Annotated in this window: 230 protein-coding genes, 1 tRNA gene, 2 pseudogenes and 1 riboswitch (2 of these 234 cut by a window edge); of the genes and pseudogenes, 137 read left to right on the forward strand and 96 right to left on the reverse strand. The window is 53.7% G+C overall.

The window, feature by feature from the left end:
- The 3 genes in view from lptC to ACFQPC_RS13845 are tightly spaced (each overlapping or abutting the next) and all read right to left on the reverse strand, a layout consistent with a single transcriptional unit that may run on beyond the window.
- Positions 1 to 491: the 5' portion of an LPS export ABC transporter periplasmic protein LptC gene (lptC, locus tag ACFQPC_RS13835; protein WP_382272466.1), read on the reverse strand. It extends 106 nt beyond the left edge of the window; 491 of the gene's 597 nt are visible here — the first part of the coding sequence; the start codon lies at positions 489 to 491; its stop codon lies beyond the left edge, outside the window.
- Entirely contained in the window at positions 488 to 1,027 is a 540-nt protein-coding gene (locus ACFQPC_RS13840; RefSeq protein WP_382272467.1) for a KdsC family phosphatase, read from the reverse strand. Before ACFQPC_RS13840 ends, lptC begins: the two co-directional genes overlap by 4 nt.
- Positions 1,027 to 2,055, reverse strand: a complete 1,029-nt coding sequence (locus ACFQPC_RS13845) for a KpsF/GutQ family sugar-phosphate isomerase (RefSeq protein WP_382272468.1) — start codon at positions 2,053 to 2,055, stop codon at positions 1,027 to 1,029. The genes ACFQPC_RS13840 and ACFQPC_RS13845 overlap by 1 nt, the downstream gene beginning before the upstream one ends.
- 121 nt (positions 2,056 to 2,176) lie before the next feature.
- Between ACFQPC_RS13845 and ACFQPC_RS13850 the strand changes: the two genes are divergently transcribed.
- The 6 genes from ACFQPC_RS13850 to ACFQPC_RS13875 all read left to right on the forward strand — a co-directional run bounded on the left by ACFQPC_RS13850 (position 2,177) and on the right by ACFQPC_RS13875 (position 9,781).
- The gene (locus tag ACFQPC_RS13850) at positions 2,177 to 4,165 is read left to right on the forward strand and encodes a monovalent cation:proton antiporter family protein (RefSeq protein ID WP_382272469.1); all 1,989 of its coding nucleotides are present in this window, start codon (positions 2,177 to 2,179) and stop codon (positions 4,163 to 4,165) included.
- A 177-nt stretch (positions 4,166 to 4,342) separates the two neighbouring features.
- Complete coding sequence (locus tag ACFQPC_RS13855; protein WP_382272470.1) at positions 4,343 to 5,866, forward strand: UbiA family prenyltransferase; 1,524 nt, start codon at positions 4,343 to 4,345, stop codon at positions 5,864 to 5,866.
- The gene (locus tag ACFQPC_RS13860; RefSeq protein ID WP_382272471.1) at positions 5,863 to 6,240 is read left to right on the forward strand and encodes an EamA family transporter; all 378 of its coding nucleotides are present in this window, start codon (positions 5,863 to 5,865) and stop codon (positions 6,238 to 6,240) included. The genes ACFQPC_RS13855 and ACFQPC_RS13860 overlap by 4 nt, the downstream gene beginning before the upstream one ends.
- Before the next feature lie 16 nt (positions 6,241 to 6,256).
- Positions 6,257 to 7,786 (forward strand): ArnT family glycosyltransferase, encoded by a 1,530-nt coding sequence (locus ACFQPC_RS13865; protein ID WP_382272472.1) that lies wholly within the window; start codon positions 6,257 to 6,259, stop codon positions 7,784 to 7,786.
- A gap of 97 nt (positions 7,787 to 7,883) precedes the next feature.
- Entirely contained in the window at positions 7,884 to 8,774 is an 891-nt protein-coding gene (locus ACFQPC_RS13870) for an alpha/beta hydrolase (protein ID WP_382272473.1), read from the forward strand.
- 86 nt (positions 8,775 to 8,860) lie between these two features.
- Positions 8,861 to 9,781, forward strand: a complete 921-nt coding sequence (locus tag ACFQPC_RS13875) for an AEC family transporter (protein WP_012081185.1) — start codon at positions 8,861 to 8,863, stop codon at positions 9,779 to 9,781.
- Positions 9,782 to 9,841: 60 nt separating this feature from the next.
- On the opposite strand, the gene uvrA is transcribed toward ACFQPC_RS13875, so the two are convergent.
- Complete coding sequence (gene uvrA, locus ACFQPC_RS13880; RefSeq protein ID WP_382272474.1) at positions 9,842 to 12,706, reverse strand: excinuclease ABC subunit UvrA; 2,865 nt, start codon at positions 12,704 to 12,706, stop codon at positions 9,842 to 9,844.
- A gap of 173 nt (positions 12,707 to 12,879) precedes the next feature.
- On the opposite strand from uvrA, the gene ACFQPC_RS13885 reads away from it, so the two are divergent.
- Entirely contained in the window at positions 12,880 to 14,073 is a 1,194-nt protein-coding gene (locus ACFQPC_RS13885; protein ID WP_382272948.1) for an MFS transporter, read from the forward strand.
- A gap of 14 nt (positions 14,074 to 14,087) precedes the next feature.
- On the forward strand, positions 14,088 to 14,576 hold the full coding sequence (gene ssb, locus ACFQPC_RS13890; RefSeq protein ID WP_382272475.1) for a single-stranded DNA-binding protein: 489 nt from the start codon (positions 14,088 to 14,090) through the stop codon (positions 14,574 to 14,576).
- A 70-nt stretch (positions 14,577 to 14,646) separates the two neighbouring features.
- Here the strand turns inward: ssb and ACFQPC_RS13895 are convergent, their stop codons facing one another.
- Complete coding sequence (locus ACFQPC_RS13895; protein WP_382272476.1) at positions 14,647 to 15,558, reverse strand: LysR family transcriptional regulator; 912 nt, start codon at positions 15,556 to 15,558, stop codon at positions 14,647 to 14,649.
- Positions 15,559 to 15,699: 141 nt separating this feature from the next.
- Here ACFQPC_RS13895 and ACFQPC_RS13900 point away from each other — a divergent pair, with 141 nt between their 5' ends.
- The 22 genes from ACFQPC_RS13900 (at position 15,700) to ACFQPC_RS14005 (ending at position 41,300) form a co-directional block, all read left to right on the forward strand.
- Positions 15,700 to 17,034, forward strand: a complete 1,335-nt coding sequence (locus tag ACFQPC_RS13900; RefSeq protein WP_382272477.1) for a DUF3100 domain-containing protein — start codon at positions 15,700 to 15,702, stop codon at positions 17,032 to 17,034.
- 55 nt (positions 17,035 to 17,089) lie between these two features.
- Complete coding sequence (locus tag ACFQPC_RS13905) at positions 17,090 to 18,256, forward strand: M20 aminoacylase family protein (protein WP_382272478.1); 1,167 nt, start codon at positions 17,090 to 17,092, stop codon at positions 18,254 to 18,256.
- A gap of 25 nt (positions 18,257 to 18,281) precedes the next feature.
- Positions 18,282 to 19,661, forward strand: coding sequence for an L-serine ammonia-lyase (locus ACFQPC_RS13910; protein WP_382272479.1), 1,380 nt, complete (start codon positions 18,282 to 18,284; stop codon positions 19,659 to 19,661).
- Positions 19,662 to 19,957: 296 nt separating this feature from the next.
- Entirely contained in the window at positions 19,958 to 20,389 is a 432-nt protein-coding gene (locus ACFQPC_RS13915) for a carboxymuconolactone decarboxylase family protein (RefSeq protein WP_382272480.1), read from the forward strand.
- Positions 20,390 to 20,720: 331 nt separating this feature from the next.
- Entirely contained in the window at positions 20,721 to 21,920 is a 1,200-nt protein-coding gene (locus ACFQPC_RS13920) for a multidrug effflux MFS transporter (RefSeq protein ID WP_382272481.1), read from the forward strand.
- Between the two features lie 84 nt (positions 21,921 to 22,004).
- Positions 22,005 to 23,414, forward strand: a complete 1,410-nt coding sequence (locus ACFQPC_RS13925) for a MipA/OmpV family protein (RefSeq protein ID WP_382272482.1) — start codon at positions 22,005 to 22,007, stop codon at positions 23,412 to 23,414.
- A 522-nt stretch (positions 23,415 to 23,936) separates the two neighbouring features.
- Positions 23,937 to 25,532 carry a collagen-like triple helix repeat-containing protein gene (locus ACFQPC_RS13930; RefSeq protein WP_382272483.1) on the forward strand — a complete coding sequence of 532 codons (1,596 nt, stop codon included), beginning with the start codon at positions 23,937 to 23,939 and terminating at the stop codon, positions 25,530 to 25,532.
- Between the two features lie 576 nt (positions 25,533 to 26,108).
- Positions 26,109 to 27,800, forward strand: coding sequence for a ShlB/FhaC/HecB family hemolysin secretion/activation protein (locus ACFQPC_RS13935; RefSeq protein ID WP_382272484.1), 1,692 nt, complete (start codon positions 26,109 to 26,111; stop codon positions 27,798 to 27,800).
- A gap of 208 nt (positions 27,801 to 28,008) precedes the next feature.
- A complete protein-coding gene (locus ACFQPC_RS13940; protein ID WP_382272485.1) occupies positions 28,009 to 28,188 on the forward strand; it encodes a Flp family type IVb pilin in 180 nt (59 codons plus the stop codon).
- Between the two features lie 66 nt (positions 28,189 to 28,254).
- Positions 28,255 to 28,770 (forward strand): A24 family peptidase, encoded by a 516-nt coding sequence (locus ACFQPC_RS13945; RefSeq protein ID WP_382272486.1) that lies wholly within the window; start codon positions 28,255 to 28,257, stop codon positions 28,768 to 28,770.
- Positions 28,767 to 29,273: a TadE/TadG family type IV pilus assembly protein gene (locus tag ACFQPC_RS13950; RefSeq protein WP_382272487.1), complete on the forward strand. Its 507-nt coding sequence runs from the start codon at positions 28,767 to 28,769 to the stop codon at positions 29,271 to 29,273. Before ACFQPC_RS13945 ends, ACFQPC_RS13950 begins: the two co-directional genes overlap by 4 nt.
- A 27-nt stretch (positions 29,274 to 29,300) precedes the next feature.
- Entirely contained in the window at positions 29,301 to 30,260 is a 960-nt protein-coding gene (gene cpaB, locus ACFQPC_RS13955) for a Flp pilus assembly protein CpaB (protein ID WP_382272488.1), read from the forward strand.
- A gap of 44 nt (positions 30,261 to 30,304) precedes the next feature.
- Entirely contained in the window at positions 30,305 to 31,594 is a 1,290-nt protein-coding gene (locus ACFQPC_RS13960) for a type II and III secretion system protein family protein (protein ID WP_382272489.1), read from the forward strand.
- Positions 31,595 to 31,624: 30 nt separating this feature from the next.
- Positions 31,625 to 32,875 (forward strand): pilus assembly protein CpaE, encoded by a 1,251-nt coding sequence (locus ACFQPC_RS13965; RefSeq protein ID WP_382272490.1) that lies wholly within the window; start codon positions 31,625 to 31,627, stop codon positions 32,873 to 32,875.
- A 39-nt stretch (positions 32,876 to 32,914) separates the two neighbouring features.
- Positions 32,915 to 34,231 carry a CpaF family protein gene (locus ACFQPC_RS13970; RefSeq protein ID WP_382272491.1) on the forward strand — a complete coding sequence of 439 codons (1,317 nt, stop codon included), beginning with the start codon at positions 32,915 to 32,917 and terminating at the stop codon, positions 34,229 to 34,231.
- Positions 34,232 to 34,233: 2 nt separating this feature from the next.
- Positions 34,234 to 35,169, forward strand: a complete 936-nt coding sequence (locus tag ACFQPC_RS13975) for a type II secretion system F family protein (protein ID WP_382272492.1) — start codon at positions 34,234 to 34,236, stop codon at positions 35,167 to 35,169.
- Between the two features lie 7 nt (positions 35,170 to 35,176).
- Entirely contained in the window at positions 35,177 to 36,130 is a 954-nt protein-coding gene (locus ACFQPC_RS13980; RefSeq protein WP_382272493.1) for a type II secretion system F family protein, read from the forward strand.
- Positions 36,127 to 36,969 (forward strand): tetratricopeptide repeat protein, encoded by an 843-nt coding sequence (locus ACFQPC_RS13985; RefSeq protein ID WP_382272494.1) that lies wholly within the window; start codon positions 36,127 to 36,129, stop codon positions 36,967 to 36,969. The genes ACFQPC_RS13980 and ACFQPC_RS13985 overlap by 4 nt, the downstream gene beginning before the upstream one ends.
- Before the next feature lie 5 nt (positions 36,970 to 36,974).
- Positions 36,975 to 37,343 carry a DUF3613 domain-containing protein gene (locus tag ACFQPC_RS13990; protein ID WP_382272495.1) on the forward strand — a complete coding sequence of 123 codons (369 nt, stop codon included), beginning with the start codon at positions 36,975 to 36,977 and terminating at the stop codon, positions 37,341 to 37,343.
- A 21-nt stretch (positions 37,344 to 37,364) separates the two neighbouring features.
- Positions 37,365 to 39,479 (forward strand): pilus assembly protein TadG-related protein, encoded by a 2,115-nt coding sequence (locus ACFQPC_RS13995; RefSeq protein WP_382272496.1) that lies wholly within the window; start codon positions 37,365 to 37,367, stop codon positions 39,477 to 39,479.
- 45 nt (positions 39,480 to 39,524) lie between these two features.
- Positions 39,525 to 39,881 carry a DUF4282 domain-containing protein gene (locus tag ACFQPC_RS14000; RefSeq protein ID WP_382272497.1) on the forward strand — a complete coding sequence of 119 codons (357 nt, stop codon included), beginning with the start codon at positions 39,525 to 39,527 and terminating at the stop codon, positions 39,879 to 39,881.
- A 21-nt stretch (positions 39,882 to 39,902) separates the two neighbouring features.
- Entirely contained in the window at positions 39,903 to 41,300 is a 1,398-nt protein-coding gene (locus ACFQPC_RS14005) for a sigma 54-interacting transcriptional regulator (RefSeq protein WP_382272498.1), read from the forward strand.
- A gap of 50 nt (positions 41,301 to 41,350) precedes the next feature.
- Here the strand turns inward: ACFQPC_RS14005 and ACFQPC_RS14010 are convergent, their stop codons facing one another.
- The gene (locus ACFQPC_RS14010) at positions 41,351 to 42,217 is read right to left on the reverse strand and encodes a pirin family protein (protein ID WP_382272499.1); all 867 of its coding nucleotides are present in this window, start codon (positions 42,215 to 42,217) and stop codon (positions 41,351 to 41,353) included.
- Positions 42,218 to 42,337: 120 nt separating this feature from the next.
- Here ACFQPC_RS14010 and ACFQPC_RS14015 point away from each other — a divergent pair, with 120 nt between their 5' ends.
- The 29 genes from ACFQPC_RS14015 (at position 42,338) to tatC (ending at position 70,820) form a co-directional block, all read left to right on the forward strand.
- The gene (locus ACFQPC_RS14015; RefSeq protein ID WP_382272500.1) at positions 42,338 to 43,243 is read left to right on the forward strand and encodes a LysR family transcriptional regulator; all 906 of its coding nucleotides are present in this window, start codon (positions 42,338 to 42,340) and stop codon (positions 43,241 to 43,243) included.
- Positions 43,244 to 43,689: 446 nt separating this feature from the next.
- A complete protein-coding gene (locus ACFQPC_RS14020; RefSeq protein WP_382272501.1) occupies positions 43,690 to 45,381 on the forward strand; it encodes a putative bifunctional diguanylate cyclase/phosphodiesterase in 1,692 nt (563 codons plus the stop codon).
- A 26-nt stretch (positions 45,382 to 45,407) separates the two neighbouring features.
- Entirely contained in the window at positions 45,408 to 46,925 is a 1,518-nt protein-coding gene (locus tag ACFQPC_RS14025; RefSeq protein ID WP_382272502.1) for an HDOD domain-containing protein, read from the forward strand.
- Positions 46,926 to 47,005: 80 nt separating this feature from the next.
- Positions 47,006 to 47,719: an REP-associated tyrosine transposase gene (locus ACFQPC_RS14030; RefSeq protein ID WP_382272503.1), complete on the forward strand. Its 714-nt coding sequence runs from the start codon at positions 47,006 to 47,008 to the stop codon at positions 47,717 to 47,719.
- 172 nt (positions 47,720 to 47,891) lie between these two features.
- On the forward strand, positions 47,892 to 52,580 hold the full coding sequence (locus ACFQPC_RS14035; RefSeq protein WP_382272504.1) for a glutamate synthase-related protein: 4,689 nt from the start codon (positions 47,892 to 47,894) through the stop codon (positions 52,578 to 52,580).
- An 87-nt stretch (positions 52,581 to 52,667) separates the two neighbouring features.
- Entirely contained in the window at positions 52,668 to 54,131 is a 1,464-nt protein-coding gene (locus tag ACFQPC_RS14040) for a glutamate synthase subunit beta (RefSeq protein WP_382272505.1), read from the forward strand.
- Positions 54,132 to 54,443: 312 nt separating this feature from the next.
- Positions 54,444 to 55,247, forward strand: coding sequence for an ABC transporter ATP-binding protein (locus ACFQPC_RS14045; protein WP_382272506.1), 804 nt, complete (start codon positions 54,444 to 54,446; stop codon positions 55,245 to 55,247).
- A complete protein-coding gene (mlaE, locus tag ACFQPC_RS14050) occupies positions 55,244 to 56,020 on the forward strand; it encodes a lipid asymmetry maintenance ABC transporter permease subunit MlaE (protein ID WP_382272507.1) in 777 nt (258 codons plus the stop codon). The genes ACFQPC_RS14045 and mlaE overlap by 4 nt, the downstream gene beginning before the upstream one ends.
- Positions 56,021 to 56,159: 139 nt before the next feature.
- On the forward strand, positions 56,160 to 56,633 hold the full coding sequence (mlaD, locus tag ACFQPC_RS14055) for an outer membrane lipid asymmetry maintenance protein MlaD (protein WP_012081140.1): 474 nt from the start codon (positions 56,160 to 56,162) through the stop codon (positions 56,631 to 56,633).
- Positions 56,630 to 57,352 (forward strand): MlaA family lipoprotein, encoded by a 723-nt coding sequence (locus ACFQPC_RS14060; RefSeq protein ID WP_382272508.1) that lies wholly within the window; start codon positions 56,630 to 56,632, stop codon positions 57,350 to 57,352. The genes mlaD and ACFQPC_RS14060 overlap by 4 nt, the downstream gene beginning before the upstream one ends.
- 195 nt (positions 57,353 to 57,547) lie before the next feature.
- Complete coding sequence (locus ACFQPC_RS14065; protein WP_382272509.1) at positions 57,548 to 58,183, forward strand: MlaC/ttg2D family ABC transporter substrate-binding protein; 636 nt, start codon at positions 57,548 to 57,550, stop codon at positions 58,181 to 58,183.
- Between the two features lie 2 nt (positions 58,184 to 58,185).
- A complete protein-coding gene (locus ACFQPC_RS14070) occupies positions 58,186 to 58,473 on the forward strand; it encodes an STAS domain-containing protein (RefSeq protein WP_382272510.1) in 288 nt (95 codons plus the stop codon).
- A gap of 151 nt (positions 58,474 to 58,624) precedes the next feature.
- Positions 58,625 to 59,536 carry an ABC transporter ATP-binding protein gene (locus ACFQPC_RS14075; RefSeq protein WP_382272511.1) on the forward strand — a complete coding sequence of 304 codons (912 nt, stop codon included), beginning with the start codon at positions 58,625 to 58,627 and terminating at the stop codon, positions 59,534 to 59,536.
- A complete protein-coding gene (locus tag ACFQPC_RS14080; protein ID WP_382272512.1) occupies positions 59,533 to 60,288 on the forward strand; it encodes an ABC transporter permease in 756 nt (251 codons plus the stop codon). Before ACFQPC_RS14075 ends, ACFQPC_RS14080 begins: the two co-directional genes overlap by 4 nt.
- A gap of 69 nt (positions 60,289 to 60,357) precedes the next feature.
- Positions 60,358 to 60,594, forward strand: coding sequence for a BolA family protein (locus tag ACFQPC_RS14085; protein WP_382272513.1), 237 nt, complete (start codon positions 60,358 to 60,360; stop codon positions 60,592 to 60,594).
- A 63-nt stretch (positions 60,595 to 60,657) separates the two neighbouring features.
- Positions 60,658 to 61,908, forward strand: coding sequence for a UDP-N-acetylglucosamine 1-carboxyvinyltransferase (murA, locus tag ACFQPC_RS14090; RefSeq protein WP_382272514.1), 1,251 nt, complete (start codon positions 60,658 to 60,660; stop codon positions 61,906 to 61,908).
- Positions 61,908 to 62,570: an ATP phosphoribosyltransferase gene (gene hisG / locus ACFQPC_RS14095; RefSeq protein ID WP_382272949.1), complete on the forward strand. Its 663-nt coding sequence runs from the start codon at positions 61,908 to 61,910 to the stop codon at positions 62,568 to 62,570. The genes murA and hisG overlap by 1 nt, the downstream gene beginning before the upstream one ends.
- A gap of 49 nt (positions 62,571 to 62,619) precedes the next feature.
- The gene (hisD, locus tag ACFQPC_RS14100; protein ID WP_382272950.1) at positions 62,620 to 63,933 is read left to right on the forward strand and encodes a histidinol dehydrogenase; all 1,314 of its coding nucleotides are present in this window, start codon (positions 62,620 to 62,622) and stop codon (positions 63,931 to 63,933) included.
- Between the two features lie 19 nt (positions 63,934 to 63,952).
- On the forward strand, positions 63,953 to 64,774 hold the full coding sequence (locus ACFQPC_RS14105; protein ID WP_382272515.1) for a DNA-methyltransferase: 822 nt from the start codon (positions 63,953 to 63,955) through the stop codon (positions 64,772 to 64,774).
- A gap of 243 nt (positions 64,775 to 65,017) precedes the next feature.
- Complete coding sequence (hisB, locus tag ACFQPC_RS14110; RefSeq protein WP_012081129.1) at positions 65,018 to 65,614, forward strand: imidazoleglycerol-phosphate dehydratase HisB; 597 nt, start codon at positions 65,018 to 65,020, stop codon at positions 65,612 to 65,614.
- Positions 65,615 to 65,668: 54 nt separating this feature from the next.
- A complete protein-coding gene (hisH, locus tag ACFQPC_RS14115) occupies positions 65,669 to 66,307 on the forward strand; it encodes an imidazole glycerol phosphate synthase subunit HisH (protein ID WP_012081128.1) in 639 nt (212 codons plus the stop codon).
- A 56-nt stretch (positions 66,308 to 66,363) separates the two neighbouring features.
- Entirely contained in the window at positions 66,364 to 67,149 is a 786-nt protein-coding gene (gene hisA / locus ACFQPC_RS14120; RefSeq protein WP_012081127.1) for a 1-(5-phosphoribosyl)-5-[(5-phosphoribosylamino)methylideneamino]imidazole-4-carboxamide isomerase, read from the forward strand.
- Entirely contained in the window at positions 67,146 to 67,910 is a 765-nt protein-coding gene (gene hisF, locus ACFQPC_RS14125; protein WP_382272516.1) for an imidazole glycerol phosphate synthase subunit HisF, read from the forward strand. Before hisA ends, hisF begins: the two co-directional genes overlap by 4 nt.
- On the forward strand, positions 67,907 to 68,311 hold the full coding sequence (hisI, locus tag ACFQPC_RS14130; protein ID WP_012081125.1) for a phosphoribosyl-AMP cyclohydrolase: 405 nt from the start codon (positions 67,907 to 67,909) through the stop codon (positions 68,309 to 68,311). Before hisF ends, hisI begins: the two co-directional genes overlap by 4 nt.
- 12 nt (positions 68,312 to 68,323) lie before the next feature.
- Positions 68,324 to 68,665, forward strand: coding sequence for a phosphoribosyl-ATP diphosphatase (locus tag ACFQPC_RS14135; protein WP_382272517.1), 342 nt, complete (start codon positions 68,324 to 68,326; stop codon positions 68,663 to 68,665).
- A 54-nt stretch (positions 68,666 to 68,719) separates the two neighbouring features.
- Positions 68,720 to 69,094, forward strand: coding sequence for a histidine triad nucleotide-binding protein (locus ACFQPC_RS14140; RefSeq protein WP_382272518.1), 375 nt, complete (start codon positions 68,720 to 68,722; stop codon positions 69,092 to 69,094).
- Between the two features lie 56 nt (positions 69,095 to 69,150).
- Complete coding sequence (tatA, locus tag ACFQPC_RS14145) at positions 69,151 to 69,381, forward strand: Sec-independent protein translocase subunit TatA (protein WP_076593136.1); 231 nt, start codon at positions 69,151 to 69,153, stop codon at positions 69,379 to 69,381.
- A gap of 70 nt (positions 69,382 to 69,451) precedes the next feature.
- Positions 69,452 to 69,958, forward strand: coding sequence for a Sec-independent protein translocase protein TatB (tatB, locus tag ACFQPC_RS14150; protein WP_382272519.1), 507 nt, complete (start codon positions 69,452 to 69,454; stop codon positions 69,956 to 69,958).
- 115 nt (positions 69,959 to 70,073) lie between these two features.
- On the forward strand, positions 70,074 to 70,820 hold the full coding sequence (gene tatC, locus ACFQPC_RS14155) for a twin-arginine translocase subunit TatC (protein WP_382272520.1): 747 nt from the start codon (positions 70,074 to 70,076) through the stop codon (positions 70,818 to 70,820).
- On the opposite strand, the gene ACFQPC_RS14160 is transcribed toward tatC, so the two are convergent.
- Together ACFQPC_RS14160 and ACFQPC_RS14165 are read right to left on the reverse strand one after the other, a co-directional pair.
- Positions 70,821 to 71,483 (reverse strand): DUF2461 domain-containing protein, encoded by a 663-nt coding sequence (locus tag ACFQPC_RS14160; RefSeq protein ID WP_382272521.1) that lies wholly within the window; start codon positions 71,481 to 71,483, stop codon positions 70,821 to 70,823.
- Positions 71,484 to 71,497: 14 nt separating this feature from the next.
- A complete protein-coding gene (locus ACFQPC_RS14165; protein ID WP_382272522.1) occupies positions 71,498 to 72,673 on the reverse strand; it encodes a Do family serine endopeptidase in 1,176 nt (391 codons plus the stop codon).
- 14 nt (positions 72,674 to 72,687) lie between these two features.
- Here ACFQPC_RS14165 and ACFQPC_RS14170 point away from each other — a divergent pair, with 14 nt between their 5' ends.
- Together ACFQPC_RS14170 and ACFQPC_RS14175 are read left to right on the forward strand one after the other, a co-directional pair.
- Positions 72,688 to 73,455 (forward strand): Nif3-like dinuclear metal center hexameric protein, encoded by a 768-nt coding sequence (locus tag ACFQPC_RS14170; protein ID WP_382272523.1) that lies wholly within the window; start codon positions 72,688 to 72,690, stop codon positions 73,453 to 73,455.
- Positions 73,456 to 73,606: 151 nt separating this feature from the next.
- Positions 73,607 to 74,314 carry a response regulator gene (locus ACFQPC_RS14175; protein ID WP_382272524.1) on the forward strand — a complete coding sequence of 236 codons (708 nt, stop codon included), beginning with the start codon at positions 73,607 to 73,609 and terminating at the stop codon, positions 74,312 to 74,314.
- Between the two features lie 61 nt (positions 74,315 to 74,375).
- Here the strand turns inward: ACFQPC_RS14175 and mscL are convergent, their stop codons facing one another.
- The gene (mscL, locus tag ACFQPC_RS14180; RefSeq protein ID WP_382272525.1) at positions 74,376 to 74,795 is read right to left on the reverse strand and encodes a large conductance mechanosensitive channel protein MscL; all 420 of its coding nucleotides are present in this window, start codon (positions 74,793 to 74,795) and stop codon (positions 74,376 to 74,378) included.
- Positions 74,796 to 75,081: 286 nt separating this feature from the next.
- On the opposite strand from mscL, the gene petA reads away from it, so the two are divergent.
- The 7 genes from petA to ACFQPC_RS14215 all read left to right on the forward strand — a co-directional run bounded on the left by petA (position 75,082) and on the right by ACFQPC_RS14215 (position 80,572).
- The gene (gene petA, locus ACFQPC_RS14185) at positions 75,082 to 75,690 is read left to right on the forward strand and encodes a ubiquinol-cytochrome c reductase iron-sulfur subunit (protein ID WP_382272526.1); all 609 of its coding nucleotides are present in this window, start codon (positions 75,082 to 75,084) and stop codon (positions 75,688 to 75,690) included.
- Entirely contained in the window at positions 75,690 to 77,096 is a 1,407-nt protein-coding gene (locus ACFQPC_RS14190; RefSeq protein WP_382272951.1) for a cytochrome b, read from the forward strand. The genes petA and ACFQPC_RS14190 overlap by 1 nt, the downstream gene beginning before the upstream one ends.
- A 19-nt stretch (positions 77,097 to 77,115) precedes the next feature.
- Positions 77,116 to 77,880, forward strand: coding sequence for a cytochrome c1 (locus ACFQPC_RS14195; protein WP_382272527.1), 765 nt, complete (start codon positions 77,116 to 77,118; stop codon positions 77,878 to 77,880).
- An 82-nt stretch (positions 77,881 to 77,962) separates the two neighbouring features.
- Positions 77,963 to 78,574 (forward strand): glutathione S-transferase N-terminal domain-containing protein, encoded by a 612-nt coding sequence (locus ACFQPC_RS14200; RefSeq protein WP_124574326.1) that lies wholly within the window; start codon positions 77,963 to 77,965, stop codon positions 78,572 to 78,574.
- Positions 78,575 to 78,688: 114 nt separating this feature from the next.
- A complete protein-coding gene (locus ACFQPC_RS14205; RefSeq protein ID WP_382272528.1) occupies positions 78,689 to 79,189 on the forward strand; it encodes a ClpXP protease specificity-enhancing factor in 501 nt (166 codons plus the stop codon).
- Between the two features lie 28 nt (positions 79,190 to 79,217).
- Positions 79,218 to 79,293 (forward strand) — tRNA-Thr (locus ACFQPC_RS14210).
- A 148-nt stretch (positions 79,294 to 79,441) separates the two neighbouring features.
- Positions 79,442 to 80,572, forward strand: a complete 1,131-nt coding sequence (locus tag ACFQPC_RS14215) for a branched-chain amino acid ABC transporter substrate-binding protein (protein ID WP_382272529.1) — start codon at positions 79,442 to 79,444, stop codon at positions 80,570 to 80,572.
- Positions 80,573 to 80,587: 15 nt separating this feature from the next.
- On the opposite strand, the gene ACFQPC_RS14220 is transcribed toward ACFQPC_RS14215, so the two are convergent.
- The 11 genes from ACFQPC_RS14220 to ACFQPC_RS14270 all read right to left on the reverse strand — a co-directional run bounded on the left by ACFQPC_RS14220 (position 80,588) and on the right by ACFQPC_RS14270 (position 94,989).
- Positions 80,588 to 81,193 (reverse strand): UbiX family flavin prenyltransferase, encoded by a 606-nt coding sequence (locus tag ACFQPC_RS14220; RefSeq protein WP_382272530.1) that lies wholly within the window; start codon positions 81,191 to 81,193, stop codon positions 80,588 to 80,590.
- Between the two features lies 1 nt (position 81,194).
- Positions 81,195 to 81,509 carry a Grx4 family monothiol glutaredoxin gene (gene grxD, locus ACFQPC_RS14225; RefSeq protein ID WP_012081107.1) on the reverse strand — a complete coding sequence of 105 codons (315 nt, stop codon included), beginning with the start codon at positions 81,507 to 81,509 and terminating at the stop codon, positions 81,195 to 81,197.
- Positions 81,510 to 81,566: 57 nt separating this feature from the next.
- Entirely contained in the window at positions 81,567 to 83,915 is a 2,349-nt protein-coding gene (locus ACFQPC_RS14230) for a Tex family protein (protein WP_382272531.1), read from the reverse strand.
- Positions 83,916 to 84,105: 190 nt separating this feature from the next.
- Positions 84,106 to 87,507: a DUF748 domain-containing protein gene (locus ACFQPC_RS14235; RefSeq protein WP_382272532.1), complete on the reverse strand. Its 3,402-nt coding sequence runs from the start codon at positions 87,505 to 87,507 to the stop codon at positions 84,106 to 84,108.
- Between the two features lie 203 nt (positions 87,508 to 87,710).
- On the reverse strand, positions 87,711 to 88,085 hold the full coding sequence (mnhG, locus tag ACFQPC_RS14240; protein WP_382272533.1) for a monovalent cation/H(+) antiporter subunit G: 375 nt from the start codon (positions 88,083 to 88,085) through the stop codon (positions 87,711 to 87,713).
- Positions 88,082 to 88,360 (reverse strand): K+/H+ antiporter subunit F, encoded by a 279-nt coding sequence (locus ACFQPC_RS14245; RefSeq protein ID WP_012081103.1) that lies wholly within the window; start codon positions 88,358 to 88,360, stop codon positions 88,082 to 88,084. Before ACFQPC_RS14245 ends, mnhG begins: the two co-directional genes overlap by 4 nt.
- The gene (locus tag ACFQPC_RS14250; protein WP_382272534.1) at positions 88,357 to 88,863 is read right to left on the reverse strand and encodes a Na+/H+ antiporter subunit E; all 507 of its coding nucleotides are present in this window, start codon (positions 88,861 to 88,863) and stop codon (positions 88,357 to 88,359) included. Before ACFQPC_RS14250 ends, ACFQPC_RS14245 begins: the two co-directional genes overlap by 4 nt.
- Positions 88,860 to 90,488: a monovalent cation/H+ antiporter subunit D gene (locus ACFQPC_RS14255; protein WP_382272535.1), complete on the reverse strand. Its 1,629-nt coding sequence runs from the start codon at positions 90,486 to 90,488 to the stop codon at positions 88,860 to 88,862. The genes ACFQPC_RS14250 and ACFQPC_RS14255 overlap by 4 nt, the downstream gene beginning before the upstream one ends.
- The gene (locus ACFQPC_RS14260) at positions 90,488 to 90,829 is read right to left on the reverse strand and encodes a Na+/H+ antiporter subunit C (protein ID WP_382272536.1); all 342 of its coding nucleotides are present in this window, start codon (positions 90,827 to 90,829) and stop codon (positions 90,488 to 90,490) included. The genes ACFQPC_RS14255 and ACFQPC_RS14260 overlap by 1 nt, the downstream gene beginning before the upstream one ends.
- Positions 90,829 to 93,753, reverse strand: coding sequence for a monovalent cation/H+ antiporter subunit A (locus ACFQPC_RS14265; RefSeq protein ID WP_382272537.1), 2,925 nt, complete (start codon positions 93,751 to 93,753; stop codon positions 90,829 to 90,831). Before ACFQPC_RS14265 ends, ACFQPC_RS14260 begins: the two co-directional genes overlap by 1 nt.
- Positions 93,754 to 94,542: 789 nt before the next feature.
- Positions 94,543 to 94,989, reverse strand: coding sequence for a CopD family protein (locus ACFQPC_RS14270; protein WP_382272538.1), 447 nt, complete (start codon positions 94,987 to 94,989; stop codon positions 94,543 to 94,545).
- 169 nt (positions 94,990 to 95,158) lie between these two features.
- Here ACFQPC_RS14270 and ACFQPC_RS14275 point away from each other — a divergent pair, with 169 nt between their 5' ends.
- The gene (locus tag ACFQPC_RS14275; RefSeq protein WP_382272539.1) at positions 95,159 to 97,021 is read left to right on the forward strand and encodes an ABC transporter ATP-binding protein; all 1,863 of its coding nucleotides are present in this window, start codon (positions 95,159 to 95,161) and stop codon (positions 97,019 to 97,021) included.
- Positions 97,022 to 97,072: 51 nt separating this feature from the next.
- On the opposite strand, the gene ACFQPC_RS14280 is transcribed toward ACFQPC_RS14275, so the two are convergent.
- From ACFQPC_RS14280 to ACFQPC_RS14345, 14 genes are all read right to left on the reverse strand, one after another.
- Entirely contained in the window at positions 97,073 to 97,558 is a 486-nt protein-coding gene (locus tag ACFQPC_RS14280; protein WP_382272540.1) for a GNAT family N-acetyltransferase, read from the reverse strand.
- Between the two features lie 136 nt (positions 97,559 to 97,694).
- Positions 97,695 to 99,014, reverse strand: a complete 1,320-nt coding sequence (locus ACFQPC_RS14285; protein ID WP_382272541.1) for an MFS transporter — start codon at positions 99,012 to 99,014, stop codon at positions 97,695 to 97,697.
- Positions 99,015 to 99,073: 59 nt separating this feature from the next.
- Positions 99,074 to 100,069: a lipoyl synthase gene (lipA, locus tag ACFQPC_RS14290; protein ID WP_382272542.1), complete on the reverse strand. Its 996-nt coding sequence runs from the start codon at positions 100,067 to 100,069 to the stop codon at positions 99,074 to 99,076.
- Between the two features lie 134 nt (positions 100,070 to 100,203).
- The gene (lipB, locus tag ACFQPC_RS14295; protein WP_382272952.1) at positions 100,204 to 100,854 is read right to left on the reverse strand and encodes a lipoyl(octanoyl) transferase LipB; all 651 of its coding nucleotides are present in this window, start codon (positions 100,852 to 100,854) and stop codon (positions 100,204 to 100,206) included.
- A 10-nt stretch (positions 100,855 to 100,864) separates the two neighbouring features.
- Positions 100,865 to 101,161 (reverse strand): DUF493 family protein, encoded by a 297-nt coding sequence (locus tag ACFQPC_RS14300; RefSeq protein WP_382272543.1) that lies wholly within the window; start codon positions 101,159 to 101,161, stop codon positions 100,865 to 100,867.
- A 60-nt stretch (positions 101,162 to 101,221) separates the two neighbouring features.
- A complete protein-coding gene (locus tag ACFQPC_RS14305; protein WP_382272544.1) occupies positions 101,222 to 102,073 on the reverse strand; it encodes a D-amino acid aminotransferase in 852 nt (283 codons plus the stop codon).
- Between the two features lie 183 nt (positions 102,074 to 102,256).
- Positions 102,257 to 103,405 (reverse strand): D-alanyl-D-alanine carboxypeptidase family protein, encoded by a 1,149-nt coding sequence (locus ACFQPC_RS14310; protein ID WP_382272545.1) that lies wholly within the window; start codon positions 103,403 to 103,405, stop codon positions 102,257 to 102,259.
- 121 nt (positions 103,406 to 103,526) lie between these two features.
- Entirely contained in the window at positions 103,527 to 104,153 is a 627-nt protein-coding gene (locus ACFQPC_RS14315) for an alpha/beta hydrolase (RefSeq protein ID WP_382272546.1), read from the reverse strand.
- 61 nt (positions 104,154 to 104,214) lie between these two features.
- Entirely contained in the window at positions 104,215 to 104,535 is a 321-nt protein-coding gene (locus ACFQPC_RS14320; RefSeq protein WP_382272547.1) for a (2Fe-2S) ferredoxin domain-containing protein, read from the reverse strand.
- A 42-nt stretch (positions 104,536 to 104,577) separates the two neighbouring features.
- Positions 104,578 to 105,732 carry a VanZ family protein gene (locus ACFQPC_RS14325; RefSeq protein WP_382272548.1) on the reverse strand — a complete coding sequence of 385 codons (1,155 nt, stop codon included), beginning with the start codon at positions 105,730 to 105,732 and terminating at the stop codon, positions 104,578 to 104,580.
- Positions 105,702 to 106,313, reverse strand: coding sequence for an ABC-type transport auxiliary lipoprotein family protein (locus tag ACFQPC_RS14330; protein ID WP_382272549.1), 612 nt, complete (start codon positions 106,311 to 106,313; stop codon positions 105,702 to 105,704). Before ACFQPC_RS14330 ends, ACFQPC_RS14325 begins: the two co-directional genes overlap by 31 nt.
- Before the next feature lie 23 nt (positions 106,314 to 106,336).
- Positions 106,337 to 107,251 carry an MlaD family protein gene (locus ACFQPC_RS14335; protein WP_382272550.1) on the reverse strand — a complete coding sequence of 305 codons (915 nt, stop codon included), beginning with the start codon at positions 107,249 to 107,251 and terminating at the stop codon, positions 106,337 to 106,339.
- A 9-nt stretch (positions 107,252 to 107,260) separates the two neighbouring features.
- Positions 107,261 to 108,100, reverse strand: a complete 840-nt coding sequence (locus tag ACFQPC_RS14340) for an ABC transporter ATP-binding protein (RefSeq protein WP_382272551.1) — start codon at positions 108,098 to 108,100, stop codon at positions 107,261 to 107,263.
- A 23-nt stretch (positions 108,101 to 108,123) separates the two neighbouring features.
- Positions 108,124 to 109,248 carry an MlaE family ABC transporter permease gene (locus tag ACFQPC_RS14345; RefSeq protein ID WP_382272953.1) on the reverse strand — a complete coding sequence of 375 codons (1,125 nt, stop codon included), beginning with the start codon at positions 109,246 to 109,248 and terminating at the stop codon, positions 108,124 to 108,126.
- 130 nt (positions 109,249 to 109,378) lie between these two features.
- Here ACFQPC_RS14345 and ACFQPC_RS14350 point away from each other — a divergent pair, with 130 nt between their 5' ends.
- Genes ACFQPC_RS14350 through ACFQPC_RS14360 form a run of 3 tightly spaced genes read left to right on the forward strand, consistent with a single transcriptional unit; the run spans position 109,379 to position 111,664 of the window.
- Entirely contained in the window at positions 109,379 to 110,170 is a 792-nt protein-coding gene (locus tag ACFQPC_RS14350) for a biotin--[acetyl-CoA-carboxylase] ligase (RefSeq protein WP_382272552.1), read from the forward strand.
- A gap of 4 nt (positions 110,171 to 110,174) precedes the next feature.
- Positions 110,175 to 110,957, forward strand: a complete 783-nt coding sequence (locus ACFQPC_RS14355) for a type III pantothenate kinase (protein ID WP_382272553.1) — start codon at positions 110,175 to 110,177, stop codon at positions 110,955 to 110,957.
- Positions 110,951 to 111,664 carry an SPOR domain-containing protein gene (locus ACFQPC_RS14360; protein ID WP_382272554.1) on the forward strand — a complete coding sequence of 238 codons (714 nt, stop codon included), beginning with the start codon at positions 110,951 to 110,953 and terminating at the stop codon, positions 111,662 to 111,664. Before ACFQPC_RS14355 ends, ACFQPC_RS14360 begins: the two co-directional genes overlap by 7 nt.
- A gap of 3 nt (positions 111,665 to 111,667) precedes the next feature.
- Here the strand turns inward: ACFQPC_RS14360 and ACFQPC_RS14365 are convergent, their stop codons facing one another.
- From ACFQPC_RS14365 to ACFQPC_RS14375, 3 genes are read right to left on the reverse strand one after another with little or no spacing between them, the layout of a single operon-like run.
- Positions 111,668 to 111,883, reverse strand: coding sequence for a cysteine-rich CWC family protein (locus ACFQPC_RS14365; protein ID WP_382272555.1), 216 nt, complete (start codon positions 111,881 to 111,883; stop codon positions 111,668 to 111,670).
- Positions 111,880 to 112,083 carry a zf-HC2 domain-containing protein gene (locus tag ACFQPC_RS14370; RefSeq protein ID WP_382272556.1) on the reverse strand — a complete coding sequence of 68 codons (204 nt, stop codon included), beginning with the start codon at positions 112,081 to 112,083 and terminating at the stop codon, positions 111,880 to 111,882. Before ACFQPC_RS14370 ends, ACFQPC_RS14365 begins: the two co-directional genes overlap by 4 nt.
- A gap of 14 nt (positions 112,084 to 112,097) precedes the next feature.
- On the reverse strand, positions 112,098 to 112,694 hold the full coding sequence (locus ACFQPC_RS14375; RefSeq protein ID WP_382272557.1) for a sigma-70 family RNA polymerase sigma factor: 597 nt from the start codon (positions 112,692 to 112,694) through the stop codon (positions 112,098 to 112,100).
- Positions 112,695 to 112,834: 140 nt separating this feature from the next.
- On the opposite strand from ACFQPC_RS14375, the gene argB reads away from it, so the two are divergent.
- Complete coding sequence (argB, locus tag ACFQPC_RS14380; RefSeq protein WP_012081078.1) at positions 112,835 to 113,728, forward strand: acetylglutamate kinase; 894 nt, start codon at positions 112,835 to 112,837, stop codon at positions 113,726 to 113,728.
- 101 nt (positions 113,729 to 113,829) lie between these two features.
- On the opposite strand, the gene ACFQPC_RS14385 is transcribed toward argB, so the two are convergent.
- Together ACFQPC_RS14385 and ACFQPC_RS14390 are read right to left on the reverse strand one after the other, a co-directional pair.
- Complete coding sequence (locus ACFQPC_RS14385) at positions 113,830 to 115,506, reverse strand: putative bifunctional diguanylate cyclase/phosphodiesterase (protein WP_382272558.1); 1,677 nt, start codon at positions 115,504 to 115,506, stop codon at positions 113,830 to 113,832.
- A 236-nt stretch (positions 115,507 to 115,742) separates the two neighbouring features.
- A complete protein-coding gene (locus tag ACFQPC_RS14390; protein WP_382272559.1) occupies positions 115,743 to 116,687 on the reverse strand; it encodes a TraB/GumN family protein in 945 nt (314 codons plus the stop codon).
- 43 nt (positions 116,688 to 116,730) lie between these two features.
- Here ACFQPC_RS14390 and ACFQPC_RS14395 point away from each other — a divergent pair, with 43 nt between their 5' ends.
- From ACFQPC_RS14395 to pabB, 3 genes are all read left to right on the forward strand, one after another.
- On the forward strand, positions 116,731 to 117,456 hold the full coding sequence (locus ACFQPC_RS14395) for a pyrimidine 5'-nucleotidase (RefSeq protein ID WP_382272560.1): 726 nt from the start codon (positions 116,731 to 116,733) through the stop codon (positions 117,454 to 117,456).
- A gap of 67 nt (positions 117,457 to 117,523) precedes the next feature.
- On the forward strand, positions 117,524 to 118,099 hold the full coding sequence (slmA, locus tag ACFQPC_RS14400; RefSeq protein WP_382272561.1) for a nucleoid occlusion factor SlmA: 576 nt from the start codon (positions 117,524 to 117,526) through the stop codon (positions 118,097 to 118,099).
- A gap of 141 nt (positions 118,100 to 118,240) precedes the next feature.
- A complete protein-coding gene (pabB, locus tag ACFQPC_RS14405) occupies positions 118,241 to 120,091 on the forward strand; it encodes an aminodeoxychorismate synthase component I (RefSeq protein WP_382272562.1) in 1,851 nt (616 codons plus the stop codon).
- A gap of 8 nt (positions 120,092 to 120,099) precedes the next feature.
- On the opposite strand, the gene ACFQPC_RS14410 is transcribed toward pabB, so the two are convergent.
- From ACFQPC_RS14410 to ACFQPC_RS14420, 3 genes are all read right to left on the reverse strand, one after another.
- Positions 120,100 to 121,383 (reverse strand): HAMP domain-containing sensor histidine kinase, encoded by a 1,284-nt coding sequence (locus tag ACFQPC_RS14410; RefSeq protein ID WP_382272563.1) that lies wholly within the window; start codon positions 121,381 to 121,383, stop codon positions 120,100 to 120,102.
- Positions 121,376 to 122,095, reverse strand: coding sequence for a response regulator (locus ACFQPC_RS14415; protein WP_465261806.1), 720 nt, complete (start codon positions 122,093 to 122,095; stop codon positions 121,376 to 121,378). Before ACFQPC_RS14415 ends, ACFQPC_RS14410 begins: the two co-directional genes overlap by 8 nt.
- Before the next feature lie 76 nt (positions 122,096 to 122,171).
- A complete protein-coding gene (locus ACFQPC_RS14420) occupies positions 122,172 to 122,774 on the reverse strand; it encodes a Spy/CpxP family protein refolding chaperone (protein WP_382272564.1) in 603 nt (200 codons plus the stop codon).
- A 309-nt stretch (positions 122,775 to 123,083) separates the two neighbouring features.
- Here ACFQPC_RS14420 and ACFQPC_RS14425 point away from each other — a divergent pair, with 309 nt between their 5' ends.
- On the forward strand, positions 123,084 to 123,884 hold the full coding sequence (locus ACFQPC_RS14425; RefSeq protein ID WP_382272565.1) for a type IV pili methyl-accepting chemotaxis transducer N-terminal domain-containing protein: 801 nt from the start codon (positions 123,084 to 123,086) through the stop codon (positions 123,882 to 123,884).
- On the opposite strand, the gene ACFQPC_RS14430 is transcribed toward ACFQPC_RS14425, so the two are convergent.
- The 4 genes from ACFQPC_RS14430 to gpmA all read right to left on the reverse strand — a co-directional run bounded on the left by ACFQPC_RS14430 (position 123,881) and on the right by gpmA (position 128,414).
- The gene (locus ACFQPC_RS14430) at positions 123,881 to 124,633 is read right to left on the reverse strand and encodes a HesA/MoeB/ThiF family protein (RefSeq protein WP_382272566.1); all 753 of its coding nucleotides are present in this window, start codon (positions 124,631 to 124,633) and stop codon (positions 123,881 to 123,883) included. The two genes, ACFQPC_RS14425 and ACFQPC_RS14430, sit on opposite strands and share 4 nt — an antisense overlap.
- Positions 124,634 to 124,723: 90 nt before the next feature.
- On the reverse strand, positions 124,724 to 126,217 hold the full coding sequence (locus ACFQPC_RS14435; RefSeq protein WP_382272567.1) for a S41 family peptidase: 1,494 nt from the start codon (positions 126,215 to 126,217) through the stop codon (positions 124,724 to 124,726).
- A gap of 2 nt (positions 126,218 to 126,219) precedes the next feature.
- On the reverse strand, positions 126,220 to 127,584 hold the full coding sequence (locus ACFQPC_RS14440) for a murein hydrolase activator EnvC family protein (protein ID WP_382272568.1): 1,365 nt from the start codon (positions 127,582 to 127,584) through the stop codon (positions 126,220 to 126,222).
- Between the two features lie 83 nt (positions 127,585 to 127,667).
- Entirely contained in the window at positions 127,668 to 128,414 is a 747-nt protein-coding gene (gene gpmA / locus ACFQPC_RS14445) for a 2,3-diphosphoglycerate-dependent phosphoglycerate mutase (protein ID WP_382272569.1), read from the reverse strand.
- Positions 128,415 to 128,520: 106 nt separating this feature from the next.
- Between gpmA and ACFQPC_RS14450 the strand changes: the two genes are divergently transcribed.
- The 5 genes from ACFQPC_RS14450 to ACFQPC_RS14470 all read left to right on the forward strand — a co-directional run bounded on the left by ACFQPC_RS14450 (position 128,521) and on the right by ACFQPC_RS14470 (position 131,297).
- Complete coding sequence (locus tag ACFQPC_RS14450) at positions 128,521 to 128,922, forward strand: rhodanese-like domain-containing protein (protein ID WP_382272570.1); 402 nt, start codon at positions 128,521 to 128,523, stop codon at positions 128,920 to 128,922.
- 12 nt (positions 128,923 to 128,934) lie between these two features.
- A complete protein-coding gene (grxC, locus tag ACFQPC_RS14455; protein WP_382272571.1) occupies positions 128,935 to 129,198 on the forward strand; it encodes a glutaredoxin 3 in 264 nt (87 codons plus the stop codon).
- Between the two features lie 79 nt (positions 129,199 to 129,277).
- The gene (gene secB / locus ACFQPC_RS14460) at positions 129,278 to 129,772 is read left to right on the forward strand and encodes a protein-export chaperone SecB (protein WP_382272572.1); all 495 of its coding nucleotides are present in this window, start codon (positions 129,278 to 129,280) and stop codon (positions 129,770 to 129,772) included.
- 72 nt (positions 129,773 to 129,844) lie between these two features.
- Positions 129,845 to 130,294 carry an SH3 domain-containing protein gene (locus ACFQPC_RS14465; protein ID WP_382272573.1) on the forward strand — a complete coding sequence of 150 codons (450 nt, stop codon included), beginning with the start codon at positions 129,845 to 129,847 and terminating at the stop codon, positions 130,292 to 130,294.
- Between the two features lie 7 nt (positions 130,295 to 130,301).
- The gene (locus ACFQPC_RS14470) at positions 130,302 to 131,297 is read left to right on the forward strand and encodes an NAD(P)H-dependent glycerol-3-phosphate dehydrogenase (protein ID WP_382272574.1); all 996 of its coding nucleotides are present in this window, start codon (positions 130,302 to 130,304) and stop codon (positions 131,295 to 131,297) included.
- Positions 131,298 to 131,358: 61 nt separating this feature from the next.
- Here ACFQPC_RS14470 and ACFQPC_RS14475 read toward each other — a convergent pair whose 3' ends face one another.
- From ACFQPC_RS14475 to dksA, 12 genes are all read right to left on the reverse strand, one after another.
- Positions 131,359 to 131,688 carry a cupin domain-containing protein gene (locus tag ACFQPC_RS14475; protein WP_382272575.1) on the reverse strand — a complete coding sequence of 110 codons (330 nt, stop codon included), beginning with the start codon at positions 131,686 to 131,688 and terminating at the stop codon, positions 131,359 to 131,361.
- A gap of 137 nt (positions 131,689 to 131,825) precedes the next feature.
- Positions 131,826 to 132,026: a hypothetical protein gene (locus ACFQPC_RS14480; protein WP_382272576.1), complete on the reverse strand. Its 201-nt coding sequence runs from the start codon at positions 132,024 to 132,026 to the stop codon at positions 131,826 to 131,828.
- Between the two features lie 39 nt (positions 132,027 to 132,065).
- A complete protein-coding gene (gene hslU, locus ACFQPC_RS14485) occupies positions 132,066 to 133,415 on the reverse strand; it encodes an ATP-dependent protease ATPase subunit HslU (RefSeq protein WP_382272577.1) in 1,350 nt (449 codons plus the stop codon).
- A 51-nt stretch (positions 133,416 to 133,466) separates the two neighbouring features.
- Positions 133,467 to 134,003 carry an ATP-dependent protease subunit HslV gene (hslV, locus tag ACFQPC_RS14490; RefSeq protein ID WP_175624801.1) on the reverse strand — a complete coding sequence of 179 codons (537 nt, stop codon included), beginning with the start codon at positions 134,001 to 134,003 and terminating at the stop codon, positions 133,467 to 133,469.
- A 122-nt stretch (positions 134,004 to 134,125) separates the two neighbouring features.
- On the reverse strand, positions 134,126 to 135,535 hold the full coding sequence (locus ACFQPC_RS14495) for a hypothetical protein (protein ID WP_382272578.1): 1,410 nt from the start codon (positions 135,533 to 135,535) through the stop codon (positions 134,126 to 134,128).
- A gap of 212 nt (positions 135,536 to 135,747) precedes the next feature.
- A complete protein-coding gene (locus tag ACFQPC_RS14500; protein ID WP_382272579.1) occupies positions 135,748 to 137,769 on the reverse strand; it encodes a TonB-dependent receptor in 2,022 nt (673 codons plus the stop codon).
- Positions 137,770 to 137,842: 73 nt separating this feature from the next.
- Positions 137,843 to 138,214 (reverse strand): hypothetical protein, encoded by a 372-nt coding sequence (locus ACFQPC_RS14505; protein ID WP_382272580.1) that lies wholly within the window; start codon positions 138,212 to 138,214, stop codon positions 137,843 to 137,845.
- An 8-nt stretch (positions 138,215 to 138,222) separates the two neighbouring features.
- Positions 138,223 to 138,741, reverse strand: coding sequence for a DUF3299 domain-containing protein (locus tag ACFQPC_RS14510; protein ID WP_382272581.1), 519 nt, complete (start codon positions 138,739 to 138,741; stop codon positions 138,223 to 138,225).
- 69 nt (positions 138,742 to 138,810) lie between these two features.
- Positions 138,811 to 139,056 carry a hypothetical protein gene (locus ACFQPC_RS14515; RefSeq protein ID WP_382272582.1) on the reverse strand — a complete coding sequence of 82 codons (246 nt, stop codon included), beginning with the start codon at positions 139,054 to 139,056 and terminating at the stop codon, positions 138,811 to 138,813.
- An 18-nt stretch (positions 139,057 to 139,074) separates the two neighbouring features.
- On the reverse strand, positions 139,075 to 140,289 hold the full coding sequence (locus ACFQPC_RS14520; protein ID WP_382272583.1) for an ABC transporter permease: 1,215 nt from the start codon (positions 140,287 to 140,289) through the stop codon (positions 139,075 to 139,077).
- On the reverse strand, positions 140,289 to 140,948 hold the full coding sequence (locus ACFQPC_RS14525; RefSeq protein WP_382272584.1) for an ABC transporter ATP-binding protein: 660 nt from the start codon (positions 140,946 to 140,948) through the stop codon (positions 140,289 to 140,291). The genes ACFQPC_RS14520 and ACFQPC_RS14525 overlap by 1 nt, the downstream gene beginning before the upstream one ends.
- 101 nt (positions 140,949 to 141,049) lie before the next feature.
- Positions 141,050 to 141,409 carry an RNA polymerase-binding protein DksA gene (dksA, locus tag ACFQPC_RS14530; RefSeq protein WP_382272585.1) on the reverse strand — a complete coding sequence of 120 codons (360 nt, stop codon included), beginning with the start codon at positions 141,407 to 141,409 and terminating at the stop codon, positions 141,050 to 141,052.
- On the opposite strand from dksA, the gene ACFQPC_RS14535 reads away from it, so the two are divergent.
- On the forward strand, positions 141,408 to 142,010 hold the full coding sequence (locus ACFQPC_RS14535) for a hypothetical protein (RefSeq protein WP_382272586.1): 603 nt from the start codon (positions 141,408 to 141,410) through the stop codon (positions 142,008 to 142,010). The two genes, dksA and ACFQPC_RS14535, sit on opposite strands and share 2 nt — an antisense overlap.
- Before the next feature lie 97 nt (positions 142,011 to 142,107).
- Here ACFQPC_RS14535 and ACFQPC_RS14540 read toward each other — a convergent pair whose 3' ends face one another.
- From ACFQPC_RS14540 to ACFQPC_RS14570, 7 genes and pseudogenes are all read right to left on the reverse strand, one after another.
- Positions 142,108 to 143,175, reverse strand: coding sequence for a CobW family GTP-binding protein (locus ACFQPC_RS14540; protein ID WP_382272587.1), 1,068 nt, complete (start codon positions 143,173 to 143,175; stop codon positions 142,108 to 142,110).
- 5 nt (positions 143,176 to 143,180) lie between these two features.
- A complete protein-coding gene (locus tag ACFQPC_RS14545; RefSeq protein ID WP_382272588.1) occupies positions 143,181 to 143,705 on the reverse strand; it encodes a Fur family transcriptional regulator in 525 nt (174 codons plus the stop codon).
- Between the two features lie 105 nt (positions 143,706 to 143,810).
- Positions 143,811 to 144,770, reverse strand: coding sequence for a tyrosine recombinase XerC (gene xerC / locus ACFQPC_RS14550; protein WP_382272589.1), 960 nt, complete (start codon positions 144,768 to 144,770; stop codon positions 143,811 to 143,813).
- 8 nt (positions 144,771 to 144,778) lie between these two features.
- Positions 144,779 to 145,447, reverse strand: coding sequence for a DUF484 family protein (locus tag ACFQPC_RS14555; RefSeq protein ID WP_382272590.1), 669 nt, complete (start codon positions 145,445 to 145,447; stop codon positions 144,779 to 144,781).
- Between the two features lie 116 nt (positions 145,448 to 145,563).
- Positions 145,564 to 146,415, reverse strand: a complete 852-nt coding sequence (dapF, locus tag ACFQPC_RS14560; protein WP_382272591.1) for a diaminopimelate epimerase — start codon at positions 146,413 to 146,415, stop codon at positions 145,564 to 145,566.
- 44 nt (positions 146,416 to 146,459) lie between these two features.
- A complete protein-coding gene (locus ACFQPC_RS14565; RefSeq protein ID WP_382272592.1) occupies positions 146,460 to 147,359 on the reverse strand; it encodes an LpxL/LpxP family acyltransferase in 900 nt (299 codons plus the stop codon).
- A pseudogene (locus ACFQPC_RS14570) lies at positions 147,356 to 148,228 on the reverse strand (lysophospholipid acyltransferase family protein); the annotation flags it as partial. The pseudogene ACFQPC_RS14570 and the gene ACFQPC_RS14565, both read right to left, overlap by 4 nt.
- Positions 148,229 to 148,417: 189 nt before the next feature.
- Here ACFQPC_RS14570 and metK point away from each other — a divergent pair.
- The 5 genes from metK to metF all read left to right on the forward strand — a co-directional run bounded on the left by metK (position 148,418) and on the right by metF (position 153,520).
- On the forward strand, positions 148,418 to 149,581 hold the full coding sequence (metK, locus tag ACFQPC_RS14575) for a methionine adenosyltransferase (protein WP_012081041.1): 1,164 nt from the start codon (positions 148,418 to 148,420) through the stop codon (positions 149,579 to 149,581).
- An 82-nt stretch (positions 149,582 to 149,663) separates the two neighbouring features.
- Positions 149,664 to 150,611 carry a M14 family zinc carboxypeptidase gene (locus tag ACFQPC_RS14580; RefSeq protein ID WP_382272593.1) on the forward strand — a complete coding sequence of 316 codons (948 nt, stop codon included), beginning with the start codon at positions 149,664 to 149,666 and terminating at the stop codon, positions 150,609 to 150,611.
- Between the two features lie 55 nt (positions 150,612 to 150,666).
- Positions 150,667 to 150,745, forward strand: a riboswitch (S-adenosyl-L-homocysteine riboswitch).
- Positions 150,746 to 150,771: 26 nt separating this feature from the next.
- Positions 150,772 to 152,211 carry an adenosylhomocysteinase gene (gene ahcY, locus ACFQPC_RS14585; RefSeq protein WP_382272594.1) on the forward strand — a complete coding sequence of 480 codons (1,440 nt, stop codon included), beginning with the start codon at positions 150,772 to 150,774 and terminating at the stop codon, positions 152,209 to 152,211.
- 116 nt (positions 152,212 to 152,327) lie between these two features.
- Positions 152,328 to 152,672, forward strand: a complete 345-nt coding sequence (locus tag ACFQPC_RS14590) for a phage holin family protein (RefSeq protein WP_012081038.1) — start codon at positions 152,328 to 152,330, stop codon at positions 152,670 to 152,672.
- Positions 152,669 to 153,520: a methylenetetrahydrofolate reductase [NAD(P)H] gene (gene metF, locus ACFQPC_RS14595; RefSeq protein WP_382272595.1), complete on the forward strand. Its 852-nt coding sequence runs from the start codon at positions 152,669 to 152,671 to the stop codon at positions 153,518 to 153,520. The genes ACFQPC_RS14590 and metF overlap by 4 nt, the downstream gene beginning before the upstream one ends.
- Before the next feature lie 63 nt (positions 153,521 to 153,583).
- Here metF and ACFQPC_RS14600 read toward each other — a convergent pair whose 3' ends face one another.
- A complete protein-coding gene (locus ACFQPC_RS14600; RefSeq protein ID WP_382272596.1) occupies positions 153,584 to 154,138 on the reverse strand; it encodes a 5-formyltetrahydrofolate cyclo-ligase in 555 nt (184 codons plus the stop codon).
- An 82-nt stretch (positions 154,139 to 154,220) separates the two neighbouring features.
- Here ACFQPC_RS14600 and ACFQPC_RS14605 point away from each other — a divergent pair, with 82 nt between their 5' ends.
- From ACFQPC_RS14605 to ACFQPC_RS14615, 3 genes are read left to right on the forward strand one after another with little or no spacing between them, the layout of a single operon-like run.
- Positions 154,221 to 156,170: a lytic transglycosylase domain-containing protein gene (locus ACFQPC_RS14605; protein ID WP_382272597.1), complete on the forward strand. Its 1,950-nt coding sequence runs from the start codon at positions 154,221 to 154,223 to the stop codon at positions 156,168 to 156,170.
- Positions 156,171 to 156,211: 41 nt separating this feature from the next.
- Entirely contained in the window at positions 156,212 to 156,925 is a 714-nt protein-coding gene (locus ACFQPC_RS14610) for a glutathione S-transferase family protein (protein ID WP_382272598.1), read from the forward strand.
- Positions 156,926 to 156,931: 6 nt separating this feature from the next.
- On the forward strand, positions 156,932 to 158,182 hold the full coding sequence (locus ACFQPC_RS14615) for a multifunctional CCA addition/repair protein (protein WP_382272599.1): 1,251 nt from the start codon (positions 156,932 to 156,934) through the stop codon (positions 158,180 to 158,182).
- A gap of 24 nt (positions 158,183 to 158,206) precedes the next feature.
- Here the strand turns inward: ACFQPC_RS14615 and ACFQPC_RS14620 are convergent, their stop codons facing one another.
- Both ACFQPC_RS14620 and ACFQPC_RS14625 read right to left on the reverse strand, forming a co-directional pair.
- Positions 158,207 to 158,494, reverse strand: a complete 288-nt coding sequence (locus ACFQPC_RS14620; protein ID WP_382272600.1) for a hypothetical protein — start codon at positions 158,492 to 158,494, stop codon at positions 158,207 to 158,209.
- 324 nt (positions 158,495 to 158,818) lie between these two features.
- Positions 158,819 to 159,451 carry a CDP-alcohol phosphatidyltransferase family protein gene (locus ACFQPC_RS14625; protein WP_382272601.1) on the reverse strand — a complete coding sequence of 211 codons (633 nt, stop codon included), beginning with the start codon at positions 159,449 to 159,451 and terminating at the stop codon, positions 158,819 to 158,821.
- A 253-nt stretch (positions 159,452 to 159,704) separates the two neighbouring features.
- Between ACFQPC_RS14625 and ACFQPC_RS14630 the strand changes: the two genes are divergently transcribed.
- Positions 159,705 to 160,166 carry a hypothetical protein gene (locus tag ACFQPC_RS14630; protein WP_382272602.1) on the forward strand — a complete coding sequence of 154 codons (462 nt, stop codon included), beginning with the start codon at positions 159,705 to 159,707 and terminating at the stop codon, positions 160,164 to 160,166.
- A 71-nt stretch (positions 160,167 to 160,237) separates the two neighbouring features.
- On the opposite strand, the gene ACFQPC_RS14635 is transcribed toward ACFQPC_RS14630, so the two are convergent.
- The 4 genes from ACFQPC_RS14635 to ACFQPC_RS14650 form a co-directional block, all read right to left on the reverse strand.
- Complete coding sequence (locus ACFQPC_RS14635; protein ID WP_382272955.1) at positions 160,238 to 161,908, reverse strand: L-lactate permease; 1,671 nt, start codon at positions 161,906 to 161,908, stop codon at positions 160,238 to 160,240.
- Positions 161,909 to 162,290: 382 nt separating this feature from the next.
- Positions 162,291 to 162,998: a 7-cyano-7-deazaguanine synthase QueC gene (queC, locus tag ACFQPC_RS14640; protein WP_382272603.1), complete on the reverse strand. Its 708-nt coding sequence runs from the start codon at positions 162,996 to 162,998 to the stop codon at positions 162,291 to 162,293.
- A 105-nt stretch (positions 162,999 to 163,103) separates the two neighbouring features.
- Positions 163,104 to 163,856, reverse strand: a complete 753-nt coding sequence (locus ACFQPC_RS14645; protein WP_382272604.1) for a DUF3108 domain-containing protein — start codon at positions 163,854 to 163,856, stop codon at positions 163,104 to 163,106.
- Between the two features lie 37 nt (positions 163,857 to 163,893).
- Entirely contained in the window at positions 163,894 to 164,961 is a 1,068-nt protein-coding gene (locus tag ACFQPC_RS14650; RefSeq protein WP_382272605.1) for a DUF3108 domain-containing protein, read from the reverse strand.
- A 90-nt stretch (positions 164,962 to 165,051) separates the two neighbouring features.
- Here ACFQPC_RS14650 and ACFQPC_RS14655 point away from each other — a divergent pair, with 90 nt between their 5' ends.
- Both ACFQPC_RS14655 and ACFQPC_RS14660 read left to right on the forward strand, forming a co-directional pair.
- Positions 165,052 to 166,323, forward strand: coding sequence for a branched-chain amino acid ABC transporter substrate-binding protein (locus tag ACFQPC_RS14655; RefSeq protein ID WP_382272606.1), 1,272 nt, complete (start codon positions 165,052 to 165,054; stop codon positions 166,321 to 166,323).
- A gap of 108 nt (positions 166,324 to 166,431) precedes the next feature.
- A complete protein-coding gene (locus ACFQPC_RS14660; RefSeq protein ID WP_382272607.1) occupies positions 166,432 to 166,980 on the forward strand; it encodes a PhaM family polyhydroxyalkanoate granule multifunctional regulatory protein in 549 nt (182 codons plus the stop codon).
- A gap of 4 nt (positions 166,981 to 166,984) precedes the next feature.
- Here ACFQPC_RS14660 and ACFQPC_RS14665 read toward each other — a convergent pair whose 3' ends face one another.
- On the reverse strand, positions 166,985 to 168,238 hold the full coding sequence (locus ACFQPC_RS14665) for an MFS transporter (protein ID WP_382272608.1): 1,254 nt from the start codon (positions 168,236 to 168,238) through the stop codon (positions 166,985 to 166,987).
- A gap of 480 nt (positions 168,239 to 168,718) precedes the next feature.
- Here ACFQPC_RS14665 and ACFQPC_RS14670 point away from each other — a divergent pair, with 480 nt between their 5' ends.
- The 7 genes from ACFQPC_RS14670 to ACFQPC_RS14700 all read left to right on the forward strand — a co-directional run bounded on the left by ACFQPC_RS14670 (position 168,719) and on the right by ACFQPC_RS14700 (position 172,918).
- On the forward strand, positions 168,719 to 169,126 hold the full coding sequence (locus tag ACFQPC_RS14670; RefSeq protein ID WP_382272609.1) for a hypothetical protein: 408 nt from the start codon (positions 168,719 to 168,721) through the stop codon (positions 169,124 to 169,126).
- A 370-nt stretch (positions 169,127 to 169,496) separates the two neighbouring features.
- Positions 169,497 to 169,937 carry a hypothetical protein gene (locus ACFQPC_RS14675; RefSeq protein ID WP_382272610.1) on the forward strand — a complete coding sequence of 147 codons (441 nt, stop codon included), beginning with the start codon at positions 169,497 to 169,499 and terminating at the stop codon, positions 169,935 to 169,937.
- Between the two features lie 213 nt (positions 169,938 to 170,150).
- Positions 170,151 to 170,576, forward strand: coding sequence for a hypothetical protein (locus ACFQPC_RS14680; protein WP_382272611.1), 426 nt, complete (start codon positions 170,151 to 170,153; stop codon positions 170,574 to 170,576).
- A gap of 89 nt (positions 170,577 to 170,665) precedes the next feature.
- On the forward strand, positions 170,666 to 170,980 hold the full coding sequence (locus ACFQPC_RS14685; protein WP_382272612.1) for a hypothetical protein: 315 nt from the start codon (positions 170,666 to 170,668) through the stop codon (positions 170,978 to 170,980).
- A 96-nt stretch (positions 170,981 to 171,076) separates the two neighbouring features.
- Positions 171,077 to 171,871 carry a sulfite exporter TauE/SafE family protein gene (locus ACFQPC_RS14690; RefSeq protein ID WP_382272613.1) on the forward strand — a complete coding sequence of 265 codons (795 nt, stop codon included), beginning with the start codon at positions 171,077 to 171,079 and terminating at the stop codon, positions 171,869 to 171,871.
- A 99-nt stretch (positions 171,872 to 171,970) separates the two neighbouring features.
- Positions 171,971 to 172,384: a hypothetical protein gene (locus ACFQPC_RS14695; protein ID WP_382272614.1), complete on the forward strand. Its 414-nt coding sequence runs from the start codon at positions 171,971 to 171,973 to the stop codon at positions 172,382 to 172,384.
- Positions 172,385 to 172,528: 144 nt separating this feature from the next.
- Positions 172,529 to 172,918: a hypothetical protein gene (locus ACFQPC_RS14700; RefSeq protein WP_382272615.1), complete on the forward strand. Its 390-nt coding sequence runs from the start codon at positions 172,529 to 172,531 to the stop codon at positions 172,916 to 172,918.
- 252 nt (positions 172,919 to 173,170) lie between these two features.
- Here the strand turns inward: ACFQPC_RS14700 and ACFQPC_RS14705 are convergent, their stop codons facing one another.
- Positions 173,171 to 173,632 (reverse strand): ProQ/FINO family protein, encoded by a 462-nt coding sequence (locus ACFQPC_RS14705; RefSeq protein ID WP_382272616.1) that lies wholly within the window; start codon positions 173,630 to 173,632, stop codon positions 173,171 to 173,173.
- Between the two features lie 157 nt (positions 173,633 to 173,789).
- On the opposite strand from ACFQPC_RS14705, the gene ACFQPC_RS14710 reads away from it, so the two are divergent.
- Positions 173,790 to 174,197: a hypothetical protein gene (locus tag ACFQPC_RS14710; protein WP_382272617.1), complete on the forward strand. Its 408-nt coding sequence runs from the start codon at positions 173,790 to 173,792 to the stop codon at positions 174,195 to 174,197.
- Positions 174,198 to 174,300: 103 nt separating this feature from the next.
- On the opposite strand, the gene ACFQPC_RS14715 is transcribed toward ACFQPC_RS14710, so the two are convergent.
- The 4 genes from ACFQPC_RS14715 to ACFQPC_RS14730 form a co-directional block, all read right to left on the reverse strand.
- The gene (locus tag ACFQPC_RS14715) at positions 174,301 to 175,014 is read right to left on the reverse strand and encodes a TerC family protein (RefSeq protein WP_382272618.1); all 714 of its coding nucleotides are present in this window, start codon (positions 175,012 to 175,014) and stop codon (positions 174,301 to 174,303) included.
- 257 nt (positions 175,015 to 175,271) lie between these two features.
- Positions 175,272 to 176,522 carry a sensor histidine kinase gene (locus ACFQPC_RS14720; RefSeq protein WP_382272619.1) on the reverse strand — a complete coding sequence of 417 codons (1,251 nt, stop codon included), beginning with the start codon at positions 176,520 to 176,522 and terminating at the stop codon, positions 175,272 to 175,274.
- A complete protein-coding gene (locus ACFQPC_RS14725; RefSeq protein ID WP_012081018.1) occupies positions 176,509 to 177,198 on the reverse strand; it encodes a response regulator transcription factor in 690 nt (229 codons plus the stop codon). The genes ACFQPC_RS14720 and ACFQPC_RS14725 overlap by 14 nt, the downstream gene beginning before the upstream one ends.
- A 221-nt stretch (positions 177,199 to 177,419) precedes the next feature.
- Positions 177,420 to 178,001, reverse strand: coding sequence for a glutathione peroxidase (locus ACFQPC_RS14730; RefSeq protein WP_382272620.1), 582 nt, complete (start codon positions 177,999 to 178,001; stop codon positions 177,420 to 177,422).
- Between the two features lie 356 nt (positions 178,002 to 178,357).
- Between ACFQPC_RS14730 and ACFQPC_RS14735 the strand changes: the two genes are divergently transcribed.
- Together ACFQPC_RS14735 and ACFQPC_RS14740 are read left to right on the forward strand one after the other, a co-directional pair.
- Positions 178,358 to 179,206: a ferritin family protein gene (locus tag ACFQPC_RS14735; RefSeq protein WP_382272621.1), complete on the forward strand. Its 849-nt coding sequence runs from the start codon at positions 178,358 to 178,360 to the stop codon at positions 179,204 to 179,206.
- A gap of 68 nt (positions 179,207 to 179,274) precedes the next feature.
- Positions 179,275 to 179,733 carry a DUF411 domain-containing protein gene (locus ACFQPC_RS14740; protein WP_382272622.1) on the forward strand — a complete coding sequence of 153 codons (459 nt, stop codon included), beginning with the start codon at positions 179,275 to 179,277 and terminating at the stop codon, positions 179,731 to 179,733.
- A gap of 79 nt (positions 179,734 to 179,812) precedes the next feature.
- On the opposite strand, the gene ACFQPC_RS14745 is transcribed toward ACFQPC_RS14740, so the two are convergent.
- The 3 genes and pseudogenes from ACFQPC_RS14745 to ACFQPC_RS14755 all read right to left on the reverse strand — a co-directional run.
- Positions 179,813 to 180,301, reverse strand: coding sequence for a copper chaperone PCu(A)C (locus ACFQPC_RS14745; RefSeq protein WP_382272623.1), 489 nt, complete (start codon positions 180,299 to 180,301; stop codon positions 179,813 to 179,815).
- A 74-nt stretch (positions 180,302 to 180,375) separates the two neighbouring features.
- On the reverse strand, positions 180,376 to 180,858 hold the full coding sequence (gene trmL, locus ACFQPC_RS14750; RefSeq protein ID WP_382272956.1) for a tRNA (uridine(34)/cytosine(34)/5-carboxymethylaminomethyluridine(34)-2'-O)-methyltransferase TrmL: 483 nt from the start codon (positions 180,856 to 180,858) through the stop codon (positions 180,376 to 180,378).
- Between the two features lie 83 nt (positions 180,859 to 180,941).
- A pseudogene (locus ACFQPC_RS14755) lies at positions 180,942 to 181,043 on the reverse strand (phosphoribosyltransferase family protein); the annotation flags it as partial.
- A gap of 159 nt (positions 181,044 to 181,202) precedes the next feature.
- Between ACFQPC_RS14755 and ACFQPC_RS14760 the strand changes: the two are divergent.
- Positions 181,203 to 183,032 carry a recombinase family protein gene (locus ACFQPC_RS14760; RefSeq protein ID WP_382272624.1) on the forward strand — a complete coding sequence of 610 codons (1,830 nt, stop codon included), beginning with the start codon at positions 181,203 to 181,205 and terminating at the stop codon, positions 183,030 to 183,032.
- A 160-nt stretch (positions 183,033 to 183,192) separates the two neighbouring features.
- On the opposite strand, the gene ACFQPC_RS14765 is transcribed toward ACFQPC_RS14760, so the two are convergent.
- The gene (locus tag ACFQPC_RS14765) at positions 183,193 to 185,901 is read right to left on the reverse strand and encodes a hypothetical protein (RefSeq protein ID WP_382272625.1); all 2,709 of its coding nucleotides are present in this window, start codon (positions 185,899 to 185,901) and stop codon (positions 183,193 to 183,195) included.
- Positions 185,902 to 185,963: 62 nt separating this feature from the next.
- On the reverse strand, positions 185,964 to 186,401 hold the full coding sequence (locus ACFQPC_RS14770) for a hypothetical protein (protein WP_382272626.1): 438 nt from the start codon (positions 186,399 to 186,401) through the stop codon (positions 185,964 to 185,966).
- Positions 186,402 to 186,517: 116 nt separating this feature from the next.
- Here ACFQPC_RS14770 and ACFQPC_RS14775 point away from each other — a divergent pair, with 116 nt between their 5' ends.
- From ACFQPC_RS14775 to ACFQPC_RS14790, 4 genes are all read left to right on the forward strand, one after another.
- Complete coding sequence (locus ACFQPC_RS14775; protein WP_382272627.1) at positions 186,518 to 187,381, forward strand: hypothetical protein; 864 nt, start codon at positions 186,518 to 186,520, stop codon at positions 187,379 to 187,381.
- Positions 187,382 to 187,451: 70 nt separating this feature from the next.
- Positions 187,452 to 187,658: a hypothetical protein gene (locus tag ACFQPC_RS14780; protein ID WP_382272628.1), complete on the forward strand. Its 207-nt coding sequence runs from the start codon at positions 187,452 to 187,454 to the stop codon at positions 187,656 to 187,658.
- Between the two features lie 58 nt (positions 187,659 to 187,716).
- Entirely contained in the window at positions 187,717 to 187,947 is a 231-nt protein-coding gene (locus ACFQPC_RS14785) for a hypothetical protein (RefSeq protein WP_382272629.1), read from the forward strand.
- A 620-nt stretch (positions 187,948 to 188,567) separates the two neighbouring features.
- Complete coding sequence (locus ACFQPC_RS14790) at positions 188,568 to 189,740, forward strand: tyrosine-type recombinase/integrase (RefSeq protein ID WP_382272630.1); 1,173 nt, start codon at positions 188,568 to 188,570, stop codon at positions 189,738 to 189,740.
- Here the strand turns inward: ACFQPC_RS14790 and ACFQPC_RS14795 are convergent.
- Entirely contained in the window at positions 189,643 to 189,990 is a 348-nt protein-coding gene (locus ACFQPC_RS14795) for a helix-turn-helix domain-containing protein (RefSeq protein ID WP_382272631.1), read from the reverse strand. The genes ACFQPC_RS14790 and ACFQPC_RS14795 overlap by 98 nt on opposite strands.
- A 247-nt stretch (positions 189,991 to 190,237) precedes the next feature.
- Between ACFQPC_RS14795 and ACFQPC_RS14800 the strand changes: the two genes are divergently transcribed.
- From ACFQPC_RS14800 to ACFQPC_RS14815, 4 genes are all read left to right on the forward strand, one after another.
- Positions 190,238 to 190,441: a hypothetical protein gene (locus ACFQPC_RS14800; RefSeq protein WP_382272632.1), complete on the forward strand. Its 204-nt coding sequence runs from the start codon at positions 190,238 to 190,240 to the stop codon at positions 190,439 to 190,441.
- 9 nt (positions 190,442 to 190,450) lie between these two features.
- A complete protein-coding gene (locus ACFQPC_RS14805; protein WP_382272633.1) occupies positions 190,451 to 190,834 on the forward strand; it encodes a hypothetical protein in 384 nt (127 codons plus the stop codon).
- Positions 190,835 to 190,838: 4 nt separating this feature from the next.
- Positions 190,839 to 191,186 carry a hypothetical protein gene (locus ACFQPC_RS14810; RefSeq protein ID WP_382272634.1) on the forward strand — a complete coding sequence of 116 codons (348 nt, stop codon included), beginning with the start codon at positions 190,839 to 190,841 and terminating at the stop codon, positions 191,184 to 191,186.
- Between the two features lie 134 nt (positions 191,187 to 191,320).
- Entirely contained in the window at positions 191,321 to 192,307 is a 987-nt protein-coding gene (locus tag ACFQPC_RS14815) for a hypothetical protein (protein WP_382272635.1), read from the forward strand.
- Positions 192,308 to 192,547: 240 nt separating this feature from the next.
- Here the strand turns inward: ACFQPC_RS14815 and ACFQPC_RS14820 are convergent, their stop codons facing one another.
- Positions 192,548 to 194,515 (reverse strand): AAA family ATPase, encoded by a 1,968-nt coding sequence (locus tag ACFQPC_RS14820; RefSeq protein WP_382272636.1) that lies wholly within the window; start codon positions 194,513 to 194,515, stop codon positions 192,548 to 192,550.
- A 158-nt stretch (positions 194,516 to 194,673) separates the two neighbouring features.
- Between ACFQPC_RS14820 and ACFQPC_RS14825 the strand changes: the two genes are divergently transcribed.
- A complete protein-coding gene (locus ACFQPC_RS14825) occupies positions 194,674 to 194,937 on the forward strand; it encodes a hypothetical protein (RefSeq protein WP_382272637.1) in 264 nt (87 codons plus the stop codon).
- Entirely contained in the window at positions 194,934 to 195,230 is a 297-nt protein-coding gene (locus ACFQPC_RS14830; RefSeq protein ID WP_382272638.1) for a hypothetical protein, read from the forward strand. Before ACFQPC_RS14825 ends, ACFQPC_RS14830 begins: the two co-directional genes overlap by 4 nt.
- 170 nt (positions 195,231 to 195,400) lie before the next feature.
- Here ACFQPC_RS14830 and ACFQPC_RS14835 read toward each other — a convergent pair whose 3' ends face one another.
- The 5 genes from ACFQPC_RS14835 to ACFQPC_RS14855 are packed head-to-tail and all read right to left on the reverse strand — an operon-like array spanning position 195,401 to position 201,833.
- Positions 195,401 to 195,778, reverse strand: a complete 378-nt coding sequence (locus ACFQPC_RS14835) for a hypothetical protein (protein ID WP_382272639.1) — start codon at positions 195,776 to 195,778, stop codon at positions 195,401 to 195,403.
- A gap of 53 nt (positions 195,779 to 195,831) precedes the next feature.
- Positions 195,832 to 198,936 carry an efflux RND transporter permease subunit gene (locus ACFQPC_RS14840; protein ID WP_382272640.1) on the reverse strand — a complete coding sequence of 1,035 codons (3,105 nt, stop codon included), beginning with the start codon at positions 198,934 to 198,936 and terminating at the stop codon, positions 195,832 to 195,834.
- 10 nt (positions 198,937 to 198,946) lie between these two features.
- Entirely contained in the window at positions 198,947 to 200,068 is a 1,122-nt protein-coding gene (locus ACFQPC_RS14845; RefSeq protein WP_382272641.1) for an efflux RND transporter periplasmic adaptor subunit, read from the reverse strand.
- A 2-nt stretch (positions 200,069 to 200,070) separates the two neighbouring features.
- Positions 200,071 to 200,622: a COG1361 family protein gene (locus ACFQPC_RS14850; protein WP_382272642.1), complete on the reverse strand. Its 552-nt coding sequence runs from the start codon at positions 200,620 to 200,622 to the stop codon at positions 200,071 to 200,073.
- Positions 200,619 to 201,833, reverse strand: coding sequence for a TolC family protein (locus ACFQPC_RS14855; RefSeq protein WP_382272643.1), 1,215 nt, complete (start codon positions 201,831 to 201,833; stop codon positions 200,619 to 200,621). Before ACFQPC_RS14855 ends, ACFQPC_RS14850 begins: the two co-directional genes overlap by 4 nt.
- A 638-nt stretch (positions 201,834 to 202,471) precedes the next feature.
- On the opposite strand from ACFQPC_RS14855, the gene ACFQPC_RS14860 reads away from it, so the two are divergent.
- The 6 genes from ACFQPC_RS14860 (at position 202,472) to ACFQPC_RS14885 (ending at position 207,177) form a co-directional block, all read left to right on the forward strand.
- Positions 202,472 to 203,404: a chromate resistance protein ChrB domain-containing protein gene (locus ACFQPC_RS14860; protein WP_382272644.1), complete on the forward strand. Its 933-nt coding sequence runs from the start codon at positions 202,472 to 202,474 to the stop codon at positions 203,402 to 203,404.
- Positions 203,401 to 204,774 carry a chromate efflux transporter gene (gene chrA / locus ACFQPC_RS14865; RefSeq protein WP_382272645.1) on the forward strand — a complete coding sequence of 458 codons (1,374 nt, stop codon included), beginning with the start codon at positions 203,401 to 203,403 and terminating at the stop codon, positions 204,772 to 204,774. Before ACFQPC_RS14860 ends, chrA begins: the two co-directional genes overlap by 4 nt.
- A gap of 31 nt (positions 204,775 to 204,805) precedes the next feature.
- Complete coding sequence (locus tag ACFQPC_RS14870; RefSeq protein ID WP_382272646.1) at positions 204,806 to 205,396, forward strand: superoxide dismutase; 591 nt, start codon at positions 204,806 to 204,808, stop codon at positions 205,394 to 205,396.
- 13 nt (positions 205,397 to 205,409) lie between these two features.
- Positions 205,410 to 205,865 (forward strand): chromate resistance protein ChrB domain-containing protein, encoded by a 456-nt coding sequence (locus tag ACFQPC_RS14875; protein WP_382272647.1) that lies wholly within the window; start codon positions 205,410 to 205,412, stop codon positions 205,863 to 205,865.
- A 33-nt stretch (positions 205,866 to 205,898) separates the two neighbouring features.
- Positions 205,899 to 206,951 (forward strand): DMT family transporter, encoded by a 1,053-nt coding sequence (locus ACFQPC_RS14880; RefSeq protein WP_382272648.1) that lies wholly within the window; start codon positions 205,899 to 205,901, stop codon positions 206,949 to 206,951.
- A gap of 100 nt (positions 206,952 to 207,051) precedes the next feature.
- Positions 207,052 to 207,177: a YHYH domain-containing protein gene (locus ACFQPC_RS14885; RefSeq protein WP_382272649.1), complete on the forward strand. Its 126-nt coding sequence runs from the start codon at positions 207,052 to 207,054 to the stop codon at positions 207,175 to 207,177.
- A 536-nt stretch (positions 207,178 to 207,713) separates the two neighbouring features.
- Here ACFQPC_RS14885 and ACFQPC_RS14890 read toward each other — a convergent pair.
- Entirely contained in the window at positions 207,714 to 208,367 is a 654-nt protein-coding gene (locus ACFQPC_RS14890) for a ComF family protein (protein ID WP_382272650.1), read from the reverse strand.
- Between the two features lie 64 nt (positions 208,368 to 208,431).
- Here ACFQPC_RS14890 and ACFQPC_RS14895 point away from each other — a divergent pair, with 64 nt between their 5' ends.
- The 7 genes from ACFQPC_RS14895 to ACFQPC_RS14925 all read left to right on the forward strand — a co-directional run bounded on the left by ACFQPC_RS14895 (position 208,432) and on the right by ACFQPC_RS14925 (position 214,622).
- Complete coding sequence (locus ACFQPC_RS14895; protein ID WP_382272651.1) at positions 208,432 to 209,370, forward strand: methyltransferase domain-containing protein; 939 nt, start codon at positions 208,432 to 208,434, stop codon at positions 209,368 to 209,370.
- 240 nt (positions 209,371 to 209,610) lie between these two features.
- The gene (locus ACFQPC_RS14900; protein WP_041296675.1) at positions 209,611 to 210,066 is read left to right on the forward strand and encodes a DUF2244 domain-containing protein; all 456 of its coding nucleotides are present in this window, start codon (positions 209,611 to 209,613) and stop codon (positions 210,064 to 210,066) included.
- Between the two features lie 32 nt (positions 210,067 to 210,098).
- Positions 210,099 to 211,259 (forward strand): cytochrome c oxidase subunit II, encoded by a 1,161-nt coding sequence (coxB, locus tag ACFQPC_RS14905; protein ID WP_012080995.1) that lies wholly within the window; start codon positions 210,099 to 210,101, stop codon positions 211,257 to 211,259.
- A gap of 18 nt (positions 211,260 to 211,277) precedes the next feature.
- The gene (gene ctaD / locus ACFQPC_RS14910) at positions 211,278 to 212,879 is read left to right on the forward strand and encodes a cytochrome c oxidase subunit I (RefSeq protein WP_382272652.1); all 1,602 of its coding nucleotides are present in this window, start codon (positions 211,278 to 211,280) and stop codon (positions 212,877 to 212,879) included.
- A gap of 33 nt (positions 212,880 to 212,912) precedes the next feature.
- Positions 212,913 to 213,029 (forward strand): cytochrome oxidase small assembly protein, encoded by a 117-nt coding sequence (locus ACFQPC_RS14915; RefSeq protein WP_382272653.1) that lies wholly within the window; start codon positions 212,913 to 212,915, stop codon positions 213,027 to 213,029.
- Positions 213,030 to 213,036: 7 nt separating this feature from the next.
- Positions 213,037 to 213,636, forward strand: coding sequence for a cytochrome c oxidase assembly protein (locus ACFQPC_RS14920; RefSeq protein WP_382272654.1), 600 nt, complete (start codon positions 213,037 to 213,039; stop codon positions 213,634 to 213,636).
- Positions 213,637 to 213,761: 125 nt separating this feature from the next.
- On the forward strand, positions 213,762 to 214,622 hold the full coding sequence (locus ACFQPC_RS14925) for a cytochrome c oxidase subunit 3 (protein WP_382272655.1): 861 nt from the start codon (positions 213,762 to 213,764) through the stop codon (positions 214,620 to 214,622).
- A gap of 108 nt (positions 214,623 to 214,730) precedes the next feature.
- Here ACFQPC_RS14925 and ACFQPC_RS14930 read toward each other — a convergent pair whose 3' ends face one another.
- Positions 214,731 to 214,931 (reverse strand): twin transmembrane helix small protein, encoded by a 201-nt coding sequence (locus ACFQPC_RS14930; protein ID WP_012080991.1) that lies wholly within the window; start codon positions 214,929 to 214,931, stop codon positions 214,731 to 214,733.
- A 78-nt stretch (positions 214,932 to 215,009) separates the two neighbouring features.
- On the opposite strand from ACFQPC_RS14930, the gene ACFQPC_RS14935 reads away from it, so the two are divergent.
- Genes ACFQPC_RS14935 through ACFQPC_RS14955 form a run of 5 tightly spaced genes read left to right on the forward strand, consistent with a single transcriptional unit; the run spans position 215,010 to position 218,922 of the window.
- Entirely contained in the window at positions 215,010 to 215,723 is a 714-nt protein-coding gene (locus ACFQPC_RS14935) for an SURF1 family protein (RefSeq protein WP_382272656.1), read from the forward strand.
- The gene (locus ACFQPC_RS14940) at positions 215,710 to 216,294 is read left to right on the forward strand and encodes an SCO family protein (RefSeq protein ID WP_382272657.1); all 585 of its coding nucleotides are present in this window, start codon (positions 215,710 to 215,712) and stop codon (positions 216,292 to 216,294) included. The genes ACFQPC_RS14935 and ACFQPC_RS14940 overlap by 14 nt, the downstream gene beginning before the upstream one ends.
- Entirely contained in the window at positions 216,287 to 217,441 is a 1,155-nt protein-coding gene (locus tag ACFQPC_RS14945; RefSeq protein ID WP_382272658.1) for a COX15/CtaA family protein, read from the forward strand. Before ACFQPC_RS14940 ends, ACFQPC_RS14945 begins: the two co-directional genes overlap by 8 nt.
- Positions 217,438 to 218,322, forward strand: coding sequence for a heme o synthase (cyoE, locus tag ACFQPC_RS14950; RefSeq protein ID WP_382272659.1), 885 nt, complete (start codon positions 217,438 to 217,440; stop codon positions 218,320 to 218,322). The genes ACFQPC_RS14945 and cyoE overlap by 4 nt, the downstream gene beginning before the upstream one ends.
- Positions 218,323 to 218,325: 3 nt before the next feature.
- Positions 218,326 to 218,922, forward strand: coding sequence for an SCO family protein (locus tag ACFQPC_RS14955; RefSeq protein ID WP_382272660.1), 597 nt, complete (start codon positions 218,326 to 218,328; stop codon positions 218,920 to 218,922).
- A 61-nt stretch (positions 218,923 to 218,983) separates the two neighbouring features.
- Here the strand turns inward: ACFQPC_RS14955 and rpoH are convergent, their stop codons facing one another.
- The 4 genes from rpoH to ftsY form a co-directional block, all read right to left on the reverse strand.
- The gene (gene rpoH, locus ACFQPC_RS14960; protein WP_012080985.1) at positions 218,984 to 219,880 is read right to left on the reverse strand and encodes an RNA polymerase sigma factor RpoH; all 897 of its coding nucleotides are present in this window, start codon (positions 219,878 to 219,880) and stop codon (positions 218,984 to 218,986) included.
- A 328-nt stretch (positions 219,881 to 220,208) separates the two neighbouring features.
- On the reverse strand, positions 220,209 to 221,135 hold the full coding sequence (gene ftsX / locus ACFQPC_RS14965) for a permease-like cell division protein FtsX (RefSeq protein WP_382272661.1): 927 nt from the start codon (positions 221,133 to 221,135) through the stop codon (positions 220,209 to 220,211).
- Positions 221,132 to 221,815, reverse strand: a complete 684-nt coding sequence (locus tag ACFQPC_RS14970; RefSeq protein ID WP_382272662.1) for a cell division ATP-binding protein FtsE — start codon at positions 221,813 to 221,815, stop codon at positions 221,132 to 221,134. The genes ftsX and ACFQPC_RS14970 overlap by 4 nt, the downstream gene beginning before the upstream one ends.
- Before the next feature lie 8 nt (positions 221,816 to 221,823).
- Entirely contained in the window at positions 221,824 to 222,888 is a 1,065-nt protein-coding gene (gene ftsY, locus ACFQPC_RS14975; protein ID WP_382272663.1) for a signal recognition particle-docking protein FtsY, read from the reverse strand.
- 91 nt (positions 222,889 to 222,979) lie between these two features.
- Here ftsY and ACFQPC_RS14980 point away from each other — a divergent pair, with 91 nt between their 5' ends.
- The 4 genes from ACFQPC_RS14980 to coaD form a co-directional block, all read left to right on the forward strand.
- Positions 222,980 to 224,350, forward strand: a complete 1,371-nt coding sequence (locus tag ACFQPC_RS14980) for a M16 family metallopeptidase (protein WP_382272664.1) — start codon at positions 222,980 to 222,982, stop codon at positions 224,348 to 224,350.
- 64 nt (positions 224,351 to 224,414) lie between these two features.
- Positions 224,415 to 225,728, forward strand: coding sequence for a M16 family metallopeptidase (locus ACFQPC_RS14985; RefSeq protein ID WP_382272665.1), 1,314 nt, complete (start codon positions 224,415 to 224,417; stop codon positions 225,726 to 225,728).
- A gap of 109 nt (positions 225,729 to 225,837) precedes the next feature.
- Positions 225,838 to 226,497 carry a 16S rRNA (guanine(966)-N(2))-methyltransferase RsmD gene (gene rsmD / locus ACFQPC_RS14990; protein ID WP_382272666.1) on the forward strand — a complete coding sequence of 220 codons (660 nt, stop codon included), beginning with the start codon at positions 225,838 to 225,840 and terminating at the stop codon, positions 226,495 to 226,497.
- A 146-nt stretch (positions 226,498 to 226,643) separates the two neighbouring features.
- Positions 226,644 to 226,900: the 5' portion of a pantetheine-phosphate adenylyltransferase gene (coaD, locus tag ACFQPC_RS14995; protein ID WP_012080978.1), read on the forward strand. 229 nt of this gene lie beyond the right edge of the window; only the first 257 of its 486 coding nucleotides appear in the window; its start codon is at positions 226,644 to 226,646; the stop codon falls past the right edge of the window.

The raw sequence follows: 226,900 nt of genomic DNA on the forward strand, positions 1-226,900 counted from the left end.
CCGACTTTGATATCGACATGCTTGGGCGTCTTCATGATCTCATCATCCGGCAGGATCAGCAGGTACGAGGTCTTGAGCTGGAAGTGCTGTGAGCCCGCTGCCGGTGGCCGGTCGATCAGGACGTTGTCATACATATGCACTTCGGTATTGTCCTTTTCCACCAGGGCGCGCTCCGAGCGGCTGACCATCGGTTGTCGCCCCTTGCTGAAGCTGTACATGACCGGCTTCTGGATCTGGTAGGAATTATCCAGTGGGTAATGCTTCATCTCGGTGCCGGTCAGGTTATAGCGTGCAGTGCCATCCTTGCCCATACGGACAAAATTGAATTTTTCTGCATAGAAGTCAGGTTCGCTGCGTTGTTTGGCCGGCAGTGTTTCGTCGGTTTGGCGACGCATGACTTCGACCAGCCAGAAACTGCCGAATGCCAATGCCGCACTGAGTGCAATCAGTACGACCAGGCGCACGGTGTTGGTGGGGCGCAGCGCTTTCATGCAAGATACGGCGCCAGTGCCGCCTCGTAGTTGCCTTGCGCGCGCAGGATGAAGTCACATAGTTCGCGTGCTGCTCCGCGGCCGCCGCCAGCCTGGGTCACATAATGCACGCGTGAACGTACTTCTGCATGGGCGTTCGGCACGCTGGCGGCAAAGCCGACGCGCATCAGAATCGGCAAATCGATGACGTCGTCGCCGATGAAGCCGCAGGCGTCTGCCGTGGTATTCGTTTGTGTTAACAGCTGTTCAAAGGCGCTGCGTTTGTCGTGTATGCCCTGGAACACATGGTGTATGCCGAGATCGCTGGCACGGCGCAGCACGATAGGTGACTGGCGTGCGCTGATGATCGCGGTCGAGACACCGGATTGCTGCAGTAATTTGATGCCATGCCCGTCGAGCACATTGAAGGTCTTGCTGATTTCGCCTTCCGGACCAAAGTGCAGGCTGCCATCGGTCAGTATGCCGTCCACGTCAAAAATCATCAGCCGCACATTGGCGGCACGTTGGCTGGCGACGGTGTCCTTGGGCGCGCTCATCAAATTACTTTCGCACGCGTCAGGTCATGGATGTGCAATGCGCCGACCAGTTTGCCGCCGGCATCGGTGACCAGCAACTGGTTGATGCGATAGGTTTCCATCATATCAACCGCGGCGACCGCCAATTGATCCGGATGAACGCTGCGTGGATTCGCGTGCATGACTTCAGCAATCGAGAGCTTGGAGAAATCCTGCTGGGTTTCAATCAGGCGGCGTAAGTCGCCATCGGTAAACACGCCAATGGCACGGCCTTCAGCATCGACTACCGCAGTCATCGCCATGCCTTTCTTGCTGCTTTCCAGCAGCGCAGCGTACAGCGTCGCGTCCTTGGCAACGGTAGGGATGGCTTCGCCGGTGCGCATTACATCGCGTACATGTGTCAACAAACGACGACCGAGGGCACCGCCCGGATGCGAGCGGGCGAAATCTTCTTCGCCAAAACCGCGCGCATCCAGCAGCGCCACGGCGAGCGCATCGCCGAGTGCTAGGGTGGCGGTGGTGCTGGCGGTCGGTGCCAGGTTGAGCGGGCAGGCTTCCTTGTCGATATGGACGTTCAAATGAACGTCAGCCTGTATCGCCAGGTTGGAAGCGTCGTTGCCGGTAATGGTAATCAGGCGTGCGCCCATGCGTTTGATGGTCGGCACGATGCCGAGTAATTCGCCGGCTTCGCCAGAATAAGAGATTCCGATCAGGACATCGTCGGCGGTAATCATGCCAAGGTCGCCATGCGATGCTTCCGCCGCGTGCACGAAGAAGGCCGGCGTACCGGTCGAAGCCAGTGTTGATGCTATTTTGCGTGCGATATGCCCGGATTTGCCGATGCCGGATACCACCACCCGGCCTTTGCAATTCAACAGCAGGGTGACGGCCTGGATGAATTGTTGGCTGGTCTTGCTGGTGATGCGTTCTTTTAGTGCGAGGATGGCGTCTGCTTCGATTTGCAGCGTGTCGCAAGCAAATTGCAAGGCGCGCGCGGTGCTTTGGGCATCAAAAGTTGCCGGTGGGTTTGGGGCATGGGATACACTCATGCTCGAAAGTATAAACGAATTCCTAAAGCAAAAAACCTGCCAGACGTAACAAAAGTGTGGTTTGATAGTTCTGTTCCGATTTGTCACCAAACCAGCACCTTACTTCAGTCGTTTCCTCACTATGCTTTCCCCATTAGAACTTACGCTACTCTTGCTTGCGGCTGCGGTATTGGGCGTGGTGGCCTTCCGCATGATGCACTTGCCGCCGATGCTGGGTTACCTGGTGGTGGGGATTTTGATCGGTCCGTATGCGCTCGGCTGGGCCGAAGATAATGCCACGACCCATGCCCTGGGCGAGTTTGGCGTGGTCTTCCTGATGTTTTCGATCGGCCTCGAGTTCTCCCTCTCCAAATTGCTTGCCATGCGGCGTACCGTATTCGGTCTCGGCATGGCGCAGGTCATGCTGACCATAGGTGCCACCATGGTGTTTGGCTGGCTGGTAGCGCATTTTTCCACACGGCTGAGTGCCATCAGCTGGCAAGCGGCATTGGCCATAGGTGGCGCCCTGGCCATGTCATCCACTGCGATTGTTTCCAAGCTGCTGACAGAGCGCCTGGAGCTGGAAAGCCAGCACGGGCGCCGGATTATCGGTATTTTGCTGTTCCAGGACCTGGCGGTGGTGCCTTTGCTGATCCTGATCCCGGCGCTGGCAAATCCGCGCGGCGACCTTGGTACGACCTTGTTGTGGGCCGCACTGAAGGCCGTGATCGTGTTGTTCCTCCTGTTGTTCATCGGGCATAAATTAATTCGCAGCTGGTTCCGTATCGTCGTCAAGCGTCGGTCTCAGGAATTGTTCATGCTGAACCTGTTGCTGATCACGCTGGGTGCCGCCTGGATTACTGAAATGGCCGGTTTGTCGCTGGCTTTGGGCGCTTTTGTCGCCGGCATGCTGATTTCCGAGACTGAATACAAGCACCAGGTGGAAGAGGACATCAAATCCTTCCGCGACGTCTTGCTCGGCTTGTTCTTCATTACGATCGGCATGTTGTTGAATGTGCGACTGGTGCTCGAGCACTGGTGGCTGGTTTTATTGCTATTGAGCGGCGTGGTTTTGTTGAAATTTGGTTTGATTGCTTTTCTGGCAAGGTGTTTCGGTGCGCCGGTCGGTGTGGCTTTGCGTACCGGCCTGGCCCTGGCGCAAGCCGGTGAATTCGGCTTTGTGCTGTTGAACCAGGTGGGCGGCTTGAATCTGGTCGAACCGCTGATTTTGCAACTGATACTGGCGTCCATGGTGCTGTCCATGCTGGCGGCACCGCTGATCATCGCCAAAGCCGATGCCATCGTGATGAAATTGTCGGCGAATGAATGGATGGTGCAATCATTGGCCTTGACCCAGATTGCAACGCGCACCATGGCGACGCAGCAGCACGTGATCATCGCCGGCTTCGGTCGCAGTGGGCAAAGCCTCGCCAAGTTGCTGGAGGCCGAAGGAATTACCTATCAGGCGCTGGATATGGATCCGGATCGGGTGAACGAGGCGCAGGCGGCCGGAGCCTTCGTATCTTACGGCGATGCCGGGCGGCGCGAAAGCCTGGTGGCAGCGGGTATTAATCGTGCGGCAGCGCTGGTCATTACTTATGCAAGTACGCCTTCAGCCTTGAAGGTTTTGCATCATATGCATGATCTGGCGCCCAATTTGCCGGTGATTGTGCGTAGCCATGACGATACCGACCTGGATAAATTGCGTGCAGCAGGTGCGTCAGAAGTGGTGCCGGAAGCAATGGAGGGCAGCCTGATGCTCGCTTCGCACGCGATGCTGACGCTGGGCGTGCCTCTGCGACGCGTAGTGCACCGGGTGCAAGCGGCACGCAGTGAACGTTATGCGACTTTACGCGGCTTCTTCCACGGCAGCAGTGATGTATCTGATACCGCCGATAGCATGCAGGTGCGCCTGCATTCGGTTCCTTTGGGAGAAACCTGCAAAGCGGTGGGCAAAACCCTGGAGGAGGCCGCCCTGCAAGAGCTGGACGTGGAAGTCACTGCCGTGCGGCGTGGCAAGGAACGGTTGACGGTAAGCCCGGAAATGGTGCTGATGGCAGGCGATACCATCGTCCTGCGCGGCGGTGCCGAGGAACTTGCGCGGGCCGAAACGCGTCTGCTGAAGTCTTGATGCTTGGTGTTTGTGGTTGACGGTATCCATCCGAAGACGGAAAATTGCCAACCCGCAATGAGCAAAGCCTTGATGGCATGCGGCGGGCAGGGCAGTGGCGCTGGAACTCCGGTCGTGGTGGTTTTTCGCCGGCGATTTCCCCTAGATTAAGTACATTTCTTGTCCCCAGGTGGTGATTTGAGCATTTCCCCCAGCAGTTTTCCTGATGCGTCCCTAGAATCGCCCGCTGTCGTGCGCGATTCCGCTGCGCCGTATTCTGCTGCATCTACTACTTCCAAGCTCCCACTCTATGTGGATCTCGACGGTACGCTGACTTATACCGACCTCCTGTTTGAATCGGTACTGCTGCTGATCAAACGCAATCCTTTCTATATTTTCCTTTGTGTGTTTTGGTTGCTGCAAGGGCGCGGCTACCTGAAGGCGCAAATCGCCAAGCGCATCACACTGGATGTCACCTTATTGCCTTACAACGCAGATCTGCTGGTTTTTTTGCGAGAACAGCATGCGGCCGGACGTCGTTTGATATTGGCCAGTGCTTCCGATCACCGTCTGGTGCAGGCGGTGGCCGATCATCTGGGTATTTTTTCTGCGGTGATGGGCAGCGACGAGGCGACCAACCTGAAGTCTGCGGCAAAGTTGCAGGCGATCGAAAAAGATAGTGCTGGTCGTGGTTTCGCTTACGCCGGCAATAGCTCGGCTGACCTGGCAGTATGGTCGCAGGCCACGGAAATGATTGTCGTGAATGCGTCAGCCACTATCACGGCACAAGCGCAGAAACTGAAAACACCGGCACTTGTCATCCCGCCCCGTCCATTTAAATTGCGCCTGGTACTCAAGGCTTTGCGCCTGCATCAATGGGCGAAGAATGCATTGCTGTTTGTGCCTTTACTGGCGGCGCATGAGCTGGGCGGCGAGCGCTGGCTGTCGACCTTGCTGGCTTTCGTCGCTTTCGGCATGTGTGCGTCGGCAACCTATATCGTGAACGACCTGTTCGACCTCGCGTCGGATCGCGCCCATCCGCGCAAGCAGGCGCGGCCCTTTGCGGCGGCGACCCTGACCATTCCTTTCGGTATCGCACTGATTGCGATCCTGCTGCCACTGTCCTTGTGGCTGGCGGCGGCGATTGATCCGGCTTACCTCGGCTTGATGCTCTTGTACATCGTTGTCACTTTGCTGTACTCGGCACGCCTGAAGCAGGTCGCGATCATTGATGTATTGGTACTGGCTTCGCTGTACACGCACCGAATCCTGGCCGGTGGCGTCGTCAGTGATGTATTGATTTCCAACTGGTTGCTGGCGGTGTCGCTGTTTATGTTCCTCAGCCTGGCACTGGTCAAGCGCTGCGCGGAACTGGAATTTATGAGTGGTGACGGCCATGTGTCATTGGCAGGGCGCGGTTACCGTACCAGCGATTTGTCCTACCTGATCTCGATGGGCATTGCCAGCGGTTTTGTCGCGGTAATGTTGCTGGCCTTGTATATAGACAGCCAGGTCGGAGGCGAGATGTATCCGCATGCAGAATGGTTGTGGCTGATATTGCCGGTAGTACTATTCTGGATCATGCGTTTATGGCTAAAAATTTCGCGTATGGAAATCCATGACGATCCACTACTGTTTGCAATCACTGATCGCACCAGCTGGGTGGTTGCGATAGTGATCGGCTGCATCGCGCTGGCTTCATCTTGGCCGGGCTTGGCATGAGTCAGATCGCGGCTTTGGGCTTGGCATTTTTTTGCGTGTGCCTGACGGCAATGGCGCAGGTCTTGCTGAAGATGGGCATGTCGACACCTGCAATCCAGCAGGCGCTGGCTGGCGATATGCGCTCGGTTTTTTGGCTGGCCTTGGGCAGCCCGCTGATTTGGGGCGGAATGTTTTGTTTCGGCGCAAGCGCCGGGTTGTGGCTGTTGGTGCTGGGCAAGCTGGAAGTCAGTATGGCTTATCCATTAATCTCGCTGGGCGTGGTGCTCACTACGATAGCCGGGATTTTTATATTGGGTGAGTCCGTCAGTATTTACAAGGTGCTGGGTGTGGCCTTGATCATTACAGGTGTCATTGTCCTGTCGGTAAAGAGTTAAGAATTAAGGAAGAGTAATGAATTTGAATTCAACGCGTTCGCTGTACGCTGGCGCAGATCCGGTACGCGCGCGACAGGTTTTCAAGTGGACGTTTGGCATTACGCTGCTGATCAAGCTGTGGCTGGCAGCCTATTTCCCGATGACCGGCGACGAAGCCTTCTTTTACCAATGGGGCGTTTTCCCGGATTGGGGTTATTCCGATCATCCGCCTATGGTCGGTTGGTTGCTGTTTGTCCTGAACAGTTTCTCCAGCCATCCTTTATCGCTGCGTTTCTTTACCGTGCTATTGTGGAGCCTGATCGCGCTCGGCCTGGTTGATCTGTTGCGTCGTATCTCGCCGTTCCAGGAGGGTGTCGCTTACTGGCTGGGAACCTTGTTCCTGGTACTGCCGTTTTCGTTGTTGCTGAACCTGGTTACCACCGATACACCGCTGATTTTCTTTATCTTCCTATCGGGTTATTGCTTCATACGCGGCACCATGTCGGAGAAGACGCTGTGGTATGTCGGCGCCGGCATTTTCCTCGGTTGCGCATTGTTGTCGAAGTACTTTGCCGGTTTGCTGGCCATCGCCTACTTCGTTTATCTGTGCCGTTCGCGTCGCGGCTGGCTGAACCTGATTATCATCGCCTTGTGCTCGGCACCGCTGTTTGCCATTACTGTCGCATTCAATGCGCATCACTGCTGGTCGAATGTGATGTTCAATATGATCAACCGTAATGAAAACGCGTCATGGTCGCTGTACACGGTGGGCGAATACGTGTTGATGATGATCTACCTGATCACGCCATGGGTGTTCTTAAAGTTGCTGCGCTCGGGTGGCATGATGGTGCAGCGTGGCGCGATTGTGGTGTTGTTCCTGGTGCCTTTCAGCCTGTTCCTTTTGCTGTCGATGGAAAAGACCATCGGTTTGCACTGGGTATTGGGTTTCATGCCTTTCCTGTTCCTGTTCATCGGAACCTGCAGCAGCGCCGAAGACTTGCGCAAGTACACCAAATGGACCGCATGGTTTGCCGTGCCGCACTTCCTGTTCCTGGCCGCCCTTATCTTGTTGCCGACCACGATGTGGAAGGATTACGCACTGCATGACGACATCATCTTCCACAAGGAAGCGAAGAATATCGTAGCCAAGTTGCGCAAGGATTTGCCGCCGGGCGCTACCATCATGGCACGTGCTTATACGCCTGCGGCTTTGCTGTCGTATCACGCCGACGAGTATTTGCCGACATTCGGGCAGGGCAAGTTCCACGCGCGCCAGGACGATTTGCTGATCGATTTCAAAAACTATGCGGGCAAGACCATCCGTATCTTTGATCGTCGTGCAATCAATCCGGCCGAGTTGGAGCCTTATTTCTCATCAGTGACGGTGCATACGATGCAGTTGGATGGCCTGACCTTCTGGTATGCAGATGGCAAGGACTTCAAATACGATGTCTACCGTGAGCGTATCCTGAAGACCGTGGCGAATCTGTATTACCGGATTCCGTCATTCTTGCCGGTATATGGCTGCGGTTTCCTCGAGCGCTACGATTTGCCTAAGCCGCAATAAACGAAATCTGGCGATGCCCCTGGTCGTTTTCTTGTCCAGGTAGTTGCAATATGGTCGTTCATGCAGTTCTCATTGGAAACAAGGAAGGCTGGCGACCATGAAGAAAAAGACGATCGTTTTCCTGACGGCCACCGCTCTGCTGGGTGGTTTGATCGGATGTGCTCCGCTGACGGTTATCAACGCAGTTACCAGTTCGCGTAGCTACGATAAGACGGCAGACATCGCTTTCGGTACGGATGCGCGGCAGCGGCTGGATGTGTATGTGCCGCATGGTCTGCAGGGTTTGGCACCGGTAGTCGTATTCTTTTATGGCGGCAGCTGGAATAACGGTAATCGCGCCGACTATGCCTTTATCGGCGAAGCGCTGGCATCCCGCGGGATCATCGCGGTGGTGGCGGATTACCGTGTGTATCCGCAAGTACGCTATCCCGATTTTATCGACGATGCGGCGCTAACGCTGGCCTGGACGGTGAAGGATATCCAGCGTTTTGGCGGTGATTCCAAACGGTTGTTCGTGATGGGACATAGCGCCGGTGCCTACAATGCGGCGATGGTTGCGCTGGACCAGCGCTGGCTGGCCAAACAGGGATTGACGCCCGTCATCTTGCGCGGCTGGATCGGATTGGCCGGGCCGTATGACTTTATCCCGATCGAAAACCCGGATGTAAAGCCGGTATTCTTTTTTCCGGACACGCCGCCAGAGTCGCAACCGATCAACCATGTCACGCGCGCCGCACCGCCGGCGCTATTGATTGCGTCGCACGATGACAAGATAGTTAATGCAGTGCGTAATACCGGTGGCATGGCGACCAAGTTGCGTGCTTCGGGCGTGGCCGTGACCGAGTTGTACTTTGATCGTACCAGCCACGCCACCCTGATTGCTGCAATGGCCTGGCCACTACGCGGTTTGGCGCCGGTATTGGATAATGTGGAACGTTTCGTTAAGTCTGACGCGGCACGTGAAAATTATGCAAGTCAGGAAAAATAGATTTTGCAGTAAGCTTTGCAGGATGTTGCCGGAGCTGGAGCAATCCATTCCGGCATTTTTCATGTAAATCATGACAGTTGGAAAAAATGGAAATATTTGAACGCATCCTCGGCATTATTTTGCCGGTTTTTATCATCATCGCGCTCGGCTACGGTTATGCCCGCCTGCGTGGAGAGTCCGTGCGTTCCGATATGACAGCCGTCAACCGCGTCAGCATGGATGTGCTGTGTCCCTTACTGGTATTTACCGCATTGGCGGCCAAGGATTTCGACCTCGCGCACAACGGCACACTGATCCTGGCCGGTGCATTGATTTCGCTGGGGTCGGGTTTGCTTGCGTGGCCGGTGGCCCGCATGTTCGGTTACGACGTGCGCAGCTTCGTGCCGCCGATGATGTATAACAATTGCGGCAATATGGGTTTGCCGCTGGCGATGCTGGCGTTTGGTGCATCGGCACTCGGTTCGGCTGTGGCCCTGTTCATGGCGTGCAACCTGGTCTACTTCTCGGTTGGTATCAAAATCATTGAGAGTGGTCGCAAGGGCCATGACGGCGTACATGTCTCACCGTGGAAATTCCTCGCCAATCCGATGATGATTTCGATGATCATCGGTATGGCCTTTGCGATTGTGCACGTGCCTTTGCCGGCCCCGTTATTCATGGCGATGAAGATGCTGGGCGATGCCTGTATCCCGCTGATGCTGTTTGCACTGGGTGTGCGCATGATGGACGTCAGCCTCAAGAGCTGGCATATCGGCCTGGTCGGTGCTGCGGTTTGTCCTATCGCCGGTTTGATCATTGCGTGGCTGCTGGATCACGTCTTCAGCCTCAATCCTGAGCAACGCGGCCAGATGTTCCTGTTCGCTTCCTTGCCGCCGGCAGTGTTTTGCTTCATGGTGGCTGAGCAGTACAAACAGGAGCCGGACAAGGTGGCTTCCATCGTTTTGCTTGGCAACGTCGCGGCTTTGATCTTCGTGCCTATTGGTTTGTGGATGGGCTTGCCCAACTAAACCGTAGCGACGTAAAAAAGGGCGAACCATGGTTCGCCCTTTTTGTTGCGGCTTAAGGAGTTAAGCCGCCGATTTCTTTTGCTTGAGCAACGGTGCCAGATACTTGCCGGTAAAGCTGGCAGGATTCTTCGCCAGGTCTTCCGGTGTGCCTGCGCCTATCACCTGGCCACCACCGGCGCCACCTTCCGGTCCCATATCGACCAGCCAGTCGGCTGTCTTGATCACGTCCAGATTGTGTTCAATGATGACGACGGTATTGCCCTGGTCGCGCAGCCTGTGTATGACCTTCAGCAGCAAATCGATATCGTGGAAGTGCAGGCCGGTAGTCGGCTCATCCAGGATATACAAAGTACGGCCGGTATCGCGCTTCGACAATTCCAGCGACAGTTTGACGCGCTGTGCTTCGCCGCCGGACAGCGTGGTCGCACTTTGCCCGAGGCGGATATAGCCGAGACCGACATCCAGCAAGGTCTGCAGTTTGCGTGCGATGACAGGAACCGGTTTGAAGAAGACGTGTGCTTCTTCCACCGTCATGCCCAGCACTTCGGTAATGTTCTTGCCCTTGTACTGGATCTCCAGCGTTTCGCGGTTGTAGCGATTGCCGTGGCAAACGTCGCAGGGGACGTAGACGTCCGGCAGGAAGTGCATCTCAACCTTGATCACGCCATCACCCTGGCAGGCTTCGCAACGTCCGCCCTTGACGTTGAACGAGAAACGCCCGGCGGAATAACCGCGTTCCTTCGAGGTCGGTACCGTGGCGAACAGATCGCGTATCGGTGTGAACAAGCCGGTATAGGTGGCCGGATTCGAGCGTGGTGTACGACCGATAGGGGCCTGGTCGACTGAAATGACTTTGTCGAAATGCTCGAAGCCGCTGATCGAATCATGCGGTGCCGGTTCGGCCTGTGAGCCATACAGGTGGCGCGAAGCGGCGTGGTACAGCGTATCGTTGACCAGTGTAGACTTGCCCGAGCCGGAGACGCCGGTTACGCAGGTCAGCAAGCCGACCGGCAATTCCAGTGTGACGTTTTTCAGGTTGTTGCCGGTGGCGCCGGTAATCACAAATTGTTTCTTCGGATTTGGTGGCGTGCGTTTTTTCGGCACGGCAATTCCGAGCGTGCCGTTCAGGTATTGCGCAGTCAGTGACTTCTTGCTTTTCAGGATGTCTTTCAACGTCCCTTCGGCGATGACTTCGCCGCCGTGCACACCCGCGCCTATGCCCATATCGACTACATAGTCGGCACAGCGGATCGCATCTTCATCATGCTCAACCACCAGCACGCTATTGCCGATGTCGCGCAAATGCTTGAGGGTTTCGATCAGTCGGTCATTGTCGCGCTGATGCAAACCGATGGACGGTTCATCCAATACATACATGACGCCGGTCAGACCGGAACCGATTTGCGAGGCGAGGCGGATACGCTGTGCTTCGCCGCCGGACAGGGTGTCCGCGCTGCGTTCCAGCGACAGGTAGTCGAGGCCGACGTTGTTGAGGAATTTCAGGCGCGAGACGATTTCCTTGATGATGCGGTCGGCGATTTCTTTCTTCGCGCCGGTCAGCACCAGGGTTTCAAAGAATTCCAGGGTCTGGCGCAAAGGCGTCGCCGCAACTTCAAAAATCGCGCGCTTTTGTTTGCCACTGCCAACCATCACATTACGTGCTTCAACACGCAAGCGCGCGCCCTGGCAGCTTGGGCATTCTTTTTCGTTGATGAACTTGGCCAGCTCTTCCTTTACTGCCATCGAATCGGTTTCGCGATAACGACGTTGCAGGTTGTTGACCACGCCTTCAAAGGTGTGTTCGCGGATGACGGTGCGGCCTTTTTCATTCACATATGTGAATGGAATGTTTTGCTTGCCGGAGCCGAACAGGACGGCTTGCTGCGCGGCTTCCGGCAGCTTTTCGAACGGCATATCGATGTCGAAGCCGTAGTACTCGGCCAGGTTCGACAACATCTGGAAGTAAAACTGATTGCGTCGGTCCCAGCCTTTGACTGCGCCGCTGGCGAGGGAAAGGTTGGGGAAGGCGACGATGCGTTTCGGATCGAAGAACTCGATATGACCGAGGCCGTCGCATTCCGGGCAAGCGCCCATCGGGTTATTGAAAGAGAACAGGCGCGGCTCCAGTTCCTGCAGCGAATAGCCGCAAACCGGGCAGGCGAATTTGTTTGAATACAAATGCTCGACGCCGCTATCCATTTCCAGAACCAGAGCACGGCCTTCTGCGAGGCGCAGCGCCGTTTCAAAACTTTCTGCGAGGCGTTGCTTGATATCGGCTTTTACCTTGATGCGGTCAATCACCACATCGATCGTGTGTTTTTCCGCTTTCTTCAGCTTCGGCAAAGCGTCGACATCGTAGATGTGCGCATTATTGGTGCCGCTCTGCACGCGGAAACGTACGAAGCCTTGCGCCTGCATCTGTTCGAACAGGTCGACGTGCTCGCCTTTGCGATTCGCCACCACCGGTGCCATGATCATCAGCTTGGTGTCTTCCGGCATGGCCAGCACGGCATCGACCATTTGCGATACCGATTGTGCGGCCAGCGGGTTTTCCGGATGGTCGGGGCAGTATGGTGTACCGACGCGGGCATATAGCAAACGCAGGTAATCGTGGATCTCGGTGACGGTGCCGACGGTGGAGCGCGGATTATGCGAAGTCGCTTTTTGCTCGATCGAGATGGCAGGTGACAGGCCTTCGATCAGGTCGACGTCCGGTTTCTCCATCAACTGCAAAAACTGGCGTGCGTAAGCCGACAGCGATTCGACGTAACGACGCTGGCCTTCCGCATACAGCGTATCGAAGGCGAGCGACGACTTGCCGGAGCCGGACAGGCCGGTGATCACGATCAGCTTATTGCGTGGCAAATCCAGATTGATGTTCTTGAGGTTGTGCGTACGCGCACCTCGGATACGAATCTCGTCCATTAACTCTTTCAGCTAGGCTTTTCCGATGTCCGCGCCCCTTTTTGAGGTTCGCGAGCGGGTTAAAACGGGTCAACCTGCTACTATAGCGGGTTTTAAAGCTGGCCGTAAAACCAGTTATTCCCTATTTCCAGTAATACATGTCCTACGATTCCTCAAACGACCTCAGTACCGGCATGACCCGCACGGAAATCCGCGCCAGCACTTCGCTTGCGTCGATTTTTGCATTGCGGATGCTGGGCTTGTTCCTGATCCTGCCGGTGTTTGCCGTTCATGCAAAAACCCTGCCGGGCGGCGAAAGTGCAACCCTGGTCGGTTTGGCCATGGGGATTTACGGTTTGACACAGTCTTTCGGGCAAATCCCGTTCGGGATTGCCTCCGACAAATATGGCCGCAAGCGCATCATTGTTATCGGATTGATCTTGTTTGCGCTGGGCTCCTTCATTGCCGCCGCGGCCGATAATATTATTTGGGTCATCATAGGGCGCGCGGTGCAGGGGGCCGGTGCGATCTCGGCTGCTGTAACGGCTTTTATCGCCGATTCGACTAGGGAAGAGCATAGGACCAAGGCGATGGCGATGGTGGGTGGCTCGATCGGCCTGACTTTCGCCGCTTCGCTGATACTTTCGCCCTTGTTGTACGAGTGGATAGGAATGGGAGGCATCTTTGCGCTGACCGGGATTTTGTCGGTATTGGCAATTTTTGTTGTTATATACATAGTGCCGGCCGCGCCCAGCCTGCCGCCGGCGCAGGTGTCGATACGCGAGATATTGGCGCATGGCGAGCTGATGCGCCTGAATTTTGGTGTGTTTGCACTGCATTTGACGCAAATGGCGATGTTTGTCGTGGTACCGTCTGCGCTGATCCAGTTCGCGCAATTGCCGCTGGCCGAGCACTGGAAGATTTACTTGCCGGTCGTCATTGCTTCTTTTGTGCTGATGTTGCCGCCTATCTTCATCGGTGAAAAGCGTGGCAAATCGAAACAGGTATTTGTAGCAGCGATTGCTTTATTATTACTGGTCCAGGTCGGCATGTGGCTGGTCTTGTCGCAAACGCAGGTGCACTGGACCTGGCTGGTCGGTTTATTGCTGGCTTTCTTTGTCGCCTTCAATATCCTCGAAGCCAGCCAACCATCGCTGGTGTCGCGTATCGCGCCGCCGGGCAGCAAGGGCGCGGCATTGGGTGTCTATAACACGCTGCAGGCCCTGGGCCTGTTCTGTGGCGGGGCTCTGGGCGGATGGCTGACGCAGCACGTTGGTGGTGCTTCCGTCTTTGTTTTGGGCTCTGCTTTGTGTGTCGTGTGGCTTATAATTGCGGCCAATATGAAAAACTTACCGCGCCGTGGCCAGGTTCAGGCTGCAGTCGTTTAATCGGAGAAATAGCAATGGCATCAGTTAATAAAGTCATCATCGTCGGCAACCTGGGACGCGATCCCGAAACACGTTACATGCCGAATGGCGAAGCAGTGACCAATGTTGCCGTAGCAACCACCGAAAGCTGGAAAGATAAAAACAGCGGTGACAAAAAAGAAATCACCGAATGGCATCGCATTACCTTTTATCGCAAACTGGCTGAAATCGCCGGCCAATACCTGAAAAAAGGTTCGGCAGTGTATGTCGAAGGTCGTTTGCAAACACGTAAGTGGACCGATAAAGACGGTGTTGAGCGTTACACAACCGAAATCATCGCCGACACCATGCAAATGCTGGGCGGTCGTCCGGGAGCAGGCGGTGCTAGCGCCGGTATGGATGACGATTACGGCAGCAGCGCACCGGCACCGCGCCAAAGCTCAGGTGGCGGCAATGCACGCCCGGCAGCGAAGCCGGCAGCAGCGTCGAATTTCAACGATATGGATGACGACATTCCGTTCTAATTCGTAACTGGTTCCGTAAGTAAAAAAAGCCTGTCAGATTCATATCTGACAGGCTTTTTTTATTCTCCACTCACTGCATCGACCTTAATCGCGCCGACATGTATTGCAACATTTTATTGGCGGCGCTTGATAGCTTGCGGCCGCTGCGTGTAATTAAATGCGCCTCGGCATTTTCCATGATGGGGTGCTTGACCGGAATAGTGAATAACTCTCCGGAAGCAAGTTCGCTGCTAACGACGAAGGATGGCAAAAAAGTCACGCCCATTTGCAAGCGGACAAACTGCCGCAGAATGTAGAAGGAATTGGTCGTCAGCTTGGGCCTGAGGCGGATTTGTTCAGTTTGTTCAACCAGTTGCAGGATCTGGCGCAGGCCGAAGGTCGTGTGATTAAGCGCCATCGGATACGGCAGGAAGTCCTTGATTTCAAACGGGCCTGGCTTGTGCAATAAGGGGAAATCCGGGCCGACCACGGCGTAGATCGGTTGCCGGCTGTACTTGCGTGAGACGATCTTATTGTCGGGAGGCGGGTTCATAATCAGGCCCATATCGGCCTCATCTTCGCTGACCCTGCGCATGATCTCATTGGTGCCGCCGACATCGAGCACGACTGAAATATCCTTATAGTCCGCGCCAAATTTCGCCAATGGCCCGGCCATCATGTCGGACACAAATCCTTCCCCCAGGACAATGCGAATAGTGCCCTTCCGCAGGCCGCGGAGTTCTTGCAGTTCAGCCAGGACATCTGCTTTATGGGAGTGCTGTTCACGGAAATATTGCGACAAGAGCCTGCCTGCTTCAGTCGGCTTGATGCCTCTTGTGTGACGTTCAATGAGGGCTATCCCGAGTTCTTCTTCGAGCAGCGCGACTTGCCGGCTTACTGCCGACGGCGCTATGTTGAGTGCATCTGCGGCCGCGCGCATGGTGCCACGCTGGATCGACTCGAACAGATAAACAAGACGTGCTTCATTCAGTGTTTCGTACATACCGTCGACTTTCGCATTCTAATAATTAGAATGGATTTGATGATCCATTGCAATTCATTATAGATCAGAATCTCGGCTTAATCAGCGCCTGCTCAGAGGGGCTAATGCAATCTTTTTTAGAAAAAATTAAGAGGCGGGACGATGGAAAAAGCAATTGAAGTAGGTGGTACGCCGGGCGGCAACAGTCTTCCCCGCTTTGTGAAATTGTATGTTTGCGCGGCCATTATTTTGGTCATTGCCGAGTTGATCGGTTCCTTTACCTTCAATATCGGCCCCGGCAAGGTGGTCTTATTGCCTATGATTTGGGCCCTGCTGATTGGCGCCATATTGGGTTTGTCCAAAAACCTGCTCCCTGCGCCTATGCGTATCGACACCGTGATGCAATTTGATGCGGCGAAAATTCTGCAGCCGGCGCTGTTGCTGTTTGTCGCCAAGCTCGGATTGCTGGTTGGTACCTCCTTGCCGCAGATCGCGGAATCGGGCTGGGCTTTGGTGTTCCAGGAATTCGGTCATTTTGTCGGCACGATCCTGATTGGTTTGCCCCTGGCTTTGCTGCTGGGCATCAAGCGTGAGGCTATCGGTGCGACGTTTTCCGTCGGGCGTGAACCGAGCTTGGCCATCATCGGTGAAAAGTACGGCATGGATTCTCCCGAGGGGCGTGGGGTATTGGCGGAATACCTGACCGGCACGGTGTTTGGCGCGCTATTCATCGCAGTGTTGGCAGGTTTCATCGCCAGTTTGAATATTTTCCATCCGGTTGCCCTGGCTATGGGTTCCGGCGTAGGTTCCGGCAGCATGATGGCAGCCGCGTCGGGCGCTATCGCCGCGCAACAAACACCGGAGATGGCCAAGCAAGTCATGACCTTTGCTGCGGCGAGCAATCTGATCACCACCACCATCGGTACCTATTTCACGTTGTTCATCTCGCTGCCACTGGCAGTGTGGGGATATCGCGTGCTGGAGCCGATTCTTGGTCGCACCACCACAGCATCCGTTACGCAAAAAGAAAGCGCTGTTGAGCATGTCGTAGATCACGGTGGCGTACTCGGTCCTGTCGGTATCTGTTTCGCCTGGGTACTGTCCGGCGGATTGACCCTGATTGGTGACTGGATCGCCCATGGCAGTAATCCGCTTGCAGCGTTGCCGGGGATGTTGATTGTCTTATTGGCAGTGATGGTCGGCGTGTTGGCGAATAAATTCATCGGTAAGAAAATCCCCGCTGTCTGTTGGGTGTCGCTTATCGCCATGCTGCTGACCGCTCCTATCTGTCCCTGGGCGACGCAGATTGCAGAGTTGACTGGCAAGATTAGTTTCCTCGCATTTATTACGCCTATGCTGACTTTTGCGGGTCTTTCCATCGCCAAGGATATTCCGGCGTTTCGCCGTCTCGGCTGGCGTATCGTCGTGGTCTCTTTCGCAGCGAATGCAGGAACCTTCCTCGGTGCCACCGTGATCGCGCAGTTTTTCCACCACTGAAAATAGATTGAAGAAAAGGTAAAAAATGTCTCTGGATAAGAATCTCATCTCAGACATGATTAAGTGGCGACACACTTTTCATGCCTCTCCGGAACTGGCTTTCGAAGAAGTTTCAACTGCTCAGCTGGTTGCCTCGGTATTACGTGAAAACGGTATCGCGGTGGAAGAGGGTATCGGTCGTACCGGTGTAGTAGGAACGCTGAAGCGTGGTGACGGACCAAAAATCGGTTTGCGCGCCGACATGGATGCGCTCCCTTTATCTGAAAAAAACGACTTTGCCCATAAGTCTCGCCACGAAGGGAAGATGCACGCCTGTGGCCACGACGGTCATACCGCAATGTTGCTCGGTGCCGCAGTGGCACTCAGCAAGAATACTGAGTGGGCAGGCACGATTAACTTCATATTTCAACCGGCTGAAGAAGCCGCTGGTGGCGGCCGCGTCATGATCGAAGACGGCTTGTTTGAGCGTTTTCCATGCGACATGGTGTTTGGCATGCATAACTGGCCTGGCGTGCCGATGGGGCGTTTTGCCATCAATCACGGGCCGATGATGGCATCTTTCGATACATTTGAAATCACGATTCAAGGTGTCGGCAGCCACGCAGCGATGCCGGAGCGCAGCGTCGATTCGCTGGTTTGTGCCAGCCAGTTGGTGCTGGCCCTACAAACCATCGTTAGCCGCCGCTTACCCCCACAGGAGACGGCGGTTGTCAGTGTCACTCAAATCCACGGTGGTGAAGCCTGGAATGTATTGCCCGAAACCGCCGTCATCCGTGGCACCGTGCGTTGCTTTTCCGCGAGCACCCAGCGTCGTATTCATGATCTGCTGACAGAGATTAGCAGCGGCATTGCGCAATCCAACGGTGCAAGCGCAACGGTGTCTTACCGTTATGCCTATCCGGCGACGATTAATTCTCATAATGAAACCGATATCGCCATACGCGCCGCGAGTGCGGTGGTTGGGAAAGATAAAGTCGATTGGGATTGTGTGCCGTCGATGGCATCCGAAGACTTTTCCTTTATGCTCAACAGCAAGCCGGGTGCCTATATATGGATGGGCGTTGATCGCGACGAAACGATCCCTTTGCACAATCCGCATTATGATTTCAATGACGATACCATCGAACTCGGGGCGTCGTTCTGGATCGAACTGGTGCGCGATGCGATGGGCACTGGCAGCAAGACTGTAGATGCCGGTGTAACAGCTGCAGTTGCCGCGTAATTACTTCACTTGAGAAGGAAACAGCATGGCAATCAGCGTATTCGAACTGTTTAAGATAGGCATAGGTCCGTCCAGCTCCCATACAGTGGGGCCGATGCGGGCGGCAGCTACCTTTGCCAACGGTTTGAAAGAGAACGGCCTGCTGGATTCCACGCATGGTATCAAGGCCGAGTTGTTTGGCTCACTGGGTGCGACCGGAAAAGGTCATGGCAGCGATAAGGCGGTGCTGCTCGGGCTGCTGGGCGAAGCTCCCGATCTCGTCGATATCGACACGATTGAGGCCAAGCTTGCCCAGATCCGCCGCAGCGCCAGTATCAAGTTGCTGGGGGAGCGGGAAGTCGGTTTCATTGAGAAGGAACACTTGCTGTTTTATCGCCGGCGCATATTGCCGTATCACTCCAACGGCATGCGTTTCACCGCCTACGATGAGCATCAGGCTGAACTCGCCAGCAAAGTGTATTACTCGGTCGGTGGCGGCTTTGTCGTCAATGAAAACGCTGCCGCACAAGACCGTCTCGTGCCAGACAGCACGAATCAGCCTTATCCATTCCATAGTGGCGCAGACCTGTTGAGGCTTTGTGCAGCCAACAATATCTCGATTAGCCAACTGATGATGGAGAACGAAAAAGTTTGGCGTTCCGAAGAAGAGATTCGCAGTGGCCTGCTAAAAATCTGGCATGTGATGCAGCAATGTGTCGCACGCGGTTGCGAACAGGAAGGTACCTTGCCCGGGCCTATGCAGGTGCGACGCCGTGCCGCTGCCTTGCATCGGAGGCTGTTGACGCAGGCGGAAGGCGGTGTGAGTGATCCCCTGACCACTCTCGATTGGGTCAATTTATTCGCGCTCGCGGTGAATGAAGAAAATGCCACGGGTGGCCGTGTCGTCACCGCGCCGACCAATGGCGCGGCCGGCATTATTCCGGCGGTCCTGCACTACTACCATCGCTTTGTGCCGGGAGCGAATGACGATGGCATCGTACGATTTTTGCTGACGGCAGCGGCGATCGGCATTCTGTACAAAGAGAACGCCTCGATTTCCGGGGCGGAAGTCGGGTGCCAGGGCGAAGTCGGGGTGGCATGTTCGATGGCGGCAGGAGGCTTGGCTGAAGTGATGGGCGGCACGCCGGAGCAGGTGGAAAACGCAGCTGAAATCGGCATGGAGCACAACCTCGGCCTGACCTGCGATCCGATAGGCGGACTGGTGCAGGTTCCCTGTATCGAGCGTAATGCAATGGGGTCGGTCAAAGCCATCAATGCAGTGCGCATGTCCTTGCACGGTGACGGGCGTCATTTTGTGTCGCTTGATAATGTGATTAAAACCATGCGCGAGACCGGCGCGGATATGAAGACGAAGTACAAGGAGACATCACGCGGCGGCCTTGCAGTCAATGTGATCGAATGCTGAAGGGATTTGCCGAATTACCGCTTTAATATCTGCCTGTACTGAATGTATCAATAAAAATGCGAAGCTCTCCGGGCTTCGCATTTTTTTATGCCTGCACAAATCTTGGCCCCGCTTGGGCCTGCATCTTTCCCGCCTTGCACATCCCTTAAGCAATGTCCCATTAGTTTCTTCAATTCTTGCACCTGTTCCATGGGGCATGGTTCTTTTACAGTATTGGTTATGCAACACAGATTCCACATGAGCATCATGTGCCGCATGTGAGCGTTGAATACCTTCTTACTTACCGGAGATTGACCATGAGTACCCTTCGTTTATCCTACTGGACCCTTTCCCCTGAGGCTTACCAGGGCTTCGCCGCGACGAAAAAGGCGCTGGAAAAGAGCAGCCTGGGCAAGCAATTGATTGAACTGGTCTGGTTACGCATGTCGCAAATCAATGGCTGTGCTTTTTGCTTGGAAATGCATGCGAAAGCACTACGTGCCGATGGCATGAAGGATGCGAAGCTGGATAGCCTGGCCGGATGGCGCGTGAGCGCGCTTTTCACCGAGCGTGAAGCTGCGGCACTGGCGTGGACCGAGTCGCTTACGCATGTCGACAAAACCCACGCGCCGGATGAAGATTTCGAACCCTTGAAGGCACATTTCACGGATGTTGAAATTGCCGACTTGAGTTTTGCCATTGCCCTGATGAGCGCATTCAATCGCCTGGCGATCGGGATGCGGCAATAAAACGAGTGGGGCACTTACAGTGATCGGTGCGCTGGTACATGTGATCTGGACAGACCGCATACACGTCACGCACCGATTGTGTTTGCTTAATGGCATTTCTAAAAAATCACCGGACCCGGCGTTTTGCATGGAATTTGCAGTGTGTATGAGATATCATCTGCCTTAGTTTCGCGCAGATTTCGACGGAACCATTGTGGTTCCGTTTTTCCTTGCGGCATGCTTGTTGCGTCTGAGTAAATTTTTCCTCCCACTCTCCCCAGGCAGCACAGCTCAATTGACCCCGGCATGGCTTCGGGGTTGGTAAGTCCTCTTTTCCTGAGTAGATTAATTAATGAATACGCCTTTCCTGAAAAATGCGTTGGTGCTCGGCTTATTGTCCGCCATTGGTCCGTTCGCCATCGATATGTATTTGCCGGCTTTGCCATCGATCGGCCAGACGCTGGGTGTGTCCATGAGCGCGGTACAGGCCAGCCTGATGGCCTTTTTCATCTCACTGGGTATAGGCCAGATTATTTACGGCCCGATTTCGGATATGGTGGGACGCAAGCCACCACTGTATTTCGGCCTGGCATTGTTTGCCGTATGCAGTGTGGGTTGTGCAATGGCGCCGGATATAGAAACCCTGATTGTGTTGCGCTTCCTGCAGGGCCTGGGCGCGAGCGCCGGCATGGTGATCCCGCGCGCGGTGGTGCGCGACCTGCACACCGGCAATGATGCGGCGCGCCTGATGTCTTTGTTGATGCTGGTCTTTAGCGTCTCGCCCATCCTTGCACCGTTGTCGGGTAGCTTGCTGATTGAATTGTGGGGCTGGCGCAGTGTGTTTTGGGCGGTGACGGTCGCTGCCGTACTGGCGTTGATACTACTGGCGACCAGCCAGGCCGAGACGCGCCCGCGTGAGCAGCGCGTGGATAGCAGTGTACGTAGTGCGCTCAGAGCGTATAGCTTATTGCTGCGCGAGCCGCACTTCCTCGGCCTGGTATTCATAGGTGCATTTGGTATTTCCAGTTTCTTTGCTTATCTGGCGAATTCTTCTTTCATCCTGATCGATCATTACGGACTCACTCCGCGCCAGTACAGTATCGCTTTTGCAGCGAATGCGGCTTCCTTCATTGGGGTCTCGCAATTCACCGGGCGCCTGAGTGCGCGGTTTGGTTTGGTGCCGGTAGTGAAGGTGGCGGTAAGCGCTTATGCACTGGTGATGACGACGTTGTTGGTGATTAATCTGATTGGCATTGAACGTCTGGATGTCATGCTGGTCATGTTATTTGTTGGTTTCGGCTTCCTCGGCCTGGTGATACCGACCACGACCGTGCTTGCATTGGAAGAGCACGGCACGATAGCCGGTACCGCTTCCGCCTTGATGGGGACCTTGCAATTTGTGACCGGTGCGGCTGTGATGGCGATTACCGGTCTCTTTGTTGACGGTAGCGCACGACCCATGGTGGCTGGTATTGCGGGATGTGCGTTGCTGGCCCTGTTTATCTCCTGGTTGACCTTGCGCTCGACGAGAATGCGCGGTACACAGGCATAAGCGCGGAGAGATACTGCGCCTGGATTGGGGTGATGCATGCCTGGCGTTGGAATTCAAATATAACTAATGAAGTGAGAAATATTGATGCTGTCATTTTCCCCGCACCGTAGTAAAACACTGCGCAACATTGCGCTCTCCGTGCTTGGATTATCCGCAGCGTGGAGTGCGCAGGCGCAGACCGCTGCCAGCCCGTTCAGTGATTTGATTACCGAGCCAGGCGGTGCCGGGCTTGGTTTTGTGACGCGCTTTGAAAGTTCTCCCTATGTAGGTGGCGGTACCAGGCAGGATTTGCTGCCGCTTTATCTATACGAGGGCGAACATGTTTCGATGCAGGCAAATCGCATCGGCATCAAGTTTGTGCCGAACACGGAACAGCGCTTTGATGTGTATTTCAAACGGCGTCTGGAGGGCTTTCCCGAAGCGGGCAAGGTTTCATCGCTGGACGGTATGGAAGTGCGCAGTACCGGCGTCGATCTCGGATTCACGTATCGCTATGAGCAGCCCTGGGGCACCTTATATGCATCCATCATGCATGACGTGAGCAACACGTCGAACGGTACCGAGCTGGCGCTGGAGTATGCGTATGACTGGCGCTCCGGGCGTTTGTCCTTGCGCCCCAGCCTGAATATTTCGATGCGTGATGCCAAGCTCAATAATTATTATTATGGCGTGCGTGCGAATGAAGCCATTGCCGGCCGTCCTGCTTACGCGCCGGATGCGGGCACCAATGTGTCCGTGAATCTGTATGGCACCTACGATTTGACCGAGCGCTGGCGCTTGTTGGCCGGTGCTTCAGTCACCTCCTTCGATGGCAAGGTTCAGGACAGTCCGATAGTGCGCCGCGGTTTGCAACCATCTTTCTTTGTCGGTGCGGCTTATGATTTCGGTAGTTACAAAAAAATGTGGGCGGATGAAAAGACCCCGACCTATGTGCGTGTCCTGTATGGTCGCGCGGCCGATGACGGTTGTCATTTGGCGCGTATCCTGACTTTCAAATGCGCCGACCTGGATAAGGTAAATCCGACCAGCATCACCGGCGTACATATCGGTAAGCCTTTCATTGAGAAGCTGAATGGCTGGCCGCTCGACTTTGTCGGTTATGCCGGCCTGGTTTATCACAATGATCGCAACCTGCAGGCGAACGGTGTCCAGGCTGATTTGTTCATGAAGGCTTATTACTATGGGCTGCCATGGAATCACAAGGTCAAGACCCGGCTTGGCTGGGGGCTGGGTGTTTCATTTGCCAACCGCGTTCCTTATACGGAGGTGAGCAGCCAGGCGGCACGGGATCGACCCACTTCGCGCTTGTTGAATTATCTTGATCCGACGATAGACGTCAGCCTGGGGGATTTGATCGGCTCGCAACGCTTGAAAGAGTCCTATATCGGTCTCGGCGTCTCGCATCGCTCGGGGATTTTTGGATCATCCCGACTGTTGGGTGATGTGAATGGCGGTTCGAACTACATCTACACTTATCTGGAAATGAAAATCTAAGTAAGGTTTCGCAGTATCCATCGTGTTATTTCCTGAGGCTGTGGCTCAGCTTCAGGCCCTCTTTTCTCCCTGACACTTCCTTCAACATCGTGCGCACTCGGGTGTGCTTGTATGCACGCGCAGCGATGTTCGTTCACATCTGTTCCAGTTGCCAGGCCCACCCGCGGTGGGCTGTGGTAGCAGCAATTCGCAATCTGTTCAAAGCATGGCAAAGAGAAAACGCTGGCCGTTGATTTGTTGCGTATGTCGGAAATTAAAGGCTTTTAAAGCTCGAAATCGAGAACATTTTGTTTCGGACGTTACGTTACAAGTAACACGGAGCAAGTAAATTTTAATGGCAAAAATAACAATGTCTTATTAATAATTTTCCTTCCAAGTAATTGATTTTTAAAAGATTTTTTTAAAAATTAAAAATTAATTGAGAGCACTAAAAACCCAGTTTTCGATTGGCATGCAATTTGCCACTTGGAAAGTACGGGGGCTCTTCAATTTAATTTTGAATTACAACGAGGGAGAACGAACATGAACACGAATCTGAAACTGAACAAAAGCATCACAAGCCTTGCAGTCTTGTCCGCAGTTCTTTTGATGTCGGGCTGTTCTTCAACCGGTAGCGGTTCTACCGGTGCCAGTCTTGGCGGCGGCGGTGGTGGCGTAACAGCTACAGCAACGCCAACCGGTCAAATCGCAAATGGCGCCGGCAACATCGTCACATCCACCGGTAATGCAGTATCGAATACCGGTACCGCGGTCGGCAACCTGAACCTGCCTATCGTACCTAAACAAACACAAACCGATTTGGGCAACGTCGTAGTCGAAGGTGGTGGCATCGTTTCCACCTTGGGCAATGGCATCAGCAAAGGCCTGGGCCAAATGGGTGTAATCGATAACCCGGTCGGTGTCACTGTCGGTAGCACCGGTGACGTCGTCAAACAAACCGGCGTGACAGTGCAAAGCGCCGGCACACTGGTCAGCAATCTTGGCACCGGCCCATTGGCTCCGCTGGCACCTGTCACCGCTCCTGTCGGTGGCCTGGTCACCAAAGTCGGCGAAACCGTTTCGAATGTTTCGACTCCTTTGACCCAGGTCCTGACTACCGGACCAGTGGAACAAGTTACCAAAACCTTGAGCCACACCATCGTGCCATTGACCAGCCAAGTGACGACATTGACACAATCGCTCGGTAAAACAACCGGCCTCGGCCAACCAGTCAGCAATTTGCTGATCGCCGTTGGTGGCACAGTAAGCAAAGTTGGCGGCACAGTGAAAACCAGTGGCTTGCCTATAGTGAACAACCTGGGTGGTCCGGTCATCACCACGGGTAACACGGTATCGATCGCCGGCATCTTGTTGCATGGCACAGGCGGCAGTTCGGGTGCGTTCTCGCTGGGTAGCCTGCTGGGTGGCGTTGGTGGCGAAGGTGGCACAGTCAATCTGTTGTCGCCTGTGATCAACATCGTCAATCCTATCCTTGGTGGTGGCTTGGGTGGCATAGGCGGCGGTCTTGGCGGTGGCAATTTACTGGCCCCAATCGTCACCATTGTTGATCCCCTGCTGGGTGGCAGCCTTGGTGGTATCGGTGGCGGCGCTGATGTAGGTAACCTGCTGACCCCAATTACAACTTTGGTGAACCCACTGTTGGGTGGTGTAACCGGCGGCGCTGGTGCAGGTGGCTTGTTGGCACCGGTCACCAATATTGTTAATCCATTGCTCGGTGGTCTGGGTGGTGCCGGCGCAGGTGGCTTGCTGGCTCCTGTTACCAATATCGTCAATCCATTGCTGGGTGGCGTGGGTGGCGGTGCCGGTGCAGGAGGCTTGCTGGCTCCTGTTACCAATATCGTTAATCCACTGTTGGGTGGTGTAACAGGTGGTGCCGGAGCCGGCGGTTTGTTGGCACCAGTGACCAATATTGTTAACCCATTGCTCGGTGGTGTGGCTGGCGGTGCAGGTGGCGCGAACTTGTTGTCGCCTGTGACCAACATAGTCAACCCTATCGTTGCTCCACTGGTTGGCGGCACCGTGGGGGGCGCAACCGGAGCAACTGGTACGACCAATGTATTGGCTCCTGTAACCAATACAGTGGCATCACTGTTGGGTGGTTTGCTCGGTAAAAAATAAGAGCCTCGTTCTCACCTCTGCAAATCCTGGTCCTTGTGGCCAGGATTTTGCACGAGAGGAGCAAGGTAAGAGAAAGAGCTGCGATTGAAGTATGCGAAACCTGACGTCATAAACAGATTGATAGAGGGTATCTAATCAGACGGCGACTTTAGCCAAAAGGACTTTATGCTTACATGGCGTGTTTTCCCATGCGGTGTTGACGAGCGTGAATAATGTTTGTGCAAGTTGTGAGAAGTTTTCGTTAAAGTATTGATTAGTAGAAATATTTTTGTCGCTTTTTTCCAAAAATACCGCATTTATGGGATGTTCAGAGTAGCCGGACACGCTCATTCTTTAAAGCAACTTCAATTGGTTAACAATTGCAAATTCTGTGCGCGCTTTTTTGTGTGCGGTGCTTGTTCAAAGTGCCATACCGTCAGTAAGCACTTACAAGAATTTGCAGATGTAAACCTTGGGTTTGACACTTGCCATTTGGCAACTAAGCTGAATTCAAGGCCGTTGGTTAATACGTAGTGATATCGGGATGTGTAGTACTGGAAGGACGCATGCGGGACAGCATGCTGACAAAGGGACTGTATGCAAAGATTCATCGAGAGATTGGTCGCGGTCTGCCTGACAAGTGCGCTGGGTCAATTGGCCTTGATGCCGCATGCCAGTGCTGCAGACGCGCGTAGCGCTGGCCAGGGTAATCCTCTCGATAACCTGCCCAAGCTCGAACCAAGCCCGGCACCAAGCGTTACCGTTGATATCCAGCCGCAAGCGCTGGATCCGGCAATGCAACGTTTGCTGGCAAGCCGCATTGTTCCTTCCCGCTTCAAAATCGCCGGCGTGGAAAGTATTCCTTTCGAACTGGTCGCCGCGGAGTTTTCCCGGTTGACGAATCGCGAAGTAACGGTTGCCGAGCTACTGCAGGCAGCGAACAAAGTCACCCAGATTTATCAGGCCAAAGGTTATCCACTTTCTTTCGCCTTCGTACCCGCGCAAAGCTTCAAAGACAATGTTGTTGAAATCAATGTCGTTGAGGGTTACGTCAGCACTGTCAAGATAGAAGGCAATCCCGGTGCTTCGGAAGAGCGCCTCCGGAATATTGCGGAACAACTCAAGGAAGACCGCCCGCTCAGCCGCGCGACCTTCGATCGCATCACCAGTATCCTGAGCCTGCAACCAGGCATGCGCATCAAGGCAACGGTACGCCCGCCGGAAAATACAGATGGTGCTTCGGAGATGACCCTTGATGTCAGCCGCAAACCAATTACCACTTCATTTGCGGTGGATACGGCGACCTCGTCCTTGCGCGGCATATTCAGTGTGACTGAAAACGGTTTGACACCGCTTGGTGAGCAAGTAACGCTGAGTACCATCGCACCGCGCGGACCTTCGCGTGAAGAGTATGTTGGTTTGAATTACATCCAGCCGATACGCTGGCAAGGGATGTTGTTGCAGGTCACCTTGTCCGACTATAAAGGTGAGCCGGAAAACCAGGCGCTCACTGCACAACAACTGCAATCACGCTATCAAACCAAGACACAGCGCGTCAGCGCCAATCTCAGCTACCCGCTGATACTGAAGCCCACGCGCAGCCTGACCTTGTCCGGCGGCATTTATGCGGTCAAGAACTCTTCGCGCTATACGCTGGACGTTCCGGCTCCGGCGCCAAGCATTGAATTCAGTTCCGATATTCGCGCACTGAGCCTTGAACTGACCTCAACCGAAGTATCTGATCGTAGCAGCACACAATGGTCGCTGGGCGTTTATCAGGGCTTCGATAGTTTGGGAGCGCGTCAGCTCAACGGCAATATCGATCTCGATTTCTTGCGCATCAAGGGTAGCTTTACCCGAAGCAATCAATTTGCAAACGGCTACGGCATTACGGTTAGCGGGATGGGGCAGTACAGCAGCAACATCCTGCCGTTATCGGAACAGGTCAGCTTCGGCGCCAAACTTTACGGGCTCGCTTATCCGGTTGGTGAAATCGCCGGCGACAAAGGCTGGGGCGCGTCACTGGAATTCAATCGGGCGTTTCCATATGACGGCAGCTATGTGAAACGAATCCAGCCTTATGTCATGGCAGATGCCGCCAAGGTGTATGTGAATGCCGGCCGTTTGGCGCATAGCGAAATTGCATCGGTCGGTACCGGCGTGCGCTTTAGCGATTTGCGCCACTACTCGCTGGACCTGTCGGTCGCGCAACCGGTAGGCGAGATACCCATCAATGCGAGCAAGCGCGCGCCACGATTTAACCTCGGATATTCGTATCAACTGGATTAACACAGGATAAGACAAGGCCATCGTGTCAAAAAAGATGGCCATATGGGGAGCAAAGCGTTTCGTACTGATAGCAAAGGCTGTGTTGGAGAAAGGAGTCTGACATCGAAAACGAACAGAAGACATTGCGGTACAAGACAAGCGACGGTTCAGGTGAACGCGTCGTTTAAAACGAAATGAAATCTATATTGATGTGAAACAGGAGTGAGAAATGAAAAGCCAAATTATCCGTTTTATGAAAGACGAAGAAGGTGCTACGGCGATTGAGTATGGACTGATTGCTGGCCTGATCGCGGTCGTCATCATTGCAGCGATTACATCCATAGGAACGAATCTGGATGGCATATTTGATGTAATTGTGACCAAGTTGCAAGCCGTTCCAAGAACCTGATGCTCGTTAATGCCGGTGGTTTTCGATAAATCCATGAGTCGATACCCCTAATGCCACATGGGATTGATGATTGTATTCACTGCTTTCTTATGTGTTGCGGTCATCGTTTACGACGTCCTGTTTCGCCGTGTGCCGAATGGCTTGCTTTTGCTGTTCCTGTTGGCACACACGGCTTGCATGATAGTGGCCGGACATGGCATAGGTGGTATTGACGTATGGAGATCCGTTACCGGGTTAACACTGGGATTGATTGTTTTTGTGCCCCTCTATGTATGGCGGGTAATGGGGGCGGGAGACGTCAAATTCCTGGCGATCATAGGTGCGTTGCTTGGACTTAAAGGATTGTTTGTTGTCTGGCTGATAGCAAGTGTCTTGGCAGGATTGCATGCGTTGGTGTTTCACGTTCTGGTTGTCTGGGAAAGCGCAATCCCGTTCAGACTTAATCGCATCATGCAACAGATCGCAGATGGTGAAATGTATAAACGTATGGTGAGTGCCCGCCAAGGAAGAAAGGGCACGCCTTACGCGGCGTATCTGGCGATTGCACTTATTTATTCTTTAGGTAAGGCATGGGGGGGATGATGAAAAACGCGATTCCATGTCATGCAACAGCAGGACAGTCAGGCCTGTGCTTTGCACATGATTTTGACCGGCAGCGCGGTGCGGCCGTCATTGAATTTGCCTTTGTCTTCCCTGTTTTTTTCGTCATTTTTTATGCCGTAATTACTTACGGTTTGATTTTTGCGGCACAACAGTCGATTACGCTTGCTGCTGCGGAAGGTGCTCGTGCCGCGCTACGTTATTCAGCAACTGACGAGGCGCGAGGGACAAATGCCACGAATGCGGCAATCGGTACCGGTAGCTCGGCATATTGGTTGACGCCCCGTTTGACGGTAGCAAATGCGCTTACCACCTGCCCATATAGCAGTGCCGCTAATAACAATGCAGGTGTTCGCTGCTATCGGGTAACGGTTACATATGCAAACTACCGACAAAATCCGTTGGTTCCTTTGTTGTTGGGATCGCTTCTGGCTGTAGCGGTTCCGGACAAGCTGGAAAGCAGTGCGATTATTCAATTAGATTAATAACCCATCATAAAGAATTATGCGCTCATGAATAAACTCACAAAAATCATCGCAGTAATTCTTGTTTTGTTAGCGCTATGCCTGGCAGCGCTGGCATGGTGGATGGGGCGTCAGCCACCGTCTTTGCCGGTTGAAGTGAAAACGGCAACGATACCTAAAGCTGCAGAGTATCCGGTGGTCGTCGCAGCCGAGAAGTTGGAGAAGGGCAAGCAAATCACGGCGAGCAACGTAAAGCTGGTTACCTTTCCCGTCACGGCGAATGGCACCTATGCAAATGCAACTGATGTCATCGGTAAAGTTCCTGCTGTTGATATTGCTGCTGACACTTTGGTTACAGAAGAACAATTGGTGCGGGGTTTGGCATTGAAACTGGCCGATGGCGAGCGTGCGGTAGCTATCCCTGTTGATGAAGTGGTTGGGGTCGGTAATCGAATCGCGGCCGGAGATTACGTTGATGTATTTTTCACTTTGAAAAAGGGAAATGACGTTGATCTCGGGCAGTCGCGCTTGCTGGCATCGCGACGTCTGGTATTGACATACGGCGCTGCGACCATGGGTGAAGCACAAGCCAATGCAAATGCACTTGCAAATAGCCAGACGGCACAAGCCGCGCAAGCGCGCACAGCAGTACTCGCTACCCCCATTGATCAAGTTAATCAACTCTTGCTGGCGGCCCAGAACGGAAAGCTGACACTGGTACTGCGCCACCCCGGAGACAACGGCGTCGCGGATATGAGTTTGTTTCCGGAACCAAAGAATGTGTTGCGGGAGAAGAGTGGTTTATCGCAGGCAGATAAAGAGGAGTTACGTACAGGAGATAACCAGGCTTATGCAGGTATTGATTTTTCCAGTTGGGCCGGGACCGGTAGTGTCAACACGGCACGTCCTCCTGCTGCAAGCAGTGGTTCTTCATCCAAGACGCAAAGCAGATCGTCGAGCACATTAGAGGTCATTAAAGGAACGCAGAGGGAAAACGTTAGCTTCTAAACCAAAAAGCAAATTATCGACAATCTGAAGCGGGTGGCTGACAAATGAGAATATTGAATGCCTTAGTGATTATTGCCGGATTTTTGTCTTCTTCCGTAGTGGCAGAGGACTTGAATTTGACGGTCAGGGTGCGCGAACAGATTCAATTGAAAACGCCGGCGGATCTGGAACGAATTGCCGTCGCTGATCCAGATGTAGCTGACGTACTAATTATAAAAGGATCCAGCAAGCGGCCAGGCAGCATTATGCTGCTAGGTAAAAAGCCTGGCAGTACAAGTGTAACGGCATGGCAACGTAATGGTCCGACCAAGGTGTGGCAAGTACAAGTCCTCAGTGCTTTGCAAGGGATGTTGCCAGAAGAGGGGCTGGATCTGCAAATTAGTGGAGACAGTGCCAGCTTGCGCGGTCAGGCACCTTCCCTGTTGTCACATGCAAATGTGTCTGCAGCAGGTGCGCACGCGGTAGGCAGGGAAAAATTGCTCGACACTTCAACTGTAGCCACGAGTGGCATGGTGCAAATTGATGTGCAAATCGTCGAATTTAGCCGCAATGTTTTGAAAGAAGCCGGTTTTGATTTTCTATTCAACCAAAATCGCGGCGCTACTTTCAGCTTTGGCTTGAACAATTTTTCTACGGTGCTGTCGTCCACGGTGCAGACACCGGTATCACAAGCTTTCAACCTGCTTGGCAGCTCCAGCGTAAATGCAAGGGTGAAACTCATAGAGCAAAACGGTCTTGCCCGGGTTCTTGCCCGGCCATCCTTGATCGCGTTGTCCGGGCAAAGTGCCAGCTTCTTGGCCGGTGGTGAACTGCCAGTTCCACAATCGGGTGGACTCGGTACTACCACCATTATCTACAAAGCCTTTGGTATAGGTTTGACGGTGACACCAACTGTCTTGTCCGCAAATCGCATCGCGCTGAAAGTGGCACCGGAAGCCAGTGACCTTGATTACACAAACGCGATAGTCACGAACAACATGATGATCCCGGCAATATCCACGCGACGTACGGAAACTACGCTGGAACTCGGCGATGGTGAAAGTTTCGTTATAGGCGGTCTCGTCTCTCGGACTACCAAATCTAACGTGAGCAAGATTCCCTTTTTAGGCGATTTGCCGATTCTTGGCCCTTTCTTTCGCAGCATGCAATACAACCAGGATGAAAAAGAGCTTGTGATTATTGCGACACCGCATTTGGTCAAGCCAATCGCGAAAGGCGCACAACTGCCGTTGCCGGGCGACGATAAAGAAAGACGGGACACACCAGCAAACGCTTGGGGTAGTTATGTGATGGGTGCTGCTGGCGGGGATGATTTACCAGGATTTTCAAAGTAAATAGTGGAGAAGCAATCTTTGGAAAAGCTCATGGAACAACAAGGGCTGCAGCGTGAAACTACGCAAAATGATAGCAATCGCTTTGTCTTTTGCTCGTCTAACGGCGCGCATCTGCGCTGGCTGGCACATGCCCTGAAAGAATGGCATGTGGTGCAACAGGAACTGGCTCCGATTGCTTTGTTGACGGCGCGCGTGGCCGAATGCAAGCCACGCCTGGTTTTGCTGGATTTTTCCGGAAACTGTGGGGATAGCGCGGCTAACTGTACTGCCGATATGATCGCGCTAGCACAAATGATGAAGAGCAAGTTGCCAGAGGTGCCAGTGGTGGCAGTCGGCACCATGGATTATCCGGAAGGCGCGGTCGCTGCTTTGCGCGCGGGTGTGCATCATTTCATTGATATGACTGCGCCGGTGGAAGAAGCGCACGATGTCATCTATAAATTGGTGGCAGCGGTCACTGCTCCTGCGGTTGCAATCCAGGGAACCTTAATTACCTTGCTGGGTGCAAGATCGGGCGTTGGCAGTACGACCATATCGGTACATTTGGCAGATGTCCTCCAACTACGCAAGTCGGCGCAACATAAGGATTACCAGATAGGCCTGCTTGATCTCGGCTTGCCTGCGGGTGACGGACAGCTTTATCTGAACGTCGCGGGTACTTATAGCTTTATGGATACCCTGCGTAATCGTCATCGCCTGGACAGGACTTTGATCCAGACCGCGTTGACCAACAGCCATAACGGCATAAAAGTTATTTCCTTGCCTCGTATGCTCAAGGAAATGTCAGGCATTTCGCACGAGGATGTTTTGTCATTGCTGACGCAATTGCGCCTCTATTTCGATGTGCTGGTGCTGGATCTCGGAGGCTTTGCTGATATGGAGTTGGTTGAGTGCATGGCCAATGCATCTGACCAGGTTCTGTTCGTTACCGACCAGAGCGCTGGTGCTCTGGTTTCGCTTTCATCCATGCTCAAAGAATTCAACAAGCTCAGCGGTGATGCCAGTCGGCGAAAACTAGTCGTCAATCGCTATGACATTCGTTACGGAATGAGCGCACCGCAGATTGCTGAGCGTTTCGGCCTGCCGTTGGCAGCTGTATTGCCGGAATGTACATTGCGCTTAATGAGTAGTGCCAACCAGGGAAAGTTGTTACACGAAGTCAATAAACACGATCCATACATGCGAGAGATTCAAGATCTGGCTGAAAAATTGTTGAACCCGCAGGCCGAAAAACATGCAGGCAAGTTGTCGAGCTGGGTATCGGGTTTGCTCAAGCCATAAAACATACGACGGCAATGGCCGGGATAGAGGCATAACGAGATGAGCGATCAAGTGGGATTGGCTAATGAGGACGACGCCTTTGTTAACACACAAAGGTTTCAGGACATCAAAACGGCGGCTTATGACAATCTGCTGACGCGGATTGAAGAGCTTGGTGCCGAATTCGGACGTTGGTCGCGCTCGGCGATACAACAATTCGTCAATCTCGATGTCGATGGTTTTGTGCGTTTGCGTCGCATCCCGCTCAATGAAAACGAAGTACGCCTGATTGCCGATGCATTGACCAAAGAGCTGGCAGGCCTAGGACCCTTGGAGGATTTGCTGGCCGACGGCGATGTCGAGGATATCCTGATCAACGGTTATAACGATGTATTTGTCTCACGCCATGGCATATTGCAGCGCGAAACTTTGCGTTTTACCGATAACAATCATTTGCTGCGTATTGTGCGGCGCATCCTGGCACCGCTTGGACGAAGGCTCGATGAATCGAACCCTATGGTCGATGCACGGCTGCCCGATGGCGGTCGGTTGAATGTAGTGATCGAACCGTTGGCGGTCGATGGGCCCATGGTGTCGATACGTAAATTCCGTCGCGATCCGCTGAAACCGAGCGATTTACGGCAACTTGGTACATTGAATGATGAATTATTCACTTTGCTGGAAAGTGCCGTCAAAGCACGCTGCAATATTTTGATTTCTGGCGGGACCAGCTCGGGCAAAACCTCATTGCTTAATGCGCTCGCATTTTTTTTGCCGGAAAACGAACGAGTTGTGACTGTTGAAGATACAGCCGAATTGTCCTTGAATCATCCTCATGTCGTGCGTCTGGAATCGCGGATAGGTAGCTTTGAGGGGACCGGAGTTGTGACGATTCGCGATCTGATTCGCAACAGTTTACGCATGCGTCCAGACCGCATTATCGTCGGTGAGGTGCGTGGTGCCGAAGTGCTGGAGATGTTGCAGGCAATGAATACCGGCCATGATGGTTCGATGGCGACGATACATGCGAATACACCACGTGAATGTCTGCACCGGATAGAAATGCTGGCAGGGTTCGCAGGCTTTCAAGGCAGTGAATCGAGTTTGCGCAGACAAATAGCTGGCGCCATTGATTTCATCGTACAGATCGGACGCCTGTCAAATGGTCGCCGTCGGATTGTATCCATCACGGAAATTACCGGTGTGGGTGACAACATCATCACAACGCAAGAGCTGTATCGTCATGAGAGCTTTAACGGCCCGGATGGCGAAGAAAAAGATCGTTGGGTCTCGCTGGGAATACAGCCACACTCACCGAAACTGCAAAAACGGCGGCAGTTAGCGCCGAATGGTGGCAATCCTCAAATGAGAAGCTAATCATGTCGGCATTGACACTATGGATAGTGGCTGCGGCGATATTGTTACTCGCCGGGGGCATTCTGTTGTGGCAGAACGCACAACTACATCAGCGGCAGGATGCGACATCGGCTTTTGTAGACCAGCAGATCCGCAGTATGGAGCAGATGCAGTCTGCAGTATATGAAGAGGCCGATACACAAACGGTATTGCAGCCGCGCATCGAATCAAATATATGGCGGAAATTTTTGTTACGTGCCGGGATAGTAGCAACACCGTTGTTCTATCTGGTTTTGATTGGGCCGGGAGTTGCGCTAATTACATTGGCTGCTGTATTCGGTGGAGTCTTGTCGGCAATCGGAACGGCATTTCTATATCTGACCTTGTGTTATTTCCGTTTATGGCTGAAGGCAACTCGCCGCCACCAAAAAATGGTCCGGCAACTGCCGGCATTCCTGGACACGATGGTCAGACTGACCATCGTCGGAAATAGCCTGGAATCAGCGTTCCAGTCAACGGTGCTGACTACTGATGCTCCATTGCGTGAGCTACTCGATCGTAGTAATCGTCTGGTGCAGGCGGGAATGGACCTGGAGCATGCCTTGCTGCAAAAAGCGCGCGTCTTTCAGGTGAAAGAACTAGAACTGATTGCTGCCGTGATTGGCGTCGCTTTGCGATTCGGTGGCCGAGCAGACACGGTGCTGGAGCGCATGGCCGCGTTTATGCGTGACAGGGAGTATGCACAAAATGAATTAATTGCTTTATCTGCAGAGGTAAGGTTGTCTGCCTGGATACTTGGGCTCTTGCCGATAGGCATGGGAGTCTTCATGGTGATTTTCAATAATAGAATGTTTGTCACTATGTTGGAGGATCCGATAGGCAAAGATCTTTTGATCTTTGCCGTGGTGCTGGAAATGATCGGTGCGTATTGGCTGTATCGCTTGGCCAAATCGGTATGAGGGAAATATGAGCCCGCATCTCCTCAGTATCTTATCAATATCATTGTTGGCCGCAGCAGCATTGCTGGTCGGTGGCGTGTTGTTACGTCAATTGTGGCAATTCGTGCGCAGTGAAAAAATGTTGGCGCATCGTATTGATATCCAAGAACATCCGGGGCAAGAAAAATTGGCCGACGGGCCGCTGTTGCGTCGCTGGATCGACAGTTTCTTGAAGTATGCGGCGCACTGGGTAGATACACCGCTAGGTAAGCAATTGGTCGCAGAAGAAGATCGGACCCTGCTGGATCAGTGTGGTGTGAATGATAGTCGAGGTAAAACGTTTTTCTTTGCTACGCGCGTATTGCTCGGTATTGGATTTCCAGTGCTGGCATGGGTGTTCTTTTTCGAGTATGCCAAAACGACATTGCTGATCGCCGTGTTTGCCGGTTTTGCAATCGGATACATGGGGCCTAAGTGGATTATGCAAATAAGGGCAAAGGAAAGGCGGCAAAAGGCGTCCGAAGAATTGCCGCTACTGATTGATTTGCTGCGTCTACTGCAAGGAGTAGGCATGTCTATTGATCAAAGTCTGCATGTGGTAGAGAACGAGTTCGCGAGCTCTTTGCCGATTTTGAGTAAAGAATTGCAGATCGCTGCACAACAGTACTTGAACGGACGTACGCGTGAGCAATCGTTGCGTCGTTTTTCGACGGTATTTGAAAACGAAGACATGAGCGCGGTAGCACGCCTGATTGTTCAGGTTGACCGCTATGGCGGCGCCGTTCAACAGCCATTGCAGCAATTCAGTGATCGTTTGCGTGAACAACGCAAACTGGATATGAAAGAAAAAGTGGGCAAGCTGACAGTCAAAATGACCGGTGTAATGGTCTTGGCATTACTGCCTGCCTTATTAATTATTACGGGTGGCGCAGGATTTCTGGCGATCATTCGCGCGTTGTCAAAAATGGGAGGTGGCGCATGAAAATTCGCAGACACGGTGATATGTTCGGAGCCTTGCTCATCATGCTGCTGCTTGGTGGCTGCGCCAACTTCAATGCTTCCTCGAATGAATATGCGATGCGCAATGATGAGGCGATGCAGCGGCAACAAGCTGAACTGGACAAGCCTGCTTTAGACAATAAGCAGGTGTATCTGGACATGATAAAAAAGATGCAGGAACGTTCTTTATATTTCGCTTCGATTGCTCACATCGATTCCTATCAAAAGACCTATGGTGGTTCACCTGAGGTGCAGCGTCTGTATGCCGATGCCTTGCGTGCAACAGGGCAGGATGCCGCTGCAGAAAAACAATATAAAGCATTGCTGAACGGACCTGAATCAGCTGCCGCCTGGCATGGATTGGGTTTGCTGGAGGCGCAGCGCGGAAATTTCGCACTGGCAATTTCAAATTTGCGAGAGGCCAGTCGTCTTGATCCGACCAATGCAATCGTACTAAGCGATTTGAGTTACGCCTTGCTGAATACAGGCGAAAGTAACGCGGCGCGTCTGCCTTTGATGCAGGCGGTGGAGCTGGCTCCCGGGAATCGCAAAGTCATCAGCAACCTGGCCTTATTTTTTCTGCTTTCCGGTGAGCAGCCTAAAGCGGAAGCCTTGATGAAAGAGGCAAAGATTCCAGTAGATGTCCGTTCTGAAATATTCAAACGTAAAGAGGCAATTGCGAGCCGTAATGTGCCGTTGGCCGCGAAGCCGGATCCCGGCAATCGGGTTTTGCCAGTTGTCGCCGGAGCTGGTGGCATGCAGCTACAACTGCAACTGCAGTTGCTGCCGCCGAGTTCCGCGGTGATGGCTCGTAGCGAGTAGTTGCAATGGATTTCTTCTTTACTGAGCGACGAGGGGGATTGATGAATAAGCCATTCTTAAATGCGAACGCAATGAGACTGAATGTTTTGCCGGCAATTGCGTTGTCTTTTTGCATTACAACATCTATCGGTCATGCGCAGGAATCGATCCTGACACAGGATCCAGTCACGCAAGAAAAGCAGCCCGCACGGCAAATCGGTGAACTCACTTCTGCGCTGCTGACCATGCAGGTGGACGGTAGTGCCGCCGGTCCCGGACTGCCTACGTTGGGCGCTACCAGCTCCATCAGTTGGGAGCGGTATATAGACAGCTTCAAGTACAAAATTCCGGAATCATTTGAGCGGGCCGTTAGTAAAAGCAATACAAGTCAGTGACCTTATATTGACAGGCGATGTATGAACATCTTTTCGCAATCTCGGACCCCGGATCAAGATACTGCGGCGCGTGCAGGCGTGCAGCAGCATCAGCGCGGTTCGATTGCGATTATCGCCGCGATTGGTATTTCAACGATGATCATTGCGTTGGCATCGATTGATATTGGTTATTTGTTTTTTCAAAAACGTGATTTGCAAAAAGTGGCGGACATGGCAGCTCTTGCAGGTGCGCAGCAATTGGCAAGATCATCTACATTACCGAATCCTTGCGCCTCCGCAACGATCGCCGCCAAGTCCAATGCAGATGCGCAAGTGTCCCAGGCATTTTCAGCGAGTGAGTTTGCAGCTACGTGTGGCAGATGGGACCCTACCGTCATTACGACCGCACCTTATTATCTGGCCTACGCCGGTGGTGTCGCCCCGGTTGGCAATCCTCCGGCCTCTGCAGTGCGTGTGTGGGTGAGTCGTTCCTTCCACAGTATCTTTGGTTCATGGGCTAATCGTAGTGTAGCTGCAATGGCAATTGCGACCGCGGATGCGCCGATTGCTGTGTTTTCGGTCGGTTCAAAATTGTTGCAGATTCAAGGAAATGGAACGGTTCCTAAATTGTTGACTGGTATAGGGGTCGATGTGGCCGGTACTTCGTTGGCTTCCTATAACGGCTTGGCTAATGTGAATGTTAAGCCAGGTGGATTGTTAAAAGCTTTGGGCGTAAGCGTGGCGGCTACGGCCGATGTTGCCACGATACGATCTGCCGTTCTTGCGAATACAGCAGGGGGGTGTGGCAACGGGTTCTGTCCGTTAAACGTACTTTTGGGAGCAATGTCGACAGTGGCGGGGCAACAAGATTTGGTGAGTTTGCTAGGGATCAAGGCCGGCCAACTTACTTTGCCCGTGAAGATATTGTCAGACGCTGCCGGGCGTGGCCTGTTTGTGCTGGCTGATGCAGCCAATGGACAAGCCGCACTCAATTCGGATATCAATGTACTGGAGCTGGTGACGGCTGCCGTTGGGGTTGCGAATAGCCATCGATTTGTTGACGCCGGTACCGGTTTAACCTTGCCGGCCTTGGTCGGTGCCAATATCAGGGTCGGAATAGTTGAGCCGCCTTCGATTGGTATTGGTGGTGTTGGCGCGACGGCCTTTACGTCGCAAGTGCGAGTATTCAACCACATTGTTGCTCCTTCACCGCCGACATCGGTAATCGGTAAATTACTGAAAGTGGATTTGCCTATTGCTATTGATGTGGTGAATGGTCAAGGCACTATCACTGCCATGTGTAATCAGTTGGATGCAAGTGGTAACCAGACCGCGACGATACAAGTCAATGCGCCGATTCTTAGCGTCTGTGCCGGCAATATGACCGAGGCTTCGGCTTTTTCTACGATAACTGCTTGCGATGTCAGTGGAACTGCCCCGTTCGTTAACGTTCTCAACGGTACGCTTGTGTTGGGCAAGCCATTCACACTGAATGCGCTTCCCGGTGGGGGCGTCGTGACGCTCAGTAAAGGACAGACCGCAACAGTTGGCAGTAATAACTTGCAGCTGGGAACCACTGTAACGAATATATGGAATGCGGTGCTGGCTACTTTGTTGGGGCAAATACTTAACGCGCCATTAACAGGTGTAACGAAGACTAACTTAGCGAACGGACTGCTGGCGGCTAACGGCAATGGATTGCAGGCCACACTGGATGCATTGAAGACTTCGACGACATCCTTGCAGACATTTGCGAATGGCTTGAATAACGATGTAAAAAATTTGCTGACCGGATCATTGAGTTCCAGTGTCATCGGTTTGCTCAGTAACGTTGGTAATCTGGTCAGCGGTTTGTTGACCAGTGTGGTGACTCTGCTGGGAAATATTGTTCAGATATTGTTGAATCTGCTCTTTTGTGATGCCACATGCCAGGTAGAGAAGCCGCTAACCGGGAATAGTAGTAACCCGGCAGTAAGCAATCTATTGCTCGGAGTCTTGGCAATATTGGAGAACTTGCTTAAACCTTTGTTGGACACATTGGGTAGCCAGATTGCATCCTTGCTCAATGGATTGCTGGGTATCCAGCTGGGTCTGGTTGATGTGACCTTGATCGATTTGAATTGTGGTGGCGGTGACACCGCCAGACTGGTTCACTAAATGGCTTATAACAATCCCCCATACCTCGACTCTCAATACTTGCCTATGAAAAATAACTCCTCGTTTGCAAAGTGGTTCGGCTATCTCGGCTTCGATCATTTCATCGCGCCTTTCTTGATCAAGCTGATTTACTGGGTTGGTGTGTTGGTCATCGTGAGTGCCGGCATTGGAGGCTTCTTTGCGACTTTTGAAATGCCTGAGCGTGGGATAGGTGGCGTGTTGCTGACCTTGGTTGCGACAGTCCTGTCTTTATTGCTTTGGCGCCTGATGTGCGAACTGTTGATCCTGGCATTCAATATTTACGCAAGGTTGGTGGAGATACGTAATTTGCTGTCGCATCGCCAGGAACGTATGGATGCTTACCGCAAAGTGCCAAGTGTGCGTGCCTTGAATAACGAATGACGGAAACTGTGTACAAACAGCATGCAAAAAATTAAAGCACCACAAGAAAATATCGATATTTACGTTTGGGAAGGTAAATCAGATATTTACGATCGCATCGTGCGCTGTCTCGTGAGTGCCGAGGTTGATGTGATGCGGGCAGATGGCATGGATGCCTTGCCGGAGCAGCCGAAGTTGTCGCCATCGATTGCGATCATTTCGGTGACCATGATCGATGGCGGTCGCTTTAACGCAGATGACTGGCAAAAGGCGCACGGCATGCCGGTAATCTGGGTGGCAGAGGCACCGCGTGCTTATGATTCGCGCGTGTATCCACCGGAGTACTCACATATCCTGATGCTGGACTTCACTTGTGCTGAATTGCGCCGCCTGGTGTTTGGCCTGGCCGGCGAATTGCACGGTGGCGCTAAATCGACGCAGGAGAAGGATCCGTTGATCGCGGAGTCCGATGTGATGAAGACACTGTTGAAGGAAACAGTCGCTTTTGCTGATTGTGATTCAAATGTATTGATTGCCGGCGAGACCGGCGTCGGCAAGGAACGCATCGCGCGTTTACTGCACGAGAACCACCAGCGCTATGGCAAGGGTCCCTTCGTAGCGGTCAATTGCGGCGCGATTCCGGACGGCTTGTTTGAATCGCATTTCTTCGGCCATGCGAAAGGTGCGTTTACCGGCGCCATGCTGGCGCACAAAGGTTACTTCGAACAGGCAGACAATGGCACCTTGTTCCTTGATGAAATCGGCGACCTGCCTTTGTATCAACAGGTCAAACTATTGCGCGTGCTGGAGCAAAGCAAAGTAACGCGCCTTGGTTCGGCAGTTGAGATCGATGTGGAGTTCCGCCTGGTGGCGGCGACCAATCGCAATTTGCGTGAACTGGTAAAGCAGGAAATGTTTCGTTCCGATTTGTATTACCGGATGGCGGTGATTGAATTGCGCGTGCCGAGTCTCGAGGAGCGGGGCGAGGTCGACAAGATTGCGATTTTCAGCGGCATCGTGACGCAGATATTCAAGAATGCGGCGCGTGATTCTTCACCCTTGCCGGAAATTCCCGATTGGCTGCTGCGCCTGGTGGCAGCGACGCGTTTTCGCGGGAATGTCAGGGAACTGCGCAATATTGCTGAACGCATTACCATTATCCATCGCCAGCTTGGTGATTGGGACAGGTCTGCGATTGATCGTGTGTTCCATGCCTTGCAGGACTTGAAGGTGGAAGGTGATATCGAAGATCAGGTTGGTACACGGAAGAAATGGGATGCCGCTGATCGCAATCGCATTATCGAAGCGCTGGATGCGCATAACTGGCGGCGGCAGGATACCGCGAATCATTTGAAGATGAGTCGTAAGGTGCTGTGGGAAAAAATGCGCAAATTCCAGATCATTGATGGTGATCCGGAGCCGGGTGAGGTAGAACCCTAAAAAAAAGCCACGTCGTTTATACGACATGGCTTTTTCGATATGGCGAGGGCTTAGCGGGGGATTTGCGCGAAGCGTCCGCTATTGAAGTCATCGATGGCTTGCACGATTTCTTCGTGGGTGTTCATCACGAACGGGCCATGACCAACGATAGCTTCATCGATCGGTTCGCCGCTGATTAACAGCACGACAGCATCACTATTGGCTTCAATGGTGACATTGCTGCCGGCGCGATCCAGCAAGACCATTTGCGCATCGCGTGCTACAGCTTCGCCATTTACCAGCACGGTGCCACGCAATACGATGAGCGCCGAGTTCCAGCCATCCGGTACCGGCAGTTCGGTGACGCTGCCCTGATTCAGGCGCACGTCCAGAACATGCATAGGCGTGAAGGTATGCGCTGGTCCTGTGTTGCCCAGGTATTCACCGGCAATAACGCGTACCGTGCCTGCACCATCCGGCATTGCGACTGCCGGAATATCGCGGTCGACTATGGCCTGGTAGCCGGGCGCGGTCATTTTGTCCTTGGCCGGCAGGTTAACCCAGAGCTGCACCATTTCCAGTGCACCACCGGAACGGGTAAATGCTTCGGAGTGGAATTCTTCATGCAGGATGCCGGCACCAGCCGTCATCCATTGCACATCCCCGGGGCCGATTACGCCGCCCTGGCCGGTTGAGTCGCGATGTGCGACCTCGCCCTTGTAGACGATGGTGACCGTTTCAAAGCCGCGATGCGGATGCGAACCTACGCCGGGTGGGTGTTGCGCCGGGCTGAAATCAGCCGGGCCGGCGTGGTCCAGCAGCAGGAAGGGGCTGAGTTGCTTGCCGTGGCTTTGATAGGAAAACATCGAGCGCACAGGAAAACCGTCACCGACCCAGTGCGGACGAGGAGCGCTATAGACGCCAATGATATTTTTCATGATTGCTTCCTTTCGGGATGCGAGATTATTTGACAGGATTAAGGATAGTGCAGGGACGATGCCTTGGGTAGGCGGTAAAATCAGCCATCAGTGTCCTATTTCATGAACAGTGGAGCCCGAATGCAGGATTTGAATGATCTTTACTTCTTCGTCCAGGTGGTGGATCACGGTGGTTTTGCACCTGCCGGGCGTGCCCTCGGAATTCCCAAATCCAAGCTGAGCCGCCGTATTGCACTATTAGAGGAGCGGCTGGGCGTCCGCCTGATCCAGCGCACGACCAGGCAATTTTCAGTTACTGAGATCGGGCAAACCTATTACGAGCATTGCAAGGCGATGCTGGTGGAAGCCGAAGCCGCGCAGGATGTGATCGATGTGACACGGGCGGAACCGCGCGGCGTAGTGCGCCTGTCTTGCCCGATTACCTTGCTGCATGCGCATGTCAGCGGCATGCTGGCGGATTTCATGGCTTTGAACCCGCATGTGACGGTGCATCTGGAAGCGACCAATCGACGCGTTGATGTGGTGGCTGAGGCGATGGACATTGCAATCCGGGTCCGGCCGCCGCCTATCCAGGACAGTGACCTGGTCATGCGCGTCCTGTCTGATCGCGGGCAATGCGTGGTGGCGAGTCCTGCGCTATTTAGTACGCATGCCTTGCCGAAGACCCCGGCTGATATCGCCGAATGGCCGAGCCTGGCACTCGGTACCCCGCAGCAAACACATGTCTGGAATCTGTTCGGGCCGGATGGTGCGCATGTGTCTTTGCACCACCATCCGCGTTTTGTGACCGGCGACATGATGGCTTTGCGTGATGCGGCACTGGCCGGCGTCGGCATCGTGCAATTGCCGCGCATGATGATTCGCGAGCAATTGGCCGCAGGCGCGCTGATCAGTTTGCTGCCGGATTGGGAGCCGCGGCGCGAAATCGTACATGTCGTCTTTCCGTCACGACGCGGTGTGTTGCCTTCCGTTCGGGCCCTGATTGATTACCTGGCCGAGCGTTTCCAGGCATTGAATGAAGATTAAAAGTGCTTTTGCCTGATAAATATGTGCATATGCAGCAGATGATGGTGGGAATGGAGCAGAAGTGTTGTCAATGAGGTAATGACAGATATGGCAGTGGCGTTTTGCCCGTCTGATTTATTTGTGGGTAAAGCAAGGGAAAAGTGTCAAAAAATCTTGTTTCTTACATGAACCTGAATTTTTGCATGTTCTTCTCCAGAGGTCCGAAACACCAGCTGTTTACGAAAAATCACTAAATGCACATTTTTGTTTTTTTGCTGCAATCTTTTCTATTCTTTTCGTTTTCGCTGCATTAAGATTTGAGAGTTACGTTTTGATGTTTTTACATTTCCATACGGAAAATTTATCATTTGATATGTATGGAACAGCAATAAATTGTCACAAAAATAACTGAGGCTGATTGCCAAAGCGATCTAACCTCGACCTATTAATACTCTAGCCGTTTAAGCATGTCCCTAAAGCGTAACGATTCATCCGAAAACCAGCTTTCCAGCTTGATGGAAATTGCCGGGGAGCTTGTGCTGCGACTCAATACGCGCGGAGAGATTCTCCACGTCAGCAAGCGTACCGATGCCTTGATCGGTCACGGCTCTTCATTGGCCGGGATGAAGTTGTTCGAGCTGGTGCGTTTGTCGGATCGGCATGCGATCGAGGCTGCTTTAAGACAGGCGGTTGCCTCCCGTGAAGTGACACGTGTAAGCGTGCAAATGGCTACGCGCGCGGTGTTGCGCTGGTATGAGTTGCAAATGATCGCGTATGACGAAGCTGATGAAGCGGCGGTGCTGGTAGTCGGCCACGACATATCGGGACAGCAGGCGACGGAAGAGCGCCTGCGTCATATGGCGACGCATGATGAATTGACCGGTTTGCCGAATCGCTCCCTACTGGCGGATCGTCTGCGCATGGCGATCGCGCAATCGCGTCGTACCGACCGCGGTTTTGCGGTGGTGGCGCTGGATCTCGATGGTTTCAAGAAAGTAAACGACGCGCTCGGCCATCCGGTTGGCGATGCCTTGTTGCGTGTGGCAGCCGCGCGTTTGCGTGAAACCTTGCGCGATGTCGATACGCTGGCGCGCGTCGGTGGCGATGAATTTGTCGCGGTGCTGCACGGCGCAGTCGACGAAGTGGAAATCCATAATGTGGCACGCAGGATGATCGCGGCCATTCAGTTACCATTCGAAATCGATGGCAATGCACTGTATGTCAGCACTTCTATCGGCGTTGCGATTTATCCGGCGCATGGCGAGACTGACGTCAAATTGCTGGCGCATGCCGATAGCGCGATGTATCGCGCGAAGGAAACCGGTAAAGCACGCTGCATCATTTACAACCACCTGAGTTTCAACCAGGTCGAGCATGATGTGACGATGGAAGCCGCGATGTTCGAGGCGGTGCGCAATGGTGAATTCCTGCTGCACTACCAGCCGATTGTCGATGCACATACGCGCCAGATCATGGGCTTTGAAGCGCTGATGCGCTGGATGCGGCCGGATATCGGCCTGGTGCCGCCCAATCAGTTTATCCCGATGGCCGAAAACAATGGCCTCATCAATTTGCTTGGCGCATGGGCTTTGAAATCCGCTTGTGTGCAATTGAAACGGTTTGAAGAAGCCGCCGGACGCCAACTGTATGTGTCGGTGAATGTCAGCCCGCGCCAGTTCCGCAGCGATCAATTCCTCAGCATGATGGATGACGCGCTGAAATTGTCCGGCCTGGAAGGTGACCAGTTATTGCTGGAAATTACCGAAGGTATCCTGATGTCGGATCCCGAACATGCGGAAGCATTGCTGGCCAAGATCACTTCACGCGGCGTACGTATCGCGATTGATGATTTCGGTACCGGTTACTCGTCGCTGGTTTACCTCAAGCGCTTCCCGATTGCCGCGCTCAAGATTGATCGTACCTTCATCAAGGATTTGCCGGACTCCATCAAGGATGCGGCGATCTGTAACGTGGTTCTCAGCCTTGCCAATCACTTGAGTTTGTTGACGGTGGCAGAAGGCGTGGAGAACGAGCGACAAATGGAATTCTTATCTGCACAGGGTTGTTCACTGATCCAGGGCTTTCATACCGGCTTCCCCTTATTGCCGGATGCACTGATCGATATACTGAAAGCAGATGCCTTGGCTCTGCAAAATTAACCCGCCAAGTCAAAAGACCTCGATTCATGACGAACCAAATTAGCCCAGCGATCAATCCTGAAAAAACACTGGATTTACTGTGGACACGCGTACGCCAGCGCGGGGATTTGCCCGGATTTTCAAAAGTGGTCACTGCCATCGTCGGCGCCATGCAAGGCGAAGACGATAGGGAATTCAATATGACCCGGACCGTCCTGTCCGATCCGACGCTGACGCAACGCGTCTTGCGCCTGGCCAATAGCGCGATGTATTCGGCGTTCGGGCAAAGCATCAATACCGTATCGAAAGCGGTCATCGTGCTCGGCACCGAAACCATCGGCCACTTGGCCCTGGGGTTGAAGCTGATCGATGGTTTGTCCGCAGCGTCGCTCGGCAGCTCCGATACGCGTAGCGAAATGGAACGCGCCGTGATGGCCGGCCAGATCGCGCGCCAGGTTGCATCGTCGACTACCCGTCGGGATACCGAAGAAGTTGTTGTGTGCTCTATCCTGCATTCGCTGGGTCGCCTGATGGTGTCCTTTTACCTGCCGGAGCAATGGGCAGAAGTGCAGGAGCGCGCGACCAGTAACAATATTTCAGAAAACGAAGCCGCGCACGATGTGCTCGGTCTCGAGCTGGATGAAATCGGCCGCCTGATCGGCAAGCGCTGGGGTTTGCCTAGCGGCCTGGTCGCCAGCCTCAAGGAAATGCCGCCCCGTGTGGACGCGGATGCCAGCCATGAGCCGCTGGAACATTCGGAATGGCTCGCTGCAGTCTCGACCATGTCGACCCGTTGCGCCGGCGTTTTGTGTGAAGACGATGCCGCATCTGCCGAAGGTGACCTGGCCGAAATCGCAGAGAACTATGCAGAAATGCTGGGACTGGATTCGGCGGTCGTTTTGTCCGCGGTCGATGCCGCGCAAAAGGCTTCGGAAGATGAAACACTGGCGCAACAAGGCAAGCAGGCCAATGAGCCGGAAGCACAAATGTCCTTGCCGCTGGGTAAACCGGCCGACTCCATCAATATCCTCAAGCGCGGCGTCGGCGATATGCACGACGAAGTGGCGACCGCCAGCACCGGCCAGGTTATGACTGTAGCGCTGGAAACGGTTTATCAGGGCCTGGGTTTAAGCCGTGCGGTTGCTTTCCTGCGCAATCATGATGAAGGCAAGTATGTCGCGCGTATGTGTTTCGGCGAATGTACCGAAGAGATGCTGGCGCGCCTGGCCTTTAAGGATGCCTATCAGCCCGACGTATTCCATGCGGCGCTGGCGAACGACAAAATGATTTTTGTCGAAGATGCGCAGGCGCCGGGCTTCCTCAGCAAATTGCCACGTTGGTGGCGCGATGAATTATCGACTGCGCGCAGCTTCGTTATCTTGCCGCTGATGCTGAACTTCCATCCGGTCGGTTTCATGTATGGGGATTGGGATGCGTCCTTGCCGCCATCCAAAATTTCACAGCAAGAAGTAGTCTTGCTGGATGAATTGCGTGCGCTGGTCGTCAAGGCGATCAGTTATCGCAATAAGAACGACGAGCCGGCCTGGACGCGCACGATGCGTTAATGCCGGTCCCGTTTGTCAAAATATGGTAATTGGGGTCAGAGTTGATTTAATATGCATTAAATCAATTTAGGTGCAAAGCCATGGCCCGACTTCCACGGCTGGTTGTCCCCAACCAGCCCCATCACATCATCCAGCGCGGCAATGACCGCCAACTGGTATTCCGCGACACTGCCGATTATCTCGAATTCCTGGCGCGCCTGCGTGAGGCCGCCAAGCAATTCAAGGTGGCGATCCATGCCTATGTCCTAATGCCGGACCACTTGCATTTATTGGCGACGCCAGCCGATCAGGATGGTTTGTCGCGCATGATGCAATGGCTGGGGCGCTATTACGTGCCTTACTTCAACCGTAAATACGAGCGTAGCGGGACCTTGTGGCAAGGACGCTACAAGGCAACCGTGGTGGATGCCGAGCGCTACCTGATGACGTGCTGTCGTTATATCGAAACCAATCCGGTGCGCGCTGGCCTGGTGAGCGTTGCCGGTGATTACCCGTGGTCCAGCTATCAGCACCATATCGGCCTGAAATCCGACCCCATCATTACCGATCACCCTTTGTATTGGGCTTTGGGTAACACGCCGTTTGAGCGCGAAGCTGCATACAAGGCATCGATAGAGCAAGGCTTGAGTGCGGCCGAAGTGGCTGCAGTCAGTGATGCCACTTTGAAGGGCTGGGCTTTAGGTAGTGAGCAGTATAAATTGTCATTAGAGAAACAAACTCAACGTCGGATTCGACAGGTCAAGCGGGGTAGGCCGCCGCGCCAGAGCGGCGAGCTACGCACCGAAAAGACTTGATTCGACGGGCATTTTGAACCATTTTGGTGCAAAAGTTTATCACTCTGTCCCCATTTAAAATTTGATTCAAGAGTAGGGAAAATTTAATTGACACTGACCCTAATTGTTGAGGTTGAAATTGAGAATGCTCTGCACTATCCTTCAGGCTCATTGAAAAGTAGTGGAGAAGGCTATGCATGCGCAAGGTTTGTACGATCCGGCTAATGAACATGATGCTTGTGGCGTAGGTTTTGTCGCCCACATCAAAGGCAAGAAGAGCCATTCTATTGTTGAGCAGGGTTTGCTCATCCTCAAAAATATCGACCATCGCGGCGCTGTCGGTGCCGACAAGCTGATGGGCGACGGTGCCGGTATCTTGATTCAGATCCCGGACCAGTACTACCGCGAAGAAATGGCCAAGCAAGGCGTAACCCTGCCACCAGCAGGGGAATACGGCGTCGGCATGGTCTTCCTGCCTAAGGAAAACGCGTCCCGCATCGCTTGCGAACAAGAACTCGAACGCTCGGTTCTGGCTGAAGGCCAGGTCGTGCTGGGCTGGCGCGATGTGCTGGTCGACAAGGAAATGCCGATGTCGCCGACCGTGCGCGACAAAGAACCAGTGATCCGCCAGATTTTCATTGGCCGCGGCCAGGACATCATGGTGACTGATGCGCTGGAACGCAAACTGTATGTGATCCGCAAGGCTTCCGGCCACGCGATCCAGGCTCTGCACCTGTTACACGGCCAGGAATTCTTCGTGCCATCGATGTCGGCCCGTACCGTTGTTTATAAAGGCTTGCTGCTGGCTGACCAGGTCGGTGAGTACTATAAAGACTTGCAAGATCCACGCTGCGTCTCCGCACTGGCGCTGGTGCACCAACGTTTCTCGACCAACACCTTCCCTGAATGGCCGCTGGCTCACCCATATCGCCTGTTGGCGCACAACGGTGAGATCAACACAGTTAAAGGTAACTTCAACTGGATGCGTGCACGCGAAGGCGTGATGAAGTCGGCCGTGTTGGGCGATGACCTGAAAAAACTGTTCCCGCTGATCTATGAAGGTCAGTCGGATACCGCATGCTTCGACAATGCGCTCGAACTGCTGGTCATGGCTGGTTACCCGATCGCACAAGCGATGATGATGATGATTCCGGAAGCGTGGGAAAACCACACGACGATGGATGACAACCGTCGCGCTTTCTACGAATACCACGCTGCGATGATGGAACCATGGGATGGTCCGGCAGCAATGGCATTTACCGATGGTCGCCATATCGGCGGTACCTTGGATCGTAACGGCTTGCGTCCTGCACGTTACATCGTGACTGACGACGACCTGGTCGTAATGGCGTCGGAATCCGGTGTCTTGCCTATCCCTGAATCCAAGATCATCCAGAAATGGCGCCTGCAGCCAGGCAAAATGTTCCTGATCGATTTGGATGCAGGCCGCATCATCGACGATAAAGAACTGAAAGATACCTACGCTAACGCCAAGCCATACAAACAATGGATTGAGTCGGTACGTATCAAACTGAACGAACTGAACAAGGAAGCTGCGGAAGCCAAATCGGCCACCGCTTTGCTCGACCTGCAACAGGCATTCGGCTACACCCAGGAAGATTTGAAATTTCTGATGTCGCCTATGGCAACCACTGCTGAAGAAGCAACCGGTTCCATGGGTAACGATTCGCCGCTGGCAGTCATGTCGAACAAGGACAAGACGCTGTATAACTACTTCCGCCAGTTGTTTGCGCAAGTCACCAACCCGCCTATCGATCCGATCCGCGAAGCAATGGTGATGTCGCTGGTGTCCTTCATTGGTCCCAAGCCTAACCTGCTCGACACCAACAACATCAACCCGCCTATGCGTCTTGAAGTGTCGCAGCCGGTGCTCGACTATGCGGATATCGCCAAGTTGCGCAACATCGGTGCGCACACCGGTGGCAAGTTCAAATCGCATGAGCTGAACATTTGCTACCCGACCGCATGGGGCAAGGAAGGTATTGAAGCGCGCCTGGCTTCGCTGTGCGCGCAGGCAGTGGATGCAGTTCAATCCGGCCACAACATCCTGATCATCTCCGATCGCAAGATCGATGGAAACCACGTCGCGATCCCGGCCTTACTGGCGACTTCGGCCATCCACTTGCACCTGGTCAGCAAAGGTATGCGTACCTCGACCGGCCTGGTAGTGGAAACCGGTTCCGCACGTGAAACGCATCACTTTGCGCTGCTCGCCGGTTACGGTGCAGAAGCAATTCATCCATACCTGGCGATGGATACCGTCAGCGAAATGGCGAAGGGCTTGCCAGGCGATTTGTCGCCGGAAAAAGCGATCGCCAACTTCCAGAAAGCAGTCGGCAAGGGCTTGATGAAAGTCATGTCGAAAATGGGTATCTCTACCTATATGTCCTACTGCGGCGCGCAAATCTTTGAAGCAATCGGCCTCAACAAATCGTTGATCCAGAAGTACTTCAAAGGCACCTCGTCGAATGTTGAAGGTATCGGCGTATTCGAAGTGGCGGAAGAAGCGCTGCGCCTGCACAAATCGGCATTCAGCGCTGATCCGGTGCTGGCACATTCGCTCGACGCCGGTGGTGAATACGCATACCGCGTACGTGGTGAAGAGCACATGTGGACGCCGGATGCGATTGCAAAACTGCAGCATTCGACCCGTGCCAACAACTTCAGCACCTATAAAGAATACGCACAGATCATCAATGATCAATCGAAGCGTCACATGACACTGCGTGGCTTGTTCGAATTCAAATTCGATCCTGCCAGCGCTATTTCACTGGACGAAGTTGAGCCGGCGAAAGAAATCGTTAAACGTTTCGCTACCGGCGCAATGTCGCTCGGTTCGATCTCGACCGAAGCGCATGCAACCCTCGCAATTGCAATGAACCGTATCGGCGGTAAATCGAATACCGGCGAAGGTGGCGAAGATACCAAGCGTTATCGCTCGGAACTGCGCGGCATTCCTATCAAGGATGGTTCGACGCTGGCATCGGTGATCGGCAAGGACGTGGTTGAAGTCGACATGCCTTTGATGCCTGGCGATTCGCTGCGCTCGAAGATCAAGCAGGTCGCTTCGGGTCGTTTCGGTGTCACCACCGAATACCTGACTTCGGCTGAACAAATCCAGATCAAGATGGCGCAAGGTGCTAAACCAGGTGAAGGCGGTCAGCTGCCAGGGCACAAAGTGTCCGAGTACATCGCACGCCTGCGTTTCTCGGTACCTGGCGTTGGTCTGATCTCGCCGCCACCGCATCACGATATTTACTCGATCGAAGATTTGGCGCAGCTGATCCATGATCTGAAAAACGTCAATCCAAGCGCATCGATCTCGGTCAAGCTGGTAGCGGAAGTCGGTGTCGGTACCGTTGCTACCGGTGTCGCCAAAGCGAAAGCCGATCACGTTGTGATCGCCGGCCATGACGGCGGCACCGGCGCATCGCCATTGTCGTCGGTGAAGTTTGCCGGTTCGCCATGGGAACTGGGCCTGGCTGAAACGCAGCAAACCCTGATCCTGAACGGTTTGCGTACCCGTATCCGTGTGCAGGCTGACGGTCAAATGAAAACCGGCCGTGACGTCGTCATTGCTGCTTTGCTGGGCGCAGATGAAATGGGCTTCTCGACTGCACCGCTGGTCGTCGAAGGCTGCATCATGATGCGTAAATGCCATCTGAACACCTGCCCGGTCGGCGTTGCGACGCAAGACCCGGTCTTGCGTGCCAAGTTCTCCGGCAAGCCAGAGCACGTGGTCAACTACTTCTTCTTCATCGCAGAAGAAGCACGTCAAATCATGGCGCAGCTGGGTATCCGTACATTTGACGAATTGATCGGCCGTGCCGACCTGCTCGACAAATCGAAAGCGATTTCGCACTGGAAAGCCAAGGGCCTGGATTTCAGCCGCATGTTCTATCAACCGCCAGTAGCAGAAGGCGTTGCGCGCTACCACGTGGAAGGCCAGGATCATGCGCTTGAAAAGGCGTTGGATAACAAGCTGATCGCGCAAGCGAAAGCGGCTATCGAAAACGGCGAAAAGGTTTCCTTCATTTCGACGATCAAGAACGTCAACCGTACCGTTGGTGCGATGTTGTCGGGCCAGGTTGCGAAGAAATACGGTCACGAAGGCTTGCCTGACGACACCATCCACATCCAGCTGCAAGGTACCGCAGGCCAATCGGCCGGCGCATTCCTGGCACACGGCATTACGCTGGACCTGGTTGGCGAAGGTAACGATTACGTCGGTAAGGGCTTGTCGGGCGGTCGCATCATCGTGCGTCCAAACACCGAATTCCGCGGTCGTGCAGTCGAGAACATCATCAGCGGTAACACCTTGCTGTACGGTGCGGTCGCCGGTGAAGCGTTCTTCAACGGCGTCGCCGGTGAACGTTTCGCGGTGCGTAACTCGGGCGCGATTGCAGTGGTCGAAGGTACCGGTGATCACGGTTGTGAATACATGACAGGCGGTACCGTCGTTGTACTGGGTGAAACCGGTCGTAACTTTGCTGCCGGTATGTCGGGTGGTATTGCTTATGTCTACGACCCGAAAGGTGATTTCGCCAGCAAGTGCAATATGGCGATGGTTGCCCTGCACCCTGTGGAATCCGCAGCTGAACAGGAAGGCAAGGCAGAGCACGCTTCCTGGCATAGCCATGTACGCGGTGCCGATGCGCAAACCGATGAAGCTATCCTCAAAGGTTTGATCGAGCGTCACTTCAAGTACACCGGCAGTACCCGTGCCCGCGCCCTGCTGGATGAGTGGAGCAGCGCCCGCAGCAAGTTCGTCAAGGTATTCCCATCGGAATACAAACGCGCATTGGCTGAAATGCATGCTGCCAAGGCTGAACAGTCAGTATCCACCAAGGTCGCTGTGTAAGCTGCATAAGCACGGTCAACAAACGATGTCATGGCCCGATCGCGAGACGGTCGGGCCGAAACGAATGGTTTAGAAGGCGAGAGAAACATGGGAAAGATTACCGGCTTTATGGAATTCCAGCGTTTGCGCGAAGCAAGCGAGGAGCCGCAAAAACGTACCGCGCATTACAAAGAATTCACCATGCATCTGAGCGATGCAGATTCAAAAGTGCAGGCAGCACGCTGCATGGATTGCGGCATCCCGTTTTGCAATAACGGCTGCCCGGTCAACAACATCATTCCTGACTGGAATGACCTGGTCTACAGCGGCGCATACAAGCAAGCGCTGGACACCCTGCATTCAACCAATAACTTCCCGGAATTCACCGGTCGTATTTGCCCGGCGCCATGCGAATCCGCATGCACACTGGGTATCAATGAAGATCCGGTCGGTATCAAATCGATTGAGCACTTCATCATCGACAAGGGTTGGGATAACGGCTGGGTCGTGCCACAAGTGCCTAGCGTCAAAACCGGCAAGAAAATCGCGGTAGTCGGCTCCGGTCCTGCCGGTATGGCGGCTGCACAGCAATTGGCGCGCGTTGGCCACGATGTCACCGTATTTGAAAAGAATGATCGCGTCGGCGGCTTGCTGCGTTATGGCATTCCTGACTTCAAGATGGAAAAAAACCACATCGATTTGCGCGTCAAGCAAATGGAAGCAGAAGGCGTGACCTTCCGCACCAGTGTATTGGTTGGTAAGGATTTCCCGGCGAACATCATCAACTGGGCAAAAGAAACCATCTCGCCGGAGCAAATCAATAAAGATTTCGACGCGGTCATCATCGCTGGCGGTGCCGAACAGCCACGCGACCTGCCGGTTCCTGGCCGTGAATTGAAGGGTGTGCACTTTGCGATGGAATTCCTGCCATTGCAAAACAAGGTGAATGCCGGCGACAAGGTCAAAGACCAGTTGATGGCCACCGGTAAACACGTGGTCGTGATTGGCGGCGGCGATACCGGTTCCGATTGCGTCGGTACCTCGAACCGTCACGGTGCAGCTTCGGTAGCGCAATTTGAATTGCTGCCACAGCCGCCGGAAGAAGAGAACAAGCCGCTGGTCTGGCCATACTGGCCAACCAAATTGCGTACCTCTTCGTCGCACGAAGAAGGTTGCGAACGCGATTGGGCGGTTGCTACCAAGCGCCTGGAAGGTAAAAACGGCAAGGTTGAAAAACTGATCGCTGCCCGCGTTGAGTGGAAAGACGGCCGCATGCAGGAAGTGCCTAACTCGGAATTCGAAATGAAAGCTGACCTGGTCTTGCTGGCGATGGGCTTTGTTTCGCCGGTACAGCAAGTGCTGGACGCCTTCGGTGTCGACAAGGATGCACGTGGTAACGCCAAGGCGACTACCGATGGTGAAGGTTGCTACCGTACTTCGGTCGAAAAGGTGTTTGCAGCTGGCGACATGCGTCGTGGTCAGTCCCTGGTGGTCTGGGCGATCCGTGAAGGTCGTCAGTGTGCGCGTGAAGTTGATGCGTTCCTGATGGGTGAGTCGGTACTGCCACGTTAATGGATCGCACGGTGTTGGCTTGAAAGCCAACACCGCGCTCGCCGGGTTGAGCAGGCGCAGGCCTGCACAACTGATCCGGCTCCCGTCCGTGAAGGTCGTCAGTGTGCGCGTGAAGTTGATGCGTTCCTGATGGGTGAATCGGTCCTGCCGCGCTAAGCAAAAATCTTTTGGTGCAGAAAACCCGCCGAGTCGCAAGACCGGCGGGTTTTTTTACAACGTTTGGTGTATGTAAGCTGCCCAAAAGAAATGGGCGCGGGAGAGATTTCGTTTTCTGCACTACAATTATGACATTGCAAAAGAAATACTCCCCTAGTGTCTAATCTTGTTGAAATCCGCGATCTCCATTTTGCTTATGGTGAGCGTCCGATCCTGTCGGAGCTCAACATGGACTTCCCACGTGGCAAAGTGATTGCCGTCATGGGCGGCTCCGGCTCGGGTAAAACCACGGTTTTACGCCTGATTGGCGGTCAGTTACGGCCGCAGGCGGGGCAAGTTACGGTTGATGGACAAGTCGTTCACGAACTTGATACCAAGGCTGTATATCAATTGCGCCGCAAAATGGGCATGCTGTTCCAGCATGGCGCGCTGTTCACCGATATCTCGGTGTTCGAGAATGTTGCCTTCCCGTTGCGCGAACATACGGATTTATCCGAGGAATTAATCCGCGATCTGGTGCTGATGAAATTGCACACGGTCGGCTTGCGCAATGCTGCGCAATTGATGCCGGCCGAGATTTCCGGCGGCATGGCGCGGCGCGTTGCACTGGCACGTTCGATTGCGCTGGACCCGGAACTGATTATGTATGACGAGCCGTTTGCCGGTCTCGATCCGATTTCGATGGGCATGACTGCGAACCTGATCCGCAAATTGAATGATGCGCTCGGTTCGACCACCATCCTGGTCTCGCATGATGTACATGAGTCCTTCTCTATCGCGGATTATGTGTATTTCCTGTCAAAAGGCGCGATTGTCGCGGAAGGAACGCCGGCCGAGATGATGGCTTCCAGCGATCCGTACGTGAAACAATTCGTCAATGCCGAGCCGGATGGACCTGTGCCTTTCCATTTTCCGGGCAAGTCGCTGGCCGATGATCTGGGGCTGGAGGCGCGCTCATGATTTGGTTGCTGGAGACGATAGGACGTCTGGTTCGTGAATTTGTTGTCAATATTGGTTTTGCTACCCGCACTTTTTTCGGAATTATCGGTGCTTCCGGTGGTTTGTTGCGCCGTTTCCGGCTGATTACCAGCCAGATCCACTTCATCGGCAACTATTCGCTGGTGTTGATTGCGGTGTCCGGTTTGTTTGTCGGTTTTGTGCTGGGCCTGCAGGGTTATTACACGCTGAATAAATACGGTTCAGAGCAGGCGCTGGGTTTGCTGGTTGCCCTGTCGCTGACGCGTGAACTGGGTCCGGTTGTGACGGCCTTGCTGTTTGCCGGACGTGCCGGTACTTCCTTGACAGCTGAAATTGGCTTGATGAAAGCCGGCGAGCAATTGTCCGCGATGGAAATGATGGCGGTGAATCCTTTGCAGCGCGTACTGGCCCCCCGTTTCTGGGCCGGCGTGATTGCGATGCCTATCCTGGCCGCGATCTTCAGTGCCGTCGGTATCCTCGGCGGCTATATCGTCGGCGTCCAGCTGATCGGCGTGGATGAAGGTGCTTTCTGGTCGCAAATGCAGGGCGGTGTTGACGTCTGGAACGATATCGTCAACGGCGTGATTAAAAGTATCGTATTCGGTTTTGCGGTGACTTTCATCGCCTTGTACCAGGGCTATGAAGCCCAGCCGACGCCGGAAGGCGTGGCGCGCGCAACGACGCGCACCGTGGTGATCGCATCCTTGTCCGTGTTGTGGCTGGATTTCCTGTTGACGGCTTTGATGTTCAGCTAAGTTTCAAATAAAGGGGCGCGGGAGCGGGTAATGCACTTTTAGATTAAAATGTGCGCCCCTCCGACGCTTTGTTCGTGTGATGGAAGAGGTACTATTTTTTGCCAAATAGCACTTTCTCCCATATTTGAGGTATCTGTTTATGCAACGAAAATCATTAGACTTATGGGTTGGCCTGTTTGTGCTGCTGGGCGCTGCCGCACTGTTCTTTTTGGCGATGAAAGCCGGGAACATGAGCTCGCTGTCGTTCGAACAGGTTTATCCGGTGGTGACACGATTTGATAATATTGGCGGGCTGAAGCCACGCGCACCGGTTAAAAGTGCCGGCGTGGTGGTTGGACGCGTGGCCGATATCTCCTTCGACGACAAAAGCTATCAGGCGACAGTGACCCTGAATATCGAAAGTCGTTATGTTTTCCCGAAAGATTCGTCGGCCAAGATTTTGACCTCGGGTTTGCTGGGCGAACAATATGTAGGTTTGGAACCAGGTGGCGATACCGTCAACCTGGCGGCAGGTGACAGAATTACAATGACACAATCGGCGATGGTGCTGGAGAACTTGATCAGTCAATTCCTCTTCAGTAAAGCAACCGAAGGGAAAGAAGACCAAAAATGAAAAATACCAGCAAAGCACTCTTGTTGACTTCGGCACTATTGCTCGGCGGATGCGCCAGCAGCACCGCTACTAACCAGGCAGACCCTCTCGAGGGCTTTAACCGCGCGATGTTCAGCTTCAATGATACGGTAGACCGTGTCGCACTGAAACCGGCTGCGACCGCGTATCAGGACGTATTGCCGTCGTTCGCGCAAACCGGTATCAATAACTTCTTCGGTAACATCGGCGACGTCTGGACCATGGTCAATAACTTCCTGCAAGGCAAGGGCGAAGCCGGCTTGTCGGACGTAATGCGCGTTGCGGTCAACAGTACTTTCGGTTTTGGCGGCGTGCTTGATATCGCGTCTGAAGCCGGTATCCAGAAGCACAAGGAAGACTTCGGTCAGACCCTGGGCAAATGGGGTGTAGGTTCCGGTCCATACGTAGTCCTGCCTTTGTTCGGTCCTTCGACCTTGCGTGATACCGCGGCCCTGCCGGTTGATATCTACGGCGACCTGTGGACCTATGCGACGCCGGTTGACGTGCGTAACGTCGGTGCTGTGGTACGTGTGATCGACCTGCGCGCTTCGGCTTTGAATGCAACCAACCTGCTGGAAGATGTTGCGCTGGATCGTTACACCTTCATCCGTGGTGCTTATTTGCAACGTCGTGAAAGCCAGGTAAATGATGGCGCGGATGCCAAACCTAGCAGCGACAAGGCGATAGGCCCGCAAAGCTAAGCAGCTTCGTTGCTTCCTGTTACAGATATGCTGACAGAAGCCGGCACTATCGTTGAACCACGCGCTTCGACAGTAGTCGAAACGCTACAAACGAGCCGGTTGCACGCAGCTGAGGTGTAATCCGGTTATCGCGGCATGTGCTTGTTCTGATATACGCCATGTCGCCCAACCGGTAAGAAATTGAACTAGGGAAATATGAATATATTTAAAAAATTAACGTTTGCAGTCGCAGCCTTGTCGTTTGCCGGCTATGCCGCAGCACAGGAAGCGCCGGACGTCCTGATCAAGCGTATCAGTGAAGAAGTGATGGCAATTGCCAAATCCGACAAGGAAATCCAAAGCGGTAATCCACGTCGTATCCAGCAAGTTGTTGATGAAAAGATCCTGCCGCACGTTGATTTCCAACGTATGACAGCATTGGCAGCTGGTCGCTACTGGCGTGATGCAACGCCGGATCAGCAAAAACAGCTGACCAATGAATTCCGCAGCTTGCTGATGTACACCTATTCAGGTGCGATTTCGCAAATTCGTGACCAGAAGCTGGAATATCGTCCATTGCGCGCTGATCCTGCCGATACAGAAGTCATTGTGAATACACAAGTGATCCAGCCACGCGGCGAGCCTATCCAGTTGAGCTATCGCCTGGCGAAGGCGCCTACCGGCTGGAAAATCTATGACGTCAATGTACTCGGCGCATGGCTGGTTGAAACCTATAAAGGCAGCTTTGCGGCAGAAATCAGCAAGTCCGGCATGGACGGCCTGATCAAGACACTGGCCGAGAAAAACAAAAAGCTCGCCGGTAGCGTTGCAAAAACAGGCAAGGCTTCCTAAGAATGTTCCAGCCCGGTACATCGCTCACTTTCGACAATGCCAAAACGGCATTGAGCGCTGGTTTGCAGGCGATTGCTGCCGGGCAGACGGAATTTGATTTTGCCAAAGTGGAAACTGTCGATTCTGCGGCAGTAGCCACCATGCTGGTTTGGCGTCGTACCGCCAATGCCCGCGCGCTTTCCCTGAGTTTCAACAACCTGCCGGGGAATCTGCGCAGCCTGATTTCCCTCTATGACGTGACCGAATTGATCGGCACCAGCTCCGCGCGCGCCGACTTGCCGCATCATTGATCCCTCCTGCATTTCCCTGCGTACTACGTTTCACCGCCTCTCATGCAGGGGCTCAGCGTGAAAATCCAATATAATCAAAGGTTTTCGCATCCGGCAGCGTGATTTGCGCAGCCGCCAGCGTCCCATTTTGCGTAAAGTGTTCTGAGCCACCATGGCTGCAATTCAAATAAATAATGTCGAAAAAAGCTATCGCACGCTGAAAGCGTTGAATGGCGTTTCACTTTCTATCGAAGAAGGTGAGTTTTTCGGCCTGCTTGGGCCTAACGGCGCGGGTAAAACCACGTTGATTTCCATCATTGCGGGCCTGAACCGTGCTGATTCGGGCAATGTCACCATCCAGGGTCATGACGTTGTCAGCGATTACCGCAAGGCGCGCCAGTTGCTCGGCGTGGTGCCGCAGGAACTGGTGTTCGATCCCTTCTTTACCGTGCGCGAGACTTTGCGCATGCAGTCCGGCTACTACGGGCTGAAGAATAACGATGCCTGGATCGATGAAGTCATGCATCACCTCGACCTGACCAACAAGGCCGATGCGAATATGCGTGCGCTGTCCGGCGGCATGAAGCGTCGCGTGCTGGTTGCGCAGGCACTGGTGCACAAACCGCCTGTGATCGTGCTGGATGAGCCGACCGCAGGCGTCGATGTCGAGTTGCGCCAGACCTTGTGGAAGTTCATTTCGCGCCTGAACCGCGAAGGGCATACCGTGGTCCTGACCACGCACTACCTGGAAGAAGCGCAGGCGCTGTGTAATCGCGTCGCGATGTTGAAAGGCGGGCAGGTCGTGGCACTCGATACGACTTCGACGCTGATTAAGCGCATCTCCGGTTCGCAACTGGTGGTGAAGCTGGCATCCGGCAGCTTGCCGGATGAGCTGAAGGAATTGGTGTCGCATCCGGAAGAACTGGTATTCGGCAATCAATACACTTTGCGCGTCAACGACTACAGCGATGTCGAACCCATCCTCGCCAAACTGCGTCTGGCCGGTGTGGTGATAGAAGACATGCAATTGCAACAAGCGGATCTGGAAGATGTTTTCATCCAGATTATGGAAGGTGAGAAATGATAGGCTTCCAGACCCTGTTTTATAAAGAAATGCTGCGTTTCTGGAAGGTTGCGACGCAGACCGTCGCCGCGCCTATCCTGACGGCTGTCCTGTACTTGCTGATCTTCGGCCATGTGCTGGAAGACCATGTGCAGGTATATCCCGGTGTGAAATATACGGCCTTCCTGATTCCCGGCCTGGTCATGATGAGCGTCTTGCAGAATGCATTCGCCAATTCATCGTCATCGCTGATCCAGTCGAAGATCACCGGCAACCTGGTTTTCGTCCTGCTGCCGCCGTTGTCGCACTGGGAGCTGTTCAGTGCCTATGTGATGGCAGCCGTGGTGCGTGGCCTGGTGGTCGGCACCGGCGTGTTCATCGTGACGGCCTGGTTTGCAGACATGTCTTTCGTGGCGCCGTGGTGGATAGTGATCTTTGCCGTGCTTGGTGCAGCAATGCTGGGCACCATGGGTTTGATCGCAGGCATATGGGCGGAAAAATTTGACCAGCTCGCGGCATTCCAGAATTTCCTGATCATGCCAGCCACTTTCCTGTCCGGCGTATTTTATTCGGTGCATTCCTTGCCGCCGTTCTGGCAAACCGTGTCGCATATGAATCCGTTCTTTTACATGATAGACGGCTTCCGTTATGGCTTCTTTGGCCAGTCCGACGTGAATCCGCTGATAAGCTCGACGGTTGTTGCATTTTTCCTGGTGCTGCTGGCAGGTGTCGGCATGTCGCTGCTGAAGAGCGGCTACAAGCTGCGCCATTGATCATACGAACCGGCCGCTTACACCCTATTTATTCACCCCATCATCACCATATTAGATAAAGGCAGAATCATGTTGCCCACACCAGAATTAGTTAAAAGTTATATCGCAGCCGGACTGGATTGCTCGCATCTCGAAGTCAGTGGCGACGGCGCGCACTTCGAAGCAGTGATCGTATCGGATGCGTTTGCCGGCAAGCGCCTGATCCAGCGTCATCAGATAGTGTATGCGGCACTCGGCGACCGCATGCGCGAAGAAATCCATGCTTTGTCGATGAAGACACTGACGCCTGAAGAATTCCAGAAGTAAGCAGCTACATACTTGAATGGCCCAGCACCGCTTGGGCAAGCTTTTGAATGGATAAATTTTTAAATGGATAAGCTTTTAATTCGGGGCGGTAATCGTCTCTCCGGCGAAATCACTGTTTCCGGTGCTAAGAATGCAGCGCTGCCGATTTTGTGCGCGGGTTTGTTGACAGCTGATACGGTACAGTTGAGTAATGTGCCTAATCTGCAGGACGTGACTACCATCTTGCGCCTGCTGCGCCAGATGGGTTTGCGTGCAGAGCAGGACGGCGACAAAGTCAGCCTCAATGGCAGTGCCATCGATAAGCTGGAAGCGCCATACGAGATGGTGAAAACCATGCGTGCCTCCATCCTGGTACTGGGTCCCCTGCTGGCACGCTTCGGCGAAGCCCGGGTGTCCTTGCCTGGCGGTTGCGCGATCGGTTCGCGCCCGGTAGACCAGCACATCAAGGGTTTGCAGGCGATGGGTGCCGAGGTCACGATAGAGGCTGGTTACATCCACGCTAAAGCCAAGAAGCTCAAAGGTACGCGTATCGTGACCGATATGATTACCGTTACCGGTACGGAAAACCTGCTGATGGCGGCAACGCTGGCAGATGGCGAGACCATACTGGAAAATGCCGCACGTGAACCGGAAGTAACCGACCTCGCGAACCTGTTGGTGGCGATGGGCGCGAAGATTGAAGGCATAGGCACGGATCGTCTGGTGATACAGGGTGTGGAAAGCCTGCACGGCGCGAGCCATGCAGTGATCGCTGACCGTATCGAAACGGCGACCTTTATGTGCGCAGTTGCGACTGTTGGCGGTGACGTCACTTTGCGTAATGCGCGTACCGATACGCTGGATGTGGCTTTCGATAAATTGCGTGAAGCAGGTGCGATCCTGACTTCAGGTGACGACTGGATACGTGTGCAAATGGCTTCGCGTCCGAAAGCAGTCAGCTTCCGTACCACTGAATACCCGGGTTTCCCGACCGACATGCAGGCGCAATTCATGGCCATGAACTGTGTTGCAGAAGGCAGCAGCCGCGTGATCGAAACGATTTTTGAAAACCGCTTCATGCACGTGCAGGAAATGAATCGTCTTGGTGCTGCGATTACGATTGAAGGTCACACTGCGATCATCAATGGCGTGGATAAACTGGTGGGTGCACCAGTCATGGCCACGGATTTGCGCGCTTCGGCTTCGCTCGTCATTGCTGCATTGGCAGCAGAAGGCGATACCTTGATAGATCGCATTTATCACCTGGATCGCGGTTACGATCGTATGGAAGTCAAACTGTCCGCCGTTGGCGCAGATATACAGCGAGTGAAATGATGACGCAAGAGAACCAACAACTGACGCTGGCGCTTTCCAAGGGCCGCATTTTTGAAGAAACCTTGCCCTTGCTGGAAGCTGCCGGCATCAAGGTCACCGAAGATCCGGAAACTTCGCGCAAGCTGATCCTGCAAACCAATGACGCAAATGTGCGCGTGATTATCGTGCGTGCCTCGGATGTGCCGACCTATGTGCAATACGGTGCGGCTGATTTCGGCGTGGCTGGCAAGGATGTTTTGCTCGAGCACGGCGGCGAAGGCTTGTATCAGCCTATCGACTTGAATATCGCGAATTGCCGCATGTCGGTCGCGGTCAAGGATGGCTTTGATTATGAAAGCGCCGTGCAACAGGGTGCGCGTTTGCGTGTGGTCACCAAGTATGTACAGACTGCGCGTGAGCACTTCGCGGCAAAAGGTGTGCACGTCGACCTGATCAAATTGTATGGCTCGATGGAGTTGGGTCCCCTGGTTGGCCTGGCGGATGCCATTGTCGATCTGGTCAGTACCGGCAGCACCCTGCGCGCCAACCATCTGGTCGAAGTGGAACGCATTATGGATATCTCTTCGCGCCTGGTTGTCAATAAGGCTGCGCTGAAGCTGAAACGTGAGCGCCTGCAACCTATACTTGAAGCATTTGAAAAAGCATCGAAACGTTCGTCTTGATGTTGCAACAACAGGATACGATTCCTACATGGCTTGATTGAGAAAAATGATGTCCATACAGATACGCAAATTTGATTCCACCCATCCCGACTTCCGCCAGCAACTGGCTGACGTGCTGGCTTTCGAAGCCAGCGAAGACGAGGCGATTGATCGTGCAGTGCTGCGCATCCTCGAAGATGTGAAAAAACGCGGCGATGTCGCCGTACTGGAATACACCAAGCAGTTCGACCATGTCGAGGCGGACAGCTTGCAAGCTTTGGAAATCAAGAGTGCCGATTTGCAAGCCGCATTGGCGCAATTATCGCCGGTGCGTCGCGCTGCCTTGCAGACTGCAGCGGATCGCGTGCGTGCGTATCACGAACGGCAAAAAAGCGAGATTGGTTCTGACGGCTTCAGCTACACCGAAGCGGACGGTACTATCCTCGGCCAGAAAGTGACACCGCTGGATCGCGTCGGCATTTATGTGCCGGGCGGTAAGGCGGCTTATCCGTCATCGGTATTGATGAATGCGATCCCGGCCAAAGTCGCCGGTGTGCAGGAAGTCATCATGGTGGTACCGACGCCAAATGGTGTGCAGAATGAACTGGTGCTGGCCGCTGCTGCGATGTCCGGTGTTGATCGCGTATTTACTATCGGTGGCGCACAGGCGGTGGCTGCGCTGGCTTACGGTACTGCGACTATTCCGCAAGTTGACAAGATCGTCGGCCCGGGCAATGCCTATGTGGCGGCAGCCAAGCGCCGCGTGTTTGGTACCGTTGGTATCGATATGATTGCCGGTCCATCGGAAATCCTGGTGGTATGTGACGGCACCACCAATCCCGACTGGATTGCGATGGACCTGTTCTCGCAAGCCGAGCATGACGAACTGGCGCAATCCATCCTGATTTGCCCGGACGCGGCTTATCTGGATGCGGTGGCGGACAGTATCAACCGTCAACTCGCGGACATGCCACGCAAGGATGTGATCACTACTTCGCTGACCAATCGCGGTGCGATGATCAAAGTGCGTGATATGGATGAAGCGTGCGAGATCGCCAACCTGATCGCAGCGGAACATCTGGAAATTTCGACCGAGAATCCTCAGCAGTGGGCCGATAAAATCCGCCACGCCGGCGCGATGTTCCTCGGTCGTTTCTCTTCCGAGTCGCTCGGTGATTACTGTGCCGGTCCGAACCATGTGTTGCCGACTTCGCGTACCGCACGTTTTTCGTCGCCGCTGGGTGTATATGACTTCCAGAAGCGTTCCAGCATGCTGCAAGTCAGTGAAGGTGGTGCGCAGACGCTGGGCAAGGTCGCCGCTGAACTGGCCTACGGCGAAGGTTTGCAAGCCCATGCCCGTTCTGCAGAATATCGGCTGAAATGAGATTGCTCCGGGCTCAGCCATGACGGATTGGCGCGATCGCATATTCTGTGAAGATGCGCTGGCTGGACTGGCGCGTATTCCCGATGCGGCGATCGACCTGATCATTGCCGACCCGCCGTATGGATTGGGCAAGGATTACGGCAACGATTCCGACAAGCTGGATGCCGATGCTTACCTGCATTGGATGGAGCAGTGGATAGATGCGGCTTTGCCCAAGCTCAAGGCGAATGGCAGCCTGTATATTTTCCTGACCTGGCGTTATTCGCCGGAAGTCTTCGTCATGCTGAAGAAACGCATGACCATGCTGAATGAAATCATCTGGGACCGGCGTGTGCCTTCCATGGGCGGCGGTACCCGCAAGTTTTCGTCGGTGCATGACACCATCGGTTTCTTTGCCAAGGCCAAGGATTATTACTTCGACCTGGACGCGGTGCGCATCCCTTACGATGCTGAAACGAAGAAGGCGCGTTCACGTTCCATCTTCGTTGGTGCCAAATGGCTGGAGATGGGCTACAACCCGAAGGATGTCTGGAGCGTGTCGCGCTTGCATAAAGAGCACCGCGAGCGGGCCGACCATCCTACCCAGAAGCCGCTGGAAGTGGTCGAGCGCATGTTGAAGGCTTCGTGTCCGCCCGGCGGCGTCGTACTGGACCCTTTCATGGGTAGTGGCACTACGGCAGCGGCGGCCAAACGTTGCGGCCGCCATTTCGTTGGTTTCGAGCTGAATGCCGAATATTGCGAGATGATAGAAAAGCGTTTGCAGCTGCTGACGCCGCAGGAAGAAACGGCAAGTCTGGTGTTGGCAGGGCAGGAGCAAAAATCAGCGTCGGAAGAAATCTGATTAATTTCGATGTGGAATTGCCAAGAGTCGGTGCTTTTATGCAGATTCCTGCGATTCCCGGGCTAAAAAGGCGTGTATCTGGCGAATCAGGTGCCCGAAGCTAAAGTCCTCGTTGAAAATGTGGGTAAAATGCATGTATTGCCATAAACTTGGCCATGCTTTGCCTCTGAAGTGGCAAAGTGATTTATATCTCGATGCTGTACTAGCATTACCTTCTTCGTCATTACTGGTTGTTAATTGAATATGTCTACGCCACGCACTGCAGAAATCACGCGCAATACCAACGAGACGCAAATCCGCGTTGCGATCAATATCGATGGTACCGGTCAGCAAAAACTGAACACCGGCGTGCCTTTCCTCGACCATATGCTGGATCAGATTGCCCGTCACGGCCTGATCGATCTGGATATCGAAGCCAAAGGCGATCTGCATATCGATGCCCACCACACGGTGGAAGACGTCGGCATTACGCTGGGCCAGGCTTTTGCCAAAGCGATCGGCGACAAAAAAGGCATCCGCCGTTACGGTCATTCCTATGTGCCGCTGGACGAAGCATTGTCGCGCGTCGTCATCGACTTCTCGGGTCGGCCAGGACTGGAATTCCATGTCCCCTTCACCCGTTCGATGATAGGCACTTTTGATGTCGATCTGACACACGAATTCTTCCAGGGCTTCGTCAATCACGCGCTGGTATCTTTGCATATCGATAATTTGCGTGGCGCGAATGCCCACCATCAGTGCGAAACCGTATTCAAGGCCTTCGGCCGTGCATTGCGCATGGCGGCTGAACTGGATCCGCGTTCCGTTGGTACGATTCCATCGACCAAAGGCAGCCTGTAAGCTGCTCGCGGCCTGCAAGAGAATTTCAATACACTGAAATCTGAATCAACCGGTATGAACAAAATTGTTGTAGTGGATTACGGCGTGGGCAATCTGCGCTCGGTCGCCCAGGCTTTGCGTAAAGTGGCGCCGGAAGCGGATGTCCGCATTTCGGGCGAGCTCAATGACATCCATACGGCTGACCGCCTGGTCCTGCCGGGGCAGGGTGCCATCCCGGATTGCATGCGTTCGCTGCAGGAGTCGGGTTTGCAGGAAGCCTTGCTCGATGCCGCCCGTAACAAACCTTTATTCGGCGTCTGTGTCGGTGAGCAACTGATGTTTGACTGGAGTGAAGAAGGTGATACCGCCGGCCTCGGCTTGTTCCCCGGCAAGGTCATCAAATTCCGCCTCGACCAGCAATTGCAGGAAGATGGCTCCCGTTTTAAAGTCCCGCAAATGGGTTGGAACCGCGTGCGTCAGGCGCAGTCACATCCGTTGTGGGATCAGATTGCTGACGACAGCTACTTCTATTTCGTGCATAGTTATTACGCCGTCCCTGCAAATATCGCCCACATGGTAGGTGAAACACCCTATGGCGCGCCGTTTTGCAGCGCGATTGCACGCGATAACATCTTTGCGACGCAGTTCCATCCGGAAAAAAGTGCCACGGCCGGGCTGCAGCTGTACAAGAATTTTGTTCACTGGAATCCGTAAGCCTTATCCACTATCGCTTTCTTTTCTACTTACAACCTCACACTGCTAACGTATCCATGCTGCTCATACCTGCCATCGATCTCAAAGACGGTCACTGCGTTCGCCTGAAACAAGGCGATATGGACCAAGCCACTGTATTTTCCGAAGACCCTGCCGAAATGGCGCGTCACTGGTTATTGCAAGGTGCGCGTCGTCTGCATCTGGTTGATTTGAACGGCGCATTTGCCGGCAAGCCGAAGAATGAGTCGGCGGTCAAATCGATCCTGCAGGCCGTACGCGAATACGCGGAAAAAAACGGTATAGAAGAAATCCCGGTGCAACTTGGCGGCGGGATCCGTGACCTCGACACCATCGAACGCTATCTCGACGATGGCCTGAGTTACATCATCATCGGTACCGCAGCGGTCAAGAACCCGGGCTTCCTGCACGATGCCTGCAGCGCCTTCCCGGGTCAGATCATCGTTGGCCTCGATGCCAAGGATGGCAAGGTTGCCACCGATGGCTGGAGCAAGCTGAGTGGTCATGAAGTGATAGACCTGGCGAAGAAATTCGAAGATTACGGCTGTGAATCCATCATCTACACCGATATCGGCCGCGACGGCATGATGGGTGGCGTGAATATCGAAGCTACCGTCAAACTGGCGCAAAGCATGACGATTCCTGTCATCGCTTCCGGCGGCGTGCACAACATCAAGGATGTGGAAGCACTGTGCGCGGTACAGGATGAAGGCATCGAAGGCGTGATTTGCGGTCGTTCGATTTATGAAGGCACGCTGGATCTGCGTTCGGCGCAGGACCGTGCCGATGAATTGACCGATGAAGCACCGGAAGCGGACGCATGACACTGGCAAAACGTATCATCCCTTGCCTCGATGTGACCGCCGGCCGCGTCGTCAAGGGTGTCAATTTCCTCGAGCTGCGCGATGCCGGTGATCCGGTTGAAATCGCGCGCCGTTATGACGCGCAAGGCGCGGACGAGATCACTTTTCTCGACATTACGGCGACCTCGGATGGGCGTGACCTGATCCTCGACATTATCGAAGAGGTTGCTTCGCAGGTATTTATTCCATTGACGGTAGGTGGTGGTGTGCGCGCGGTCGACGATGTGCGGCGTTTGCTGAATGCGGGCGCAGACAAGGTCGGCATCAACAGTTCCGCCATCAGCAATCCGCAACTGGTATTCGATGCATCGCAGAAGTACGGCTCCCAATGCATAGTGGTGGCTATCGATGCGAAGAAGGCATCCGATGGCCGCTGGGAAGTGTTCACGCATGGCGGCCGCAAGGCTACCGGCCTGGATGCGGTCGAATGGGCCAAGAAAATGCAAAACCTGGGCGCCGGTGAAATCCTGCTGACCAGCATGGATCGCGACGGCACCAAGATAGGTTTCGACCTGGACCTGACGCGTTCGGTCTCGGATGCGATCAGCATCCCGGTGATTGCGTCCGGTGGTGTCGGCGGTTTGCAGGACCTGGCGGATGGCGTCAAGGTCGGCCGTGCCGATGCAGTGCTGGCGGCCAGTATCTTCCATTACGGTCAGCACACGGTGCAGGAAGCCAAGCGTTTCATGTCAGATCAAGGTATTCCAATGAGGTTGGTATGAGCAGCAATGCAAAATGGCTGAATAAGGTGAAGTGGGACGAGCACGGCCTGGTGCCGGTCATCGCACAGGAAGTCGGTACGAACGACGTGCTGATGTTTGCGTGGATGAATCGTGACGCGTTGGCCAAAACCATAGAAACCGGCGAAGCGATTTACTGGAGCCGTTCGCGCAAAAAGCTGTGGCACAAGGGCGAAGAGTCCGGCCACACGCAAAAAGTACATGAAGTACGGCTCGACTGCGATGAAGACGTGGTCTTGCTCAAGGTTGAGCAAGTCGGCAAGATCGCCTGCCATACAGGACGCCATTCCTGCTTCTTCCAGAAGTTTGAAGGCGGCGCCAAAGACGGCGACTGGGAAACCGTAGAGCCTGTGCTGAAAAATCCGGAAACGATATACAAATAAAGGCGGAGTCGCATGAGTGAAACACTGAAGCGCCTGGCGGCCGTGATCGAATCGCGCAAGCCGGCGAATGGCGGCGATCCTGATAAGTCGTATGTGGCACGCCTGTTCAGCAAGGGTGACGACGCGATTTTGAAAAAAATCGGCGAAGAAGCGACCGAGCTGGTGATGGCGGCCAAGGATGCGCGTGCCGGTGCCGACAAGTCCAAGGTCTTGTACGAGTGTGCCGATCTCTGGTTTCATTCCGCCGTCTTGCTGGCGCAGTTCGATTTGACGCCACAGGATGTGCTCAATGAGCTGGCGCGCCGCGAAGGTATTTCCGGCATTGAAGAAAAAGCTGCGCGCAAAGCGGACTAATTATCACCACATCTGATACGCTGGCGTTGAGAACCAACCACGATGGAGTTTCATTTGGATAATTGTATTTTTTGTAAAATTGCCGCGAAACAAATTCCTGCACAGATTATTTATGAAGACGACGATTTGCTCGCATTCAACGATATCAATCCCGCAGCACCGGTCCATTTCCTGATCATTCCAAAAAAGCATGTCGCAACATTGGCTGATTGCACCGTCGATGAGGCTGCATTGTTGGGTAAAATATCCTTGCTCGCGCCCAAGCTGGCACAAGAGCAAGGCGTGGGTTACAGCGCGAATGGCGATGGTGTGGGCAGCGGTGGTTTTAAGACGCTGTTCAATATCGGGCCGGATGGTGGGCAAGAGGTGTACCATCTGCATATGCATGTGCTGGGTGGGCCGCGTCCATGGCGCAGGTCACTGGCTTAAAACAATAATTCTAGAAACATAGAAACAGGGCGGCGACGCTTAACAAGGAGAAAATGATGGGTTCATTTAGCATCTGGCACTGGTTGATTGTACTGGTCATCGTGATGCTGGTATTCGGCACCAAAAAACTTGGCAATATGGGTTCGGACGTCGGTAAAGCCGTTAAAGGTTTTAAAGACGGCATGAAAGGCGAGGACGACAAGCCTGCCGCCCAGAACGCTGCGCCATCGCAGGTTGCCGACAAAGGCACCGTCGATGTTGAAGTGAAAGAGAAGTCGAACAGCTGATCATCTTGTGGGCAGGGGTGGCCATCCGGCCTGAGCCTGCACACACTATGTTCAGCCTATCGCCAATCGTATGATCGATATCGCCTTTTCCAAGCTTGCGATCATTGGTGTTGCGGCACTGGTTTTCATCGGACCGGAAAAGTTGCCGAAAGTGGCGCGTATGGCCGGTACTTTGTTCGGCCGTGCGCAACGCTACATCAATGATGTCAAATCCGAAGTGAGTCGCGAGATGGAACTCGATGAGCTGCGCAAGATGCACCAGGACGTGCAGTCGGCTGCGAGTGATGTCCAGCGTTCGATTTCGGAAGGTGTCTCGCAAGCCGAGAGTTCCCTGAACTCAGCCTGGGACGATTCAAGTGCGGATATGGAGCTCAATCCCTTGATGGAGCCGCCGACCTACGATGAAGCCGCGGCCAAATCAAAGAATTTCCGCAAAAAGAAATTGGCACATACCTCGGCCATTCCATCCTGGTACAAGCGTCAAAGCGGCCAAAAATCGCGTGTCATTTCCGGTGCCGCCCGCATGGCGAAACATACGCCTGCCCACGCCCGCAAATCTTCACCATTTTTCCATTGATGGAACAGTTGCGCAGCTTAATGGCGCCGGGTCGCGCGCCGTTTTATAAGTCACTGTCCTATGGTCGAATACCTGAGATGATTGCCGTCGCGCCATAATGAATGAAGAAAAGAACATGACTGGTACCGAAGACTCATTCATTTCGCATTTGATCGAACTGCGTAGCAGGCTGATGAAAGCCTCTATCGTGGTGATCGTGATCTTCCTGTGCCTGATGCCTTGGGCCGGCGATATTTACGACCTGCTGGCACGTCCGATGATGCTGGCACTGCCGGAAGGCAGCAAAATGATTGCGACCGGCGTCATCACGCCGTTCCTGATCCCGGTGAAGGTGACGATGCTGGTGGCCTTCCTGATCTCGCTGCCGTGGGTCTTATACCAATTGTGGGCTTTTATCGCACCCGGGCTGTATACGCATGAAAAGAAGCTGATTGCGCCACTGGTGGTGTCTTCCTCGGCTTTGTTTGTGGTTGGCGTCGCCTTCTGTTACTTCTTCGTGTTCGGTGTGATCTTCCACTTCATCAATAACTTTGCGCCGAAGTCGATTTCAGTGGCACCGGATATTGATAGCTATTTCGGTTTTGTCATGACGATGTTTATCGCCTTCGGCCTGACCTTCGAAGTGCCGGTCATCGTGATCGTGCTGGTGCGCATGGGTTTGGTGTCAGTCGAAAAACTGAAACAGATACGTCCTTATGTGATCGTCGGTGCCTTTGTGATAGCCGCCGTTGTCACGCCACCGGACGTGATGAGCCAGCTCTTGCTGGCGGTGCCTTTATGCCTGCTGTATGAAGTCGGCCTGTTGCTGGCGCCGATGTTCGTGAAGATCACGCAGGCGCCAAAAGAATCCGAATCGATTTAATCAGGCCTGGCGCATCCAGGTCACGAGCGGATAAGCATCCTTGAAGTCCGACGCCAGTGTTTTTCCGAGGTCGGCGACTTTCCTGACCTCGATTTCGCGCCATACAATAAAATTCTTCAGCTTGATGTATTCCAGATGTGGCACATCGGCATCGAAGCCTTTCGGCGGACGTGTCAACTTACCTTCCTGCTGTAAATCGCCGTAAGTCTCTTTCAACTTCTTGTTTTTCAACAGTTTGGAAAATCCCGCTGCGTCGTCGATCACGTGCTGGCGGATTGCGCGCAGGCGTTCGGATGGTGGCATCCATTCTCCGGCGGCAAGCAGCAGGGTGCCGGTTTCATTGATATGGAAGTAGTAAGTCGGGCCACCACCCTGGCTTGGTTTCTTCAAACCGTTCGCATTGATGGCTGCGGAGAAATGCGTTTTGTAGGGGATCTTTTCCTTTGAAAAGCGCATGTCGCGATTGATGCGGAACAGCGCTTTCTTGGGATTGCAGCCGGCTACCGCAGGATCGAATTTGCTGATGTCTGCAATCAATGCCGTCACCAGTTCGAGGAATTCCGCGCGCAGGATATCGTAGCGCGGCTTGTTCATGACGAACCATGCGCGATTATTGTTCTCGGACAGCTCCGCTAAAAATTGGGTGAGATCGCGTATGTGCATGGATGTATTACCTGTTATTCCTCGGCGCGCGGTGGTGCTTTCGGGCGCATGCCGACAGTGATGTTCAAAGTGTTTTCCTGATTGCGTCGCAGTACTACCACCTTGGCCTTGGTGCCCGGCGACAGTTGCGCGATCTGGTTCAGCATGTCCGCCATATCGGTGATGGCCTTGCCTTCTACCGAAACCAGGATGTCGCCAGGTTGCATGCCGGCTTTATCGGCCGGGCCACCCTTCAATACCCCGGCGATGATCGCCCCCGTGCTTTTCTTCAGGCCAAAGCTTTCCGCCAGCTCAGGTGTGATGTCCTGCGGCTCGACGCCAATATAGCCACGTATGACGTGGCCATTCTTGATGATGGCATCCATCACCGATTTGACGGTTGTCACCGGAATCGCGAAGCCTATGCCCAGCGAACCGCCGCTACGTGAATAGATCGCGGTATTGATGCCAAGCAGGTTGCCGTTGGCATCGATCAGGGCGCCACCGGAATTGCCGGGATTGATCGCGGCGTCGGTCTGGATGAAGTTTTCAAACGCATCGAGGATGCCGAGATGGTTACGTCCGAGTGCCGAGATGATGCCCATGGTCACGGTTTGGCCGACACCGAAAGGATTGCCGATTGCCAGTACGACGTCGCCGACACGGGCTTCTTCCACCCGGCCCAGTGTGATCGCAGGCAGGTTATCCAGATTGATTTTGATGACGGCGAGGTCGGTTTCCGGATCGGAACCGACGACTTTTGCAATCGCTTTGCGGCCATCGGTCAGCGCGACTTCAATTTCATCCGCCGCCTCAACTACGTGATTATTCGTGAGGATATAACCCTCTGCACTGACGATGACGCCGGAGCCGAGGCTGACTTGTTTTTCCTGTTGCTCATCGAAGCGGTCACCGAAGAACTTCCGGAAGAACGGATCATCCATGAATGGGTTCTGCGATGGCGTCGCGGTTTTACTGGTGAAGATATTCACCACCGACGGCATTGCCACTTTGGCCGCATCACGGAACGAACCCTGGGTCGGCGCCGTATTTGGCGGCGCTTCCAGCATCGCCACCGAAGTCGAGCTGCGCACCTTTTGCGCGCCGCCCAGTACGCCGCTCGCCCATTCGGGCTTCAAGGTCGTTACAATGAATAAAATTGCCAAACCGACGGTTACGGTTTGCGCAAACAACAGCCAAAGACGTCGCATAAAAGGTAGGAAAAATGGGTCAGGGAATGATAGATAGGGATGAACTTGCCAAATATCTAGCGAGAACGCTTGATATTACCCGTTTTCGCGATTTTTGCCCAAACGGCTTGCAAGTCGAAGGGCGCAGGCAAATTAAAACACTGGTCAGCGGTGTCACCGCCAGCATGGCATTGCTGGAGGCTGCGCTGGAAAAAGATGCGGACGCCATCCTCGTACATCACGGTTACTTTTGGCGTGGCGAGGATATGCGCGTGATCGGGCAAAAGCATCAACGCCTGAAAACATTGCTGACGCACGATGTAAATTTATTCGCTTATCACCTGCCGCTGGATATGCATGCGGAGTTCGGCAACAACGCACAACTGGCCGCACGACTCGGCTTGCAAGCCGAATCACGTTTTGCTGAAGATGATTTGGGTTGGTTGGGCAGGAGCACGAATCCTGCGGTGGCCACAGTCGGCGAACTGGCGCAGGAAATCGAAAAAAGTTTGCAGCGTAAACCTTTGCTGATCGGGGACCCGGCGCAGAAGCTGGGCGCGATAGGTTGGTGTACCGGTGCGGCCCAAGGCTTCCTTGGGGATGCGATAGCTGCCGGCGCGCAAGTTTATTTGAGTGGTGAAATATCCGAACCCACCGTGCACCTGGCGCGTGAAAGCGGCGTCGCCTATCTTGCCTGTGGTCATCATGCAACTGAGCGCTACGGCGTACAGGCTTTGGGTGAGCATGTCGCGCGCAGCTTCGATCTCCGGCACTATTTTATCGACATCGATAACCCTGTCTAAGGCATTTCCAGAACATGATTGCAGACATATATGCATGTCTTGCGTAATCATGCTGCATGGCAATTTGCGACTATGGTATAACTACAAATATTGGCAAAAAATACAGGCGCGTTTTTGTTCGCGTGTCGGGTACGGAGAGGAGTACGGATCAATGCAGGAACCGGTAGCCGATGGGCCGATTACAGTTCTAGTCGTCGAGGATGACGCGTTGACGCGCCGTACCTTGAGTCTTGCAATCGAGAAAGAGCCGTCACTGAAATTGCTCGATGCACTCAGCGATGTGAAGTCCGCGTTGAGCTGGCTGGAACAGCAAACGGTTGAGCTCTTGCTGGTCGACCTGGGTTTGCCGGATGGTTCCGGCATAGACATCATCCGTTACTGCGCGCATCGCTATCCCGCCTGCAATATCATGGTCATCACTACTTCCAGCGATCAGGACAATGTGCTCGACAGCATAGAAGCCGGCGCTTCCGGTTATGTACTGAAAGATGCAGATCGCCTCGATATCGTTCGCGCCTTGCTGGATTTGCACGCGGGCGGTTCGCCGATCAGCCCGACGATAGCGCGCAAGGTGTTGGGCCGGGTGCGTGATGGCAAGAAAGCGCCCGATGCGGTGAATGATGCGGCCGCTGCCGAGCAGGTCGCGCTGACCAAGCGCGAATCAACCATCCTGGACCTGATTGCGCGCGGCGACAGTTATGGCGAAGTCGCAAGGCAGTTATCGCTGTCCGTTGGTACGATACAAACACACATCAAAAATATCTACGATAAATTATCTGTGCATTCGCGTGGCGAGGCCGTGTATGAAGCGAATCGCCGTGGTTTATTGCAGATGGATCAATTGAAATCCAAGCGCTAGGACTTGCCGGGCGTTTGTTGCGACGAATAAAAAAGGCCGCCTGTATGGGCGGCCTTTTTGTTTATTTTTTCAGTGAGTCGCGGATTTCACGCAAGAGCGCGATATCTTCCGGAGTTTCCGCCGGTGCTTCCGGGGCAGGTGGGTCAGTGCGCTTCAGTTTGTTCAGCAGACGTACCATTTGGAAAATGATGAAGGCAAGAATGATGAAATTAAGCGCAATTGTGATGAAATTGCCGTAGGCGAGGACCGCGCCCAGTTTTTTTGCTTCTACCAATGTCAGGTTGGGATCCTGATTATTGAGCGCAATGTAGTAATTGCTGAAGTCCAGGCCGCCGAAAATCTTGCCGACCACCGGCATGATGACATCCTGTACCAGCGAATCGACGATCTTGCCGAATGCCGCGCCCACAATGACTGCGACGGCCAAATCGACCACGTTACCCTTGACCGCAAATTCCTTGAATTCCTGCATCATGCCCATGGCAATCCTCCGTTTAACTTGTTTGTAAAAATGCAATGCGCCAACGTATCCTAGTTTTAGGCGCAAAAAACGTCAAATTAAATTTCCTCAATTTTTGTCATTTTCGATGGATAATGCGTCGCAAATAAATAATTAAAAAATAATTGCGTGTTGCCGTATTGCTCAAAAGTTCCGCAAAATTAAATGAAGCATGTCTATTTGCTTTAAAACAAACGTTGGCTCCGTTATAATCTAAGGTTGCTAGAAGTTTCGTACAGATTTCGCATTTTGACTGATTGGGGTTGGTATGAGTAACGAAAAGCAGGTCGATTCCGGTCGGCGAGGCTTGCTCGTCGCCACATGTGCGGCGGGTGGCGTAGCTGGCTTAGCCACAACTGGAGTATTAGTCTCTACGTTTCAGCCATCGGAGCGCGCAAAAGCCGCTGGTGCGCCTGTTGAAGTCGATATTTCTAGCCTCACTCCGGGTGAGATAAAAACTGTCGAATGGCGCGGTAATCCCGTCTGGATCATGAAGCGCACACCGGAACAGGTGGCCGCTTTAGGTAAATCCGACGGTGAGTTGGCGGATCCTGAATCTGCCCGTACGCAGTTCTCTACCACCCCGGAATACGCCATGAATGAATGGCGTTCCCGACAAAAGGACCTGTTGGTCGTGGTCGGTATCTGTCCTCATCTGGGTTGCTCGCCGACCGCCAAGTTGCAGACCGGTGCCCAGCCATCGCTGCCTGACGACTGGCACGGCGGCTTCCTTTGCCCATGCCACGGTTCGACCTTCGATCTGGCCGGCCGCGTTTATAAAAATAAACCTTCGCCAGACAATTTGCAGGTTCCGCCGTATATGTTCGAAGGCGACACCAAGCTGGTCATCGGTAAAGATGAGAAAGGTGAGGCGTAATCATGGCATTCCACGAAAAGCAGCTCCCCGCCGACGCACCTATCGCTGACAAGGCTCTGAACTGGGTCGACGCCCGCTTCCCGCTGTCATCGACCTGGAAGGCCCATCTCTCCGAATACTACGCTCCAAAGAATTTCAACTTCCTCTACGTTTTTGGCTCGCTCGCACTGCTGGTGCTGGTGATCCAGATCGTGACCGGTATTTTCCTCGTGATGCATTACAAACCGGACGCAAACCTGGCGTTTGCTTCGGTGGAATACATCATGCGCGATGTGCCTTGGGGCTGGCTGGTGCGCTATATGCACTCGACCGGCGCTTCGGCGTTCTTCGTCGTGGTTTATATCCATATGTTGCGTGGCCTGCTGTACGGTTCGTATCGCAAACCGCGTGAACTGGTCTGGCTGTTCGGCGTCGCGATCTTCCTGTGCCTGATGGCGGAAGCCTTCTTCGGCTACCTGCTGCCATGGGGCCAGATGTCGTACTGGGGCGCACAAGTTATCGTGAACCTGTTCGGTGCGATTCCATTCATCGGTCCTGACCTGTCGCTGTGGATTCGTGGCGATTACGTGGTGTCCGACGCTACCCTGAACCGCTTCTTTGCGTTCCACGTGATCGCAATCCCGCTGGTCCTGATCGGCCTGGTAGTTGCGCATATCGTCGCCTTGCATGAAGTGGGTTCGAGCAACCCGGATGGCGTTGAAATCAAGGAAAAAGTCGATGAAAAAGGTGTTCCGCTGGACGGCATCCCTTTCCATCCTTACTACTCGGTACACGATATTTTCATCGTGACGATCTTCCTGTTCGTGTTCACCGCAGTGGTGTTCTTCGCGCCGGAAATGGGTGGTTACTTCCTCGAGTACAACAACTTCATCCCGGCTGATCCGCTGAAGACGCCGCCGCATATCGCTCCGGTCTGGTACTTCACGCCGTTCTATTCGATCCTGCGTGCCACTACTTCAGACTTCATGATCTGGCTGGCGGCAGGCGTCGCGGCATATGTTGCGCTGATCATCCTGAAGACCCGTCTTGCCAGCAAGTTCAAGATCGCCGCTGCCGTAATCGGCCTGGCTGCAATCGCCGGCATGTTCGTCTTCGATGCAAAATTCTGGGGTGTCGTGCTGATGGGCGTGTCCGTCATGATCATGTTTGGCCTGCCATGGCTGGACGTATCGCCGGTCAAGTCGATTCGTTATCGTCCTAGCTGGCACAAATACGTGTACATCGTATTTGGCATTGCTTTTGTCGTTCTCGGTTATCTGGGTGTGCAGCCGCCGACCGCAATCGGTACTGCAATCGCACAGTTCGGTACCTTCGTCTACTTTGGCTTCTTCCTCCTGATGCCTTGGTGGAGCGCCATGGGTACCTTCAAGCCTGTACCGGATCGTGTTGTTTTCCATCCGCACTAAGCCAAGGGATAACAGAATCATGACATTGCTGAAAAAACTGATTGCGTCTCTGGTGCTCTTGCCAGGCCTGGTGCTGGCTTCGGAAAGCGATTTCCCGCTGGACCACGCTCCTGACCGTACCAAGGACCTCGCAGCACTGCAAAACGGTGCACGCCTGTTCGTGAACTATTGCCTGAGCTGCCATGCTGCTTCATCGCTGCGCTACAACAAGCTGCAAGACCTCGGCCTGACCGAAGAACAGATCAAAAACAATCTGCTCTTCACGTCGGACAAGGTCGGCGGCATGATGACCATTGCAATGGCACCGAAAGATGCGAAAAACTGGTTCGGTGCAGTTCCGCCTGACCTGTCCGTCATCGCCCGTGCCAAAGCATCCGGCGCAGGCACAGGTGCCGACTGGTTGTATACTTACCTGCGTTCGTACTACAAGGACGACACACGGGCCACCGGCTGGAACAATATGGTGTTCCCTAACGTTGGTATGCCGCATGTGTTGTGGGAGTTGCAAGGCATACGCGACGCCAAGTTTGTAGATGAAAAAGATCCGCACGACGCTAGCAAGGTCGTGCACAAGTTTGCCGGCTTTGAACAAGTGACTCCGGGTCTGCTGACCCCATTGGAGTACGACAAAGCTGTTGCCGATTTGGTGTCATTCATGACCTGGATGGCCGAACCGGCGCAAAATACCCGTAAACGCCTGGGCGTTTGGGTATTGCTGTTCCTGGGTGTATTTATTGTGATCACCTGGCGCTTGAATGCTTCCTATTGGAAAGACATCAAGTAATTTTCTTGCCCGCAGTTTGCGGGGTTTGTTTTAGGGTGAGCCGTAACGGGTCTCACCCTTTTGTTTCTAAGGAACTATAAAAATGATGGTTCTCTATTCGGGTACAACCTGCCCATTCTCCCAACGTTGCCGCCTGGTTCTGTTTGAAAAAGGCATGGACTTCGAAGTTCGCGATGTAGATTTGTTCAACAAGCCGGAAGATATTTCGACCATGAATCCGTACGGCCAGGTGCCTATCCTGGTTGAGCGCGACTTGATTTTGTATGAATCGAACATCATCAACGAATACATTGATGAACGCTTCCCGCATCCGCAATTGATGCCGGCAGACCCATTGATGCGCGCGCGTGCGCGCCTGATGCTCTTCAATTTTGAAAAAGAATTGTTCATCCACGTACACACGCTGGAAAACGACAAGGGTCGCAGCGGTGAAAAAGTCCAGGAAAAAGCACGGAATGAAATCCGTGACCGCCTGACGACGCTGGCTCCACTGTTCCTGAAGAACAAATACATGCTGGGCGATGAATTCTCGATGCTGGACGTGGCGATTGCACCGTTGTTGTGGCGTCTGGATCATTACGGCATCGAATTGTCGAAAACCGCTGCACCGCTGATGAAATACGCTGAACGCATCTTCTCGCGTCCGGCCTATATCGAAGCATTGACGCCTTCTGAAAAGGTCATGCGCCGTTAAAAAACTGCGCTGTGAGGTTCCGGTAATGTCCTTGTATGAAAGCTTATATTTCAATCAACGACATTGCCGGGGTTTCGTGGCACACTTTTTAGCCGTGTAGAGCTGATCGCCATCATGTCTGAAACTTCAACCAAACCTTATTTACTGCGCGCCATTTACGAATGGTGTACCGATAACGGCTATACCCCATACATGGCTGCCGTAGTAGACGGTGCCACACGTGTGCCGATGGAGTTCGTCAAGAACGGCGAGATTGTCCTGAACATCAGCTTCAGCGCGACCAGCGGCCTGAAGATGGAAAATGATTTGATCCGCTTCAGCGCACGTTTCGGCGGCGTTTCCCGTGATATCTCGGTCCCGGTCGATAATGTGGTGGCCATCTATGCGCGTGAAAACGGGCAGGGCATGGCGTTTGAAGCCACAAATAAAGATGCGGTGGAAGAAGCTGGGGAAGAAGTTGAAGACACCGACGTGGAAGAGGCGGCACCAGTACATGCTGCGCCTGCATTGACGTCGGTACCGACGGCTCCACACGAGAAAAATGACGACGATGGTTCGGATGAGCCTGATCCACCGAAAAAAGGTGGAAGACCTACCCTTACCCGTATCAAATAGAGTATAATACTGCTCTGCAAAAAGTTTAGCCGACTTAGCTCATTTGGTAGAGCAGTTGATTTGTAATCATCAGGTGGCCAGTTCGAAACCGGCAGTCGGCACCAAATAAAAACCCCTTATAGCTTCGCTATGAGGGGTTTTTTCTTATATGTTCGCTTTTCATCCATGCCCGGTAGTCTTGCATAGGTTCAGTCCCGGCCCTATCTGCGGATAGAATGGGGCTATTCATTTCATATTTCTCTTTCAGTACTCATGAAATCAAGTTCGCTCATCATCTCCACCATGTTGTTTTGTGCTGCTGCGCTGGTTCATGCACAGGACGTGCAGACCGTCAAAATAGGCCTGGCTGCACCACTAACCGGACCGCAAGCGTTTTACGGCAAGGATAGCCAGAATGGCGCGCGCCTGGCGGTGGATGAATTGAATGAAAAGAAAATCGTCGTCGGTGGCAAGCAACTGCGTTTTGAGTTGTTGTCCGAAGACGACGCCGCAGATCCCAAGCAAGGCGCGGCCGTTGCGCAACGCTTTTGCGATTTGCACGTGAATGCGGTGATAGGGCATACCAATTCCGGTACTGCGATCCCGGCTGCGCGGATTTACCATCAGTGCGGCTTGCCCAACCTGTCGCCATCCGCCACCAGCCCCGAGCTGACCAAGTCTGCATACAACACCACGTTCCGCATGCTGGCGAATGACAGCACGCTGGCGCAGGCCCTCGCTGCTTATACGGTGAATGTACTGAAGCTGAAAACAATAGCGGTGGTGGATGATCGCAGTGCTTATGGCCAGGGGCTGGCCGATGCGTTCCGGACCGCTCTGCGCAACACGCCGGTGACTGTCGTCACCCAGCAATACACCAATGACAAGGCGGTCGATTTCAGTGCGATCCTGACCGCTATCAAGGGACGCAATCCGGATGGTATTTTCTTCGGTGGCATGGACCCGCAAGGCAGTGCGATGCTGCGACAAATGGAACAGCTGGGCCTGACGCGGCAGAAGTTTATCGGCGGTGACGGCATCTGTACGCAGGGCATGGAGCAGCGCACCGAAGGCATGAAGATACAAGACAATCTCGTGTGTGCGCATAGCGGCATCGCACTCGATCGTACCGCGGCCAGCCGTGCGTGGAAGAAGCGCTATGACGATAAATTCCCGGGCCAGTTCCAGATGCATGGCCCGTATTCCTACGACGCTGTGCTGGCAGTCGCGAAAGCGATGCAGGCTGCCAATAGCGTAGAGCCGCAAAAATACTTGCCGGCGATGGCCAAGGTGCATTTTGCCGGGGTCATGTCGAACGTCCAGTTCGATGCGCGGGGTGAGATCAAGAATCCGACAATTTCTATCTACACCTACCAGGATGGCAAGCGTCGCCTGGCGAACTAGGTCTGTAGCAGAGATCTAGTCTTTCAAACCATTCCAGCGCGGCGTCAGGCTGTGCTGGATATCAAACAAATCCAGTACGCGTCCTGTCGTGTGGTCGACCATCTCTGCTATCGATGCAGGGCGGTGATAAAAGCCGGGTAGCGGCGGGAAGATGATGCCGCCCATTTCGGTGACAGCTGTCATATTGCGCAGGTGCGCGAGATTGAACGGCGTTTCACGCACCATCAGGACCAGGCGGCGACGCTCTTTCAGCACCACGTCGGCGGCACGGGAAATCAGGTTGTCGGAAAAGCCGTGCGCCACTGCCGCCAGCGTCTTCATCGAGCAGGGCGCAATGATCATGCCGTCGGATTGGAAAGAACCACTCGCAATGGCAGCGCCCACATCGCGCACGTTGTGCACGACATCGGCCAGCGCTTCCACATCCTTGCGCTTCATATCGAGTTCTTGATGGAGGTTCAGCACACCTGCTTCGGATATCAGCAGGTGTGTTTCCACACCCGCGATATCGCGTAGTACTTGCAGCAGGCGTATGCCATAGATGACGCCGGTGGCACCGGTGATGGCGATAATCAATCGCTTCCGGTGCAGCGTCGGAGTAGCGTCAGCAGACGCTGTCACTTCAGGCTTTCAGCAATGCTTGCAGTTCGCCGGATTCAAACATCTCGTTCATGATGTCGGAGCCGCCGATGAATTCGCCTTTCACGTACAGCTGCGGTACGGTTGGCCATTGCGAAAAGTCCTTGATGCCCTGGCGTACTTCAGCATCGTCCAGCACGTTGACCGTGACCAGATCCTGCACGCCACTTTCTTTCAGCAACTGGATTGCCTTGCCGGAAAAGCCGCACTGTGGAAATTGTGCCGTGCCTTTCATGAATAAAACGACTGGATTTTGGCTTACGGTTTCCTTGATCCAGGATTGTACGTCGTCGCTCATTGCTGCCTCACTATGGGTTAATCTGACATTATAAGAAAATCCGCGGAATCTTGCTGCTTATCCCTTCAGTTTGGCGAATGCCGCCGCCATTGCGCTGCTGGTTTCCGGCTGGCGGCTCTGCTGGTTTTGGTGCTGCGAGAGGCGACGGCTGTCATTGCGGTCACCGCGCTGCTCTGGTTTGCTGCCAGCGACTGGTGTCGAGTCCGATAAACGCATTGTCAAAGCGATACGTTTACGCTTTTCATCGACTTCCAGTACTTTCACTTTGACAACTTGTCCGGCCTTGACCACGGTGTGCGGGTCTTTGACGAAGGTGTTGGACAGGGCGGAAATATGTACCAGGCCATCCTGATGCACGCCGATGTCGACAAACGCACCGAAGGCGGCGACGTTGGTGACCACGCCTTCGAGGATCATGTCCGGGCGCAAATCCCTGATTTCTTCGACGCCATCCTTGAAGGTGGCGGTGGTGAATTCCGGACGCGGATCGCGGCCTGGTTTTTCCAATTCTTTCAGGATATCGGTAATCGTCGGGATACCGAATTTTTCATCCGCGTATTTGGCCGGGCTCAGTGATTTCAAGACCTTTTCATCGCCGATGATGCTTTTCACATCTTTTTTGATATCAGCCAGGATTTTTTCGACCAGTGGATAGGATTCCGGGTGGACCGCCGATGCATCCAGCGGATTGTCACCTGCCATCACGCGCAGGAATCCCGCTGCCTGTTCAAATGTCTTGTCGCCCAGGCGTGGCACTGCGCGCAGGTCGGCACGTGAGGTAAACATGCCTTTCAGGTCGCGATAGCTGACGATGCTTTGCGCGACGCTGTTATTCAGGCCGGATACGCGGGCCAGCAGCGGCGCGGAAGCGGTGTTGACGTCTACACCAACGGCATTCACGCAATCTTCAACCACGGCGTCCAGCGAGCGTGCCAACTGGGTCTGGCCGACATCATGCTGGTATTGGCCGACGCCGATAGACTTTGGATCGATCTTCACCAGTTCCGCCAACGGATCCTGCAGGCGACGGGCGATGGATACTGCGCCGCGGATCGAGACATCCATATCCGGCAATTCGCGCGATGCGAATTCGGATGCCGAGTAGACCGAAGCACCGGCTTCCGACACCACGATTTTGGTCAGTTTCAGTTCAGGGCGCATCTTGATCAGGTCTTGCGCCAGCTTGTCGGTTTCACGCGAAGCGGTACCGTTGCCGATGGAGATCAGCGCGACTTTGTGTTTTTCCGCCAGCTGCGCCAGTGTATGCAGCGTGCCGTCCCAGTCATTACGCGGTTGATGCGGATAAACGGTGGCGGTATCGACTACCTTGCCGGTAGCGTCAACAACGGCAACCTTGACGCCGGTACGCAGGCCGGGATCCAGGCCCATGGTGGCGCGTGGTCCGGCTGGTGCTGCCAGCAACAGGGCTTTCAGGTTCAGTGCAAAGACATTGATCGCCTCGACTTCTGCTTTCTCACGCAGATTGGTCATCAGCTCTGTTTCCAGATGCATGAAGACTTTGACGCGCCAGGTCCAGCGTACGGTATCGAATAACCATTTGTCAGCAGGACGCCCCTGGTTGCTGATGCCAAAGCGCGATGCGATACGACCTTCGCATGGATTGTGCGGCGCATCCCATTTCGGTTTTTCTTCTTCGCTGTCGAGACGCAAATTAACGTTCAGCATCTCTTCGCGGCGACCACGGAACATCGCCAGTGCGCGGTGCGACGGGATGGTAGCTATGGTTTCGGAGTAATCGAAGTAATCGGCGAACTTCGCGCCGGCATCTTCCTTGCCTTCGACCACTTTGGATTCAACGATGCCATGTTCGGTCAGGTATTCACGCAAGGCTTGCAGCAAACCGGCATCTTCGGCGAAGCGTTCCATCAGGATCTGGCGCGCGCCATCGAGCGCGGCCTTGGTGTCGGCTACGCCCGGATTTTCCACGCCTTCCACCGTGAAGGCCGGCTTCAGGTATTTGGCCGCTTCTTCTTCCGGATTCAGCGTCGGGTTTTCCAGCAAGGCTTCGGCCAATGGGGTCAAACCTGCTTCCACTGCGATTTGCGCTTTGGTGCGACGTTTCTGTTTGTACGGCAGGTATAAATCTTCGAGGCGGGTCTTGTCTTCCGCATGCGTGATCGCATCCAGCAATTCCGGCGTCATTTTCTTTTGTTCTTCGATCGAAGAAATGATCGCAGCACGGCGGTCTTCCAGCTCGCGCAGGTAGCGCAGGCGTTCTTCCAGCAGGCGCAGTTGCGTATCGTCGAGACCGCCTGTCACTTCCTTGCGGTAGCGGGCGATAAAAGGCACAGTGGCGCCTTCATCCAGCAGGGCGACGGCAGCAGCGATTTGTATTGGTTTGGCGACGAGTTCGACGGCGAGGCGTTGTTCGATTGAAGGCAGCATGAATGATCAGAATGAAATATGAGTGCAACGAGCGATAGATGATACGCAATTAATGCGAATGCGCCAGTCTTGACAGCAGAGAAAAATATCCGGGAATAGTGAAGTGTTTTCTCTGTTGCAACTGTTAGGTGGCTACCTGCACCCCTGAAGTGTTAAGCAGGGGCGCAGGCAAGGCGGCAGGTACCAGGTTTTATTTCAATGAAAAATCCACGCGGCTGGCTTTGGCGCTTGCCGTGCCTTCTTTCGCAGCACCGGCTCCGGATTTGGACGCCAGCAGGAACAGGCGGTCTTCTGGGATTTTGCCGGTTTGCAGCAGCCAGTCCTTGACCGCTTGCGCCCGGCGATTTGCCAGTGCGGTCAGGTCATCGTCGCTGACGGTGGTATTGGTGACCATCAGTTTTTCCATCTCATCGACCGGGATATCTTTTTGCAGGCCTATCATATTGCGCGGTTTCGGGAATTTCTCCGCGCTATAGACGCGTTTGAGCAAGGCCGGATATTCCTGTGGCGTAATCGTCAGGCTTTCGATATCGCCGGATTGGCCGCGCGACACCATGTCTTTCAGTTTCAGTGCGCGCACCTTGCGATCGATCGATGCCTGTTTCAAGCCTTCGCGATCGGCTTCAGGATCGGTGCGGCCGGTGATTTCGAGTTTCAGTGCCGGACGGTCGGTCAGCATTTTTGCCATGCTCTTGAGCTTGCTTTCGCCGGTGTCGTCGATATTCGCCCGGCCCACCGCAAATTCGAGGTTGGAAAGTTCTTCGCCGCCGCCGAACAGCGAACCGATTAGCGCGAATGGCGCGGTTACCGCTTTCGTGATCAGGTTGACGATGACTTTCACAATGATGCCGCCTATCGAGAATTGCGGATCATCGAGTGAGCCGCCGATCGGCAGGTTGATATCGATCACGCCGTTGCGATCGCGCAGCAAGGCCAGCGCAAAATTGACCGGTAAATTACCCGCAGTCGAACCTTCCACCTTGTCGCCCAGTGTCAGCTGTTCGAGGATCAGGCGGTTCTGCGCACTCAGGACGCGATCCTGCACCTTGTAGGCGACTTCGAAAGACAGTTTGCCTTTCTCGATGCCGTAACCGATGTAGCGACCGGAGTAGGGCGAAAGCGGTGCCAGTTCCATGCCATGCACTTCCGCCTTCAGATCCAGTGTCAAATCACCTTTCAGCGGGTTGACGCTGCCGGCGATGGCGAGAGGCGCGCTGTTGACCTGGCCTTTCAGGTCGACATTCGCATTGCTATTCGGATCCGACGACAAGCCGCTGACCGTACCGCCAAACTTCATCAGGTTGGCGGTGTAGTTAGGCTTAATGAAGTTATCGGTAAAGCGTATCTGTCCGCCTTGCAGCGTCAGCTTTTTAATCTTGATCGGCGGAATGTCGCTGGCGGCTTTGGCTGGCGGTGGCAGCACCACTGTTTTGGACGAGGCTACCGGCGGATTCGGCGCGGCCGGTTTGTTTTCCTCGGTCACACTTTTTTGCCCGACTGTTTCACTGCGTTTGACGTCTTGCAGGTTGATGCGGCCGGTCGGGTCAATGATGATACGGGCGAAGAAATCACTCAGCGAAACCTGGTCTATGCTCAATGCAAACGGTGCCAGGCGTACATCCATGCCGCCGAAGTAGAGCGATTTCCAGCGCAGGAAGTCGTTGCTGCTCAGTTTGTCGATAGTGGCGAGGTTGCCTACCGTCAGGTCACCCTTGAAGCCGCCGACCAATGCATCACCTTTACCCTGATCGATTTGCAGCTTGCCCTTGCCTGATACATCGGCGCGGGTCAGCAGGATGTTGACCTGGTCGGTGAAGTAAGGCTGCAACTGCATGATATCGACGCTCTTGAAATCCAGCGCGAGATCGGTGTGCAAAGGCGTCATGCCGACGCTGCCGTTGATGGCGAGCTGCCCATTCTTGTTGACGGCTGCCTTCAGGTCGAGTTGGCCGCGTGTATTGGCTTTGGTCGAGAGGTTTTGCAGCGACAGCGTCAAAGGAGCTATGGTGGTGACCGCTGCTTTGGGCAGGCTGCGGTCTTCCAGGCGCGCCGACCAATTGCTGATGGCGATCTTGTTGATATCTACCGTGTAGGGCGCATCATTGGTTTTGGCAGCAGCTTTTGCCGGACTGTCGCCGCTGCCTTTCTTCGCGGGAGCCGCATTGCTGCGCACTTTGCCTTGCAGTAAATCAAAGTCGGCCTGGTCGGATGACACTTCTTCGACCGTGACGGCTTTCTTGCCGGTATCGACTTCGACCTTGCTGACGGCCAGATTGAATTTTTCTATGCTGGCGTTCACCGGGCGTTCGCCTTGTGCATCGCTATAGCGCAGCGCGGCGTTGTTGATCGCGAGTTCGCCCAGTGCCAGCGTAAAGGCCGCAGGTGCTTTGCTCGTTGCTTTAGCCGGTGCTGCTGCGGTCGTCGAGTCTGCTGCCGGGGCACTGTCGGCCGTTTTTGCCGCTGTGTCTGCAGATGCAGGAACCGGTGCAGCAGGTGTGGCGACAGGTTTATTAGCCGCTGCAGTTTTGGATGGCGTCGGCGGTGTCAGCAGATTATCGAAATTGAACTGGCCGTTCGCGTTACGCGTAATGTCTGCTTCCACACCATTGATTTCCAGCTTGGCGATTTCAAAGCGTTCGCTCAGGACCTTGGCTTCATTCAGCGTGACTGCCAGTTCCGGCAGTTTCACTATCGATTTGTCGTTTTGATCGTTGAGTTGCAGCGCTTTCAGTTTGATGTTGCCGCTGATCAGCAGGGCCGGGGCTTTTTCTTTTTCCTGGCGGAAGTCGGCGGTCAGGTGCACATCGAGTTTGGCGCTGGGAACCTTGAAGTGTGGGGTACCGGGGACGTACTTCAGGTAATCAGTCAGGTCCACATCATCCAGGTTCAGGTCGACCACGGCATTGACCGGGTCGGCAAACGGATGTGCCTTGCCTTTGATCAGCATAGGCGAACCGTTGACGTTCGCGCTCAGCAAGGGCTCAACATAGACTTCGACTTGTGATGGCAGTGACGAGATGAAGGGTACGCCCAGTTTCAGGTCGGTGATTTCATGCTTGGTTTGCGCTGTCTTGTCATCGAGTTCGATGTGCCCTTTATCTATTTCGATATTGAAGGCCGAGAAGCGTGCCGGTTCGGGCGATGGCGGCTGGCTGTTGATCAGTTCGATGATGTCATCGATATTGGTGCTTGCCGCATCCTTGCGCACCAGATGCACATACGGCGTGCTGAGCTGAACTTGTTCGATGACAGGTGCAAAGCGCAGCAGGGACTTGTACGAGACATTGACCATCAGCTTTTCAAAGCTGGCGAAGGTGACGTCACCTTCCGGCTCCATCAGCTTCATGTCATGTATCGTCAGGCGCATTGCGTACGGATTGACCTCGACCTTGCCGATGCTGGTCTGGCGGTGCAATTTTTCCGTAATGATTTGTTCCGCTTGCGATTTGATGATGCCCGGCAACGCAAAGTAGCCGAACAGGCCGATCAGGACGATGAACGCGAGCAGGCCGATCAATGTTCGTCGCACTACCGGTTTGCCCGAGAAGTTGCGAACGGATTGCGTCAGCTGCTCAGTGCGTGCGTTTGGCATGGGAGTTCAGCATAAGCCGGGAGTGATGGTAATTGAATTCTACCAGTCGTCCCGTCCGGATGTTGCTGATTTGAATACGTTTTATGTGAGTTTATGCAAACGCCGGGACGGCATGCAATCGACAGCTGTTAAGAGCGTGTTAACAACTGTTTTTTGGACGGAAAACGGGGATTCGGGCGTTCCGGACGCCCGATGTCGGGGATTTATTCTTTTTCCGGGAAGCTGTAGACCGCGCCCGAATCGGCTCCTGCATTGCGTTTGCCGGCCCGCAAGTCGCGATAGACGGCAGCCCGCATGATCAGCATCGCGACTACCGGTGCTGTCATCAGGATGAAGGCGGAGATAATCAGTTCATGGATCACCAGGCGCGATTGCAGGACGGTGAAGTAAAGCATCGAAGCCAGCAGCAGGCAGCCGGCACCCAGCGTGACCGTAATCGCCGGCCCGTGTATGCGCTGATAAAAACTGGGCAGGCGCAGCAGACCGAGCGCGCCGATCAGGATCACGGCACCGCCGACGATCAGCAACAGGGCAACAGGCAGCGCGGCCCAGGCCGGCAAGGTTTCAAATCCATTCATTCTATGATCTCCCCGCGCATCAGGAATTTGGTCAGCGCAATCGTCGAGACAAAGCCAAGCAATGCAATCATCATCGCCGCCTCAAAATAAATCAGGTCGCCAAAACGTATGCCCAGCATCAATGCCAGCAACATTGCGCACATCCACAGCGTATCCAGCGCCAGCACGCGGTCATGCGCGGTCGGGCCTATCAGCAGGCGGATCGTGCAGCACAGCATCGCCAGGATGATGCAGAGGAAGGCGAACTTGACTGCCAGTTCCAGCATGAGCGTCATGTCACTTTCTCCTGTTCAAAAACTTCGATCAAGGGCCGCTCGTATTGCGTCTTGATGGTGTCTATCCACCATTGTTCGTCGTGCAGGTCGAACACGTGCAGCGCCAGTTCATGGGTATCCGGCAGGATTTCCACCCACACCGTGCCCGGTGTCGAGTTGATCAGGCAGGACAACATCGCCAGGCCATAAGGATTGCGGATGTCCAGCGGAATACGGATGAACTGCGAATTCAGCTTGCTGCGTGGTGTGAACAAAATCAGGCGGCTGACATTCAGGCAGGAGCGCACGATTTCTATCAGTGCCATCCACAGCAGGCGGAACAGCGTCAGCGGTTTCGAGATGCGCGGGAAGCCCAGCGGTTGCAAAGGCTGCGTCAAGACCGGTATGACGATCGCCAGGATGATGCCGAGTAACCAGGTGGAGGCTTCCAGGCTTTCATTGAGCAACAGCCAGAACAGCAGCAGGATGAAAGACATCAGCGGTGAGGGTAGCCAGCGTTTCATGGGCGACCTCCGTTGGCAGAAGCATTCGGTACCGCAGGTTCGGAAATCACCCGGTCTATGTATTGCGAAGGTTTATGCAAGTCATTGCTGGTGCGTTCCAGATAGGCAAACACCGGTCCTGCCTGCACGGTAAGTATCACGCACAGCAGGAGCAGGGCGCTGATGGGCAGCACTTCGCTCAGGTGCAGGCGTGGCGAAGCGATCGCACCCGAAGCCCAGAAAGTACGTACACCAAAACGCATCAGTGAAATAATCGCGGCGAGGCCGGACAGTACGATCAAGGTCATCAAGGCCCAGGTGGTCGAGCTAATGACGATATTGCTCGCATCCGGATGCAGCAAGGCATGGAACAGGCCGAATTTCGCAACAAAGCCCGACAGCGGCGGCAGACCGGCAATGATGAGCGCGCAACCGGCAAAGGCGAGGCCAAGGAATGCCAGCGCACCGGGAATGCCGACGCCGGCGGTTTCTTCCGGTTTTTCTTCAATCGCAAACGCTTCCATCGTCAGTGCCAGCATGTTTGCGCCAGGCGAACGGATGCGTTCCACCAGTTCAATCAGCAAGACAAAAGCCGCCATCGCCATGGTCGAACCAAGCAGGTAGTACAGGCCGGCGGTGACCAGCGAAGCCTGGCCGTAACCTATCACTGCCAGCAAGGTACCGGACGACACAATCGCACCATATCCAGCCATACGTCCGAGGCCTTCACTGGCCAGCATGCCGGCTGCGCCAAAGACGATGGTCGCCATGCCACCCCACAGCAATGCGTCGTAACCATAACCGGCGACGGCACCGGCATCCGGCGAGAAGATCAGCAACCACAAGCGCAGGATTACGTAGGCACCGACCTTGGTCATCAGCACCAGCATGGCGGTAACCGGCGGTGAAGCGGCGGCATAGGTGGTCGGCAACCAAAAGCCGAGTGGCCACATTGCACTCTTGACCAGGAAGGCGATAGCGAGGACGGCGACGCCGATTTTCAGGAAGACCAGGTCATTCGCATCGACTTGCGGTATGCGTGCCGCGAGATCCGCCATATTCAGCGTACCGGTGCTGGCGTAGATCAAGGCGACGCCGATCAGGAACAACAGTGATGCGGCAAGGTTGATCGCGATGTATTGCATGCCGGCGCGGATGCGCGCGGTGTTATAGCCATGCAGCACCAGACCGTAAGATGCCGCCAGCATGACCTCGAAGAAGACAAAGAGGTTGAACAGGTCATGTGTCAGGAAGGCACCGTTAATTCCCATCAGCAGGAATTGGAATAGCGTATGGAAATGCACGCCGATGCGGCTCCAGCGCATCATCGAATACAGCAGGGCGGCAGTTGCCAGGACGGCGGTGAGCAAGAGCATCATCGCGGCCAGGCGATCGGCAATCAGCGAGATACCAAATGGCGCGCTCCAGTTGGCCGCCAGGTATACGCCTATGCCATCCAGCCATTGTTCGCTGTCGGTCAGTTGTATCAGGACGATGGCGACCGCGAGTTGCAGCAAGACAGAAGTCAAATTCACGAAGAACTTGAATTGATGTCGACTTTCGTTAACCAGGATCAGCAGTGCGCCGCATAAGAGCGGTAGCAGCACCGGCAGGATGATCAGGTGTTGGATCCATTCCAGCTTCATCAATCAGTCTCCTCGCCGTCGACGTGATCGGTGCCGGTCAGGCCGCGCGAACCGATCATGACGACCAGATACAAGGCGGTCGTGGCAAAGCCGATAACGATGGCGGTCAGCACCAGTGCCTGCGGCACCGGGTCGGTGAACATGGCCGGATCAGGGGCGGCTTCGCCGAGGGTCAACGGCGGGCGATTGACCCACAGGCGACCCATGATGAAGATAAAAAGATTGACGGCATAAGACATCAGCATCAGGCCGGTCAGGACCTGGAAGCTACGTGGCCGCAGGATCAGCCAGATGCCGGAGCCAAACAGTACGCCTATGGCGAGAGAGATAACAATTTCCATCAGACGATCCCTCGCTTGTTGGTGGTAGTTGCATCGGCAGCGCTACCTTGTTGCGGGCGACGACTACGTATCGATTGGTGGGCCAGCGCGACCAGGATCAGCATGGTGGCACCGACGACGACGACGAAGACGCCAAGGTCAAAGAAGAAGGCGCTCGGGACATGAACTTCACCGAGTACCGGCAAATGCAGGTGCGCGGTATGACTGGTCAGGAATGGATAACCCAGCAGGAAGGCGCCAAGGCCGGTGAGGCAGGCCAGCACCAGGCCGAACGATAGCCAGCGCAGCGGTCGCAGGTGCAAATGGGTTTCGACCCAGGTAGTACCGGCCAGCATGTATTGCACGATGATGGCGACCGCAAAAATCAGGCCGGCGACGAAACCGCCACCCGGCAGATTGTGCCCGCGCATAAAGAAGTACACCACGATCATCGCCATGAAAGGCAGCAGGAAGCGCAGGTAGACGCCAGGCACCATCAGGTAACCGAATTCGACTTGTTCCGCCGGGGTTTGCCGTGCCGCCAGGTCGATATTGCTGATTTGCTGTTCCGGTGGCGCCATGCTTTCCGGTGCCGGACGGAAGCGACGCAGCAGCGCGTAGACCGTCAAGGCAACGATGGAGAGTACCGTGATTTCGCCCATGGTATCGAAGCCGCGGAAGTCCACCAGCAAGACGTTGACCACATTCGAGCCGCCACCTTCGGACAGGGCGCGCAGCAGGAAGAAGTCGCCTATGCTGGCCGGTTGCGGATGCGTCAACACAGCATAGCTGACCGCTGCGATACTGACACCGCCGATGATGGCCAGGATCAAATCGCGGGAACGACGCAGCCATACGGTGCGCGGGATTTGCATATTCAGTTCGCGCGGCACCAGGCGGCGTGGCAGCCAGCGCAGGCCGAGCAGGATCAGGACCGCGGTGACGGTTTCCACCATCATTTGCGTCAGTGCCAGGTCGGGTGCCGACAACCACAGGAAGGTCATGCTGACGACTACACCGGTACCACCGACCAGGATCAGGGCAGCCAGTCGGTGATATTTTGCCTGCCAGGCACCGGCGAGTGCGCAGACGCAGCCGATCACCCACATCAGGGCAAACAGCGGATCGACATTGTTAAACGACGCGGCGTTCAGTACCGGCAGCGGCCGCACCATCAGCAGCGGTACGCCTATCATCGCCACCATCATCAGGAATAACTGCGGTTGCAAACGGCGTGTGCCCAGCCATTTCACCAGCAGTGCCGCACCGGCCGAGATACGCAACATCGTCGATTCATATGCTTGCGCACCACTGAGGCGATGCAGGACAGGTACGCGGTCACGCGACGCCAGGTAAAAGTAACGGCGCAGGATGATATAGAACACGATGCCACCGGCGAGTGCGATGAAACTCATCAGCAGCGGCAGGTTGAAACCATGCCACATGCCAAGGTCGTATTCAGGTGTTTGCACGCCGAGTACCGAGACGACTGCACTGTTGAGGAAAGGCCTGACGCTGAGGCCCGGTACGATGCCGACGATCAGGCATAGCAGCACCAGGAATTCAACCGGGAAGCGCATCCAGCGTGGCGGTTCATGCGGGGTTTTTGGCAAGTCCTTGGGCAGTGCACCGAAGAAAACACTGATGAAACGCAGCGAATAAGCGACGCTGAAAATACCCATCGCTACCGCCGCATACGACATCCACCAGTTTTCGGTGCCGCCCACATGCAGGGTTTCGGCGAAGAACATTTCTTTCGACAGGAAGCCGTTAAGCAAAGGTACGCCGGCCATCGACGCACTGGCAACAATCGCCAGCGTCGCCGTAATCGGGATCGCATGGCGCAAGCCGTGCAGTACGCGCATGTCACGTGTGCCGGTTTCATGGTCGATGATGCCGGCCGCCATGAACAGCGAGGCCTTGAAAATGGCGTGGTTCAGGGTGTGGAAAATCGCCGCGACTACGCCCAGCGGTGAGCCTATGCCCAGCAATACGGTAATCAGGCCCAGATGGCTGATGGTGGAATAGGCGAGCAAACCTTTCAGGTCATGCTGGAAAATCGCGATGAAAGAACCGAGCAGCAGCGTACATACGCCGGCCCCGGCAATCAGCCAGGTCCATTCTTCAGTGCCCGATAATGCAGGCCAGAAGCGGATCAGCAGGAATACACCGGCCTTCACCATGGTGGCCGAATGCAGGTAAGACGACACCGGAGTCGGCGCCGCCATCGCGTGCGGCAACCAGAAATGGAAAGGGAATTGCGCGCTCTTGGTCAATGCACCGAGTGCGACCAGTACCAGCGCCGCCAGATACCAGTCATGCGCACGGATCTTGTCGCCGGCCGCCAGTACGATATCCATATCGTAGCTGCCGACGATATGCCCGATGATCAGGACGCCGCACAGCAGGCAAAGGCCGCCGGCCGCCGTCACGGTAAACGCCATACGTGCACCGCGACGGGCGTCTATCCGATGGTGCCAATAACCGATGAGTAAAAATGAGGTGAGGCTGGTGAGTTCCCAGAACACCACCAGTTGAATCAGGTTGCCGGACAGGACCACGCCCAGCATCGATCCCATGAAAGCCAGCAGGAAGGCAAAGAAGCGCGGTACCGGATCTTCCGGCGACATGTAATAGCGTGCGTACAGTACGACCAGCAAGCCGACGCCCAGTACCAGCATGACAAATAACCAGGCCAGGCCGTCCATCCTGAGTGCAAAGTTCACGCCCTGCAGCGGCAGCCATGCTGCCTGGTAGCGCACGATTTCACCGGCGCCGACGTGTTGATAGAGATAAGCAGAGATCAGCAGGCCATACAGGGCAACGCCGCCGGCCAACAGGGATTCGCGGTTGCGCGCATTTGCGGGCATGCAGGCGGCGATGACGCAGCCTATGAAGGGAACGATGACGAGGGAGAGTAACAGTAAGGATTCTGGTATATACATGCGCAGGAAAACAATCAGGAGAAATGGCGAGTCGGGTTACATCAGCGACCGGCGACCGGATGAGTTCAGGATGTGTATGTCATAGAAGGATATCCCTGTTAGTTTGATTAAAAGCCCGGCGCTCCACTGCGCATGTCGATATCTGCAGCTTATCGAAGCGGGTCAGCCGTCATGCCCGCACTGCAAAATTGACATATCAGTTTGATATATCGAATTGACATATGTGAATCATTCAACCTTGCACGCGTATTCAAGCAGGAATTGAAGCAATCATTTTCAGCTCAAGCCTGCTACATGGACGAACGAAGCAAAATTTAATGCACAAGAAAGTCAGGGCACATCTGCATTGGCAAAATCCTTGCCTGTTGTTGCAGCGCACACCACCGGTGGAGCCCTGTACGCTTGCGCGTGCAAGGGCAGCTTTCCTTGAACATCCTGAACGTATCTGGATACACATGGCGTTGTACCGACGGATGGTCGCCATTGGCCCATCTGGTACTGACCGGAGGTCAGCATGTCTATTCGTGCGCGCGCATGTTGCGCGCTGCTTACAAAATCCTGTTACCGATTTTTTTCAGCCCGTCAATAATAACAGACTTGCTTTGTGTGCTCGCCTGCAACTTTTAAAGAGTGCACGCAGCTTGGCTTGTAGTGTTTAAAAGCGGCGCTTTTGTTCGCCGCGTATTTGAATGCAGCGAAGCATGGCAGTGCGCTCGTGAAAATGCCAATTCATGTATGCTGTACGACTTGGAATGCTTCTGCCACGGAAACATTCCAAGGGAAAAAGAATTAACGTAGCAGCGGTCCCAGCGTACCGATGACTATCGTCACCAATCCAAGTATCAAATTGATGCCCACCAGTTTGCGTATGGTCGCCATCGCGGCACCACCGGCTTTCCATTCCTGCGTTGCAACCGCACGCAGCAGGCGACGGTAGGGGGCAAAAAAGATGTGCGCAAAAATCAGCATCATGATGATGCCGAGCACAAACATCAGGGTGACATAGAGCGGTGGCTTACCCATCAAGGCCATCATATACAGCCCGCTGCCGAGTATCAGTGCGACAGAAACCCAGACCCAGGTGAAGAACTTGCTGAACACGCCTGCCAGCAAAGTCAGGCGTTGCGGTGGTTCCAATACGGTGGCGGCAGTAGGGCGCAGCGCATTGTGTGCAAAGAACATGCCGCCAACCCAGACGGTAAAGCCAAGGATGTGTAGGAATTTCGCAATGATCATTGGGACTCTCTCTGGTGAAATGGGTTATAGGGCCATAGGGTAGCTGAAGCTTTGCCGATTACAAAGAAAATTGAATAGAGATTGCCGCACCCGGATGTGGTGCTCGCAGCATGGATGCCGCAGTCAGCCTGGGAATGACTGCCCGCATCCGGCTTATATGGAGAAGTGAATGTTTGTCTGGTTTGAAAAATTATTACATCCTTATCAGGATGAAGTACCTGCTACACCACCCAGCGGATTTACCGCTTTTGTCTGGGCTTGTACCAAAGGGGCGCGCCGCTATATTGCCGCGATGACTTTGTTGACGGCTGCCATCGGCGTATTTGAAGCATTGCTGTTCGCGATGATGGGGCGCATCGTCGACTGGCTCAGCAAGGTGCAACCTGCACTCCTGTGGACCCAGGAGCGCAATAGCCTGTTGACCCTGGCCGGAGTGTTGGTGCTCAGCGTGATCCTGGTTGCTTTGCAAACCATGTTCAAGCACCAGGCCTTGGCGGGTAACTTCCCGATGCAGTTGCGCTGGAATTTCCACCGACTGATGCTGAACCAGAGCATGGGCTTTTACCAGGATGAATTTGCCGGGCGCGTGGCAGCGAAAGTGATGCAGACGGCATTGGCAGTGCGCGACGTGTGCATGATCATGGGCGACATCCTGGTGTTTGTATTGATCTATTTTGTGACGCTGGTAAGCGTGGTCGGTACTTTCGATTTGTGGATGCTGGTGCCCTTCATGAGCTGGGCTGCGCTGTATGGCGTTGCCTTGCGTTACTTCGTGCCGCGTTTGAGCAAAGTATCGCGGCATCAGGCCGATGCGCGTTCATTGATGACCGGGCGTATTACCGATGCGTATACCAATATCGGTACCGTCAAACTGTTTTCGCATGCAGGTCGCGAAGCCAGTTATGCGCGCAATGCGATGCAGGAATTCCTGGTCGCCGTACATAACCAGATGCGTTTGGTGAGTGGCTTCGAAGTCGTCAATCACGCTTTGAGCATGTTGCTGATACTTAGTACTGCCGGCGTTGCCCTGTGGTTATGGATACAGGGACAGGTTGGTGTCGGTGCGGTTGCCGCAGCGACCGCGATGGCCTTGCGCCTGAACGGTATTTCGCACTGGGTGATGTGGGAGATGGCCAGCCTGTTCGAACAGGTAGGCACAGTGCAGGATGGCATCAATACCCTGTCGCGCACGCATACTGTGGTGGATGCACCGAATGCCTTACCGTTGCAGGTCGATAAAGGCGAGCTGGTATTCGAGGGTGTGGGTTTTTCCTATGGCGGTACGCGTCCGGTTATCGAGCAACTGGACCTGACCATACGCCCGGGTGAGAAAGTCGGGCTGGTCGGACGCTCCGGGGCCGGCAAGTCCACCATCGTGAATTTGCTGCTGCGCTTTTACGATATTGAACAGGGTCAAATACTGATAGATGGGCAGGACATCGCGCATGTGACACAGACCAGTTTGCGCGCGCAAGTCGGGATGGTGACGCAGGATACTTCCTTGCTGCATCGTTCGGTACGCGACAATATCCTGTATGGTCGCCCGGATGCCAGCGATGAGCAAATGATCGCCGCCGCGAAGCGGGCGGAAGCACATGAATTCATCCTGACCTTGAGCGATGCCAAGGGTCGTACCGGCTACGATGCGCACGTCGGCGAGCGTGGCGTGAAACTGTCCGGCGGTCAACGGCAGCGGATTGCAATTGCACGCGTGATGCTGAAGGATGCACCTATCCTGCTGTTGGATGAAGCGACCAGTGCACTTGATTCGGAAGCGGAAATTGCGATCCAGGCCAGCTTGTATCAATTGATGGAAGGCAAGACCGTGGTTGCGATTGCACATCGGCTGTCAACGATTGCCGCGATGGACAGGTTGATCGTGCTGGACAAAGGCAGCATCGTGGAAGAAGGTACGCATCGCGAACTGCTGGAGCGCAATGGTTTGTATGCGCGTTTATGGGCGCATCAGAGCGGCGGCTTCCTTGGTGAAGAGGATGATGCCGAAGAAAACACGGACGACATCGTCGTTTAAGCCGGATCGCTTTGCTGTTCACGCATGTTTTTTTGTGAACAGCAACGCGGTTTAGCAGCCGCGCTCCAGGATTTCGCCGGGCAAGCCGTCGAAGTCCATGAATTCCCGAAATACGAATTGGTTGTTGAGCAAAATCTTTCTGGATGGAAGGTTTGCCGGGTCGATGATGGCAAATAAATGCTTGAGCCCAGGCTGTTCCTGTGCTCTTGTGACGAGCAAGCGTGCGACCCTGCCAGCGATGCCTTGCCCCCAATATTCGGGCAGGATGATGTAGCCCAACTCGGCAGTGTCGGCGTTGGCGGCGCTGACCTCCAGCTTGGCCAGGCCGATGAAGTGCCCGTGTTGTGCATCAAGTATTTTGAAGCTGCCCAGCTCGGGGTGTATCCCATTGTTGAGCAACATCGCCGCGTAGTCCGGCTGGGCTTCATCCAGGGGCATGGCGCGCTCCGTGATCATCGCCATCACTTTGGCGTCGCTCACGAGCCGGAAATAGTCGTCAAAGTCTTGCGGGCCGAATTTCTTCAGTACGAATTCCATTTGATATGCCAGCCTTTCCATAGATAGTTCATTTACTGAAAGTCATCTGCGAAGTAAGCATATGGTGTCGCGTATCCAATAAAAAAGTCCGGTCAGCGTATGCTGTACCGGACTTTTTATTTGCAGGAAAACCTGATCAGGAATTGCTGCCGGAAGGAGTCAGTCCCGATTCGGTAATCGACTTTTGCTTGCCTACCAGTAGCAATGCCAGCAGCGTCAGCAATGTAGCGCCTGACAGGTAGTAACCGACATAGTGCAAACCGTAATTGGTCGCCAGCCAGGTCGCGGCATACGGTGCCAGCGATGCACCGACGATGCCGCCGAGGTTGAAGGTGAGCGACACACCGGTATAGCGGATTTCAGTCGGAAACAGTTCGGACAACATGGTGCCGAGCGGACCGTAGGTCATGCCCATCAGCGCCAGGCCGAGCGACAGGAAGAGGGTGACGCCGATCGCATCATTTGCGACAAACATAGGCGCGATCAGGAAGCCGAACAGTACGATCGCAATCGATACCAGGATCATAGTGATGCGGCGGCCATATTTATCAGCCAGCAAGGCAGAGATAGGGATGGTCAGTGCGAAGAAAACGACTGCAAACAATTGCAGGATCAGGAATTCCTTGCGTGTGTAACCCAGGCCGGTGGTGCCCCAGCTCAAGGCAAACACGGTCATCAGGTAAAACAGTACAAAGGTCGCCGTAGCGATGATAGTGCCCAGTACCAGCAGACGGCTATGCTCGCTGAAGATGGTGGCGATAGGTACTTTGACGCGCTCGTTTTTATCCAGCACTTTCTGGAAGACCGGTGTCTCGGTAATTTTCAGGCGCACATACAGCCCGACCAAGACCAGCACCGCACTCGCAATGAAAGGAATACGCCAGCCATAGCTGAAGAATTGTTCATTGGTCAGGGTTTCGCTCAGCAGCAGGAAGATGCCGCCGGAGAGGAAGAAGCCCAGTGGTGCGCCGAGTTGCGGGAAGCAGCCATACCAGGCGATCTTGCCCGGTGGCGCGTTTTCGGTTGCCAACAATACTGCGCCACCCCATTCGCCACCCAGGCCCAGGCCCTGGCCGAAGCGACACAAGGCCAGCAACAGTGGAGCCAGTGTGCCGATCGCTTCATAAGTTGGCAGCAAGCCGATCACCACGGTAGAGATACCCATGGTCAGCAAGGCGGCAACCAGTGTTGCCTTGCGACCTATGCGGTCACCATAGTGGCCGAATACGGCGGAACCGACCGGGCGCGCAAAAAAGGCGATCGCGAACGTCGCCAGCGATTGCAGCATGCCGGCGGTGGGATTCGAAGAGGGGAAGAAGAGGGTGGGAAAAACCAGGACTGCTGCAGTGGCGTAAATATAGAAATCGAAAAATTCGATGGTGGTGCCGATCAGACTGGCGAATAAAACGGTAGCCGGCGAATTTTTCTTTTCGCTACCCGCGTTACGGTCATTCATTATTACTTTCCTTCTTCCCTGATATTTAACCGCGTTGCGGGTTGCTGAATTATTTCGGATTACTTGTTAACGACATCTTTTTGCGCGCTGGTCACGCCATGTGCCTGCTGGTCGGCGTGGTAAGAACTGCGTACCATCGCGCCGACTGCGGCATGGGCGAAGCCCATTTTGTATGCTTCTTCTTCATACATTTTGAAAGTGTCAGGGTGCACATAACGACGCACTGGCAAGTGGTCGCCACTAGGCATCAGGTATTGGCCGATGGTGAGCATGTCGACATCATGCGCGCGCATATCGCGCATGACTTGCAGCACTTCTTCATCGGTTTCGCCGAGGCCGACCATGATGCCGGATTTGGTAGGGGTGTTTGGATGTTGCGCCTTGAAGCGTTTCAACAGGTTCAGCGAGTATTCGTAATCGGAACCCGGACGTGCTTCCTTGTACAGGCGCGGTGCGGTTTCCAGGTTGTGGTTCATCACGTCCGGTGGTGCGGCATTGAGGATTTCCAGCGCGCGGTCCATGCGGCCACGGAAGTCAGGCACCAGGATTTCAATGCGGGTGTTCGGCGACAGTTCGCGTACCCGGCGTATGCATTCGGCAAAATGGCCGGCACCGCCATCGCGCAAATCGTCGCGGTCAACAGAAGTAATCACAACATAATTCAAACGCAGCGCAGCGATGGTCTTGGCCAGGTTTTCCGGCTCATTGACGTCGAGTGGATCCGGGCGGCCGTGGCCGACATCGCAGAACGGGCAGCGGCGGGTGCACTTGTCACCCATGATCATGAAGGTTGCGGTGCCTTTGCCGAAGCATTCGCCGATGTTCGGGCAGCTGGCTTCCTCGCATACGGTGACGAGGTTGTTGGCACGCAGGATGTCCTTGATTTCGTAGAAACGGGTAGACGGTGAAGCGGCCTTGACACGTATCCAGTCGGGTTTGGGCAGGCGCTCCATAGGGATCACCTTGATCGGGATGCGTATGGTTTTGGCTGCACCCTTTTGTTTTTCGCTAGGGTTGTAGGCAGGCGTTACGGCTGGATTTGTCTCGGTAGTCATCAGGCAGGTCGCTTTATGTCAGTCGCCCTTATGTCAGCGCCGGGTAACAGTGCTGGCTAAGGACGCGTGGCGCCGACGTTCGTCATTGCCACGATGGAAATAATGGTAGTACGGATAATGCTGTTGCTGCCGGTCTATCGTGACAGGCTTTTGCTTAATTTGTCTGCCAGTGCGTTTTGCACTTCAGATAATGTCGCCTGCGCGCCCAGGCTTTGCATATCAATGGTGGCCAGGTCTTCATAACCGCAGGGATTGATCCAGGTAAACGGGGTCAGATCCATCGCAACATTCAGCGAGACGCCATGATAGGTGCAACCGTTGCCCCTGATCTTCAGGCCCAGTGCAGCAATTTTGGCGCCTTGCGCCGGTCCGTCCGACATGTAAATGCCGGGCGCGCCGGGTTTGCGCTCGCAGGCAAGATTATACGCCGCCAGCGTATCGATCACAGCCTGTTCGATTTTATTCACCAATTCCCGGGCAAACAGCCGGGCATCGGCCTTGTGGCGACGCAAATCTAGTAGCAAATAGATAACAACCTGGCCCAGGCCGTGATAGGTGACTTCGCCACCACGGTCGGTTTCTACAACGGGGATTTCGTGCGGATCCAGCACATGCGAGGGGTCGGCCGCCAGGCCGAGGGTGAAGACGGGCGGGTGCTCGACGATCCACAGTTCGTCGGCGGTCGCCGTCGTGCGCGCATCGGTAAATGCGCGCATGGCGGCGAATGTGGTGACGTAATCCTCCAGCCCGCGTTGCAGGACCAGGGGCTGGCGTGGCACGGACAGGTCCACGGTGTTACAGGACGTACTTCACCATCGGGTGCGACGACAAGGCGCGGTATAGATCGTCCAATTGTGCACGGCTGGTGGCACGTACCGTGACCGTCAGTGACAGGTAGTTGCCGGCCGAAGAAGGACGTTGTTCGATCCGGCCTTCGTGGAATTCCGGATCATGGATGGTGACGACTTCAATAATGGTCGGGACGAACTGATCGTGCGACAGGCCCATGACTTTGATGGGGAAGTCGCTCGGGTATTCGATCAGGTTTTCCATCGGATCGACCGGGTCGCTTGGCTTAGTTGGTTCTGTCATAGTGGCTGCTTTTGAAAGTTGTTATTTGTGCCAGCAGTATGCTGGCTGCCGGACCGGCTGTCAGGCGAATTTTGCGTCCTGATATGCCTTGTATAGTTGTTTATAAATGGGGCCGGGTTGCCCGTTTCCAATGGTCCGGCCATCGATGGAGACGACAGGCAAGACTTCCTTGGACGCTGACGACAATAGCACTTCGTCAGCAGTAAATACTTCGTCGCGGCTGATGCGACGTAATGCGAACGGAATATTGTTCGCTGCGCATAGCTCTTCCATCAAGCCGTAACGTATGCCTTCCAGTATCAAATTATCCTTGGGCGGACCCGACAGTATACCTTGCCTGACGACCCAGACATTGGAGGCCGATCCTTCGGTCAAAAAACCGTCGCGGAACTGGATGGATTCAATGGCATCGTGTTCCGCTGCATTTTGCGCCGCCAGGACGTTGCCGAGCAGCGAGATGGATTTGATTTCACAATGCAGCCAGCGTTTGTCTTCCATCGAAACACAAGCCACGCCGTGTGTGCGGACTTGCTCTGGCGGTGGTGTGAGCGGATTGGCCATGATGAAAACCGTAGGTGTCAATTCCACATTAGGGAAGGCGTGCGCACGTTTTGCTACGCCGCGCGTCACCTGTATATACGCCAGTTGATCCGGCACGGTTGCCGCAGCGGCCACGCGCGTGACCAGCGCCAGCCATTCATCTTCGGTGTGCGGATTGTTGATGCCGATGGCGGCCAGGCCGCGGAACAGGCGGGCCAGATGTTGTTGCGGGCGGAATGGTTTGCGGGCATAGATGGGGATGACTTCGTAGATGCCGTCGCCAAAAATAAAGCCCCGGTCCAATACCGAAATTTTGGCTTCGGAGAGGGGAGTCATACTGCCGTTCAGGTAGACGAGGGGATCGTGGTCCATGTCACCATTCCTTCAGTGGGGGAATCCAATTCTGGCACAAACGCCGGGCCGGCGGTGCGCTGCCTGCAGATGTTGACGGACGGCATGCTTGCGCCAAATAAAAACGGCAGGATCAACCGAAGTTGAGCCTGCCGTTGTTGCTGGCATGAGGACTAAGCCCCATTCCGCGCAAGCATCAGTGGATTAATGCACCCAGAGGCGGATCGAGTCCAGCGCACGACCGAAGAGGCCAGCCTGTCCGACTTGTTCCAGTGCCAGGACTGGCAACTCGGACACGACTTTGCCGTCAGCCGACATTACTTTGATGGTGCCGACCTGGCTGTTTTTGTCGATAGGCGCGACCAGTGGATCCTTGCGTGCCAGTACTGGTTTCATCGAGTTGGCTACGCCTTTAGGTACGGTCACATATACGTCGCGGGTGAAGCCGATCTTGACGGTGTTTTGTGTGCCTTTCCAGACATTCGGGGTGGCGATGGCTTCGTTCTTCGCGTACAGCTTGACCGTGTCGAAGTTCAGGAAGCCCCAGTTCAGCAGCTTTTGGCTTTCCTGTGCACGTGCCTGGTCGGAAACGGTGCCGAGTACGACCGAGATCAGGCGGCGTTCGCCGGTACCGTTAGGACGTTTTGCGGTCGAGATCAGGCAGTAACCAGCGCCCTGGGTGTAACCGGTTTTCATGCCGTCTACGGTCGGGTCCAGCCACAACAGGCGGTTGCGGTTCGGTTGCTTGATGTTGTTGTAGGTATATTCTTTGGTCGAATAAATTTTGTAAAACTCAGGGTGATCATTGATCAGGTGCGAAGCCAGCACCGACAGGTCACGCGCGGTCGAATAGTTGCTGGCGCTAGGCAAGCCGTGCGGGTTGGCGAAGTGGGTGGACTTCATGCCCATGCGTTCCGCTTCGCGGTTCATCAGTGCGACGAAGGCATCTTCGGTGCCGGCAACCGCTTCGGCGATCGCCACTGCAGCGTCATTGCCGGATTGCACGATCAGGCCGTACAGCAAGTCGTTGACCTTGACCGGTACGCGCGGTTCGATAAACATTTTCGAGCTGCTCGGATCGACTTTCCACGCATTGGTGGAAATCGTGATCATTTGGTTCAGGTCCAGTTTTTTATCCTGGATTGCGGTGAAGGCTACATACGCCGTCATCAGTTTGGTCAGCGATGCCGGTTCGATACGCATATCAGGTTCACTCGATGCCAGTACCTGGTTGCTGGTTGCATCCAGCAGTAACCATGATTTGGCGGCGATGGTAGGCGACGGAACACTTTGGGCAAAAGCGGAGGAAAGCGATAGGACGGTAGCAGCGATGGCCGCAAGTAATTTTTTCATTGGACTCTGTGGTGGATGCCCGCGTACAAATGCGGGCGTCGATTTGGAAAAGTTATCGGATTATAGCGCTGCGCGTGCTGCAGATCGATCAAGCAAGATGAATGTTTATCAATGTGGCAGCTTAGCGCGGCCACACTTCGACAACGTGATTCTTGATATGTTGCAGTTTGCGATTAAAAAAGTGGTCGCAGCCTGGAACCACCAGTACCGGCAGGTCTTGCGGGCGTGCCCATTCAAATACATTGGTCAGCGGGATGGTTTCATCCTGCTCGCCGTGGATCAGGATAGTCCCGGCCGGGACCGTCGGTAGTGGCCATTTGCCGGCCGCAGTACCGACCAGTACCAGGCGTTCGGCGGAACGGCCTTCCGCTTCCAGGCGTTTTTGTAATTGCGCCTGGACGAAGGTGCCGAAAGAAAAACCGGACAGCGCAAACGGCAGCTCCGGATATTTTTCTTGTGCATACGCTAACAGTTGCGCCATATCGTCGGTTTCACCGGCGCCACCATCATGTACCCCGCCGGATGCACCGACGCCGCGGAAATTCATGCGGAAGGCCGCATAGCCCAGTGTGACGAAAGAGCGCACCAGCGTATGTACGACTTTGTTATCCATGGTGCCGCCAAACAGCGGATGCGGATGGGCGACCAGCGCAAAACCGCGTGGTGTATCACTGGCAGGCAGGTCGAGGGCGCATTCCAGCGTACCGGCGATGCCGTCCAGCGAGAAGTATTGTGTTTGTGCGTTCATGACGTATGGCGTATGAATAGGATGGAGGCGGCTGCGCGGATCTTGGGCAGGGTGCCAGGTTTCAGATTTTCAGGCGTTCGACTACTTTGCCGCCGACCAGATGGACATCAATGATTTCATCGAGGTCTTCGTTGTCGACATAGGTGTACCAGGTGCCTTGCGGATAGATCACGATGACCGGGCCTTCTTCGCAGCGGCCGAGGCAACCGGATTGATTGACGCGGACTGCGCCGCTGCGGCTCAGGCCCAGTTCCTTGACGCGTGCCTTCAGGTGTTTTTGTGCGGCGTGCGCGCCGCGTTCGGCACAGCACTCGCGACCGTCATCACGTTGATTCATGCAAATGAATAAGTGCTGGCCAAAAAATTGTTTATCTTCAGACATGAGGGACGTAGCTGCTTTAAAGACCCAGATGATACACCCGCGTCATTTTCGCTTCACGCGATGGCTGGAATGCAGCAGGAACCACAAGGCGGCGAAAGGCCAAAACAGCGACAGGAATTGCGCGGCACCGTTGAAGTTGAGGAATTTCCCCTGCACCCAGGTTTCCAGCGTGGCAATAAAGTAAGGATTGGCCGGTGCGATATTGACGACGATCAGGCCGGCAATCAGCAAGCCTGCTGCAGCACGTCGCTGGTTCGCGCGTGACAGGAATATCAGGCCGGTCAACAGCGCCAATCCCAACAATAAACCGCCTTGTGCGCCTGGCGTCAGCCACGCGTATGCTGCATCCGGGCTGAAGAAGATGGCGGTGGCGAGGCCCTTGACCGCCAGTGCCGCCAGTAACAGCAGCAGTAGCAACACCAGGCGCGGTGCCTTGTCGCGCAACATGCACGCCAGTGCCAGCAAGGCACCGGCGACACCGCAAGCGGTAATGACGGCTTCGGTCAGCCAGTACTGCTCGACGGTGAGTTGCGCGCCATTGCGCAAAAAACTGCCGAGGTCGACAGGCGTCGCCAGCCATTCCGACAGCCAGTCGGAAAGGATAGGGAAGAGTTGGCCCTGGCCGAATAAATAGCTTTGCGGGTAAATCTGCGCCAGCGGCCACAGTGCAAAGATGGTGAGGCCGCGACTTGCTTCAGCGGTGAACCAGCGCTGCCGCAAATGACGCAGGCGACTACGCTCCAGCACCAGGTGGCTGCTGGCAATCCCGATTACCGCGCCTATCAGTGCGCCCAGGCTATTGGTGAGCAAATCCAGGTTGGATGCGACCCGACTCGGTAAATAAGCCTGGGTCGCTTCCATCGCACCGGATAACACAATGCCGAGCAGGAAGGCCAGCAGCAATGCGCCCAAGCGCCGCACGCGTGGATAGAGTGCGTACACGGCCAGGATGCCGAGCGGGATGTAACCGAGGATATTGGTCAGCAGGTCAAAGCCGGTCCAGTAACGTGGCGGGATGGTCGCCAGCAGATAGGTTTGCAGTGGCAAGCCGACGTCCTGCCAGCCGGTGAATGGATACAGGCTGGCATAGACGATCAGGAACAGATAGGCCAGCAGGGCACCGCGTGAAAATGTCGATGCCTGTATTGGCGGCGGCTGCGCTGGGATTATTTTTTCGTCGGGACTGTTGATAACCATACCGCTATTTCATTAATGATTGCATCGCTGGCCGTGGCCAGTGCCGCCGCGCCACCCGGGGCATCCGCGCTCACTGTTGGCAACTGCCGGCTGAACATTTTTTGTGCACGCAAATTGCGACCGTCGAACAGGGAAGCACGCATTGCGATGTGTATCGTGCTGTGCTGTGCGCTGTCAAATGACTGTGAAAAATCATCGACTTCGATCCGCAGGATAGGCAAATTGGCTGCGCCGTTATCGGCCGGGACCACGATACCGCCTGCTTGCGACAAACGTGCTTTCAACCTTTGCTCGAGTAACTGTGCCGGTGGCATCGCCCATTGGCTGCCGGCATAAGGGCGCGGCTGCTGGCTGTTGGCGTAATTCAGGCGGTAAAACATCATTTGCGTATCGAGCCAGCTTGGTGCTGCCACTTCGGCGATACTGAGCGCCGGCAGGTTGTTGACAGCTGTGTCGGGCTTTTGCGCCTGCAGCGGACCGAGGTCATACAGTGTCAGCGCCGGCGCATTGCCGGCACAGCCGGCGAGTAGCGCGCTACCGGCCAGTGCAAGTGTTATCAATAATCTGCGAGTGAGCTTCATCTTGGCTATCCTTGGCAGTGATCTTATGGAGCCGGCGCGCTGAAGCCGGCTTCGCCCGGACCGGGCTGGGCACGACCGGGGCCGAACAGTATGCCTTGCGGCCGCTGGTTGAATGATTCCAGCGCACGGTTTAGCGAACGCATCGAGGTGCGGGTTTCATCAATCAAGGGCGATGCCTGGTATTCCACCAGCGAAGCGGCCGAGCCAACTTTATTAATAGTATCGTCCAGGCTGTCGATCGGGCCACCTGCTGCATTCAGCTTGCTGGTGATTTGCGTGGCTTCGTCAGAGAAACGATTGATGGAATTGAGCGCGCTGTCGGCTTTGTTTGCGAGTGCGGGCAATTTATCCAGCGTCGGTTGCAATTGTTGCGGGATCTTTTCTATTTTGTTGGCCGCTGCGCTGACATCGCTGAAAGCGCCGAGTATGGTTTTTTGATTTTCATCAGACAGCATCAGGTTTACTTTCGATGCCAGTTCTTCGGTTTGCTTCAGGATCGCCAGTCCGCGCAATTGCAGGGTGTCGAGCAGGCTGGCGCGCAAGGTGATGCGTGCCACCTTGTTTTTGGAAGAGGGCAGCAATACCGGTTGTGAACCATCGTCGTCCAGTTGTACGTAGGCCAGCCCGGTCACGCCCTGGTAGCTGAGGGTGGCGAAAGTCGACTGGGTGATCGGTGTGTCTTTGGATACGCTGAAACGAATCAGGATCTGGCCGGGCTTTTGCGGATCGAACAATACCGCATCAACGCGCCCCACATCAAGCCCGCGATAGCGTACGCCAGCCTGTGGATTGAGGCCGGGCACGGACAGGGTGGTGGCGATTTCGTAGGGTACGCGTTCCACGCGATCCCGGTTGAACCAGAGTGCAATCAGCACCGCCGCGATCAACAGGACGATCGTGAAAATGCCGGCCATTAATGCATGAGCTTTATTTTCCATAATTGATCTTTAGAGTGATTGCGACTCTCCTCCCTTGGGCTGATCCGGTTTGTCGGGCAATGCTTCAAACGCACGCTGCCCGCGCTCGCCGCGGAAAAATGTTTCGATAAACGGATGCTTGAACTCCACCACTTTGTCGGGCCTGCAGTAAGCAATGATGTGCTTGTCGGCCAGTACCGCGACACGTGACGATAGCGCAAACAAGGTGTCCAGGTCATGCGTCACCATCACCACGGTCAGATGCATTTCATCGCGTAATTCGCGTATCAGGCTGACGAAACTCTCCGATGCATTCGGGTCGAGGCCGGCGGTCGGTTCATCCAGGAACAGCAGTTCCGGTTCCAGTGCCAGGGCGCGTGCCAATGCCACGCGCTTGATCATGCCACCGGACAGGTCGGACGGCATCTTCAGTGCATGTTCGGGACCGATGCCGGCCATCTGCAATTTCAACAAAGCCGCATCGCGTATTAATTGTTTCGGCAGCACGCGCAATTCACGCATCGGTTGTGCCACATTGTCGAACACCGTCAATGCCGAAAACAGCGCACCTTGCTGGAACAGCATACCCCAGCGGTTGCGCAATTGCTGCAGGTGTTCTGCATCGATGCGATTGATGTCTTCACCAAACACGCGCACGCTGCCGCTGGCAGGCTGGTTCAAGCCCAGCATCTGGCGCAACAATACCGTTTTACCGGAACCCGAGCCACCAACCAGCGAGACGATTTCACCCTGGTTAATCTTCAGGCTCAGGTGTTCATGCACCACTACATCACCGAAGCGCGTGCTCAGATTATCGATTTCTATAATCGTTTGCGGATTATCCGTATGGTCGTCCGTGCAGGCGGACATGCTGTGGTCTATGTCGGGCAGCATCAGAATCCCACTCCGCTGAAGACGATCGCAAATACCGCATCGGCCAGGATCACGACGGTGATCGCGGTCACGACCGAAATGGTGGTGCCTTCGCCCAGGCTCTCGGTATTCGGTTTGATACGCAAGCCGAAATGACAGGCGACCAGTGCAATCAGGCTACCGAACACCACGCCTTTGCCGAGTCCTATCCAATAGTTTGCCAGCGGCACTGCATCCGGCAACTCGCGCAAGAAGTACTTGAACGACAAGCCCAGCTCCGCATTCGCTGCCGCCATGCCGCCGATCAAGGCCATCGCATCAGTCCAGACCACCAGCAAGGGCATCGAAATTGCCAATGCAATGACTTTTGGCATGATCAGGCGGTAACCGTGCGGCAAGCCCATCACCAGCATCGCATCCAATTCTTCCGTCACCCGCATCACACCTAACTGCGCGGTAATCGACGAGCCGGAGCGACCGGCTACCAGGATGGCCGCCAGCAAGGGGCCGAGTTCGCGGATTACGCTCATGCCGAGGATATTGACGAGGAAAATATCACCACCAAACTGATGCAATTGTTGTGCCGACAAATAAGACAGCACGACGCCGATTAAAAATCCGACCAGTGCGGTAATGCCCAATGCCTGATAGCCGGTATGGAAAATATTGGCAGAGATTTCCTTCCATGGTCCGCGCTGTGGTTGTCGTATGAAGCGTCCCATATCCATCACCAGTTGGCCGATCAGGGTGATGAAGCCGAGCATATGATCGGCCATCCTCAACTTGAATTGCAGATAGGCGGAGAAGGTATACCAGCGATGTTGTGGCGGCTTCTTGACTTGCAGCGTGCCGGTTTGTTCCAGGCGCTTGAAAAAAGTTTCGTGTTGCGGAGCCAGCGCCAGTTGTGCCGGGCGCTTCTTGCCCCACGCATTCCACAGCAACTGCGCACCGATGTAATCGAGCGCCTCTATGCCGCTTAAATCCCAGCGCGCTTCATCGACCTTGCGCACGCTGCGCAGGGTGGCCGTCAGTTTGTCCATCGCGCCCGGATCGATCAGTGCACGCACCTGCCACGACCCTGCTGCGATCACAGTGGCCTGGTCGTTCTGCGTGTAGCTGAGGGTGGGCGACGCGGAGTTATGCATGCAGGCAAGTGTAAGGGAGAATGCCATTTGCGTCACGCCGCTACTTCGCGGGCGTATTTACAGCCAGTCTGCACTCATTTCGATACAGGCTCCAGTTTCGCCGGGGCAAGCATCCCGCTACAATGCGCACATGACTCCACTCCCATCAGCACAACGACTGGCCGGCCTGTGCACCACTGCGGCGCACGCTATCGCGCTGGAGATAGTGGCGGAAACCGGTTCGACCAATGTCGATTTGCTGGCGCGCGCGGCGCATTTGCAGCAGCCGACGCTGTTGTGGGCGCAGCTGCAAACCGCCGGCAAGGGGCGTGCCGGTCGCGCCTGGCATACGCCGGCGGGTGCCGCGCTGACTTTTTCGCTGGCGTGGAAATTCAATTTGCCCGTGCAGGGTTTGCTGGGCCTGCCGCTGGCGGTCGGCGTCGTGATTGCGGAAGCCTTGCGTACTTTTGGCGTCGACGCGCGCTTGAAATGGCCCAACGATGTTTTGAAAGACGATGGCAAGCTGGCCGGGATACTGATCGAAACAGTGACAGACAAGACCGGGCGGCAAGCAACCTGGGCCGTGATCGGGATCGGGATTAATATTGCCCAGGCTTCCGGCTTGAGCATGCAAACCGGCCGCGCGGTAGTTGCGGCGACGGAACTGGCGGCAGAACCTGAGCGTGCCATGGCGGCCTTGCTGGATGGTTTCGCGCAGGCTTTGCCGCGCTTCGAGCAGCAGGGTTTTGCGGGCTTTGTCGACGCCTGGAATGCGCTGGATGCTTACGCCGGTGAGCCGGTAAATATTCTCGACCAGGGGCAGGTATTGCATACTGGTTATGCTGCCGGCGTGGATGCAGGCGGGCGCTTGTTACTGGATACTGCGCAAGGTCGCATCACAGTGCTTGCCGGCGATGTATCGTTGCGGATCAGGGAGGATTGAGGCGATGCTGCTATTAGTCGATGCAGGCAATACCAGAATCAAATGGGCGCTGGTCGATAGATCCGCGCCGGAACAGACGCCGGGCAAATGGCTGCAGCAGGGTAGCGTCGCGCATGCGGATGCTGCTACCTTGATTGATGCATGGCGTGGCTTCAGCATAGGCCGTGTGATGTTGTCGAATGTGGCAGGCCATGAATTGCGTGGCGAACTGGAGAACGCAGTATTGCGCACATTGGGGACCAAACCGGTGGCGCTGGAGTGGTTTGCATCCGCGGCAGAATTGGGCGGCGTGCGGAATCGCTACCTGAATCCGGCGCAATTGGGCGCAGATCGTTTTGCGGCCGCGATCGGTGCGCATGCCTTGTTTCCCGAGGGACCGCTGGTGGTGGCGACGTGCGGTACGGCGACCACTGTCGATGCCTTGAGTGCAGAAGGTGAATTCATCGGCGGCATGATCTTGCCGGGTTTGGGTTTGATGGCGACGTCACTGGCCAAGAACACCGCGCAATTACCGCAAGTCGCGCTGCAAACCAGTTTGACGCAACCTTTTGCCGATAATACCGATGCGGCTATCGTCAGTGGTTGCCTGGCGGCGCAAGCCGGCGCCATCGAGCGTGCGGTAGCGGCGCAAATGCGTACTTATCCCAATCTGCCTATTCCTTGCATACTGGCGGGTGGCGCGGCAGACTTGATTGCGCCGCATCTTTCGATTGATTACACACGTGTCGACAATCTGGTCCTGATCGGCTTGCATACGGTAGCGCTTCAACATTCTCCAACATGTTAAAAATCCTGTTCGGCTTATTGTTACTGATTAATGGCGGCTTGTATGCGTTCCAGCATGGTTATCTGGATGCGCTGATTCCGCCCAGCCACGATCCTTTGCGCTTAAAGCAGCAATTGCATCCGGATCAGTTGAAATTGCTGCCCTTGCCGGTCGAGAATGGCGCAGCTGAGAAAGTGGAAAAAGTCGCGGCAGCAGAGCCGGAAAAAATCCCGCAAATCACGGAGAAAGCCAGCGATGTAGTGGCCTGTACCGAGATTGGTAATTTCGATGCGGCGGAGGCCAAAAACTTTGAAGCGAAGCTGGCAGCCCTGACTTTGGGCGACCGCCTGACGCGCCGTCCGGTGCAGGAAAATGCGCGCTTTATCGTCTATATCCCGCCACTCGCGAATAAGGAAGCCGCGGATAAAAAAGGCGGCGAATTGAAGCGGCTGGGCGTGGATGATTTCTTTGTAATTACTGAACATACCCCTTTGCAGTGGGGTATTTCGCTCGGCATCTTCAAATCTGAAGAAGCCGCACGGAATCATCTCGCCGCGTTGAATCAAAAGGGCGTGCGTAGCGCACGGGTTGGTCCGCACAATGTTGCAGCACCTAAATTTGCCTATCAATTGCGCCGGATAGACGCGAGCACCAAAGCCGGCCTGGATAAAATCCGCGCCACCTTCCCGCGCCAGGAAGAGCGTGCCTGCAGCAACACGGCGGCCTGAAGTTCAGGCTTTAGTGGCTGCTATCGTTGCGGCTTGCCGCCGCGCCCGCAAGGCGGCCAGGCAAGTCGGACACATGCAAGTCCTGGCACTGCCGTCGGCATTGCGCAGCACTTCAGTTTTGGGTGCAGTCGGCAGTGCGGTACACCAGCAGGCTTCGTTGTTAGCGGTGTCGACCATGCCGCATGAAAATGCCGCGCCACATTGCGAGCAAGAACTCATTTTTCTTTCTTTTCCGTAGTGTCGATAAGCGGCATTTTGCGCATCGCATTGCGCAAGATACCGAGCTGCGCATGAAAACCGCGACAGGCGTCGCATACCAGTAAATGCATGCGCATGCGCAAGGTTTCCCCCACGCTTAAGGGGCGGTCCAGCCTGGCCGATGCCAATTGGTGTACTTCTTTGCAAGTGGGGAGTTCCATGGCGTTCCAGTGAATTATCGAGGAGCGGGCTGATGACCGAACCAGTTCAGGTCGAGGCAGGCGCGCAAATGCAGGCGAGCGCGGTATAACATCACCCAGGCATTAGACGAGGAAATACCCAATTCCTTACAGATTTCTTCGGTTTCCAGCTCCAGCCACTCGCGCATCATGAAAATGCGCGCGGTTTTTGCCGGTAGTTTCTCCAGGCAAATTTCCAGCACGCGGAAGAAGTCCTGTTCCTGTACCGTCGCCACCGGATCACTCCAGGCTTGCGGCGTTTCGCGCGCATGGCCATCGGCGGTGAAGAGCGCATCGATCAAATCATCATCCGATTGCTCGTCGTGCCCCTCGAATTGACGCGTACGCTGGCCGGCGCGCAGCGCGTCGATGATCTTGTACTTCATGATGGCAGTGACATAAGTACGCAGTGAAGACTGCCCGGCAAAGTTGTCCGGTTTTTCCAGGACTGCGATCAATGCATCCTGCACCACGTCTTCGGCTTGAGCCTGGTCACGTAATTGCAGCAGTGCAAAGCGCAGCAAGGCCGGGCGCAATGATTCCAGTTCCAGTGTCAATTCAGTAGGCGGTGCGGAGGGAGAATCGGGCTTCATTGCAGGTGGTTTTGTCGTTTGGGCAATACAGCAGCCGAATATTCATGGAAATTCCGGCAAAGAGCCAAGAAATCAATTGGCATTCGCTGTAAAATCGCGGTCATCCATTTTCAGAACCTTTCAAACCCAACTTGACCGATATGAACGCTGATCTTACTGTAGTTTCGCCACAAATACAGGCGCAAATTCTGGCCGAGGCGCTGCCGTATATCCGCAAATTTCACGGCAAGACCATTGTCGTCAAATACGGCGGCAATGCGATGACCGAAGAACGCCTGAAGCACGGCTTCGCACGCGACGTGATTTTATTGAAACTGGTCGGCATGAATCCGGTCGTGGTGCATGGCGGCGGTCCGCAAATCGATAACGCGCTGAAAAAAATCGGCAAGCAAGGCACCTTCGTGCAAGGCATGCGCATCACCGACGAAGAAACGATGGAAGTCGTGGAGTGGGTGCTGGGCGGCGAAGTGCAGCAGGATATCGTGATGCTGATCAACCACTATGGCGGCCAGGCAGTCGGCCTGACCGGCAAGGATGGCGGCTTGATCCGTGCCAAGAAGATGCAGATGCCGGACAAGGAACATCCGGGTCAATTCCTCGACATCGGTTTTGTCGGCGATATCGAAGCAATCAATCCGGCGGTCGTGAAAGCGTTGCAGGATGATGCCTTCATTCCTATCATTTCGCCTATCGGCTTCGGCGACGATGGCCAGGCTTACAACATCAATGCTGACGTCGTGGCCGGCAAGATTGCAGAAATCCTGAAAGCTGAAAAGCTGATCATGATGACGAATATCGCCGGTGTACAAGACAAGCAGGGTAATCTGCTGACGGACTTGTCAGCCCGTGAAATCGATGAAATGTTTGAAGACGGCACCATCTCCGGCGGCATGCTGCCGAAGATTTCATCGGCTTTGGATGCGGCTAAATCCGGCGTCAATACCGTGCACATTATCGATGGCCGTATCGAACATTCGCTGTTGCTGGAAGTGTTGACCGAACAGGCGTTCGGCACCATGATCCGTTCGCACTGATACATTTGAACTGAGTAAATTCAGTTCAAAAAAAGCGTAAGGACTATCTGGTCCTTACGCTTTTTTTATATGTACGCCGGGAAGCTGATGTCGTATTTCATCTATGCCGGCAGCGACAGGTTCTCAGCCTGGTACTGTGCATGCCATTTCTCGAATTCTGCTGCCGGCAGCGGGCGCGAAATCATATAGCCCTGTGCAATATCGCAGCCCAAATCAGACAGCAATCTATACGCGCTTTGTTCTTCCACGCCTTCGGCGATAGTTTGCATACCCATCTTGTGCGCCAGCGTGACGGCGGCTTCAACAATATGCACGGCACCTTTATCGTCGGGCAGGCGGCGCACGAAGGATTGATCGATCTTGATCAATGAGATAGGCAGTTGATGCAAATATTGCAGCGATGAATAACCGGTACCAAAGTCATCGATGGAGATCGTGATCTTGGCTTCTGCCAGGCGACTCAATTCGACAATGGTGCGCGCGATATCGGTCATCAAAGCGCCTTCGGTCACTTCCAGTTCCAGTGACTGGCCGCTGACGTCATAGCGTTGCAAGAGCGATAGTACGAGGTCGGAGAAGCCCGGTTGCAGCAGATTGCGCGGCGAGATATTGACCGCTATCGGCAGGTGTATGCCTTGCTGGCGCCACAGGACAATCTGCTTCATTGCCTGTTCCAGCGCGAATTCGGTAATCAGGTTGATGAGCGTACTTTGTTCGGCGCGCGGAATGAAAATGGCCGGCGGGATATTGCCGCGCTCCGGATGATTCCAGCGCATCAATGCTTCGACGCTGTGCACTTCGCCGGTACGGATGCAGATCTTCGGCTGATAGTGCAACGAGAGCTGGCCTTCCTTGATGGCGCTCATCAGGTTGCCGAGGATGGAGAGGTTTTCTTTCGCAAAGTTGCTGGTTTCCGGGCTGTAGGCCACGCAATCCAGTGCATCTTCGTCGGCGGAAATCAGTGCGGATTCCGCTCTTTGCAGGTAAAACTCGGGCGATTGTATGACTTTGCCGAAGGTGGCGTAGCCGAGGCGGGAGTCGGCATGGATAGGTATGGCGTTGAATTGATATGGTTGGCGCGCACCCCTGACCAAGTCCGCGAGCAGTAGGTTGATTGTTTGGGCATCCCGATTCTTGATCAGGATGCCTAACTGCTCTGGGTCGATGCGATAGACCTGTACTTTGTCCTGCAAAATATTGGTATAGCGTGCCGCAGATTGGCGTATTACTTCTTCGATCACGTCGAAACCAAAGGCCGATTTTAATTCCATTGCATTCTGCAACGAGACCACGACGAGTACGTGCAGGTTGGCGTTGCTTTTTACTTTCGGTAATTCGGCCAGCGCATCGAGCAGGGCACTGCGGTTCGGTAACTGGGTGGCCAGGTCATGGCGCGCGATCCATTTCAGGTGCCGCAGATAAGACCTGACGCTATCGCTGGCGCCGCCGCAGGAAAATCCAACCAGCATGAAGAAGCCGGTGCGGTATAGCCAGTTGAGCATTGCCTGTTGTTCGCCGGTGCTGACGTCGATCGGCATGAAAGGACCCAGCACAATACCGCCTATCAGGCCTACTACCAGGCCGCCCCGCATACCGAATACAAAGCCCGCCAGCATGATGGGCAAATACATTGAATGGGAATAAACGAATTTAATGCCGCCGGTGATGTAAACCAATGAATACACACCGCAAACCATTGCGATAAGGATGGGTACCATGGCTATCCGTATCGCACGGATATGTACGGCCAACCATTCGAACAATCGCATAGTGTTCATCAGACATTCCTTCGGGAGGCAACATCAGTTTGGTGCGGGGTCGGTGCTTATTCTTGAGTGTAGTGTTGAAATCGATGTAACTATCCGGGAATAGCGAGGCGCCAGATTCTGCGTCTTTTTCTTTGCGGAGATTTCCTGAATGCATGTTGCCACGGGAAAATGAATTCCGCAAATAAAGTTATTTATGACAACTTTTCCGGGCCTAAGGCCAGCCCGGAGAGCCTGAGGTGGCGGGGTTAATAGAGCTTTTGCACCTGGTAACCGCGTTGTTGCAGCAGGCTGGGTACGCCCTTGTCGCCGAGCAGATGTAGCGCGCCAACCGCCACAAAGCTGTTTTTATCGGTTTTCAACAAGGCTTCTACTTGTTTCGCCATATTTGGATTGCGCTGATCGAGCAAGACTTTTTGCAGGAAGCGGTCCGAGGCGTTTTCCCCTTTTTGCATTTCAAGCAGGGCGGCATCCAGTGCCTTCGCGTCGGCGATTTGCCATGCATTGATCAACGCCAGTGCTTTCTTCATCGCCTCTCCGCTGGCCAGTTCGTGCAGGTTTTCGACCAGGTATGCTTCCTGTTCTGCATCGCTCATGCTATCGAAGAGTGAAAGTTGGTAGTCTGCCGTTTCCAGTTCCTGTACTTTTTTCTTTTGTTTTTCGGCGATGGCGAGGAAGTGCAGCTCTATTCCCTGCTCGGTCGGGAAGCCATTGCGCGCCATTTCTTGCACCAGTAGCAGATTGGCGACCATCCACGGTTTCATCCGTACGATGCTTTCAAATGGCGTGCCGCTGCGGCGCAGGGCCTGGCGCAACTGGGCGGTGGCATCGGCCGACAGATGCTGGTTAATGGTTTGTCCGTCCGGGTAGAGGCCATGGCGCATAATGGCCTGACGCATGGCCCCGGTGTTACGGATGTCAACTTCGATGACCAGTTTCTTCGCCGCTGTCAGCGCTTGTGTGACTTGCGGCTCGAGTGGGTAAAATGCAGTCTTGCCGACATGTACCGTACCGAACAGATAACTGGTATTGCCGCGATAGGCGACGCGATACAGGGTGCCACGCTGTGGGGCGCCGGTTTGTTGCGTTGCTTTTTGTGCGGCGGTGGCGGGTCCTGATGAGGTGTCGGCCTGTGTGCTGCCCGTGAACAGGCCCACGAGTACGGTAAAGGCAAAAACGATGGTACGACGCATGCAACTCCCTTAATGTTTTGAATACCCGACAAGAATATAAACGATGCCCAAGCTGACCTGGCTGTTCGACCTGGATAACACGCTGCACAATGCCTCGCATGCAATCTTCCCCGCGATTCATCACAATATGAACATCTATATCGCCCAGGTCTTGCAGCAGAGGGGTCTGGTTTCGGATGAGGCGGCGGTCAATGCCGCGCGCGTCGCCTATTGGCAGCGTTATGGTGCGACTTTGCTCGGTATGGTAAATCATCACCAGGTCAGGCCTGAGGATTTCTTGCGCGAAGCGCATCGTTTTGACGATCTGCCGACCATGATACGCGCCGAGCGCGGGTTGGCGCGCCTGCTGCGTCGCCTGCCAGGACGCAAGATATTGCTGACGAATGCACCACGCCGTTATTCACGTGACGTATTACGCCACCTCGGCCTGCATCGGCATTTTGCCAAACACATGCCGATAGAAGCGATGCGCGTACATGGTCGCCTGAGGCCCAAGCCATCGAAGCAAATGCTGCGTAAATTGCTGGCGCGGGAAGGCATCAGTGCGCAGCGTTGTGTACTGGTGGAGGATACCGTGAGCCACCTGAAGGGGGCCAAGGAGCTGGGTATGGGCACGGCCTGGGTGACGCAGTACCTGGCCGCCGATTCCAACAAGCAGGCGCTGACTGGCTATCGCGCAACAGTCGGCTGCACAAAACGCCCAATTTATGTCGATGTCAAAGTAAAATCCGTAGGGCAACTATTCAGGCAGTTGCACCGATTGCGCTAGCGGCGAGTTGAGTCACTGCTATCCGCAGTATGAGTTTTAGATTGCTAACCTACATATAAAAATTATTATGGCAACTACAAAACCAGGTGAACGCAAGCTGCAGATACTCCAGACATTGGCGACTATGCTGGAGCAGCCGAAAGGGGAGAAAATCACCACCGCAGCACTGGCGGCACGGCTCGATGTGTCGGAAGCTGCGCTGTACCGGCATTTCGCCAGCAAGGCGCAAATGTTCGAGGGCCTGATCGAATTCATTGAATCGACGGTATTCGGCCTGATCAATAAAATCACCGAGCAGCAGGAAAACGGCTTGTCGCAGGTACAGGCAATGATCCTTATGTTGCTTAACTTCGCCGAGCGCAATCCCGGCATGACGCGCGTGATGATAGGTGATGCATTGGTCAATGAAGATGAGCGCCTGCAAACGCGCATGAATCAATTCATAGACCGTATCGAGCTGGCGTTCAAGCAATCGCTGCGCATCGCTGCGACGCAAGGGCAGGCAAATGAATCGGATGTGGCGGTGCGTGCCAACCTGATTGCCAATGCGGTGCTCGGGCATTGGCAACGTTATGCCAAAACTGGTTTCAAACAAAGTCCGTCCGAGCATGCATCGGCGCAAATAGCGATATTGCTGGCCTGAGGCTGGCATACCACGGACTCGCTGGCGCCTGCCGCCGGCAATCTTTCCAAACACTGACGGAATGCCGCCCGGCACGCCTGAAAATATTCGGGCGCGCTTGGTCGTACAATAGCGACTTGCTTCGCATTCCTTGCCTGACCTATGTCTTTGTTTACCCCTGCAGATTCCACCAGTAGCAGCTGCTTTGCCTTGCTCGACGATATCGACGCCAGCGCAGCAGATGCACGTTCACGCCTGTATACCGGCCATATCGGTGTGTTGGCGTGTCGACAGGCGGTGCAACTGCCGGCTTTATTGCAGGAGATGCAGCAGGCTTTGCAGCAGGGAAAATTCGCGGTCGGCCTGTTTGCTTACGAGCTGGGCGCCGATATGCATGGGATAGACGCGCATGCCGGCGGTCAGGCTGTGGCTGAAATCCTTTTATTCGAACGTTGCGAACACCTGTCTTCGTCGCAGGTGCAGGCATGGCTGCAGGCACAGGACTCATCTGCAGCCGCCGGTATTGCGCAGGTAGCGGCGGATACCGACGAAGCCGGATTCTGTGCGGCGCTTGCGCGCATACAGGCTTATATCGCGGCGGGTGACACCTACCAGGTGAACTACACTTATCGGCTGCGCTTCGATGCCTATGGTCCCGTACATGCGCTGTACCGTCGCTTGCGTGAACGCCAGCCGGTGCCGTATGGCGCTTTGCTCGGTTTGCCGGATGGACGTGCCGTATTGTCTTTGTCGCCGGAGTTATTCGTGCGTCACGACGATGGTGTGCTGACTGTGCGTCCAATGAAAGGCACGGCTGCGGCCAGCGGTGATGCGCAACTGGACCAGGGGGCGGCGGATGCATTGGCTGCCGATACCAAAAACCGTGCCGAGAACCTGATGATCGTCGACCTCTTGCGCAACGACCTCGGTCGGGTTGCCAGGACGGGCTCGGTCAAGGTCGATAAGCTGTTTGATGTGCAGCGTTACAGCAGCGTGCTGCAGATGACGTCTACCGTGCATGCACAGTTGCATGAATCAGCGGGTTTGCCCGAGATCTTCGCTGCGTTGTATCCCTGCGGTTCGATCACCGGTGCGCCCAAGCACAGGACGATGCAAATCATCCGTGAACTGGAGTCTAATCCACGTGGCTTGTACACCGGAGCCATTGGTTACTTCGACCCGCCGCAAGCAGGGCAAGCACTGGGCAACTTCTGCCTGTCGGTGCCGATCCGTACTTTACAGTTGCAAGCACAAAATCGCGACGGCATACGCAAGGGCGAGATGGGCGTCGGTGCCGGCATCGTATATGACAGCGTCGCGCTGGATGAATATGAAGAATGCCGTCTCAAGGCGCGCTTCCTGATTGATATGCAGGCTGAATTTGAATTGTTTGAAACCATGCATGCGACGCGCGTGTATGGGTGTCGCCATCTGGATCGGCATTTGCAGCGGCTGGCTTTATCCGCCGCTTATTTCAACTTTACCTTTGATGAGCAAAAGATCCGCACGGTACTTGATGCAATTTGTGCGGCTTTGCCGGATGAGCTTGGGTACAGATTGCGCTTTGCGTTGAGGCAGGACGGCAGCCATACGATACAGACGGCGGCGCTGACTGCATTGGTCGAGCCGGTCAAGTTACTGTTGGCAGGGCAGGCGATGGATGCGAATGATCTTTTCCTGCGTCACAAAAGCACGATACGTACGGTCTATGACGCGGCATGGCGCGCGGCGGAACAGCAAGGGGCTTTCGACCAACTGTTTTGCAATACGCAGGGCGAGGTGACTGAAGGTGGCCGCAGTACCTTGTTCGTAAAATTGCAGGGTCAGTGGTACACGCCACCGCTCACCAGCGGTTTGTTGCCGGGTGTGATGCGCGCGGTCGTGCTGGAAGATCCGGTATGGGATGCGCAAGAAAAAATCCTGACGCTGGATGACGCGCGCAATGCCGAACAAATTTATGTCTGCAATGCATTGCGCGGGATGGTGCCGGCTGTGATCGTCTGGAATAGTTGAACCGATAATCAGACCGGCAGTGTCACCTTGAAGCAGCTGCCACCGCCTTCGCGTCCGGTACACACAACTTCGCCGCCATGCGCACGGGCGATCTGTTGTACCAGGCTCAGGCCGAGGCCGACGCCGCCTTCACGCTCGCTGGCCCCCGGTAGTCGATAGAATGGCGCAAAGATGTTTTCACGTTCCGCCACAGGAACCCCGGGACCGCCATCGCAGACTTGCAAGACCACCTTGTTCGCGACTTTTTCCAGGCTCACATCGATGGCCGTGCCATTGCCATAACGCCGGGCGTTTTCCAGCAGGTTGCGTACCATGCGACGCAGCAGGCGGGCATCGCCGGGAATTTCTACCGACTGGGTTTCGAGTTGGGCGTCAGTGCGTGCACATTCTTCGGCGACCAGCGCAGTTAAATCTATGGGTTCAAATACCTGCACCGTATCGGCCGTCGCATCGAGGCGGCTGGCCAGCAGGATTTCATCGATCAGTTGATCCAGTTCGCCAATATTGCGTTTGAGTTCATTGCGCATTTCCGGTTGTGCATCGGCCGCCATCAATTCAACCGCCATGCGTATGCGTGCCAGCGGTGAACGCAATTCATGCGAGGCATTCGCCAGCAAGGCTTTTTGCGCATCGACCAGTGCTTCGATGCGTGCGGCAGAGCGATTGAAACTGGTGGCGAGGCGGCCGACTTCATCTTTTCCTTCGACCTTGATGCGGGTCGAAAGCTGGCCGGCACCCAATGCTTCCACACTGGTTTGCAGGCGTTCGAGGCGGCGCGTCAGGCGGCGCACGATAGGATAAGCACCGATACCCATTGCGAGGCCGATGATCACCAGTGTGGTAAAGAAACTGAACGGTGGTTTGCGCCGGCCCGGATGCTGGCCGACCAGCCAGCGATCATCCGGCAATTTGACGGCGAATACCGGTGGTCCGCCACCCAGCCAGCCGCTGCTGACCTGGGTTTCATCCAGTGGAGGCAGTTCACGGCCGATCGACGCGATTTTTTCGCGTTTGGCGGAGTACAGCGTGAGATCGGCGCGCATACGCTGACGCCAGCGGTTCAATGCTTCCTGTTGTTCTTCATTGCTGGCATCGGCCGGCGGCAAGACGTCTGCCGCAATCGCGGCAAACGATTCCAGGCTGGGGCCGATCTGGCGCGATTCGGTATTGATGCGCCAGGCGGTGGCGAACAGGATGCCCGCGATCGTCAGGCTGATCAGCATCGCCAGGTAAATGCGGATGTAGAGCCGGTGCGACCAGCTGAAACGCCCGCGTGTTGCGGTGTCAGACATCCTGCGCCTTTGCAAATACATAGCCGGCGCCGCGTACGGTGATGATGCGCTTCGGCTGTTTGGGGTCATCTTCTATCGCGGCACGCAAACGACCGATATGCACGTCGATGGAACGATCGAAGGCTTCCAGCGGTTCACCCTTGACCACGTCCATCAACTGTTCGCGCGACAAGACGCGGCCGGCGCGATCCGCCATTGCGGCCAGTAAATTGAATTGATATGAGGTGACCGGTTTTTCCTGGTCATCGAGGCGTATCACGCGCGCATCGAGATCGATTTCGAGGCGGCCGAAACGCAGGACGCGCTCATTATTGCTGGCAACGCCTTGCTGGCGTCGCAATACAGCCCGCAGCCGCGCCAGTAATTCACGCGGTTCAAACGGTTTGGGAATGTAATCATCGGCACCCAGTTCCAGGCCGACCACACGATCCATCGGATCGCCCTTGGCGGTCAGCATGACGATGGGCATCGAAGCCAGCGGTTGTGCCTGGCCGCGGATCTGGCGGCAAACGTCGAGGCCGTCCGCATCCGGCAGCATCAGGTCGAGCAGCACGATAGAGTAGGCTTGCGTCGCGGCAGCCTGCTGCAATTGCTGCAGGCCCTCGCTTGCAGTACCGCTATGCGTGACCTCGAACCCGTTCTGGTTCAGGTAAGTGGCGACCATGCTGGCTAGGCGCTGGTCGTCTTCTATCATGAGTAGGCGTTGTGTCATATGGCTAGTGTACCGCTATGAACTGCGCCCGCAGCCAATTTTATGGTTGCGGGCGCGCTCACATGGTGTAGCTGCTTTATTGGGCGGCTGGTGCCGGTGCCTTCGGTGCCTGGTCGCGATCATGGCGTGGGCCGTGACCGAAACGATGACCGAAACCACCGCGGTGCTTGCTTAGTTGTTCGACTGCTTTCACGCGTTGGGCCGGGGTCAGGACTTCTGCTGCATCAGCAAATGCCTGTGTCATACGGCGCGAACGTTGATCAGCCAGTTTTTGCTCGGTCTGGCGTACTTGTTCCAGAGCTTTGCGATCAATGGTCGGTTGTGCCAGCAGTTTCAAACCTTGCTCATGCGCTGCACGGTTTTGCTCCATCAATGGACGCAGGTCATTGAACGCAGACTTGGCGATCGCGCCGAGTTTGGTTTTTTGCTCCGGAGTGGCATCCGGTACCACGCGTTTGAGCATGTGGTCGAAGCGTTTCTCTGCGCGCTCCGGATTCATTTGTCCGTGTGGGCCGCCTTGTTTCTGTTGGGTGGCTTGCGGTGCCTGGCCTTCCTGTGCATGGCTGACGCCTATGATGGAGAATGCGCTGACGATGGCGGCGGTAGCGCCGACCATCATCAGGCGACGTGCACGACCGGCAGCTGGTATGGCAGCAATGCGTGGGGTTTGCTTGTTCATGTAAAGCTCCTTTGTCTATCAATGGTGCCTGCTGTGTGGTGCAGGCATGTTGATACTTTAGGAGGCCACTGTTGCGGGTTCGCTAGTGAGCCGTAAAGTTATGTAAAGGCCGATTAGGGGTGTCGCTGGCCCTACTTGGTGCATGAGCGGCAATTTCAGAGCTGAATCACAGGATTGCGCACTAGTTTGGGTGGCGCCGGAGGGGTGTTTTCAGTTGTCACTTGGCATAGCTTTTGCACCATGGAAAGGGTAGCTGTCTGCGCATATGCGACGCGCTATGCACCCGCCTGACGATAATAAGGAATAACAATGAACCGGCGCCACTTCCTCTGTGCCAGCCTGCTGGCAAGCCCCGTATGGTTGATGTACCCCGCGCAAGCCGAGGCGCGGATTGCGCATATTAACGATGCAATCAATAAATCCGGTCGCCAGCGCATGTTATCGCAACGCCTGGCCAAATGTTATTTGCAAGTCGGGCAGGACATCGATATGCCGCGTTCACAAAAAATATTCAATGCCTCGCTGGCCCTGTTTGAAAAGCAGTTGGGTGAGCTGGAAGCATTTGCTCCGAATGCCGAAAACAAGGCGACACTGGCCAGCTTGAAAAAGACCTGGGCGGCTTACAAAAGCGTCTTGCTGGATAAGGCGCCGAACCAGTCCGATGCGAAGGCTGTCATGCGGCTCAGTGACGAGGTGCTGGCGCTGGCACATGCGTCGACGCTGCAACTGGAAAAGATATCCGACACAGCGGTGGGTCACCTCGTCAATATCGCCGGTCGTCAACGCATGTTATCGCAGCGGATGGCGAAGTTTTACCAGGCGATCAATTGGGGTGTCGCTTCATCCGAAGCATTGGCACATCTGGTGAAAGCGCGCGATGAGTTTCTGGCGGCGATGGCGGAGCTTTCCGCTTCGCCCAAAAATACCTTGCAGATCAGGCAGGACATCATGCTGGCGCAGCAGCAATGGTTTTTCTTCGACCAGGCCTTGAAGAGCAATGCCATCAGCAGCGATAGTAAAATGCGTTTCGCTACCAATGTGGCAACCAGCAGCGAACGCATCCTCGAAACCATGGACCGGATTACCGGCATGTACGAACAGTTGGGCTAGTGAGCCTGTCCGCACACTACGCATTTCGCATTGCGTTTGACCTTGATGCTGCTCCATTCCATAGTCCGCGCATCCAGCATGAGCAAACGTCCGGCCAGTGACTGGCCGATGCCGACGATCAGCTTTAGCGCTTCGGCCGCCTGCGTGCTGCCGACTATCCCGACCAGCGGTGCGAATACACCCATGGTGCCGCAATTCACATCTTCAAATTCCTGGTCTTCCGGGAACAGGCAAGAGTAGCAGGGCGCTTGTGCGTCGCGTTGATCGAATACACTGATCTGTCCGTCAAACTTGATCGCCGCGCCGGATACCAGCGGTACGCGATTGGCGACGCAAGCACGGTTGACGGCGTGGCGGGTGGCGAAGTTATCGCAGCAATCCAGTACCACGGTTGCATTACGCACCAACTCATCGAGGCGGGCGCCGGAGACGCGTTCCTGCAGTGCGACTACCTTGATGGTCGGATTGATTTCTTCCAGCGTCTGTTTGCCGGAAGCAGCCTTGGATAGTCCTACGCGCTGGGTCGTGTGCAGGATCTGGCGCTGCAAATTGGTCAGGTCGACCGTATCGTCATCAACCAGCGTGATGGTGCCGACACCGGCCGAAGCCAGGTAGAAAGCGGCAGGCGAGCCGAGGCCGCCGGCACCGATGATGAGCACATGTGCCGCCAACAGTTTTTCCTGCCCTTCGATATCGATTTCATCGAGCAGGATGTGGCGTGAATAGCGCAGGAGTTGCTGGTCGTTCATAAATAATCCATCAGGCTGGGTGATGCAAAAAAGGCCGGTGACAATCAAAAAAAGCCGCATCGCTGCGGCCTTTTTTGTTAGCGGTCACGACTATTTTTTGTCGCCGTTTTTCGGTTCTGCTTTAGGTTCCGGTTTTGGTTCTGTCTTCGGTTTATTGATGCCGGGTTCTTCTTTTTTCGGCTCAGGTTTCGCTTTCGACAGGACGACAGGCAAACCTTTCAAGTGGTTCAGCGCTTGCGTCAACTGGAAGTCATCCTTGCTGCCGAATTCCAGTGGTTTGCGTTTTTTCTCGAGTGCAGCCAGGCGTTGCTCTTCTTCCAGTTCATCGACTGCGGCATGGACTTCAGGGCCTTTGTCTTTGTCATTGGTCAAATGCTTTTGCAAGTCTGCTTCGCGCAGGCGCAGGCCGTTCAAGCCGTCGCCATCGGCGGTTTCATCCACCATCAGATCCGGCACGATGCCTTTGGCCTGGATCGAACGGCCGCTCGGTGTGTAGTAACGTGCGGTCGTCAGTTTGACTGCGGTATCGGCAGACAACTGGCGTATGGTTTGTACCGAGCCTTTACCGAAGGTCTGGGTGCCCATGATGGTGGCGCGCTTGTGATCCTGCAGTGCGCCGGCCACGATTTCAGACGCGGACGCCGAACCGGAGTTGACCAGTACCACCATAGGGATTTTTTTCAATGCTTCCGGCAGTTTGGCGAGTGGATCACCAACTGAACGGCTGGCATAGAATTCGCGGCGTGCGTAATAGGTTTCCTTCGAGCTTGGCAACTGGCCGTTGGTGGATGTGACGACCACATCCTTCGGCAGGAAAGCTGCGGAAACGCCGATTGCGCCCGGCAAGACGCCGCCCGGATCATTGCGCAGGTCGAGTACCAAACCTTTCAGGTTAGGGTCCTGTGCATACAGGGCTGCAATTTTCTTGACCATGTCATCGATGGTCGGCTCCTGGAATTGCGAGACGCGCAACCATGCATAACCCGGTTCAACGACTTTTGCTTTCACGCTTTGCACGCGGATTTCCTGGCGCGTGATCGCGACGATGATAGGTTTGTCTTCATCCTTGCGCGCGATGGTCAGCGTGATCTTGGTGTTTGGTTCGCCGCGCATGCGCTTGACGGCTTCGTCCAGCGTCATGCCTTTGACCGGGGTCGAATCCAGGCGTGTGATCAGGTCACCTGCCTTGATGCCGGCGCGGTAAGCAGGGGAATCTTCGATCGGGGAAATGACTTTGACGTAGCCGTCTTCCATCCCGACTTCGATGCCGAGGCCGACAAACTTGCCTTGCGTACCTTCACGCAATTCCTTGAAGGCTTTCTTGTCGAGGTAGGCAGAGTGCGGATCCAGCGATGACACCATGCCGGAAATGGCTTCGGTCAACAGTTTCTTGTCGTCGACCGGTTCTACGTAATCTGATTTAATGAGCCCGAATACTTCGGACAATTGGCGTAATTCTTCCAGAGGCAAGGGCGTGCCGGCGGCATTTTTTTGCGCCATCGCGTCCAATTGTGTCCCCATCGCGATCACGCCGGCAACCATGCCTAAACCGACCAGTCCGATATTCTTGAGTTTCGTTCCCATGTTCACCTAATAGTTACCCAACTGAGCGGGTCAAACGCGCGGCCTTGGTGCCGCATTTCAAAGTATAAACCTGATTGCTCATTGCCGCCGCTATTACCTGTGCTGGCAATCACATCGCCCGATTTGACGGTGTCGCCTGCATGTTTTAGCACGGATTGATTATTGCCGTAAATCGTCATGTACTGGCTGCCATGGTCAACAATGATCAAATTGCCAAATCCGCGCAGCCATTCGGCAAAAACCACACGGCCGGCAGCCACGGCTTTGACTTCGCTGCCTTCTTCGGCACGGATGAACAAGCCTTTCCAGTTCGGGCCTTCGCCCCGTTTGCTGCCAAATTTGGCGATCAGGTCACCCCGCACCGGCAGCCGTAAACGCCCGCGCAAAGCGGCAAACGCTCCATCTTGGACGCTGGCGTCAGGTGTGAGTTCATTACGCGCCAGTGATTTGCTGGGTGGTTCGTCATCTTCAATTGCGTCTGGATTGCTGATTTTGCCATTGGCGGCACGATCTGGCGTATTGCGGGTTTTGGCTTGCGCCAGGCGTTTTTCGCGTTCGGCCTGGGCGCGGGCGATGCGCTCCTGGCGCCGCTTTTCAGCGGCTTCGGCTTCGGCCTTGCGTTGTTCCTGGATCAGCACCGCCAGCTTGTCGACCAGGCTGGAGAGGCGGCGCTCGTCCCGTTCGATATTGCCGACTTCCTTGCGTTGCGCGGCCAGTTTGCTGGAAAGCTGGGCCAGCAGGGCCGAACGCTGGGCCTTTTCCTTTTGCAGGATGGCGTGCTGTTCGCGTGCTTCGCCGGCGATTTCATCCAGTTCCAGCTTGGCATTCTGTACTTCGGCCTGGTTTTCCTCGATTGCCGCCAGGTTGGCGCGCAGCGATTCAATCAGCGTCGCCTGCGCGCGTGACACATAGCCCATGTATTGCAGCTCGCGGTTGATGCGGTTCGGGTTATCACCTGACAACAGCAGCTTGATGCGGTCTTCATTGCCGGCGACATATTGTTCACGCAGCAGCTTGGCCAATTGTTCTTGCTGGGCTTCGACGACTTTCTTGAGGGCGGCTTGCTGTTTGGATAAGTCGCCGAGTTTGGCTTCGGTTTGCCTTTGTTCCTGCGCCAGGTCGTTCAGGTTACGCTTGGCGTCGGAGATGGCTTCTTCCGATTTGGCAAGCGCATCGGCGGCATAGCTTTTGGCAGTTTCTGTCTTGTCTATGCTGCGTTTGAGCGTATTGAGCTTTTGCCGCAGGTCGGCGCGTTCGGTTTCGGCGACCTTTTTTTGCTTGCTGCGATCGGTCGCTTTTTGTGCGTGAGCCGGGCTCATTACGCCGAAAGTGAGCGCCAGCGCGGTGATGGCGGCGAAAACGCGCATGCCCGTGCGGCCTGGAAGGAGCGGGCGGACGGGCATGGCGGACTTGCTATTAGTGCGTGTTGGCAATGAAATTGGCACTGCGCTTACTTGCTTTGACCGTGGCTGGCGGCGGCCTGGACAGCTGCTTGCAGTGATTCCTGGTCGCCAAGGTAGTAATGCCGTATCGGTTTCAGGTTTTCATCCAGTTCATAGACGATAGGACGACCATTCGGAATACTGAGCGAGACGATGTCCTGATCGCTGATATCGTCCAGGATCTTGATCAACGCGCGCAGGCTGTTGCCGTGCGCTGAAATGATGATTTGTTTGCCGGCGCGTATCGAAGGCACGATGGTGTTGTTCCAGTACGGTTCTACGCGCAGCAAGGTGTCTTTCAGGCATTCGCCCAGCGGGATTTCTGATCGTTGCAAATGGGCGTAGCGCGGATCGTCAAACATGGTGCGGGGATCGTCTTCCGCCAGATGTTTGGGCGGGATGTCGTAGCTGCGACGCCATTGCAAAACCTGGTCGGCACCGTACTTTTCAGCTGTTTCGGCCTTGTTCATGCCTTGCAGTGCACCGTAATGACGTTCGTTCAGATGCCAGTCGCAAACGACCGGTATCCACATCAAATCCATCTCGTCGAGCGCAATCCAGAGGGTGCGGATCGCACGTTTGAGCACGGAGGAATAAGCCAGATCAAACGTAAAGCCTGCTTCACGCAGCAATTCGCCGGCATGTTTGGCTTCGTTGCGACCTTTTTCCGTCAAGTCGACATCGGCCCAGCCGGTGAAGCGGTTATCGAGGTTCCATGTGGACTCGCCGTGGCGCATCAATACGATTTTGTACATGGTTCAATTAGATAATTAATGGTTTTTTGATGCAAAATGCCGAATCCGAATTGTATTCGGTCTTCTATTTTATAATGCGAACACTCTTTCAACTAATTGGATCACTGTGAAATTCTTCCTTGATAACATTTTCCTCATCGGCATCGTCATCCTTTCCGGTGGCGCGCTGGTCGCACATACCCTGCAACGTGTTGGTGCCAAAGTTACTGCTTTGCAAGCAACCCAGATCATTAACCAGGGAAAAACACTGATTCTCGACGTGCGTCCTGCCGCCGATTATGCTGCCGGCCACATCCGTGACGCGAAAAACATCCCATTGAAAGAATTGAAAGGCCGCGTGGCTGAATTGGAAAAATTCAAGGCTCGCCCGGTGATCGTCGTCTGCAGCAAGGGCTTGCAATCGAACAAAGCAACCGCACTTTTGAAGAAAGAGGGCTTTACCGAAGCCACTAGTTTACTCGGTGGGCTGGATGCTTGGCAATCGCAAGGTCTGCCGGTTACCAAGTAAAAAGGACAATTTATGACTGCGCATGTAGTGATGTATAGCACCGGCGTCTGCCCATATTGCACAATGGCAGAGCGCCTGTTGACGGCCAAGGGTATCGCCAATATCGAAAAAATCCGGATCGACCTCGATCCGGCCCAACGGGTGGCGATGATGGAAAAAACCGGTCGTCGCACCGTGCCGCAGATTTATGTCGGCGAAACCCATGTAGGCGGTTTTGACGATTTGAACGCGCTGGAACGCCAAGGTAAGCTGGATGCCTTGCTGCAAAGCGCGTAAGCGTATAAATTCTTTTATTTGCAAGTAAGCAGGAGGGGGCGTTTCCCCCCTCTTTATATAATCTTATTGAAAGTGCTTCATGGCTGACGAAAATCTGCAACCTTTATTCCAGATCCAACGTGTTTACCTGAAAGATCTGTCGCTCGAACAACCGAATTCCCCAGCCATCTTCCTGGAACAGGAACAGCCAAATATCGAAGTCGCCGTAGATGTAGGCGCGCAACCGCTGGCTGAAGGCATTTTCGAATCGACCGTCACGATTACCGTCACCGCAAAAATCGCTGACAAGATCGCATTCCTGGTTGAAGGCAAGCAAGCCGGTATTTTCGAAATCCGCAACATCCCTGACGAACAACTCGATCCATTGCTCGGCATCGGTTGCCCGAACGTGATTTACCCTTACCTGCGCGCGAACATCGCTGACGCGATTACCCGTGCCGGCTTCCCGCCTGTACACCTGAGCGAAATCAATTTTGAAGTGTTTTACCAGCAGCGCCTGGAAGCGCTGGCGCAGCAGCAAGCTGACAACAGCTCCGGTATCGTGATGGCAGATGGTTCGGCAGCAAGACACTAAGTTTTTCAAACTGCCTGCAGTGCGCGTTGCCGAACGCGCCTGCCGCGCCTCAGACACTTCCGAAGGTGATTTATGAAAAGGTCTGCCCCGCTTATTCCTGTTTTATTGCTGACCATGCTGGGCGCAAGTGCCGCGCATGCGGTTGAATACAAATCGGTAGGCAATAATCCCGCTGTCCTGTACAACGCACCGACCGAAAAAGGCCGCAAGGTATTTGTCGCGCCGCGCGGCATGCCGGTCGAAGTCGTGCTGACGCAGGCGGGCTGGAGCAAGGTGCGCGATGTGGCGGGTGACTTGGCATGGATAGAGGCAAAGGCACTCAGCCCGAAACGCAATGTGATCGTGACCGTTGCCAATCTCAAATTGCACACCAATGCAGAAGAAGCATCGGCCATAGTAGCGACCGCAGATAAAGGCGTGTTGCTGGAACTGGCAGCAGCGCCATCCGCCGGCTGGGTCAAGCTCAAGCATCGCGACGGCCAGACCGGTTATGCCAAATCCAGCGAAGTGTGGGGCGAGTAAGCGCCGCATGAATATTTCAATACTGGGTGCGGGCGCATGGGGTACGGCTTTGGCAATGTCGCTGGCCGAACGTCATGCGGTCGTGTTGTGGGGCCGCGATGCCGCGGTCATGCAGGTGGCACAACAGGCGCGTGAAAATGCTGCTTACCTGCCGGGATTTCGCTTTCCGGACAGCCTGGTGCTTGGCTCGGACCTGGATGCGGCGATTACACATATTGGTTCAGATGGTTTACTGATTGTTGCTACATCGCTGGCAGGTTTGCGGCCGTTGGCAATGCAATTGAAGCCTTATGCCATTCCCAATCTGGTCTGGCTGTGCAAAGGCCTGGAAGAAAAAACCAACTTATTGCCGCATCAGATCGTGCATGAAATATTGGGCGATGCGATTCCTGCCGGCGCCTTGTCCGGCCCGTCGTTTGCACAGGAAGTGGCGCGCGGTTTGCCGTGTGCGCTGGCGATTGCTTCCGATAGCGAGGCTTTGCGCGAACGCGTGGTGCAGGCGGTGCATGGTCCGGCGATACGGATTTATTCGACCGATGATTTGATAGGCGTTGAAGTCGGTGGCGCAGTGAAGAATATCCTGGCGATTGCGACCGGCATCATCGACGGCCTGGGCCTGGGATTGAATGCGCGTGCAGCCTTGATTACCCGCGGCCTGTCCGAAATTACCCGCCTCGGCGTTGCCCTTGGCGGTCGTGCGGAAACGTTTAACGGCCTGGCCGGCATGGGTGATTTGATCCTGACCTGTACCGGTGATTTGTCACGTAATCGCAAGGTTGGTCTTGGCCTCGCACAAGGCAAGAAGCTGGAGCAGATCGTGGTCGAACTGGGTCATGTGGCGGAAGGCGTGCGCTGTGCGCAAGCGGTGCGCCAGCTGGCGAACCAGCATGGCGTGGATATGCCGATTGCGAATGCGGTGGCGGCGGTATTGTTTGATGGCGAATCACCGCGCGACACGGTCAAGCGTTTGCTGTCGCGCGAGTCACGCGACGAAATCGCCTGACGCACCGACTACATTAAGCAGTGCCGCCCGGTGCTGCTGTTCCTTGCAGTTTCCCCACGCTTTAATGCTGTAACAGCAGCGTCAACAACACCGACGAGTCTTCCAGCGCATGCAGCGAGTGCTTCTCGCCACCGGCCAGGTACACCAGTTCGCCGGCACGCAGGGTTTGCGTCGCTTGATGCGCATGTAACTCGATAGAGCCTTCCAGGCATTGGATCGTGACAGCTCCCGGCACCGCGTGTTCGGGCATGCCTTTGCCGCGTGGCAGTACCAGGCGCATCAATTCAAGCTGCGGGGTTTTGAACAGGGCATTGGAGACGGCGCCGGAGATACGTGGGCCGAGCGGGCGTATGTCGATCAACTGGCCGGATGTTGCGTGCGGTAGAGCCATTATGTTCTCCTCTAGCTGTTGTCGCGTACATTAAACGAACGATAAACGAGCATCCCGCATTTGTTATAACAAACAAAACGGGCAGGATCAATCGGCAATCCGATTGTCGATTGATTCAGTCGGGTATTGCGATGGGATTACTGCTCTTCCGGTTCCGATAACTTGGTTTTCAGCAAACGTTTCAACTCTTGTCGCTGTCCGGAAACGGATTTCTGATGCGGGCCGCCGACACGCTGCTTGGCGGCGAGCGCGACGTGATTGCGCGGTTTCAGCGCTTTTTGCGCAGGCTCTATGCGTATCGTGAGCTTCTGGCGTTTGGCGAGTGCTTTATTGGCCATATAAAAACGCGCATGGTTTTTGCCATGCGCGTGTTGAACTTACAAGACGTAACGTGACAGATCCTCATTCACTGACAGCGCGCCCAGTCTTTCGTCGACATAGGCGGCATCTATGACCAGGGTCTGGTCCGGGTCGTCGGTCGCGGAAAACGAGATTTCTTCCAGCAATTTCTCCATCACCGTGTACAGGCGACGTGCACCTATGTTTTCGGTTTTTTCATTGACCGAATAGGCGATTTCCGCCATGCGCTTGATGCCATCCGGCGCGAATTCTATCTTCACGCCTTCGGTGCCGAGCAGCGCTTCATATTGCCTGGTCAGGCAGGCGTCGGTGCTGGTAAGGATGCGCTCAAAGTCTGCGATCGACAGCGATTCCAGTTCGACGCGGATAGGGAAACGTCCTTGCAGTTCCGGGATCAGGTCAGACGGCTTGGCCAGATGGAAGGCGCCGGACGCGATGAACAGGATGTGATCGGTCTTGATCATGCCGTACTTGGTATTGACGGTAGTGCCTTCGACCAGTGGCAGCAAATCGCGCTGCACGCCGGCGCGTGAGACATCGGCACCACCGTTTTCCGAACGGGTGGCGATCTTGTCGATTTCATCGAGGAAGACGATGCCGTTTTGCTCGACATTGGTGATGGCCTTTTGTTTCAGTTCATCTTCGTTTACCAGCTTGCCGGCTTCTTCTTCGATCAGGAGCTTCATCGCTTCCTTGATCTTGATCCTGCGGGTTTTCTTGCGCGTGCCGCCGACACCTGAAAACATGGATTTGATTTGCTCGGTCATTTCTTCCATGCCGGGCGGCGCCATGATTTCCATGCTGGGACCGGCTTCCGCCAATTCGATTTCAATTTCCGTGTCGTCCAAAGTGCCTTCACGCAAACGCTTGCGGAAGGTCTGGCGCGTCGCGTTACCCGTGGACGGCGCGGTATCCGAGCCAGAGCTGGATGACGGGTGAAAACCGAAGTCACGGGCTGGTGGTACCAGGATATCAATGATGCGATCTTCCGCTGCGTCCTCGGCACGGGCGCGTACTTTACGTGTTTCGAGCTCGCGTGTTTGCTTGATGCCGATATCGATCAGGTCGCGGATGATGGTGTCGACGTCACGGCCGACATAACCGACTTCGGTAAATTTGGTCGCTTCGATTTTGATGAAAGGCGCATCCGCCAGCTTCGCCAGGCGGCGTGCGATCTCGGTTTTACCGACACCGGTCGGTCCTATCATCAGGATGTTTTTCGGTGTTATTTCGTGGCGTAAAGGTTCGGCGACTTGCTGGCGACGCCAGCGGTTACGCAATGCAATCGCGACGGCGCGCTTGGCGCGACCTTGTCCGACTACGTGTTTGTCGAGCTCTGAAACGATTTCCTTGGGTGTCATGTTCATGATGTTCTTCGCAAAATTTACAGGGTGCGTATTAACTATGCAGGGCGGATATCAATCCAGCGTTTCTATGATGTGCGACAGGTTGGTGTAGATGCAGAGTTCACCGGCGATGGTCAGTGATTTTTTGACGATGTCTGCGGGAGATAAATCGGTATTTTCCTGCAGCGCCTTTGCCGCCGATTGCGCATAAGTGCCGCCAGAACCGATGGCACCTATGCCGTCGTTGGGTTCGAGTACGTCGCCATTGCCTGTGATGATGAGGGTAGTTTCTTTGTCAGCGACCAAAAGCATCGCTTCCAGGCGGCGCAGCATGCGGTCGGTGCGCCAGTCCTTGGCCAGTTCGACCGAGGCGCGCATCAAATGGCCCTGGTGCTTTTCCAGCTTGCTTTCGAAGCGTTCCAGCAGTGTGAAGGCATCCGCGGTGCCGCCGGCAAAGCCGACCAGTACCTTGCCGTTATAAACCTTGCGCACCTTGCGCGCAGTGCCTTTCATGACGATATTGCCAAGTGTTACCTGGCCATCGCCGCCGAGCGCAACAATGTTGCCGCGACGCACTGACAGAATGGTGGTGCCGTGAAATTGTTCCATGCTTGCCTCTGATATGAAGTGCTGAGCCTATGAATAATCGCGACTAGCGCGGAGATTCATGAAAAAGTGGGGGCGGCCTGAGCGATTACAAGTCGAAATTGTGCCGCTTACGGGCACAGGTTTCAGTTTTTGCGGGGGACGATGCGTACGCTGTCGGTCATGCCCATGACATTACACAATGCAACGATGAAGTGATTCGGGTTATGCAACTCTATGCTTTTGCCACCGGCGATCAAGGGCATTAAATCACCGAACAGGCGTCCTGCGGCATTGAAATCCATGCGTGTGAGCTGTGTGCAGTCGAGCACGACCGGATTATGCGTGTGTGCATAAGCGGCAATCTTTTGACCCAGGGAATCGCTGCGTGCATCGATCAGTACCGGCATCACGAAGTGGTCGCTGGCAGTTTCATCCTGCGGCGCGGATTCTTCGTTATCGGTTGTCACTTTGTCTTGTGGCGAGACAAAGGCCGGCGGCGATACTTCAAAGGTCACGCAATAATCGATGCTGCGTTCTTCAAAATCGGCTTCGCGGTTCAATAGGCGCAATACTTCCAGCAAGAGCAGCCATGGTGCTTCGGTTTCATCGCGGCGTCCGACTTGCAGGATGGCCTGGATTTTTTCGGCCAGTTCCGGTGCGCCGACCAGGATCAGCTTGTGTCCCGATTTTTGCAGCCGTTTCAAAATATTCAGCAGCAAGCCGCAACCGACCGGATCCACTTGCGTGACACGCGCAAATTCCAGTTTGATCACCGGGCTCATCTCGGCCAGGTTCTTGATGCGTTCCAGTTGCTTGATAATGCCGGCATCAAGTTTGGCGGAGAAGGCGATACTCGGGATCGTACTGCTGCGTACGGCAGGTGCCTGGTTCACCTCGGTGGCATTGCTTACCCGCCAGGTCGGCGGCGACATTTCGAATTTGTTGGCGAATTCTATCGACAGGTTTTCAAACTGGCTGCGCTGGCCGGTGATCTGATACAGATCAAACAGCATGCCCCATATCGTCAACAACGTGCCGCCGGGCGCATCTTCGGCGATGGCATTCAGCAGTACCGGTTCGATCAGGTCGGTCTGGTCGTTGGCAAACAGGATGGCGGCTTCTTCGATAACAAGTGGCGCTTCCGATTTGGAAATCGCAACGGGGCCGATGACGGTTTCTGCACCGAGCAGGAACGCGGTGCTGGCACCCATGATATCCGGCAGCATCGACGGCTGGCCGAGTTGCGGCGCGGTTTCAGGCGCCTTATTGGTTTGGGTATTCGGTGGCCGGACGTTGGTGTTGAGGAATTGGCTCGGTGGCCCCGGCATGGTGTTGCCGCTGAATGGCAGCGGCTTGACGAATTCCGATGACATTTCGGATTCGATGGCATCGATTTTCATTGCAGTGGCATGGGCTGCCATGCGCTGCACGTAGTCGCTTTCGCTTTTTGCGTTAACGCGAAGTTCATCGCGTTTCTTTTGCGAAGATTCGGCCTCAGTCGGCTTGCGTGCCGGCTGTTTATCCTTCTTGCCAAATAGCGAGAAAATCCCCACGTCTATCCTGGTGTGCAATGGCGTGCAATTTTAATAAGTACGCCAAGTTGTAAAACGCCTCTGCGAGACGCTGCCAAAAAATCCGCTTAAAGGTAACACAAAGTGACCTGCCGATATATGCCGATATGGGCAGGTCGAGAACTCATCTCACGCGTACTGGTGAAATGAGTTCTAGTGTAGCCAAAAATCCGGCTTCAGCGATACAAAAGCACTTAAAAACTGGTGCGTACGCCAATGATCAGGTTCCTGCCGGACAGTGGTGCCACTTCACGCAACACCGAGGTCGACAGGCGGATATCTTCATTCAACAGGTTTTTGGCGATAGCGAACCAGGTGACAGGCGTTGAATTGTAGTTTTGCGTATAAGACAGATTGGCATCGACCTGGGTATAGGACGGTGCGGCATAGGTCTCAAAACTTGCCAGGCGATCCTGTTTCTCTGCATGCAAGACCTTCAGGCCGGACCGCCAGTTGCCTTCGCGATAACCAATTTCCGCGCCGAAACGGGTGGTCGGTTGCAAGGGCAGGTTGCCGGCACCATCCAGGCTGCCGCGTGAGGTATCGGCAAAGCCGCGCCATGAAAAGCCATTGCCACGCAGGTTGTAACTGAGCTCGGCTTCGATGCCGCGTATGGTGGCATCGTTTTGCGACCAGAAGCGTTGCAGGAATTCACCGCTAGGGTCCGCGTTGCCATGGTCATCGACCATGGTGCCATCGGTGCGGCCATAGACATAGTTCTTGACGCGGTTCTGGTACACATTGGCTTTCCAGCGCATCAAGCCTTCAGTTTTTTGCAGGCTCAGTTCGATATTGCGTGAGGTTTCCTTGCGCAGGTTGGCATCGCCGATATCGTAGGTCGCGGTCGATTCATGCGGGCCATTCGAATACAGTTCTTCTATGGCTGGTGCACGCTGTGCCACCGAAGCCGTCAGGCCCAGGCCATAGCCCTGGGTAAAGGTCCATAAGCCGCCCAGCGAATAGGAGCCGAGGTTGAAGTCACGCTGGACCAGGCCGGAAGCCGCATCCGGGCGTCGTTTGACGGATTCAATACGGGCCCCGGCACTGGCGCGGAAAGGACCGAAATCACGCTCTTCGACCAGGAAGCCTGCGACCGATTGGCTCTTGGTGACTGGCACGGTAGCGTGGCTGTGGCCGTGATCGTCATCCACCGGCAGGGCCGAGAATTCCGAGTTTTCGGTTTGCAGGCCAAAGGTGCCGCGCCATCCTGCCAGTGGCTTATGCGTCAGTTCCCAACGGGTTTCGCTCGCCTTGTTTTTGAATTCGGTCGCCGGTGTGCCGTCTTCCAGATTTTCGGTGTGCTTGTAATCGGTGTGGCCGATCTTGAAGCGGAAGGATTCAAAATTCTCGAACGGGTTCTTGATCAGGCCGCCAATATCGTAGCGGGTCTGGTCCAGCGTAATGAAGGACTTCTCGGCAGTCGGAATGCCGTAACGGTTGTCATCGACGCCGACCGACGCCCCGATATAACCCCAGCTCTGGATATAAGACGCACCAAAGCCCACGCTGTTGGCGCGCGCATAAGAGTTGGGCAGGCGGCCTGAACCCTGGCTCGGATCGTTCGGATTGGCATAGCCTGGGATCTTGTAGTCATCTGCATCGCGCACATTGCCATCGACGTGCAAGCCGATAGCGCCGGCCGCACCGTCGACCGAGAAGGATGCGTTTTTCATTTTATCTGCGCTGCCAAAGCGGGTTTCCGCTTCACCGGTCGGCTTGCTGTTGAGTATGGTCGGGATGCGGTCATTGACGATATTCACCACACCGCCAATTGCACCTGAACCGTATAGCAAAGCGGAAGGGCCGCGCAGGATTTCAATCTGGCGCGCGGTAGCCGATTCGCCTACCACCGCGTGGTCATTCGACAGGCTCGAGGCATCCATCACAGACATGCCGTTTTGCAGGATCTTGACGCGTGGGCCTTCCATGCCGCGGATGATCGGGCGCGAAGCTCCGGCGCCGAAAGCCGAAGCCGAAACGCCGAGTTCTTGCGACAGGGTGTCGCCTAATGAATTGCCGAGCTTTTCGCGCAATTCATCGCCATACAGCACTTTGGCCGGCGCCATGATTTGTGCGCCTTCATCATTGCTGAAAGGGGAGGCCGTGACGACGACTGCGGGTAGGGTTTTCTCCTGCTCTTGTGCAAGCGCGGAGTTGGATAGGGAGGCGAGCGCGGACAGGACGGCGCTGGCCAACAGGGTACGTTGGGCGATCATGTTACTTCCTTGAAAACGAATGAATGCGAGTGCAAGCCAGAGCGAGTCTGATTGCAGCAGGAGATGAAGTCGTTTACACCGCTGGTGGGGCGCGGGAAGAGAAGTGACAGAGGAGGGGGGCATCCCACGAAATGTAGGCCGCCCACAGTGCGAGTACGCGTACGCTGGTTTGCAGTACGGGGGAGAAAGGCAGCAGGGGCGCGCTATCGGCCAGCGCCATGCCATCGAACAGGATACAGGAGTGCGATTTATCGCCTGCGTATTCCAGTTCAGCCACTGAAGTGCCGCGTTCTTCCATTTGATGGTGCTGGATGCTGCCCCAATCCGCGTGTTCTATCCGGTGCCGCAAGCCCATCCACTGCGCAAACAGGACGAGCGCTACCAGCAGTGCGGCGAAGCACAGGCGGCGGGTCGTTGCGGCAGATGACGGGAAGACGGATTTCACGTGGGGTCTTATTTATTCGAAGCCAGTGTTGCGTTATTCATCCGATAGTACAAGCCCATGGGATCGTCTTTCATGACTTCCATCTTGCCGGAAACAATGATGGGTTCCAATGTGTACTTGACCGGTGTTTTCGATTTCACTTCGACCACGCCTTCCGGTCCGGCCGGCAGGCAAAAACTACAGCTTTGCGGTACGAGTGAAATCAGGAAATGCTTTTGTTTTTCGCCCGGTTCCAGCGGCATCATGAAGCCCTGGACCTTGATTTCCTGATTGTTCAGCGCTGCAATATCCTTGCTGAATTCGGGCAGGATACGATTCTTTACCTTCACCTGCTTGACCTTGGCCAGCGTGCTCCATGAAGTGACGCCCTGGATGTCGTACAGCACCGGCATTTGTCCGGGCGTGTTGCCGACACCGGGTGGCGCAACATGTTGCTGGCCTTGCGCAGGTGCGGAGCTTGCTCCGGCAGCATGTGCAAACGCCGGTGCCAGCAAGGCGAGCAACAGGATACGGGAAGCAGTGCGCATGATCATTCCGTCAAGTAAGCGTAAAGGGTGGTCGGTCATTGTACCGGGCGTGTCGCGGCGACTGACAGCTTAATGCACATGTCGCATTCCGCACAACTTGCCCAGCGCCAAACCTTTACAGGCGTTAGCCAACTCGGCGTGACAAGTCTTTTCATCCTTGCCTTTGCCCAGGCATCTTGCTGCAGCATAGTGTGCGGCGGCAATGGCCTGGTGTTGTGCAATGGTTTCTTTCTTATGTTCACTGGCACTTTCGTTTTCCTTTGCGTGCGCGGAAAAAGCGAGGAGTGCTGCGCAAGTGATCAACAGGTATTTCATATCAACCTCAGCGTAAATTTAGTGTGACAGTGTGCTGGCGATGTCAGTGCGATAGGCGCGCCAGGCCGGCAATATGGCCGCGAGCAAACCTGTGCCCAATGCGACCAGTAATAACCATGCTTCATCGGCGCTGAAAATAAAACCGGACAGCGACAGGTTTTGATCCGCACTCAGGATGCGGCCCAATACTTCAACCGCGAGGTGGCCGAGGACCCAGCCGAACGCCGCACCTATCAGTGCCAGCAATACACCCTCGACCAATAGCAGTGTGAACAATTTGCCGGGTGTTGCACCCAGTGTGCGCAGGATCGCCAAATCCGTTTTGCGCTCTTCCAGCGCGTTGTACAGCGCAACAAACATCGAAAGCGCGGCAGACAGCAAGACGATGGCGGCAATGCCGCGCAAGACATCGATGCCGACGCCGAGCAGGCGGAACAGTTTGGCTGCTTCCAGTGCCGGTTGTGCTGCCTGTAATTCGCTTTGGCTATTGATGAAGCGTGGCATGGTGACAGCCGCCAACGGCGATGCATATTGCACCAGCAAGGCTGTCAATTCACGCGACTCATCCATCGCCTCTTTTTCTTGTGGATCGCTGGCATCCAGTCCGTGTGTCTTATCGTGCACCTGCCATACCGATGCCACCGGTGTCAGGATCAGCCGGTCCAGCACGGTGCCGGTCGGTTGCAGGATGCCGACTACTTCGAAAGGTGCATCTTCGTGTACTTCACCGGCACCGGCCAGCCCGTGCGAGCCAAAGAAGTTGGCGCCAGGTTTAGCACCGGTACGTTGCGCCGCCTGTGCGCCGAATACCGCCTGCATCGGGGCTTCGAACATTTTTCCCTGCGCCAGCGTTCCCTGGTAGTGCGAGATGTAATCCGGGCTGGTACCGACGATGCGGAAGCCGTGGTAGCTATCACCCAGCGCCAATGGCATGACGGCCTTCACCATGCGATTCTGTTTTAACAGTGCTTCCGCCGACAAGGGGATGTTGCCGGTCGGCGTATCGACGTGATAGATGGACGACAGTATCAGTTGCAGTGGCGAACCCTTGGCACCGACCACCAGGTCTATGCCTTCCGCATCGCGCAAGGCATAGGCCGCGAGCTGGGTAGAGGCCGATAACACGAAGCTCATCATCGCAATGCCGACTGCCATCAACAGGATGTTGAGGAGTGTGGCAAGTGGTTTATGCCGTAGCGACTGCAGTGCCAGTGTCCATGCGTTGAGCGTCATCAGCTTGCCGCTCCCGCTGCATGCAGGCGCAATAGCTTGCCCTGTGGGAGCGCTTCCACTACGCGTGCGTCATGAGTCGAGAGTATCAGTGAGGCACCGAGCTCATTCGCTTGCGCCAGCAATAGGGCGATGGCGCTGCGGCAGGATGCATCATCCAGGTTGGCGGTAGGCTCATCGGCCAGCAATAGTTGCGGGCGATTGAACATCGCGCGTGCCAAGGCTACGCGCTGCTTCTGCCCCTGGCTGAGTTGATGTGGTTTGGCCGTGGCTTTGTCAGCCAGGCCGAGGGCACTGAGCAAGGCATCGGCGCGTGCGCTATCACTTGCCTGGCCGCTGGCATAGGCCGCCAACAGGATGTTGTCGCGTGCATTCAGGCTGGGAATCAAGGCCAGTTTCTGTGGCAGGAAGCCGATATGCCGTCCACGCCATTGATCTGCGGCACGCGGGGCCAGTGTTGCGATAGACGTGTCCGCCACACGGATGTCGCCGTTTTGTGGTGTCAGGATGGCAGCAATCAAATGCAGCAAAGTCGATTTGCCGCTACCCGAAGGGCCGATGACGATCGCATGCTCACCACGCGCCAGCGAAAAAGCCGGAACGTTAAGTTGGGGGATGTGAGCACCGGGATAGCGATGCGTCAGCTTAGCTATTTGCAACATGGTTGCATTCTACAAAAAAACAAAGCGCGCGGATAGGGTGCCGCGCGCTTTTATTCTGTTATCGACGGATGGCTGGCAGGATCGGGTGATCCCGCCCGGAATCAGTCGCCGTACAGTTTTTGTTTCAGTTCACGACGTTGCTGTGCTTCCAGCGACAGGGTCGCGGTCGGACGGGCCAGCAGGCGTGGGACGCCGATAGGCTCACCGGTTTCTTCGCACCAGCCGTATTCGCCGGAATCGATGCTCAGCAGTGATTGCTGGACTTTCTTCAGCAACTTGCGCTCGCGGTCGCGGGTACGCAATTCGAGCGCATGTTCTTCTTCAATCGTGGCGCGATCAGCAGGATCGGGTACCAGTACGGTTTCACGCAGATGCTCGGTGGTTTCATCGGCGTTTTTCAGCAAGTCCTTTTCGAGCTGCTGCAGACGATTTCTGAAAAATGCGAGTTGCGCGTCATTCATGTACTCCTTTTCGCCCATCTTGAGGATTTGCGCTTCGGTTAACAATGCGGTGTCGCTTGCGACGGATGTTGATTTGCTTGATTTGGTTGCCACTTCGCTTGCCTTCAAAACTACGGGTTTTTCAATTTTATCTGCGACCTTGGAGACAACTTTGGAGCTGCTGCCTGTTGTGGATCGAGATGCGTCTTTATTCGGTTTTGCTGTCACGGTTGTCGCTTTGCTGGCGCTGGCCGTGACTTTTGTTGCTGGGCTCGCTTTGGCGGCCGGCCTTGCTGCCGGTTTAGCCAATGGTTTTGCACTTTTTACTGTGCTTGATTTTACTGCCGGCGCTTTCGTTTTGACAGCGGCCTTTGGCGATTTTACCGCACTCTTGGCCGGTGCCTTTTTCACAGCTTTGGCTGCGGGTTTGGCAACCGGTTTGGCCGCTTTACTCGCGGGCTTGACGGCTTTGCCTGCGACTGTTTTCGCGGGTGATTTTTTGGCGGGTGCCTTGCTAGCTGGCTTTGCACGAGTAGTCGCAACGGCCTTCTTCGGGGCAATTTTTTTTGCGCTTTTTGCAGATTTTGTGACGGTTGCGTTCATAGTCCCTTGTCCTCAATGAACTTTCCCACACTCGGATCTTATCGTGCCCTGCGTGCGAGACTCACACCTTTAGCAACACCCAGGTCCTTATACCCTGAGCTCAAAACCACGGTAGTTTATACCAAACATTGTTCCAATCCGAAAATAAACGTTTCTTTCGGCAGATTCTGCCCGATAAACACCATTTTGCTAGAGCGTACTTCGTTTTCCGCCCATTTGGCACCGATGTCGGTGCCCATGATCTGGTGCACGCCCTGGAACAAGACCTTGCGATCGGCTCCATCCATCCACAGTACGCCTTTATAGCGCAACATGCGCGGGCCGAATACCTGTACCAGGCTGCCGAGGAATTCGTCCAGCTTTTCAGTATTGAAAGGGCGCTCGCTCTTGAATACGAAGGCGGCAATATTGTCGCTGTGATGACCGTGGTGGTGGTCATGGTGATCGTGTTCGTGTTCGTGTTCGCAATGCGCATCACAAGAGTGATCGTGGCCATGCTCATGCTTGTGTTCGTGCGCATGTTCTTCTGCCGCAATGAAATCCGGATCGATTTCCAGCTTGTCGTTGAGGTTGAAGCCGCGCAGGTCTAGCACGTCGGCAATCGCGACCCGACCGAAATCGGTCGTGCTGATCGGCGCGCGCGGATTGATGCGCTTGATGCGTTCGGTCAATATTTTCAATTCGTCGGCGCTGACCAGATCGGTTTTGGAGACTAATAATTTGTCAGCAAAGCCGACCTGGCGTTGCGCTTCTTCGTAGCTATCAAGTTGATGCATCGCGTGCTTGGCATCAACCACGGTGATGATGGCGTCGACCAGGTATTCGGAAGCGACTTCTTCGTCGACGAAGAAAGTTTGCGCCACCGGACCGGGATTGGCGAGGCCGGTGGTTTCAATCACGACATGGTCGAATTGCAGTTCGCCGGCATTGCGTTTTTGGGCCAACGAGGTGAGGGCGATGATGAGGTCGCCACGTACCGTGCAGCAGATACAGCCATTATTCATTTCAACTATCTGCTCGGTGCCATCCTGCACCAGGATTTCATTGTCGATATTTTCCTGGCCGAATTCATTTTCGATGACGGCGATTTTGAAACCATGTGGCTCTTGCAGGATGCGGTTGAGCAAGGTGGTTTTGCCGGCACCGAGGAAGCCGGTGAGGATGGTAGTAGGTATGAGTGCCATGTGAGTTAAGCCTGGTGAGCGCAATCGGCACACCATCCCTTGATGGTGAGTTCGATTTCGTGACTTTGGAAACCTTTGCCCAGCGTTGCCTGCAATACATTCTGCAATTGCTGGCGCAGGGTCGCGGTAGGTGATTTTTTATTGTCTGCGGCAAACAATTGTTCGTCGACATTGTCGATGCAAAAGACTTTGGCGCAGCGTGTGCATTTGAAGTGGCCGTGCTGGTGTTGTTGCGCTGTGCTGTGCATGCCATGTTCATGGTTCTCGGCTCCAGCGTTGTAGCGGAAGACGCGGTCATCGCCGGCGATTTTGTGCGCCAGGCCTGCATCGGTCAGGCAATCCAGCGCACGATACAGCGTGACCCGGTCCATTTCGACCAGTTGGTCCTGCACGTCCTGATGCGACAACGCATACGGTGCGCCCAGCAATGCTGCCAATACCTTGATGCGGGCGTCGGTGGCGCGTACTGAGGTTACACGCAACTGGCTTTCGGCCAGTGCCGGGTAATCCGGGGCAGAAGATTTTTTCATGATGATGCAGCTTCGATTGGATAGTAGGTGAATTATGCCGCAAATTTGCAATTCAGTTGCAAATTGTGTTTGGTGCAGGTCTGGATCAATGGAATGGCAGGGTGCTTATGCAGGTTTTTTCTTGGCGCGCGGATGGGCGGCATCGTAAACCTGGGCCAGGCGCTGGAAGTCGAGCGAGGTATAAATTTGCGTCGCCGCGATGGAGGCGTGCCCCAGCATTTCCTGTACCGCGCGCAGGTCGCCGGATGATTGCAATACGTGTGAAGCGAAGGAGTGGCGCAATACGTGCGGATGCACATCGGTAGGTAAGCCTATCGCCTGTCCGTGCGCTTTCAGGCGTAACTGGACCACGCGTGTCGAGACGCGGGTGCCGCGTTCGCTGAGGAAGAGCGGGTGCGGATCGAGTTTCACCAGGGTGTCGCGTACTGCCAGCCAGGCCTTGAGCGCATCCATCGCCGCCTGCCCGATCGGCACCGTGCGCATCTTGTTGCCTTTACCGGTCACCATGACTTCATGTGCATCGAAATCGATCCAGCCGGCCGAGATGTAACGTGCTTCCTGTGCATAGCGCACATCCAGTCCGACCAGTTCGGAGACACGCAAGCCGCTTGAGTACAGCAATTCAAACATCGCGTGGTTGCACAGTTGCATGGCAGAGTCGGCGTTCTTGCCGGGCGCATGCTCGGCTACCAGGCGTACCGCATCGTCTGCCGCCAATGCTTTCGGCAATGGTTTGCTGCGTTTCGGTGCCTTGATGCCATCGACCGGATTGGAGGTGATCGCATTTTGCTCGGACAACCAGGTGAAGAAGCCGCGCCAGGCCGATAATTTGCGCGCGATGGAACGCGCATTCAAGCCTTGCGCATGCAATTGCGCGGCGAATTTGCGGATCTGGAAATGCGTGACACCGGTCAGCGTGGCCTGGTTGTCACTGGCCGTCGCGAATGCAATCAATTCAAGCAAATCGCGACGGTAGCTGACGGTTGTCAACGGCGCCAGTTGGCGCTGGCTGATCAGGTTATCGAGATAACCGTCGAGGTAAGCCTGATTGCTGACTAGGCTCACGATGGGGTTTAGTCGAGCATGCCCGACAGTGCGGCGCTGGCGGTCTGGCCGATATTGGTCAGGAAGTCAGTTGCCATGTCGGAAGTGAAGCGATGCGGGTCGGGCGAGCCGAGTACCAGCAGGCCGAAGGCTTCGGTGGCGTCATCCAGACGCAAAGGCAGCAAGGCCACCGATTGGATCGCGGGCGCATCTTCCAGCCATGATGCAGCTTCAAAGTCATTGTTGCTGCCGCAGAACGGCGTGGTCAGGCCATTCGAGAACAGGCGCGAATCGGCTGAAACCGGTGCGGCGAACCAGGTATGTGCAAATGCTTCGGATACGCCCCACAGGCGCAGGGTCACATGCGGTACCGCAAAAGCGCTTTGCAGGCCGGTGGTCAATGTGTGCGGCAAATCGACATCATTACGTGCCTGCAACAGCGCACGCGTCCAGGTGTGGAATTTACGTGTGATCTGGTCGTTTTCCTGGCCGATGCGCATCAGTTCGGCCAGGCGCAATTCCATGACCTTCAGCTTTTCGCGCAAGACATCCATCTGGCGTTCCTGCAGAGACAGGGTGCGGCCGCCGAGGGCGCTGGATAGTTTGATTCTGGACAGTAACTCTGCATGTTCTTCAAAGAATTGCGGGTTATCCAGCAAATAATCGGCAACGGTATTGGAGTCCAGTGGAGAAGTCATTTGTCGTAATAGTGAGTGTGGTTTGAAAGCGCGCCGCTTGTGCGACGCGGCCTTGCTTTAATTGGCAATGATTTTAACCGACAACCGGGCGCGAAAAACAATTCCGCGCAGTGCGCTTAAATCTCGATTTCGCCTTCGAATACGGTGACTGCCGGGCCGGTCATCATCACGGGAGAATCTTGCCCCCCCCAAGCGATGACTAATTCGCCGCCGCGGGTTTGCACTTTGACCGGCGACACGAGCACGCCACGACGGATGCCGGCCACGACGGCAGCGCACGCGCCAGTGCCGCAAGCCAGGGTTTCACCGGCACCGCGTTCGAATACGCGCAGTTTGATATGGTGTTGATCCAGTATTTGCATGAAACCGGCATTGACGCGCTTCGGGAAGCGCGGATGGTGTTCTATCAGTACACCGTCTTCCCGTACCGGCGCTGCTTCGACATCGGCCACGACTTGCACCGCGTGCGGATTACCCATCGATACCACGGATATCCAGTTGGTCTCGCCCTTGATGTCGAGTGGCCACAGCGTGTCTTCGCCTTCGGCCTTGCATAATAAATCTGTCGTGTCGAAGGGCACATCTTCCGGATTCAGGATAGGCGCACCCATATCCACCGTGATTTGCCCGTTGGCTTCAAGGCGCGGCTCGATGATGCCCGACATGGTTTCAACCTTGATCGCGCGTTTGTCAGTGAGTTTTTTATCTGTCACAAAACGCACGAATGCACGTGCACCATTGCCGCATTGTTCGACTTCACCACCATCGGCGTTATAGATGCGATAGCGGAAATCGACACCGGCAGCCTGCGCCTTTTCGACCACCAGCATTTGGTCGGCGCCCACGCCAAAGCGGCGGTCGGCCAGATATTGCCATTGGGCAGGAGTAAAGTCGATCGCCTGATTGATAGCATCAATGACAACGAAATCGTTGCCCGCGCCATGCATTTTTGTGAATTTGAGTTTCATAGTGCGATTATAGCCGTGGCTGGCAAGTGCGTACTGCCTGGCAATCAATAAGCCGGTGGCGCTTCGTCTGTATTATTGTTGGCGTAAAAGCTGGGTTCGCCGGCGGGGCGCGTCTTGAAACGCTTATGCGTCCAGAAATACTCGGACGGTGTTTCACGGGCGCGCTCTTCGATGAATTTATTCATATAGCGGGTAGCTGCCGTGATGTCGTCGCCCGGATAATTTTCCCATGCCGGATAGAAAGTGACTTTCCAGCCGCGATAGTCGGGCAGGTAGGTCGCGACTACCGGGATGACTTTGGCATTGGTGGCTGCCGCGATGCGTGCCGGTGCCGTCAGGGTGGCGGCGGGGATACCGAAGAAAGGCACGAATTCAGCATCCTTTTCACCGAAATCCATATCCGGCAGCATGAAGAAGGGCAGGTGTTCGCGCATCGCGCGGATGATGGGTTTGATGCCGTCAGCGCGGGAAAACAATTTGACCGGGCGAAAGCGCGAACGTCCTTTACGCAGTACGGCATCGAACACTGGATTCAGTTGCTGCGTGTAGATGGAGCACAGTGATGATTCCAGCATGACGGCGACACCGGCGACATCCAGACTGACGAAGTGCGGGCATAGCAGGATGGTCGGGCTGGCCTTGATCGCGTCCAGCGGTACGCCGGGTTCCACCACGATCAGCCGGCGCAGGCGTGCTTCCGAACCCCACCACAGGATGCCGCGTTCCAATACGCTGCGGGCATAAGCCTGGAAATGCTTCTTCGCGATTGCCATGCGCTCGTCTTCCGATAATTCCGGGAAGCACAAAGCGAGATTGATGAGGGTAATACGGCGGCGCGATTTCTTGTAGGCAAACAGCAGGTTACCTATCACTTCGCCCAGGCGTGCAATGACAGGTAGCGGTAGCCAGTGCAGGCACCACATCAGGGCAATGATGAATCTCATGAGCTACTTCCGCTATCGGTAGAGTCGGTCGCGTGCGGTGCTGCTACTCCGGCCGGTATTTTGTAATGGTTATAGCTCCAGAAGTATTGCGCAGGGCACAGGGCGATCAATTGTTCCATCGCAGCATTGATGGCGCGCACCTTTTCTTCCAGCGGCAAATTTTCGGGGATACTGAATTGGCGCAGGTGCAAGACATAGCCCTTACCGTATGGCTGTCGTTCCGCGAAAGCCAGGATCATCGCGGCACCTGTCATTTCCAGCATCTTGGCCGGCAATGTCATGGTGTAAGCGGGTTTGCCGAAGAAGTCAGCCCACACACCTTCGCCGTTTTGCGGCACCTGGTCCGGCAGTAAACCAATTGCGCCGTTTCGTTTCAATACTTTAAACAGCGTGCGTACACCACTCAGGTTGGCCGGTGCCAGCGACAGATTGTGGCGTGCGCGTGCGCCTTCTATCAAAGGTTTTAAGGCTTCCTGCCGTGGCGGTCTATACAGTACGGTGATCGGGAGCTGTGCTGCTGCGACTTGCGCCGAGATTTCAAAACAGCCGAGGTGGGGCGTCAGGAAGATGATGCCTTTGCCGGCGGCGGCTGCCTGTTCCACCACTTCCCAGTTTTCTATGCGGATGGAGCGCAGCACGCGTTCCGGCGACGCGCACCAGATGAAGGGCAGTTCCAGCATGTTTTTGCCGGATTCGCCGACTGCTTTACTCAGGTGTTGGCCGAAACCTGCCAGATTGATATTTTCCTTCAGGCGACGGCGATAGCTGCCGGAGGCCAGGTAAACCGTCCAGCCGATCACCACCCCGATCGCATGCAGTATCGGCAAGGGCAGGAAAGACAACAGGCGGAAGAGGAAAACAAGCATGCGGGTCGTGCATCGTGCTCTTGTGACAAGAGACTTTGCCGATTTTTTTCAAGAGGCGTAAAATAGCACAAAGTAGCAACCGCCGAGTTAATGACAACTTGCGAGGCGGTATATAAATTTCGCTAAAGCGTCGCAGGTTCATTAGCTTGACCGCGACATAAGGCCAACTAAAAGAGTACTAAGGAACCTGTAATGGCAAATGAATACCTGTTTACCTCTGAATCCGTCTCCGAAGGCCATCCGGACAAAGTAGCGGATCAAATCTCCGACGCCATCCTTGACGCGATCTTCCAGCAAGATCCAAAAGCACGCGTTGCCGCAGAAACACTGTGCAACACCGGTCTGGTCGTCCTGGCGGGTGAAATCACCACCTTCGCCAACGTTGACTACATCGAAGTCGCACGCCAGACCATCAAGCGCATCGGCTACGACAATGCCGACTACGGTATCGATTACAAGAGCTGTGCCGTGCTGGTTGCATACGACAAGCAATCGCCGGATATCGCACAAGGCGTGGATGAAGGCGCGGGGATCGACCTCGACCAGGGTGCTGGCGACCAGGGCCTGATGTTTGGTTATGCCTGCGATGAAACCCCGGAACTGATGCCGGCCGCGATCCACTATGCGCACCGCATCGTTGAACGCCAATCCGAATTGCGCAAGGATGGCCGCCTGCCATGGTTGCGTCCGGATGCCAAATCGCAAGTTACCCTGCGCTATGTTGACGGCCGTCCGGTTTCCATCGATACCATCGTATTGTCGACCCAACATGCGCCGGAAATGCAGCACAAGGATATCGAAGAAGCGGTCATCGAAAGCATCATCAAGCCAGTGGTACCGGCTGAATGGCTGAAAGACACGCGTTTCCTGGTGAACCCGACAGGTCGTTTCGTCATCGGCGGCCCGCAAGGCGATTGCGGTTTGACCGGCCGTAAAATCATCGTTGATACCTATGGCGGCGCAGCACCACACGGCGGCGGCGCATTCTCCGGCAAGGATCCTTCGAAAGTTGATCGTTCCGCCGCATACGCAGGTCGTTACGTTGCGAAAAACATCGTCGCAGCCGGCCTGGCAGAACGTGCACAGATCCAGATTTCCTACGCCATCGGCGTAGCCAAGCCGACTTCGGTCATGGTCACTACCTTTGGTACCGGTAAAATCAGCGATGAAAAAATCGCTCAATTGGTGCTGGAACACTTTGACCTGCGTCCAAAAGGCATCGTGCAAATGCTGGATCTGCTGCGTCCGATTTATCAAAAAACTGCAGCTTACGGTCACTTCGGTCGTGAAGAGCCGGAGTTCAGTTGGGAACGTACTGACAAAGCCCAAGCGCTGCGCGCAGCAGCCGGTTTGTAATAATTAGTCTGTAGTGTTGTTCGATGGTCGGATAGAATTCTGCAAAGAATTAATCCGACCATTTTTGTTTTCAGAGGCGCTGATGCATATTGCACCCCTTGCCAGGCATATCCTCCGTATTTCCATCCTGCTCCCGCTCCTCGCCGGGTTCAGCCTGCCTGCAAGCGCCACGACTGCTTCCGCCACTGTTAGTTCGCCGCTACATCCTGCTGACTGGTGTAAACGCCTGGTAGTGCGCATGCCGGGCGTATCCAATGCGATGTGCCTGCAGAGTGAACTATTGCCTACAGGTGTTAATTCGCTGCAAGGCTTTCCCTTGCTGGCACGCCAGATCCCGGCAAAAAAGACCAAGCGTAATCAAACGCCATTGCGCGTCCTGCTGATGGGCGGCATCCACGGCGATGAACTGACCTCGGTCTCGGTCGTGTTCCGCTGGTTGCAATGGATGCCGACTGCGGCTGCGCAGCAATTCGACTGGAGCGTAGTGCCAGTGGTGAATCCGGACGGTTTCCTGGCACCCAAGGCCAAGCGCGTGAATGCGAATGGCGTGGACCTGAACCGTAACTTCCCGACACCGGGCTGGCAACAGGATGCGCCACGCTACTGGGCGAACCGGACCAAGAAGGATCCGCGTCGTTTCCCTGGTGCCGCGCCTTTATCCGAACCTGAAAGCAAATGGGTGCACGATGAAATGTTGCGCTTCCGGCCGGATGTCATTATTTCCGTCCATGCGCCGTTCGGCGTACTGGATTTCGACGGTCCGGCCCAGCCACCGCGCCGTTTCGGTCGTTTGCTGCTGAACCGGGTCGGGGTCTATCCGGGGTCTCTGGGTAATTACAGTGGGGTGCATAAAAATGTTCCCGTGATCACTATCGAATTGCCGAACGCACAAAAAATGCCCTCAGACGCCGAGGTGAAGCGTATCTGGCTCGATATGTTGCGCTGGATTATTGAAAACGTTGAATCCCAGTCGGAACTGGCCAAAGTGCATTCAGTGTCCTTGCCCAGCTCAGAACCGCCAAAGAAATAGCCACTACCGGCGACCGAGGGTGGTCGCGCAGGTTTTTTTCGATTAAAATGGCTGCCGCATCAAGGAGCGTTGCGACAGGTCGTTCGATCTGCCAGGCTTGATGCAGTCAGTACATGCAACTGCGCTCACGTTTCTTTTTTTCTAACGAAAGGAGGGCGTGATGAACGCCGCAGTAATGACTTCCTCTACCAATTTTTCCGACTATGTAATCGCTGATCTGTCCTTGTCCGCCTGGGGTGACAAGGAAATTCGCATCGCCGAAACCGAAATGCCTGGCTTGATGGCCATCCGCGAAGAGTTCGCCGCTGCGCAACCTTTGAAGGGCGCACGCATCACCGGCTCGATCCACATGACGATCCAGACCGCAGTATTGATCCAGACGCTGGAAGCGCTGGGTGCAAAAGTACGCTGGGCATCGTGCAATATCTATTCGACACAAGATCACGCTGCTGCTGCGATCGCTGCAGCCGGTACACCAGTATTTGCAGTCAAAGGCGAAACACTGGACGACTACTGGGAATACACGCACCGCATTTTCGAATGGCCGAACGACGACAAGGGCGCGCCGGTTTACTCGAACATGATCCTTGACGACGGTGGCGATGCAACCTTGTTGCTGCACCTCGGTACCCGCGCTGAAAAAGACGCATCGGTATTGAACAATCCGGGTTCCGAAGAAGAAATCTGCCTGTTCAATTCGATCAAAAAACACCTGGCCGTTGACGCTGCCTGGTACTCGAAGCGCTTGCCGCAAATCCTCGGCGTGACCGAAGAAACCACCACCGGTGTGCATCGTTTGTATCAAATGCACAAGGAAGGCAAACTGGCTTTCCCTGCGATCAACGTTAACGATTCCGTTACCAAATCCAAGTTCGATAATCTGTACGGCTGCCGCGAATCGCTGGTAGACGGTATCAAGCGCGCCACCGACGTCATGATCGCCGGTAAAGTTGCTGTGATCGCCGGTTACGGTGACGTCGGCAAGGGTTCGGCGCAAGCGATGCGTGCCTTGTCGGCACAAGTCTGGGTCACCGAAATCGATCCTATCTGCGCATTGCAGGCAGCGATGGAAGGTTATCGCGTCGTGACCATGGAATATGCCGCGGAACACGGCGACATCTTCGTTACCTGTACCGGTAACTACCATGTGATCACGCACGAACACATGAAGAAGATGAAAGACCAGGCAATTGTCTGCAACATCGGCCACTTCGACAATGAAATCGAAGTCGCCGCCCTGAAGCAATACACCTGGGAAAACATCAAGCCGCAAGTTGACCACATCATCTTCCCTGACGGCAAACGCATCATCTTGCTGGCTGAAGGCCGTTTGGTTAACCTCGGTTGCGGTACCGGCCATCCATCGTATGTGATGAGCTCGTCGTTCGCGAACCAGACGATTGCACAAATCGAACTGTACGCAAACACCAAGAGCTATCCGGTCGGCGTCTACACCTTGCCTAAACACCTGGATGAAAAAGTCGCACGCTTGCAATTGAAGAAACTTAATGCACAGCTGACGACTCTGACCACGGAACAGGCAAACTACATTGGCGTACAACAAACCGGTCCTTACAAACCGGAGCACTATCGCTACTAAGCACTTGCAGTCGCAGTAGTAAGTTATAGTCGTTTCAGTGTTTTGCCTGAGCTGCCCCATCGTGAATATGGGGCAGCGATTTCCTGACGTTCAGTACTGAAAAAAGGAGAAATCGTATGCGCATCATCCTCATCTGGGCAATCAATGCAGCGGCACTTTTTGCGCTTCCCTTCCTGATGTCATCGATCAAGGTCGATAGTGTCGGTACGGCCATCATTGCCGCCCTGATACTGGGCCTGGTGAACACCCTGATCCGTCCGGTACTGGTGTTGCTGACCTTGCCTGTCACCTTGCTGACGCTGGGCTTGTTTATCTTCGTCATTAACGGCCTGATGTTCTGGGCGGTCTCGCAACTGGTAGGTGGCTTCCATGTTGCCGGCTTCTGGTCGGCGGTAGGCGGTGCGATCCTGTACAGCATTATTTCGTGGATATTGTCCGCGCTTTTACTACAAGAAAAATGAAAGAACAGAATTTCAGCATAGAGTTTTTCCCGCCCAAGACACCGGCGGGCGTGGAAAAACTGCGGGTAACCTGCGCCAAACTGGCCGAGTTGAACCCCAAGTATTTCTCGGTCACCTTTGGTGCCGGTGGCTCGACGCAACAAGGCACACTGGAAACGGTGCTGGAAATCCGCGGCGCCGGTCAAGACGCGGCGCCGCATTTGTCTTGCCTCGGCAGCTCGCGTGAAAGCCTGCGTGCGATCCTGGCACAGTACAAATCGCATGGCATCAAGCGTATCGTTGCCTTGCGTGGTGACCTGCCCAGCGGTTACGGTGCGATGGATATGTCGTCCAGTGAGTTCCATCATGCCAATGAACTGGTGGAATTCATCCGTGCCGAAACCGGTGACTGGTTCCATATTGAAGTCGCCGCTTATCCGGAAATGCACCCGCAAGCGAAATCGCCGCAGGACGATATCGCCAGCTTTGTACGCAAGGCCAAAGCCGGTGCCGATTCAGCGATTACGCAGTACTTTTACAATGCCGATGCTTATTTCCGTTTCGTCGATGATGTGCGCAAGGCTGGTACGGATATACCGGTTACTGCAGGCGTCATGCCGATCACCAATTACTCGCAATTGATGCGCTTCTCGGATATGTGCGGTGCCGAAATCCCGCGCTGGGTACGCCTCAAGCTGGCCAGTTTCGGTGATGACAGCGAGTCGATACGTGCCTTTGGCCTCGATGTGGTGACGGACTTGTGCGAGCGTTTGCTGGCAGGTGGTGCACCTGGTTTGCATTTCTACACATTGAACCAGGCGGTAGCGACACATACCATCTGGACCCGCCTGAACCTGTCGCAGAAATAAACGGTAAGACGTAAAGCGATGCCCTGTACCGGTAACGGACAGGGCATTTTTTATGTCGTCGGATCAAGCAGGCCGGAAGGTGGCTTCTTCCGTCACTATCGCATCCAGCGCGATGTCATATCCTTCGGCACTGAAATCGACTTCGCCAAAAGCATAGGAGACACCCAAGGTGCGTGGTCGTGGTTCTCGCGCCAGTGTCCTGTCGTAAAAGCCACCGCCATAACCGAGGCGGAAGCAGTCCGCGTTAAAACCCAGGCAGGGGATGAGCAACGCTTGCGGCTGTATCAGATCATTGCCTGCTGCCGGAATGTCGGTGCCGAAGCGGTCTTTGCGCAGGGCCTCGCCCGGTGTCCATGTCACAAACTGCAAGGGCGCGTCATCACCGATGATGATCGGTAAAGCCAGTTGCACGCCCAATGCAGCCAATTCAGCATATGCCTGCTGCACATCGGGTTCACCGCGCATCGGCCAGTACACGCCCAGGCTGGCCGGTTTTTCGGTACGCCACCATTGCAGGATTTTGTCGCTCAGGCGACGGTCAAAAAGAACGCGTTGATCCGCGGCAAGGGCCTTGCGCGATGAGAGTAGGGAACGGCGTAATTCGAGCTTGTTTTGCATGGGTACGGGAGGTAATCGCGTGCTATTCTAGTTGCCAGTGCTGTCTAGTATAAGCAGGATAAAAATAGGGGTCACGAAATTGATGTTTTCACATAAATTATTGGCGCGGGTCATGCTGCTCGCCGCATCTGCTGTATTCCTTTTGCCGGCGGCGCATGCGCAAAAGCGTGCGGCTGGATTTGCCAGTGATGACGATGCATTTTTAGCATTGCGTGATGCGTCCCGGCGCGGTGATGCAGCGCGTGCCGCTGATATTGCTTCCAAACTCGGTAATTATGCGATCCCGTCTTATGTTGATTACTACCAGCTTAAGCCCCGTATCAAGGATGCCAGCCCGACAGAAATCCTGGCTTACCTGAACAAATATAACGGCAGTGCGATTGCCGACCGCTTGCGCAATGACTGGTTGCTCGAACTGGGCAAGCGGCGCGACTGGGTGACCTTCGATGAACAGTATCCACAGTTCCAGCTGGATGACGATACCCAATTGAAATGCTATGCACTGATGTCGAAGGCGCAAAAGGGTATGAATGTTGCAGTTGATGCGCGTGCCTTGCTGACCGTGCCGAAAAATTACGGCGAAGGTTGCGTCGCATTGATAGGCATGTTGATGGAAAACAGCCAGTTCAATGAAGATGATCTGTGGGCACAGATACGCCTGGCGGCAGAAACCGGTTCAACCGATTTTGTGCGTCGCCTGGTGCCGTTCACCGGCATAGATGATGGTTCGTTGGTGACGGCGATGGAAAAGCCTGCGCTGATTACCTCGAAGGGCGTGGGTTTCCGCCGGGTGAAGCATGAAGTATTCATCGTCGCCCTGGGCCGTATCGCCAAAAACAATCCGGCGCAAGCTGCGGAGATTTTGTCCGGCAATACGCTGTTGCTGAACAAGAAGCAGGAAGCCCAAGGTTGGGCACAAATCGCCTTGCAGGCTTCGATGAAGCTGGCACCGGAAGCGGCAGATTACTGGCGCAAGGCTGGTAACGCACCTTTGTCACTCGAAGGCCACCAATGGAAAATCCGGGCAGCCCTGCGTGCCGGTGACTGGAAGCTGGTCAGGCAAGGTGTGGAAGCGATGCCGCCATCATTGCGCGATGATGCGACCTGGACCTATTGGCTGGCGCGTGCACTGCGCGAAGAAGGCAAGCGGGATGAGGCCAATGCATTGATGCAATCGATTGCATCGCAAACCAATTTCTACGGCCAGCTGGCATTGGAAGAGCTGGGTCAGAAAATTACGATACCACCGCGTGCGACTCCGGTAACGGAAGAAGAGATTGCACCTATGGCAGCCAATCAGGGTTTCCGTCGTGCCTTTAAATTCTTTGACCTGGGTTTGCGTTTCGAAGGTTACCGTGAATGGAACTGGGAACTGCGCAAGATGAACGAGCGCCAGCATTTGGCGGCAGCTGAATTTGCGCGTCGTAGCGAAGTGCTGGATCGTATGGTCAATACCTCGGACCGAACCAAGATAGAGGTCGATTTCACGCAGCGCTTCCCGGCGCCTTATCGCGATGTCATGCGCTCGGCCACGCAAAAACTGGGTTTGGAAATGGCCTGGGTATACGGCCTGATCCGTCAGGAATCCCGTTTCATCATGGATGCACGTTCGCATGTAGGGGCTTCCGGCCTCATGCAATTGATGCCTGCAACTGCGCGCCATGTGGCCAAGAAAATCGGCATGACCGATTTTGCCCACAGCCAGGTAAATGAAATCGAGACCAATATCCTGCTCGGCACCAGTTACCTGAATATGGTCCTGAACGATCTGGGTGGTTCGCAAACCCTGGCCACCGCTGCTTACAACGCGGGTCCGGGACGTCCGCGGGCATGGCGTTCGACTTTGACGCGTCCGGTTGAAGGGGCGATTTTTGCGGAGTCGATTCCGTTTTCGGAAACGCGCGACTACGTGAAAAAAGTACTGTCCAATGCGACTTACTATGCGGCGATGTTCGAGAGCAAACCGCAATCGTTAAAGGATCGCCTGGGTAGCGTCACACCGACAGCATTTGTACCGACGGATTTGCCGTAAATTAGCGCCGCGGTCTCCAGGAATTTTATCGTTAGGGCGATATGCAAACTACAGAACTTGATCCGACTTTGTCGCAAACGCTGGGTAACGCCGAAAAGAATGGCTTGAAGCTGGTGATCGCCAACAAGAATTATTCTTCGTGGTCCATGCGTCCGTGGGTGGCGATGACGGCTTTCAATATTCCATTCCAGGAAATTTCGCTGTTGCTGGATCGTTCTGATACGACGATGCAGATTGCCCATTACTCGGCGGCAGGCAGGGTGCCCGTCTTGCTGGCAGGAGAAACCACGATCTGGGATTCACTGGCGATTTGCGAATACCTGGCCGAGCAATTCCCGGAAAAGAAAATGTGGCCGGAAGATGTGGCTGCACGGGCCTTGGCGCGTTCGATTTGTGCGGAAATGCATTCCGGCTTTACCGGTGTACGTTCTGCGATGTGGATGAATATACGAGCGAAATTCCCGGGCAAGGGACGCACGCTGGAAGCGCAGGCCGATATCGGTCGTATCAGTGAAATCTGGGAAGATTGCCTCGCCTTGTCCGGTCCGAGCAATTTTTTGTTCGGCGAATTTTCAATTGCTGACGCTTACTTTGCCCCGGTAGTCATGCGTTTCCGCACCTATGAAGTCGTGCTGGCGCCGGCGCTGGATGCCTACGTCGAGCGCGTTGCCGCGCATCCGGCCGTGGCGCAATGGATAGCCGGCGCCCTGGCCGAAACCAATCACATAGAAAAATACGACACCTATCCCGATTGAACTGACATGAAGACTTACATCGTTGGCGGTGCAGTACGCGATGAATTGCTGGGCGTCGCCGTCAAGGATCGCGATTACGTCGTCGTGGGGGCAACACCGGAAGCCATGGTGGCGCAAGGTTATACCCCGGTCGGTAAAGACTTCCCGGTCTTCCTGCATCCGCAGACACACGCCGAATATGCGCTGGCGCGGACCGAGCGCAAAACCGCGCCCGGTTACAAGGGTTTCGTATTCCATACCGATGCCGGCGTGACGCTGGAAGAGGATTTGATTCGTCGCGACCTGACCATCAATGCGATGGCACAGGATGAAGACGGCAGCATAGTGGATCCTTTTGGCGGCAAGCGCGATCTCGAGCAGCGCATCTTCCGTCACGTATCACCAGCCTTTGCCGAAGATCCGGTGCGCATATTGCGCATCGCCCGCTTTGCCGCGCGTTTCCCCGAATTCACGGTGGCGGCAGAAACCAATACCCTGATGCAGGAAATGGTAGCGGCGGGTGAAGTCGATGCACTGGTGCCTGAGCGCGTGTGGCAGGAACTGGCGCGCGGTTTGATGGAGGTGCGGCCGTCGCGCATGTTTGCAGTCTTGCGTGATTGTGGTGCCTTGCAACGCATCCTGCCTGAACTGGATGTGTTGTGGGGTGTGCCGCAACCGGCGCAATATCATCCGGAAATCGATACCGGCGTGCACATCATGCTGGTCATTGATTATGCGGCCGGTATTCAAGCCGATTTACAGGTGCGTTGTGCCGCCTTGCTGCATGACCTCGGTAAAGGCGTCACACCCCCCGATCAATGGCCGCGACATCACGGGCATGAAATGCATAGCGTGAAACTGGTGGACGCAGTCTGTAAACGCCTGAAAATCCCGAATGATTGCCGGGACCTGGCGCTGATGACGGCACGCGAACATGGCAATGTCGGTCGTGCGCTTGAGTTGCGTGCGAATACGATAGTGAATTTGCTGGAGCGTTGTGATGCGTTTCGCAAACCGCAACGTTTTATAGAGATGTTGCAGGCTTCAGAGTGCGACCATCGCGGTCGTACCGGTTTCGCAGACAAAGCGTTTCCGCAAAAGGCCTATCTGCAGGCAGCGCTGGCAGCGGCACAAACGGTGAACGGTGGGGAAATTGCAGAATTGACGCGCCTGCGTTATCCGGATCAGCAGCAACGCATACCGGACGCGATCCATGAGGCAAGGGTGCAGGCAGTTGCTGCGGTAGTCAACAAGCCCTCAGGCGAACCCCAGGCATAGCGTCGCCAGCGTAGTTGTAACAACTCAGGTCATTGGAACATGACGGCGTGTCGACAGCACATAAGCGCGTAGCTCGTTGCGCGTGACGATGCCGTCATTATTGGCGTCGATTCTTTCGAAGTTTTCTACGATCAGCGCCATATTGGCTGCTTTCGCTTCGGATTTGGTAATGCTTTGTACCGGTGCCGGTGCCTTGTAAGACGCAGTCTTGTCCTGCGCATGCTTGCTTCTATAGGCTTCGGCAGACAGTTGTGCGGCGGTGGCGTTGACGACGACCAGTGCTATCGTCAGTGCGATAAGCTTTTTCTTCATGGTTACTCCCCTTTACAAGCACGAATACGTGTTTGAAGCATCCATTGAAAGATTATTCAGCTTAATCCGCCAACGCATTTACGCCTTGTTACATTTGATACAAAACAATGGATACAAGGCAATATGCGTTTTTCGCATAAGAGTCCAACAAAGACTTCGTTGGAAATGAGGTGTTCCCTGCCTAAGCTGATGACAGTCGTCAATTTTTGCAGAAGGGGGACTATTTTGGATTTGCTTGATACCGTCACCGCAGTCTCTGCCGCGGCAGTCGTGCTGGCTGCGCTGATCTATCGTTTATAGGGCAGCGCAGCTGCTTGCAACTGATCAGAATTTCGGGATGTGCAAGGTCTTGCTGATCATCAAGGTGCCGGACAGCGCAAACAGCAAGGCCAGCGGATGCAATTCCCATGGGCCGAGCAGCCATACGCCGCCGTAAATCGCTGCTCCTACACTGCCGATCGATGCCAGCCATGCCAGGATACCGGTAATGATGACGCTGGTCGGGATCGGCGTTCCTTCAAAGTAGGCAACCTTGTCCGCTCCCTCCGACAGGCTTTCCGCGGTGACGTTGTAGCGCGCCAGGCGGCTGACGCCGCAACAGACAAAATAAATCATTGCGACCCAGTCCCAGCCACCGGTCAGGCCGGCAGCAAAGCCCAATGTCACCGGGGCCAGCCCGAATGAAATCACATCGGCCAGTGAATCCAGTTCACGACCCATCGCCGAGTGCTGGCGGCGCCAGCGTGCGATGCGACCATCCAGGACGTCAAATATAAAAGCGGCCGGCGCCATTGCCGCGGCTGCGTAGAAATGCGTCAGTGACTGGCTGGCCATATACAGCATGGCAAAAAATACTGCCGCTACACCGCAGGCGGCGTTGCCCAGCGTAAAAAAGTCTGCCAGGTGAAAGCCGCGCAACATGGAAAAATGCTTGCGGGGCGTCTTGGATAGTGGCATTACTGTCTCTCGTGAATAATCTATTTTTAATTGACGTCAAAACCAAGGGCGCGATGCTATCGCGCCGTGTCGTAAGGGCAAGTATGTCATTGAATTAAATGATTGTGCACGGAAATAGCCCGGATTTTATTTCCTTCATGGGGTTTTTAAGTGGCTTGCCACCCTGCAATTGCAAGCTGGTATAAGTCGGTTACCGTACATACGGGAAAAAATCGGGATCCTAAACTGGGACTTTCCTTCACTGGAGGCTGCCATGCAATTAAATAAAAATGCCATCAACAAGGTACTGGGTTTATCGCTGTGCGCTGCCAGCCTTGCGCTGACTACCGGCCTGGCTTCCGCTGCCGACACGGCTGCCAGCAATTATCAGCAGGACCGGGCGGCATGCATGGATGGACGGTCGGCGCAAGATCGCGCGACTTGCTTGCGCGATGCGGGTGCCGCGTTTAATGAGGCGCGCCACGGGAAATTAAAAGACGACGATGCATCGGTGTATCAAAAGAATGCGCAGATACGCTGTAATGCCTTGCCGGATGCGGACAGGCCGGACTGCATACGCCGCATGAGCGGGCTGGATACGACCATCTCCGGCAGTGTCAGCGGGGGCGGCGTGTTGCGTGAAACCACCACGATTCAGGTTGATCCGCCACCACCCGCGATGGCACCAGCGGAACCGATGTATCCGAATATGCCGGCAGGCAGTGCTCCCCGATAAATACATCCACAATAAAAAAGGCCCCGTACAGGGGCCTTTTTCGTTGAAGGATCTTTTTACTGCGCTGGCTTTTACTTCACAACCATTAATGTGAATGGAATCACATAGGCTTGTAACGTGACCAGGAAGCCGACCAGGATGGCCAGTGCGATCGAATGGAAGAAGACGTAACGCAGGATATCGCCCTCATGCCCGTACCACTTGGTTGCAGTAGAGGCCACCACAATGGATTGCGCATCGATCATTTTGCCCATCACACCACCGGAACTATTCGCCGATGCCATCAGCACCGGTGGCAAGCCCAGTTGTTCGGCCGTGGTTTTTTGCAGGCTGCCGAACAAGACGTTGGCGGCGGTATCCGAGCCGGTCAATGCTACGCCGAGCCAGCCGAGCAAGGTACCAAACATTGGATAGAACACGCCGGTATGCGCGAAGGCCAGGCCCAGGGTTGCATCGAGGCCCGAGTATTTGGTCAGGTAGCCGACGCCGAACATCGCACAAATAGTTAGCAATGAATAACGTACCAGCTTGATGGTTTGCCAGTATTCCTGCAGCAGGCGTTTGAACGAGTACCCCATCAAGACACCGGCGACGATCGCAGATACCAGGATGCCGGTACCCGCCATCGACAATACATTGAAGTTAAATACGGCGCCTTCGAGGAAGGGTTCTTTCGCAACCGGTGGCATTTTCATGACCATCTTGTCGAGGCCGGGAATTGCATATTTCCATGACCAGATCGCATCAATCGCTTTCTTGAAAAACGGTGTGCCCCAGATGAAAACGAAGACTGACAGGATGACCCAAGGCATCCATGACTTTGCGACGCTGATGCTGGCCAATACCGGTTTCTCTTCCGATTCCGGTTCAGGTTTGATGTCGTCCTTGGAATTGTCATTGCGATTGCGCAGGGCGGTCGAAGTCCAGATTTTCTTCGGTTGCCATACCTTGAGGAACAAGGTCAGCGAGCCCATCGAAACAATCGCGGCAATCACGTCAACCAGCCATGGGCCGTGGTAGTTCGAGACGACGAATTGCGGAATCGCAAACGATACGCCGGCAACCAGAATCGCCGGCCAGATTTCACGCATGCCGCGGAAACCGGCAAATGCCCAGATCAGCCAGAACGGCACCAGCACCGAGAAGAATGGCAACTGGCGACCGATCATCGAAGACAGGTCCAGCAAGTCGATACCGGTTACAGCTGACAACGCAATCACCGGTGCGCCAAGTGCGCCGTATGCGACCGGAGCAGTATTGGCAATCAGTGCGAGGCCGGACGCAGCCAAAGGCGAGAAGCCAAGGCCGATCAGGATTGCACCGGTCACAGCCACCGGGGTACCGAAGCCGGCGGCACCTTCAAAGAATGCACCAAAGCAAAATGCCACCAGCAGCAGTTGCAAACGTCGGTCTTCCGTGATGCCACTGATACTGTTTTGCAAAACTTTGAAGTAACCGTTGAGCGTCGTCAGGCGATGCAGGAAGATAATATTCAGTACGATCCAGCCGATCGGGAACAGGCCGGCAGCAATGCCGTAACCAGCAGCCTTGCCAGCCATCGCCACCGGCATGCCAAAGACGAAAGCGGCGATGACGATACCGACTACGAGTGCCAGGCCCGCCGCGAGGTGGGCTTTCATGTGGAAAAATGCAAGTGCTGCGAGAAGTACTGCAACCGGTATGCCGGCGGCGATAGTGGAGAAGCCGAAGCTGTTAAGCGGATCGTAAATCTGTTGCCATATCATGGTCGTGTCCTTTGATTGGGTAACTATAATTTTTAACCCTTGCTGATCGTTGCAGCACAGGGGCACGCAACCATATCAGCCACTCACAAGCGCATTGATGCATAAATTTAACCCCTCAATGCAATATTTTGAAACCTCAATCTGAAGATTCTGAGACTTCTTTTGCGCAGTTGTGCCACAGCAAATTTTCAAGCGTAAATCCGCTGCAGGCAGAGGCGACGCATGCGCTGATTGCGTAGGTCGTAAATGTGGGGTTTGTAGAGGGAAGGGAAGAAAAGCCCGGGTTCAGATAATCCTGAAAGCGGATGTCGCGGTGGAAACCCGGGAGTGTTGCAATTTAACGTTTAATTAACGCGTAGATGTCGAGCCTGCTGCGCGCTTATTTTTCTTGCGCAATGAAGTTCGCATATCCACGTGCGCGCAATTCGCATGCGGGACAGGTGCCGCAGCCATAACCCCAGTCGTGCAAGGCGCCGCGTTCACCGAGATAACAAGTATGGGTACCTGCCCGTATCAGGTCGACCAGTGCGTTGCCACCCAGGTCTTGCGCCATTTTCCAGGTCGCGGCCTTGTCTATCCACATCAATGGTGTTTCCAGCTTGAGTCGCGTTGCCATGCCGAGGTTGAGTGCAACCTGCAAGGCTTTCATCGTATCGTCACGGCAGTCCGGATATCCGGAGAAATCGGTTTCGCACATGCCACCGACCAGCACGTTGAGGCCGCGCCGGTATGCGACTGTTGCTGCGACCATCATGAATAATAAATTGCGGCCGGGGACGAAGGTGTTCGGCAAGCCGTTTTCCATCATCTCGATTGCGACGTTTTGCGTCATCGCCGTATCGGAAATTTTGGAAATGAGCGACAGATCTATCATGTGATCTTCGCCCAGCCTGTTATTCCATTCCGGAGAAGATGCGCGCAATGCCTGCAGTACGCTCGGGCGCACTTCCAGTTCCACCGCATGGCGTTGGCCGTAATCGAAGCCTATGGTTTCAACCCTGGCATAGCGCGCGAGCGCCCATGCAACGCAAGTCGTAGAGTCTTGTCCACCGCTGAACAATACCAGTGCACCATCTGCAGAACTCATAATCTCTTTCAATAACAAAAGCGTGGCACTTTGTACAAAGCGCCGACCAAAGCCGCATTATATGATGTGCCGGGCTATCGCTTTGTCTGCCTGGCTATATAGGATCTATACAGGATCTGCTTTGGTAAGGGTCTGTTCGATGAAGTCACCGTCAGGTTCCGTAATCCGTACGCGAGCCGGATACCATTCCATCGATGGTGCAAACCAGATATCCAGCTTCTGATCCTTGTCGCCGTCCTTGATGACGCGACTGACTTTGATAGTGTTCAGGTCGCCGGTCGCGGTTTTGATTTTTTCAGCCTTGTTGACTTTGAAGACCCACGCATCCGCATCCTTTTGTCCAACCACGGTCAGCGGGATGCTGGCACCGGTTTTGAACTTATTTGGTGTGCTGCGTGCGATGGTCGCTAATTGCCATACGACGCTATTACGATCTTGTTCACCGCCCTTGATCGGATAGCTGGCATCGGAAGCGCTGAAACTGATGGTTTTGGCATCGCGATTAAATGTCGCCGTAGTCGGATCCTTGCGATAGCGTTTTTCCGTCGAGGTCAACGGCGCCAGGCCAAATGCATCGATAGTGCCTTCGCTTTTGGCTTCCAGTATCTTGCCCAGCAGCATGGCCCTGGTTTCAGTTGTAATCGAGTAAGTTGCCTTATCCGTTTTCCAGTGGATGATGGCAGTGCCGTTCAGCGGCAAACCGCGTTGGTTGGCGTTGATTGCATAGTTCAGGTCGGCCGATGGCGGCAGGTTGAAACTGCGTTTGGCCGGTGTTTGTGCCAGTGTGGCGCTCGCCGAAGTAGCGATCACGGTGGCGAGCAACATGGATTCCAGATTACGGTAAAGAGTGCGCTTCATTGGGTCACCAAAATAAGGGATTATTAGGATTATATGACTAGTGTGGGGCGGAAACGTTCAGGCGGGTTAATGACATGTCCAGATAGTCGCCATTGGCTTCGGTATAGCGCAGGCGCACCGGGTACCAGTTCTGTTGTGGTGCCAGCCAGATATCCAGCTTTTGGTCGTAGGAGCCACGCTTGGGCGCGCGCGCCACATGCCATGCTGTGGTGCTGACACCATCTATCATGATGTCTTCCTGGCCGATCACCAGTATGTGCCATGTTTCCGCATCGCGTGTACCGGCAACGAATAAATCGATACTGGCCCCGGCCACGAATTTTTCACTATCGCCACGCCCGATACCGGCCAATTGCCAGATGATGCTGGCGCGGTCCTGTTCACCGCCGGTACGCGGATACGATTGCGTCGATGCGGAAAAACTGATCTGGGCGGGTTCGTGCTGAAAATGCGTATTGGTTTCGGCGCGGCGAAAACGTTTTTCGCTATATAGCTCGGGCACGATGCCTATATCCGAAATCGTGCCGCTGCTCTTGAAGCGCAGCGCAGTAATGAAGAGCACGCCAAAATCACCATCCACCGTATAGCGACTGCCATCTGTCTGCCAGCTGATGGTGCCGCTGCCATAGGTAGGCGCACCTTCCTTCGGGATTTTCTGGATGTCGTATTTCAGGCTGGCGGATGGCGGCAGGTCGATTCTATAGGCGGTACCTTCTTCCGCTACCGGCGCTGTTGGTTCAGGTATTTCTGCTGCGGCAATGTTGCTGTCGCTGGCGCTTTCTGCTGGCGGCTCGTGGTTCGGAATACTGCCTGTTTCGGCAACGGCTGCCGGCGGTACAGGTGCCGGAGCAGCAGGACGCGGGCGTGGCTTGGGCTTGGCGGCGACTATCTTCGGTTTGGGTATGGCTGGCGGCTCGCTTTCCAGCGTAGCGGCGACGACCATGGTGTTGTCCGGTGGCTTGGCTGATGGCAGTGCAATCAGGCCACGGGCCCAGGAAATGATGATCAGGTGCAGTAACAGGGATGCCAGTAAAACCAATAGCCCGCCGATATATAGCCGTTTGTGTGGCTGGTTCGGTGGGGGGGGGGGAGTCTCTGGCGTCATGGCGCTAGTGTAAACGCAAGGGCCGGGATTCGGTGCACAAGCGGGTGGGCATGCCACCGCGTAAAATGATCGTTTTAAGAAGGTCTCGTAGTGAAAACCCAAGTAAAAAATATTTTGGCCGCAGTCCTGTTGAGCACTTGCGTGGCTGCGCAGGCGGCTGAGCCCATCAAAATCGGCATGATAGATGGCATGTCCGGCGCTTTTGCCAACGCCGGCGAAGCAGTGGTGCGTAACCTGCAACTCGCGATTGAGACGGTGAATGCGCGCGGCGGTGTCAGCTTGCCGGATGGAGCGCATCCTCTGGCGCTGGAGGTCTTTGATAACAAATTGGGGGTGGAAGAATCCTTGCTGGAATTCAAACGGCTGGCCGACCAGCGCATACCTTTTATGGTGCAGGGGAATAGCTCGGCCGTAGCGGCAGCCCTGCTGGATGCCGTCAACAAGCATAATCAACGCGCACCTGCCAATCGCGTGCTGTTCCTGAATTACTCGGCAGTTGATCCTGCCTTAACGAATGAAAAGTGCAGCTACTGGCATTTCCGTTTCGATGCGAATGCCGATATGCGCATGCATGCCCTGACCGAAGTCATCAAGCGTGATACGCGTGCCAGGAAGGTTTACCTGATCGGGCAGGATTACAGTTTCGGTCGCCTGGTAGCGCAGGCCGCCCGTACCCAGTTGACTGCCAAGCGACCTGATATCCGGATCGTAGGAGACGAATTGCATCCTATCGGCAAGATCAAGGACTTTGCGCCATATATTGCCAAGATCAAGGCCAGCGGTGCCGATGCGGTGATCACCGGTAACTGGGGTAATGATTTAACGCTGCTGGTGAAGGCCGCGAAAGAGTTTGGCTTGAATACCAAGTTTTATACCTTTTACGGTAATGGCCTCGGCGCGCCGGCCGCGATAGGTGATGCGGGTGTGGATCGCGTCCGTGCGGTGGCTGAATGGCACCCGAATGTGGGAGACGGTATGGCAGATTCCGCCAGTGACCGTTTTTACAGTGCTTTCCGCCAGCGTTATCCGCAGGCAAAGGATGACTATGTACACCTGCGCATGCACATCATGATAGAGATGCTGGTTAGTGCCATCGAAAAAGCCAAATCGACCGAGGCACTGGCGGTGGCGAAAGCACTGGAAGGCGCGCAATATCGGAATGCATTCCACGACGCGACGATGCGCGCGTCCGATCATCAATTGATCCAGCCTTTGTACGTATCTGTCATGCGCAGGAAGTCGGACGGCGGTATGCGCTTCGATAATGAAGGCAGCGGTTACGGCTTCAAGACGGAGTTGTATTTGCCGGCGGCCAATACAGCCTTGCCGACCAGTTGCAAGATGCAGCGCCCTTTACGGTAGATAGGCGTACTTTATCTGCTACGCTTACAGAACTCAAAGCGACGGCAGCTCTTGTGTACCCGCTATCGTGTAATCGCATCCCGGAGGTTTATCGTGACCCAGCCCAATATGCCCAATCTTCCAGGCTTTGATGCCATGGCCGATACGATGGAGTTCGTCAAGAATATGTGGGGTGGCATGAAGCCGCCGGCCACAGGCATGCCGGGCATGGTGATGCCGACCTTGTCGGTGGAGGAAATCAATAAACAAATCACCGATTTAAAAGCGGTGGAGGCCTGGTTGAGCGCAAATATGAATATGTTGCGCGGGACGATACAGGCACTGGAAGTGCAAAGTGCGACGATCAGCACCCTGCGCAGCATGGGGCAAACTTTTGCACCGGAACCTAAAGCTGAAGCACCGGCCGAACCAATCGCTCCCGCTGCCCCGGATCCTTTGCATGCAACTGCCGCCACTGCGACTCCCACCGTATGGTGGAATATGCTGCAGGAACAATTCAATCAGGCGGTCAGTAGCGTAATGTCGGAAGAAGCTGCAGCAGCAAAAAAAGCAGCAGCCAAGCCAGCCGCGAAAAAAGCTCCGGCTGCCAGGAAAGCAGCAACGAAATCATCCGGCAGCAAGCCGGCCAAAAAACGCCCGCCTGCCGTAAAAACCTGAGTTCCTACGCTGCAGGTTTGCTGGCGCCGCTGGCAGGATCAGGTGGTATGCGCAGGCGCTGTGCAAGCCAGATCGTCAGTACCCCGCAAGCTACTGCGAGATAACCTACGGTGTCGTAGTGCTCTATCATTCCGTCCGGTGTGCGCGTAATGATCAGGCCTGCGATTAGTGTTGCGAGGCCGGACGACAGCATTTGTACTGATGAAATGAGTGTCATGAAAGTGCCGCGTACATGCGCTTCCGGTACAGCGCTCACCATCGCCATACCCGGCACCATACGTCCCGGCACCAATATAAAAAAGATCGTCGAGTTGATTAACACCAGCCACCAGGCAATTGGTACCAGATGGGTGGTGATCAGGAGCGGAATAAACGAAGCCAGCGCGACCAGTTTATACACCTTCAACTTGCCATATTTATCCGCCATTCGCCCTATGAGTTGTGAAGTGAAGAAAGTCGCCGCGCCACCGCATAAATAAACCACAGTGATAAAGGATTCCGGCAAACCGACATTCGTGGTCATGTACAGCGCGATGTATGGGATCACCGTAAAGCCGGCCATCATCATCATTGCAATAAAGGCGAAGGCCGTTAAATGGCGAGGTTCCCTGGCGACGGCAAAGATACGTTGAAAAACATTCCCAATCGGTTTGTTGTGCAGGTGTGCGGTCAGGTTAGGCAGCAGTTTGTAACCGATCACCCAGAAAATACCCGACAACAGCACGATGAAGAAGAAGGGCGCGCGCCATCCCAGCGAGGTGAAGGTAGACGCCAGCAACAAGCCCAGTGGCACGCCGGCCACGGTCGAGATGGAAAATGCAGCCATTACTGTGCCCAGCGCTTTGCCTCGACGTTCAAATGGAATCACATCGGCAATCATGGTTTGCACCAGGCCACCGAGGATGCCGCCAAACGCGCCGGCCAAAGCACGTGCGATCAGCAGGAAGGTAAAGTTGGGCGCAAGTCCGCAACACAGGGTTGCAATGATGAAGCACGCATACAAAACCAGCAGCAGTTTGCGTCTGTCAAAGCGGTCAATATAGGTCGCCGCCAGCAGGCTGGATGCTGCTGCAGTGAAGGTGTAAGACGACAGCAAAAGGCCGAACTGGTGTGTATCGATGTGCAGTAGCCTGATCAACTGCGGACCAAGCGGCATCATGATCATGAAATCAAGAATGTGTGTGAACTGTATACCGGCGATGGTCAGCAGGAACAGTCGTTCATTTTTGATAACGGGTGTATGTGTAGATGAGTGCAAAAGAACCTGCTGAATAAATATTGCGTGGGACTGACTGGAAAAACCTGAACCTGGACTAACTAGACAATCTATTGCGGACGCTGGATGCGCGTGGCTAAGTGGCGCGAGAGTTTGAATTCTTTTAAGCGGGCAATCAGATGCATGGAGATTCTGCGTGCGCTTAGTCTAATGCTTTTTTCAAAGTGATGCCGGAGCCGGGTACAGAACCAGAAAAATGCCGGGATAAACATGGTCCATTCTATGTATCCGGTGTGGTGTTGGTATGGCTGTATACGTATATATCTGTTGTAGCTAATGAATAGTCGACCTTCTGTAATGCGAGAGTGATGCTCTGGTTTTCAGAGAAAAAATGTTGGTGTCCTTGTTGCTGATGCTGCTAAAGTTGCCAGATAAAAAATAATTAAAGAGAGGTTGGCATGCCCTGTTTTGTGTGTACGGGTATAAGTATGGCTCGCGATTTTTTAACGCCAGGCGTCGGCGATGAAATATCTGCGTAAGGTTCTGATTGCTGTGCCTGTAATTTGCTTGGCATTGGTAGTTTATCTTCTGCTTTCGGTGGGATTTGGGATTATCTATATTTTCCCCCAGGCGTTTCTGATTGCCTCCGTAGCGAGTGGAGTGCTGTATTTAACGCTCATGCATGTCGCAAATGACAGAATGCGGTTGATGAGCCGGAGTTTAATATCTTTTAGCCTTGGATTCATGGCCGTGCCAGTCATATTGCTGTATCTGGATTACCCGCGGCCGGGAGAGTTCTATGAGTTTAATGGAAAGCTATTGATAGAAAATGGGGCGATGACGTTGGCTGCCTGGAATAACTTCTTCTTGGACGCTGCAATTGCGACGTGCTTTGGCGCGTTTGCGGGTTGGTTATTTGGTGCTATTTAATGGGAATAATGAAGAATAAAAACACGAAATTTATTCTCGCTTTTCCTTGGTTTTGCTTTGGCTTGTCTTTTTGTATTCATCCAGCGATTATAAAGACCACGATGAAGCCAAGTATGGCATCAGTGCAGTTATTAGTGGGCAAGGGGTTTATGTAATTGTGGCCTATGTCCTGAAGTTTTGGAGGAGCGAGGGCAGGGTGGTTTGATTAGCGTGCTTATGTATGAAATTATCCGACTAATTTTCTTCGCAGGATAGACGTGTGTTTAACTTGAGATACTTGCAATGGGGGAGGGCAATTGCTTGTGTATTGCTCGCAGGCTTTACCTTGTCCGGGTGTGCGTGGCCGGGTGTGCAAGGGCAGGCGAGAGAGATGCAGGGTAATTTCCCCACCTTACTATTGCATGATGCAACAAGGCGCAGTTGTATCCCTATTGCGGATTTTTTTCATCGGGATGGAATTTCGTTTCCGCCCTTTTTCTTTGATGAACAAGCCGAAAATAGAGAATACGCATGGGCATATGTATGCCAGCGACAGGCTGATTACTTTCTAATATTTTCTGCATTGGAAAATACCTCAAAGTGTCAAAAAAGAGAGCTGTCTTTGGGAACAATAATGCCTGGAGGGCTGCGCGCCCTCGATGATCGGCCTGCACTTGCTATTTTTCGAGCCGCTGACCATGCACAGTCAAATCGTAAAATTTCAAATAAAAATATGATTACTGATTTTCGCCCTATGGCTATTGAGTATGACGGAGTTCAGCAAGTGTTTTATTGTGACCAGGGAGAATGGGTGAGTGCTGTGTTTGATTAGATCTGTGATGCCGGTTTGCAGTAGACCTGCAAAAACGATAGTGATCGGGTGTGAAGTAGTAATGCGGCGAGGAATATCCTTGAGTCAGTGCTGTCTATGATTTTTTTCGATAGTCTATGTCGTGATCTAAAAGTATTTTTCCCACATTGCCATGCTGTGTCTGCAATTTCGGGAAAATATTAATACTCTTCGCCGGCGTCCTCATGTGTGGAAATGACACCTTATAAAATGAAAATAAATTTTTTCTTAAAATTGGTTGCTGCGCTTGTTCTTCTCATGAGTGCTCCATCTTTAATGGCTGGGGTGTCAAATAAGATTACCGGGATTTATTCCGACATGACCTTTAACAAAGAAGGTGGTGATGTATTGGGTATCGAAATTTTTGTGATGTTTACTCGTTCCGGATACTGGGTAGTTTTCCAGGATGCCGAAGGCTCACCTTCCGAACCAGTGATAACAGCAGCAGAGATAAAAAATAATGAAATCACCTTTTCGCTGCCTGAGCGAAATGGATATGTTGGTACCTTCAGGGGGCGTATCGGGAAAGGTGTATTGGTAGGAGGCTTTGATTCCGGGCAGCAGGCAACTTTCGGGGGGCGCGAGTTCAAACTGAAAAGAAAGTCTAGCTATTGGCAATAGTCTCTCGCTTACATGTGGCATTCAGTCCAGCTACATTCTGTTTATTTTTTTTCATAGTTGGTTTTCGTGAATAAGAAATATTAAGCGAGATGACAAAAAAAATCTTACGGGTGAGTCTCCTTTGGTTACTGGCAATGGGTGCTGTGCAGTTTCTGTATCCCGCAGTGGCCAAGGTCGTCGTTGAGTCTGTTCCTTTGGCATTTGTGTTGCTGATGCCGTTTGGATGGGAAGCTTTTTTTCAATGGGTATTATTTGTCGGAATATCCTATTGGGCAATCATAGTTCTTGGCTGGGGAGAGCCGGCGCTCTATAAGGGCGCCAAGTTGTTGTTGGTCGCTGCCATATGTATCGTTTTACTCTATGGCGCTTTGTTTTTATTCATATTCGCCAGGGGAGGGCTCTGATGTGAGCCAGCGGCTTCTGACGGGAAAAAGCTCTCCCGAAATATTAAGTATTAATACGATAAATAAGAGCAAGAATTTAAATTATAGGGTGCAAGGATGATCTGGTTTCTCGCGTATGTATTAGCTGGTGCATTTGTCGGCGTATTGGCCGGCTTACTGGGCATAGGTGGCGGTATGACGCTGGTGCCTATCATGGCGGCCTTGTTTGCGGCACAGCACTTCGCTCCAGATCATATTGTGCATCTGGCGCTGGGCACCTGCATGGCTTCCATCGTGTTTACTTCCGGCTCCAGTGTGCGTGAGCATTTGAAGTTCGATGGCGTCGATTTCAATATAGTGAAACGTATGACACCCGGGCTGGTAGTCGGCAGCCTGCTGGCGACCTCCGTGTCGGCATGGATACCGCAACGTCATCTGGCACTGAGCTTTGCCGTGATCGTGTTCTTCGGTGCGACGCAAATCCTGTTGAATAAAAAGCCGAAAGCGGCGCGGGCGCTGCCTTCGGCCGGCCCCTTGTTTTGTGTTGGCCTCGTGATAGGGATTATCGGTGGCCTGGTTTCAGCCGGTGGTGCATTCCTGACGATCCCATTCATGCTGTGGTGTGGTGTACCTATGAAAAAAACCATAGGTACCGGCGCGATGATGGGCATACCTTTGGCCATCGTTGGCACCATAGGCTATGTGATTTCGGGCTGGAGCGTGCCGGGTTTGCCGGACGATGCAGTCGGCTTTATTTCGATCATCGCGCTGGCGGGTATCGTCTGCGGCAGTGTATTTACCGCACCTTTCGGTGCGCGACTCGCGCATCGCCTGCCGGTGCCAGTATTGAAACGTATCTTCGCCTGCCTGCTGTATGTGCTGGCGGCGAAGATGTTATGGACTTACTGGTAAGAAAGAGCTTGCCTGCGGGGTGTAGGTAAGTCCGAACATCGGGTTTTGGGCGCAAATTCCCGTGATTGACTACGATTGCGACCTTAGAAATTCATAAAAATGAAGCCATTTTTGCGCCCGCGGTATGCGGGAATGTTTTTATCTCTTTTGCTCTTTGTATCTTTAATCGTTTTTATCGCCGTGCTGAAGAACATTGATGCTCTTTCGGAAGGCATGGGATGTGCCAATAAAATTATTCAAAAACTGAATTCGAAAGAAGAGAAGTACACGGTATATCAATTTAATCGTCTATGTGGTGCAACAGCACCTGATACATTGCAAATGAGCATTCAGCCTTTTGGATCATCTTTCGATAATGAAAAATATCAGTCATTTCTGGTGTTGGATAGCCGTGCGCGTGTTGTTGGAGTATGGCGAGGCCCTCGAGATTTCAGTGTGAAACTTGAATCCGTTACAGAGATGTATCGTAACGAGCCAAAATCTAGGGAAATAGGCATCCAGTATATTCAGTGAATATATTTCTTTGGATTTTGAAATGATTTTTTTACCTGACGATCAGTTGCTGTAATTTCACCGCACTAAGGGCGATGTCAAAAATGCTGAATATAGCTATGCTCCGAACGGAGAAATTTTCTGATACAAGGATTGTGTAAAGGATTGGAGGAAAAAATTAAATCAACTTTGATCTTGATACTGTTTTTTCTTTGTGGCTCGCCACTTTTAGCTTCTGCAAGAGATTCGAATAAGAATACGCTTTCGGGCATATATTATTTTGAAAATGAAGTAGAGACTTTCTCTCCTTGCAAATCCAATAAAACATATTGGGCTGTTGGAAATTCGGAGTTGATAGATCAACTTCGTAGTAAGGCGCTTGAAAAAAATGGTATTTCTGGCGTTTTATACTTACAGATCCAAGGGCGCTATATAGGCAGTTCCAAGGATGACGAATCTTATGCCCGCGATTTCGACGGTTATTTTAAGATTGAAAAGATCAATCGAATTCGTGTCGCCGACAGGAAAGACTGCCGAATCATAGCGACTGACTGAGCTAGCTCGATAGCAGGCCTCTTTCGCGGGCTTTAGATATGCCCCAAGCCATGATGTTGCCCGGGCGAACCTCGATTTCAATGCCGTTGCTGCAAAGATTGCGCATAACAACTAGCCTGCCTACATTTTTCTCTGAGGGGCGGAATGGTTTTTATCATCTTCGCCTGCCTGCTGTATGTGCTGGCGGCGAAGATGTTGTGGACTTACTGGTAGCGGGGGGCTTGCCTGCCGGAGTGCAGGCAAGTTAGGACCTCAGTTTTTGCGCGAGAATTTCTCTGCTAACTGGGTCAGTTTTTCTGCGCGCAGGCGATCAGCTTCTTCGGCTTCACGTTGTTTGGCTGCTGCTTTGCGTTGTGTCTCTTCTGCCTGGCGCTGTGCTTTGCGCTGTTCGGCATTTTTTTTGAAGCGTTCTTTCAGCGTCGTCGTCGCATGCGTACGATGTACATCTGTCACTTCATCCGCATTGCTGCCGTCCAGGTTGAAACGCACGGTCGCTTTTTCCATCCCCTTCAGGTACCGCAGGGAATTGGTGTGTATGCCGAGCGCGGTGCGTAGCGATTTGCGGCTGACGTCCGGGATTTGTGCGATCAATTGCTTGTCGATGCCGATCGCCAAAGGCAGGAACTCGCCGAATACGGTGAATTTTTCCTGTAGTTCCTTGAGCAAGGTACGTGCGGATTGAATTGGGTTAGGCGTGGTTTCGGTAGTCGTCATTAACAGCGGTTCAGCAATAGAGGATCCAGGGTGCGCAGGATATCACGATGCAGCAGGATTGCCTGCAGTTGTGTGGTTTTTGTCTACACCCATGCTACCGAATCTTCGTGCAAGGTGTACAGTGCCGCATGTCTTATCTATATAAAAATGAACAACAATGATGTACGAAGATGATGAAAATGCACAGGATCAGGCGCTCGCGAGGCCGTGGATAGTCCTGCAAACCACGTATGACGTGGAAGCATGGATAGACCATCAAAATCGCAATATCCAGTATTTGATCAAAAACAACAAAAGCAGCGGTTGGGGAATTTGCTTCGGTTTGACCGAGGGTGGCGAGATTTATTTGCACACCACCTCGGAGGGCGACGTGCTGCTGGATGTCACGCCGGAAGCGGAATGGGTAGCGCCGCTGATTACCGCGGTGACGCAAGTAGAAGCGCCGCGTGCGCAAATCTGGGCCTTGCCCGGCGACAAGTTAACCCAGTTGGTGCTGGGTTTGAGCCCGCTGCTGGCGACTACCCGGCTGGTGACCGATCATAATTTCAATCTGAAGAGATATTGAAACTGCGTACTTTTCGCGGTGGTAAATAAAAAAGGGCGAACCAGCCAGCCGGTTCGCCCTTTTTGTTTGCCGCCAGTCGTCGCGGGACGACTGGCGTTGCTAATTACGCGGTTGCTGCTTTGTGATGACGTTTGCCGAGGTAGTTACCGACGATCACGACACCGATTGCCAGTACCAGGCCTGGAATGCTCAGGTGGGTGCTACCGAACAGGCCGATCTCATGGTGCGGGATATTCGCTTCTATCCATGGTGTCACAGCGGCGTCCGAGAACAGCATTTCGCCAGCCAGGTAACCCAGCAATGCGGCGCCCAGTGTGATGATGATAGGGAATTTTTCCATCAACTTCAGTACCAGTGCACTACCGAACACGATCAGCGGAACGCTGATAGCCAGGCCGATGACCAGCAGCACGACGTTGCCGTTTGCTGCAGCAGCAACACCGAGTACATTGTCCAGGCTCATGACCAGATCGGCGATCAGGATGGTTTTGATGGCGCCCCACAGATTGGAGTGACCTTCAATGTTTTCTTCGCCGTCGTCTTCGGCCAGCAATTGCACGCCGATGTAGAACAACAGAACCGCGCCTATCAGTTTGAGATACGGCAGGGTCAGTAATTGCAATGCAAAAATGGTCAAGACGATACGCAGGATAATGGCGGCGGCGCTACCGTAGATGACGGCCATTTTCTTTTGTTTTGGCGGCAGTGATTTGGCGGCCAATGCGATGACGACTGCGTTATCGCCGGACAGCACGATATTAATCAGGATGATGTTGCCGAGTGCGGCCCAAAATGCTGGAGTTCCTAGTAATTCCATGTCTTCCTCAAGGTTTATTGAATATAAGCGGCGGTCGGCGTACGACCATGTTGTTGTCTGCCCCTGGACGAATCCACGAACATCTTTTGGCCACTACTTGCTAACGCGTGCAAATTTCCTGCAGTTCAATACGTATGAGTCTTAGTCCAGTATAGAGACTAAAACCCAGACGGGAAGGGGAGGTTTTGACAGATGCGAACATCCCCTACGCAGGCGCAGGTTAGCTCGGAAGAACTCAAATTAACGTGATATTAGCGTTAGTTTTTCGTTAAAACTGACTGGAAGTGGATGCGGAAAATACTACCCCCTTGCGGCCTGTCGTCGTGCTCGAGTTTGGCACCGAGATACTCACAGATGCGTATGGCTAAAGCCAGGCCCAGACCGGAGCCGGCCGAGCCTATCAGCTGTGGTTGCGACGGATCGTTTTTCAGGCGGGCACGGATGATGTCGGGTACGCCGGGGCCGGTGTCTTCGACCAATACACTGTGATCCTGGATCGATACGACGACCGATCCTTCATCGGTGTATTCGCAGGCATTGCGGATCAGGTTGCCGATTGCCGACGATAATAATTCCTTGCGTCCGAATACCGAGAAATCCTTGCCTTCCTGGAAGTGCAGGCTGATAGGCCGGTCCCTGACCAAGGGCTGGCCGCGTTCTATCTCGGCCCGGATGACTTCGGAAATCGAGGTGAGTGGCCGGTCTATGGTGTCCGGTCGTCGTGCCAGTAGCAAGAGCACGCTGACGCAGTCGGTCGCTTCTTTGGCGGCACGCATGATGCGACGTGCGGGTGCTTGCAATGCCGGTTGGTCTGCAGTTTGTTCGACCAGCAGTTCGGCTGCGCCGATGATGATGGTCAGTGGTGTGCGCAACTCGTGGCTGACGTCACCGGTGAAGAAGCGTTCTCGTGCGAGGAATTGCTTGAGTTCGGCCGTGTGTTCGGCGAAGGCGCGCGCCAGTACACCCATTTCATCCTGATGATTTAGCAGCGGCAGTTGTGCATTGGTTTTCTTGTCCATCACCGCATTCGCCAGCGTAATGATGGGATCCACAAAGCCGCGTGCGATGAAGCTGCCGAGGAAGAGCGAGAGCGCGACGAAGCCCAGGAAGCCCGCGCCCAGCATCGCGAAGATGACGTGTTCAATGTTTTTATATTCGCTGGCGCGGTCAATCACGACGTAAGGACCGGCCGCGTCCTGGCCTGCCAGCAAATGCACGTACTGATCTTCGAATACGCGCTTGGCGACGCCGAAGGGCAGGTTACGTAATTCCGGCGGGATGGCGGTGCCATGATAGAAGCTGACATCGGATGGCATTTCCACCGGCATGCCGGCTGCATGGCGCGGCGAGGCCCAGGCGGCAATGCTGCGCAAGTGTTCGTCGACCAGCAAGTCTTCAATGCCGACAATTGCAACCGAAGCGACGACACCGACGAAGGTACAAACCGCCAGTGCAAAGAACAGATAGGCTACAACTATGCGACGGCGCAGCGTACTAGGGCGCTTCATCCGCATCTACCAGGCGGTAACCTATGCCTTGCACGGTGCGCAGCATGGCAAACGGGTGTGCTTTATCCAGCGCCTGGCGCAATGCATGGATGTGGGTGCGCAGTGCATCGCTATCAGGCGGATGGTCGCCCCAGACTTCCAGTTCCAGTGTTTCGCGCGAAACGACTTTCGGCGCCTCCTTCATCAGGCAGGTCAGGATCTTGAAGCCGGTCTTGGTCAGTGAGATGGGAATGCCGTCACGCTTGACCTGATAAGTCGAGGTATCGAATACCAGGTTGCCGACGCTGAGGAAGTTGGTGCCCTGGTTTTTGCCACGGGCGCGACGCACCAGTGCTTTCAGGCGGACTTCCACTTCCAGCAGCGAGAATGGTTTCACCAGGTAATCATCGGCACCGCTATCGAAGCCGGCGACTTTGTCGTCCAGCGTATCGCGTGCGGTCAGCATCAGTACCGGTGTGTCTTTCTGCAATTCATCGCGCATCTTGCGGCATAGCGTCAGGCCGTCGATGCCGGGCAGTTTGATGTCGAGGATGACGGCATCGTAATCATGTTGTGCTGCGAGCGCGAAGCCTGCATATCCGTTGGCAGCGGAATCGAGTACGTAGCCGCGCGGCTCCAGGAAAGCGTACAGGTTCGCGACGATATCGGCATTGTCTTCAATAATCAGAATGCGCATGGTAGTGGTGGCGATTGCTCGCCTATTTATCTATGAAATGGTTGTCTGGTCTGGAAAATCACTCAGTTTTATGGCCCGAGAGATGGTTTGTGCATTGGTCCAAATAACAGCCGGATGCGAGCATCGTCATTATGCCTGCGCGTGCAGCGTCTTGCAGAGAATCCGCACTGTAACGTTGTTGTTCGGCTATTGCGTGTGTTCCGCTTGCCATAGGCATCGTTCTATTTTTGCGCCAATGCCTTTTCTATGTCAGCAACCAGTTTCTTGTTGTCAGGTGTCACTTTGGACGGATAGCTTTCGACGACCTTGCCGCTGCGGTCCAGCAGGATTTTGTGGAAATTCCATTTTGGCGTTTGCGCGCCATTCGCCATCAGCGATTTATAGAATGGGTTGATGTCGGGGCCGATCACCGAGCTTTTGGCGAACATCGGGAATTTCACACCATAGGTATTGTGGCAAAACTCGGCGATTTCCTTGTTGGCGCCGGGTTCTTGCTGGCCGAAGTCATTGGAGGCAAAGCCCAGTATGACCAGGCCGCGGTCCTTGTATTTGGCATAGAGTTGTTCCAGACCCTCGTACTGCACGGTAAAACCGCAGTAACTGGCGGTGTTGACGGCAAGAATCACTTTCCCTGCGTATTGGCAAAGATTTTGCGGTGCTTCGTCTTGCAAACGGGCAAGCGTGAAATTCAGGGTGGCCGGGCAAACGGCGGGGCTGGCGGTTTGGGCGTAAGCCTGTGTGCTCAGGCCGAGGCCAGCCAGCAGGGTGGCACGCAAGAGCAGGCGGATGAATTGTTTTGTCATGGTAGGGGTAATCGGGGGCGAATAAGCGTGTCCCATATTGCACCAAGACTATCGGTTTGTCATGGTGCGGAAAAAATAATCTTTTAAGCTGTCATAAACCTAAAAAACGATTGAATTCAGCGCCGGATAGTTTAAATTTTTAGTGGCTAATGAGGTTTTTTTACATCGCCCTTCGGCGTTAAGAAAACATTAAAAAAGCAAGTAATGGCGCGGGATAGACGCGTTTTCGATACTTGAAAAGAATCGAAGCAGTGTATGTTTTTTCCAGGAAATGCGCGCATGTTTAGCCGCTGGCACTGGGTGAGGACTGAATTTCTTGGTAGAATCAAGGACTTAACTCAATTTTTAAGGCGCGTATGCTGTACCCAGAATTGTTTAAATCGCTAGAGCAGGTTCGCTGGAACATGGAAAAAGACATTCCGTGGGATCAGTTCGACGGCTCCAAACTGACCGATGAGCAGGCACAAACCATACGCATGAATGCGATCACTGAGTGGTCTGCTTTGCCTGCAACCGAAATGTTCTTGCGTGACAATCGCGGTGACAGTGATTTTTCTGCTTTCATGTCGGTCTGGTTCTTTGAAGAACAAAAGCACTCGCTGGTGTTGATGGAATACCTGCGCCGCTTCCGTCCGGAATTTGTCCCGACCGAAGAAGAGTTGCATAACGTACGTTTCGAATTCGACCCGGCGCCTGCGCTGGAAACACTCATGATGCACTTCTGCGGCGAAATCCGTTTGAACCACTGGTATCGCTGTGCTTCCGATTGGCATACCGAACCCGTCATCAAGCAAATCTACAAAATCATCAGCCAGGATGAAGCACGCCACGGTGGCGCTTACCTGCGCTACATGAAAAAAGCACTGGTAGAAGTTGGTGATAGCGCACGCGCTGCGTTTGCCAAGATCGGCGTGTTGATGGCATCGGCCCGTCGTACCGAAAAACCGCTGCATCCGACTAACCTGCACGTGAACCAGTCGCTGTTCCCGAACGATACCGTGCAATCGCGTTTGCCGGATCCTGAATGGCTGGAGCGCTGGCTCGATGGCCAGATCAAGTTCGACAGCGAGTGGGAAAAGAAAGTCGTCGATCGTATCCTGCACAATATGTCGCTGCTGTTTGAGCGCACTTTTGGCACCGTGCAGGAACTGAACCGCTATCGTAAAGAAATCGTTACACGTATGGCGGCTGCACAGCCAGCCTGATTTTGCTCTGTTAAACCCAAAAAGCCGCAAGCCTGTTTGCGGCTTTTTGTCTATTGGAAGGACTAATCATGCAAAGACGTACAGTATTAAGCGCACTCGCATTGACCGGTATCTTGCCGACTCTTTCGTTTGCCAAAAACCAGCCGGTGATCAATGTGTACAAGAGCGCCACCTGTGGCTGCTGCACCGAGTGGATCACGCATCTGGAAAAGAATGGCTTCAAGGTGAATGCGCATAATGTGCCGAACACCGCTGCCTATCGCACGAAATATGGCGTGCCATCGGCGCTGGGTAGCTGCCATACCGGCGTCATTGACGGCTATGCATTGGAAGGCCACGTGCCGGCAGCTGATATCAAGCGCTTGCTGGCGGAGAAGCCAAAAGCCAAGGGCCTGGCCGTACCGGGTATGCCTATGGGATCGCCGGGGATGGAAGTGGAAGGGCAGGCTGCAGATGCTTATGACGTTTTGTTGTTCCAGGCCGATGGCAAGACCAGGGTCTATCGCCATTACGCGGCTGCCAAATAAATCTGCAGAGTTAAACCTGCAGCACCAATAAAAAAAGGACGTCTTTGAACGTCCTTTTTTATTTGTATCCAATCAGCGATCAGTGATGGTGTTCCATCTTGCCGGTATCCGTAGCCTTTTTCTTGCCGTCTTCGACCACGATGGCGGTTTCGAGCTTCCCTGCTTTCTTGAAGGTCAGCGTCAACGGTAATTTATCACCGGCCTTGAGCGGGGCTTTCAAACCTATCAACATGATGTGATAGCCATCGCCCGGCAACATGGTGATTTTTTCCTTGGATTTGATATCGAGGCTGCCGACTTCGCGCATACGCATCACGTTGTCAGCTGTCATCGACATGGTGTGGATTTCAACCGAGGTGGCTGCAGGGGAAGTGGCCGATACCAGCGTGTCGGTGCTACTGCCCTTGTTTTCCAGTGTCAGGTAAGCACCGCCACTGGTTTGCCCGGCAACGGTGGCGCGCGCATAAGGATGATCAACATAGATATCGCCGGCGCGATAGTCGTGCGCCATGCTGCTGGCACTGATGCATAAAGTAAGGGCGGCGAAAGTAAGTTGGCGCAAATTCATGGGACTCCTCGGTTATCGGGATGCAGGCGATGAATTAAAAAGAGCCATTATCCTAGCGTAAAAGGCGGTAATGATTATTGGCCGCCGGCAAAATTGTTTTGCCGCCATGCTTCATAGACCACCACGGCGACGGTATTGGATAAATTCAGGCTGCGATTATCCGGCCGCATCGGCAGGCGTATGCGTTGTGATGGTGGGAAGGATTCACGCAAACCGGTTTCCAGTCCCCTGGTTTCCGAGCCGAACACAAATACATCACCGGGCTGGAAAGCCATGCTGGCAAACGGTGTGGAGCCATGTGTGGTGAGTGCAAACATGCGCTCACGGTTAAGCGGCTGCTCGGCCGGGAAGGAATTGAGGAAGGCTTGCCAGTCGGCGTGCACCTTCATTTGCGCGTAATCGTGATAATCGAGCCCGGCACGACGCATCTTGGCATCGTCCAGCGGGAAGCCGAGTGGTTCGACCAGATGCAGTTGCGCACCGGTATTGGCGCACAGGCGAATGATATTGCCGGTATTCGGTGGGATTTCTGGTTCGACCAGTACAACATGAAACAAAGCGGTTCTCCTCATCAGCAGGTCGCCAGTTTATTGCGAAAGTGCGCGGGCGGCGTGATTTTTTGCGTATCTGGATGCTGAATCTATCTCGGCGGGGTGCGGGCAAATACAAAATTGGTTACGCGCGCGGCGCCATAACGCTTCAGCAATGCGGCGATTTCATTCAGGGTCTCACCGGTCGTCAGGCCCTCGTAGTCATCAACACATCGTGTATTCATAGTTATAAGATGATCATAACGTCGCCATCATCACATAAAGGGGTAATCTAACGATATCTTTGTTGCCTGTCGCTGATCCAACTTATCAGGTTCTATAATCTCCTTTTCTTTCGACGAGCGATAGTCGTGACTAAAGCATATTCATACATTAGATTTTCCAGTACCCGGCAGATCAGAGGTGACTCGCTTCGCCGTCAGACAGAAATTTCAGAAAAATATGCCAGCGACCATGGCCTTGAGCTTGACCAGAAATTCCATTTAAAAGATCTCGGCTATTCGGCTTTCGACAGGTCTAACATCGAAAAAGGTGCCCTCGGAGGGTTTCTTGATGCTGTAAAGGCCGGGAAAATCGAGCCGGGCTCTTATCTTCTCGTTGAGTCCCTAGACAGACTTTCCAGGGATCAGTTGATCGATGCGCTAACCGTCTTCCTGGATATCATTCGCCGTGGAATTGTCATCGTGACATTAACCGATGGCATGGTCTATGAACACAAGTCCATGGGCGAAAACTACAGTCCATTGCTTATCTCGATAACGATCATGGCGCGTGCTCATGAGGAATCGCTAACGAAGAGTAAGCGCGTCAAGGCCGCTTGGGCAAACAAGATCAATCATGCTGATGAGAAGAAGCTGACGGCCCGCTGCCCTGCATGGCTGGAACTATCACCTGATAGATCAACATTCAAGTTCATCCCCGAGCGAGCAGAGGTTGTAAAAGAAATCATTAAATTGTCCAAGACAGGTCTTGGGCAATGGGTTATTTCACGACGCCTGAACGAGCGACGGGAACCGAATTGGTCGGGAAAGCCAGTTGGTTGGCACGTTTCGTACATCGCGAAGATTCTTAATAATCCAGCTTTGTACGGTGAGTTTCAGCCTCGCATGACCGTAAACGGAAAGCTGCAGCCCCACGGGGAGCCTGTTGCTAACTACTTTCCTGCACTGATCACGAAAGATGAATTCCTAGCGTTGCAGTCAGTACGTAAGCTACGTACCTTTGCCACGGGGAGGAAAGGGGATCATGTACCGAATCTCATGTCTGGACTACTGAAGTGTGCATACTGCGGTTCATCGATGAATCTCGTCCACACAAGGGCAGAAAAAAAGCTGGATTCCAACGGTGCAGTCATCGAGCATGTAAGTCGCAAGTCACTCATGTGTGAAAAAGGACGACGCGGCCTCGGGTGTTTTGCAGTGCGATGGGACTATCACGAATTCGAGAAAAGTTTCCTCATGTTTTGTAGTGGTCTTGAGCTGTCTAAACTGCTTGAAGACCTTGATGCATCTAATGCGCTGCACGACATGAAGCAAAACTTGCAAGACGAGTTGCGCCTAGTCGAGGCGAAGCTGGAGGAGAACGGAAAGCGACTGCAAAACCTTGTGACATCAATTGAGCAGGGGCAAGCACCGAAATCGATATTAGACCGTATGGAAGGCTTGGAAATCGAGGTGCAGGAGTTACACGAAAAAAGAATCGAACTACGCGCTCAGATTAACCATCAAGTTCAAGAGGAAAGAAGTCGGGTTACAGAGTTGAAATCTTTGCAGTCTGTTCTCAAGCAGTTGAGCGAGAAAAAAGGTGATGAACTGTTCACACTGCGTGCAGCACTAGCCGACCACATCAGACGGTTTATTCAGGACGTGCGAATTTACCCCGCAGGTCAATTGCTCAAGCAAGAAGATGTTGACGCTATGAGAAGTGAGTTGGCGAAAGCTGGTTTTTCTGAAACGCGAATAGCCATCTATGTGCAAACCATGCGTACGACACCAGAAAGAGTTGGTCGAAGTGGAAGGTATGCATCCAGACGAGAGATAGCCCGATATTTCATCATCAGAACGCGCGGCGGTGGCACAAGAATCGTCACGCCTGATTTTGACGACCCAGCTGTATTGAGAGTTGAGTCGCCGATGTATTTCGAGCCAGTCGATGAACCACTCCCGGCAACTGGCACATGAAATTGTTTTGGTTGCATGGATTGATTCCGACCCAATACATATTTGTAACTATTTGATTTTTAATTGAAATTTATTTCATCCTTATATATTAATATATAAAATTAATTAATCCATTATTAATCAACAAGTTACACAAAAACTGCTTAAAGCGTGGGGGCGATTACCCAAGATCGGCTCTATATCGCTCCAGGACTTGTTGCTGATCATCCGGGTTAATGAACGTGGTTACTAACCACTGCAACAATTTCCGATATTGCTGTTCAGATCTACTTTCATTAGCGCCCGGTGGTACGTCGGCCCAGACTTTGCATTGGTCCGAAATCGCTACCATTAACCTGATCAGATAATCGGTTCGTTTTTTATCATCGTCTATAGCTTTCAACACTTTGTTGATATCTGCTTTGATGACCCTGAGATCGTTTGCATATTGCAAAAAACCATTAATAAACTTCATCACTTCGGAAGCCAGCTCGCTTGCATTGCTGGATAAGCGAGATTCCCGACGAGTCATCTTGTTAGTGCGATCAATGATGACGCTATTGATAGTGTCAAAGGTATAGCCGCAGTTCTCAAGAAGATGCTTATGCATGTTTGGGTCTACGAGCACGACACATTCTGCGTTTGCTGTGCGATACCCTGAGTTTCTTCCAATTGCTTGATGCATACGGTCGAGCATGAGTGTTCTCCCCACTTCCTTCCCCTGCTTTTTAAAATCTATGCTGAAAGCATCGCAGAAAGTTTTTACCGTTGCAGGGTGAGGAATGCTGACCTCGATTAGCAAATCGTTGTTCCGAAGACTATTAACGCCCTTGTTATTGCTATGGTTATATTCGGCGGCTAATCCATCTGCGATAAGCACAAGGTTACGGCGTGCAGTGAATAAGGGCAGAATTGCATCTCGTTTTTTCTGTACTGCTTTCGTCCCCAGTATTGTGATTTTTCCTCCGGTAACCTTTACCCGTTCGCCATGCACTACACATGGTTTATTCTGAGACCGCAATTTATAACAGATTGCTTCAACAGTAAGTTTTTCTGTCGTTGTGTATATCACCCTGTGTGTTGGAAATCCTAAGCCAAGTACTTGTTTTTCAGGGCGGACAGCATAGGTCGTGTCGTTAATAACACGGAATTTTCCCTTGTTGGTTTCCGTCATGTTTTTTGACGGTTTAATGTCCATCAACTCTTCTGAATCAGGGTCATCAATCCAGATAATCCAGTTCAACGGAATGCAATCGCGCCTTACCTTCAGCAATCTTAATTGCGCGAATGTAGTGAAGATCATGGCAGGAGCAGTTTCGTCCGCAACTACAAACTTGGGTGGAGACTTATCGAGTTTGAAAGGTTGATCACTATCTTGAATAGATTTATGAGCAATAGCCGGAATGGCTAAATCCTCAAAACGAGCAGGGTCCTTAGCAAGGAAATCTAACGTCAACTTGATGAAATCTTCTTCTAAGTTAGGATGATTTTGTCTTATTGCTCGAATCGATTCGGGGTAATCAATCTCGCCTACTTTGTAGTCCCGCGGGGCGGATCGCTTCAACTTGGTTTGAAAGCGCTGAAGAACCGCGGCATCAAGGCTTAAAGCGATGCGGCAGTGCAATCCTTCTGCTTGAAGTTGTTTGCTAAAAGATGCGTGCTGTTCGAATACCTGCTTCCATGATTTGCATGCAAACACTACTTGCGGCCGAAAGTACTCATCACGATAGGGGAGTAGCTTATGAAAGCCGCCTGTTACAAACTCCCGTGCCAGTTGGCTCTTGCCTGATCCCTCTGGGAGATAAAGAACATGTGAAGAGAAACCTTCAAAGCGTCCAGTTTTTTTATTGATTCCTCGGTCTGAAAGGATCTTTTGTTTTGCCTTTTCTAAGAGGCTGGAAACTTTCACTCGATCCTCATGATCCCAGCATTCATCATCAAATGTGAAGGCATCAAGTGGGTTTGCGTCGGCTTCTAATGGTGCAGAAATCTTGGCGATACTTGGCTGTTGGTCTTCGTGCATAGAAAAAGTGCCGCATCGCTTGCAATGAAAGCATATCGTCCCACTGGGGTAACGAACGATGAATTCGGAACCTTTTCTATCGGTATGAAACGGGCATGACACGCCAGCCACGCGACCTTTGATGTCACGTGCTGTTATCAGAGTTCTTCCAACATGGAATTCTGTTCCGGGGGCGAGCTGACGATTTGGAAGGCCATTTGTCTTGCGTGGAATAGCAGATGAGAAGTCTTTAGTTGCATAGATGTCGTCCTTCTCCCATTTTTTCCAATCGAGAACCGCACCATCGTTCGTCCATATTTCTGCTAAAGATTGACGTTCGGATGGGCAGGACGGGAAGTAGTAAGGCTGGGTAGGTTTAAGCAACACGGGGTCGCATCCGGGCGCGAACTTCATCAACGCCTCAGTAAGCTTGTAATACTCGCCATGGCTTTTAACTAAGCCGTATTCATCGAGTGCCCAATGTGCAGGTATAGGACAGGAAAGCGGAAAGACCAAACGGAATTTTTCTACGCCATCTTGCTGACGGTGACTAAACGATGTGTAGCCCAAATAGGTATAAGGTTTGAATCGTTGCTTGGCTTCGGCGATTGACATTGTGCCGTCGTAATCAACCACCAACAGGGATACTTCTTTAACGTTAGTTTTTCTTCTTGGGGTTGCTGTATCACTTTCAATGAATTGCGTCCCATTGAATAGTTTGATGTCTTCCTTTGAGTCAGCGATTGCGTGCACCGAGAATAGCTCTGTTACCTCTTCCCAAGATAAATCAACCGATTCGCCAGTCACTTCCGAATATACGGAATCAAAGCAGCTTATTTTGTAAGTCAAAAAACCTCCTCGCATACGCTGAGTAATCAGTGCATTCATAGTTTTTATATGTTGCTAAGAGACTCCACACCTTGAACGAAATGCGGAGTCACTAATTGGCCTTAGTTTTGAAGCACTGCTTCCGCTTCATCATCTACTTCAAATGGGATTTCTAAGCGCTCAAGCAAGAAATCAAACTGGGCGTCAGTAAGTTTTTGCGGTACGTATGTAACTCCCTGGAAATCAAAGACGTAATTTCCAGAGCCGTATATCGCAACGAGAGCGCTGCATACGTATTCAATAGTCTCCGTTTGGTCGACCTCTGAATATTTCTCGTTATGCAGGGCACCTGCCATTGCGGAAGACAAACAGGAGCTGATGGTTACTGAAGAATTGAGAAAATCCGATGTGTCCATGTCGCAATTCATAGCCTCGCGATTCACGAAGCGAACGAGAGCTTGTTGGGCTTCAGCACCCTCGAAGTTAATGTCGACTTCGAAATAGGCATCAGATTCAATAATGAGTACACGGCCGGTTGTTGTGTTAATAAAATTTTGCATATAAATTCCTCGTTAGTTGAAAGTTTAGGTTGCGTTGCGTTTGTATTTGCAACAGAAAGAAGCATAATCAGATCGCATATAATTAACATCGTAAATACGAAAGATAGGATTTTCCTGTGTTAATAAAAAAACGTGTCAAGTACAAAAATTGGACAGTTCCCTCGCTGGGTGGTGAAGGATGGACAGACATTGATATTGAAGGCTGCAAAGAATTCAGCCTGGCAGAGATTGAGATACACGAACTGTGGTTTGAATTTCTAAAACGGTCTGATTACAGTCAATGGAATAGAAAACTGAAGCAAGAATTCGATAACGTGTCGCTATGTTCGAAGACCGCATATAAGGACATGCAGTTCCCTGAGTGGTGGACAGGGCACAATCTGCATTTCAGTGTTGCGGCTTTGGATGGTTTTATCGAAATCGAAAATAAAGAAGATTATCGGGACTTCAAACAAATGGCAGATGACCCTGCTGAAAACGTAATGATCTTTGCTTTGTTTATGGACACACCAGTCAATGTGGCAAAGCGCCAGTTGGCCGAAATACTCAAGGCACAACGAAAAAAGACTAGTCGTTACACTAGCCGTCGTCGAGATAGCAATGGCTATTACCCGCTGTACGGGTATAAAACAGCGCGATATCTACCGGACGCGGAGATGCTGTGGAAAATCCTCGATGTCTACGACACGAAAATGAAGTACGCAAACGCAGGGATGCGGAGATTCGGCTGGCAAATCGAAGAAGAGATATCAGAAAGACGAATTGCAGAGGGGCGCAATCCCCTGATAAGTCGTGCAGATCGATTGCGTAAAGAGCCGGTGACAGGGAAAAAGCAGGAAGCCCAAGTGGTTAAGTACAAATGGGAGGATTTCGAAGACGAGCGAAGAAAGGTACAGGCAGCAACTATTTCTCGATATTTTTCTCAGGCGAAAGCCATCATCGCGAATGTAGAACAAGGTGTGTTTCCTAAGTCGAGTTAGGAGATTGCACAACTGTTGTGCTTGTTAATGAGTTAGGGGAAGGTCTACATGTCTTGTTGAGAGAGATGTTATGGCCGCACTAACCGAAGAGCAATGTGAAATCCTGATTACATTCGTACTGGACGAAGCGGGATACGGTTTAACTCGACGTCAGTTCGAGGAGCAATTGCTGGATATCTTTGAAGACATCTCTGGATTCGAGACGATTACGCCAACAGAGGCGGAGCCAATCGTTAATCATCTATGGGAAGTCTATGTCAACAAATCAATCCACTAGAACGCCGGACACTTCATCAGCAAAGACGGTGTCAGCGTTGCCGTCAACGCCGGTAGACATGAGTAAGCCAGCAATCAAAAAAGCAATTGCAGATGGCAAAGCGTTGATTGCAGAAGGTAAAACGAAAGCTGATGCAGCACGTGCTATGTATCCGCAGATCAGCGCTGAATCAAAAGAGACGATCATTGCGGCCTTCGTAGAAGGTGCAACGTTGACCCCGAAGGGAGCGCAAACCTACTGGTATAACTGCAGACGCCGTGCATCGAAGGAAAAGAAGTCGGCACCGTAAATTGCAGTATCTCGGCCATGGTGGAAATGCACCATGGCCGTTTTTCTTATTTAAAAGCATCCAATCTGTTCGCCAACATAAATACACTCGTCTTTCGAGACTTTCAGCGTTGGAACAAGCACGAGTACAAGCTAACAGACGCCGCAGCCGGTCATACCCTTTCTGTCCGGCGGTGTGGGAACAGAATGCGTGAAGCCGCATTAACGAGCCTGCCAGATGATCTCTGGTCAAAGTATCGATGTCGCAAATGGAAGCGAGCATTGTGGTGTCAGCTTGGGAATCATGCTTCTTATCTTCTCCATATAAAACAAACCGTCAGTAATGACAGCGCAGTGAACCGATTGAATTGCGTGTGGCTGGTTAAAGCCATCTCCCGGGCTGTGGACTTTCAGTCCAACCCACAAGTGATCCCTGTAAGAAAAGCGAGATTGTCGAGCGAGCGAAGCGAGTGAGAAATCGAAGCGTTTCTCGCACGTAGTGCTTGCACAGAACCTCCATAAGTAATCCCGTTTGCCGTCTTCGACGACAAAAATTGATTTGACCTTACGTTCAAATCAGTTTTCCCCGTTGTCTTGTTGCCGTGTTGGTTGGATGCTGGTGTTTTAAGTAGGTGTTTCGACATGAGCATTGTCAAACGGGGTAATAGCAAGCACTGGTACATCCAATTTCAGTTAAATGGCACCAGCTATATCCGTTCATCGAAAACCACTAACAAGAAGGCAGCCGTGCAGATGGAAGCCGAATGGCGCACACAGCTGCATGCCAATCTGTACCTCGGCAAGAAGGAGCGCATTCGACTTGGCGAAGCAATTACCCGGTACTGCGAATCCCGCAAGGGAACGCCAAGTCATAAGGGCATGCTGTCATGTGCGAATGTCATCGCTGCACATCTGCCGATTAGTAAGTACATCGATGAGCTGCAATCCCATGACTTGGAGCGATTCAAACAGCGTCGGTCGGATTTGGGGATCAGTAATCAAACTATCCTGCACAACTTGAATCTTGTACGGGGTGCGTGGAAGTTTTCAAAAAAACTTGGCTATCAGGTCAGCGAACTCGAATTTCCACAATTGAAGGTTGCCAAACCACCTGTCAGGTTTTTATCTGATGTTGAAGAAAGCAATTTACTGGCATCTCTTGATCCCCGCCGTGAAGGGCCAGGTCTTGCACCGTTGAATGAGCGTAGTGAACGCATTCAGCAGATGCTGCAGGATTGCTACGATCTGGCGGTGATATTGCTGGATACCGGCGGGCGATACAGCGAAATAGCAAACATTGAATGGAAACGTATCGACATGAATGCACGCACAATCAACCTCTGGCGAACCAAAGTTTCAAATGGATTGATCCTACACATGACGGATCGGGTCTATCGGATTCTGCTGCGACGACAGGGAAATGGCGTGCACGTATTCCAAAATAAGGCAGGCGAAGCACGTGGCTACTCGACACATTCCATACGGAATGCAATCAAGAAGGAGGGATTGGATGGGTGTCGTATTCACTCATTCAGGCATACGTTAGCCACTAGGCTACTTCGCAGCGGCATGAGCTTGTATGAAGTGAAGGAGATTTTGGGGCACACGAAAATTGAAACAACGATGATCTACGCACACCTCGAACTGTCGGAGACATCGGCAAAAGCACGTGATCTGCTCAACGACTTCAACCGTACTTTATCTAACCAGAAGAATTCTACTTTTTACGACGAGGTACAGAAAGTTTTGCCGCCCATGCTTTCAATTGTTCAAGAAGAAAAAGACGATCTGCTTCTGACAGAGGTTCAATCGTAGACGCTATGTCCTCTGCAAGTGCAGCACTTTTGCCAGAAATACCGTTTAACAAGGCGGTCAATGGCGCTTTTAATTCATGAGCGATTGCATCCAAGGTCAGCAGACTAGTGTTGCTTTTCCCCGTTTCTATGCGAGACAGCGAGACCGTATCAATCCCCACCGCTTCAGCAAGGGCAGCCTGTGTCACCTTTCGAGATTTACGAAGGGCAGAGATGTTTTTTCCTATGCGGACAGCTAAATCAGTGGGCATATTAGTAGACGCAATTTGCAAATAGATAGCGCCTAATGTTGTCCCACGTGGAAACGTTGTGTAATATCACAATACGCCTAGTATTGGCGTTTAATGTTAAGTTGATCAAAAAAATGACTTGAGCGACGGTGTCGGCATAAAAGCCGAAGACTGTTTGCCAGCATTGATGCGGTCGAGAAACTGACAAAGCTGGAATGCTGGAGGGGCTTATGCCCCTCCTTTTTTGACGTGCACACAGGGAGTAAAAATGTCCAACGAAGACATCGTTCAAGCCATCGAAGAAAATTCGATGCCGCATATGACATGGGTAACTAACAGTCCGCGCTCCACGAGCAAGCTCTATTCGTTCATTGCAGCGCTTGCCGGACCAGAAAACAATACCGGATGGGGGCCGAACCCCCATGCGCCTTGGCTGGCGTTCCTGTGCCGACTGCTAAATAAATTGGACTGAGGGAGTCGTATGCGAGTTACCAAGATCATTTCCACGATGGGCGTAGCGTTTGCACTCACAGCATGTGGGCAGAGAGCAGTTTCGTATGAATTGGCAATGTGTCCTGAGCCGCTAAAGATCAGTGAATGCAAAACAGATGGGAGAAAGACATTCTGCATGGTGGAGAGTACGGCTGCAGTTCCAATAACTACCTATATCGATACGTGGGCATATGACAAAAATGGCACGTCACTTCAGGGAGGGATGCTGGACACGATTGGCCTTTACCCTAAAGAGCGGAAGAAGGCTGAGCTGATTTTCAGCGACAAAGGTGACGTTACTAAGATGGTTATATGCTCGGTGAATCCAGCGCACCCGTTTGTCGCAGCAAGATTGAAACCGATACAGGAATAGAAAAATGAAAAATATCAAGATACTGTTATCGATCATCATCGCAACAACAATGATTGGTTGTAGCGAATCACAATCATCCGACAAGCAGGCGCAGGCGCAGGTCACATTTCAAACTGTAATACGGCAGGGAGCGACATTCTGCTCTGATATGAGGTCAATGCAGAAGATACAAGTCATGGAAAGGATTAACAATCCTTACGTGCAAATGCCTCGCGACTGCGAGATTGCACCCCAGCCTATCCCTGTGCAAACCCAAGGGGAAGACCCGATGGGATTTGTCGTCGTGTTCAACGAGGGTGGTAGAGCATTGATTCAGAGGAAGGATTTGGAAACGATTCAAGTCAGAAACTAACAGTACTTGTGTATCAACTAAATCGATGCCGCTTATACAATGTCATGAAGTGTTGTTGATGTGCATGTGAAGACAAACACGTACGTGCCGAGGCATCCGGTAATATGCTGTTACTTCAACGACAAGAAAATCATATGGATCAAATTCCGGATGAGCAGGTATATCCTGTTGAGCTGCCAGATGTTCGATACTTCGTTTTGCCTCAATCTCTTGGATTTTCTCGGCGTTTGAAGAACAAGAGTAAAGAAACGATATTTTTGCCCGATGAAATTAAGCAGCTTGCTTCCACATACGGAACGACTTTAGGGCGCATGAACACGGCTGCCCTTTTGCCCTATCGGATGGCTTGGTTGGGTGTGCTTGATGTGCAAATTCAAAGCTTCGAGCAAAGAGCTTTGTTTCAAGCGGTGGCACAAGTTGAAGATGATTTCGATAATCTCGTTCCACCGTTGCGTGAGAAGCTCGCAGCAGAGATGTTTGCTAATTTTATGGCGTCTGACAAGGGTATCGACGCAGCTCATCGTGGCGCCATACATAGGCTTCATCGATCGACACAGTTGGACGAGGGAAGCATTTTGCGCGGTGCTCAAGATTTGCTACTGCAGTCGGCGATCAGTGTATGGGCAGCGTTCGAAACATTCGTTTCGGATTTCATACGCTGTTACCTAAATCAATGTCCACAAGCATTACATCTATTATTAGCGGATGAAGATGCCAAGAAAAGAATAGGACGGGCCAAGTGGACATTGACCGATTTACTGGCTATCGGCCTAAATCTTTCAGATCGAGTTGGTGATCTTGTGCTTACTGAAAACGACTTAAGCGATCTTGTTTCTATGAAGGCATTGTTGTTGCCACTATTTGAACGGGATGAACAACTGCGAATGTCATTGGCTGAGCCTGATCTGTTTATCTTGGGTAAATTGCGAAATATCCTGGCACACAGGGGGGGAGCGGTTGACACAAAGTTCGAAAAGGAAACAACAGGCCGATGGCGTGCAGGAGAAACGGTGACAATTGAAGTAGCGGATTTGAATAGATACTTAAACGCTACTGTCGCAACAGTTGAGCAGATACTGACTTCCGCGAATAGAAAATTTGAAAATTCAAGAGTTCTCTAACTTCTATTAAGTGCATCAAGAGCCTACTAAGCTCTTGATGCACCGATAAAGTCACAAGGAAATCAAACAGTTAGATGGCCCCTTGAAAAACTGGGCCATTTTTTATGGCAGGTCACAGAACATTCCGACGATTTCAATCTGGACGGGGAGGTGTAAGTTGACCGTGTACACACCAATGCATTAGAAGTGCGCTGAATGCGCTCACAAGTAAGCCCATTCAGTCACTTAATGGCAAATGCATTACCTAATCAAAGCGTTGAATGTCTTGAACAGTTTTTCAAACCTATCGAGGGTGGCATTTACTGAAGGGGAATCACTATCCAGAATCGATGGGTTCTCTAGCAGCCAGCGTGCAGTCCCGAAGTGGTCGAATTCTGATATCGATGGAGGCATTAATTTAAATAACTCCTCCACTCGTTTGACTAAACGTGGGGTGCTGTCCACTTCTTTGAGGGCTTTTAATGTGATGGCGTTTAATTTCGGCAGAGCATACGCGTTGTTCAACATTTTAATGAATAGCTCTGGCTCGAAGAGATCTTCTACGTCCGATTCTGATTGATCGGTAAAATCAGCGCAAGTATAGAAATGCCCAGCTTTGAGTATGTTTGCTCGCTTCAAATTTTCGATCTTGGTTTTGTCGCCATTTGCAATATCCGAAAGCACAACCACGTTAATACCATTTCCGCCAAAAAGTCTTACAAAAGGCGCAATTTTATCGATACCCCCCGACGGGCAGAGTGTCCATTTTTTGTCAATTCCTTCTCTTTTTCGTTTTATCAAAGCCTGCGAGAGGACTTGCAAATACAATATGTCCGATGGACCTTCAACTAGCCATGTATTTGTGCCTATAAAAAGCGACTGGGTAACTTCGTATCCTAGTGCGCCTTGCAGAGGAAACAGGGTGTCACCATCCACTTCGAGGACGTCCGATCGCACTTTGGTGCCTTTGATCTCGGGGCGCTTTCCTTTTTGCTCAACTATGACGTCTTCAACAATTCGAACATCAGCCAAGCGATCCATCGGAACCATAAATGGCGAATGAGTCGTGAAAATTACTTGATGGTCGGGTAGCAATCGTTCAACGATATAACGTAACAAATCACCCTGAGCTTTGCCATGCAAAGTCAGCCCAGGTTCATCAAGTAAAACGACAGCATTCCTATTTCCAGGAGTCTTTTTGAGTTGTTTGAATTGTGCCAAGAACGAAAAGAACCACACAAAGCCTGCGCTTCGTTCAGAGAGGGGAAGAGTTGCTTTATGGTTAGTGTTCCTGATGCGAATATCAGCAACCATGCCGGTGTTAAACGGTGGCGGATCTTTTGGCTTGCCTGTGTCGATCTCGATTACCACCTCAAGGGCGTTGTTTTGACTCCAAAACTGAAAGATTTCTTCGGTGATTTCATTGCTAGCAGCTTCGCAGGTCGCCTTGAGGGCTTCCCGACGATCAGCGTTGAGTAGTTCTTCTAATGTTGTTCCAGCGTATTCCAAAAAATCCAGGAATATTTTGTCTCCAATTGATACCGTATTATTTTCTTTGTCTTGCTGCAATTTCTGTATTGCGACCATCCCCGACATGCGTTCGAAGTGAGATGTGAAGAAGAATTTGGGCTGCCTAGCCGCAAGGATATCGATGATAGCCAAATCCAATCGGGACCCACGACATTTCTTGATTTCTTGAAGAAGAGATTCTTGTTTTGGCGTTCGCTCTGAAAGAGAGGACAGAGCTTTATCTGCAGAAGGGCCATCTTTGATGCCGTTCAGAACGTTACGCTCGGTTGCATCTAAGGAGTTTTTGGTAACAAGATATGCCAACGCTTTCTCGCTGTCAGTACCAATGTTCCATATGCGCTTATCGCCGTCGTATCGAAAACCCATATGAGCATCGAAGACATCGGTGTTGATTACACCTGGTCCAAAGTGTTTCTCAACCGCTTCAATATCGGCTTTTTCTAAGCGCCACCAAGTACGTATAACTTCAGCAGTGCCATCATGGTGGCGGTCGTCAAATTTTGTGGAAAAACGCCGCGGATAGTCGATGGTTTCATCAAACTCAAAGTCTTGCGAAGGGCGAAAGCCACGAATCGCGCTTAATAATGCTGTCTTTCCGGCCTCATTTTTTCCTACTAGGCAGGTCAAATCACCGATTTCGAATTCGCCGCTGTCTTCGATTGAGCGATAATTTTGCACGCGAACTTTTATAAGTTTCATTACTCTCTCCCCAGAGATTTTTAAAGGCGATCTGTGTGATATCGGCACATCGAGTTTTTATGTCAAGGATACGCATTGACACTTAGAGCACGTTACCACACTAGGTCGGATGCACATATAAATTAGGTGCATAAATACCCTGAAACGGGGGGCAAAACATGACCAAGTGGAACAAATTTTTACAAGCATTGAATCAAACATTCAACATGCAAACCGGCGCAACATCAACGGTGAAGCCGGTACGACGTGCTTTCGATAACGACACTCAAGAACACGTGATTTGGCTTGAGTATCGCGTGAAGGCGGATATCTTCGAATCAGAAGAATTTAACGGCCAGCCAACAGATCACAGTGCAAGTGATCTTGAAAAGCACAAGCGGTTGATTGATGTAATAACTAATACTGTATTGCGGGTTGCATGATGAGGCAGCTACCAATCTACTCAAGACACGTCACAGCACTGGACCAGCAATTTCACTTCGAAGACAAAGAATCTTCCAGTGTAGAAAGCATTGAACAAGACTTCGATGATGAAACGTTAGAACACGTAATCACCATCGAGTATCGTGTGAAGGTGGCAGAAGCGCCTGATCCCCGAATTAAGCAGGAATACAGTGCAAGAGGGCTGCGAGCACGTCAGGAGGTCATGGATGTATGGCGTGACTGCCTGCGGCCAATGTTGGAAAAGTATCCCGATCTCGACAAGTACATGTGAGTTCGGGATATGGTTCGAATTTGAGCTGCTGGAACCCTTGGTGCTGATCCCCAATTTGCAGCGAGTGGAGGTGTGATACGACTGCATACACCCCAAATCATGTCTCGCACTTATCGACGAATAGAGCATTCTCTCCCCCGTTTTGGGAGCACGCCGCTAGTTACGAGATTCTATTTAATGGCGAATCGTACATTTACCGTATTTTTATTAGCAAAGGTAATGGAAGCGATTACCTTTGTGCCTTTTGATAATTTAATTTCGCCTCTTGTTACCATCTTGTTGATTCCTGACGGCTCAAGAAGGACTTCAGTTTTTTCAGTGCCGCTGAGAATAGTCAGTTTGCCGGTGGCACCAGCAGTTGACTCTTCCTCGTCGTGATCTTCGACGTAAATCGTCACTTTGCCATCACGTGTAGCCAGTTCAAAGCTCAGATCATTTGCACTTTGCACGATACCTCCGTGATTTGCTTTTGAGCCATGAGCCAGTACTTGACCAGTTGCTGACAAGGTAATTGCCATGGTTATCAGGGTTAAAAATCGTTTCATCATTTTTCTCCATAAATGTGGCGGGTCTTGGATGGGTGCCGCCACCAAAACCCGTTTTAGTACGAATCGTCCTGATTGGCTGCTACCAGTCTCTCTAGTGGCTTGCGGCCAACTAGCCAAAATATCAATGGTGTAAGAAGCGAGTCGAGAAGCGTCGAACTGATCAAGCCACCAAAGATAACGACAGCGACCGGATGCAAAATTTCTTTGCCCGGTGCATCTGCTGCCAACAGCAGAGGAACCAAAGCAAATGCAGCGACCAATGCCGTCATCAATACTGGAGTCAACCTTTCCAGTGAGCCGCGAATGATCATAGGCAAACCAAATTTCTCTTCTTCGAATTTGCAGAGGTTAATGTAGTGACTGACTTTAAGAATGCCATTGCGTGTCGCAATGCCCGCCAATGTGATGAAGCCAACCATAGAAGCGACTGACAAAGATACGCCTGCAATCCACATCGCAATAACACTGCCAACCAATGCAAATGGAATATTGCCCATGATGACTAATGCCAAGACGCCAGATTTATACCGTGAGTAAAGTACGAGGAAAATCATCGCCAACGACAAAAGCGACAAGCCAACGATCAGTTTCATCGCTTGTTCTTGCGCTCGAAATTGTCCTTCAATGCTCACGAAGTAGGCATTGGGCATTGGTGTCGTTGCAATAGCGGTGCGAACATCAGCGATGACTCGTGACATGTCCGAACCATCCGTATTGGCATAGACAACGATACGCCGCCGACCATTTTCACGACCGATTTGATTGGGTCCGTCACCTTCTTCGACCGTTGCGACGGACGACAAAGGGATTTTCCCGGCAGGAGTATCCAGCATGATGCGAGCAAGGTCCTGTGGTGAGCGGCCATCGTCAGGTAAGCGTATGGTTACGTCGAACCTGCGTACCCCATCAACAACCTGCGCAATACGTTTGCCTTCAGAAAGCGTTTCTAATGCGCTGAGTAATTGCCCCGGAGTTAATCCATACTGAGCAGCTTTGCGATAATCAATTCGAATCTTGATTTGCGGAATGAGGACTTGCCGCTCAACAGATAAATCGACCAAGCCCGGTACAGTTGTCAGACGTTGCCGTAATCCCTCTGCCAATCCACGTAGCGTATCCGTATCGTCACCATAAATCTTCAATGCGATTTGTGCACGAACACCAGAAAGCAAATGGTCAAGCCGATGGGAAATCGGTTGGCCGATTGCTACTGAGGCAGGAATAGTAGAAAGTTGTGCACGGATGTCGGCCATTACTTCCTCGCGACCTCGTTCCGATTTCTTCAAATCCACGTCAATTTCCGACGAGTGAACGCCTTCGGCATGCTCATCAAGTTCTGCGCGACCGGTGCGTCGTCCAACCTTAATGACTTCAGGGACTTGCCGAATCAATGTTTCTGCCATTGCGCCCATCCGATTAGCTTCTGCCAACGAAGTGCCCGGGACAAACGTCATTCCCATTACCAAAGAACCTTCATTGAATGGCGGGAGAAAAGCACGCGGGAAGAATGCAATCGTAGAGGCGGCAGCAACCACTACCAGTGCGGCGGCGGCCAATATCATCTTGGCTCTTGGGAGCGACCATTCGAGCACACGTTTGTCCCACGCTTTTAAGCGACAAACTATAGGGCTATCACCGTGTGCAAGCTGCTTCATGTTTGGCAATAGGTAATACGCCAACACCGGAGTAACGGTCATGGAAACTAGCATTGATGCCAGAATCGACACGATGTAGGCAATACCAAGTGGTGCAAACAAACGGCCCTCAATGCCGGGCAGAGCAAAAAGAGGCACGAAGACAAGGACGACGATGATCGTTGCGTAGACGATGCCGGATCGAACTTCAACCGAGGCACGCCAGATGATGTCAAAGACGGATGTTGAGTTATCTCCAATGCGTCTTTGTTTCAGTCGCCGCAAAATATTCTCGACGTCTACGACAGCGTCATCGACCAGTTCACCAATCGCGATGGCTAAACCACCCAAGGTCATTACATTGATTGATTGGCCTAGTAAATGAAACGCAACTGCCGTCACAGCGAGCGACAAAGGGATTGCAATAAGCGAGATAGCGGTTGTCCTGACGTTTAGTAGAAACGCAAACAGAATAATGGCAACCAAGATCGCACCATCGCGTAGTGCCTCTACTACGTTACTGATGGATGCTTCGATAAAGTCGGCTTGTCGAAACAAGACCTCAGGAGCAGAAAGCCCAGCAGGGAGTCCTTGTTTAAGTTCACTTAATGCGGCTTCAATTGACCGGGTCAGCTTGACTGTATCCGCTGCAGGTTGTTTTTGAACACTGATAATGACTGCTGGCTTCCCATTTAATCCTGCATCGCCTCGTTTAAAGGCCGCAGCAAACCGGACCGATGCAACTTGTTCCATCAGAACAGGTGCGCCATTGCGGTAAGTAATCGCCAATCCTTTTACGTCTTCTAAGCGATTTGTGCGCCCCAGATTGCGAATCAGGTATTCACGACTATTCAGGTCAATGAACCCTCCGCTTGTATTGGCAGCAAAACCACGTAGTGCTCCCTCGATTTGTTCAAGCGTCACATTGAACTGTGCCATGCGGGCGGTATCAGGCTCCACTCGCAATTGCCTTACGTCACCACCAATAGGAATGACTTGGGACACGCCTGGAATCGATAAGAGTCTAGGTCGCAATACAAAGTCAGCATATTCCCTTGCGCGCATTGGATCGGTTTGTGCGGTATCGATTGGCAAGGCAATCAACATGATTTCGCCCATGATCGATGAAACCGGTCCCATTATGGGGGTGATGCCACCGGGCAGCTGTTCCTTCACCAGCGCAAGTCGCTCTGCCACAAGCTGTCGGTTCCGATAAATGTCAGTGCCCCAATCAAATTCGGCATACACGATGGACAAGCCTACGCCAGCGACAGAACGTACTCTGGTAACTCCAGGCATTCCGTTTAAAGACGTTTCTATCGGAAACGACACTAATTGTTCAACTTCTTCAGGAGCCATGCCACCGGCCTCTGTTAGAACCGTCACCAAGGGTTTATTCAAGTCTGGGAATACATCAATCGGAGTGCGTAATGCCATGAAAGTGCCGTACATAACCAAGAGCAATGCAGCGGCTAAGACAAATACTCGGTTGGTAAGACTGAAGCGAACTATCCAATTAAACATGAGTTCGCCCCTACCGGATTTGGTTGATGAGCGCTGTGCCAGACACAACAACGCGGTTTTCGGAGGCAAGTCCTTTTACAACTACGATGGTTTTTGCATCTATCGCTTTGGCTTCAACTGGTTGAGCAATGAAACGTTCAGCACCTGATTTGATCCATACAATGGCTTGGTTTTCAGGGCTACGTACTAATGCTTCTGCTGGTAGAGAGATACCTTTTATTTTCTCCGTCAATTTAACGATGACGGTAACTGGTTGGCCAACTGCAAGCGCCATGCCTTTCCCTTTCGCCTGAAAACTGATTGGTAGCGCTCCATCACGCAAGCTGCGTCCACCACCCAGTAAAGTCAGTTCTATCTCAGGGTGCGCGGCCAAGCTCGCTTGGTTAATACGATTTGTCAGCGAAATGTCAGTAGTATTTGCTTCGACAAATAAGCGATTGGGATCGATGACTTCAAACAACACGTCGCGTGCTTCCACAATTTGTCCGCTTAAGACATTTGCCGTCGCAATGATGCCGGAAGCGGGAGCTGTGATAGCTTCACTACCGCCGACACTTGCTGAAACTGCACGTTCGCGACCATTCAGGCTATTTAATTCAGCGTGTGCCGCATCGATATCTTTTTGTGGAACAGTGCCTTCCAGCGATTCAAGTCGCTTCACTTTTTGCTCAACCAAAATACGGTTGGCGCGTAAGTCGGCCAGTTGCGCTTGCTGATTGCCCCGGTCAATTGCGCTGGCAACAGGTGTTATACGAATCAAAACTTGACCTTTTTCAACTTGCTGTCCAGTCACCGGCAAACCTTTTGGCCCGGCTTCAATGCGCCCAGAAAACGGGGCTTGTACTCGTCCGCCGGCATTAGGGTCGATAGCAACGCGGCCATTTAACTCAACTGTCAATGGATAGTTATCTTCGATTCCCATCACTGTTCGGATGGCCATGCGCCGTTGCGCTTGTTTGGGGACATTGAGACTGCCATCGGGCAGCCGTGTTAATCCACTTCCATCACCAGATACGGCACCATCCAGATGTTCTCCATTGGGGCCATGTGCACCAGGTGCCGAATGACTAATCGGTGATAACAAAGCAAAGGCCAATGCAGAAATAGTGAGATAAGACGATTTGATATTCATGATTATTTTCCTGTCGATTTTTGACGGCGGCGAAATTTGATAGCAGCTATCAACAAGACGATGACTATGATCAGACCAGCAGCACTCCATGCCCATGGGAAATGCGCATGGTCATCGGCTTCAATGTCAGTTGGTACGATAAGAGTGCCTTCTAGCAAGTCACTTTCATCGTTTGTAGTGAGAGTAAAGAGGAGAGCGTGTTTCCCCGGTTTGGCAAGTGCTTTTAACAGCATTTCGTCATCGACTGCGTAATCGCCGTGATCAGCATGAAACTTTGCAGGTGCCTTCAAACCATTGAAATCAACTTCCAGCTTGCCGTTTAAAACTGGTTCGTTGGACTCATAGCGATCGATCAAGATAGACAATTCACCTCCTTGTAGTCGACCGACTAATTCGAACGATTCGGAAAATGTTTCTATACGAGGCCCTGCATCACGGTGCACATGACCAGTCGGTCCATCCAAATGTTCACCATTCGGGCCGTGTGCCCCAGGCGCAGCTACTGCTGAGGTCATCAGCAGACAATAGAAAATGACAAATTTGAGTAGATTCACGGGATGATTCCTAAGGCTTGATTTAAACGGGCATGGGCAAGTCCCACGGCGACTCTTTGCTGTCTTGCTGCTACGTCTGCTTCATGAGAGATTGCGCGAGAGCGTAAGAGCTCATTGAGTCCACGTTCACCTAGTCGAAATGCTTTTGCGATCAGTTCGGTATGTTCACGTGTCAATGCAACACGCTCCGTAGCAGCTTCCAATCCTTGTTTTGACGCAAGCAATTGTTGGCGTGCGAGTTCGATATCGCTTAGAAGCATGCTTTCAGCCTGCGCAGCTTCTGCTTTCGATGTTTCAATTCTGGTAAGAGCCGCCGTCTCTAAAGGACGATTGCGCGCATCCGTTCCAAACGGAATTTGTACGGCAATTCCAACGCTTTGATTTGAGCTGGTTGCGAAGCCATCCTGTTGACGTCGCATCAATAAGCCAACTGTAGGAGGGTCGCTACGCGTCGCTCTAACTGTCTTGAGAGATGTTTGAGAGCGCTGCATAGATTTCTGTGCGAATAACATCTTGGGATGTGGCTCTTGCATTGCCATTGCAATAGGTTCAGGTTCGGGAACAGGAATGTTTTGTTGGCCGGTTAGCGTCATGTAACGAGCCATCGAGATGTGTAGTCGATTTTGGGCAGCGGTAATAGCGTTCTTCGCTGCGAGCACTTCTTGCTGAGCGAGCAAGCCGTCAGATCTTGCGAGGTCTCCAGCCTTAACTCTACGCATTACATCAGCGGCCAGTGCATCAAGGTGCCGTTGATGATCCTGCGCTTCCGCCAGTTCTTCACGTGCGGCAGCAACTGCCCATAGCTGCTCGCGTACTTCTCCAGCGATTAGTAAACGCGTATTGATTATTTGCGCATCCAGTTCGTCGGAGCTGATATTGGCTAGTGCTTCACGTGCTGATTTTTGCCCTGGTAGCCAAATTGGCGCAGAAACGGAAACTTCGGTTTCGCGAAAACCATTTTGATTATTCCAGCGATCACTACGTTGGGATAACCCAACTGTCGGTGAGCCAGCAATCCAAGATTGAGCTGACTGACGTCCAGCCAACGATTCGTCTCGTCGAGCTTCTAATGTGCGAGCCAATGGCGATCTTTGCCAAGCTGCATCAACAGCGGTCGAGAGTGGGGTTAGGGGTTCCGATAGCGTCATAGGCGCTGTGAGCGCCAAGATGGCTAAAAGACTAAAACGATGAAATATAGAACTGACAAACATGCGATCTCCATTCGGTATCCAAAAAGGCGAACCGAAGGTGTGCGCATATCACGCAGGGTACTTCTACGTGAAATTTAAAAGATATGAAAAATGCAACACCCTCGGCGAATTAACCGAGAGGGGAAGGGGGACGTTGTGGACGCTCTGGAACAGGGTCAGGTATGTAGTCGCTACGTTCTGACGTAGCAATGAAGAATGTAAGTACTGGGCTCAGAAGGGTAACGCTAGAAGGCAATGTTGCCGTTTGGGCGGAAGCAGCGTGATCTAAGAAATGCTGAGTTGATTCGCTTGAATCATCGTAATGGATCGAACCGTCGTCACCGTGATGATGGCTAGTGCCTTCCTGATGCTCTAGTTCATGTGTCAAGTCATAAGCATTTGCCGCCGATAGCCAAATCCCCTGCATAGCAAAGCTATGCAAAGGCAAAAGCATCAACAGGAAAATGCAAAAGAAACGACGCACAAAAGATCTCTTGGATAGGTTGTGACCAGATTATAGCAATTAATTGTTACGACTCAAGACCAAATGAGAACGATTTTTATTGAGCTGATGGCATGTAGTCGGCATGTAAAACACATTGCATAATTCTAATGATGTGGTAGAGTTAATTACATAATCGTAGAGAAAGCTACTAATTATGAAATGGATTCTGCTCATACTTACCCTGCCCACAGAAAACGCCACAGCGCGTATGAGGGCATGGAGGGCGCTCAAAACCTCCGGAGCGGCTGTCTTGCGCGATGGTGTTTATCTATTGCCAGATCAAAGTGGCTGTAAAGCAACCCTGTCAGAGATCGCCGACGATATCGACAAGAACGGCGGGACGACATACTTACTCCACACGAGTACAGATAACGATGCATTCCTTACCTTGTTCGATCGCTCGACAGAATTCGCCGCATTGTCAGATGACATTGCTCAATGCCGAGCCAAGCTCAGCGACGATACGGCGACAGAAACGATCAAACAGGCACGCAAACTACGTAAAGCCTTTGATCAGTTAGCTGCCATCGATTTCTTTTTCAGCGAATCACAAAAACAAACAGCGGCCTCACTACTGGAGTTGGAAGCAACAGCAATCCGTACCTTATCGCCGGATGAGCCACATTCCATCACGGGAGAAATCCAGCGCTTGTCGCTTGCCGATTATCGTGGTCGTACATGGGCAACGCGTGCTCGTCCTTGGATGGATCGCTTGGCAAGTGCATGGTTGATTCGTCGCTTTATCGATCCGAAAGCGAACATTCTCTGGCTGGCATCCCCGGCAGATTGCCCGGCTAATGCATTGGGGTTCGACTTCGATGGTGCGACGTTTTCTCATGTCGGTGCCAAGGTGACGTTTGAAACCTTGCTGGCCAGCTTTGGCCTTGACTCTCCTGCGCTCGCACGCTTGGGTGGCATCGTTCACTTTATCGACGCTGGTGGCATACAGCCACCGGAAGCTAGCGGCATAGAACGTGCGCTGGCTGGTATCCGTGAAACGGTTACTGATGATGATCAACTTTTAGCTATCGCGTCAGGCATCTTCGATGGCCTGCTTACCACCTTTGAACAGGACACTTCAGCATGAGTAACATTACGTCTACTTCAGTTACGAGTACTGAAGAACAAACACGCCCCGATCAAGTGCCTTTTTGGTCTGCGCTTAAACTCTGGTTCAAACTTGGCTTCATCGGTTTCGGTGGCCCTGCTGCGCAAATATCTCTTTTGCACAGAGAACTCGTTGAACAAAGACGCTGGATTAGCGAGCGCCGTTTTCTGCATGCACTGAACTACTGCATGTTGTTACCGGGGCCGGAAGGTCAACAACTTGCCACCTATATGGGATGGCTAATGCACCGTACCAAAGGCGGCATCGCAGCTGGTGTGCTGTTCGTACTACCATCCTTGTTTTTCTTGATTGCATTGTCCTGGCTCTATATCGCCTACGGTCATGTGCCGCTGATCGCCGGTTTGTTTTACGGTATCAAGCCTGCAATTACAGCCGTGGTCGTGCATGCGGTTCATCGCATAGGTTCGCGTGCATTGAAGAACAATTTGATGTGGGCAATTGCCGCTGCATCCTTTGTCGCCATCTTTGCGATGAATGTACCGTTCCCTGTCATCGTCGCAACAGCCGCATTGATTGGTTATCTCGGTGGTCGCTATATTCCAGACAAATTTACAGTCGGTGGCGGACATGGCCAAGCCAATAAATCATACGGCCCTGCACTGATTGATGACGATACGCCGACACCGGAACATGCTCAATTTCGCTGGTCTGGATTGACGAAGATTCTAGCCGTAGGGGCCGTGTTGTGGTGCGTACCTATGGCGGTGCTAACACTGCGCTTCGGCTGGGACCACACCTTGACGCAAATGGGATGGTTCTTTACCAAGGCCGCTTTGGTGACATTTGGTGGCGCGTATGCAGTTTTGCCATACATCTATCAAGGTGCGATCGGTCACTACAACTGGCTCACACCTACGCAAATGATCGATGGTTTGGCATTGGGTGAAGCTAACCCTGGGCCGCTCATCATGGTGGTGGCGTTTGTGGGCTTTGTCGGTGCTTATGTACAAGCAATATTCGGCCCTGATTTGCAGTTCCTTGCTGGCGCTACCGCTGCCGTACTCGTGACATGGTTCACCTTCCTGCCATCATTTATTTTCATTCTGGCTGGTGGCCCTTTGGTTGAATCCACACATGGCAACTTGAAATTCACTGCACCTCTGAGCGGCATTACTGCAGCTGTAGTTGGTGTGATTCTTAACCTTGCAGCGTTTTTCGCCTATCACGTCTTATGGCCAACAGGATTCTCTGGCACGTTCGACTGGATTGCAGCACTAATGGCCATCGTTGCGGCTATCGCACTGGTTGGCTACAAACGTAATGTCATGCATGTTATTGCAGCAAGCGCAGCGATCGGATTAATTCTGAAAACAAGTTTCAACATTTAGCTCATTTAGTTGAGCCGGATTGGAGAACAAAATGCCCTACGAAATACTTCCGCTATCACTTGATACAACAGCTTTGTCGGGATTATCTGCCACATTAATTCAAAGCCATCATGGCAATAACTATGGTGGCGCAGTCAAGCGCTTGAACGCGATACAGGAACAACTGGGGAATGTCGATTTCGACCAAGTGCCGGGTTTTGTTCTCAATGGGCTCAAACGAGAAGAGCTGATTGCATATAACTCGATGTTGTTACATGAAATTTATTTTGATTCTTTGGGTGGAGATGGCTTGTTGCCAGAAGGTTCACTACGCAGTGCGATTGAACGCGATTTCGGCAGTGTAGCGCGTTGGCAATCCGAGTTCGTCGCGATGGGAAAAGCCTTGGGTGGCGGATCTGGTTGGGTAGTGCTGGGGAAGTCACCACGAGATGGCAAGCTAAGTAATCAATGGGCAGCAGATCATTGTCACACCCTGGCTGGGGGCCTGCCGCTACTGGCGTTGGATATGTATGAGCATGCATATCACATTGATTTTGGCGCAAAGGCAGCAGCATACGTGGATGCCTTTATGAAAAATATCGACTGGAACAAGATAGAAAAACGTTGGGCAGCATCGGTCTGATAAGGAGATCAACATGAAATGGATTACACGTGAGCGTCCAAAGATCGATCGCATTGCTTGTCCGTGGTTGATATCTCGTTTTGTGGATCAAAATCCAGAGTTTCTCTATGTTCCGGCGAAAGATGTGATGCGTACTGCAGAAAAAACAGGTGCCATCCCTTATGACGTGCCGGGTGTGGAATTAACGCATGATGGCGAATTTTGTAGCTTCGATGCCATCTTGAAAAAATACAAGTTGGTCGATCCTGCTCTACTGCAACTTGCTGAGATCGTGCGAGGTGCAGATACGTCAAGGCTTGGTCTCACGCCACAATCAGCTGGGTTGTATGCGCTGTCATTAGGGCTGTCCCGAAATTTTACTGATGACCACGAAATGCTTAAACATGGCATGGTGATGTACGACGCACTATATACATGGTGCCAACAATGCCAGTTGGAAACGCATCAATGGCCTCCTGAAATGAAGTAAGTCTGCTGAAAAGATAACGGAGAGGGAAGCAAGGTGCACAAAGGAGTCGTCTACGCATTACTGGCAGCTGCATTGTTTGGTGCCAGTACGCCTTTTTCCAAGATGTTGGTCGGCCAAATGGCGCCAGTCATGCTTGCGGGATTGCTTTATCTCGGGAGTGGAGTCGGTTTGCTCACTTGGTATGCATTGCGTTTCATCTCATCCAGAGGCAAACAGACATCAGGTGATCGTTTAACAGCACGTGATTTACCTTGGTTAGGTGGAGCTATTCTGACGGGTGGTATTGCTGGCCCTGTGTTGTTGATGATTGGCTTGACGCTTACTCCTGCATCATCTGCATCACTCTTACTGAATATTGAAGGTGTATTGACCGCGTTGTTGGCTTGGTTTGTTTTCAAAGAAAACTTTGATCGCCGTATTTTTGCAGGCATGGTCTTGATCGTGATAGCAGGCGTATTGCTATCGTGGGGACAAAGCTCGAAGCTGGAAATCCCTTGGGGTTCTCTTACTATTGTTGCTGCATGTTTATGCTGGGCTATCGACAATAATCTCACCAGAAAAATATCAGCGAGTGACGCCGTTCAAATAGCGGGAATTAAGGGCTTAGTCGCTGGCTCGGTGAATTTATTGATAGCAGTCGAAATGGGTTATTTAGTACCAGATGTTCATGTCATCTTTAATGCTGGCGTCGTAGGCTTTTGCGGCTACGGCCTCAGTCTGGTGATGTTCGTACTTTCTCTTCGCCATCTTGGTACGGCTCGAACTGGTGCGTATTTTTCAGCAGCACCGTTTGTAGGGGCGGGTGTATCACTCTTGCTTTTAGGGGAGACACCCAGCACAGTATTTTGGATTGCAGCAGCATTGATGGGGGCTGGTATTTGGTTGCATTTGACGGAAACACATGGACACAAACATACGCATGTTCCTCTGTCCCATGCGCACGCACACCGTCATGATGCACATCACCAGCACGAGCATGATTTTCCATGGGATGGCAAAGAACCTCATGTTCATCCACATGAGCATGACCCATTAACGCATAGTCATGACCATTTTCCTGACATTCATCACCGACATAAGCACTAGGTTAGACGTGTTTAGGTGAGTTGGGCCATCGGACTATCGACAACAGGACTATGATTACGTTGTGTGCTTCGCATGCACTCACTACATAAGGGGAGACAAAATGAAAAAAATACTGATCGCAATGCTGTTAATCGCCGGGACTTCGTTTGCCATTGCTCACTCAGGTGGCACAGATAAAAATGGTTGTCATAATGATCGGAAAAACGGCGGCTATCACTGTCACTAAATTTCCAAAGTATAGAAAATAGAAACCGGCTTAATGCCGGTTTTTTGTTTGGCGACCGTTCAATTGCGTATGGCGTGGTTATGACCACAACGCCAGCATTTCAAGTACGGGCCATATCGGCCATTCTTCTTTGTAGTGGGCATCATGCATAAGTCACACGTATGACAGACGCCACGATACGCTTGCCAAATTCGCCAGCAGTTATAGATTTGTACAGCAATGCTCGTGACGCCGAACGCGATGCCAAGATAGTACGTATAGATCGCGAGATGGTGTACGCGAGGTGTATCAAGAAATTGTGCTGTTGCAGCGAACATGTGTAGTGCTGCTAATAATAGAAATACTGGAATACCTATTAGGTGAGCCATGTAACGCATTGCTAACCCGCTTCGCGAAAAAGCAGTGATCGTTACATGAGCTTGCAGCAGCGACAATCCGGTGTTTATGGGATGGAGCAGCTTTAGTGGTGCCATAACAGCATCCCGCGCTGACAGTCATCGAAGGGGAGGGGCGATCAACAATTCATGTGTTCTTAGCTACGAGGTGAGTACGTCATCCACGATAGCGATATGCTGCCCACGGACCAGGTCGGCCGCCTGTGCTGCCAGCGTAAAGGCATTGCGCATATTGCGATGGCGGGCATCCGGTGGCAGGCTGGATTGCATGGCGGTTTCGCGACTGCGCTGGATCAGCTGCGGTATCAGCGGAATCGCAATGGCCCTGGATAAGGGTTTGGCAATTTCCAGTGCCTGGTTGAAGCCACGTTCGGCCAGGCGCTGCTCACCGAGCGGTACGGCAGCCATGATGGTCGGCATCGCAAAAGCCCGTTCGCGCAGCAGGGCATCGACAATTAATTGTGCGAATAAGGGGGCCAGGGCCAATTGATTGCCGAATTTGAGCGCGAGTACCAGATGGTCGATCGGGGCGCTGTAATCGCCGGCAACAATGGTTGCGTCGAAGGCGCGCGGGATGCGCAGGCAGTTGCCACATAGGGAGCGTACCTGTTCGCCGTCTGCCAGCGGGTACGCGCATTGTGTGCAGCGTCGCGGGCGTCGGCTGAAGAATTGCCTGCCACAAGGACCGCACAGCGCTGCGGTGCCGGGGATGCTGCAGAGCGCGCAGGATGTGGGTATTCCTGCCGGCAAACGCAGGATGCAACGACGGGTCCAGTCAATAAAACGATAAAGCATCGCGCACTTACCTCCATGCGTGTAAACTTGCCCGCATTATCTCATTGCTTAGCTTGCCTTATTCGTGTCTTCCCTGCCGCCACAATCCGACTCCAAACTCAGTGCCCCGATAGACCTGAATCGCGTTCGCGACTTGTTCAGCGATCCTGTGCGCACGCTGGAATCGGGTTTCCTGCGGCGCGAAGTGGCGACCCGCATGCATGAGCGGCTGGCATTGGTAAAAATTGCACCGACGCATGTACTGGATGCCGGTTGCGGCGAAGGCGCAGACCTGGCGACCCTGCAAAAACGCTTCCCGCAAGCGGCCATGCTCGGGTTGGACGCATCCAGCGCCATGCTGGCGGCAGCGCAGGAGAGCCAAGTGGCGGGGCTGTCGTCGATGAATCGCCTGTTGCAGCAATGGCTGCCGGCGGTGATGGGACGCGATTCGGGAGCCAGCCTGGTATGCGGAAATTTCGCGCAACTGCCGCTGGGAATCAATGCGGTCGATCTGGTATGGTCCAACCTGGCCTTGCATTGGCATCCGCAGCCGGACCGGGTGTTCGTCGAATGGCGCCGTGTCTTGCGCCAGGACGGTTTGCTGATGTTCTCTTGCTTTGGCCCGGACACCTTCAAGGAGCTGCGTGCGGCATTCGCGGCGGCCGATGCCGAGCCGCATGTGTTGCCATTTGTAGACATGCATGATTTCGGCGATATGTTGGTAAATGCCGGTTTTTCGACACCGGTGATGGATATGGAAACCCTGACCGTGACTTACGGTTCGGTGGAAAAGCTGATGGCTGATGTGCGTGCGATGGGCGGTAATCCGCTGGATACGCGCCGCCGTGGTTTGCTGGGCAAGCAGGCGTGGCAACGCGCGATGGATGTGCTGGAACAAAGCCGTCGTGCCGACGGCAAGATCCCGCTGACATTCGAGGTAATCTACGGCCACGCGTTCCGGCCGGCGCCGCGCGCGACCGCGAGCGGGGAGTCGATTATCCGTTTTGATCCGCCGCGGAAATAAGAATACTTGTTAAATAATTATTAAAAATATGAGCGGGAGACGGCCAATGTTTTGGCAGCGGCAACTAAAAGCAGCGCGCCGCTTATGTGTGTTCGGGGTATTTGAAGGCGGTAAAAAGTACTGAAAATGGGAGCTGTTGTCATTTGTTTTTATACTTGATAACAAAACCCTTTCCGACTTATACTTCGACGGTTTTGCGTGAGTGCAGCTTGCTTGCGCAAACCGTTCAGGCGGTGTGCTATGGCCAACCGAGAATGGTTATTGAAACGTAATTGTTCGATATCACCACGACAACTGATGCAGGCTTATTCAGTGTTATGTGTGGTGTCCCTGATCATTGCGCTTTCCTTCACCTGGCGCGGGGCGTGGTACATCTTAGGTTTTGCAGTAATTGAATTAGCGGCTGTAGGGTGCGCTTTTCTTTGTTATGCACGCCATGCTACCGATTGCGAACACATAGTCCTAACCGACGATCTGTTGGTAATACATCTAATTCAAGCCGATAAAGCACGGCAATTTAAGCTAATACGTCATTGCACGAAAGTCGATCCGCCAGCGAAGCGGCATCGATTGATAGGTCTGGAATCCTCCGGTACGCGTGTTGAAGTGGGGCGATTCCTGACAGAATACAAGAGGCGTGAGTTCATCCGTGAGCTGCGTCAGGAGCTGGGGTCTGCAGTTATGCCTGGTTGTTAAAAGAATTCTTAATTTGGGCTTTTGAGGAAATCATGAAACATGCGAAGCGCCTTCAATCTTTGATGCTTGGTGCGTCGTTCCTGGCGGCTGGTATGCCGTCGTGGGCGGTGACCGATAGTCCGGGCGGACCTGCAGTGCGTCAGCTCAATTTCCACGAACCTGTAACGCAGATCGCGGAACAAATCTATTCGCTGCACACCTTGATGCTGATCATCTGTCTGGTGATTTTCGTCGCTGTGTTCGGCGTCATGTTTTACTCCATCTTCAAGCATCGCAAGTCGCTCGGTCATAAGTCGGCGACTTTCCATGAAAGCACCGCAGTCGAAATCGCATGGACCGTGGTTCCTTTCCTCATCGTTATCGGTATGGCGCTGCCGGCGACCAAAACCGTGGTGGCGATGAAAGACACCTCGAATGCGGATATCACCATTAAAGCCACCGGTATGCAGTGGAAATGGGGATATAACTACCTCAACGGCGAAGGCGAAGGCATCAACTTCCTCTCTAATCTGTCCACCCCGCGTGAACAGATCGTCGACAACACCAAAGTCAAAAACGAAAACTACCTGATCGAAGTCGACAATCCAGTGGTCGTACCGGTCAACAAAAAAATCCGTATCGTGCTGACCGCGAATGACGTGATCCACGCCTGGATGATCCCGGCTTTCGGCGTCAAGCAGGATGCGATCCCGGGTTTCGTACGTGACACCTGGTTCAAGGCTGAAAAAATCGGCACCTACCGTGGTCAATGCGCCGAGCTGTGCGGCAAGGACCATGCTTTCATGCCTATCGTCGTCAATGTCGTCAGCGATGAAGACTACAAGGCGTGGGTAGACGGCAAGAAGAAGGAAATGGCTGCCAACGCCGATGATCCTACCAAGACATGGACCGTGGACGAGCTCGTACAGCGCGGCGAAAAAGTCTATACCGCCAACTGTATCGCTTGCCACCAGGCCAACGGTAAAGGTGTACCGGGCAGCTTCCCGGCACTGGATGCATCGCCGATTGTGACCGGACCAAAAGCCGCCAACATCCACATGGTGATGGAAGGCAAGGGCGCGATGCCGGCCTGGAAACCGGTATTGTCGGATACCGAAATTGCCGCGGTGATTACTTATACCCGCAACCATTGGTCGAATAAGGCCTCGGAAAACATTGTCCAACCAGCAGAAGTGCTGGCTGCGCGTAAGTAATAGAATCGGGAGACAGAGATGAGTACAACCGCAGTCGATCACGCACACGATCACTCGCACGACCATGACCATGCGCACGATCATCCGCATGGCTGGCGCCGTTGGGTATTCGCGACCAATCACAAGGATATCGGTACGCTTTACCTGTGGTTCTCGTTCGTAATGTTGTTGTCCGGTGGCTTCCTGGCGATGTTGATACGCGCCGAGTTGTTCCAGCCAGGCCTGCAATTGATGCAACCGGAGTTCTTCAACCAGCTGACCACCATGCACGGCATCATGATGGTGTTCGGCGCGATCATGCCGGCTTTCGTTGGTTTCGCCAACTGGATGGTGCCGCTGCAAATCGGCGCGTCCGATATGGCATTTGCCCGCATGAACAACTTCTCGTTCTGGTTGCTGCCACCGGCAGCGATCCTGCTGGCGGTGTCCTTCCTGGTTCCTGGTGGTGCAACTGCTGCCGGCTGGACCCTGTATGCACCGCTGTCGACCCAAATGGGGCCTGGTATGGACATGGCGATTTTCGCCCTGCATATCATGGGTGCATCGTCGATCATGGGTTCGATCAACATCATCGTGACCATCCTCAACATGCGCGCGCCTGGCATGACCCTGATGAAGATGCCGATGTTTTGCTGGACCTGGCTGATTACCGCCTACCTGCTGATCGCCGTGATGCCGGTTCTGGCTGGTGCGATCACCATGACCCTGACCGATCGTCACTTCGGTACGTCCTTCTTTAATGCGGCTGGTGGCGGTGATCCTGTCATGTATCAGCACATTTTCTGGTTCTTCGGACATCCAGAGGTGTACATCATGATTTTGCCGGCTTTCGGCATCGTCTCGCACATCATTCCTACCTTTGCGCGCAAACAGTTGTTTGGCTATGCATCGATGGTGTACGCAACCGCTTCGATCGCGATCCTGTCCTTCATGGTATGGGCGCATCACATGTTCACTACCGGTATGCCGGTCACTGCACAGTTGTTCTTCATGTACGCGACGATGTTGATCGCGGTGCCAACCGGCGTGAAGATTTTCAACTGGGTGGCAACCATGTGGCGGGGCTCGATGACGTTCGAGACACCTATGCTGTTCGCCATCGGCTTCATCTTTGTATTTACGATGGGCGGCTTCACCGGCCTGATCCTGGCGGTGACACCTATCGATATCCAGTTGCAGGATACCTACTACGTGGTGGCTCACTTCCACTACGTGCTGGTGGCTGGTTCCTTGTTCGCGCTGTTTGCCGGTTTCTACTACTGGGGTCCGAAGTGGACCGGTTTCATGTACAACGAAACCCGCGGCAAGATCCACTTCTGGGGTTCGCTGATTTTGTTCAACATCACCTTCTTCCCTATGCACTTCCTGGGATTGGCCGGTATGCCACGTCGTTACGCTGATTACCCGGCGCAGTTCACCGATTTCAACATGATCGCGTCGATTGGTGGCCTGGGCTTCGGCTTGATGCAGGTGTACTTCCTGTTCGCGGTGGTCATACCTTCAATCAAAGGCGGCGTGCCGGCAGAAGCGAAACCTTGGGATGGTGCTGAAGGTCTGGAATGGACGGTGCCTAGCCCGGCTCCTTTCCATACATTTGAAGTTCCTCCAACAGTTAAATAAACGGAGTGGCGGGCGTGAGCCCGCCACATTGCGATGTCGGATTTGAAGACGGAACAAAAAAAGCGTAATTTGCGCACCGCCCTGATACTCGGGGTCATCGCCGCGATGTTCATGTTCGGCGTGATCGCAAAACGCTTGTGGTTTATTTAGGGCAGAGATGGAAAACCAGACAGATGATCAGAAGCACAGTAAGTTAAATACCCAGATGTTTGGCAAGCTGGTTGTGATTGCTGTGATGATGTTTGGTTTTGGTTATCTGCTGGTACCGATATACAAACAGATTTGTGAAATTACAGGTGTCAATATCCTGACCTCGCAAGAGATGAAGGTAAAACCGATTGATAATTCGCAAGTCGACAAGAGCAGGACGATCACGGTTGAGTTTGATGCGAATACGCAAGGACCGTTTCGTTTCCGCCCTACGGTAAACAGCATGCAGGTGCATCCGGGCGAAATGGCCCAGATCGTGTATGAAGTAGTCAATACACAGGCCCGCAGCGTAGAAGCACAGGCAATCCCGAGTTATGCACCACAGCAGGCGGCAGCGCATTTCAAGAAAGTGGAATGTTTCTGTTTCCAGCAGCAAACTCTGGAAGCCAGCCAGGCGAAGCAGATGCCGGTAGTGTTTTACCTGGATCCTGCTTTACCCAAGGATGTAAAGACGATTACCTTGTCCTATACTTTCTTTGAGATCGCAGGGCGTGAGAAGAAGGCAGAGCTGAAGCCGACAGAATTGAAACAGGCAGTAGCAGGATAAATAGTAAAAAGAAGAAGTCGGCCAGCTAGTCAGAGCCGATAGTCGAAATGAAATTTAACGCGTTGTTTGCGACATGCAATTGTCCTGATGGCGTCACTACTTGAATTTTGTATTGGGAGATGGAGATGAGTGCTCAACACGCGAATGCGCCTTACTATTTCGTGCCTGGCCCGTCCAAATGGCCAGCGATAGCGGGAACTTCGTTGCTCGTGATGATGCTGGGTGCGTCGGGCTGGGTAAATGATGCAGCCTGGGGATCTTATGCCACGTTTGCGGGCCTGATCGGCTTCCTCGTAGTGCTGTACTACTGGTTCGGCGACGCTATTTCGGAATCCGAAGGCGGCATGTACAGCAAGCGCATCGATGCTTCCTATCGCTGGAGCATGAGCTGGTTCATTTTCTCCGAAGTCATGTTCTTTGCCGCATTCTTCGGCGCCCTGTTCTATGCGCGCAGCATTGCGATGCCTTGGCTTGGCGACCTGGACAACAAGATCCTGTGGCCAGACTTTGCCGCACACTGGGGTAATGTCGGTCCGGCCGGTACGGTAGAGCCATTTACCACCATGGGTCCATTCTGGATTCCAACCATCAACACCGCTTTGCTCTTGTTGTCCGGTGTGACGCTGACCATTTCGCATCATGCGATCCGTGAAAACCATCGCGGCAAGACGGCATTCTGGCTGGCAGCAACCATCCTGCTGGGCGCGATCTTCATGGGCTTCCAGGTCTATGAATATATGCACGCTTACACCGAGCTGAACCTGAAACTGACTTCGGGTGTGTATGGTTCAACCTTCTTCCTGCTGACCGGCTTCCACGGTTTCCACGTGACCCTCGGCGCGATCATGTTGAGCGTGGTGCTGTATCGTGTATTGAAAGGCCACTTCACTGCAGACAATCATTTTGCATTTGAAGGCGCCGCTTGGTACTGGCACTTTGTTGACGTCGTCTGGCTCGGTTTGTATGTCGTGGTCTATTGGCTGTAAGTCACGCGGGCAGTAAGCGCGGGACATGAAAAAGCCGCACTTCGGTGCGGCTTTTTTGCGATCGGGGCGACATGTTATGCAAGAGGCAAGCGCCTTGATGTATCTGGGTCAGCGTATGCCGGTTGGCTGGATCAGGCCAAATTTATAGGCCAGCAGTACCAGGATAAACAGTGCGACTGAAAATCCTACCCGCATCGTCAGGGCTTTGACCGTGCGATTGCTTTTACCCTTGTCTTTCATCAGGAAGAATAGCGCCGAACCCAGGCTGCCGAGGATCAGGATGAAAGCAATGGCGACTATGATTTTCATGGCATAAGGGATGGGTTGGCCGGGCCTTCGGGTACGCCGTCATCCGACGCAGAATGTATTGAGTAAAGTGACATTGTAATGCGATTCACCTTTCGATTTAGGCTCATTCCATTTGTTGCCGCAGCTATTGCGGTGGCGATCGGCCTGTCGTTGGGACAATGGCAAACCAGGCGCGCTGCCGAGAAAATTGCCATCGAACAAAAAATCCATGAACGGCAAGCCGCCGCTTCCTTGCAGTTAAGCGACGCCGCGCTTAATCCTGACGATATCGAATTCCGCCGCCTCTCAGTCCAAGGTGAATTCCTGCAGGACTGGCCGGTTTATCTGGATAACCGCCCGCATAATGGCGTCGCCGGTTTCTACCTGCTGATGCCATTCAAAGTCGCCGGTAGCCGGTTGCATGTATTGGTGGCGCGCGGCTGGATTCCACGTAATGTGGCAGACCGCACTAAAATGCCCGCTATCGTTACGCCGCATGGCCAGTTACAAATTGAAGGTGTCGCGCGCCGTGATATTGGCCATGTGATGCAATTGGGTGAGGTGGACGCGCCGCGTCCCCATGCGATCGTGCAAAACCTCGATGTGGCAGGCTTTGCCGCCGCCAGCGGTTTGCAGATGTCACCTATTGTTCTTGAACAGTTGACGGATACCGGTGACGGTCTGGTGCGTGACTGGCCGGTACCATCTTCCGGTGTGGACAAACATCGCGGTTATGCCTTCCAGTGGTATGGCTTGGCTGCAATGGCTTTTATATTTTTTGTTGTGACAGGAATTCGACGTGGAACCAAATAAAAACAAGGGACGCTGGAAATTATTTGCCGTGATTCTGGTCTGTGCGGCACCTATCATCCTGTCTTACTTCACCTACTATGTGATCAAGCCACAGAGCCGTACCAATTACGGCACCCTGATTGATCCGCGTGATTATCCGATCCCGACGCTGGGCGCGACCACACTGGACAAGAAACCGGCTACGCTGGAGTCCTATCAGGGCAAATGGGTGATGCTGCACGTCAGTGGCGCCGAGTGTGAAGCATCCTGCGAAAAGAAATTGCATGATATGCGCCAGCTGCGCCTGGCGCAGGGCAAGGAAATGGACCGTATCGAACGCGTGTGGCTGATCACCGATGACAAGCCGGTCGATACCATCCTGATCCGCGAATTTGACGGCACCGATATGTTGCGCGTGAAAGAAGAGCTGGTGCGTGCGTGGTTGCCGACCGATGCCGGCAGCAGCATTACCGACCACATCTATATGATAGATCCGCTCGGACACCTGATGATGCGCTTCCCGAAAGACGCTGACCCGAACAAGGTCAAAAAAGATTTGTACAAATTATTAAAGGCTTCTGCAATTGGTTGATTCCGGCACTTTGTTCCAACTGGGCAGCAAGGGCATCTTTGTTGCCTTGCTGGCTTTTGTCATTGTCTGGTCGTCGAAGGACCCGGATAAATATCGCAAGCTGGTGTGGGTGACTTTATTCCTCACCTTCGATGTGATCATGTTTGGTGCTTTCACGCGCCTCACGGATTCCGGCCTCGGCTGTCCTGACTGGCCCGGTTGTTACGGTCATGCCAATCCATTGCAGGCAATGGAACATATACGTGCCGCCGAGGCATTGATGCCGGATGGTCCGGTCACCGTGATGAAAGCCTGGGTCGAAATGATCCATCGTTACCTGGCGATGGGCATAGGTGTGCTCATCATCGCGATCGTGGTGATTTCCTGGCGCTTCTGGTTGCAGAGCGGCCGCAGCGTGCACAAGTTTTCGCCGCATTTTCCGGTGGCCTTGCTGATTTTCGTCTGCATCCAGGGTGCCTTTGGCGCGTGGACAGTGACGATGAAGCTGCAGCCTGTCATTGTCACTATCCATCTCTTGTTAGGCATGACCTTGCTCGGCATGCTGGCCTGGGTTGGCGCACGGCAAAAGGAGCATCCACCGGTCGCCGCCGCAGCTTATGCCTTGCGTATCCCGGCGCTGATCGCCCTGATTTTGCTCAGTTTCCAGATTGCGCTGGGTGGTTGGGTCAGCACCAATTACGCGGCGCTGGCCTGCAGCGATTTTCCTTTATGCCACGGTGCGGTGATCCCGCAGATGGATTTTGAAAACGGCTTCACGCTGTGGCGCAGCCTCGGCATGACAGCGGATGGCGAATACCTGCCGTTCCCGGCTTTGACAGCGATCCACTGGACGCACCGGGTGTTTGCCTTTGTCATGGCCGGATACATCGCCTGGGTTTGCTACAAGGCCTACAAGATCGAAGGTTTGCAGACGATTGCACGTGGTGTGCTGGCGGCGCTGGCATTGCAAATCACGATAGGTATTGCCACAGTTTCATTGAAATGGCCGCTGGCGCTGGCGGTCGCGCACAATGGTTGTGCAGCGCTGCTTGTCCTCTTGCTGGTCATGTTAAACTACAAGGCTAGAATCCCCGGTGCTGCCGGGACAAATCGTGGGCCGGATCAACTTGATACGCGCTTATCGGCTGCACCCAACGACAACGCATGACTACTCTGACCGTATCTCCGAATCGTATCGCCCAGTACTGGGCCCTGACCAAGCCGCGTGTGACGCAGCTGGCGGTTTTTTGCGCCGTCATCGGCATGTTCCTGGCAACACCTGAGTTGCCAAGCTGGAAGATTGTCGTGTCTGCAACAATCGGTATCTGGTTACTGGCGGGCGCCGCATTTGCAATTAACTGCCTGGTCGAGCGCGAGATCGATTCACGCATGGCACGCACCGCCCGACGTCCAATGGCACGCGGCGAAATTACCGTGCTGCAAACACTGGTGTTTTCAGGTGTGATCGGTGGCGCAGGCATGTGGGTGTTGTACAACTTTGTGAATCCGCTGACGATGTGGCTGACCTTTGCCACCTTTGTCGGTTATGCAGTGATTTACACCATCATCCTGAAACCGGCGACGCCGCAGAATATCGTGATCGGTGGCCTGTCCGGTGCGATGCCGCCTGCATTGGGCTGGGCCGCGGTGGCAAATGATTTGCCGATGCAGGCGTGGATACTGGTTTTGATTATCTTCATCTGGACCCCGCCGCACTTCTGGGCGCTGGCCTTGTACCGTCGTGATGAGTATGCAAAGTCCGGTTTACCGATGCTGCCGGTCACGCATGGCACCGAGTTCACCCAATTCCATATCTGGCTCTACACCATCGCCCTGGTCGCAACCACCATGTTGCCGTTTGCGGTCGGTATGAGCGGTTTGATTTACCTGGTGTCGGTGGCGATCCTGGATATCATTTTCGTTTGGTATGCATGGCAGGTTTATCGCCATTACACCGATATGATTGCGCGCAAGATGTTCGCTTATTCGATCATCTATCTATCCCTGCTGTTTGCGGCCTTGTTGGTCGACCACTATTTGAGATTCTGAAAAATGCGCTTCCGTTCTTTCCTGATGATGTGCGCTGCAGTGCTGGCCTTGAGTGCTTGCAGCGATAAAGCGAAACAAGTGACTTTCAATAACACCGACCTGACCGGGCTCGGATATGCGAAGGAATTTTCGCTGCACGATCACAATGGCAAGCTGCGCACGCTGGCCGATTTCAAGGGCAAGGCAGTTGTCGTATTCTTTGGTTTCACACAGTGTCCTGATGTATGCCCGACGACCATGATGGAAATGTCGAATGTGATGAAGGCACTGGGACCGGATGCGGACCGGGTGCAGGTCTTGTTTGTGACCGTCGACCCTGAGCGCGATACCGCCGCCTTGCTGGCGCAGTATGTACCGGCTTTCGATCCACGCTTCCTCGGCTTGCGCGGCGACCTCGCAGAGACCGAGAAAGTGGCGAAAGAATTCAAAGTGTTTTATCAAAAAGTGCCGGGCAAGACACCGGGTAGTTATACCGTCGATCACACCGCCGGCAGCTATGTGTTTGACCCGCAAGGCCGCATCCGCTTATTCATACGTCACGGCCAGGGTATAGACCCTATCGTGCAGGATCTGAAGACTTTACTGGCAGAGAAAACGTAAAGAAGACAGGCATAAAAAAGGCGCTCCGAGGAGCGCCTTTTTTGTTTGCTGCTATGACTGCTTAAGCGTAAGCGGCCAGCGAGCCTTTCATTTTTTTCAGTGCGACTGCTTCGATCTGGCGAATACGTTCTGCCGATACGCCGAACTCATCAGCCAATTCATGCAAGGTTGCACCGGAGCCATCGTCGTTCGCCAGCCAGCGCGCTTCAACGATGCGACGCGAACGTGCATCCAGTTTGCCCAAAGCATTCGACAAGCCTTCGGTTTGCAGGCGATCAAACTGCTGCGATTCCAGCACCTTGGTCGGTTCCTGCATATCTGAAGACAGGTAAGCGATAGGCGCAAACTTGTCGTCTTCATCGTCAGTCGGCGCTTCCAGTGCGATATCGCGACCGGACAAGCGGGTTTCCATCTCTATGACTTCTTCCCGTTTGACGTTCAGCGTTTTCGCCAGTTCATCGACCTGATCCGGCGTCATCGAATCGAGGCCGGTTTTGTGGCTGCGCAGATTGAAGAACAATTTGCGTTGTGCTTTGGTCGTCGCGACTTTCACCAGACGCCAGTTTTTCAGGATGTACTCATGCATTTCTGCCTTGATCCAATGCATCGAATACGAAACCAGGCGTACGCCTTGATCAGGGTCGAAACGCTTCACGGCTTTCATCAAGCCGATATTGCCTTCCTGGATCAAGTCTGCGTGCGGCAAGCCGTAGCCCAGATAGCCGCGGGCGATCGAGACGACCAGGCGCAGATGCGAGAGCACCAGTTTTTGCGCGGCACCGAGATCATTCTCGTCGCGCAGGCGACGCGCCAAAGACATTTCTTCTTCGTGCGTCAGCATAGGGAGGCGATTGACCGCCGAGATGTAAGCGTCAATATTGCCCAGCGCACCAGAAAATCCCAATGCCAGCATATTGCTGTTAGGAACCAATGCGGTAGATGCAGATACTGCTTTCATGCGTTCTCCTTGCTAAGTTTCAGTCAGAAACCAATTTGTTTCTGTGAACTAAACTGCTTTGAATAGCTATATTAGCACTCTCTTGAAATGAGTGCTAATGAGCGTTTTTTACTAAGCTGATAGCCTAAACACTATTGCTTTTTTAATCATTATTGCTCTTTTCTTGCAGGGATTAGAGAGCTTTCTGACCCAGAAGTTGCGTCTGACAGCCCGATTTTGACGAAGATTTGCATTTCTTTTGGGAAATAAAAAAGGACCTGTTCAGGTCCCTTTTTATTTGTTGCGTGGCACAGATAAAAACATAAGTCAGTGTGCGCTCACATGGTGCTTAATGCAGTCGTGCCAAATGCCTCTGTACGGAAAGCAATGCGCCCAGTAAACCGAGGAAAGCGCTGGCGGCCAACAGTATCAATGTCGGCACCAGGTCCAGCGGTGCCAGGCGGAACTCGGATGCATAGAGGCGGGCGAAATCGGCGATTGCCGCGTTCAGCGGATTCAAGGCCAGTGCGACTGCGATCAGGGCGACGCCACCGGCGATCAGGCCGAGCAGGGCACCGGTGTAATAGAAAGGCCGGCAAATGAAGGAGTCGGTGGCACCGACCAGGCGCGAGACTTCAATTTCTTCACGCTGCGTCATGACCTGCAGGCGTATTGTATTGAAGACCACGGCAACCACGACTACGCCGAGCGTGGTGGCGAGGAAGATCAGGATCAGGCGCATGACTTGCAGCAAGGCCGCCAGCCGTTCAACCCAGGCCGAATCCATTTGTACATATTCGACGCCGTTGATGGCTTGCAGCTTTTCGACGATGGCTTTGATTTTCTTGGCGTCGCCGTCATTCTGGAAGCCGGTCATCTTGACCACATAAGCGTCCGGCAAGGGATTGGCTCCCAGTGTTGAAATCGCATCGTCCAGCCCGGTTTTATTCTTTAGCGTGCTGAGTGCTTTTTCGCGCGGGATGAATTCCAGTTTGACCGGGTGTTTGGCTTCCTGCGCGATGCGGCGGATTTCCGGTGCTATGGCAGTCGCCCGTTCACGCGGGGTATCCATCGCCATGAAGATACTGATTTCCGGTTCTACCGCCAGTTGCTCGGATACCGGGCGTACGTTTTCCAGTAGCGTCATGCCGGCGAAGGGCAGCGCCAATGCAATTGATACCACCAATACGTTCAGCAGGAAGTTGCCGGGGGTCTTGAACAAGTGACGGAAGGCGTCGCCGAGCGCGAAGCCATGATGTCTGAGCCAGCTATTCATGCGGGCTCCTGGGTTGCTGTTCTGCGCCAGCTTTCAATGATTCGGCCATGGTCGAGATAAATCACGCGGGTCGCGGTATCGAGGAATTGTTCATCGTGGGTGGAAATCAGGCAGGTGACGCCGACCGAGTGGAAGGCCTTCAGCGCATCCAGTACCTTGTTCGCGGCAGCGCGATCCAGGTTGGCGGTAGGTTCATCGGCCAGGATGATTTGTGGGCGGTTGACGATGGCGCGGGCGATGGCCACGCGCTGTTGCTCACCGCCGGACAGCGTAAGCGGTCCGGAGCTTGCCATATCCAGCAAGCCGACTTTATCCAGTGCGGCACGCGCGCGGCGTTCGGCATCCGGCCGTGAAGCACCGCAAACGATCAACGGCAGCATGACGTTGGCCAGCACGCTGCGGTCTGCCAGCAAACGCTGTTGCTGGAAAATCAAACCGAGATTGCGGCGCAGGTAGGGCAGGCCGGAAGTTTTGATGCGGCTGATGTCGTGTCCGCTGACGACGACCGAGCCTTCACTCGGGCGTTCCATCGCGGCGATCAGTTTCAATAGCGTGGATTTGCCTGCACCGGACGGACCGGCGAGGAAGACCAGCTCGCCTTTGCCGACCGACAATGTGATGTCGGACAGAGCAGTGACGTTTTGCGTGTATTTCTTTGTAACCTGGTGGAATTCAATCATCGATGTTGTTAGCCCAATAGCGCTTCTACAAATTCCTGTGCATTAAACGGTTGCAAATCTTCAATCTGTTCACCGACGCCGATGAAGTAGACCGGGATCGGCCGCGCGCGCGCAATCGCCGCCAGCACGCCGCCTTTGGCAGTGCCGTCGAGTTTGGTGACGACCAGGCCGGTCAGGCCGAGTGCATCGTCGAAGGCTTTTACCTGGGTCAGCGCGTTTTGTCCGGTGTTGCCGTCTATGATGAGCAGGATTTCATGCGGGGCGCTCGCCATGCCTTTGGCCATCACGCGCTTGACCTTCTTCAGCTCTTCCATCAGGTGCAGTTGGGTCGGCAGGCGGCCGGCGGTATCGACCATCACGACATTGGTGCCGCGCGCCTGTGCTGAATGCACGGCGTCGAAAGCGACAGCGGCCGGATCGCCGGATTCCTGCGCGATCACGGTCACGTTGTTGCGCTGGCCCCAGACCGTCAATTGTTCACGGGCGGCGGCACGGAAGGTATCGCCGGCGGCCAGCAGTACCGATTGATTGTGTGCCTGCAAATGCTTGGCCAGTTTGCCTATGGTGGTGGTCTTGCCGGCACCGTTGACGCCGGTAATCATCATGACCAGCGGCTGGTGCTGACCCAATACCAGCGGTTTTTGCAAAGGCGTGAGCATTTCCAGCAGCAGGCTGCGCAGGGCGGTTTTCACCTGTGCCGCTTCGGTCAGTTTTTCATTCTTGACCTTGCGTTTGAGTGCATCCAGCAGGAATTGCGTGGCATCGACACCGGCATCCGATATCAGCAGCGCCGATTCCAGCTCTTCGTACAGATCGTCGTCTATTTTGGCGCCGACGAAGAGGGTGGTCAGGTTGGACGAGGTTTTGGACAGGCCGACCTTGAGGCGTGCCATCCACGATTGCTTTTGCTCGGCCGGGGTGACGGCCGGAACGATTTCAGCCTGCACTGCGGCGGCGGCGGCTTCCGGCGATGGTGCCGGAATGCTTGCGGCCAGCTCCTCGCTCACGGGGGCGATCGGTGCTTGCGGCGCGGGCGCGGGTTCTTGCGGTTTTTTCTTGAAGAAACTAAACATCTCGAATGGAGTCAGAACAGCGGTCAGAGGCGCTTGCCGGTATGTTGCAGGTAAGCGGATACAATCGACGTATTCTATCAGAGCGAAGGTCATGAAATTGAGTATCAGAACATTGCTGTTGGCGGCCTCCGTCGTTTTGACCCCCTTGTGGGCAAATGCCGCACAAACTGAAGAGTTCACGCTGAAAAATGGCATGAAGATCATCGTCAATGAAGATCACCGGGCACCGACTGTCGCCCATATGGTCTGGTACCGCGTCGGCTCGGTCGACGAACGCAATGGCGTGACCGGCGTGGCGCATGCGCTGGAACACATGATGTTCAAGGGCACCAAGAAGCTGAAACCGGGCGAATTCAGTAAACGCGTCGCCCAGCTTGGCGGCCGGGAAAATGCCTTCACCAGCAAGGATTACACAGCTTACTTCCAGCAAATCGAGAAATCGAAGCTGGAAGCAGTGATGGCGCTGGAAGCGGACCGCATGGCCAACCTGGTATTCGACAAGAATGAATTCGCGAAGGAAATCCGCGTCGTGATGGAAGAGCGCCGCCTGCGCACCGACGACCAGCCGACTTCCAAACTGTATGAAGCACTGGCAGCCACGACTTATGCGGTGCACCCTTATCGCAATCCCATCATCGGCTGGATGGATGATTTGCAGAATATGACGGTCAATGATGTGAAAGCGTGGCACGACACCTGGTATGCGCCGAATAATGCAACGATGGTGGTATCCGGCGACGTCGAGCCCAAGCAAGTGTTTGCACTGGCGCAGAAATATTTCGGTTCCTATCCGGCGAAAACCCTGACCCGTACGCGCCCGCAAAACGAACCGCCACAAGAAGGCATCAAGCGCGTGACAGTCAAGGCGCCGGCGGAAAATCCCTATGTGGTACTGGCGTTCAAAGTGCCGGCCTTGCGTGATATCGCCAAGGACGACGATGCGTATGCACTGGATGTGCTGTCGGCAGTCCTCGACGGCTACGACAATGCGCGCCTGAGCGCGAAGCTGGTGCGTACCGACCGCGTTGCCAACGATGTGGGCGCATCCTACTCCGGCATTGCGCGTGGTCCGGTCTTATTCATACTGGATGGCACACCGGCACAAGGCACGACTACCGAGCAACTGGAAAAACTGTTGCGTGCCGAAGTTGAGCGCATCGCCAATGAAGGCGTGTCCGAAGCCGAATTGAAGCGCGTTAAAACCCAGCTGATTGCAGCGCAGATTTATAAGCGCGATTCCGTATTCGGCCAGGCGATGGAGATAGGCGTGATGGAAATGTCCGGCTTCTCGTATAAGGATACCGACCGCGTGATTGAGAAATTGCGTGCCGTGACGCCGCAACAGGTGCAAGCGGTGGCGCAAAAATATTTTGGCGACGATGCATTGACGGTAGGCACCCTGGTGCCATTGCCGATGACAGAGAAAAAGCCGGCGGCAGCGCCTGCCGGTTTGCGTCATTAATCGATATCACCCGCCGTCGGCAATAAAGATACAAGCTGTCTTCCAACAGAATTCCGGAGTCCTGATGTTAAAAATAATTAGCAGCGTCGTGCTGTGTGTAGCTTGCAATGCCTCGTATGCGGCATTGCAGATCCAATCGTGGACCTTGAACAATGGTGCACGCGTACTCTTTGTCGAAAACCATACGATACCGATGCTGGATGTCAGCGTGGATTTCGACGCCGGTTCACGGCGCGATCCGGCCGGTAAATCCGGCACCGCGGCACTGACGGGGGCGATGCTGGCGCGTGGCATACATGCAGCGCCGACAGGCAATGAAGGTGCGCTGAGCGAGGCGCAGATTTCGGATGCCTTCGCTGATACCGCGGCACAACGCGGTGGCCGCCTCGACGATGATCGCGCCGGTGCGACCTTGCGCACGCTGGTGACAGAGCGTGAGACTGCAGTATCGTTGTTGGCACGCGTGCTGGCTTATCCGAGCTTCCCGGAAGAATTCCTGCAGCGCGACAAGACGCGTACGATTTCCGCGATCAAGGAAAGCCTGACCAAGCCGGAAGCTATTGCCGGCAAGGCATTCAGCAAACGTTTATATGGCAGCCATCCTTACGGACAGCAAGCTGATGTAGCGTCGATAGAAGCGATCACGCGTGACGATTTGCTGGCTTTCCATGCCAAATACTATGTTGCCAATCGTGCTGTAGTGGCGCTGATAGGTGACGTGACACGTGCCGAAGCCGACCAGATTGCACAGCAATTGACGCAACGTTTGCCGCAGGGCGAGGCCTTGCCGCCATTGCCTCCGGTGACGATAGCGCCGGGTGAAGAAGAACGGATTTCACACCAGGCGAGTCAGGCGCATATCCTGATCGGCATGCCGGGCATGGCGCGGCATGATCCGGACCATTTTGCGTTGACGGTTGGTAACTATGTATTGGGTGGCGGTGGCTTTGTTTCGCGCCTGATGCAACAGGTGCGTGAGCAACGCGGCCTGTCATATGGCGTCAGCAGTTACTTCATTCCGATGGCGCAGCCCGGCCCGTTCCAGATTTCCTTGCAAACCAAGAAAGAACAGGCGGACCAGGCCTTGCAGGTAGTGCGTTCCACGGTTGCCGATTATTTGCGTGACGGCCCGACTCCGGCTGAACTGAAAGCGGCGAAAGATAATCTGATCGGCGGTTTCGCCTTGCGTATCGATAGCAATAAAAAGATCCTGGAGAATATTGCGGCAATAGGTTTCTACGATTTGCCACTGGATTACCTCGATACCTGGACCGACAAGGTGAGCAAGGTGACGGCAGCAGAAGTCAAAGCGGCCTTCCAGCGCAAGATCCAACTGGATAAACTGGCAACAGTAGTGGTCGGTGCTGCTGAAAAATAAGCATTAGCCAGCATTTCCGGGCATCTACACTGGCGCGCGTGGGTTGTACTCATTACAATCCACGCTGCAAATACTTTTCCACGGCTGACCCTGTCCGCCGTCGCCCGCCATGCCGAAGAAGCCCAGTTCCAAACCAGCACCTAAGAAACCTGCGCACAAGCCACGCCCGACCATGACGCACCAGGTGCGCATCATAGGCGGACAGTGGAAACGTACGCCTTTACCGGTGCTGGATGTCGAGGGTTTGCGCCCGACCCCGGATCGCGTGCGCGAGACGGTATTTAACTGGATCAATCACCTGATAGACGGTAGCTGGAGCCGGGTGAAATGCCTGGACCTGTTTGCCGGTACCGGCGTATTGGGTTTCGAGGCGGCCAGTCGCGGTGCGGCACAGGTGGTCATGGTGGAAATGCATACACCGGCAGTGCGGCAACTGGAAGCTACCAAGGAAAAACTGCGCGCCGAGCAGCTCAGCATTGTGCGCGGTGATGCATTAACAGCAATACAAGGCATGGCGCGCAATGCGGCCAAGTTCGACCTGATTTTCCTCGATCCGCCTTACCACCAGAACTGGCTGGAAAAAATGCTGCCCGGCTGCGCCCAATTGCTGGCTAAAGACGGCATCGTTTACGTCGAATCCGAGGAGTCTCTGGTCTCGGATACGCCGCCGGAATGGCTGGCGGATTGGGAAATTGTCCGTGCCGACAATGCGGGCATGGTTTTTTACCATCTTTTGCAATCAAAAAAATTGCCTGAAGTTCAGGCATAATGCGCTTTCAGTTATTTGCGGTGTCCATAGCGCGCTGGCGCGCTGTGTAGAAACTAGCAGCAAAACATCGATCTTTGCTACTCATCCGGCGCATGCGCCGCGTGCTTTCCGCGAGCTGACAACCACAGCCACCCTACGGAGCCAAAATGGTTACAGCCATCTATCCTGGAACATTCGATCCACTGACGCGCGGTCATGAAGACCTGGTGCGTCGTGCCTCGGGTCTGTTTGACAAGTTGATCGTCGGCGTTGCCGACAGCCGCAACAAGAAGCCTTTCTTTTCGCTGGAAGAACGCCTGACGATTTCGAACGAAGTCCTCGGTCATTACCCGAATGTGCATGTGGAAAGTTTTTCCGGCTTGCTGAAGGATTTTGTGCGCCGGCATGATGCCCGCGTGATCGT

Source organism: Herminiimonas glaciei (genome assembly GCF_042664955.1).
Lineage (GTDB): Bacteria > Pseudomonadota > Gammaproteobacteria > Burkholderiales > Burkholderiaceae_D > Oxalicibacterium > Oxalicibacterium glaciei.

Coding starts and splice junctions, on each gene's coding strand:
- ACFQPC_RS13840 (WP_382272467.1), bottom strand. CDS start 1,027: ATGAGCGCGCCCAAGGACACCGTCGCCAGCCAACGTGCCGCCAATGTG.
- ACFQPC_RS13845 (WP_382272468.1), bottom strand. CDS start 2,055: ATGAGTGTATCCCATGCCCCAAACCCACCGGCAACTTTTGATGCCCAA.
- ACFQPC_RS13850 (WP_382272469.1), top strand. CDS start 2,177: ATGCTTTCCCCATTAGAACTTACGCTACTCTTGCTTGCGGCTGCGGTA.
- ACFQPC_RS13860 (WP_382272471.1), top strand. CDS start 5,863: ATGAGTCAGATCGCGGCTTTGGGCTTGGCATTTTTTTGCGTGTGCCTG.
- ACFQPC_RS13865 (WP_382272472.1), top strand. CDS start 6,257: ATGAATTTGAATTCAACGCGTTCGCTGTACGCTGGCGCAGATCCGGTA.
- ACFQPC_RS13870 (WP_382272473.1), top strand. CDS start 7,884: ATGAAGAAAAAGACGATCGTTTTCCTGACGGCCACCGCTCTGCTGGGT.
- ACFQPC_RS13875 (WP_012081185.1), top strand. CDS start 8,861: ATGGAAATATTTGAACGCATCCTCGGCATTATTTTGCCGGTTTTTATC.
- uvrA (WP_382272474.1), bottom strand. CDS start 12,706: ATGGACGAGATTCGTATCCGAGGTGCGCGTACGCACAACCTCAAGAAC.
- ACFQPC_RS13885 (WP_382272948.1), top strand. CDS start 12,880: ATGACCCGCACGGAAATCCGCGCCAGCACTTCGCTTGCGTCGATTTTT.
- ssb (WP_382272475.1), top strand. CDS start 14,088: ATGGCATCAGTTAATAAAGTCATCATCGTCGGCAACCTGGGACGCGAT.
- ACFQPC_RS13895 (WP_382272476.1), bottom strand. CDS start 15,558: ATGTACGAAACACTGAATGAAGCACGTCTTGTTTATCTGTTCGAGTCG.
- ACFQPC_RS13900 (WP_382272477.1), top strand. CDS start 15,700: ATGGAAAAAGCAATTGAAGTAGGTGGTACGCCGGGCGGCAACAGTCTT.
- ACFQPC_RS13905 (WP_382272478.1), top strand. CDS start 17,090: ATGATTAAGTGGCGACACACTTTTCATGCCTCTCCGGAACTGGCTTTC.
- ACFQPC_RS13910 (WP_382272479.1), top strand. CDS start 18,282: ATGGCAATCAGCGTATTCGAACTGTTTAAGATAGGCATAGGTCCGTCC.
- ACFQPC_RS13915 (WP_382272480.1), top strand. CDS start 19,958: ATGAGTACCCTTCGTTTATCCTACTGGACCCTTTCCCCTGAGGCTTAC.
- ACFQPC_RS13920 (WP_382272481.1), top strand. CDS start 20,721: ATGAATACGCCTTTCCTGAAAAATGCGTTGGTGCTCGGCTTATTGTCC.
- ACFQPC_RS13925 (WP_382272482.1), top strand. CDS start 22,005: ATGCTGTCATTTTCCCCGCACCGTAGTAAAACACTGCGCAACATTGCG.
- ACFQPC_RS13930 (WP_382272483.1), top strand. CDS start 23,937: ATGAACACGAATCTGAAACTGAACAAAAGCATCACAAGCCTTGCAGTC.
- ACFQPC_RS13935 (WP_382272484.1), top strand. CDS start 26,109: ATGCAAAGATTCATCGAGAGATTGGTCGCGGTCTGCCTGACAAGTGCG.
- ACFQPC_RS13940 (WP_382272485.1), top strand. CDS start 28,009: ATGAAAAGCCAAATTATCCGTTTTATGAAAGACGAAGAAGGTGCTACG.
- ACFQPC_RS13945 (WP_382272486.1), top strand. CDS start 28,255: ATGATTGTATTCACTGCTTTCTTATGTGTTGCGGTCATCGTTTACGAC.
- ACFQPC_RS13950 (WP_382272487.1), top strand. CDS start 28,767: ATGATGAAAAACGCGATTCCATGTCATGCAACAGCAGGACAGTCAGGC.
- cpaB (WP_382272488.1), top strand. CDS start 29,301: ATGAATAAACTCACAAAAATCATCGCAGTAATTCTTGTTTTGTTAGCG.
- ACFQPC_RS13960 (WP_382272489.1), top strand. CDS start 30,305: ATGAGAATATTGAATGCCTTAGTGATTATTGCCGGATTTTTGTCTTCT.
- ACFQPC_RS13965 (WP_382272490.1), top strand. CDS start 31,625: ATGGAACAACAAGGGCTGCAGCGTGAAACTACGCAAAATGATAGCAAT.
- ACFQPC_RS13970 (WP_382272491.1), top strand. CDS start 32,915: ATGAGCGATCAAGTGGGATTGGCTAATGAGGACGACGCCTTTGTTAAC.
- ACFQPC_RS13975 (WP_382272492.1), top strand. CDS start 34,234: ATGTCGGCATTGACACTATGGATAGTGGCTGCGGCGATATTGTTACTC.
- ACFQPC_RS13980 (WP_382272493.1), top strand. CDS start 35,177: ATGAGCCCGCATCTCCTCAGTATCTTATCAATATCATTGTTGGCCGCA.
- ACFQPC_RS13985 (WP_382272494.1), top strand. CDS start 36,127: ATGAAAATTCGCAGACACGGTGATATGTTCGGAGCCTTGCTCATCATG.
- ACFQPC_RS13990 (WP_382272495.1), top strand. CDS start 36,975: ATGGATTTCTTCTTTACTGAGCGACGAGGGGGATTGATGAATAAGCCA.
- ACFQPC_RS13995 (WP_382272496.1), top strand. CDS start 37,365: ATGAACATCTTTTCGCAATCTCGGACCCCGGATCAAGATACTGCGGCG.
- ACFQPC_RS14000 (WP_382272497.1), top strand. CDS start 39,525: ATGAAAAATAACTCCTCGTTTGCAAAGTGGTTCGGCTATCTCGGCTTC.
- ACFQPC_RS14005 (WP_382272498.1), top strand. CDS start 39,903: ATGCAAAAAATTAAAGCACCACAAGAAAATATCGATATTTACGTTTGG.
- ACFQPC_RS14010 (WP_382272499.1), bottom strand. CDS start 42,217: ATGAAAAATATCATTGGCGTCTATAGCGCTCCTCGTCCGCACTGGGTC.
- ACFQPC_RS14015 (WP_382272500.1), top strand. CDS start 42,338: ATGCAGGATTTGAATGATCTTTACTTCTTCGTCCAGGTGGTGGATCAC.
- ACFQPC_RS14020 (WP_382272501.1), top strand. CDS start 43,690: ATGTCCCTAAAGCGTAACGATTCATCCGAAAACCAGCTTTCCAGCTTG.
- ACFQPC_RS14025 (WP_382272502.1), top strand. CDS start 45,408: ATGACGAACCAAATTAGCCCAGCGATCAATCCTGAAAAAACACTGGAT.
- ACFQPC_RS14030 (WP_382272503.1), top strand. CDS start 47,006: ATGGCCCGACTTCCACGGCTGGTTGTCCCCAACCAGCCCCATCACATC.
- ACFQPC_RS14035 (WP_382272504.1), top strand. CDS start 47,892: ATGCATGCGCAAGGTTTGTACGATCCGGCTAATGAACATGATGCTTGT.
- ACFQPC_RS14040 (WP_382272505.1), top strand. CDS start 52,668: ATGGGAAAGATTACCGGCTTTATGGAATTCCAGCGTTTGCGCGAAGCA.
- mlaE (WP_382272507.1), top strand. CDS start 55,244: ATGATTTGGTTGCTGGAGACGATAGGACGTCTGGTTCGTGAATTTGTT.
- mlaD (WP_012081140.1), top strand. CDS start 56,160: ATGCAACGAAAATCATTAGACTTATGGGTTGGCCTGTTTGTGCTGCTG.
- ACFQPC_RS14060 (WP_382272508.1), top strand. CDS start 56,630: ATGAAAAATACCAGCAAAGCACTCTTGTTGACTTCGGCACTATTGCTC.
- ACFQPC_RS14065 (WP_382272509.1), top strand. CDS start 57,548: ATGAATATATTTAAAAAATTAACGTTTGCAGTCGCAGCCTTGTCGTTT.
- ACFQPC_RS14070 (WP_382272510.1), top strand. CDS start 58,186: ATGTTCCAGCCCGGTACATCGCTCACTTTCGACAATGCCAAAACGGCA.
- ACFQPC_RS14075 (WP_382272511.1), top strand. CDS start 58,625: ATGGCTGCAATTCAAATAAATAATGTCGAAAAAAGCTATCGCACGCTG.
- ACFQPC_RS14080 (WP_382272512.1), top strand. CDS start 59,533: ATGATAGGCTTCCAGACCCTGTTTTATAAAGAAATGCTGCGTTTCTGG.
- ACFQPC_RS14085 (WP_382272513.1), top strand. CDS start 60,358: ATGTTGCCCACACCAGAATTAGTTAAAAGTTATATCGCAGCCGGACTG.
- murA (WP_382272514.1), top strand. CDS start 60,658: ATGGATAAGCTTTTAATTCGGGGCGGTAATCGTCTCTCCGGCGAAATC.
- hisG (WP_382272949.1), top strand. CDS start 61,908: ATGACGCAAGAGAACCAACAACTGACGCTGGCGCTTTCCAAGGGCCGC.
- hisD (WP_382272950.1), top strand. CDS start 62,620: ATGTCCATACAGATACGCAAATTTGATTCCACCCATCCCGACTTCCGC.
- ACFQPC_RS14105 (WP_382272515.1), top strand. CDS start 63,953: ATGACGGATTGGCGCGATCGCATATTCTGTGAAGATGCGCTGGCTGGA.
- hisB (WP_012081129.1), top strand. CDS start 65,018: ATGTCTACGCCACGCACTGCAGAAATCACGCGCAATACCAACGAGACG.
- hisH (WP_012081128.1), top strand. CDS start 65,669: ATGAACAAAATTGTTGTAGTGGATTACGGCGTGGGCAATCTGCGCTCG.
- hisA (WP_012081127.1), top strand. CDS start 66,364: ATGCTGCTCATACCTGCCATCGATCTCAAAGACGGTCACTGCGTTCGC.
- hisF (WP_382272516.1), top strand. CDS start 67,146: ATGACACTGGCAAAACGTATCATCCCTTGCCTCGATGTGACCGCCGGC.
- hisI (WP_012081125.1), top strand. CDS start 67,907: ATGAGCAGCAATGCAAAATGGCTGAATAAGGTGAAGTGGGACGAGCAC.
- ACFQPC_RS14135 (WP_382272517.1), top strand. CDS start 68,324: ATGAGTGAAACACTGAAGCGCCTGGCGGCCGTGATCGAATCGCGCAAG.
- tatA (WP_076593136.1), top strand. CDS start 69,151: ATGGGTTCATTTAGCATCTGGCACTGGTTGATTGTACTGGTCATCGTG.
- tatB (WP_382272519.1), top strand. CDS start 69,452: ATGATCGATATCGCCTTTTCCAAGCTTGCGATCATTGGTGTTGCGGCA.
- tatC (WP_382272520.1), top strand. CDS start 70,074: ATGACTGGTACCGAAGACTCATTCATTTCGCATTTGATCGAACTGCGT.
- ACFQPC_RS14160 (WP_382272521.1), bottom strand. CDS start 71,483: ATGCACATACGCGATCTCACCCAATTTTTAGCGGAGCTGTCCGAGAAC.
- ACFQPC_RS14165 (WP_382272522.1), bottom strand. CDS start 72,673: ATGCGACGTCTTTGGCTGTTGTTTGCGCAAACCGTAACCGTCGGTTTG.
- ACFQPC_RS14170 (WP_382272523.1), top strand. CDS start 72,688: ATGGGTCAGGGAATGATAGATAGGGATGAACTTGCCAAATATCTAGCG.
- ACFQPC_RS14175 (WP_382272524.1), top strand. CDS start 73,607: ATGCAGGAACCGGTAGCCGATGGGCCGATTACAGTTCTAGTCGTCGAG.
- mscL (WP_382272525.1), bottom strand. CDS start 74,795: ATGGGCATGATGCAGGAATTCAAGGAATTTGCGGTCAAGGGTAACGTG.
- petA (WP_382272526.1), top strand. CDS start 75,082: ATGAGTAACGAAAAGCAGGTCGATTCCGGTCGGCGAGGCTTGCTCGTC.
- ACFQPC_RS14195 (WP_382272527.1), top strand. CDS start 77,116: ATGACATTGCTGAAAAAACTGATTGCGTCTCTGGTGCTCTTGCCAGGC.
- ACFQPC_RS14200 (WP_124574326.1), top strand. CDS start 77,963: ATGATGGTTCTCTATTCGGGTACAACCTGCCCATTCTCCCAACGTTGC.
- ACFQPC_RS14205 (WP_382272528.1), top strand. CDS start 78,689: ATGTCTGAAACTTCAACCAAACCTTATTTACTGCGCGCCATTTACGAA.
- ACFQPC_RS14215 (WP_382272529.1), top strand. CDS start 79,442: ATGAAATCAAGTTCGCTCATCATCTCCACCATGTTGTTTTGTGCTGCT.
- grxD (WP_012081107.1), bottom strand. CDS start 81,509: ATGAGCGACGACGTACAATCCTGGATCAAGGAAACCGTAAGCCAAAAT.
- ACFQPC_RS14230 (WP_382272531.1), bottom strand. CDS start 83,915: ATGCTGCCTTCAATCGAACAACGCCTCGCCGTCGAACTCGTCGCCAAA.
- ACFQPC_RS14235 (WP_382272532.1), bottom strand. CDS start 87,507: ATGCCAAACGCACGCACTGAGCAGCTGACGCAATCCGTTCGCAACTTC.
- mnhG (WP_382272533.1), bottom strand. CDS start 88,085: ATGAATGGATTTGAAACCTTGCCGGCCTGGGCCGCGCTGCCTGTTGCC.
- ACFQPC_RS14245 (WP_012081103.1), bottom strand. CDS start 88,360: ATGACGCTCATGCTGGAACTGGCAGTCAAGTTCGCCTTCCTCTGCATC.
- ACFQPC_RS14250 (WP_382272534.1), bottom strand. CDS start 88,863: ATGAAACGCTGGCTACCCTCACCGCTGATGTCTTTCATCCTGCTGCTG.
- ACFQPC_RS14255 (WP_382272535.1), bottom strand. CDS start 90,488: ATGAAGCTGGAATGGATCCAACACCTGATCATCCTGCCGGTGCTGCTA.
- ACFQPC_RS14260 (WP_382272536.1), bottom strand. CDS start 90,829: ATGGAAATTGTTATCTCTCTCGCCATAGGCGTACTGTTTGGCTCCGGC.
- ACFQPC_RS14265 (WP_382272537.1), bottom strand. CDS start 93,753: ATGTATATACCAGAATCCTTACTGTTACTCTCCCTCGTCATCGTTCCC.
- ACFQPC_RS14270 (WP_382272538.1), bottom strand. CDS start 94,989: ATGATCATTGCGAAATTCCTACACATCCTTGGCTTTACCGTCTGGGTT.
- ACFQPC_RS14275 (WP_382272539.1), top strand. CDS start 95,159: ATGTTTGTCTGGTTTGAAAAATTATTACATCCTTATCAGGATGAAGTA.
- ACFQPC_RS14280 (WP_382272540.1), bottom strand. CDS start 97,558: ATGGAATTCGTACTGAAGAAATTCGGCCCGCAAGACTTTGACGACTAT.
- ACFQPC_RS14285 (WP_382272541.1), bottom strand. CDS start 99,014: ATGAATGACCGTAACGCGGGTAGCGAAAAGAAAAATTCGCCGGCTACC.
- lipA (WP_382272542.1), bottom strand. CDS start 100,069: ATGACTACCGAGACAAATCCAGCCGTAACGCCTGCCTACAACCCTAGC.
- ACFQPC_RS14300 (WP_382272543.1), bottom strand. CDS start 101,161: ATGACAGAACCAACTAAGCCAAGCGACCCGGTCGATCCGATGGAAAAC.
- ACFQPC_RS14305 (WP_382272544.1), bottom strand. CDS start 102,073: ATGGACCACGATCCCCTCGTCTACCTGAACGGCAGTATGACTCCCCTC.
- ACFQPC_RS14310 (WP_382272545.1), bottom strand. CDS start 103,405: ATGAAAAAATTACTTGCGGCCATCGCTGCTACCGTCCTATCGCTTTCC.
- ACFQPC_RS14315 (WP_382272546.1), bottom strand. CDS start 104,153: ATGAACGCACAAACACAATACTTCTCGCTGGACGGCATCGCCGGTACG.
- ACFQPC_RS14320 (WP_382272547.1), bottom strand. CDS start 104,535: ATGTCTGAAGATAAACAATTTTTTGGCCAGCACTTATTCATTTGCATG.
- ACFQPC_RS14325 (WP_382272548.1), bottom strand. CDS start 105,732: ATGGTTATCAACAGTCCCGACGAAAAAATAATCCCAGCGCAGCCGCCG.
- ACFQPC_RS14330 (WP_382272549.1), bottom strand. CDS start 106,313: ATGAAGCTCACTCGCAGATTATTGATAACACTTGCACTGGCCGGTAGC.
- ACFQPC_RS14335 (WP_382272550.1), bottom strand. CDS start 107,251: ATGGAAAATAAAGCTCATGCATTAATGGCCGGCATTTTCACGATCGTC.
- ACFQPC_RS14340 (WP_382272551.1), bottom strand. CDS start 108,100: ATGTCCGCCTGCACGGACGACCATACGGATAATCCGCAAACGATTATA.
- ACFQPC_RS14345 (WP_382272953.1), bottom strand. CDS start 109,248: ATGCATAACTCCGCGTCGCCCACCCTCAGCTACACGCAGAACGACCAG.
- ACFQPC_RS14350 (WP_382272552.1), top strand. CDS start 109,379: ATGACTCCACTCCCATCAGCACAACGACTGGCCGGCCTGTGCACCACT.
- ACFQPC_RS14355 (WP_382272553.1), top strand. CDS start 110,175: ATGCTGCTATTAGTCGATGCAGGCAATACCAGAATCAAATGGGCGCTG.
- ACFQPC_RS14360 (WP_382272554.1), top strand. CDS start 110,951: ATGTTAAAAATCCTGTTCGGCTTATTGTTACTGATTAATGGCGGCTTG.
- ACFQPC_RS14365 (WP_382272555.1), bottom strand. CDS start 111,883: ATGAGTTCTTGCTCGCAATGTGGCGCGGCATTTTCATGCGGCATGGTC.
- ACFQPC_RS14370 (WP_382272556.1), bottom strand. CDS start 112,083: ATGGAACTCCCCACTTGCAAAGAAGTACACCAATTGGCATCGGCCAGG.
- ACFQPC_RS14375 (WP_382272557.1), bottom strand. CDS start 112,694: ATGAAGCCCGATTCTCCCTCCGCACCGCCTACTGAATTGACACTGGAA.
- argB (WP_012081078.1), top strand. CDS start 112,835: ATGAACGCTGATCTTACTGTAGTTTCGCCACAAATACAGGCGCAAATT.
- ACFQPC_RS14385 (WP_382272558.1), bottom strand. CDS start 115,506: ATGAACACTATGCGATTGTTCGAATGGTTGGCCGTACATATCCGTGCG.
- ACFQPC_RS14390 (WP_382272559.1), bottom strand. CDS start 116,687: ATGCGTCGTACCATCGTTTTTGCCTTTACCGTACTCGTGGGCCTGTTC.
- ACFQPC_RS14395 (WP_382272560.1), top strand. CDS start 116,731: ATGCCCAAGCTGACCTGGCTGTTCGACCTGGATAACACGCTGCACAAT.
- slmA (WP_382272561.1), top strand. CDS start 117,524: ATGGCAACTACAAAACCAGGTGAACGCAAGCTGCAGATACTCCAGACA.
- pabB (WP_382272562.1), top strand. CDS start 118,241: ATGTCTTTGTTTACCCCTGCAGATTCCACCAGTAGCAGCTGCTTTGCC.
- ACFQPC_RS14410 (WP_382272563.1), bottom strand. CDS start 121,383: ATGTCTGACACCGCAACACGCGGGCGTTTCAGCTGGTCGCACCGGCTC.
- ACFQPC_RS14415 (WP_465261806.1), bottom strand. CDS start 122,095: ATGACACAACGCCTACTCATGATAGAAGACGACCAGCGCCTAGCCAGC.
- ACFQPC_RS14420 (WP_382272564.1), bottom strand. CDS start 122,774: ATGAACAAGCAAACCCCACGCATTGCTGCCATACCAGCTGCCGGTCGT.
- ACFQPC_RS14425 (WP_382272565.1), top strand. CDS start 123,084: ATGAACCGGCGCCACTTCCTCTGTGCCAGCCTGCTGGCAAGCCCCGTA.
- ACFQPC_RS14430 (WP_382272566.1), bottom strand. CDS start 124,633: ATGAACGACCAGCAACTCCTGCGCTATTCACGCCACATCCTGCTCGAT.
- ACFQPC_RS14435 (WP_382272567.1), bottom strand. CDS start 126,217: ATGGGAACGAAACTCAAGAATATCGGACTGGTCGGTTTAGGCATGGTT.
- ACFQPC_RS14440 (WP_382272568.1), bottom strand. CDS start 127,584: ATGCGCGTTTTCGCCGCCATCACCGCGCTGGCGCTCACTTTCGGCGTA.
- gpmA (WP_382272569.1), bottom strand. CDS start 128,414: ATGTACAAAATCGTATTGATGCGCCACGGCGAGTCCACATGGAACCTC.
- grxC (WP_382272571.1), top strand. CDS start 128,935: ATGACTGCGCATGTAGTGATGTATAGCACCGGCGTCTGCCCATATTGC.
- secB (WP_382272572.1), top strand. CDS start 129,278: ATGGCTGACGAAAATCTGCAACCTTTATTCCAGATCCAACGTGTTTAC.
- ACFQPC_RS14465 (WP_382272573.1), top strand. CDS start 129,845: ATGAAAAGGTCTGCCCCGCTTATTCCTGTTTTATTGCTGACCATGCTG.
- ACFQPC_RS14470 (WP_382272574.1), top strand. CDS start 130,302: ATGAATATTTCAATACTGGGTGCGGGCGCATGGGGTACGGCTTTGGCA.
- ACFQPC_RS14475 (WP_382272575.1), bottom strand. CDS start 131,688: ATGGCTCTACCGCACGCAACATCCGGCCAGTTGATCGACATACGCCCG.
- ACFQPC_RS14480 (WP_382272576.1), bottom strand. CDS start 132,026: ATGGCCAATAAAGCACTCGCCAAACGCCAGAAGCTCACGATACGCATA.
- hslU (WP_382272577.1), bottom strand. CDS start 133,415: ATGAACATGACACCCAAGGAAATCGTTTCAGAGCTCGACAAACACGTA.
- hslV (WP_175624801.1), bottom strand. CDS start 134,003: ATGGAACAATTTCACGGCACCACCATTCTGTCAGTGCGTCGCGGCAAC.
- ACFQPC_RS14500 (WP_382272579.1), bottom strand. CDS start 137,769: ATGATCGCCCAACGTACCCTGTTGGCCAGCGCCGTCCTGTCCGCGCTC.
- ACFQPC_RS14510 (WP_382272581.1), bottom strand. CDS start 138,741: ATGCGCACTGCTTCCCGTATCCTGTTGCTCGCCTTGCTGGCACCGGCG.
- ACFQPC_RS14515 (WP_382272582.1), bottom strand. CDS start 139,056: ATGAAATACCTGTTGATCACTTGCGCAGCACTCCTCGCTTTTTCCGCG.
- ACFQPC_RS14520 (WP_382272583.1), bottom strand. CDS start 140,289: ATGACGCTCAACGCATGGACACTGGCACTGCAGTCGCTACGGCATAAA.
- ACFQPC_RS14525 (WP_382272584.1), bottom strand. CDS start 140,948: ATGTTGCAAATAGCTAAGCTGACGCATCGCTATCCCGGTGCTCACATC.
- ACFQPC_RS14535 (WP_382272586.1), top strand. CDS start 141,408: ATGTACTCCTTTTCGCCCATCTTGAGGATTTGCGCTTCGGTTAACAAT.
- dksA (WP_382272585.1), bottom strand. CDS start 141,409: ATGAATGACGCGCAACTCGCATTTTTCAGAAATCGTCTGCAGCAGCTC.
- ACFQPC_RS14540 (WP_382272587.1), bottom strand. CDS start 143,175: ATGGCACTCATACCTACTACCATCCTCACCGGCTTCCTCGGTGCCGGC.
- ACFQPC_RS14545 (WP_382272588.1), bottom strand. CDS start 143,705: ATGAAAAAATCTTCTGCCCCGGATTACCCGGCACTGGCCGAAAGCCAG.
- ACFQPC_RS14555 (WP_382272590.1), bottom strand. CDS start 145,447: ATGACTTCTCCACTGGACTCCAATACCGTTGCCGATTATTTGCTGGAT.
- dapF (WP_382272591.1), bottom strand. CDS start 146,415: ATGAAACTCAAATTCACAAAAATGCATGGCGCGGGCAACGATTTCGTT.
- ACFQPC_RS14565 (WP_382272592.1), bottom strand. CDS start 147,359: ATGAGATTCATCATTGCCCTGATGTGGTGCCTGCACTGGCTACCGCTA.
- metK (WP_012081041.1), top strand. CDS start 148,418: ATGGCAAATGAATACCTGTTTACCTCTGAATCCGTCTCCGAAGGCCAT.
- ACFQPC_RS14580 (WP_382272593.1), top strand. CDS start 149,664: ATGCATATTGCACCCCTTGCCAGGCATATCCTCCGTATTTCCATCCTG.
- ahcY (WP_382272594.1), top strand. CDS start 150,772: ATGAACGCCGCAGTAATGACTTCCTCTACCAATTTTTCCGACTATGTA.
- ACFQPC_RS14590 (WP_012081038.1), top strand. CDS start 152,328: ATGCGCATCATCCTCATCTGGGCAATCAATGCAGCGGCACTTTTTGCG.
- metF (WP_382272595.1), top strand. CDS start 152,669: ATGAAAGAACAGAATTTCAGCATAGAGTTTTTCCCGCCCAAGACACCG.
- ACFQPC_RS14600 (WP_382272596.1), bottom strand. CDS start 154,138: ATGCAAAACAAGCTCGAATTACGCCGTTCCCTACTCTCATCGCGCAAG.
- ACFQPC_RS14605 (WP_382272597.1), top strand. CDS start 154,221: ATGTTTTCACATAAATTATTGGCGCGGGTCATGCTGCTCGCCGCATCT.
- ACFQPC_RS14610 (WP_382272598.1), top strand. CDS start 156,212: ATGCAAACTACAGAACTTGATCCGACTTTGTCGCAAACGCTGGGTAAC.
- ACFQPC_RS14615 (WP_382272599.1), top strand. CDS start 156,932: ATGAAGACTTACATCGTTGGCGGTGCAGTACGCGATGAATTGCTGGGC.
- ACFQPC_RS14620 (WP_382272600.1), bottom strand. CDS start 158,494: ATGAAGAAAAAGCTTATCGCACTGACGATAGCACTGGTCGTCGTCAAC.
- ACFQPC_RS14625 (WP_382272601.1), bottom strand. CDS start 159,451: ATGCCACTATCCAAGACGCCCCGCAAGCATTTTTCCATGTTGCGCGGC.
- ACFQPC_RS14630 (WP_382272602.1), top strand. CDS start 159,705: ATGCAATTAAATAAAAATGCCATCAACAAGGTACTGGGTTTATCGCTG.
- queC (WP_382272603.1), bottom strand. CDS start 162,998: ATGAGTTCTGCAGATGGTGCACTGGTATTGTTCAGCGGTGGACAAGAC.
- ACFQPC_RS14645 (WP_382272604.1), bottom strand. CDS start 163,856: ATGAAGCGCACTCTTTACCGTAATCTGGAATCCATGTTGCTCGCCACC.
- ACFQPC_RS14650 (WP_382272605.1), bottom strand. CDS start 164,961: ATGACGCCAGAGACTCCCCCCCCCCCACCGAACCAGCCACACAAACGG.
- ACFQPC_RS14660 (WP_382272607.1), top strand. CDS start 166,432: ATGCCCAATCTTCCAGGCTTTGATGCCATGGCCGATACGATGGAGTTC.
- ACFQPC_RS14670 (WP_382272609.1), top strand. CDS start 168,719: ATGAAATATCTGCGTAAGGTTCTGATTGCTGTGCCTGTAATTTGCTTG.
- ACFQPC_RS14675 (WP_382272610.1), top strand. CDS start 169,497: ATGCAGGGTAATTTCCCCACCTTACTATTGCATGATGCAACAAGGCGC.
- ACFQPC_RS14680 (WP_382272611.1), top strand. CDS start 170,151: ATGACACCTTATAAAATGAAAATAAATTTTTTCTTAAAATTGGTTGCT.
- ACFQPC_RS14685 (WP_382272612.1), top strand. CDS start 170,666: ATGACAAAAAAAATCTTACGGGTGAGTCTCCTTTGGTTACTGGCAATG.
- ACFQPC_RS14690 (WP_382272613.1), top strand. CDS start 171,077: ATGATCTGGTTTCTCGCGTATGTATTAGCTGGTGCATTTGTCGGCGTA.
- ACFQPC_RS14695 (WP_382272614.1), top strand. CDS start 171,971: ATGAAGCCATTTTTGCGCCCGCGGTATGCGGGAATGTTTTTATCTCTT.
- ACFQPC_RS14705 (WP_382272616.1), bottom strand. CDS start 173,632: ATGACGACTACCGAAACCACGCCTAACCCAATTCAATCCGCACGTACC.
- ACFQPC_RS14710 (WP_382272617.1), top strand. CDS start 173,790: ATGATGTACGAAGATGATGAAAATGCACAGGATCAGGCGCTCGCGAGG.
- ACFQPC_RS14715 (WP_382272618.1), bottom strand. CDS start 175,014: ATGGAATTACTAGGAACTCCAGCATTTTGGGCCGCACTCGGCAACATC.
- ACFQPC_RS14720 (WP_382272619.1), bottom strand. CDS start 176,522: ATGAAGCGCCCTAGTACGCTGCGCCGTCGCATAGTTGTAGCCTATCTG.
- ACFQPC_RS14725 (WP_012081018.1), bottom strand. CDS start 177,198: ATGCGCATTCTGATTATTGAAGACAATGCCGATATCGTCGCGAACCTG.
- ACFQPC_RS14730 (WP_382272620.1), bottom strand. CDS start 178,001: ATGACAAAACAATTCATCCGCCTGCTCTTGCGTGCCACCCTGCTGGCT.
- ACFQPC_RS14735 (WP_382272621.1), top strand. CDS start 178,358: ATGCTGTACCCAGAATTGTTTAAATCGCTAGAGCAGGTTCGCTGGAAC.
- ACFQPC_RS14740 (WP_382272622.1), top strand. CDS start 179,275: ATGCAAAGACGTACAGTATTAAGCGCACTCGCATTGACCGGTATCTTG.
- ACFQPC_RS14745 (WP_382272623.1), bottom strand. CDS start 180,301: ATGAATTTGCGCCAACTTACTTTCGCCGCCCTTACTTTATGCATCAGT.
- ACFQPC_RS14765 (WP_382272625.1), bottom strand. CDS start 185,901: ATGAATGCACTGATTACTCAGCGTATGCGAGGAGGTTTTTTGACTTAC.
- ACFQPC_RS14770 (WP_382272626.1), bottom strand. CDS start 186,401: ATGCAAAATTTTATTAACACAACAACCGGCCGTGTACTCATTATTGAA.
- ACFQPC_RS14780 (WP_382272628.1), top strand. CDS start 187,452: ATGGCCGCACTAACCGAAGAGCAATGTGAAATCCTGATTACATTCGTA.
- ACFQPC_RS14785 (WP_382272629.1), top strand. CDS start 187,717: ATGAGTAAGCCAGCAATCAAAAAAGCAATTGCAGATGGCAAAGCGTTG.
- ACFQPC_RS14790 (WP_382272630.1), top strand. CDS start 188,568: ATGAGCATTGTCAAACGGGGTAATAGCAAGCACTGGTACATCCAATTT.
- ACFQPC_RS14795 (WP_382272631.1), bottom strand. CDS start 189,990: ATGCCCACTGATTTAGCTGTCCGCATAGGAAAAAACATCTCTGCCCTT.
- ACFQPC_RS14800 (WP_382272632.1), top strand. CDS start 190,238: ATGTCCAACGAAGACATCGTTCAAGCCATCGAAGAAAATTCGATGCCG.
- ACFQPC_RS14805 (WP_382272633.1), top strand. CDS start 190,451: ATGCGAGTTACCAAGATCATTTCCACGATGGGCGTAGCGTTTGCACTC.
- ACFQPC_RS14810 (WP_382272634.1), top strand. CDS start 190,839: ATGAAAAATATCAAGATACTGTTATCGATCATCATCGCAACAACAATG.
- ACFQPC_RS14815 (WP_382272635.1), top strand. CDS start 191,321: ATGGATCAAATTCCGGATGAGCAGGTATATCCTGTTGAGCTGCCAGAT.
- ACFQPC_RS14820 (WP_382272636.1), bottom strand. CDS start 194,515: ATGAAACTTATAAAAGTTCGCGTGCAAAATTATCGCTCAATCGAAGAC.
- ACFQPC_RS14825 (WP_382272637.1), top strand. CDS start 194,674: ATGACCAAGTGGAACAAATTTTTACAAGCATTGAATCAAACATTCAAC.
- ACFQPC_RS14830 (WP_382272638.1), top strand. CDS start 194,934: ATGATGAGGCAGCTACCAATCTACTCAAGACACGTCACAGCACTGGAC.
- ACFQPC_RS14835 (WP_382272639.1), bottom strand. CDS start 195,778: ATGATGAAACGATTTTTAACCCTGATAACCATGGCAATTACCTTGTCA.
- ACFQPC_RS14840 (WP_382272640.1), bottom strand. CDS start 198,936: ATGTTTAATTGGATAGTTCGCTTCAGTCTTACCAACCGAGTATTTGTC.
- ACFQPC_RS14845 (WP_382272641.1), bottom strand. CDS start 200,068: ATGAATATCAAATCGTCTTATCTCACTATTTCTGCATTGGCCTTTGCT.
- ACFQPC_RS14855 (WP_382272643.1), bottom strand. CDS start 201,833: ATGTTTGTCAGTTCTATATTTCATCGTTTTAGTCTTTTAGCCATCTTG.
- ACFQPC_RS14860 (WP_382272644.1), top strand. CDS start 202,472: ATGAAATGGATTCTGCTCATACTTACCCTGCCCACAGAAAACGCCACA.
- chrA (WP_382272645.1), top strand. CDS start 203,401: ATGAGTAACATTACGTCTACTTCAGTTACGAGTACTGAAGAACAAACA.
- ACFQPC_RS14870 (WP_382272646.1), top strand. CDS start 204,806: ATGCCCTACGAAATACTTCCGCTATCACTTGATACAACAGCTTTGTCG.
- ACFQPC_RS14875 (WP_382272647.1), top strand. CDS start 205,410: ATGAAATGGATTACACGTGAGCGTCCAAAGATCGATCGCATTGCTTGT.
- ACFQPC_RS14885 (WP_382272649.1), top strand. CDS start 207,052: ATGAAAAAAATACTGATCGCAATGCTGTTAATCGCCGGGACTTCGTTT.
- ACFQPC_RS14890 (WP_382272650.1), bottom strand. CDS start 208,367: ATGCTTTATCGTTTTATTGACTGGACCCGTCGTTGCATCCTGCGTTTG.
- ACFQPC_RS14900 (WP_041296675.1), top strand. CDS start 209,611: ATGGCCAACCGAGAATGGTTATTGAAACGTAATTGTTCGATATCACCA.
- coxB (WP_012080995.1), top strand. CDS start 210,099: ATGAAACATGCGAAGCGCCTTCAATCTTTGATGCTTGGTGCGTCGTTC.
- ctaD (WP_382272652.1), top strand. CDS start 211,278: ATGAGTACAACCGCAGTCGATCACGCACACGATCACTCGCACGACCAT.
- ACFQPC_RS14915 (WP_382272653.1), top strand. CDS start 212,913: ATGTCGGATTTGAAGACGGAACAAAAAAAGCGTAATTTGCGCACCGCC.
- ACFQPC_RS14920 (WP_382272654.1), top strand. CDS start 213,037: ATGGAAAACCAGACAGATGATCAGAAGCACAGTAAGTTAAATACCCAG.
- ACFQPC_RS14925 (WP_382272655.1), top strand. CDS start 213,762: ATGAGTGCTCAACACGCGAATGCGCCTTACTATTTCGTGCCTGGCCCG.
- ACFQPC_RS14930 (WP_012080991.1), bottom strand. CDS start 214,931: ATGAAAATCATAGTCGCCATTGCTTTCATCCTGATCCTCGGCAGCCTG.
- ACFQPC_RS14935 (WP_382272656.1), top strand. CDS start 215,010: ATGCGATTCACCTTTCGATTTAGGCTCATTCCATTTGTTGCCGCAGCT.
- cyoE (WP_382272659.1), top strand. CDS start 217,438: ATGACTACTCTGACCGTATCTCCGAATCGTATCGCCCAGTACTGGGCC.
- ACFQPC_RS14955 (WP_382272660.1), top strand. CDS start 218,326: ATGCGCTTCCGTTCTTTCCTGATGATGTGCGCTGCAGTGCTGGCCTTG.
- rpoH (WP_012080985.1), bottom strand. CDS start 219,880: ATGAAAGCAGTATCTGCATCTACCGCATTGGTTCCTAACAGCAATATG.
- ftsX (WP_382272661.1), bottom strand. CDS start 221,135: ATGAATAGCTGGCTCAGACATCATGGCTTCGCGCTCGGCGACGCCTTC.
- ACFQPC_RS14970 (WP_382272662.1), bottom strand. CDS start 221,815: ATGATTGAATTCCACCAGGTTACAAAGAAATACACGCAAAACGTCACT.
- ftsY (WP_382272663.1), bottom strand. CDS start 222,888: ATGTTTAGTTTCTTCAAGAAAAAACCGCAAGAACCCGCGCCCGCGCCG.
- ACFQPC_RS14980 (WP_382272664.1), top strand. CDS start 222,980: ATGAAATTGAGTATCAGAACATTGCTGTTGGCGGCCTCCGTCGTTTTG.
- ACFQPC_RS14985 (WP_382272665.1), top strand. CDS start 224,415: ATGTTAAAAATAATTAGCAGCGTCGTGCTGTGTGTAGCTTGCAATGCC.
- rsmD (WP_382272666.1), top strand. CDS start 225,838: ATGCCGAAGAAGCCCAGTTCCAAACCAGCACCTAAGAAACCTGCGCAC.